Here is a 177,356-nt window from a genome sequence, read left to right on the forward strand (position 1 = left end):
CGGGCGGGGCCGGGAGGGGTCGGGCCGGGCGGGGACATCTCGAACGGATACCCGGAGGGCGGGGGCGGTTACCCGCGCGTCGGGTGGCGCGTTGGCCCGGTATGACCACGCTCGAAACCCCTGGGACAAGAACCGGACGGCGGCGGCGCCCGGCGCAGTCCGGCTACGAAGAATCGGTTCCGCGCCGTGAAGAATCGGTTCAGCAGCGGCAGTCGGACCCGCCGATCTACCATGCGCTGCTGGCCCGCTGGGCCGCCGACGGGCGCACCCTGCCGGGCCGCCGCGATCCGGAGTGGTCCCGGGTCGCCACCTCCCCGATCTGGCCGACCGGCCCGCTCTACGACGGCGGCCAGTAGGGAGCGGCCGGGGGTGAATCGGCGCACTCCCTGTGCGCTCCCCGTGCTGCCTCGCCGGGGCGGGGGCCGGGCTGCACCCTGGGCCCATGACCGACCCGAATCGGCTCTTGGCCGAATACCGGCGCGACGGCTTTGTCGTCGTACCCCCGATGACCCCGCCCGGGATATGGGGTCCCCTGACCGAGGAACTGCCCGCCGTGCTCGCCGAGGAGGGACCGCAGCGGTTCTTCGAGGAGGACGGCACGACCGTGCGCGCCGTCTACGGACTCCACCGCAGGGGCGGTCCCTGGCAGGCGCTGGCCGAGGCGTCGCCGCTGACCGCACTGGCCCGGCTGCTCCTCGGCGAGGACATGTACGTGTACCAGTGGAAGGTCAATCCGAAGGCGGCCCGCCGCGGCGACCGCTGGCAGTGGCACCGGGACTTCGACTTCTGGCGGGCCGCCGACGGGATGCGGCGCCCGGCGGCGCTCACCGCCGCCGTGTTCCTCGACGAGGTCACCGAGGAGAACGGGCCGCTGCGCCTGATCCCGGGCACGCACACCGACCGGCCGGCGGCGCCCGCGCCCGCCGGGGACACCGGGGACACCGGGCCCGCGGAAGGCGGGGAGGGCGACTGGGCCTGGATCACGTCGAGCCGGAACGCCTACGCGCTCCCGGCCCCCTCGACCGAGGAGCTCGCCCGCACCCGGGGCGTGCACGAGGCCACCGGCCCGGCCGGCACGGCGGTCTTCTTCCACGGCAACCTGGTGCACAGCTCGGGCCCGAACCGCTCCACGCGCGCCCGTACCCTCGCCCTGATCAGCTACAACGCGGTGTCCAACGCCCCGCCGGCCGATCACCCCGCCGCGCGCCAGGACCTCTTCGTCAACCACGACGCGAAGCCCCTGCCCGTCGGGGACGACCGGGACTAGGCCGTGTCCCTCGGATCAGGCCTGGCCGCGCCGAACGGTTCGTTCGGTTCGGCGCCGGCCGGGCGTACCTCCCGGACCGGCCCGGGAATCAGCGGGACTCGGGGCCGGCCAGGTGGCGGGCGATGACCATGCGCTGGATCTGGTTGGTGCCCTCGACGATCTGGAGGACCTTCGCCTCGCGCATCAGGCGCTCCACCGGGAAGTCCGCGGTGTAGCCGTAGCCGCCGAGGACCTGGACCGCGTCCGTGGTGACGGCCATGGCGGCGTCCGTGCAGAACAGCTTGGCCATCGCCGCCTGGCGGGAGAACGGCTTGCCGGCGTCGCGCAGCCGCGCCGCCGCCAGGTACAGCGCCCGGCCGGCCTCGATCTTGGTCGCCATGTCGGCGAGCATGAAGCGCAGGCCCTGGAAGTCCGCGATGGGGTGCCCGAACTGCTTGCGGTCCAGGGCGTACGCGAGGGCCTCGTCCAGGGCGGCCTGCGCGACGCCGATGGCGCAGGCGGCGATGCCCAGGCGGCCCGCGTCCAGGGCGGCCAGCGCGATGGTGAAGCCCTGGCCCTCCTCGCCGATGCGGCGGGTGTCCGGGACGCGGACCCCGTCGAAGTGCAGCTGGGCCGTGGGCGAGCCCTTCATGCCCATCTTCTTCTCGGGGACGGCGGCCGTCAGGCCCTCCGCGTCACCGGGCACCAGGAAGGCGGTGATGCCCTTGGGGCCCTCGCCACCGGTGCGCGCGAGGACGGTGTAGAAGTCGGCGACCCCGCCGTGGGTGATCCAGGCCTTGGTGCCGGTGATGATCCAGTCGTCGCCGTCCCGTACGGCCTTCGTGGTCAGCGAGGCGGCGTCGGAGCCGGAGGCGGGCTCGGAGAGGCAGTACGCGCCGAGCAGGCCGCCGCCGAGCATGGCGGGCAGGTGGGCCTTCTGCTGCTCCTCGGTGCCGTATCCGGCCAGGCCGTGGCAGGACAGGGAGTGCACGCTGACGCCGAGCCCGACCGTCAGGCGGGCCGCGGCGAGCTCCTCCAGGACCTGGAGGTAGACCTCGTACGGCTGCTCGCCGCCGCCGTACTCACCGGCGTACGGGAGACCGAGCAGGCCGGCCTCGGACAAGAGGGTGAAGATCGCGCGCGGGAACTTGCCGGCGTCCTCCTCGTCGGCGGCCACGGGGCGGATCTCCCGCTGGGCGATCTCTCGCACGAGCGCGAGAAGATCCCGGGACTCCTCGGTGGGCAGCTGACGGTCCACCGGCTGCGGGGCGCGGTCTGTCATGGCGGCGCTCTCCTCCCTCGTCGGGCACGGCGGCGGCACGTGAGGTGTGGGACGGGCCGCCGGGTCTCGGTGCTTCTCACAGCCGATACTGCCCTCCCGGATCACGGAAGCGGCAGATCAGTGGCTGCGGGCGGCTTGAGTATGCCCGATCAGGGACCTCCCGTCACTGGGGCAAGATCACCGGCCGACTCGAACGCGTCTTCGGGCAGGGGCGGCGGCGGACACTCCGGGACGAACTCCCCGATCACCGTCAGCGTCGCCCGCAGCTGGCGGACGAGGAGGGCCCCGAGCCGGTCCCGGTCGGGCTGCCGCGAGGCGGATTCCGGATGGCCGTCCACCGCGGCGGCCGCCTCAACATCGGCATCCGCGTCGGCATCGGCAGCCAGGGCGCCGATCCACTCCAGCGTGGTTCCCTCGACCCCGGACAGCCAGCCCACGAGCGCGAGCCGGGCGAGCGGCGGGACGGCACGGTGCCCGTACGCGCCTTCGGCGATGGTGGCCACCAGCTCCTCCCGCACCGCGTCGCGGATCGCGAGCACCTCGGCGTCGGAGCCCACTCCCCCGGTGACGATCGTGCGGTAGGCGGCCTGGTGGTGCTCGGCGTAGTGGAGGTAGCCGTCGATGGTGCGGCGCACCCGCTCGGCCTTGGGCAGGTCCGGCTCCCCGGCGGCGCGGGCGACGAGCTCGGCCACCGAGTCCTCGACGATGGCGAGGTAGTAGCCGCGCTTGCTCTTGAAGTAGTAGTAGATCAGCCCCTTGGCGACGCCCGCCTGTTTGGCGATGTCGTCCATGGAGAGCGCGTCGTACGAGGTGTCGGCGAACAACTTGCGCCCGGTCGCTATGAGTTCGGCCCTGCGGACCTGCGAACGCTCGCTCGCACCCCGCTGTTGACTATTATTCAAATTCGGCCCTAGCCTCGAACTGCCACAGGATGCCCGCAGTATGGCAGACCTGCCTCATGCACTTCCCCTGCGCACCGGACGACGTACGGGAGGCACTTCCATGAGTACGAACAGAGCCCTGAACAGCGGCGCGGACCGCGACCCGGACGGCCACGCGGACACTCCCCGCGGGCGCGAAGGCCGGGTCCACTGGCGGAAGTCGGCCGCGGTCGCGGTGCCCGCGGTCCTCGCGGTCGGGGCGATGGCGGTGGTCATGGCGCAGGGCGCGCTCGCCGCGTCGTTCGCCGTCTCGGGGACCGCCTTCCAGGTCTCTTCCTCGAAGCTGAGCAGCAAGGGCCTGGCCTCGTACGTGCAGACGGACCGATCCGTCGACGGCAAGGGGCATCCGGTCGCGCTGCTCGGCATCGGCGAGGCCACGCTCGCCGACATCTGCCAGGCCGCCGAGGTGGACACCCCGCTGGGCAAGGTGGTCTTCAAGCTGACCGCGGGCGGTCCGGCCGGGGAGGTCACCGCGAGCGACCTCGTCATCGACGGCGAGGACCTCGACGGCGACGCTACGTTCGGCACGGCGCAGATCGGCCGCGACGCCTCGACCCTCGACCAGGTGGAGGGGGTCAAGGGGGAGCCGGGGAAGTTCGGCCTCCAGGCCGGGAACATCGAGGTCATCGGGGTGAAATCGCACGCCTGGTCCGCGACCGGCGGGAACTTCCGCCTCAAGGGCATGCGGGTGAGCGTCGGCCTGGACGGCGCGAAGTGCTTCTGAGCCGCCTCCGGCTCCCGTCCCCGCTCCCACTCCGGATCCGGCTCCCACTCCGGCTCCGACTCCCGCTGCCACGGCAGCGGAAGCGGCTGCGCGCCTGGCGCCGGACCCGGCCGTTCTGGGGCGGGCTGCTGGTCGTCCTGGGCGGGGCCGAGCTGCTGCTGGTCCCGCTCTCCCCGCTGACCGTGCTGGTGAGTCTCGGCCTCGGCGGGATCGCGGCGATCGGGATCGGCGCCGCACTCGTGGTGGCGGGCCTGTTCCTGTGGTTCCTGCCGCAGACCCGGGCGTACGTCTCCGTCCACGCCCTGCTGCTGTCGGTGCTGTCGTTCCTGGCGACCAACCTGGGCGGCTTCCTGATCGGCATGCTGCTCGGGATCGCCGGGAGCGCGCTGGCCTTCGGGTGGACGCCGCTCGCGGACGAAGCCGCGGAGCAAGCCTCGGACGAAGCGCCGTCGTACGCGCACCGGCCGGGCGGCAGCGGTCCGCGGGCGCTCGCCGCTCTGCTGCCGGTGCTGCTGGCGGCCGCGCTGGCTGTGGGAGCCCCGCCGGCCAGGGCGGCGGCGCCGTCCCACGGGCCGCCGACGGCCCCCCGGACTCCCCCGACGGTCACCACGTCGCTCTTCGCCCCGCAGGGCTTCGCCTTCGCGGGCGTCACCGAGATCGCGACGGCCGACGGGCCGCTGAGGGTGCTGGTGCTGAAGATGGGTGCGGCCTCACTCGCCGACTACCGGCTGCGCACCCGCGACGGCCGCGAGGAGTACGGGCTCGCCGCCGCGTCCCTTGAGCTGCGGGGGAATGTGACCTTGTACCTGACGAAGTTCAGCGGCTGCATCGAAGGGCTGCTGTGCGTCACGTTCAGCCCGGACGGACTCCCCGCTCCCCCGGTGATCCCGCCGTTCGTCTTCATGACCCGGGTCAGCGCGGAACAGGCGCTGGTCACCTCGGACCTGATCGTCACGGACGGCCTGCGGCTGGAGGCCTCGTAAGCGTGGCCCCGAGGGTCAGAGCCAGCCGACCTGCGTGACGAACATGGCGACGACGACCACCAGCGTCCAGCCGAGCACGTGCTCCAGCCACTTGGAGTGGTCCTTGGGGCCGCCGGTCCGGACGAGGTTGCGGGCGCGGGCGGTGAGGGAGGCGCTGTATGCGGTCATACCGTCCAATGTGACAGCGTTCGCGGCTTTCGCGGTAGAGACGAGCGTCACGCGTGGCACACCTCACGCCCGCCCCGGCACGCCACCGGGCCCCGGCCGGCTCGCGGTCGGGGCCCGGTGCGTACGCGGGTCAGGTCGCGCGGTTGCGGCCCGCCATGCCCGCCATGGCGAGGGCGAGCAGCAGCGCGACGGCGCCGGCGATGACGTTGCTGAGCACGCTGCGGGTCGTGCTGACGTCACCGGCGATGACCCAGGGAGCCACGATCGTCCAGGCTCCGATGGCGACCGCCGTCCAGGCCATCGCGTGGGTGCGCTCGTAAGCGGAGCCGAGTCCGCCCATGCACAGGCAGTACGCCACGCCGGCGATCAGGTTGTTGATCGCCAGCGAGCTGAGTCCGCTGAACCCGGCGATCCAGGGCGAGGCCGCCAGGTACAGGCCCGTGATGAGAGCCAGTGCCTCCACGGCCTGCGCGGCGGGGGTGCTGGTGACCCGCTCGAACCGGGAGCGCATCTCGGCGAGGTCGGGGTGGTGTTCGATGCTGTGGGTGGTCATGGCGGGCCGCCTCCTGTAGAAGCCTTTATGTGCCCTTTACGACCTTATGTTCCGCTTATCTACGCTCGCGGTCAACGGGCACTTACGGCACTCCGATCACAGCACCCCCACCGTCCGCAGGGCCGCGATCTGGGCGGGACTCGGGCGGGCCGGGGCGTACAGGTAGCAGACGCCACCGGAGCCGGACGCCACCTTTCCGGCGGAATTGGTGCGCTTCGTCCGCAACCAGACGTTCTCCCATTCCCGGCGCCCGTACACCCGGCGGACGGCCGTGTTGTCGGGCGAGTTCGGGTCGTTGGCCACCACGTCCCCGCCGGCGGTGAAGCCGACGACGGTCATCAGGTGGCCCGCGGTGCCGTAGCCCGCTCCGGTGAGCTCCTCCGCGCGGAAGGACTGCGAGGTGATCACCGGGATGCCGGACCGGACCAGGACCTCCAGGTCGGCGAGGGAGCGGAGCCGGGTGACGACCCCGGCGAGATCGGTGTAGGTGGCGGCGTACGCGGCGTTGAAGGGCCAGTTGCCGCACCCCTTGTACGCGTTGTCGTACGTGGACCGGGCCGCGTGGCAGACCTGCGGGTCGGGGTAGCGGGAATCGACCCAGGCCAGGTCCCCGGCGACGGGCTTGCGGCCCCAGTACTCGATGATCATCTGGGAGGAGGTGGGGCTGCACCAGGCCTCGCCGCCGTTGTCGTACTGGGGGTAGTGGCCCTTGTGGACCTCCTGCGAGTAGCGGGGGACCTTCAGCTCGTGGGCCCGGCCCGAGGGGGCGGAGGCGGGGACGGTGAACCGGTCCGGGACGTCGGAGACCATGGCTCCGGCCAGCCACACCGTCGGGCCCTGGGCGGCGCCGGGCTTGCGGTGGAGGGTCAGGCGCAGCTGCCAGTCCGCGATCCGTACGCCGTTCGCCCGCGCGGGGGCGTCGACGGCCAGGGTGTCGGTCCACACGGTGGTGCTGCCGTCGGTCTGGCCGTCCACGGAGGTGCGGCGGATGTCGCCGTCGCCGGAGGCCCAGCGGCCCATCACGTACCAGGGGGTGGCCGTGCCGCTGCCGTACGTGGCGCGCAGTTCGATCTGGATCCAGGTGCCCGCCGGGGTGTGGGCGTTCCAGGAGACGATCGCCTCGGTGCCGGGCACGCCGGAGCGGTGCACCGGGGAGGTCCAGACCGCGTACTCCCAGGTGGCCTTCTTCGCGGTGTGCGGGTCGCTGTACTCGGTGCGGCCTGCCGGGGTGTCGATCACCAGGCCGGGGCGGGCGCCGGCGAGGGCGGCGGTGCCCTGGTGGGTGCCGGCCCGCCAGTGCGCGTACGCGTACCAGAACCGGTTGTCCACGGTCTTGGCGGCGGCCGCGGCCGCGACTGCGGCTGCGGCCGCCGCCTCTGCTTCCGCTTCCGCCTCGGCGGGACCGGTGTCGCCACCGGCACCGGCCGGGGGCGTCGGGCCGGCGGCCGAGGCCCGGCCGCCCGGGACGGTGGCCGCCGCGGCCGCGGCGAGCGCGACGGCCAGCAGGGCACGGCGTGGTGTGGGTGCGGTCATCGGCGTGGCCCCCAAGGGTCGGTGCGGTTGGGTCGGCTCCCCCACCCTTCCAGTTCCCGCCCGCCGGGCGGCGAAGCCAGGGCCCCGTGTCGGGGTGACGCGGGACCGGGGCGGGCGGGGGTCCTACTCTGGCCGGGTGGAGCCTCAGCAGTCACTTCAGTCACTTGCGCGCGAACTCGTCGCACTGCCCCCGTCGCTGGGCCCGGTCCGGCTGATCGCCGTCGACGGGCACGCCGGATCCGGGAAGAGCACCTTCGCCGGGCGGCTCGCCGAGGCGCTGGGCGGGGCGCCCGTGCTGCACCTGGACGACGTGGCCACCCACGAGGAGCTCTTCGAGTGGCCGGAGCGGCTGCGCGCGCAGGTGCTGGAGCCGCTCGCCGCCGGCCGGCCGGCCCACTGGGCCCCGTACGACTGGGTGGAGCGCCGGTTCGGCCCCGAGCGGGTGCTGGAGCCGGTTCCGGTTCTGCTGATCGAGGGGGTCGGGGCCGGACGGCGGGCGCTGCGCCCGTATCTGGCGCGGCTGCTGTGGATGGAGACCCCGCGCGCGCAGTCCTGGGGGCGCGGGCGAAATCGGGACGGGCGTGAACTTTCCGACTTCTGGGACGGATGGGAGCGCGCGGAGCTCGCGCACTTCGCGGATGATCCTTCGCGCCCCTTCGCGGACACTTTGGTACGCCAGAGCGGTACGGGGTACGAGTGGACTTCCGGGGCGGATGCGACCGCCGGAAGGGCCTCTTCCGTTACGGAAGGTGACGAATTCCCCCGGGCCTGAGCGGCTCCGGAAGGCCGCCCGCGCGGGCCCGCACCGACGTGCTTGACCTGGGCCCCGCACCGGCCTTACGTTCTGAATGCGCGGTCTTTCCAGGCCGCAGCGGACGCGAAGCCCCCGATTGTTCCCCCGTGATCGGGGGCTTCGTTCTGCCCCGGGCCGGGTTCCCACCGGCTCCGCGCGGGCCCGGCCTCCCCGAAATCTTCACCCTGAGTCACCTCGTGCGCCTCTGGTGCGCCTCCGACCGGTGCTCGCCGCACCCTACGTATGGTGCTTGGCCGCAGGTACGATGCATCCCTGATTTCATCGGCGCAGTGGACAACTCGCGGGCGCGACGCGGGGGTTGCTGTGCACCACGGGGGCAGGCTTGTGGGGGATGTGATGGATTTCGGCACGCCGGGCACGCACGCCCCGGCCGAACTCGCCTGGCTGCGCGGGGTGGACGCCTGCACCATGGGCGCCTATCCGCAGGCCGAGGAGGAGTTCCGGGCGGCCGTACGACTGGATCCCTCGATGGCCGACGCATGGCTGGGCCTGCACGCGCTCCGGGTGGACACCACGAACGCCTTATTGCGCATGTACGCCCACCGCGACCGCTTCGGCGAGCAGCGGGCCCGCCACCGGCGGACCCTGAACTCCTGGTACTGGCTGGGCTGGTGGGTACAGCCGGTGCTGGAGAGCCGGCGGGACCTCCTGCTGGCCCACGCCTCGCACTGGCTGGACGGCCGGCACGTCCCCGAGCTGGACCAGGCGCTGGCCGCGCTGCCGCCGGTGGACGCCGATGTGCAGGTTCGGTTCCTGCACGCCTGCCGGGCCTACCTGGTCAAGGACTGGGAGCAGCTGGTGCGGCACACCGAGCCGCTGGTGGACGATCCGCTGCTGGGGATCGAGGCGGGCCTGTTCGGCGGGATGGCCCGGGTCCGTCTGGAGATGTACGGGCAGGCCGAGCCGATGCTGTCGGCGGCGCTGATGCGCTGCCGCAGCGAGCAGCCGCAGCGCAAGGAGCTGCGGTACTGGCTGGCGCGGGCGCACGAGGGGACCGGGCGCAGCGCGGCGGCGCTGCCGCTGTACCGGGCGGTGCACCGGGTGGACCCGGCGTTCATGGACACGGCCGCCCGGCTGACGGCGATCGAGGACAGCGACTACGTCGACGGGGCCGACGGATACGCCGGATACGCCGCGTCCGGCTACGAGGGGTACGCGGGCCACGATCTCTCGCCGGTCGGCGGGGACTTCGCGGCCGTGGCCCTCGGCGGCGGCCCCGTCCAGGACATCGCGGCGGACGGACAGGCGGAGCCGGACCCACTGGTCTCGCCGGATCCGGATCCGCGGTTCGGGGCTCCGGGGGGCACGGGCACGGGCCGGGTGGAGGGCGTGCGCCGCAAGGTGGCGGTCCCGCCGCAGACCGCGCCCGGGGGGCTGCCGGCCGGGCCGGCCGATCCGGCGCTGCTCGCCGAGGCGCTGGCGGAGCTGGAGCGGATGGTGGGCCTGGAGCCGGTGAAGCGGCAGGTGAAGGCCCTCTCGGCGCAGCTGCACATGGCCCGGCTGCGCGCCGGGCAGGGGCTGCCGGTACAGCCGCCGAAGCGGCATTTCGTCTTCTCCGGGCCGTCGGGCACGGGCAAGACGACGGTGGCGCGGATCCTGGGCCGGGTGTTCTACGCGCTCGGGCTGCTGGGCGGGGACCATCTGGTGGAGGCCCAGCGAGCGGACCTGGTCGGCGAGTTCCTCGGGCAGACCGCCGTGAAGGCGAACGAGCTGATCGACTCCGCGATCGGCGGGGTGCTGTTCGTGGACGAGGCGTACAGCCTCTCCAACACCGGCTACAGCAAGGGCGACGCGTACGGGGACGAGGCGCTCCAGGTGCTGCTGAAGCGGGCGGAGGACAACCGGGACCACCTGGTGGTGATCCTGGCCGGCTATCCGGCCGGGATGGACCGGCTGCTGGCCGCCAATCCGGGGCTGTCCTCGCGGTTCACGACCCGGGTGGACTTCCCCAGCTACCGGCCGCTGGAACTGACCGCGATCGGCGGGGTGCTGGCGGACGCGAACGGGGACTGCTGGGACGCGGAGGCCCTGGAGGAGCTGCGCAGCATCAGCGGGCACGTGGTGGAGCAGGGCTGGATCGACGAGCTGGGCAACGGCCGCTTCCTGCGCACCCTGTACGAGAAGAGCTGCGCGTACCGGGATCTGCGGCTGGCGGGCTTCCCGGGCGAGCCCTCCCGGGAGGACCTGGCGACGCTGCGGCTGCCGGACCTGATGCAGGCGTACGGGGAGGTCCTGTCGGGCCGCGGCCCGCAGGACCGCGACCGGCCGGAGCCGCCGCCGCTGTAGCGGGGGCGGCTCCGGCCCCCGCCACGGCGGCGCCTCACACTCCGGCGGTGCTGGCCTGCCGGGGGCCCGGGCGGCGGGCCGGGACGCGGTGCGCGGGGTCGCGCACCTCGCCGACCAGCATCTCCAGGACGTCCTCCAGGGCGACCAGCCCCAGCACCCGGCCGGCCGGGTCGGCGACCTGGGCCAGATGGGTGGCGTCCCGGCGCATGACGCTGAGCGCGTCGTCCAGCGGGAGGGTGGCGGACAGGGTGGTCATCCGCCGCCAGACCCGCTGGGGCACGGCGCGCTCCCGTTCCTCCAGGTCCAGTACGTCCTTGACGTGGACGTAGCCCATGAAGGCGCCGTTCTCGGAGCGGACCGGGAACCGGGAGTAGCCGGTGCGGACGGTCAGCTGCTCGATCTGGCGCGGGGTCGCCGAGGGGCCGACCGTGACGAGCCGTTCCCGCGGGAGCAGGACGTCGGTGACCGGGCGGCTGCCCAGTTCCAGGGCGTCCTCCAGGCGCTCCTGCTCGCCCGGCTCCAGGAGCCCGGCCTGCCGGGAGTCCTCGACGAGCCGGCCGAGCTGGGCGCTGGTGTAGACGGCTTCGACCTCGTCCTTGGGCTCCACCTTGAACAGGCGCAGGACCAGGTGCGCGCAGGAGCCGAGCGCGCTGGTGACGGGTCCGCACAGCCGGGCGAAGGCCACCAGGCCCGGGCTGAACCAGAGGGCGGTCTTCTCCGGCGCGGCCATGGCGAGGTTCTTGGGCACCATCTCGCCGATGACCAGGTGCAGGAAGACGACGGCGGCGAGCGCCACCGCGTAGCCCAGCGGGTGGATCATGCCCTGCGGGACGTGCGCCGCGTGGAAGAGCGGCTCCAGCAGGCGGGCCACCGTCGGCTCGGCGACCGCGCCGAGGGTCAGGGAGCAGACGGTGATGCCGAACTGGGCCGCCGCCATCATCCGCGGCAGGTTCTCCAGTCCGTACAGCACCTGGCGGGCCCGCTTGGACTCCTTGGCCAGCGGCTCGATCTGGCTGCGCCGTACGGAGACGAGCGCGAACTCGGCGCCGACGAAGAAACCATTGGCCAGGACCAGGAGCAGGGCGAAGAGCAGTTGGAGGGCGTTCATCGGCCGGCGCCTTCCAGCTGGGCCGACTGGGCCGGCTGCGGCGAGCGGGCGTCCGGGGAGGCCTGCCGGCCGGGTCCGGTGCGTACGGAGCCGGTGTCGATCAGGACGGTGGCGCGGGCGGCCTCGGGGCCGGTCCCGTGCCCGGCGGCGGGGACGCTGCCCAGCCTGACCAGCCTGACGCGTTCGGCGCGGTTGCGGCCGACCTGGCGGACGGACAGCTTCCAGCCGGGCAGTTCGGCACGGTCCCCGGGGGCGGGGATCCGGCCCAGCAGGTCCGCGACGAGGCCGGCGACGGTCTCGTACGGGCCTTCGGGCACCTCCAGGCCTATCCGGCGCAGGGTCTGCACCCGGCAGCTGCCGTCGGCCTCCCAGGAGGGACGGCCGTCCTCGGCGGGCACGGCGGCCAGTTCCGGGCTCTCGTCCTCGGCGAGGTCGTGCTCGTCGCGGACCTCGCCGACGAGCTCCTCCACGATGTCCTCCAGGGTGACCACCCCGGCGGTGCCGCCGTACTCGTCGACGACGACGGCCATGGGCTGCTCGCTGCGCAGCCGCTCCAGCAGCGGCTGCACCGGCAGGGAGCCGGGCACCAGCAGCGGGGCGACGCAGATGCGGCTCACGGTGGTGCGGGCGCGCTCGGACTCGGGCACGGCGAGGGCGTCCTTGAGGTGGACGACCCCGGTGACCTCGTCGATGCGCTCCCGGTAGACCGGGAACCGGGACAGCCCGGTGGCGCGGGTCAGGTTCAGCACGTCGGCCGCGGTGGCCGTGTGCTGGAGGGCGCTGACCTTCACCCGGGGGGTCATGACGTGCTGGGCCGTGAGCTCGCCCAGCGAGAGGGTCCGTACGAAGAGGTCGGCGGTGTCCTGTTCGAGGGCACCGGCCTGGGCCGAATGGCGGACCAGGGAGACCAGTTCACCGGGGGTGCGGGCGGAGGCCATCTCCTCGGCCGGCTCCACGCCGAGCGCCCGTACGAGACGGTTGGCGACGGCGTTGAGGCCGGCGATGACCGGCCGGAAGGCACGGGAGAAGACCTGCTGCGGGCCGGCCACGAAACGGGCCACCTGCAGCGGCCGGGAGACGGCCCAGTTCTTCGGGACGAGCTCGCCGACGACCATCTGGACGGCGGAGGCGAGCAGCATGCCGATGAAGACGGCGACGCCGGAGACGGCTCCCGCGGGCAGGCCGGTGGCCGCGAGCGGCCCGGCCAGCAGTCCGGCGAGGGCCGGTTCGGCGAGCATGCCGACCACGAGGGAGGTGATGGTGATGCCGAGCTGGGTGCCGGAGAGCTGGAAGGACAGCTCCCGCAGGGCTTCGACCACCGTGCGGGCACGGCGGTCGCCGTCGGCTGCGGCGCGTTCGGCCTCGGGACGTTCCACGGTGACGAGGCCGAACTCGGCCGCCACGAAGAAGCCGTTGGCGAGGATCAGGGCGAATGCCGCCACGAGCAGGAGTAGCGGGATGGTCATGCCGCCGCCTCCGTGGGGAGGGCGGCGCGGGTACTACCGGACGATCCGTCCATTGCTGGAGGGAGTCACTCCTCAAGTCGCAGGTGCCCGCGGGCCTCGGGGTCCCGGGGCCGGTGGGAGGGCGTAGGGGTGCGCCCCGCCACCAGGGTAGTCACTGAGATCGCCGCCGCAATGGGACGCAGCCGTCGGCTGTGGCTCCGGTGCTTCGTCCGAGAGCCGCTCAAGGCCCGTTCGAGGCGCGTTCGAGGCCCGTTCCACGGCTGTTCGCCGCTTGTTCGGGCTCCGCTGTCCGGGGTGCGCCGTTCGGACGCACGTGCGGCGGGCGGGGTCAGTGGTGGTGCGGCCCGGTTCCCCGGGCCTCGGCGAGCGCGCGCAGCGCGCGGGCGTCGCCGATGGCCTGCTGCTTGGCCACGCCGGGCTGGATGCCGAGCGCGGGCAGGCTCGTACCGTCGCTGAGGTCCAGGAACACCCACGGGTCGCCCGGGCGGAGGTTGACGCGCAGGATCTGCGCCCACTCCAGGCGGCGGGTGTTGGTCAGGTTCACGACGGTGACGCCCGCCTCGTCCGCGACCACCTTGGGGCGGCTGAGCAGGACGAGGACGGACGACAGCAGGACGGCGGTGAAGATGAAGCTGATCCGCTCCCCCGGGCCGAGGTTCTCCAGCAGGAGGGCGATCGCCGTGATGGTGGCGAACATGGCGAGCCCGACGCCCAGCAGGACGGCCCTGGTACGGGTCGGCCGGAAGGTGACCGGCAGGGCGGGCAGTGCGGGCTGGGCGGCGGACTCGGCCATGATGCGGGAGATGCCTTCGGGAGGGGGCGTACGGATCGTGGGGGCGTACGGGTCAGAGACGGCAGGCGTGGATCGAGGTGGTGAGGATCGCGCGCGCGCCGAGCTCGTACAGGTCGTCCATGATCCGCTGCGCCTCCTTGGCCGGGACCATCGCGCGGACGGCGACCCAGCCCTCGTTGTGCAGCGGGGAGATGGTCGGCGACTCCAGGCCCGGGGTGAGGGCGACGGCCCGCTCCAGGTGCTCGGCGCGGCAGTCGTAGTCCATCATCACGTAGCTGCGGGCCACGAGGACGCCCTGGAGGCGCCGCAGGAACTGCTGGGCCTGCGGGTTCTCGGCGTCGGCGCCGTTGCGGCGGATGACCACGGCCTCGGAGGTGAGGATCGGCTCGCCGATGACCTCCAGGCCGGCGTTGCGCAGGCTGGTGCCGGTCTCGACGACGTCCGCGATGACCTGGGCGACGCCGAGCTGGATGGCGGTCTCGACCGCGCCGTCCAGGTGCACGACGGAGGCGTCGATGCCCTGCTCGGCGAGGTGCTTGGCGACGATTCCCTCGTACGAGGTCGCGATCGTCATCCCCGTGAAGTCCTCGGGGCCCTTCGCGGTGCCGGGCTTGGTGGCGTAGCGGAAGGTGGAGCGGCCGAAGTTCAGCGGGAGGATCTCCTCCGCGCTGGCACCGGAGTCGAGCAGCAGGTCACGGCCGGTGATGCCGATGTCGAGCTTGCCCGAGGCGACGTAGATCGCGATGTCCTTCGGACGGAGGTAGAAGAACTCCACGCCGTTCTCGGGGTCGAGGACGACGAGCTCCTTGGACTCCTTGCGCTGGCGGTAGCCGGCCTCATGGAGCATCGCCGACGCCGCTCCGGAGAGTGAACCCTTGTTGGGGACGGCGATGCGCAGCATGGGGCTTCCTTCAGTGCGTGATTGCGAAACGTGTGGATGAGCGGCGGGCGGGGGACCCGCGGGACGGGCTGCGGCCTAGAGGTGCGCGTAGACGTCGTCGAGGGAGATCCCGCGCGCGACCATCATCACCTGGACGTGGTACAGCAGCTGGGAGATCTCCTCGGCGGCGGCTTCCTTGCCCTCGTACTCGGCGGCCATCCAGACCTCGGCGGCCTCCTCGACGATCTTCTTGCCGATCGCATGGACGCCCTTGCCGACGAGCTCGGCGGTGCGGGAGGAGCCGGGGTCGCCGGTGGCGGCCTTGAGCTGAAGCTCGCTGAAGAGCTCTTCGAAACTCTTGGAGGGTGTGTTCGCCATGATGGTCCTCAGAATACGGGGTCCCCCGCCACCACTCAGTGCCAGGGTTCGCTGACGGACCGCAGGGTCACAGCGGTCGAGACGGCGGCGATGACCGCTTCGTGTCCCTTGTCCTCGTTCGACCCCTCGAGCCCGGCGCGGTCCAGCGCCTGCTCGTCGTTGTCGCAGGTCAGTACGCCGAAGCCGACGGGGACTCCGGTGTCGATCGACACCTGCACCAGGCCTTGGGTGACGCCCTGGCAGACGTATTCGAAGTGCGGGGTGCCGCCGCGGATGACGACTCCGAGGGCGACGATGGCATTGTAGCCGCGGCCGGCCAGCACCTTCGCCGCGACCGGGAGCTCGAAGCTGCCCGGGACGCGGAGCAGGGTGGGCTCGTCGATGCCCAGTTCGTGCAGGGCGCGCAGGGCGCCGTCGACGAGGCCGTCCATGACCTTCTCGTGCCACTGGGCCGCGATGACGGCGACCCGGAGGTCTCCGCAGTTCCTGACACTCAGTTCGGGTGCGCCCTTGCCGCTCACAGCTGTGCTCCTCGGTTCTTCGTGGTTCGTCGTGGTTCGTGGTGGTTCGTGGTGTGTGGTGCGTGCTGCTGGTGCTGCGTACGTGCTTACTGGTTGCCGCAGGCGGACGTGGTCACGCCCTGGTCCAGCCAGGGCAGGTCGTGGCCCATCCGGTCCCGCTTCGTGCGCAGGTACCGCAGATTGTGCTCGCCCGCCTCCGTGGGCATGGCCACCCGGTCGTTGACCGCGATGCCGTGCCGTACGAGGGCCGCGGACTTGTCGGGGTTGTTGGTCAGCAGCCGGACGCTCTTGACGCCGAGGTCGGCGAGGATCTGCGCGCCGGCGCCGTAGTCGCGGGCGTCGGCCGGCAGGCCGAGTTCCAGGTTGGCGTCCAGGGTGTCGCGGCCGCGCTCCTGGAGCTCGTACGCGCGCAGCTTGGACACCAGTCCGATGCCGCGGCCCTCGTGGCCGCGCAGGTAGACGACCACGCCGCGGCCCTCGTCCTTGATGCGGGCCATGGAGGCGTGCAGCTGGGGGCCGCAGTCGCAGCGCAGGGAGTGGAAGATGTCTCCGGTCAGGCACTCGGAGTGGACTCTGACCACGACGTCCTGGCCGTCGCCGATCTCGCCGTGGACGAGGGCCACGTGCTCGACGCCGTCGGCGGTGGAGCGGTAGCCGTACGCCGTGAAGTCGCCGTGGGCGGTCGGCAGGGCGACCGTCGCCTCGCGGCGCACGGTCGGCTCGGCGGAGCGGCGGTAGGCGATCAGGTCCTCGATGGAGATGATCGTCAGGCCGTGCTTGCGGGCGAACGGGATCAGCTCGGGCAGGCGCAGCATGACGCCGTCCTCGCCGGCGATCTCCACGATCGCGCCGACGGGGCGCAGGCCCGCGAGGCGGGCGAGGTCGACGGCGGCCTCGGTGTGGCCGTTGCGGACCAGGACGCCGCCGGGCTTGGCGCGCAGCGGGAAGACGTGGCCGGGGCGCACGAAGTCCGAGGGCTCGGAGACGCCGTCCGCGAGCATCCGCAGGGTGGTGGAGCGGTCCGCGGCCGAGATGCCGGTGGTGACGCCGTGGGCGGCACTGGCGTCGACGGAGACGGTGAAGGCGGTCTGCATCGACTCGGTGTTCTTCTGGACCATCTGGGGCAGCTCCAGCCGCTCCAGCTCGGGGCCCTCCATCGGGGCGCAGATCAGGCCCCGGCACTCGCTCATCATGAACGCGACGATCTCGGGGGTCGCCTTCTCGGCGGCGATGACGAGGTCGCCCTCGTTCTCGCGGTCCTCGTCGTCGACGACGACCACCGGCCGGCCGGCCGCGATGTCGCGGATGGCCTGCTCGACGGGGTCGAGCCGGAAGACGGCGTCGAGGACGGCGTCGATGTCGGGCACGGGCTTGAGGGTGGTCATGCCGTTGCTCCTTCCAGGGCCGGGGCGGGGGTGGTGCGCGAACGCTGGTACCAGTCGTGGGCGCCCCACAGGACGAGCGCGAAGTAGACGACGTAGACGAGGCCGGAGAAGGCCAGTCCGTTGGTGAAGGCGAGCGGGACGCCGACCAGGTCGACGAGGAGCCAGGCGAACCAGAACTCGACCAGGCCGCGGGCCTGGGCGACCATCGCGACGATCGTGCCGACGAAGATGTAGGCGTCGGCCCACGGGCTCCACGACAGGTTCGGGAAGAGCGTGAACAGGCCGCCGACGGCCAGGGTGCCGAGGGCCGCCCCGCCGAGGAGCAGTCCGCGCTCCGTCCAGGTGGCGGTGCGCACCGCGAGGGTGCCGTCCTGGGCCTTCTGGCGGCCGCGCTGCCAGGCGCGCCAGCCCCAGGCGGCCACGCCGATGACGAGGAGCTGCTTGCCGACGCCGCCGGCGAGGTGGGCGGAGGCGTAGGCGGCTATGAGGATCAGGCCGGACAGGAGCTGGGCGGGCCAGGTCCATATGGAGCGCCGCCAGCCGAGGGCGAGGGCGGCCAGGCCCATCAGGTTGCCGATCATGTCGGACCAGATGACCTTCTGGCCGAAGACCGCGAAGGCCTCCGCGTTGAGCCAGGTCAGGGCGGTCACTGCTGGTCCTCCTTGGCGGTCAGCGGGTCCACTCCGGCGGCGAGCAGGCGCTCGACGTACTTCGCGAGCACGTCGACCTCCAGGTTGACCGGGTCGCCGGCCTGCTTGAGGCCGAGGGTGGTCAGCGCGAGGGTGGTGGGGATGAGGCTGATGGTGAACCAGTCCGCGGCGGCCTCGACCACGGTGAGGCTGACGCCGTCCACCGTGATGGAGCCCTTCTCCACGACGTACCGGGACAGGTTCCGCGGGAGCGAGACCTTGACGATCTCCCAGTGTTCGGAGGGCGTCCTGGACAGGATCTCGCCGGTGCCGTCCACGTGCCCCTGGACCAGGTGTCCGCCGAGCCGTCCGCCCAGCGCCATCGGGCGCTCCAGGTTGACCCGGGAGCCCGCGCGGAGGGCGCCGAGGCTGGAGCGGTTCAGGGTCTCCTGCATGACGTCGGCGGTGAACTCGCCGTCGCCGGTCTCCACGACGGTCAGGCAGACGCCGTTGACGGCGATGGAGTCGCCGTGCTTGGCGCCGTCGGTGACGACGGGGCCGCGCAGGCGGAAGCGGGAGGCCTCCGAGAGCTGCTCGACGGCGGTGACCTCGCCCAGTTCTTCGACGATTCCGGTGAACACTCAGTGCTCCTTGGGGGCGGTGGGGGTGGGGACGGCTTCGGGTACGGGTACGGCGGTGATGCGCAGATCGGTGCCGACGCGGACGGCCTCGGTGATGTCGAGGCGCACCGCGCGGGAGATGTTGGTGATGCCGGCGTCGGCGAGGGCGGCGGGGCCGGAGCCGAGGAGGGCCGGGGCGAGGTAGCCGACGACGCGGTCGACGGCTCCGGCTTCGAGGAAGGCGCCCGCGAGCGTGGGGCCGCCTTCCAGGAAGACGGAGCGCACGCCGCGGGCGTACAGCCGGCCGAGCAGGTCGTGGACGGCGATGCGGCCGTCGTGCAGGGGGAGCCGGAGCAGGTCGACGCCCGGCAGGTGGCGGGTGTCGGCGTCCTCGCCGACGACGAGCAGCGTGGGTGCGGCGTCGTCGAGGATGCGGGCGGTCGCCGGCAGGCCGGCGCGGGTGTCGAGGGCGACGCGCAGGGGCTGGGTGGCCCCTTCGATGCCGCGTACGGCCAGGTGCGGGTCGTCGGTGCGCAGGGTGCCGCCGCCCACGAGGACGGCGTCGGCCTCGGCGCGCAGCCGGTGGACGTCGGCGCGGGACTCGGGGCCGGTGATCCAGCGGCTGGTGCCGTCCGCGGCGGCGCTGCGGCCGTCGAGGGTGGCGGCGTACTTCCAGGTCACGTGCGGGCGGCCCAGGCGTACGGAGGTGAGCCAGGCGGCGTTGCCGGCCGCTGCCTCGGCCTCCAGGTAACCGCCCTCGGCCTTGATCCCGGCGGCGCGCAGGGTGGCGGCGCCGCCGCTGGCCTGCGGGTTCGGGTCCGGGACGGCGTAGACCACGCGGGTGACGCCGGCCTCGACGAGCGCCTGGGCGCAGGGGCCCGTACGACCGGTGTGGTTGCAGGGTTCGAGGGTGACGTACGCGGTGCCGCCGCGGGCCGCTTCGCCCGCGGCGCGCAGGGCGTGGACCTCGGCGTGCGGGCCGCCGGCCCGCTCGTGCCAGCCTTCGCCGACGACGGTGCCCGCGGCGTCGGTGATGACGCAGCCGACGACCGGGTTGGGGCTGGTGGAGCCGAGGCCGCGGGCGGCGAGCTCGACGGCGCGGCGCATGGCCTGCGCGTCGGCGACGGCGTCGGCATCGGCCACGGGCGCGCCGAAGGCGTCGTGCGGTGCGTGCGCGGCGTGGTTCGCCACCGGGTCCTCCTGCCTCGTCGGGCACGGACTCCGGGGCCTGTCGGGATACGACAGATGAAGCGGTACAGCACACGCGGGGACGCCGAGGCCGAAAAAACGGTCCTCCCGGACGCATCCGCAGGGATACGCCGATGAACCGCCGACGGCGGCGTACCGGTGACTGGCCCGCCGCGCACTGCCTCCCATCCGGACTTTCACCGTCGGTCCAGGAATTTCACCTGGTCAACCGGCCGCTGGCTGCGGACGGGTCGCGGACTATACCGCCGGTTCGGAATTACACCGACCCCGGAGTGCGCTGCTTACTGGTACTGCTGCCAGTTTGCCACGGTCGATCGTCGGCCATGCGGGCGAGGTGCTGTGGCCTGGGTCACAAGGGGACCGTCACGCAGGAGTCCGTCAGGTGGGGCCGCTATTGGTCCAGACCTATTGACGGGTTGGTCTAGTCCTCTTAACGTTCCCTTCATCTTCCCCGGGAGACAGCCCGTCAGATGTGCGCACGTCACGGGCCAACACGCACCACTTCTCAGCCTGTTGTGTCCCATGTGTCTGCCATCCTCCCCTCCCCAGGAGGCACCATGCTGTCCCCCACACGTACGAGAGCGATGCTCCTGACATCCGGCGCCGCGATCGCCGGACTGCTGGTCGGCGGGCTCTCGGCGGGCGTTTCCCACGCGGCCGACAACGAGAGCTGTCGCCCGGACGGGCTGTACAAGACGGCCGGCGTCGACGTCCCGTACTGCTCCGTCTACGACTCCGAAGGCCGCGAGAAGATGGGCGCCGACCACCAGCGCCGCGTCATCGGATATTTCACCGGCTGGCGGACCGGCAAGGACGGCACCCCCGCCTACCTCGCCAACAACGTCCCGTGGTCCAAGGTCACCCACCTGAACTACGCCTTCGCCCACGTCGGCTCCGACAACAAGATCTCGGTCGGCGGCGACAGCGCGAACAACGCCGCCACCGGGATGACCTGGCCGGGCGTGGCGGGCGCCGAGATGGACCCGGCCCTCCCCTACAAGGGCCACTTCAACCTGCTGAACAAATTCAAGAAGCAGTACCCGAACGTCAAGACGCTGATCTCGGTCGGCGGCTGGGCCGAGACCGGCGGCTACTTCGGCGACGACGGCAGCCGGGTCGCCTCCGGCGGCTTCTACTCGATGGCCACCCATGCCGACGGTTCCGTCAACCAGGCCGGCATCGACACCTTCGCGGACTCCTCCGTCGAGTTCATCCGGAAGTACGGCTTCAACGGCGTCGACATCGACTACGAGTACCCGACGACCATGAAGGACGCGGGCAACCCGCTGGACTGGCAGCTCTCCAACGCCCGCCGGGCCGGCCTCGTCCAGGGCTACGCCGCCCTGATGAAGTCGCTGCGCGAGAAGCTCGACCGCGCCGGCGCCGCCGACGGCAAGCACTACCTGCTCTCCGTGGCCGCCCCCTCCTCCGGCTACCTGCTGCGGGGCATGGAGACGTTCCAGATGCAGAAGTACCTGGACTACGTCAACATCATGTCCTACGACCTGCACGGCGCCTGGAACGAGTACGTCGGCCCGAACGCCTCGCTCTTCGACGACGGCAAGGACGGCGAACTGGCCGCCGCCGGCGTCTACTCCACCTCCCAGTACGGCGGCATCGGCTACCTGAACTCCGACTGGGCCTACCACTACTTCCGCGGCTCCATGCCGGCCGGCCGCATCAACATGGGCCTGCCGTACTACACCCGCGGCTTCAAGAACGTGCAGGGCGGCACGGACGGCCTGTGGGGCAAGGCCCCGGCGACCACCTGCCCGGCCGGCGCGGGGCTGACCAAGTGCGGTGACGGCGCGGTCGGCATCGACAACCTGTGGCACGACCTGGACACCAACGGGGTCGAGTCCCCGGCGGGCTCCAACCCGATGTGGCACGCCAAGAATCTGGAGAAGGGCGTCGTCGGCGACTACGTCACGAAGTACGGCTTCCCGGCGAACACCACGCTGACCGGCACCTACGCCCGCAAGTACGACTCCACGCTGGTGGCGCCGTGGCTGTGGAACGCCCAGAAGAAGGTCTTCCTGTCGACGGAGGACGAGCAGTCCGTCGCCGCCAAGGCCGACTACGTGGTGAACAGGGGCATCGGCGGCACGATGGTCTGGGAGCTGGCGGGCGACTACGGGTACAACGCCGCCAAGGGCCAGTACGAGATGGGCGACACCCTCACCTCCCTGATGTACGAGAAGTTCAAGTCGGCCGCGCCGTACGGCGCGAAGAAGGCGGGCGCGACCGCCCTGCCGACCCAGGCCGTGGACATCAAGACGGAGTTCGGCGAGTTCAAGCTGGGCGACTCCAACTACCCGATCACCCCGAAGCTCAAGATCACCAACAACACGAAGACCACGCTGCCCGGCGGCACCGAGTTCCAGTTCGACTACGGGACCTCGGCCCCGGACAACGCCTCTGACCAGTCCGGTTTCGGCACGAAGGTGATCGGCAGCGGCCACACCGGCAGCAACGTCGGCGGTCTGAAGGGCGACTTCCAGCGGGTCTCGCTGAAGCTCCCGGCGTGGCAGACGCTGGCTCCCGGCGCCTCGGTGGACCTGGCGTTCAACTACTACCTGCCGGTCTCCACGCCCTCCAACTGGACGGTGAACATCTCCGGCACCACCTACGCCCTCGGCGGGGACCTGGCGCGCGGCACGACGGTGACGGAGCCGGGCACCACCCAGCCCCCGACCACCCCGCCCACGACGCCGCCGACCACTCCCCCGACGACGCCGCCGACGACTCCCCCCACGACGCCGCCGGGCGGGACCTGCACGAACCCGGCCTACGTCGCGGGCACGGTCTACAACAGCGGGAACCTCGTCTCGCACAAGGGCCACACCTGGAAGGCCCAGTGGTGGACGCAGAACGAGGAGCCCGGCACCACCGGCGAGTGGGGCGTCTGGAAGGACCAGGGCGCCTGCTGACACCGCGCGGGTGCCGCGGGGACCGCAGGCGCCGCGGGTGAAGAGACGTGAGGACCCGGTGGCCCGGCGGCCACCGGGTCCTCGCACGTCCGGCCGCGGGTGCCCTCGTAGGCTGCTGCGGTGATCACCCAGGACCCCGCGGCGCTCGCGGACTTCGAGGAGCACCGGCCCCGGATGTTCGGGATCGCCTACCGCATGCTCGGCTCCGCCGCGGAGGCGGAGGACATGGTCCAGGACGCCTGGCTGCGGTGGAGCTCCGCCGGGCGCCAGGACGTCGAGCACCCCGGGGCCTGGCTCGCCAAGGCCGTCACGCACCTGTGCCTGAACCGCCTCACCTCGGCGCGGGCCCGGCGCGAGGAGTACGCCGGCCCCTGGCTCCCGGAGCCGGTCCTCACCGGGGGCGGGGCGCTGGGGCCGCTGGAGTCGGCCGAGCAGCGGGACGGCGTCTCGATGGCGGTGCTGGTGCTGCTGGAGCGGCTGACGCCGGTGGAGCGGGCGGTGTACGTGCTGCGCGAGGCCTTCGCGTACGGACACCGGGAGATCGCCGCCCTGCTCGCCCTGACCGAGCCCAACTGCCGCCGGCTCTACCGGCGGGCCGCGGGCAAGGTCGAGGCGGGCCGGGCGGAGACGGGCGGGGCGGGCGCGCCGCGCCCTCGCTTCGCACCGGATCCGGCGCAGTGGCAGAGCCTGGTGGAGACCTTCCTGACGGCCGCGCGCGAGGGGGACCTGGCCCGGCTGGAATCCCTGCTGGCCGCCGACGTGCGGTACGTGGCGGACGGCGGCGGGAACGTGTCCGCGGCCCGGCGGCCGATCCTGGGCCGCGACAAGGTGGCGCGGTTCCTGGCGGGAGCGCTGCGCAAGTACGGGGCCGGTCTGCCGATCTCCCTCGCGGAGGTCAACGGCGAACCCGCGCTGCTCGTCGGCGGGGCGGCGGTGTTGCAGGTGGAGTTCGAGGACGGGCTGGTCCGCGGGGTGCGGAGCATGGCGAATCCGGAGAAGCTGGAATTCCTCCAGCGGCAGCTGTCACATTCCCGGGGGCTGTCCGGTCCCAGCTGGTGAACGGACCCCTTCAGGGAAGGAACGGACACCATGAGCACGATCCTCGTCACCGGAGGCACCGGAAACCTCGGCGGGCTGGTCGTCACCCGGCTGCGGGCGGCGGGCCACGACGTACGCGTCCTGAGCCGCCGCGCGAAGGACTACCCGGTGGATCTGCGGGACGGCAGCGGGCTGGACGCGGCGATGGCCGGCGCGGAGGTGGTCGTGCACTGCGCGAGCACCCCGCGCGGCGGCGACGACGTGGCCGCGGGGCACCTGATCGAGGCGGCCCGGCGGGCCGGGACGGTCACGAACATCGTCTACATCTCGATCGTCGGGGTGGACGTGGTCCCGTTCGGCTACTACACGGTGAAGCACGAGGTCGAGCGGATGCTGGAGGCGTCGGGGCTGGGCGTCACGATCCTGCGGACGACGCAGTTCCACGACCTGGTGGCGATGCTGGTGGACGCACTGGCGAAGGTACCGGTGGTGCCGGTGCCGCTGCCGAAGGGGGTGCGGGTGCAGCCGATCGCGGTCGAGGAGGTCGCGGACCGGTTGGCGGAACTGGCGGTTCCGGCCCCGGCGGGCCGGGTCACGGACATGGGCGGCCCGCAGATCCACACTCTGGTGGAGCTGGGCCGGGCGTACCTGGCGGCGACGGGGCGCAGGCGCAAGGTGTTCGCGCTGCCGCTGGCGGGCAAGGCGTACGCGGCCTTTCGCCGCGGCGGCAACCTGACCCCGTCGCACGCGGTCGGCACGATCACCTTCAGTGAGTTCCTGACGGCCCGGGCCGCGGAGGCCGCGGAGGCCAGGGGCTGAGGACAGCGCAGCGGGGCCGCGGGCGGTTGCCGCCACATGGAGTCCTCGGTGCGCCTGCCCCGCCCCACCAAGGGACGATGTGCGTGATGTCGGCACATACGTGACCCGCGGCATGATCCACGGTGAGGGGCGATGATCGTTTCGGTGGTGTCCATGCCGGAGGGCTTCGCGCGGCGCGCCCCGGTGTCGGAGGCCCGTGAGCGTCTCGCGGAATCCCGTTTCCTGTTCGTGGACGCGGAGCTGCCCGAGGAGGCCCCGCCCGGGGAACAGCCGGTGGCCCACCTGCTCGGCCTGGAGGCCGACGACCTGGCGTGGCTCGGCCGGGAGACGGAGTCCGCCCGCGCCGAGTTCCGCGGCGACAGCGCCGCGTTCGTCGTCCCCGCGATCGAGGCGGGCCAGGTCATCCACCTCCACGTCGTGGCCACCGAGCGGTACCTGGTCGCGGTGCACCGGGGACCGGCCGGGCTGGTGGAGAACCTCATCGCCCGCTTCCCGCACGAAAGGCCGCCCGACGCCGTGGCCACGCTGTTCCTGTTGCTCGGCGAGGCCGTGGAGACCTATCGGCGGTCCGCCGTCCAGGCCCTTCTGGAGGTGGAGGACCTGGAGGACGCGATGTTCCGGCGGCGGGAGCCGGAGCAGCTCTACCGCCTGGCGCGGCTGCGCCGGACCGCGGCGCTCCTGCACCACACGCTCCTCCCCTACCACCAGGCGGCGGAGGAGACCATCACGCGCCGGGTGCTGAACCGCAACTTCCCGGAGGAGCGCCACCGGCTCGCCCGCGAGTACCAGCGCGTGTCGAGGCAGGTGCTCACGGAGATCGAGGCGCTCCAGGAAGCCGCGCGGCGGGGTTTCAGCACCTACTCCTCCCTGGTGTCCGGCGAGCAGAACGGCGTGATCAACCGTCTGGCGATCGTGTCGACGATCTTCCTGCCACTGAGCTTCCTGACGGGGTTCTTCGGCATGAACTTCGCGTACCTGACGGACGAGCTGGAGAGCGGGGCCGTCTTCTGGCTGCTCGCCGTGGGCCTGCAAGTCGTCTTCCTGGTCATCGCGTTGTACGTACTGCACCGCACCCGCATCTGGCGGAGGCTGCACGACGACGAGGAATTCGACGACGACCGCTAGGCCGTGTCCTGGCCCACCGGGCTGGTCCGGTCACGGCACTGGGCCGTCTCTTCCGGATCTTGCCGGTCAAGCAAGATCCGGAAGAGACGGTCTAGGGGGCGAAGAGGTCCGCCTGGGCGGCTTCGCGGGCGGCCAGGCGGGCGCCCGTGAGGACCGCCGGGTCGCCGAGGGCGGTGGCGCGGACCTCCATCGGCACGGGGGTCAGCGCTGCCAGCCGGCGGGCGACCGCGGCCGCCAGGCCGGCGCCGCCCGCATGGCCGAGCCCGCCGGCCAGGACCAGGCATCCCGGGTCCAGGACGGCCGCGACGGCGGCCGCGCCCAGGGCGAGCCGCTGGGCCAGGGCCTCCAGGAAGGCTTCGCCCGCGGCGCCCGCCACCGCCTCCTCGACCGGCCCGGCGTAGCCGTGCTCCGCCGCGAGCGCGACCACGGCGTCCCGGCCGACCAGCGCGTGGAAGCCGCCGCCGCAGTCCGTGGCGGAGGGCAGCCGGCCGGTGCCCGGCACCGGGAGGAAGCCGATCTCGCCCGCGCCGCCGGAGGCTCCGCGGCGCAGGCGCCCGTCCAGCACGACCGCCGCGCCGACGCCCGCGCCGAGCCACAGCAGGACGAAGGAGTCCAGGTCCTGCGCCGCGCCGACGCGCTGTTCGGCGAGGGCCGCGAGGTTGGTCTCGTTCTCCACGGCCACCGCGGCCGGCAGCCGCCGCTGGAGGGCCGCCACCAGGTCCCGGTGCCAGGCGGGCAGTCCGACGGTGCTGCGCAGTTCGCCGGCCGCGGCCACCAGGCCCGGGGCGCCGACGACCACGGTGTGCAGCCGGTCCGCGCCGGCCTCCCGCGCGAGGTCCTCCAGCCGGGTCACGGCCTCGTCGACGGCGTCCACCGGGAGCGCGGCCCGGGCCAGTGGGCGGCCGAGCAGGTCCGCGACCACCGCCGTCGCGCTGTCCGTCCGTACGTCCAGGGCGGCCAGGTACGCGCGGCGGGCGACGATCCCGTACAGCCTGGCGTTGGGGCCGCGGCGCTGCTCGCCCGACTCCCCCACCACCTCGATCAGCCCGGCGTCGGTGAGCCGTTCGACGAGGTCGGCGACCGAGGGGCGGGACAGGCCGGTCATCGCCTTGAGCTGAGTGGCGGTCAGCGGCCCCTCTTCCTGAAGGAATCGCAGGGCCAGGCGGTCGTTGATGGCCCGGGCCGTGCTCGGCGACGCGGGCGACGGAGCGGCGGGGGTCAGGGCCTTGGCAGGAATCACGGCGCCCATCCTAGGTAGCTCCGGCACACTAACTATCAGGCAGGGTCCCTGATAGTTTAAATCCATGACAGGGGAAACAGACCTCAGCCCGGCGCGCCTGCGCCATGCCCGCTTCGCCATCGCCGCCGTCTTCTGCACCCACGGAGCCGTCACCGGCTCCTTCGCCACCCGCATCCCCTGGATCCAGGACCACGCCCAGCTCGGCGCGGGCACCCTGGGCCTCGCCCTCGCCTTCCCCGCCCTGGGCGCGGCGGTCGCGATGCCGCTGGCCGGCCGGATCAACCACCGCTTCGGGGCCCGCGCCGCGCTGCGCGGGCTGCTGGTGCTGTGGACCCTGTCCCTGATCCTGCCGAGCCTCGCCCCGAACCTGGCCACCCTGTGCCTCGCCCTGTTCGTCTACGGAGCGACCGCCGGGATGGCGGACGTGGCGATGAACGCGCTGGGCGTGGAGACCGAGAACCGGCTCGGCCGCTCGATCATGTCCTCGCTGCACGGCATGTGGAGCGTGGGCGCGCTGATCGGTTCGGCAGCCGGCACGGTCGCCGCCCACGCCGGGGCCGACGCCCGGCTGCACCACCTGGTCTCCTCGCTCGCCCTGACCGCGGCCGGGCTGATCGCCGTACGGGGGGTACTCGATCTGCGGAGCGCCGCCGGGGCGCAGGCCCCGCCGCACTTCGCGCTGCCCCCGAAGTCCGCGCTGCTGATCGGCGCGATCGGATTCTGCGCGGTCTTCGCGGAGGGCGCGAGCATGGACTGGTCCGCGGTCTACCTGCGGGACGTGCTCGACACGAACGCCGGTCTCGCGGCCGCCTGCACCACCGCGTTCGCGCTCACCATGGCGCTCGCCCGGCTCGTCGGGGACCGGGTGGTGGACCGGTTCGGGGCGGTGCGCACGGTCCGGGCGGGCGGGGTGCTGGCCACCGCGGGCGGGGTGCTCGTGGTGACGGCCGGGGATCCGGCCGTGGCGATCGCGGGCTTCGGGCTGATCGGGCTCGGCATCGCGGTCGTGGTCCCGCTGGCCTTCGCGGCCGCCGCGCGCAGCGGGCCGGCCCCGGCGCAGGCCATCGCGGGCGTCGCGACGATCACGTACACCTCGGGGCTGATCGCACCGTCGGCGATCGGCGCGGTGGCGGACGCGACCTCGCTCGTGGTCTCCTTCGGGCTGGTCACCCTGCTCGCGTTCGCGCTGGTCGCGGGGGCCGCCGTACTGAGGCAGAAGCCGGTGGCGGCCGGGCCCGCGCCCGTGGATCGGGACGTACCGGCAAGTATCCGACCGTAAAATGGCGCTGGCCGCCGGGGCATGCCCCGGCGGCCAGCATCTTGATCGATCGGTGTCGTTCTGTTCGACGGAAGTGGTGGAAACATGGGCCTCGGCGTGCGCTGGACCCTGCACGGAGACGGGCGGACCCCCGCCCCCGGAGCGGTGGTGCGGCCGGACGAGCGGCTGTCGTGGCCGCGGACCGCCGGGCTCGGTGCCCAGCACGTGGTGGCCATGTTCGGGGCGAGCTTCGTCGCGCCGGTCCTGATGGGCCTGGACCCGAACCTCGCGATCATGATGTCGGGTGTCGCGACGGCCATCTTCCTGCTGGCCACGCGCGGGCGGGTGCCCTCGTACCTGGGCTGCTCCCTCTCCTTCGTGGGCGTCGCGGCGGCGATCCGGGCGGGCGGCGGGGACAGCGCGGTCGTCACGGGCGCGGTGTTCGTGGTCGGCGTGGCGCTGTTCCTGGCCGGGCTCGCCGTGCAGCGCTTCGGCGCGCGGATCATCCACGCGGCGATGCCGCCGGTGGTGACGGGCGCGGTGGTGATGCTGATCGGCTTCAACCTGGCGCCGGTGACGGCCTCGACGTACTGGCCGCAGGACCAGTGGACGGCGCTGCTGACCATGCTGTTCACGGGGCTGGCCGTGGTCTGCCTGCGGGGTTTCTGGTCGCGGATCGCGATCTTCCTCGGGCTGATCTTCGGGTACGCCGTCTCCTGGGTCTTCGACCTGATCTTCGGCAAGATCCACTCGACGGTGGGCGGGACCGAGGCCGTCGACCACTGGCGGCTCGACCTCTCCGGGGTCGGGAGGGCGGACTGGATCGGGCTGCCGTCCTTCCACGCGCCGCAGTTCGAGTGGTCGGCGATCCTGATCGCGCTGCCCGTGGTGATCGCCCTGATCGCCGAGAACGCCGGGCACATCAAGGCCGTCGGCGAGATGACCGGCGACCCGCTCGACGACGAGCTCGGCACCGCGATCGCGGCCGACGGCGCCGCGTCGATGCTGTCCACGGCGGTGGGCGGCCCGCCGAACACCACGTACTCCGAGAACATCGGCGTGATGGCGGCCACCCGCGTCTACTCGACGGCGGCCTACTGGGCGGCGGCCGGCTTCGCGCTGCTCTTCGGCCTGTGCCCGAAGTTCGGCGCGGTCGTCGCCGCGATCCCCGGCGGGGTGCTCGGCGGGATCACCGTCATCCTGTACGGGATGATCGGCCTGCTCGGCGCGCAGATCTGGATCAACGGCGGGGTGGACCTGCGCAATCCGCTGAACCTGGTGCCGGCCGCGGCGGGCATCATCATCGGCATCGGCGGGGTGAAGCTGCAGTTCACGGACAGCTTCGAGCTGGGCGGTATCGCGCTCGGCACGATCGTGGTGATCACGGGCTACCACACGCTGCGGTATTTCGCGCCCGCGCACCTGAAGCAGCAGGAGCCGCTGCTCGACTCGGGCACGTCGGCGTACGACACCGGCGACGCGGACGAGGACTCGGGCGAGGACGGAGCCGCCCGGGACGCCCGCTCCTGAGCGGCCGGCGAGCGGTCGGGGTTCGCCCGAACCGGCGAAGCACACGGCCAAGTTCCCCGGATCCGCAGCGCCGGCTGCGACGCTGCCACCCATGGAAGCGGTACTCGCGCGGATGCGCGCCCTGGACGAGCGGCTCCCCGCGCAGGACGGTGTCGCCGTCTTCAACCGGGTGTACCTGACGGTGACGGAGACGCTGCACGCGCGCATCTCCCACGGGGAGTTCCCGGCGCCGCGGCGGGCGGAGGCGCTGAGCGTGCGCTTCGCGGAGCGGTACCTGACGGCGGTGGAGGCGGACCGGGCCCCGGCCTGCTGGCGCCCGCTCCTCCAGTACCGCCGCCACCCCGGGGTCCGTCCGCTGCAGCACGCGCTGGCCGGGATCAACGCGCACATCGGGCACGACCTGGCGCTGGCGGTGGTCGCCACCTGCCGGGCCCTGGACTGCGAACCCCGGGCCCTGGAAGCGGACTTCGACCGGGTCGGCGACACCCTGGTCTCCCTGGAGGAGCACATCCGGGAGGACCTGATGCCGGGTCCGGACCTGCTGGAGATCGCGGACCCGCTGACCCACCTGCTCGGCTCCTGGAGCCTGGACCGCGCCCGCGGCGCCGCCTGGTCGGCGGCCCGCCTGCTGTGGACCCTGCGCCGCTCCCCCGACCTGGCCGAGGAGTTCACGGACTCCCTGGACGCCGGCGTGGGCCTGGTGGGCCGCTGTCTCCTGACCCCGACCTCCTGAGCCCGGCCGCCTGAGCCCGGCCTCCTGACTCCGGCCTCCTGAGCGGGCACATGAAAACGGGCCGCCGCCGCGCTCGTGGCGCGGGGGCGGCCCGTGGTCATGGGGCCGGAGCGACCGGGTGGGTCAGTCCTCCGGGAGTTCGACCGGGGCTATCTCGTCGTAGAGGTCGCCCGGGCCGGGGTTGGTGGCGTCCGTGGAGCCGCCGAGGTGGTGCATGACGCCCCAGACCGCGTTCAGCGCCGTCTGGACCGCGCCCTCGGCCCAGCCCGCCGTCCAGGAGATGTCGTCGCCCGCGAGGAAGATGCCGCGCTTGTCCTCGGGGAGGCGGTCCTGCATGAAGTGGGTGAACAGGCGCCGCTGGTAGCGGTAGTGGCCCGGCAGGTTGGCCTTGAACGCGCCCATGAAGTAGGGCTCGTTCTCCCAGGACACGGTCACCGGGTTGCCGATGATGTGGCGGCGGATGTCGACCTTCGGGTAGATCTCGCCGAGGGACTTCAGCATGACCTCCATCCGCTCGTTCGCGGACAGCGGCAGCCACTTCAGGCTGTCGTCGCACCAGGTGTACGAGAGGCAGATGACGGCCGGCTGGTCCGGACCGTTGTCCAGCAGGTAGGTGCCGCGGGTCATGCGGTCCGTGAGGGTCATCGACATGACGTCGCGGCCGGTCTCCTCGTCCTTGTCCAGCCAGAACGGCCGGTCCACGGGGATGAAGAGCTTGCTGGACTCCATGTAGTGGGTGCGCTCGATCGCCGTCCAGTGGTCGATCGGGAAGAGCGTGTCGTCGCACTCGATCTTCGACAGGAGCATCCAGGACTGCGCCGTGAAGATCGCGGCACGGTACGTACGGATGTCGCCGGAGGCGTCGGTGACCGTGATGCGGTTGCCGGCCGTGCGGTGCAGGCGGGTCACCGCCGGGCGCGGGGCGCCCTCGTGCAGGGAGGACAGCGAGGTGCCCTGCGCCCAGTGGACGATCTTCTCGGGCTCGCGCTCCCACAGCCGCACCGGCAGCTGCTGCGAGCCGCCCACGATGCCGCGGTGGTGGTCGTCCGCCTCGGTGTAGACGACGCGCAGGATCTCCAGGATGGAGTTCGGGAAGTCGGTGTCCCAGCCGCCCGTGCCGAAGCCGACCTGGCCGAAGATCTCGCGCTTGCGGAAGGACTGGAAGGCCTCGGACTTGCAGAGGAAGCCGTAGAAGGTCTCGTCGTCGAGCTTCTCGACGAGCTTGGCCCAGATCTCGCGGATGCGCGGGACGTCCCGCTCGCGCATCGCCTGGTTCATGTCGGAGAAGTCGGCGCCCTCGTCGAGGCAGGCGTTCCAGGCGGCCGACACGTCGCGGTAGACCTGCGGGAGGTCGGCGATGGTCTCGGCGTAGTGGGTCTCGCCCTTGAGGTCCACGACCGTCGAGGGGGTGGACTCGGCGAGCGGGTTCGGGAAGGGCTCGGTGACCAGGCCGACGAGGTCGATGTAGTGCTGGAGCGCGGTGGAGGACGGCGGGAAGCGCATGGCGCCCATCTCCGCCGTCAGACCCTCGGTGCCGGCGCCCTCGAAGCCGACGGTGCGCAGCCGGCCGCCGATCTGGTCCGCCTCGTAGACGACGGGCTTGAGGCCCATCTTCATCAGCTCGTACGCGGAGATGATGCCGGACAGCCCGCCGCCGATGACGGCGACCTCGGTGCCGAACTCGGTCGCCGGGATCTGGCCCAGGCCCGCCGGGTGGGCGAGGAAGTCGTCGTACGCGTACGGGAAGTCCGGGCCGAACATGGTGATCGGCGGCTGTCCGTCGCTGTGCGGGACGGCGGTGGTGGGCACCGTGGACGTCATGGGGTACGGCTCCTTGCGGGGGTGGGGCTGGGGGGAGGGCGCTGGCGGGGCTCAGACGAGGGAGGCGTAGAGCCCGGGGCGGCGGTCGCGCAGGTACGGGTTGGTCTCGCGCGACGCGCGCAGCAGCTCGGGATCGGCCTCGCCGATCACCAGCTCCTCGCCGCGCCCGGCCCGGGTGCGGGTCGCCCCGTCGGGGCTCGCCAGGCAGCTGAGTCCGACGAACTCGAACTCGCCTTCCGGACCGGTGCGGTTGACGTACGCGATGTACATCTGGTTCTCGAAGGCCCGTACGGGGACGAGCTGTTCGGCGACGAACTGGAACGGGTGCATCTGCGCGGTCGGCACCAGGAGGAGGTCGGTGCCGGCCAGGGCGTGGGCCCGGACGTTCTCCGGGAACTCCACGTCGTAGCAGATCATGATGCCGATGCGGAGGCCGTTCAGCTCCGCCTGGACGACGGGGGTGTCGCCGGGGGTGAAGGCGTCCTGCTCGAAGCAGCCGAAGAGGTGGGTCTTGCGGTAGTTCGCGAGCCGGGTCCCGTCGGGGCCGATGAGCTGGGCCGCGTTGTACACGGTGTCCCCGTCGCGCTCCGGGTAGCCGTACAGGACGGCGACTCCGTGGCGGCGGGCGATCTCGCCGATGGCGCGGGCCGACATGCCGTCGGCGGCCTCGGCGAGGGCGGCGACGTCCTCGACCTCCAGCGCGTAGCCGGTGAGGAACATCTCCGACGTCACGAGGAGCCCGGCACCCGCCTGTGCGGCGCGCTGCGCGGCCCCGTCGAGCGCCTTCAGGTTCTCGGCGGTGTCGCCGAGCCGTCCGGAGCTCTGGAGGAGGGCGGTGCGCAGCGGGGGCATGGGCGTACCTCTGTGGCAGGAGGGGAGTGGGTCCTATTGAAGGTACGTTCACCCGTTCGACGCCGACAAGCCATGACCGTTGCGCTCCGCGCATCGATTCGTTGCGTGTTTCGCGGCCCGGACGGAGATTCGTTGCGCGGGACCGTTCGTCCCCGGTCGGCGGGCGCGTGGCGGCTGCCGGGGCGACCGGGGCATAAACCCGGCCGGGCCGGATGCTGACCTTCATGACCCGCAGACGCGCATGACCCGCGCGACCCGCACGACCGTCGTCACCGGCAGAAGGAGTCTCCCACCCCATGGCGTCCGACATCGACACGGCCACCCCGGTCCACGTTCTCGACAATCCGGTCTGGGCCGCCCTGAGCGGCCCGAGCAGCGCCTTCGCCGAGACCGGGCCCCGGGGTCTGGCGGCGCGCTACGTCGCCGACATCTCGCCGTTCGTGGCACTCGCGGACCCGGAGGACCCCGAGTCCTGGGCGGATCTCGCCGCGCTGGCCGGGCCCGGCCAGACGGTCTGGATCACCGGTCTGCCCACCCCTCCCCCGGGGTGGACGACGGAGAACTCGATACCGGGCGTGCAGCTGGACGGCGGGGCGGTACGGGCCGATGCCGCGCCCGAGGCGGTCCCGCTGGGGCCCGCCGACGTACCGGAGATGCTGGAGCTGGTCGAGCTCACGAAGCCGGGGCCGTTCGCGCGGCGCACCGTCGAGCTGGGCACGTACCTCGGGATCCGGCACGAAGGCCGGCTCGTCGCGATGGCGGGGGAACGGATGCGCCCGCAGGGCTGGTCGGAGATCAGCGCGGTGTGCACGCATCCGGACCACCGGGGCCGCGGCCTGGCCGGCCGCCTGATCCGTGCGGTGGCCGCGGAGATCGTGGAACGCGGCGACCGCCCGTTCCTGCACGCGGCGGCGGACAACACGGGAGCCATCGCCCTCTACGAGTCGATGGGCTTCACCCTCCGCCGCCGTCCGTACTTCATGGGCGTCCGTACCCCGGACGAGCAGGCCTGAGCGGGGCCCGGCCATCACGCGCCGCCGATGTGGGTGGGGTGTGCCACACGGAGAAACGGGCGTTGGACATCGCGTCGCGCCCGGCAGCCTGTGGCGGTTGACCATGACCGGAGACGGGCGTCGTACGTGGACACCCGCACGTCTCGGACACGGCAGTGGGTTTCGCGGGGCGCACAGCGGTCACACGCGTGGCAACCCACGGAAAGGAACTGCCATGACCGACGTCTCAAGGCTGCCCGGCACCGCCCAGCATCACTGGCAGTGGCAGCTGCGGGCCGCCTGCCGGAATCTGGGCCCCGGGCGCTTCTACCACCCGGCCGGCGAGCGGGGCGAGGAGCGGGAGGACCGCGACGAGGCCGCGAAGCGGGTCTGCGCGGTCTGCCCGGTGCGTTCCGCGTGCCTGGAGCACGCGCTGCGGACCCGCGAGCCCTTCGGGGTGTGGGGCGGGCTGACGGAGGAGGAACGCCGGCCCCTGATGGAGCCGGCCGGCCGCCGCACCGGCGCGGCCCCCGTGAGTGCCGGGCACCGCTGAACGCCGCCCGCGGGGCCCCGGACGCGACTGCGCCCCGGCATAGATGCCGGGGCGCAGTGGTGTGGTGTCCGGGGGCGTGTCAGGCCGGGGCGCCCGACGTGAAGCGGCGCAGCAGCGGGGACAGGACCAGCACCGACTTGGTGCGCTCCACGAACGGCTCGCCCGCGATGCGCTCCAGTACGCGCTCGAAGTGGCGCATGTCGGAGGCGAAGACCTGGACGAGGGCGTCCGCGTCGCCGGTGACGGTCGACGCGGACACCACCTCGGGGTACCGCTCCAGCCCTCGCCGGATGTCGTCCGGAGAGGTGTTGTGGCGGCAGTAGATCTCTATGAAGCCCTCGGTCTCCCAGCCCATGGCGGCCGGGTCGACGCGGACGGTGAAGCCCGTGATGGCCCCCTCGGCCCGCAGCCGGTCCACGCGACGCTTCACGGCCGGGGCCGAGAGTCCGACCTCGGAGCCGATGTCGGCGTAGGAGCGGCGGGCATCCTCGGCGAGGGCGTGCACGATGCGTTCGTCGAGATCGTTCAGTCGCACTGCGGGTGGATCACATTTCTGCTGTGGCCACTTCTGCCGTGGCCAGTCGGGAGCGGCGGATGCCGTACAGGAAGTACACCACGAGGCCGACGGCCATCCAGACACCGAAAGCGACCCACGTGGCGGTCGGCAGGCTGTACATCATGTAGCCGCAGGCGAGGAAGCCGAGGATCGGCGTGACCGGGAAGAGCGCCACCTTGAAGGTGCGCGGCATGTCCGGCTTGGTGCGGCGCAGGATCACGACGGCGACGTTGACGAGGGCGAAGGCGAAGAGGGTGCCGATGCTGGTCGCGTTGGCCAGCTCACCCAGGGGGACGAACGCCGCGAGCGCGCCGCAGAAGAGGGAGACGATCACCACGTTGGCGCGGGGGGCGCCGGTCTTCTCGTCGACCTTGGCGAAGACCTTGGGGACGAGGCCGTCGCGGGACATCGCGAAGAGGATGCGGGTCTGGCCGTAGAGGACGGCGAAGACGACGGAGGCGATGGCGACGACCGCGCCGGCGGCGAGGACGACGCCCCAGAAGGAGTCACCGGTGACGTTGGTCATGATCTGCGCCAGCGCGGCCTCGGTGCCCTCGAAGTCCTGCCACGGCATGGCGCCGACGGCGACGAAGGCGACGAGGCAGTACAGGACGGTGACGATGCCCAGCGAGAGCATGATCGCGCGGGGCAGGTCCTTCTTCGGGTTCTTGGCTTCCTCACCGGCGGTGGAGGCGGCGTCGAAACCGATGTACGAGAAGAAGAGCGTGGAGGCGGCGGCGCTGATGCCGGTGACGCCGAGCGGGGCCAGCGGGGCGTAGTTGCCGGACTTGATGCCCATGACGCCGATGCCGATGAAGAGCACCAGGGTGACGATCTTCACGACGACCATGATCGTGTTGATCCGGGCGCTCTCCTTGGCGCCGCGGAGCAGGAAGACCATGGCGAGCAGGACGACGACCAGGGACGGCAGGTTGATGAAGCCGCCGTCGCCCAGCGGGGCGGCGGAGAGCTTCTCGGGGAGCGTGACGCCTATGGTCCCGTCGAGGAGCTCGTTGAGGTACTGGCCCCAGCCGACGGCGACGGCCGAGACCGAGACGGCGTACTCCAGGACCAGGCACCAGCCGCAGACCCAGGCGATGAACTCGCCCATGGTGGCGTAGGAGTACGAGTACGAGGAGCCGGAGACCGGCACCGATCCGGCCAGCTCCGCGTAGGAGAGGGCCGAGAAGAGGGCGGTCAGGCCCGCGATGATGAAGGAGATCGTGACGGCCGGGCCGGCCTTGGGGGCCGCCTCGCCGAGGACGACGAAGATGCCGGTGCCCAGGGTGGCGCCGATGCTGATCATGGTCAGCTGCCACATGGTGAGCGAGCGGCGCAGGGTTCCGCCCTCGCCCTGGCCGCCCTCGGCGACCATCTGCTCGACCGGCTTGCGGCGCAGCAGAGGGTTCACAGGCTTGCGGGGCTCGGAGGTGAGCGGTGGCGCCTGGCCGGTTTCGAGCACGAGGGGACTCCTTTGACACTGCGGATGGGGACTGAGGCATCGACCGCAGCGGTCCGGGGCAGGACACAGACAAGGAGCCTGGGCATGGGGGACCGCCGAGCAGGCGGTCCGCGCCACTCCACGTACAGCGAGTGAGCCTACGAGCTGAGTGATACCGCCCGTAATGCACCATCCTTGCACATTGCCGCACGATCGTTGCGCGGATCTGTCCTGGATGGTCCTTTGTTGCGCACGGATGATCGATCAGTGCGTACGTCCCCTTTGTCTCCATCGTTGACACCTCGTCAGATCTCCCGGAGCATGCCGCCGGGACCCACGACCGGAGGCACGCCGTGAACACCGTGAACGCCGGGAACACCGCCACGCACTGGCTGGACCCGGGGCCCTTCCTGCGCGGGGTCGCCTGGCTGGACAAGGGGCGCCCGGTCCGGGCCGACCCGCAGGACGGCATGCGGCTGCCGTGGGACACCGGGGAGCGGGCCACCCTGCCGATAGGGGTGCGTCTGGAGTTCACGGCGCACGCGGCGCACGCCGTGGAGATCCGCTACCGGGCGACCGTGCCCGGCCCCACCGACGCGCTGCGCGACCTCGCGCACGGCTTCGCCCTGTGGGACCGGCACGGGGTGGTCCGGGAGGTCTGGACCGACCCGGCCGCGGAGGCCGTCGTACGGATCGAACTGCCCGGCGGGACCGGCCCGTTCACCCTCCACCCGCCGGAGGCGCAGTCCCCGCTGATCCTCGGCCTGCGCGGGATCGGCGGCGCCGTGGCCCCGGCCCCGGCCGGCCCGCGCTGGGTGGTGCACGGCGATTCGATCACCGAGGGCTGGTGGTCGACCCGGCCGGCCCACGGCTGGCCCGCGGTCGCCGGACGGGCGCTGGGCTGGGACACGGTCAACCTCGGGTACGCGGGCGCCGCCCGCGGGGAGCTCGCCACCGCGGAGCAGATCGCGGGGCTGCCCGCTGACGTCCTCACCCTCGCGTTCGGCACCAACTGCTGGTCCCGCGTGCCCTTTTCGGCGCCGCTGCTGTACGAGACCACCCGCGCGTTCCTCGACCTGGTCCGCCAGGGGCATCCGCGGACCCCGCTGCTGCTGGTCTCCCCCGTACTGCGGCCCGACGCCGAGCGCACCCCGAACCGGCTCGGCGCCACCCTGGGCGCCCTGCGCGACGCGATGGAACGGGCCGCCCGCGACCGGATCGCCGCCGGGGACGACCGCCTGGCCCTGCTGCCGGGCCGTGACCTGCTGGGTCCGGAGCACCTGGCGGACGGACTGCACCCCAACGACTCCGGACACCAGGTCCTCGGCCTCGCTGTGGTCACGGCTCTGCGGCGCTCCGGGTTCGGTTCCGGGTGAGTGAAACAGCCCACAGGAATCCGCTTGAACAGATCGACCCCGACAGGGCGTGTCCTGAGCACAGTTGCCGACGCACCGCGCAGACGGGCGGCGGACACGGAGACACCACACGTGGGAGAGATCAAGATGGGCATCAAGCGCGGAACCACCCTGGCCGCCGTCGCAGTCGTCGTCGCCCTGACGGCGACCGCCTGCGGAGGGGACGACACGGCGGGCGACGCGAAGCCGGCCGGGGCCGCGTCCCAGGCTCCCGCTTCCGGCGCCGGCGACTACGGCTCCTCCGACTACGGCGCGGGAACCGCCGCCGGTGCCGATGCCAAGGGCGCCGGGCAGCTGGCGGTCGCCCAGAACGAGCAGATCGGCTCCCTCCTCGCCGACAGCGCCGGCTTCACCCTCTACCGCTTCGACAAGGACACGGCCAAGCCGCCGAAGTCCAACTGCGACGGGGACTGCGCGAAGACCTGGCCCGCCGTCCCGGCCGGTGACGCCACCGCCGCCGCGGGCATGGACGCGGCGCTGCTGGGCGAGGTCGTGCGTACCGACGGCAGCAAGCAGCTGACGGTGGCCGGCTGGCCGGTGTACCGGTACAGCAAGGACACCAAGGCGGGCGAGACCAACGGGCAGGGTGTCGGCGGGACCTGGTTCGCCTTCGCCCCCGACGGCAAGAAGGCCTCGAAGGCGGCCGCCGGGGCCGCCGCGCCCGCAGCGCCCGCCGGTGCGGGCGAGGCCGCGGGCGCGCTGACCGTGGCCAAGGACCCCAAGCTGGGCGAGCACATCGTCGACGGCAACGGGATGACCGTCTACCGGTTCAAGAAGGACACCGCCTGGCCGATGGCCTCCAACTGCACCGGCGACTGCGTGGCCAAGTGGCCGGTGGTGCCCCCGGTGGACAAGGCCAACGCCAAGGGCATCGTGGAGAAGGGCTACTCGGTCCTGGACCGCCCCGACGGCAAGAAGCAGCAGGCCATCGACTGCTGGCCCGTCTACACCTTCTCGGGTGACAAGAAGGCCGGCGACATCAACGGCCAGGGCGTCGGCGGCACCTGGTACGCGGTCTCCCCCGACGGCAAGCTGATCACCACCTCCTGATCCACCGCCCCTCCCCCGCATCCCCCCACAGCCGGAACCGCGCGGCCCCCTGCCCCTCTCCCCCCGGGCGGGCGGGCCGCGCACCGTTCCGCCCTGGCGCGCTCCTCCCTACACTCCACCGCATGCTGCGCGTACTGGCCGTCGACGACGAGAAGCCGCTCCTCGAGGAGCTCCTCTACCTGCTGCGCTCCGACCCCCGGGTGCTGAGCGCCGAGGGCGCCTCGGACGCCACGGAGGCCTTGCGGCGGATCACCCGGGCCCTGGAGACCGGCCCCGAGGGGCCCGACGGCATCGACGTCGTCTTCCTCGACATCCACATGGCGGGGCTGACCGGCCTCGACATCGCCCGGCTGCTGGCCGGGTTCGCACGGCCGCCGCTGATCGTGTTCGTCACCGCCCACGAGGGGTTCGCCGTCCAGGCCTTCGACCTCAAGGCCGTGGACTACGTGCTCAAGCCCGTCCGCCCGGAGCGGCTGGGCGAGGCCGTCCGGCGGGCCTGCGTCCTGCTGGGCCGGAGCGCCGCGCAGCAGCCCGGGCCCGCGGAACCGGCCGGTCCGGCCGGCCGTACCGGTCTCCCCGGCCTCCCCGGCCCCTCCGTCCCGCCGCAGCGCCGCCCCGCCCCCGAGCTCACCGTCGCCGACCGCACCGCGGACCAGATCGCCGTCGAGCTGGGCGGCGTCACCCGGTTCGTGGCGATCGCCGACATCGCGTACGTCGAGGCCCAGGGCGACTACGCCCGGCTGCACACCGACGAGGGCAGCCACCTCGTCCGCATCCCCCTCTCCACGCTGGAGGAGCGCTGGGCGGCCCGCGGGTTCGTCCGCATCCACCGCCGCCACCTGGTGGCCCTCGGCCGGATCGACGAGCTCCGGATGGACGCCGGCACCACCAGCGTCCGGGTCGGATCCGCCGAGCTCCAGGTCAGCCGGCGCCACGCCCGCCAGCTGCGGGACCTGCTGATGCGCCAGGCGACCGGCTAGCTGTGTCGTCCCTTCGGGATCTTGCGGTGCCGGGCGGCGCGGGTCGGGCAGAATCCGGAAGGGACGGCCTGGGCGGCCACCGACCGTCCGGCGTGCCCGTGCGCCGTTCGTCGCACCGAACGGGACGTACGGCGCCCCGCGCCCGCCGCCGGTCGCAGGGCGGCCCCCGCCGCCCGCGGTGGACCGGCCCCGCACCTATGGTGGAGCCGCCGGGAACGAGCTGGGGGTGCGGATGGCCGAGATCCAGGCGCTGCTCGACGCGCTCGCCGCACTGCCCCGGACCCCGCCCGCCGGCCCCGCCGAGGCCGAGCTGCTGCTCGCCCGGCTGCGCAGCGCCGCCGCCCGCTGGGCCGACGTCCTGTACGAGGCCAACGAGGGCGTCCGCCGGCAGCTCCCGCCCCGCGCGGAGGCGGCGCTGACCCTGGCCTTCCGCCGCGCCGAAGACTCGTACGTGGAACTGGAGATCGCGCTGCGGGACTGCGCCGAGCACCGCGACCCCGCCGTCTGACACCCCTTTTCGGCCGGTGGGAGGGGGTGGGATCGGCCCGGTTCGCGTCTGTTGCCGGGTCCGGGGGCGTGCGTAGACTCCGGTACCCCCTCCCCCGGGCGATGAGGACCGAGCCTTGAACCAGGCGTACGCGCTGACCGCCGTCACCGTGGTCGTCCTGGTCACGGTGCTGGTCGGCGCGCTGGGGCTGCGGATATCGCGGACCACCTCCGACTTCTACGTCGCCTCGCGGACGGTGGGGCCCCGGCTCAACGCGGCGGCGATCAGCGGGGAGTACCTCTCCGCGGCCTCCTTCCTCGGAGTGGCCGGGCTGGTGCTGCTCCAGGGCCCCGAGATGCTCTGGTACCCGGTCGGCTACACCGCCGGATACCTGGTGCTGCTGGCGCTGGTGGCGGCTCCGCTGCGGCGCTCGGGGGCGTACACGCTGCCCGACTTCGCCGAGGCCCGCCTGGAGTCGCAGGCGGTGCGCCGGGTTGCGGTGCTGTTCGTGGTGGGGGTGGGCTGGCTGTACCTGCTGCCGCAGCTCCAGGGCGCCGGGCTGACCCTGGAGATCCTGACCGGGGCCCCGCACTGGGTGGGCGGGGTGGTCGTCGCGTTCGTGGTGACCGCGGCCGTCGCGGCCGGCGGGATGCGGAGCATCACCTTCGTCCAGGCCTTCCAGTACTGGCTCAAGCTCACCGCGCTGCTGGTGCCCGCCTTCTTCCTGCTCGCCGCCTGGGCCGGGGACGGGGCGCCGCGCGCCTCCTTCGACGCCCCGGCGGTCTTCCGCGAGCACACCGCCGTCACGCTCGCCGAGGACGTACGGCTGTCGCTGGACTCGCCGCTGGCGGTGAAGGTCACCGGTCAGGTCGACGGACGCGGCTACGCGGCGGCCCCGCTGACGCTGGAACCCGGGGAGCACTCCGTACGGGCCGGGGCGCGGCTGGAGTTCGCCCCGGACACCCGGGTTCCGCAGACCCGGGCGAAATCCGGGCGGGACGCCGCCCGCTGGTCCGAGCCGATGGACGGCGCCCGGCCGGCGCTCGGCCTGTACGCGACGTACGGGCTGGTGCTGGCCACCTTCCTCGGCACGATGGGCCTGCCCCACGTGGCGGTGCGCTTCTACACGAGCCCGAACGGCCGCGACGCGCGGCGCACCACGCTGGTGGTGCTCGGCCTGCTCGGCTTCTTCTACCTGCTGCCGCCGGTGTACGGGGTGCTCGGCCGGACGTACGCCCCCGAACTCGCCCTCACCGGGGACGCGGACGCGGCGGTGCTGGTGCTGCCGGACCGGATGGTGGGCGGGGTGCTCGGCGACCTGCTGGGGGCGCTGGTGGCGGGGGGCGCGTTCGCGGCGTTCCTGTCGACGGCTTCGGGGCTGACCATGGCGGTGGCCGGGGTGCTGCACCAGGACGTCCTGGCGAGGCGCGGGGTGCGGACGTTCCGGATCGCGGTGCTGGTGGCGATGCTGGTGCCGCTGGGCGGGAGCGTGCTGCTGACGGACGTGCCGGTGGCGGACGCGGTGGGGCTGGCCTTCGCGGTGTCGGCCTCGTCGTTCTGCCCGCTGTTGGTGCTGGGCATCTGGTGGCGCCGGCTGACCCCGCCGGGCGCCGTGGCCGGGCTGGTCATCGGGGGCGGGGCGGCGCTGGGCGCGGTGCTGGCGACCCGTGCGGGGCTGCCCCCGGCCGGGTGGGCGCACACCCTGATGGCGTGGCCGGCGGCGTGGTCGGTACCCCTGGGCTTCCTCACGATGGTGCTCGTATCGCTGGCCACCCGGTCGCGGATACCGGCGGGGACGGCGGCGACGCTGGCCCGGCTGCACCTGCCGGAGAGCGTGACCGGGGCCGGCGCGGGCGGTGCTCCATGACCGGAGCGGTGCTCGCGGCCCTCGCGGTGGCGGGCGCGGCCCTGCTGCTGGGTCTGGGCTGGGCCGGCGGCCGGTGGCACGCCCGGCGCGGCGAACGGGCGAGCGGCCTGGACCTCGGCACCCCCGTGGAGCGGGCCACCTTCCACACCCTGCACACCGCCTCGCTGGCCGCTCCCCCGCTGCGCGCCGGGCTCACCGAGGACGCCGCCCGCAAGGCCGCGAAGCGGCTGCGCTCGCTGCTGGGCACGGAGGCCCTGTGCCTCACCGACCGGCAGTCCGTGCTGGCCTGGGACGGGCCGGGCGCCGACCACCACGAGCGGCGGGCGATGGCCCGGGTCTCCGTCATGCTGGACTCCGGCCGCAGCATGAGCGTGCGGACGGAGTGCACCCGCCCCGACTGCCCGCTGAAGTGGGCGGTGTTCGCCCCGCTCACCGGCGAGGACGGGGTCCTCGGCGCCCTCGTGGCCTACGGTTCGCGGGAGTCGGCGGTACTGGTGCGGGCCGCGACGGAGGTGGCCCGCTGGGTCTCCGTGCAGCTGGAGCTCTCCGAGCTGGACCGCTCGCGCACCCGCCTGATGGAGGCGGAGATCAAGGCGCTGCGCGCGCAGATCTCCCCGCACTTCATCTTCAACTCCCTCGCCGCGATCGCCTCGTTCGTCCGCACCGACCCGGAGCGGGCCCGGGACCTGCTGCTGGAGTTCGCCGACTTCACCCGCTACTCCTTCCGGCGGCACGGCGAGTTCACCACGCTCGCCGAGGAGCTGCGCTCCATCGAGCAGTACCTGGCCCTGGCCGGAGCCCGGTTCGGGGACCGGCTGAAGGTGACCCTCCAGGTGGCGCCCGAGGTGCTGCCGGTGGCGCTGCCGTTCCTGTGCCTCCAGCCGCTGGTGGAGAACGCCGTCAAGCACGGGCTGGAGGACTCCACCGAGGAGTGCCTGATCACCATCGCCGCCCGGGACGCGGGCGCCGAGGCGGTGATCACCATCGAGGACAACGGGGTCGGCATGGATCCCGCCGTGCTGCGCCGGATCCTGGCCGGGGAGCGCAGCGGCTCCTCGTCGGGCATCGGGCTGACGAACGTGGACGAGCGGATCCGCCAGGTGTACGGGGACGCGTACGGCCCGGTGATCGAGACGGGCGTGGGCGCGGGCATGAAGATCTCCCTGAGGATTCCCAAGTACCGTGCGGGCGTGCACAGTTCGGGGCCGGGGCAGCAGCCGCGCCGGTCCTGACCGGGCCCCGGGCATGCCATCCTGGCCGAGGGGGTGTCCGGTGGATCAGTGCCGGACAAGGGCCGCGAGCCCGGCGTGATCCACAGGACACCCCCTGAGCGCGGACCGACTGCCAGGGCTCCCCTGGCGGCAGCCGGAGGACAGTCTGGGAGGTTCGCCGACGTGCTGGTCGGGCGGGAGCAGCAGCGCGAGGAGTTACGGGGCTGGGTGCGCGGCGGTGCGCGGGGGCTCGGCGGCCGCCTGGTCGTGGAGGGCGAGCCCGGAGCGGGCCGGACGGCGCACGTGTGCGAGGCGCTGACCGAGGCCGCCGCGCTGGGCTGCCGGGTGCGCTACGGGGCCGCCGACCCCTTCACGGCGGAGCTGCCGCTGCGGGCCGCACTGGACTGCCTGCACCCCGAGGGCGCCGACCGGGCGGCCGTGGTCGCCCTGCTCCGGGAGGCCCGGGAGGCGGAGCGGCCCGGCGGGGCGTGGCTCGCCGCCATGGACCTGCTGGTGTCCGGGGTCGAGGGGTGGTGTGCGCGGGGCCCGCTGCTGCTGGTCCTGGACGACCTGCACTGGGCGGACCCGGCGAGCCTGGCGCTGTGGCGGCGCCTGGGCCGGGCGGCGGAGCGGCTGCCGCTGCTGCTGGCGGCGACCCGAAGACCGCTGCCCCGGCGCCCCGAGGTGGAGCAGCTGTGCGCCGAGCTGGGCGCGGGCCCGGGCGGGCACAGCGTACGGCTGGAGCCGCTGACCGGGCCCGAGTCGGGCGAGCTCCTCCACGGGCGGCTGGGCGCACCCCCCGGCCCTCGCCTGCGCCGGGCCGCCGACCAGGCGGGCGGCAACCCCCGCCTCCTGCACGAGCTGGCCGCGCACTGGTCCCGGGCCATCGAGATCACCGCCGCCACCGCCGAACTGACCGTTGCGGAGGCGGAGTTGCCCGATCCTCCCGCATCCCTTCCCCGGGGCCTCGGCTACCTCTCCCGCGCCGCCTACACCACCCTGCGGCACGCCGCGCTGCTCGGGCCGGCCTTCACGCCGCGCGAGCTGGCCCTCGTACAGGCCCGGCCCGCCCGCGAGGTGCTGGCCGAGCTGGAGGAGCCGCTGCTCGCCGGGCTGTTGGAGGACGCCGGCGAGCAGCTGCGCTTCCGGCATCCCGCGCTGCGCCAGGCCCTGTACGCCGAACTGCCCCGGCCCGCCCGCTCCGCCCTCCACCAGGAGGCGGCCCTGGCCCTCGCCGAGGCCGGCCAGGATCCGGCCCGCACCGCCGAACAGCTGCTGGCCGGGGGCTCCTTGGACCGCTGGGCCGTGCGCTGGCTGGCGGACTCGGCGCAGGCCCTGATCGCGGCGGCGCCCGGCGCGGCCGCCGAACTGCTGGAGCGGGCCGTCGGCCAGGCCGACCGCGCGGACCGGGACGCCCTGGAGGGGAGCCTCGCGGACGCCGCCCTGATGCTGCGCCGCCCCGAGTCGGCGGAGCTGCTGACCACCCTCCACCGGCGGGCCGAGGATCCCGGGGCCCGGGCGGAGCTGGCCTTCAAGCTGGTGTCGGCGCTGATGATCGAGGGGGACATGGGCCGGGCGCTGGCCGTCACCGAGGACGCGCTGGCGGAACCGGTCCCCTCCCCCGCGCTCCGGCTGCGGCTGGAGGCCTGCCGGGTCCTGGCCCTGGCCGAACGGGGCTGCCCGGCGCAGGCCCACGTCCTGGCCGTTCCGGTGGTGGCGGAGGCGGCCCGGCTGGGCGATCCGCTGTGCGGGGCGGAGGCCCACCACGCGATGGCCTTCGCCCTGTTCCACCTGGGCCGCGGCCGGGAGTCACTGCGCCATGTCGCCGAGGGGATCGCCTGGGCCCGGCGCGCCCCCGAGGCCAACGACATGCGGTTGCTGCTCCTCGCCAACCAGGCCGAGGGGCATGAGCAGTTCGACGAGCCGGAGCCCGTCGCGGCGGCGCTGGGCGAGGCGCGGGAGCTGGCGCTCGCCACCCGCTCGACGGGACGGCTGGTGGTGACCGAGGCCCTGCTCGCCGAGTTCCGCTACCGGCTCGGCGACTGGGACGCCGCGCTCGCCGGGGTGGCCCGGGCGGACGGGCTGCCCGTCTCGGACGGCTGGCTTCCGGTGGTGGTGCACGGACTGCGGGCGCTCGTACGGGGCCACCGGGACGAGCGCGAGGCGGCGCAGGCCGAGCTCGCACTGCTCCCGCCGGCCGCGTTCGCGGCCCCGGCGGCCCGCCGCTACAGCGGGCACGTACGGCTGGCCCGGGCGCTGCTGGCGGAACGTGCGGGCCGGCCGGCCGACGCGGTGCGCGAGCTGCTGCCGGCGCTGGCGGACGGACCGGACGAGGCGAGGACGTACGAACGCCCCTGGATGCTCTCGGAGATCGTCCGGCTGTCCCTGGAGTGCGGGGACACGGCCACGGCCCGGGCGGCGGTGGCCGCCTGCGGGCGGACGGCGGCGGCGCTGGCCGAGTACCCGGGCCCGGCCCTGGCGCTGCTGCGCTGCGAGGGCCTGTTCGCGCAGGACCCGCAGCTGCTGGCGCGGGCGCTGGAGCGGGCGGAGCGCGCCGGCCGGCCGCTGGTGCTGGGCCACGCGTGGGAGGACCTGGCGGTGGCCCGGGCCTGGCACGGCGATCTGGCGGCGGCGCGGTCGGCGCTGTCGCGTGCGGTGGCCGCGTACGAGGAGCTGGGCGCGCGGTGGGACATCGCGCGGGCCGACGCCCGGCTGCGGAGCCTGGGGGTGCGGCGCGGCAGCCGTTCGGCGCGGCGGCGGGCGGCCAACGGGTGGGAGGCGCTGACCCCGGCGGAGCTGAAGGTGGCCCTGCTCGTCGCGCAGGGCCGCTCGAACCCGGAGATCGCGAGCGCCCTGTTCCTGTCCGCACGGACGGTCCAGACGCACGTCTCGCACATCCTGGCGAAGCTCCAGGTCCGTTCGCGGGCGGCGGTGGCCGCTCAGGCGGCGGCGCGGCGGTCGGGGCCGGAGCCGGCGCCGGGCCCGATGCCGGGGCCCGGGCCGTAACCGGGCATGGCGTCGCGCAGCACCCGCAGGGCGTAGTACGTACGGGACTTGACGGTCCCGGCGGGGACGCCGAGCGCCTCGGCCGCCTCGCAGACCGATGCCCCGCGGAAGTAGATCTGCACGAGCACCGCGCGGTGCTCCGGGCTGAGTGATCTCAGCGCGTCGCGGACGTCGAGGACGGTGACGGCCTGCTCGGTGCCGTCGTCGGCGACGGGCGCGTGGGTGTCGAGCGCGTCCGGCCCGACCTCGGCGGGCCGGACCTGGCGGGCCCGCCGGGCGTCGATGGCGAGGCGCCGGCCGACGGTGTAGAGCCAGGGCCGCATGGAGGCGTGGTCGCTCTCCAGCACCTCGGGGTGTTTCCAGGCGCGGAAGAGGGTCTCCTGGAGGAGGTCCTCGGCGCGGTGCCGGTCGCCGAAGGTGAGTCCGAGCAGGAATCCGTAGAGGGCTTTTCCGTGTTCGCTGTGCAGTCGCGCGAGGGCGTGGGCTTCGGTGCGGCGGCAGAGGGTCGTGGTCACGGGGTGCCCCTTCCAGGTCGGATGACCTGAGCGTGACGGACCCGGCGCCCGGAGTTATCCGCCGCATGGCGTATCCGCCCGCCACCTGCGCCGACCGGTCGAACGGCTCGCCGAACGGTCTCCCCGCCGAACGCCGGTGGCCCCGGGCCGCGTCCGCAGGGGACGGGCCCGGGGCCACCGGGAAAGCGGGAAAGCGGGAAAGCGGGAAAGCGGGAAAGCGGGAAAGCGGGAAACGAGGATGCGGGGACTAGCTCCAGCTGGCGTGCAGCGGCTTGCCCTCGGCGTAGCCCGCCGCCGACTGGACGCCGACCACGGCCTTCTCCTCGAACTCCGCGAGGGAGCCGGCGCCCGCGTACGTGCAGGACGAGCGGACACCCGCGATGATCGAGTCGATCAGGTCCTCGACGCCCGGGCGGGCCGGGTCCAGGAACATCCGCGAGGTCGAGATGCCCTCCTCGAACAGGCCCTTGCGGGCCCGGTCGTACGCGGACTCCTCGGAGGTGCGGTTCTGCACGGCGCGCGCCGAGGCCATGCCGAACGACTCCTTGTAGAAGCGCCCGTCGGCGGACTGCTGGAGGTCGCCCGGGGACTCGTACGTACCCGCGAACCAGGAGCCGATCATCACGTTCGAGGCACCGGCGGCCAGCGCCATCGCCACGTCGCGCGGGTGGCGGACGCCGCCGTCGGCCCACACGTGCTTGCCGTGCTTCTTCGCCTCCGCCGCGCACTCCAGCACCGCGGAGAACTGCGGGCGGCCCACGCCGGTCATCATGCGGGTGGTGCACATGGCGCCGGGGCCCACACCGACCTTGATGATGTCGGCGCCGGCCTCGATGAGGTCCTTGACGCCCTCGGCCGCCACGATGTTGCCCGCCACGATCGGGACCTGCGGGTCCAGCGCGCGCACGGCCTTGATCGCGTTGATCATCGACTCCTGGTGGCCGTGGGCCGTGTCGATGACGAGCGTGTCCACGCCCGCGTCGAGCAGCTGCTTGGCCTTCTGCACGAAGTCGCCGTTGATGCCGACGGCCGCCGCGATGCGCAGCTTGCCGTTCGCGTCGGTGGCCGGGGTGTACAGGGTCGCGCGCAGCGCGCCCTTGCGGGTGAGGAGGCCGACGAGCTTGCCGTCCTTGTCGACGGCCGGGGCCAGCTTGCGGTGGCCGGCGTCGAGCTTGTTGAAGGCCTCGCGGGGGTCGATGTCGGCGTCGATGAGCAGGAGCTCCTTCGACATGACCTCGGAGAGCTGGGTGAAGCGGTCCACGCCGGTCAGGTCGTGGTCGGTGACCACGCCGACCGGGCGGCCGTCGGCGTCGACGACGACACCGGCCCCGTGCGCCCGCTTGGGCAGCAGGGACAGCGCGTCGGCGACGGTCTGGGTGGGCGCCAGCGTGATCGGGGTGTCGAGCACGTGGTGGCGGGTCTTCACCCAGGAGATGACGTCGGTGACGACCTCGATCGGGATGTCCTGCGGGATGACCACGATGCCGCCGCGGCGGGCGACCGTCTCGGCCATGCGGCGGCCCGCGATGGCGGTCATGTTCGCCACGACGAGCGGAATGGTGGTGCCGGTGCCGTCGGGCGAGGAGAGGTCCACGCCCTGGCGGGAACCGACCGCGGAGCGGCTCGGCACCATGAACACATCGTCGTACGTCAGGTCGTACGGCGGCTTCTGGTCATTGAGGAAACGCACGTGCTGAACATCCCAGTCGATCGAAGGATCCGGCTGCGGCCCCGGCGGGCGGCCGGGGAAACGCACGTACTTCATTCTCCCATGGCCCGCGCTTCATGCCGCCCGGGCTGATCGTCCAGGACATACCGGGCCGTGTGGTCTTTTCCTACGGGACGGTCGGCCGTCCCTACGGGACTTTGGTCCTCTGCCGGTGGACCGGACCGGGCCGGTGGGCCAGGGGGAGGATCGATCCTCCGTACCGGGCCGCCGTGAACTCGGCGGCGATCGACAGGGCCGTCTCCTCGGGCGTGGCGCCGCCGAGGTCCAGTCCGATGGGCGAGCGCAAGCGGGCGAGCGCGGCCCGCGGCACCCCCTCCTCGCGCAGCCGCTGCTCGCGTGCGGCGTGGGTGCGCCGCGATCCCATGGCTCCGACGTAGCCGAGCGGCAGCCGCAGGGCGAGGGCCAGCAGGGGTACGTCGAATTTGGCGTCGTGGGTGAGGACGCAGACCGCCGTACGGGAGTCCACCCGGCCCGCCTCCCATTCCGCGGCCAGGTGCCGGTGCGGCCAGTCCACGACCACCTCGTCGGCGTCGGGGAAGCGGGCCGGCGTCGCGAAGACGGGCCGGGCGTCGCAGACGGTGACCCGGTGGCCCAGGAAGGCCCCGATCCGGGCGAGGGCGGCGGCGAAGTCGATCGCGCCGTAGACGATCAGCCGGGGCGGCTCGGCGGCCGATTCGACCAGCAGCGTCAGCGGCTGCCCGCACAGCCCGCCGGCGGTGCCGAGCTCGGCCGTCCCGGTGCGCCCGGCCAGCAGCAGGTCCCGTACGTGCACGGCGGCGGCCCGGTCCAGGGCCGCGCCCCCGCCCAGGCAGCCCTCGTACGATCCGTCGGGGTGGACGGCGAGCGCCCGGCCGAGCTGCGGCGGCGGGCCGGAGACCACCCGGGCCAGCGCGGCCCGGGCCCCGCCGGCGGCGGCTTCCAGCACGGAGCCGAGGACGGGCCGCACCGGATCGTGCCCGCGCACCGGGGTGACGAGCACGTCCAGGACTCCGCCGCAGGTCAGGCCGACGGCGAAGGCGTCGTCGTCGCTGTATCCGAAGCGGTGCACGCCGCCTTCGCCGGAGGCGATGGCGTCGAGGCACAGCTCGTGCACGGCGGACTCCACGCAGCCGCCCGAGAGGGAGCCGAGGGCGGTGCCGCCGGCGTCGACGGCGAGCGAGGCGCCCGGGCCGCGCGGCGCGCTCCCGGTGACGGCGACCACGGTGGCCAGGGCGAACTCCCGGTGCGCGGCGCACCACGCGCGTAGCTCCTCGGCGATGTCGAGCATCAGCGGATGTACTCGCGTCTCGCGCTCTGGCCGGGGATCAGCGGCCGCGGCGGCAGCACCGGCGGCCCGGTCCGCGGCACGGGACCGGGCGCTCCGGTGCGCGGCCTGGGGGCCGGCGCCCCGCCGATCGCGGGCCGGCCGGGCGGGGGGAATCCGTCCGGGATCCGGCCGCGGGCGCTGAGCAGCTTCGACGCGTGGGCGACGCTCGCGAGCGTGGCGTGGTGGTGCCAGCCACGGAAGGAGCGGCCCTCGAAATCACGGATGCCTACGGGTTCGCAGGTCTCGGTGAAATCGACGGATACCCGGTCGGTGAGTTTGGCGAGCAGGAAGAGCTGGGCCAGCGGCCGGTCCCCGATGTTGGTGATCCAGAACTCGGAGGGCAGCAGGGCGGCTTCGGTCCAGGCGCCGACGAGCAGCAGCGGGGTGGGCGGCATCGGTACGGGGCGGTCCTCGCCGGGGGTCGCGAGGATGGCGGCCGAGGTCAGCAGGGTCACCGCTCCTTCGGCGCGGCCGTGCCGGGTCCATTCGACGACGCGCCGCTGGGAGCGCAGGGAGTCGATGAGTTCGCGGGCGGGGGCGGTGTGCGGTCCGGGCTTGTGCCGGCCGGCGCCGCCGAAGGAGACGGGCAGCGAGCCGTCGACCTTGAAGACGAAGGGGATGTCCTGTAGCGCGAAGGACTCGATGCTCTGCGGTATGTCGGTGTTGGCGACCTCCATCACCACGGGCCGGCGCTGGAGTTGCCAGGTGGCGGCCATCCGCTGGACGGCGTGTACGGCGTCCTGGGCGGGGGTGAGCGAGCGGGCGGTGTCGGGGATGCCGGCCCGCCGGCGGCGCATCAGCTCGTTCGTCCAGGGCCCCGGGAGGGTGAGGGTCCATTCGACGGGGAAGCTGGCCTCGCTGGAGGCGAGCCAGATGCCGCTGGCCTGCTGGCAGTTGGCGGTGCGGCCGAGCTGGGGGACGAACTGCCGGCCGACCCCGACGGAGCGGTCGCCGGCCTTCTCGATGACCATGGGCTGGACCACCCAGGCCAGCGGGCGCTGGGCGGTGCGTTCGAGGTACTGGGCGAGGGAGCGGCGCACCGGTGTCCAGTCCCACGGGGACTTGCTGATGAACTGCTGGAGGCTCTGCTCGACGGAACTCGCCCCTGTTCCGGCGATGTTACGGATTGTTTTCTTCCCGCTGGTCCGCACGAGGCCGTTGAGATAAACGCGGGCCCAGTTTCGCTGGTCCCGCCGGGGTAAGGATTCGAAGAAAAGAGAGATCAGGACGTCGATCAATTCGGAGATTTCCTTGGTGGATTCCTCCGGCAGGACTGCGCGAGCCATCTGGGCCTCCCCCGCGACCACTAGATCCAATACCCTACTTGACCGTACTGAGCGGCCGTAGGCCCCGGCGGCTACTTCCTGAGGTCGCTCGCAGATTCGAGCCGCTCTTCCTCTACCACGAGGGGGATGGGGATCTGGTTCGCCGCATAGTAGAGCGCGATCAGGAAGTGTGTGGCGAGAGTGAGGGGAGCGGAGAAGAAGGACAGGAGAACGGTCAAGGGGTAGGCCACGGCGCCGAGGCCGAAGCGCACGCGGGTGGCCCGGGCGCCGTCCTTGTCGACCCGCTCGTGGAACAGGTGGCCGACCCGCGTGACATACCACCAGAAGGCCAGGAACGCCAGCGCGTAGGCGACGGTGACCGAACTGTAGAGGACCGCGGCGGCGTTGGCGGAGCCGCCCTCCTCGACGAGGTGCTCGGCGAGAACGGTGGTGGTGTAGGGAATCACCGATACCACCATCAGCACCAGGAGATTCAGGAACAACAGCGGCCGGTCCACCCGCTTCAGGTGACTGAAGATGGTGTGGTGATTCACCCACATCACGCCGATGATGAGGAAACTCACCACGTATGCGGCATAGTGCGGCCACTGTTCCGACACGCCGTGCCAGAAGTCCGATCCCTTTTCCTCCGGAACCTTTAGTTCCAGGACCAGAATCGTGATGACGATGGCGAATACACCGTCACTGAATGCCTCGACACGTCCGGTTTCGCGTTCCATGACCTCCCCTTTGCCATTTCACGGGCCGAGCCAATCCGGGCCGGCCCGAGCCCTGATCCCGGTCGCCCGGAAGGGCTTGCACGTGCGGGGAGGGCGCTGCCTCCGCCCTCCCCGCACACGCTACCCAGATATCGTTGATCAGCCGCCGAAACCGGCGGTCTGGCGCCAGATCCGGCCATCGCGGACCACGAGTGTCCCGAACGCGTGCTCCGGTTCTCCGTTCAGGTTCATGATCGCGCGGTAGAAGATCGTGTCCTCGGTCTCGATGTACTCCTGGAGCTCCACCAGGGTCGGCTTCACCGTCAGGTACCCGGTGAACGTCTCGCGCACGGCGTCGATGCCGACGGAGACCCCCTCGAAGCGCAGCAGCACCGCGTCGTCGGTGTAGTTCTTCATGACCGCCTCGATGTCCAGGGCGGCCAGCGCCTCCATCTGGCGGACGAACACCGGGTGGAGCTTGGAGATGTCGTACTGGGCCATGTCGACTCCCTGTCCTTCAACTGGTGGTGGAGTGGCTGGAGATGGGTTCATCAGGTGTTTCGGCGCAGGCGGCGGCCGCGGTGAGCGGCAGCCGGACCACCATCCGGGTCTCGCCGGGACGCGAGCGGGCGGTGATCGAGCCGTGGTGGCGCTGGGTCACGATGCGGTAGCTGAGGTGCAGTCCGAGGCCCGTTCCCTTCCCCACGTCCTTGGTCGTGTAGAAGGGTTCGAAGATCCGCGGCAGGGAGTCCTCGGGGATGCCCCGCCCGGTGTCGGCGATCTCCACGACCAGGCAGACGCCTTCGGCGCGCACCCGCAGGGTGAGGGTGCCGGCGCCCTCCATGGCCTCGGCGGAGTTGTCCACCAGGTTGGTCCACACCTGGTTCAACTCACTGGGATAGCCCGCCAGTTCGGGCACGTCCGGTTCGTACTCGCGCACGATGGTGATCCCGGCGAGCTTCGCACGCAGGACGACCAGCGTGTTCTCGATCCCGTCGGCCACCGCGAAGCGCTGTTCGGGTGCCCGGTCGAGATTGGCGTAATCCCGGGTGGCGGCGACGAGTTGGGAGATCCTGGGGCCGGCCGCGCGCAGTTCCGCGGCGAGCGAGCGGATCTCCAGCAGGGCCGCCAGGTGGTCGAGGGCGGCGGGCAGGGCCGGCTCCCCGACCCCTTCCAGCCGCTCCAGCAGCCAGCCCAGCTCCAGCCCGAGGTCCGAGATCCCCGATCCGAGCAGCCCGGGCCGCTCGGTGCCCGCCTCCTCGGCCCAGTCGGCGATCTCCTCCTCGGCGTCGGCCTGGGCGAACGGATCGGTGGTGACCGGCGGCGGCAGCTTGTCGAGCTCCTCGGCCAGCCGGTCGAACACGGAGCGCTCCGCGCCCGTCGCCGCGGCGCCCCAGGCCTGCGCGGTCCGCGTGAGGCCCTCCAGGGCCGGTGCCAGCTCCTGCGCGGCCCGGGCCACGGCCGCGGCCGGGTTGTTCAGCTCGTGCGCGAGGCCGGCGGCCAGGGTGCCGAGCGCCTCGACGGTGGCCCGCTTGCGGGCCTGCACCTCCGAGGACTTGATCCGCCAGGCCAGCACCGGGATCAGCACGGCCGCCACCCCGTGGCAGCGGGTCAGCATCTCGAAGAACACCGGCTTCGGATACGCGACGACGGTGGTCGCCGGGCCGCTCGCGGCCGCGGTGGCCACGTACGCCCCGTCCGTCAGCAGCGGCAGCTCCCCGGTGAAGCGGTGCGCGGCGGAGGGCTTTCCGTCGTGCTCCTCGGCGGCGGCGCTCTCCTCCTCGGTGGAGTGCCGGGTCAGCACCTCCTCCCGGCCGTCCACGACCTTGGTGACCACGAGCCCGCCCGCGAGCAGGACGTGGAAGCCGGTGGCCTCCTCGCCGTCCCGGAACAGGACCTCCCCGTCGCCGAGGACCCGCGGCTCGGAGACGGAGACCAGCCAGTCCAGCTGGTCCTCGGTGAGTCCGGCGAAGATCTCCAGCCCGAGCAGGGCCGACCGCAGCTCCGCGGCGCTCATGTCGGCAGCCTTCATGGCGTGCTCCCTTCGGCCCGGGTGCGGGCGGCCAGCCGCAGTGTGACGAACAGGGCCAGCGCGCACACCCCGGCGACGGCGGCCATGAAGCCGACCGAGGTGCGGTGCAGGCCGTGGATGTTGGTGAGCATTCCGGCGAGCACCGCCGGCACGCTCATCGCGAGGTACGCGAAGACGTAGACGGCCGCGGTCAGTTCACCGCGGTGCGCCGGGTCCGCGAGCCCGCTCAGCGCCCGGAAGGAGCCGAGGAACGCCGCGCCCCAGCCGCCCCCGAGGACGGCGGTGCCCACGAGGAACACGGGGGCCGAGCGCAGGCCCAGCGCGAGCAGGACCAGGCCCAGCCCGGCCAGCAGCCCGCACAGGCCCAGGACGGCGGTGCGCAGGGCCTCGACGCGGCCCAGCAGCAGCTGGGCCGCGGTGGCGGCGCCCGCGAGCAGGGCCACGGTGGCCCCGCCGACCAGGTAGTTGGAGCTGCCGAGCAGCGAGAGGGCCAGGTGCGGCCCGAGCGAGAGGTAGAAGCCGCCGACGGACCAGACGGCGACGATGGTCAGGACGAGGACCGCGAACCGGCCCCGCACGGCGGCCGGGACGTGGATCCGGCGCGCGCTGATCCGCATCCGGCCGCCGGAACGGGCCTCGGGAGCGCTCTCACGCATCCTGAACACCCCCACCAGCGTGACCGCGAAGGCGGCGACCAGCAGCAGGTAGCTGAGCACGGTCGGGGCGGGCGCGTACTGGACGAGCAGCCCGGCCCCGATCCCGCCGAGCCCGATCCCCACCGTCGGCCCCGCGCTGTTGACCTGGGCGCCGAGCGCCGGCCGTGAGCGCGGGGCGAGTTCGAGCAGGGCGGCGCCCATCGCCCCGGTGGCCAGGCCCACCGCGAGGCCCTGCACCGCACGGGCGGCGAGCAGCAGTCCGAGCCCCTGCGCCCCGGCGAACAGCCCCATGGAGACGATCGCCAGGACCAGGCCGACGCCGAGCACGGGGCGGCGGCCCAGGGTGTCCGAGAGGGAGCCGAACAGCAGGAGCCCGATCAGCACGGTGACGGCGTACAGGGCGAAGACCACCGTGATCATGCCGGAGGACAGGCCCCATCTCTGCTGGTAGAGCACGTAGAGGGCGGAGGGTACGGACGAGGAGAGCATCAGCAGGACGAGCACCGCCCCGACCACCCAGAAGCCGGAGCCTCTGGGGGCCGCGGCCGCCTGGGCGGCCGGACCGGCCGGAACCCCCGTGGTCGTCCTGGACAATTCGGCCACTGCGTCAACTCCCCGTGGTGGGCGGTCAGGCGAGGGCCTGGTCTGCCCTCTGCAGCGCGCGGGCGGCGAGCACCCCCGCGAGGTGGCCGAGGTACTCGGCCGAGGTGCCGCGCCCGGGGACGAACAGCTCCCTGGGCTCGGCGCGGAAGGCCGCGAGCACGGCCTCCGTCGTGTACGGGCCCCCGCGCAGCCGGTCTTCGACCCCGCGCAGCCGCAGCGGGCGGGCGGTGGCCCCGGCGACCGCGATGCGCGGCCCGTCGGGGGTGATCCGTACGGCGGTGGCGCAGACCGGGTAGCGGGTGGCCCGGTCGGCGGTCTTCTCGAAGGCGGCGGCCCGCCCGGCGGCGGGCACCAGCAGTGCGGTGACCACGGCCCCGGCCGGCGCCCCGGAGACGGCGAACTCCTCGGCGGGCACGGTCCACCGGCCGCCGGGTCCCGCCAGTTCGACCGCGGCGTCCGCGGCGATGGCCGCGACCGGCAGGTCGGTGGCGCGTCCCGCGGCGGCGAGGTTCCCGCCGGCCGTGCCGAGGTTGCGGACCTGGGGGTCCCCGTTGGCCCGGGCGGCGGCCGCCAGTTCCGGGGCCTCGGCCAGGACGGCCGCGTGGCCCGCGAGTTCGGCGAGGGTGGTCAGCGCGCCGATCCGGATCACGCCGGCGCTCCGCTCGACGCCGCGGAGCTCTTCGAGGTGGCGCACGTCGACGAGCAGCCGGGCGGTGTCCTCCCCGGTGCGCAGCCCGGGCAGCAGGCTCTGGCCGCCGGCCAGCACCCGGGCGCCCCGGGTGCCGGAGAGGAGGGCCAGGGCCTCTTCGAGGCCGACGGGCCGGACGTAGTCGAACTCGGTGAGGATCACTGGGCTTCCCCTCTCAGGCGGCGCCAGACCTTCTCGGGGGTGAGCGGCATGTCGATGTGCTGTACACCCAGGTCGGACAGGGCGTCGACGACCGCGTTGACGACGGCCGCGGCGGGCGGCACGGTGGCGATCTCGCCGGCGCCCTTGGCGCCCAGCGGGTTGTGCGGGCTGGGCGTGGTGGTCTTGCCGAGCGTGAAGAACGGTACGTCCGCGGCGCGCGGCAGGGCGTACTTGGTCAGGTCCGAGCTGAGCAGCAGGCCCTGTTCGTCGTATACGGCGGCCTCCATCAGCGCCTGCCCCAGGCCGTGCGTGATGCTGCCCTCGATCTGCCCGAGGACGATCTTCGGGTTGCCGATGTTCCCGGCGTCGTCGACGGCGGTGTACGCCACCACCTCGGTCTCGCCGGTGAGTTCGTCGACCTCGACGACCGCCACGTGCGTGCCGAAGGGGTAGTTGAAGTCGGGCGGGTCGAAGTGGGTGGTCTCGTCGAGGGCCGGCTCGATCTCGTGGGGCAGTCCCCAGCCGTACCACATGGCCATCGCCAGCTCGGCGAAGGTCTTGGTGTTCTCCTCGTTGCCGTCCTCGTGGACCTTGCCGCCCGCGTAGACGACCTTGTCCTCGGGGACGCCGAGGAAGACGGCCCCGGCCTTGACCAGCTTCGCCTTGATCTTCCGGGCGGTGAGGGCGACGGCGGGCGCGGCCATGCTGTAGGAGCGCGAGCCGTACGTGCCCTGCCCGTACGGGGCCTTGAGGGTATCCCCCTCGTACACCTGGACCAGGGCCGGGTCGATGCCGAGCTCGTCGGCGGCGACCTGCGCGAAGACCGTGTGGTGGCTCTGGCCGGTGGAGGCGGAGCCGACGGTGACGGTGACCTCGCCGGTCGGGTGGACGCGGATGTTCGCGCTCTCCCAGGTGCCGCCGAGCATGCCCTCCTTGGACATCCGGGTGGAGGGGCCGACCCCGCAGATGGCCACGTAGGTGGCGATGCCCACGCCGAGCCGCTTGCCGCGGGTGCGGGCCTCGGCCTTGCGGGCGGGCATGTCGGCGTAGCCCGACAGCTCCATCGCCTGGTCGAAGTTCACCTGGTAGTCCCCGGAGTCGTACGTCCAGCCGAGGCCGTTGTCGTACGGGAACTTCTCGTTCGGCACCAGGTTCTTGCGCCGGACGGCGGCCGGGTCCATGCCGATCTCGGAGGCGAACCGGTCGACGAGCCGCTCCATCAGGAAGGCCGCCTCGGCGCGCCCGCTGCCGCGCTGGGCGCCGAGCGAGACGGTGTTGGTGAACGCGGCGTACACCTCGCAGAAGGCGGCCGGGATGTCGTACATGCCGCTGATGGAGCGGCCCATCAGGGCGGTGGCGACACCGGGGCCGATGGTGGAGGGGTACGCGCCGAGGTTGGCGTAGCTGGTGGCCCACAGGCCGGTCATCCGGCCGTCGCGGGTGCCGGCGAGCACCACGTGCTGGCGGTGGTCGCGGCCCTGGACGGTGGAGTTCATCAGCCCGGTGCGGGTGTCCACCCATTTCACGGGCCGGCCCAGCGCCTTGGAGAGCAGCAGGACGAGCGCCATGTCGGGGTACAGGTACCCCTTGGTGCCGAAGCTGCCGCCGACGGTCGGGGCGATCACCCGGAGCTTGTTGAAGGGGATGCCGAGGACCAGTGCGGCGAGCAGGAAGCGGTGGTTGTGCGGGCCCTGGGTGGAGGCGTACAGCGTGTACTCGTCGGTGGCGGCGTTGTAGTCGCCGACCGCGCCGCGCGGCTCGATGGGGCTGTTGATGGTGCGCTGGTTGACCAGGTCCAGCTCGACCTTGACCTCGGCCTCGGCGAGGGCCGCTTCGGTGCGGTCCTTGTCGCCGCAGGTCCAGTACGCGTTCAGGTTGCCCGGTACGGCCTCGTGCAGCTGGGGCGCGCCCTCGGCGAGTGCCGCGTCGGCCCGGGTGACCACGGGCAGCGGTTCGTACTCGACGGCGATGGCGGCCAGCGCGGCGGTGGCCTGGCGCGGGGTCTCGGCGACGACCACGGCGATCGGGTCGCCGACGTGCCGGACGGTGTCGCCGGTCAGGACCGGGCGGGCGCCGGGAAGCCCGTAGGGGTGGGGCGGGAAGTGGCTCTCGACCCCGCCGGGGATCCAGATGCAGGGCAGCGGCATCACGTCGGTGAAGTCGGCCGCGGTGGCCACCTTCAGCACGCCGGGCATGTGCTCCGCGGCCTTGGTCTCGATGGAGCTGATCTTCGCGTGGGCCACCGGGCTGCCGAGGATCGCCATGTGGGCGGTGCCGGGCAGGTCGATGTCGGCCACGTACTTCGCCTCGCCGCGCAGCAGCTGCGGATCCTCGCGGCTGTCCAGCGGCTGGCCGAGCAGGCCCGATCCCTGGAGGGGGGCCTCCCCCGTCACTGCGGTCATCTCCCTCACACCTCCTCGGCGGACGCGGAGGCGGACACGGACGCCGGCTGGGGCTCGGGCCCGGCGGGCGCGGAGACGGCGGCGCCCCCGCTGATCTCCTCGGGTATCTCGGTCCGGGCGGCGGAGCAGGCGCGCTGCACGCCCCGTACGACGCTGTGGTAGCCGGTGCAGCGGCACAGGTTGCCGGTGAGCCACTCGCGGATCTCGGGCTCGGTGGGCGCCTCGCGGTCCGCGGTGTTCTCGACGAGCTCGCCGAGGGCCATCACCATGCCGGGGGTGCAGAACCCGCACTGGGTCCCGTGCTCCTGGCGCAGGGCCTCCTGGAGGCCGTTGAGTTCGCCGCCGCGCGTGGTGACCCCCTCGATGGTGGTCACCCGGGAGCCGGCGGCGGACGCGGTGAGGATCAGGCAGCTCTTGACCGAGCGTCCGTCGAGCTGGACGACGCAGGTGCCGCACTGGCCGGTGTCGCAGCCGACCTTGGTTCCGGTCAGCCCGAGGCCGTCGCGGATCCGTTCCACGAGCAGTTCGTTCGGCTCGGCCGCGAACTGCTCGGGTCTTCCGTTCACGTTCAGTGAGAGATCCATGCCAGCGCCTGCGCTTCCGTGAGCGGCCGGTTGAAAAGGGGCCCGCCGGGCTGCTGGAGAATTCCTCCGGAGTGCAGCGAGCCGGTGTCGACGGGCGCGAATCCCACATCCGCGATGATTCCCGCGACGATTTCCTTCGCCTTCTCGTCGTCGCCCGCCGTGAAATGGGCCAGGCGTTCGCCCCCCGCTCCGCCGGCGACGGCGAGAGTCTCGAAATGCATGGTGTTCAGGGATTTCACGACCCGGGCGCCGGGATACCACTCGGCGACCAGTTCGCTGGAGGCGCGCCCGCCCAGGTCGGCGGGCTTGCCGCCGCCGCTGAACGCGTTCGTGGCGTCCACCAGCACCTTGTCCTGGACGGCCGCGGACGGGAGGAGCCCTTGGACGCTCGCGTACGGCACCATCAGCACCAGCAGTTCGGCCTGGTCGGCGACCTCGGCGGGGTGCGCCGCCGAGGCCGCCGGGCCCAGTTCGGCCAGTAAGGCGCCGATGGACTCGGGGCCGCGGGCGTTGGCCAGTAAGACCTCGTGGCCGGCCGCCACCAGGATCCGCGCGAGGGTCGAACCGATCCGCCCGGTGCCGATGATGCCTGTGCGCATTGCCGCTCCTACTCCGTCGGTTCGCTCGGTCGGTCAGCCGGTCGGGAACTCAGTCCATGCCGATCCAGACCGACTTGGTCTGCGTGTAGCTCTCCAGGGATTCCGGCCCGCACTCGCGCCCGTATCCGGAGGCCTTGTAGCCGCCGTAGGGCACGGAGGGGTCGTACTGGTTGTAGCAATTCACCCAGACCGTGCCGGCCTTGATCTGGGAGGCCACCCGGTGGGCGCGCCGGAGGTCCTTGGTGTGGACGCCCGCGGCGAGCCCGTACGCGCTGTCGTTGGCGATCCGGATCGCGTCTTCCTCGGTGTCGAAGGGGATGATCGACAGCACCGGGCCGAAGATCTCCTCCTGCGCGATCCGCATGCCGTTGTCGACGCCGGTGAAGATCGTCGGCAGGAAGTACAGGCCCTGGCTGGAAGCCCCCTCCGGGGTCCAGCCGGTGCCGCCGGTCCGCAGGACCGCGCCTTCCTTCTCGCCGATCTCGATGTACGAGCTGACCTTCTCGAACTGGCCGCGGTGGGCCAGCGGTCCGAACAGGGTCTCCGGGTCGCGCGGGTCGCCGGGCTTGAGGGCGGCGGCCCGGCTCACCAGGCGTTCGACCAGTTCGTCGTGGAGGGGGCGCTGGAGCAGCAGGCGCGAGCCGGCGGTGCAGATCTCGCCCTTGTTGTAGTAGATGCCGAAGAAGGCGAGCTCCTCGGCGGCGTCCAGGTCAGCGTCGGCGAAGACGATGTTGGCGGACTTGCCGCCGAGCTCCATCGTCACCTTCTTCAGGGTGCCGGCCGACTTGCGGATGATCGTCTGGCCGACCGCGGTGGAGCCGGTGAAGGCGATCTTGTCGATGTCGGGGTGGCCGGTGAGGGTCTCACCGAGCTCCACGCCCGGACCGGTGATCACGTTCAGCACGCCGTCCGGGATCTCCGCCTCCTGGAAGAGCTCGGCGATCTTCAGCGCGGTGAGCGGGGTGGCCGGGGAGGGCTTGTGGACGACCGTGTTGCCCGCTGCCAGCGCCGGTGCGATCTTCGTCATCGACAGCAGCAGCGGGAAGTTGAACGGGGTGATGGCGCAGACCACGCCCAGCGGTTCGCGCAGGGTGTACGCGAGCTGCCCGCCGGCCGGGGCCCGCGAGGAGCCGTCGACCCGGGTCACGGCGCCGGCGTAGTAGTGCATGAGCTGGGCGGCCATGGGGGCGTCGACCGTGCTGGAGAAGGCGAACGGCTTGCCCATGTCCACCGTCTCCAGCAGGGCGATTTCCTCCAGATCGCGCTCGATGAGCTCGCCGACCCGGTTCAGCCGCAGCGCGCGTTCCTGGGCGGACAGTCTGCTCCAGGGACCTTCCTCGTACGCCTGGCGGGCGGCGGCCACGGCCGCGTCCGCGTCCGCGGCGGCGGCCTGGGCCACCGGTACGATCTCCTGTCCGTCCACGGGGCTGATGTCCGGCTCGGTACGGCCGTCCTGGGCCGAGACCCATGTGCCGCCGATGAACAGCTTCCCGGGGTTGGCCAAGGGCTGGTCGCTGAGCGCGCGCTTGGTCATGGCTGCCTTCCGGTGTCGGATGCGGGGGCTTTCTATCCCTTGGCGAGCTGCTGTAGGAACGTCTCGGCAAGGGCCTTGGAGGAGTACGGGTTCTGGCCGGTGGTGAGCTTGCGGTCCACGACCACGTGCGAGTCCCAGATCTTTTCGGCCTTCTCGTAGCGCGCGCCGAGCCGGGTGAGCTCGGCTTCGAGGATCAGCGGGAGGCGGCCGGCCATGTTGGTGACCATCTCCTCGCTGTGCGAGAAGGCCGTCATCCGGTAGCCCTCGAACGGCCAGCGGCCTTCGCCGTCGCGCAGCGCGAGCAGCGAGGTGTGGCCGTGGCAGACGGTGGCGAGCGGCTTGTCCTGGGCGAGGGCCCAGCGCAGGATCTGGGCGAGCTCGTCGGAGTGGGGCAGGTCTCCGATCGCGCCGTGGCCGCCGCTGACGTAGATCCCGTCGTACTCGGCTATGTCCTTCTCTCCGAGGGACTCCAGGGCGAGGGGGCTTTTGAGCTGGGGGGTGCTCTCGACGACTCTCACGTACTCGGCGGCGTTGGCCGCGTCCTCGTTCGGCGAGCCCTCGGGGCGGACCCACTGGAGGAACTGCGGGTCGATGCTGGTCTGGTCGACCGTGGGGGCCTGGCCCCCGATCGTCGCCACGTCCACGGTGTGGCCTGCGGCCTTGAAGAGGGTAAAAGGAACGACGAATTCCTCGGCCCAGAAACCCGAGGGGTGTTGTTCCCCGTCCAACAGGTGGAGCGTTGCCTTGGCCGTCATGACGACGAGAATCTTCATGACTGTTCTCCTTGTTCTGGAATCGCTGCCGATTCAACACGCCCCCCGCAGGGGGCGTAAGGGGGGAGCGTCAGGCGCGCGATACTTCGTGAGGTGCGTCCAACGCGGAGATGATGGTGCGGAATTCACCGACCAGGGGGTGGTCGGGATGGGCTTCGGCGAATATGCGTTCGCCGTACAGGGCGGCCATTTCCGGCACATAGGGAAGGATTCCGGCCAGGGGGGCGCCGTACACCTCCTCGGCACGCCGGCGGATCCGCTCCCCGTCGATGCCCTCGGGGGCCATGCTCATGACCAGAGCCCGCCGGCAGGCCAGCCGCCCGGCGAGGGCGATGGTCTCCTCGACCCCGGAGAGGTCGATCCGGTCGGCCCGGGCCATGATCATGAGTACGTCGGCGCTCGCCATGGCGGTCACCGACTCGTTGTTCAGTCCGGCGTGGGTGTCGAGCAGCAGCACGTCGAGCGCGTAGCACTCGACCAGCCGGTCGAAGCCCTCCGGCAGCAGCCCCACGTCGTATCCGCTGGTCATGAGCTCGCGCAGGGCCGCCGTCCCGGTCCGCGCCGGTACGACGTACAGCCCGGGCACGCCGACCTGCTGGGCCGTGGACTCGATCTCGCAGCGCCCGAGCAGGTAGTCGGCCAGGGAGGGACCCGGGCCGAGCCGGAAGAGCAGGTCCAGGGTGGGCGACTGGATGTCCGTGTCGACCACCCCCACCCGGCGCCCCTCGCCCGCGATGAGCAGGGCGAGGTTCGCCAGTACCGAGGACTTTCCGGTGCCCCCGCGGTGCGAGTGCACCACGATGGTCCGGGCCATCAGGCCACCGCCGCACGGCCCGCGGCCGTGGTCCGGTCCCCGTGCGGCCCCCGCGCCGCACGTGGCCGGTGCAGGGCCAGCATGGTGACGTCGTCGTGCTGTTCGGCCGTTCCGGTGTGCTCCCGTACCGCGGTGTCCATGAGGTCGACCACCTCCCTGCCGCTCACCGGGGGGCCGGCGAGCAGCTCCAGCATCCGCTCGTCACCGAGGAAACTGCCGTTGGGGCAGCGGGCCTCCGGCACTCCGTCGGTGAACACGAACAGGGTGTCGCCCGGGTTCAGCTGGGCGTAGCCGAGCGTGTACACGCAGTCCGGCAGTACCCCGACGGCGGGTCCGGTCACCTCCAGGGCGAGCGGCTCGCCACCGTCGGCGCGCAGCAGCAGCGGCGCGTTGTGGCCCCCGTTGATGTACACGAGGCTGCCGGTCGCGGGATCGAGCACCCCGAAGAACAGGGTGGCGAAGTAGCCCTGTCGGAGGTGGTTGCGGGTCAGGTAGCCGTTGGTGGCGGTGACCGCGTTGAGCAGCGGTGTCGCGCCGACCACCGGGATCCGCCGGCTGCCGCCCGCACGCCCGGCGGCCACCAGGTGCTGGAGTCCGCTGTTCTCCGCGGTGTGCCGCAGCAGCGAGCGGATGAGCGCCATGAACAGCGCGGCGCCGACCCCCTTGTCGCAGACGTCGGCGACGACGAAGGCGAGGCGGCGGCCGCGGGAGATCTCGAAGACGTCGTAGAAGTCCCCGGCGACCTGCCGGGCGGGCCGGAAGCGGACGTCGATCTCCCAGCCATCGGGGACCGGCAGCGATTCGGGCAGGAAGCCGGCCTGGATCTCCCGACCGATCTCCAACTCCTTCTCGTACCCCATGAGTTCGGCGCGGGCATCGGCTTCGCGCAGGGTGCGGCCGAGTCCGGCCCGCTCCGAGCAGCTGTGCAGCCGGGCCCCGACGAGGGCGGGCAGGAAGGGCGGTACGAGGTAGTCGTGGCCGAGCCGGACGTGCTCCTCCAGGGCGGCGAACTCCGTCACCGTCCAGACGACCACGATGGGGGCCCCGGCCCAGCGGCGCAGCCGCCGTACCGCGAGGCGCACCGACTCGCCGTCGGCCTCGGCCGGGGCGAGCAGGACGTCGGCCACGGGCAGCTCGTCGAGCGGGCCGCCCCGCAGCTCGGCCAGCGTGCGGGCGACGAGCTCCGCGTCCATCGAGCGCAGCGCGTCGAGCAGTTCGAGCGGAGGCGGCGGGTACTCGTCGAGGATGATCACGGTCGTGGAGGGCATGGGTCCGTCCCCTCAGCGTTCACAGTCAGCGTGCTGATGTTGCGGCCGTCCCTGCGTACGTAGCTGAATTCGTCCACGCTGGTCAGCGCCAGGTGGATGCCGAGTCCGCCGATCCTGCGCCGCTCGGGGGGAACCCCGGGAGCCGGGGGCAGACAGCCCTCGACGGGGTCGAACGCCGGAGCGGAGTCCGCTATGGAGATCTGCACCCGGCCGGGACCGGAGCGGCCGCGGACGGTGATCCGCCCGTCGCCGCCCCGGTACCCGTGCATCACGATGTTCGTGGCCAGCTCGTCCACGGCCAGCCGGATCCGGTACGCGGGCCCCTTGCCCAGGCCCGCCCGGCCGGCCAGCCGCAGGACGAACGAGGCGATGTCGCCCAGTGCCCCCAGCGTGGCGGGCACCTCCAGTTCGGCGGGCGTCCTCGCCAGTTCGACCATGTCACTCATGCGCTTCACTCATCGGAGAGCACGATGCTGCGGTCCAGCCCGGCCGTCCGGATGGTCCGGGACACGGGCTCGATCGCGCCGACCACCTTGATGGTCACGTGGTTGGCGACCTTCTGCTGGGCGAAGACCAGGGACCGCAGTCCGGCGCTGGCCATGTAGCCGACGCCGGCCATCCTGATCTCGACCGTGCCGGTGCCGTGCCCGGCGGCCTTCTCGATGGTCTGGTGGAAGTCCGGCGCGGTCTTGGCGTCCAGCTCGCCCGCCAGTTCGATCACGGTGGTGTCGCCCTCGATGCTCAGGGACACGGAAAGCGGCATGTCAGGTCTCCTTCGGCGCTGCGGTTGGAGCGTTCGGTGGGATCGGTGAGCGGCGCGGCTAGAGCTCGGGATCGGGCGTCCGGCCGACCAGGATCACGACCGAGCGCGGACCGATCAGGTACTTCCCGGCGTTCTCCAGCTCGGGCTCGCCGCCCGGGGTGCGGATGTCGTGCGGGGCCTCGGCCCCGGTGTCCGCGAACAGGTGCCAGCTGCGCCCGTGCGGCAGCGCGGGCAGCTCCAGGTCGTGCGCCTCCCAGTGCGAGTTCATGGCCACGTACACCACGTCGTCGTCCCCGGTGCCGCAACGGGCCACCGCCAGCAGCCGGCTCTCCGCCGACCAGTCCGGCTGCCAGGCCCGCTCGCCGTGCCAGCTGATGTCCGGCAGTCCGAGGCTCTCGCGGACCTGGCCGGTGGGGTGGGAGGTGGAGCGCAGTTCGCGGTGGCGCCCGCGGAAGGCGATCATCTCCCGGGTGAACCGGAGCAGTTCGGCGTTCTCGTCGACCTGGTCCCAGTCGAACCAGGACAGCTCGTTGTCCTGGCAGTACGTGTTGTTGTTGCCCTGCTGGGTGCGGGCGACCTCGTCGCCCGACAGCAGCATCGGAATGCCCTGGCTGGTCATGAGGATGGCCAGGGCGTTCTTCATCTGGCGCGTGCGCAGCCGGTTGATCTCGGGGTCGTCGGTCGGCCCCTCGGCCCCGCAGTTCCAGCTGGCGTTGTCGTTGCCGCCGTCGTTGTTGCCCTCGCCGTTCGCCTCGTTGTGCTTGTCGTTGTACGAGACGAGGTCGGCCAGGGTGAAACCGTCGTGGGCGGTGAGGAAGTTCACCGAGGCGGAGGTGCCCCGGGTGGAGTACAGGTCGGGCGAGCCGGCGATCCGGGTGGCCAGCTCCCCGGTCACCCCGGGATCGCCCTTGAGGAAGCTGCGCACGGTGTCGCGGTACTTCCCGTTCCACTCGGCCCAGCGCCCGTACGCCGGGAAGTTGCCGACCTCGTAGAGGCCGCCCGCGTCCCAGGCCTCGGCGATGAGCTTGGTGTGCCGCAGGACGGGGTCGTAGGCGAGCAGCTCCAGCAGCGGCGGGTTGGGCAGCGGGGTGCCGTCCAGGGCCCGGCCGAGGATGGCCGCGAGGTCGAAGCGGAAGCCGTCGATGTGGTAATCGGCGACCCAGTGGCGCAGGCAGTCGAGCACGAAGTTGCGCACGACGGGGTGGTTGCAGTTGACCGTGTTGCCCGTGCCGCTGAAGTTGAAGTAGTACCCCTCCGGCGTGAGCATGTAGTACGTGGCGTTGTCGAGCCCCTTGAAGGAGATCGTCGGGCCCTGCTCGTTGCCCTCGGCGGTGTGGTTGAAGACGACGTCGAGGATGACCTCGATGCCGGCCGCGTGCAGGTCCTTGATCAGGGTGCGGAACTCGTCGCCCTGCATCCCGTAGCGTCCGGTGGCCGCGTAGCCGGCCTTCGGCGCGAAGAACGAGACGGTGTTGTAGCCCCAGTAGTCGAAGAGGTGCTCGCCCGTCTCCGGGTTGGAGCGCATGTTGTCGCTCTCGTCGAACTCGAACACCGGGAGCAGCTCGATGCAGTTGACCCCGAGCTCCTTGAGGTACGGGATCTTCTCGCGCAGCCCCGCGAACGTGCCGGGGGCGGTGACCTGCGAGGAGGGGTGCCGGGTGAAGCCGCGCACGTGGGTCTCGTACACGACGAGGTCCTCGGCGGGGAGGCGCAGCGGCGTGTCGTCGCCCCAGTCGAAGTCCTGGAGGCAGACCCGCGAGCGGTACTGGTAGCCGCGGCTGCGGTCCGGCTCCACGCCCCACACGTCCCGGCCGGAGATCAGCCGGGCGTAGGGGTCGGAGAGGACCTGGCGGGCGTCGAAGCGGTGCCCGGAGACCGGGTCGTAGGGGCCGTCGGCCCGGTACCCGTACTCGATGTTCTCGTGGTCGAGGCCGAAGACCGTCATGGCGAAGACGCTGCCGGTGCGGAACTCCTCGGGGAATTCCAGCTCGGCCATCGGCTCGGGCTCTCCGCGCTTGAAGATGACCAGGGTCATGGAGGTCGCCTGGTCGGAGAAGACGGAGAAACTGACCCCGCCGGGGACCACGTTGGCCCCGAAGGGGAACGGTTTGCCGGCGCGGACGCGGTACCCGCCCACTTCGTGGGTCGGGTACGCGTCGACGCGCAGCACCTGCTCGGACTGGGCCTCGGTCATCGCGCGGCCTTGGCCTTGGCGCTCGCCGCGACGGCCTCGCCGGTCTCGAAGAAGTCGAGGAAGCCGGTGGCCGACATGACGAACCGGACTTCCTCGCTCACCCCGTACAGGGTGACGGCGACACCGGCGTGCTGGGCCTCGCGGTAGACGACGAGCAGGGTGCGCAGGCCCGCGCTGGACACGTACGTGACGGCCGTGAGGTCGATCCGCAGCGGCCGGCCCTCGCGGACCAGCGGCAGCAGGGCCTGCAGCAGCTGTCCGGAGGTCTCACTGTTGATCTCGCCGGTGGCGACGAGGACGGTACCGCCCTTGTTGCGGCGTTCCTTGACGTTCAGAGACATTGCTTTCCCCTCTAGTCGGGGCGCCCCCCGTTGAGCGCTATGAAGTCACCGGGCGCAGCCGGACCTTGACCTTGACCCGTCCCTGGACGTCCGGCAGCTTGACGGTCAGACCGTCGGCGTCGAAGTCCCGGTACGGCTTCTCGTCGATCTCGACGGACGCGATCTGCACGGAGCCGGCGGGGAGCAGGTCGGGAGAGACCCGCAGCACGCGGTCGGGCAGGTTGGTCGGGTCGGGCTTGAAGTGGAAGTCCATTTCCCGCTTGTTGATCAGCAGGTTGTTGTAGACGGCGGACAGGTAGCAGAGCTCCGCCGAGTGGTACATGGACATCGAGTGGCTGCCCTTGAGCCGCTCCGTGCCGAGCAGGTACGGCGTACCGCTGGCGAGCACGTTGAAGTAGACGGCTCCCTCGTCGTGGTCGAGGAAGAACGTGTTGTAGAAGGCCTCCGCCTGCCGGGCCTCGCGCAGGAAGGCGTCGCCGCCGACCGTGCCGTTCAGGATGAGGTAGGCGAGGATCGCCTGCTCCTGCTGCCACCAGGCCTTGCGGTCGTGCCAGGCGAAACGATACGTCTCCTGGTTCCCGTCCTTCACGCGCTCCACCACGTCGTACCAGCCGCCGCGCTGGACGTCGCTGCCGACCGCCGGCATGATCTCGCCGATCTTCTTGGCGAGCTCCTCGTACGCCGGCTTGGCCTTCAGCGAGTTCATCCGCATCAGGTTCCAGGCGATCTTGAGGTTGTGCCCGACGACCGCGCGGTTCTGCTGCCAGCTGTGCGCGGTGTCGTGCGACCAGTCGCGGAAGAAGCGCTCCTGGACGAACGGGCTGTTCTTGTAGTCCGGGAACTTGTCCGCGATGGTGTCGAAGGTGTACTCCAGGAAGTCGGCGTAGCTCTGCTCGCCGGTCGCCAGGTACAGGTTGATCAGGTACGCGGGCGCGTGGTCGCCGACCGAGTTCCAGTTCTTGCGCTCGGCGTTCTCGCCGAGGGACTCGTGGTCCGCGCTGAACAGGATCGGGTCGATGTGCGAGTAGTAGCCGCCCTGCTCCGGGTCCTTGAAGAACTTGTCGAACAGCCGGATGGTGGCGTCCGCGTCGTTCTTGATCCGGATGTCTCCGGTGACCCGGTAGGTCTGGATCGGGCCGGCCAGCGCGTAGATCTGCTCGTACATCGGGATCGCGTCGTAGTCGTCGGAGAACTCCGAGGTGAACAGCTTGCGCTCGCTGTCCCCGTCGACGCTGATGCCGTGGTACCAGAAGACCACGTCCTCCTCGCTGTCCACGACCCGCATGTGCTTGCGCAGGTACTCGGTGCCGCGCTCGGCGACCTCCAGGTACTCGTCCTTGCCGGTCAGCAGGTAGGCCGAGGCCATGCCGTAGACCAGGCGGGAGATCGTGTCGGTCTCCTGGACGTGGCTGGCGGTCTTGTCACCGCCGAGCCGGATCTCGGTGCGGTACTCGGTGAAGTCCACCGGGCCCTCGCCGAACTGCGCCCGCTTGTAGAAGTCGGCCAGCGACTCGATCTGCTTGACCCACCAGCTGGGCTCCTCGAAGCGGTAGTCCTCTGCGCCGCGGCCCAGGAACACCAGGCGCTTGGCGTCGAAGCGCCCGCCGTGCTCCGGGTAGTGGACGCCGTAGACGAAGAGGAACCGGCCCGGGGAGAGCATCTCGTCGATGTGCCCGGAGGCGTCGATGTACGGCTCGTCCAGGTTGCGGACCAGCTCGGCGCTCGGGTCCCCGGCCAGGGAGACGTCGAACTCGCGCCCGTCCGAGGTCTTCAGCCGCAGCAGGCGGGACTCGGAGTCGAAGCGGCCGACGTAGCCCGCGATGGTGTCGGAGAAGGAGAAGCTCACGGCGTCCGCCATGTCATGCACCGTCCTTGTCGTGTGAGCGGTCGTCCTCGAATCCCTGGCTGACCTCGACGATCACCCCGTCGGGATCGCGGACCCACACGGTCCGCCAGCCGCAGATGAAGTCGTCGAAGTCCAGCGGCCCCAGGGTCACTTCGGCCGCGTCGCCCAGCTCGGCCAGGAACGCGTCCACGCTGTCGGTCTGGAAGGCCAGGTGGCGCATCCGGCCCGGGGCCTGCGGACCGTCGTCCTGCGCCGGCCGGGCCGCGGGGGTGCCGGCCGCGAAGAGTTCCAGGTACGCGTCCCCCTTGCGCAGGAACACGATCTGCGCCTCCCCGAGGTCGACCACCCGGGCCCGGACGAAGCCGAAGTACCGGGTGTAGAAGTCCTCGGTCGTCTTCTGGTCCGTGCAGTTCAGGCCCACGTGCGACCAGACCATCGCGCGGTCCCCGGCGCCGGGCATCAGGCGTTCCCCCGGCCCCGCCCCGCCGCGATCAGCTCGATGATCCGGCGGGCGAAGAGGTGGTGGTGGGCGCCGGTGCGGCCGGTGACCAGGTCACCGTCGACCACCACGTCCTCGTTGACGTACTCGGCGCCCATGTTGCGGACGTCGCCGATGAGGTTGTTGTGGCAGACCACCTTGCGGCCCCGGATCTTGTCCGGGATCGAGGCGGCCAGCCACATGCCGTGGCAGATGATCCCCTTGAGGACCGTCGGCTCCTCGAAGGCCCGGCGCAGCAGCTCCGTGGCCGGCGCGAGGACGTCCACGTCCTCGGTGTAGCGCAGCCGGTCGGCCACCATGCCCGAGGGCACGATGATCGCCGCGTACCGGCGCAGCTCCTCGTCGCCCAGCCCCTCCAGGGACTTGTCGGCGGTGAACGGCGCCCGGTACTCGTGCCCGGAGAAGGTGATGGAGTCGTTGCCCCACAGCCGGGTCAGGAAGTCGACCTCGGCGCCCTCCTCGGCGAACCGGCGGCTGTAGTAGAAGATCTCCGGCTCGTAGAAGTCGCTCTCGACCAGGACCGCGATCCGGGTCCCGCTCAGCGCACCCTCGCGCAGTACGGCGTCAGGCACGGGAGGTCCCCCTCAGGAAGTCCGCCGCGCGCTCGGCGATCATCGCGATGGCGGTGTGGCAGTTGCCCGACGGGACGGCGGGCATCACGCTGGCGTCGACGACGCGCAGGTTGCGTACGCCGTGCACCCGCAGCTCGGGGTCGACGACGGAGAGGTCGTCGATGCCCATGCGGCAGGAGCCGGCCTGGTGGTGGTAGCTCTCCGACTTCTGCTTCGCGAAGGTCCGCAGGTCCTCGTCGGAGACGAAGCCGGGACCGGGCTGGAGCTCCTGCTTGTACCAGGGCGAGAAGGCCGAGGTCGCGAAGATCTCCCGGGCCAGCTTGATGCCCTGCACCATCCGCTCCAGGTCCCACCGGTCGCCCAGGTAGTTCGGGTTGATCAGCGGGTGCGCCAGCGGATCGGCGCTCGCGAGCCGGATCCAGCCGCGCGAGACGGGGCGTACGACACCGGGAAGGATGCTCACCGTGTTCGGGTGGTCCTTGCCGACGATCACGTCGAACGGCACGTGGACGAAGGCGATCTGCAGGTCGGGCGCGGGAAGACCGGGCCGTGACGAGAGGAACAGAGCGCTCTCCGACAGATTCTGCGCCGGGGGCGGGAGTTCCTGGGTGACCTCGGCCATCAGCCCGGTCAGGACGTGGTTGTGGAAGTTCTCGCCGACCCCGGGCAGCACCGCGACCGTCTCGATGCCGTGCTCGCGCAGCTGCTCGGGGCTGCCGATGCCGGAGAGCAGCAGCAGCTTCGGGGACTCGATCGCCCCGGCGGCCACGATCACCTCGCGGCGGGCCCGTACGGAGTGGAGCCCGGGTTCGGCGGCGGCGCCGTGGGCGTCGCGCACGGTCCGGCCGGGGAACTCGGCGGCCGGTGCGAGCTGCGTGTACTCGACGCCCGTGCACGTGTCGCCGTCGAAGAGCAGCCGGGTGCTCTGGGCGCTGCTGCGCAGCGTCAGGTTGGAGCGGTCCAGGGCCGGCTCCAGGTAGGCGGCGAGGGTGCCCTGGCGGCGGCCATCGGCCACGTCGATGTGGTGCCAGCCGGTGCCGAAGAGGCCGCGCCGGGGCCCGTCGGTGTTGAAGTCGGCGATCTCCTGGTGGCCGAGCTCGACGGCCGCGTCGATGAAGGCGCGGGAGACCGGGTTGGGGCCGTGCTGCCCGGCGTTGGTGATGCGCTGCGGGCCGCGGGTGCCGGTGGTGGGCGCGGTGGCATCCTCCTGGCCCTCCAGGAGGGCGAAGTACGGCAGGACGTCCTCGTACCCCCAGCCGGCGGCGCCCTGGTAGGCCCAGTTGTCGAAGTCCGAGGCGTGGCCCCGGATGTGCATCATGATGTACAGGTTGCTGCTGCCGCCGGGGGCCTTGCCGCGCGGTTCGTACGTACGGCGGCCGTCGAGCCCGGGCTGCGGGACGCTGGTGTAGCCCCAGTCGACGGGCCCTCCGAGCAGCTTGTACCAGGAGGACGGGTCGTCCACCTCGGGCGGGATCCGGTTGCCGCCCGCTTCCAGGACCAGGACGGAGACGTCAGGGTCCTCGGAGAGCCGGTTCGCGAGGACGCTGCCCGCGGTGCCGGATCCCACGATGACGTAGTCGTACTCTTCTCTCTCGGCGATCGCCACGAGTCGGCCTCCCTCAGCCCTGGCTCAGCACCTGGAAGGGGACGGTGTCGTGGTAGTTCGCCATGTAGGCGATCTTTCCGTCCACGATCCGGAAGAAGTTCATGACCTCGGCCTCGATCGCCTCGCCGGAGGCGCTGACGGCGCTGAGGTGGGAGACGGCCGCGGCCTTCTCCCCGTCGACGAGGAAGTGCACGGGCTCGTTCCGGAAGACGCGGTACATCGTCCCCATGCCCTTCATCATCGAGCGCAGGAGCTCCAGGCCCTCGATGTGTCCGGCGAGCTGCTCGTCCATGACCTGGTCGTCGGCGAACAGGTCGCACCAGCGGTCCCAGTCCCCCGCGTTGGCGTACTCGTAGTACTTCTCAAGGATCTGTCGTGCGTCCACAGCGCTCATCGCGCTCCTCCCCCTATCGGTCCCGACGGGTTCCGTCGGGCGCGAACGGCGCCCAGAACTGGCTGAACGCGGTCGCCGAGTCCCCGAAGAGCCCGTCGCGGCCCTCGATGATCCGGCCGTCCCGCCACCGCATGAAGTGGAAGACGGGGTAGTCCATCCGCTCGTACGGGGACTGGCTGTCCCGGTCCGCGCCGTCGCGCACGGCGACGTTGCGGCAGACGTCGGCGCTGCAGTCCTCCCCGACGAGGACCGCCTCGATGTCCATCCGGAAGGTGCCGCCGGTGAGCTTGTGGGTCTGCCCCATCAGCTCCAGGAAGGCGTCCAGGCTCTCGTACCAGCCGGCCAGCGGGTGACTGCCCGGCACCAGCCAGCGCAGGTCCTCGGAGTAGTACTCCAGGATGCGGGCCCGGTCGCCGGAGCCGAGGGCGGCGTACGCCGCCTCGACCCGCTCCCGTGTCACTTCGGTCATCGTCGCTTCTCCTTCGCCTGAGCCTGCGCCCGCGCCCGCGCTCAGAGCGAGCCGGAACCGGGCATCGGGGCCAGGTCGTTGACGGTGTACTGCTTGATCAGCGGTCCGTCGGGACCGGCCACGACCGTCCAGGTCTGGTCGGCGTCGAAGCCGAGCCACTCGCTGCGGGCGGCCGGCGGGTCCCAGATCTTGGCCTGCCAGTTGACCAGGACCCGGACGATGGCCCGGTCGCCCTCGATGACGGGCTCCACCTTCGTGACGGTGTGGACCTCGTCGAAGAAGCGGTTCGTGACGGCCCCGTACCAGCGGCCGAAGCCCTGGTGTCCGAGGAAGGTGTCCTCGGGGACCTTGAACTCCAGGTCCTCCGTGATGAGGGGGAGCACCCGGTCCAGCGGAAGGTGCTGGTCCAGGGCCACGTACCAGTTCTCCGCGAAGGTGCGGATCGCTTCCTCGGTCAGCCGCTCGGCGGGCATGCGGTCTCCTCCTGTCCGTGGTGGTGTGCGGTGCGGTGGGTCGCCGCGGTGCGGTGCGGCGGTGCGGCGGTGTGTCGCGGGCCCGCGTCAGATCTGTACGTCGACGAGGAACGGTCCGGGGTGGTCGAGCATCCGGGCCACGGCGGCGACCGCCTCGTCCGGCTTCTCCACCCGCATCCCCTCGGCGCCGAGCGCCCGCGCCAGGCCGGCGAAGTCGATCTCGGGGTGGGAGAGGTCGAAGGAGCCCGGGAACCCGTGCTCCGGGATGTCCCGCTCCCGCCAGTACTGGGCGATGTTGTCGTCCAGCAGCCGGTACTTGCGGTTGTTGCAGACCACGAACTTGGCGTCGATGCCGTGCCGGACCGCGGTCCACAGCGCCTGGTACGTGTACATCGAGCCGCCGTCGCCCGCGAAGCCGACGACCAGCCGGTCCGGACGGGCCAGCTTGGCGCCGACCGCCCCCGGGAAGCCCACCCCGAGCGAACCGCCCCGGGTGAGGTGGTAGTCGCCGGGGCGCTCCGGCGGCAGGTACCGGGTGACCAGCGGCGAGGTGGTCAGCGCCTCGTCGAAGACGATCAGGTCCCCGCCGGTGCGCTCGGCCAGGGTCCGCAGGAAGACGGCCATCGGCGTGCCGTCCTGCTCGGTGTCCCCGCCCCTGGCGGACAGCGCCCGCTCCCGGGTGCGGGCGTCGAGCCGGGCGGCCGCGGCCGCCCGCCGCTGCGGGCTCAGCCGGCGCTCCAGTACGCCGGCCAGCGCGCGCAGGGCCTGTTTCGGGTCGGCCGCCAGGCCCAGGTCCACCGGGTGGTTCTTGGCGATCTCGTACGCGTTCAGGTCGATGTGGACGACCTTGGCGCCGGCCCGGAAGGGGTTCTCCAGCTCGGGGAACACCTCCGGGAAGACGTAGGTGCCGACGATCAGCACCCCGTCCGCGCCGGCCACGAGCTCCTTGCTGTGCGGGCCGAACATGTGGCCGCTCTGGCCGCGGCGCAGCGGGTGCGAGGCCGCGATGTTCACCTCGGAGGAGTCGACCTCGTACACGTCGGCGCCCAGCAGTTCGGCTACGGCGGCGAGTTCGCGCTGGGCCCCGGAGAGGGAGACCCCGTCCCCGACGAGGATCACGGGCCGCTCCGCGGAGGCGAGCAGCTCGGCCGCCCGCCCCACCGAGGCCGGTGAGGGCGCCACGTCCGTGAGCGGCACCGCGGCGGGCAGGACGGGCTCGGAGTTCAGCTCGTCCAGCACGTCCATCGGCAGCGCCACGAAGACCGGGCCGCGCGGCGGGGTCAGGGCTATCTTGACCGCCCGCCGGATGGTGCGCAGTACGGAGTGCCGGTCGGTGACCCGGGTCGCGTACTTCGTCACCGGCTTCGCCATCGCCACCAGGTCGGACGCCATCTGGGCGTCCATGGCGTCGTAGCGGACCCCGGCGTCGCCGGCGACCACGACGAGCGGCGTGTGGCCGCGCAGCGACTGGTAGAGCATCCCGATGCCGTTGCCCAGCCCCACCCCGGAGTGCAGCTGGAGCAGGGCCGCGCCGCCGGTGGCCCGGGCGTAGCCGTCGGCGATGCCGGCGGCCACGGTCTCCTGGAGGGCGAGGACGTAGTGGAAGTCCTCCGCCGCGTCCACCGCGTCGAGGAATCCCTGTTCCACCGTCCCCGGATTTCCGAACATCACCTTCAGGCCGTCGGCCTTGAACTGCTCGATCAGCCTTTCCCGTCCGGGAGTGGCTTCCATGATTCCCCCTACCACCCGTAACGGGTGAGACCGTCCTCCAGGACTTCCACGATCTTCTGCCCCGTCAGATATGAATCAGGGGTGGAACGGCCGGTCACGAACGGGTAGTCGACGATCACCGAAAGCGGGTGGCCGAAATTCCCGTGATACGCGCCGCGCGGCCCGGTGGCATCGCGCAGGATGTACTCCAGCGGGTACGGGGGCGGACCCATGTTGAAGTCGGTACCGAGGAATCCGGTGCCGTCCTTGTAGTCGTACTCCTTGCAGTGGCCGGTCACGTGCTTGCCCCAGATGATGCTCTTGCGGTCGCCCCAGTCGCGGGCGAAGGCCAGGCAGGCCACGCCGTAGCACTCGGCGGCCACGACCTTGCCGGCGTTCTTGAAGGCCAGGATCAGCGCGTGGACGCGCTCGTTGTTGGCGAGGTCGACGATGGGGCCGCTGCCGCCGACGATGAGGAGCGCGTCGTAGCCGGCGATGTCGGCCTCCAGCTTCTCCAGATCGCGGTGGTACTGCTCCAGCTTGCGCAGGTAGCCCTCGTCGCTCGTGTACGGGCGCTCGGGCGCCCACGCCTCGATGTCGAGCGGCGTGTCCAGCCGGCTCGACTGCTCGAACTCCCGCCCCAGCCGGGCGTTCTCCTCGGTGGTGACCGAGCGTCCCAGTGGAGGGTCGATGAAGTTCGCGTCGAGGCTCGGCGGAAGAGCGTGCGGACGCTTTCCGGTCGGCGTGGCGAATACGACTTCGTAGCCCCGCTCGTCGAACTTCGAAACGGGGCCTATCAGTTCTTCGGCCCAGTAACCGTGTTCGGAGACAATGACCAGAATCTTTCTGCTCACGGATTCCTCCAGGCGCCGCCTGTTGTCGTTGGCCTGACCCACACTGCTTGTGCCCGAGGGCTGCGTCAAAGCGCCCGTATGCGACTTCATGAGGTGGGAGGGCAGGTCGCGGGGGCACCTCAGGTAGTCGCTTCCGGAGGTCATGAAGTAGCCGCGAGACTTCATGACATCGGCCGAATCACTGAACCATTACGGGGGCACCGCCCTATGGTCTGGACGCGCCGTGAATCACGGGTGCGCGAAGGATCGAGGAGAGGGACGGGGACGATGACGACGGACCTGTTGTGCACACACATCGATCAGATACGTCCGGTGAAACCAGGCACCGAGGGCTGCGAGGAGTGCCTCGCCCTGGGCGACAGCTGGGTGCACCTGAGGATGTGCCTCAGCTGCGGGCACGTCGGATGCTGCGACTCCTCCAAGAACCGCCACGCCACCAAGCACTACCGCACCACCGAGCACCCCATCGCCGCCTCGCACGAGCCCGGCGAGGCGTGGGCCTGGTGCTACGCCGACAAGCTGATGCTGGACGCGGCGTGAGTGCGGCCCCGGAGAGCGCCACCGCCCCCGCCACGGCGGCCGCGGCCGAGCGCGCCGAGAGCAGGAAGCCCGTCATCCTGGCCGTGGACGACGATCCGCAGGTGCTGCGGGCCGTCCGCCGCGACCTGCGCAGCGCGTACGGCGACCGCTACCGGGTCCTCGGCGCCTCCTCCGCCGCCGACGCCCTCAAGATCCTGGACTCCCTCGACGAGCGCGGCCACGACCCGGCGCTGTTCCTCGTGGACCAGCGGATGCCCGACGTGACCGGCGTCGAGTTCCTCCTGGAGGCCGTCAGCCGCTTCCCGGACGCCCGCCGCGTGCTGCTCACGGCGTACGCGGAGACGGACGCGGCGATCACCGCCATCAACCGGGTCCGGCTCGACTACTACCTGCTCAAGCCGTGGGACCCGCCGCACGAGCGGCTCTTCCCGGTCCTGGACGACCTGCTCTCCGACTGGCTGGCCACCTACCGCCCCGCCTACGACGGCATCATCGTCGCCGGGCACCTCGTCGCCCCCGGCACGCACGCCGTCCGGGACTTCTTCACCCGCAACGGCCAGCCGTTCCGCTTCCTGAACGTGGAGCGCGACCCCGAGGCGCTGACCCTGATCGCCGCCCAGCCCGACGCGGTGCTGCCCCTCGTCCGCTTCCCGGACGGGGCGGTGCTCTCCGCGCCGTCCGACACCGAGCTCGCCCAGCGCCTCGGCCTGGCCACCACCGCCTCGCGCCCGCACTACGAGTGCGTCATCGTCGGCGCGGGCCCCGCGGGTCTGGCGGCCGGGGTCTACGCGGCCTCGGAGGGCCTCTCGACGCTGATGCTGGACTCCCGCGCCCCGGGCGGCCAGGCGGGCACCTCCAGCCTGATCGAGAACTACCTGGGTTTCCCCTCGGGCCTCTCCGGCGGCGACCTGACCCGCCGGGCCACCATCCAGGCCTCCCGCTTCGGCGCCGAGATCCTGCACCCGGTGGAGGTGGTCTCGCTGACCCGGGACGACCCGGCGAAGATCCTGACCCTGGCCGACGGCACGGAGATCAGCGCCGAGACGGTGCTGCTGGCCACCGGGGTCTCGTACAACCGTCTGGAGGCGCCCGGCGCCGACCGCTTCGAGGGCGCGGGGCTCTACTACGGCGCGGCGACGACGGAGAGCTCGGCGTGCATCTCCCAGCACGTGTTCATCGTGGGCGGTGCGAACTCGGCCGGCCAGGCGGCGGTGCACTTCGCCAAGTACGCGGCCAGGGTGACCATCCTGGTCCGCGCCGAGTCCCTGGACGCGAGCATGTCCCGCTACCTGATCGACGAGATCGACCGCACCCCGAACATCGAGGTCAAGGTCCGTACGACGGTGGTCCGGCTGGACGGCAACGAGCACCTGGAGCGGCTGACCCTGCACGACGCGACGACGGGCGAGGACACCGAGGTCCCGGCCCGGTTCATGTTCACCTTCATCGGCGCCCGCCCGTACACGGACTGGCTGTCGGGCGTGGTCGAGCGCGACGAGTACGGCTTCGTGCTCACCGGGTCCGACCTGATCGCGAACGGCGGGGAGCTCCCGGAGGAGTGGAGCCTGGAGCGCGCCCCGTACCCGCTGGAGACGAGCGTCCCCGGCGTCTTCGCGGCCGGCGACGTACGGGCCCACTCGGTCAAGCGCGTGGCCTCGGGCGTGGGCGAGGGGGCGATGGCGGTCTCGCTGATCCACCGGTACCGCTCGATGGGCTGAGAGCGAACACGAATCGCTTGCGATCAAGCGCGCGTCGGATGCAACGTTGATTACATGATTACAGCCGAGCAGAGCGAGCAGCTTCGCACGTGGTTCGCGGACCGCCTTCCGGTGGACGTGTACGAGTCCCTGGTCGACGTGTCGGTCGACCGCGAGGAGATCACGGTCGTCGGCACCATCCCGGCGACCGAGTCCGTCAAGGAGTTCCGCGAGCGGACCCGTGAACAGCGCATCGAGGTCGCGCGGGAGGCGGAGGAGCTCTACCGCCGCAAGGTCGCCTGGGCCGTCCAGTCCGGCGACGACCGCGTCCTGTTCACGCACCTGGCGGTCCCGGTGATGACGCGCCTGCGCCAGCCGGAGCGCAAGGTCCTCGACACCCTGGTGGCGGGCGGCGTCGCCCGCAGCCGGGCCGACGCCCTCGCCTGGTGCGTCCGCCTCGTCGGCCGCAACACGGACGAGTGGCTGACCGAGCTCCGCGACTCGCTGGCCAAGGTCCAGCAGGTCCGCGCGGCCGGCCCCGACGTCGCGGAGGCCTCCGAGACGGCGGACTCCAAGAAGTCTGAGTCGGAATGACGAAAGTCCTCCCCACCGGGGCATGATCACGCAAGTCTGACAGCGAGCCGACCGGCACCCGATCACAGGGAGAGGCACGCCCCATGACCACCACCGTCGAATACATCCGCTACCGGATCGCATTGGACGACCAGCAGGCCTTCGAGGACTCCTACCGGCAGGCCGCGGAGGCCCTGGCCGCGTCACCCGAGTGCATCGACTACGAGCTGGCCCGCTGCGAGGAGGAGAACGACCGGGAGCGCTACATCCTCCGCATCCGCTGGACGTCGGTCGACGCCCACCTCAACGGATTCCGCAAGGGCGAGCACTTCCCGGCGTTCTTCAGCGCGATCCGCCCGTACGTGAAGGCCATCGAGGAGATGCAGCACTACCGCGTCACCGACGTGGCCGGCCCCGGAAAGGCCGCGCCCCAGTCATGAGCACCACACCCGGCACCACTCCCACCATCTACGAGTGGATGGGCGGGGCGGAGGCGATGAACCGCCTCACCGACGCCTTCTACGCGCACGCCCTGGAGGACGAGATCCTGGCCCCGGTCTTCGCGGGTATGGACTCGGAGCACCCCCAGCACGTCGCCGTCTGGCTGTCGGAGGTCTTCGGCGGCCCGGCGCAGTACACGGCCCACCACGGCGGCCACCAGCACATGGCCACCAAGCACCTGGGCCGCGGCATCACCGAGAAGCAGCGCCGCCGCTGGGTGGACCTGCTGATGGACACGGCGGACGAGGTCGGCCTTCCGGCGGACCCCGAATTCCGTGCGGTGTTCGCGTACTACATCGAGTGGGGCACCCGCATGGCCCTGATCTACTCGGGCCCCAATCCCCCACCGGTGGACGCGGCCAAGATCCCGGTCTGGTCCTGGGGCCAAACGCCCCCGTGGATCCCGAAGGGCTAGTGCCCCGAGCAAGGGCTGGTTCCCTGTGTGTGCGTGGGGGGGTGGGGCGAAGCCCCGCCCCCCACCGTCACGTCCGGTCCACCCGAGGCGCCCCGGGGCCGCGCCGCCGCGGTTCAGCGACCGGACGGCTCGCCCGGGGCGCCCTCGGAGGACCCGCCCGGCTCCTCGGCGAGCAGCACGGTCACGTCCCCCTCGGCGCGCTCGCGCCAGAACGCGACGGCCTGCTCCAGGATCTCCTGTAAGGTCTCCCAGTCCCCCGGCCGCGCCCGCGCGTACGAGCTCCAGGACGTCACCGCCACCAACCGCCCCGGCGCCTGCGGCAGCCACGACAGGTCGATCAGCGCATCGGCCAACGCGTCCCAGTTCCCGCCGAACCAGGACGGCACCCGCAGCGCCGCCCCCCAGCGCCGCATCAGCTCGGCCTTGCTGTGCACACCGGCCAGGTCCACCCGGAGCATCGTCCAGCCCGCTTCCTCGGCGGCGGCCAGCGCCGGCCCGAGCGGCCGCGGATCCAGGGTCATCGCAGGACCGCCTTGAAGGTGTCGTAGTGGTCGTCCGTGTAGTAGAACTCCCCACCCTCACCGGTCACGATCCGCCGCGCCCCGCGGTCCCGCTCACCCGGCGTCTTCACCGTGAACTCGTGGTAGTACCCGCGCTTCTGCTTCGGGAGGACCTTCTCGAAGTTCCCGAACACGGTCCCGTCCTGCCGGTACGGATACGGCCCGCCCTTGTCGATGAGCACGAGCGCGTCCCGCGCCTGCGCCGGCAGCGCGTCCGCCCGTACGGTCGCCATCCCCCTGGCCCAGACGGGCGGCGCGGAAACGGCGGCGGAACCCGGTACGGAAGCCGGCGCCGAGGCGGCGGCGGACGGCGCGGCCTTCTCCCCACCACACCCCGCCACGCCGGCCAGCGCAGCGCACAGGAACACCGCCCCCACGACCAGACGCAGCAACGACCGGGGCACGTCCCTGAAGATCATGCACCGATCGTGCCAAATATCCGATTCGCCCGCACATCGCGCCGCACATCGCGCGGTGACGGTAACCGCGGCGGCGACAGCCTCAGAGCGCGGACATCTTGGTGTACGGACTCAGGATTCTCTTCTGGACCGACCCGAAGTCGACCAGGACAGCGATCCCCTCCTCGATACCGACGACACGGCCGAGGCCGTGCTCATCGTGAGAGACCCGGTCGCCGACGCTGAACTGCCGGAGCGGCGGTTCCACGGGGGCCTTGAACGGGCTGGACGGCAAATGGCGGCGAGGTACTGCTGACTTTGTCATTGAGACCAGTATGCGCCCCGCAGGCCCCCGCACGGGCCGCCGTTCGGATCTCAATTGCGGCACCATCCGCCCCGCGGCCGGGCAGGGCCCGCGCCGGAGCCGGGCACGGCGGCGGCGCGGCGGCAGCGCACACGCTCCGCGAAAGAATCCGGAGGGACTCAGTCGTCCGGGTCGGCCCGCTCCAGTGCCGGCCGCAGTCCCGGCTCCGACTCGGTGAGCAGGTAGTCCGCGACCGCGGTGTCGGTGACCAGGCTGGTCACCAGCCCGGACCGGAGCACCGCCCCGATCGCGGACGCCTTGCGCAGCCCGCCCGCGATGGCCACGACCTCCGGGATCCGCCGCAGCCGGTCCGCCTCGACGGTGATGCAGCGCTCGCCGAGGTCCCGCCCGACGCGCCGCCCCTCGGCGTCGAACAGGTGGGCGGACATCTCGGCCGCGACGCCGAGCGAGGCGTAGTGCGCCCGCTCCTCGTCGGTGAGCATGTCGTGGACGGTCGAGATGCCCGGCTCCCACGACCCGATCGAGACCGCGGCGACGGTCACCTTGTCGAAGTACTCGAAGGCCCGGGCGATCCCCGTCTGGCTCCGCAGCGCGGCCGCGGTCGCCGGATCGGGGAGCAGCATCGGCGCGTAGATCGGGTGCGCGTCGCCGCCCGAGACCTGGGCGGCCCGCCGTACGGCCTCCACGGACCCGCGTTCGGCCGTACCGGCGTCGTACACGCCCGTCAGCTGCACCACGGTGCACTGCGGCAGCCGGTGCAGGGAGGCGGCCATGTGGATGGTCGACCGCCCCCAGGCCAGGCCCAGTACGTCGCCCTCGTTGACGAGCTCGCCGAGCAGGTCGGCGGCGACCGCGCCCAGGTTCTCCGGATCCGGCGCGTCCTCGGTCGCGTCGGCCGGGGACTCGACCACCACCGCGTGCCGGAGCCCGTACCGGGCCCGCAGCGCGTCGGACCGCTCCGCGTCGAGCTCGGCCGGCACCCGGATCTCGATCCGTACGAGGTCGCGCTCGAGGGCGGTCTCCAGGACCCGGGCCACCTTGAAGCGGCTCACGCCGAACTCCTCGGCGATCTGGATCTTGGACTTGCCCTCCAGGTAGAAGCGGCGCGCCATGGCCGCCGCCTGCACCAGCTCCGCGGGTCCCATCCGCAGGGCTGACCGTCCCGCCGACATTGCAGACACCGCGTTCTCCTCACTGCTGTTCACACTCTCGACTCGCCGTTCATCCTGTCAGATCCGGCGGCCGTTGATCAGCCTGGACAGCTCCCGTTCACCGAGCTGTTCACCAACTCTCGTTTCAGTGGTCGCAAGCCCAGGGCGCCGCGGCGATCGCGACGTCCGCCTGCTCCCGCAGGGTACGTACGGCCGCGGCCGGGTCGACCGCCCCGTAGACCGCGCTTCCCGCGACGAACACGTCGGCGCCGGCCTCCGCGCACCGCTCGATCGTCGTGGCCGAGACCCCGCCGTCGACCTGGAGCCACAGCTCCAGGCCGTGCTTGGCGATGAGCTCCCGGGTACGGCGGATCTTGGGGAGCATGATGTCGAGAAAGGGCTGGCCGCCGAAGCCGGGCTCGACCGTCATGATCAGCAGCATGTCGAGCTCGGGGAGGATGTCCTCGTACTGCTCGATCGGGGTGGCGGGCTTGAGCGCCATGGACGCCCGCGCCCCCTTGGCCCGGATCTCCCGCGCGAGCCGCACGGGCGCGGCGGCGGCCTCGGCGTGGAAGGTGACCGATCCGGCGCCGGCCTCGACGTACTGCGGGGCCCAGCGGTCCGGGTTCTCGATCATGAGGTGGAGGTCCAGCGGGATGTCCGTGGCGCGGCTCAGGGATTCCACGATGGGCATGCCGAGGGTGAGGTTCGGGACGAAATGGTTGTCCATGACATCGACATGCAGCCAGTCGGCCCCCTCGACGGCCTTCGCCTCCTCGGCGAGTCGGGCGAAGTCGGCGGACAGGATGCTGGGATAAATCTGAGCGGCCATGCCCCAAGCCTGCCATGCCGTGGCGCAGTTCCGGCCACGACCCCGGAACTGAGGACAGACGTAGCAACCCTTAACCAACACCGGAGAACAATCAACACATTCTTATGGATCGCCACCGGCGTGATCCGCGGCGGTGTGTTCGAGGATCGCGGGGACGATCATCGCCCAGTCGGCCCGCTCGACCCCGTGTCCGGCGTCCTCCAGGACCAGGAGCCTCCCTGCGGGGATCCGCTCCGCGAGCGCCTCGCCGTGCGGCAGCGGGAACATCGGATCGGCGCTCCCGTGGATCACGAGCGTGGGCACGGCGATCGAGGACAGGGGCGCGGACGGGAGCTCGCCGTCCGGGAGCGCGTCGTGGTTGCGGACCGCGGCGTAATCGTGCGCGCGCTCGACGTCGCGCCGGACGAGGGCGCGGGCGGCGGCCTCGTCGAACGGGCGCCGGCCGCCCGCGAGCACGCGCGCGTAGGCGACCTGGTACTCGACCACCGATCCGGCGTCCGCCCAGTCGACGTGCGCGGCGGAGACGAACCGCACGAACTCCGCGGTGGGCGGCGCCGGCGCGCGGTCACCGCCGGGGACGGCCGAGGACGTGCTGATCAGGACGAGGGACAGGACGCGGTCGCCGTGGCCGAGCGCGAGCAGCTGCGCGAGCGCCCCTCCGGCGGAGACGCCCACGACGTGCGCGGCCGCGATGCCGTACGCGTCGAGCACCCGGGCGGCGTCGCCGACCAGGTCCGCGCCGGTGTACCCGGGACGGCCCGGCTCGTAGGTGACGGACCGGCCGGTGTCGCGGTGGTCGTACCGGATCACGAAGCGCCCGCCCGCGGCGAGCATCCGGCAGAACTCCTCGTCCCACCAGAGCATCGAAGCCCCCGTCCCCATGACGAGCAGGACGGGCGGACGGGCCGGATCCCCGAAGGACTCCGTGCACAGCCGGACGCCATCGGCCTCGACCACGCGCTCGGCCATGGTCGCCGCTCCGCTACCCCGTGCGGCGGATCAGTGCCAGGTACATCGCGTCCGTCCCGTGCAGGTGCGGCCACAGCTGTACGTCCGGGCCGTCGCCCAGGGCCGGAACGCCCGCCATGTACGGCCTGGCGTCGATCAGTTCGGCGTCCACCGGCGAGGCGCCCGCGCCGCGGCCGCGCAGGACGTCGTCCACGACGACCCGGGTCTCGGCCAGGTGCGGCGAGCACGTCGCGTAGCCCACGACCCCGCCCACCCGGACCGCCGACAGCGCCTCGCGCAGCAGCGCGCGCTGGAGCGGGGCGAAGCCCTCCAGGTCCTCCGGGCGCCGCCGCCACCGGGCCTCCGGGCGGCGGCGCAGCGCGCCCAGCCCGGAGCAGGGGACGTCCATCAGGACCCGGTCGAAGGAGCCCGGGCGCCACGGCGGCCGGGTGCCGTCCGCCGCGATGACCTGGTACGGGCCGGGGTTGCCGGCCAGGGCGCGCTCCACGAGCCGTGCCCGGTGCGGCTGCTTCTCGGAGGCCAGCAGGAACGCCCCGCGCTGCGCCGCCAGGGCGCCCAGCAGGGCCGCCTTGCCGCCGGGCCCCGCGCACCCGTCCAGCCAGCGCTCGTCGCGCCCCTCGACCGGCGCGGCCGCGAGGGCCATCGCCACCAGCTGGCTGCCCTCGTCCTGGACGCCCGCGCGCCCCTCGCGGACCGCCTCCAGCGCGCCCGGTTCGCCGCCCTCGGCCATGCGCACGGCATACGGCGACCAGCGCCCCGGCAGCGCCGAGTCCTCGCCGACCGCCGTCAGCAGCTCCTCGGTCGTGGACCGCCCGGGCCGCGCCACCAGGGTGACCTCGGGCCGCTCGTTGTCGGCTTCGAGGAGGTCCTCGATACCGGCCCGGCCGCCGCCGAGGGCGTCCCACAGGGCGCTGACGACCCACCTCGGGTGCGAGTGGTACACCGCGAGGTGCTCCTCGGCGTCCTCCTCGTACGGCGGGGCCACCAGCTCCAGCCAGCCGTCCAGGTCGTGCGCGGCGATCTTGCGCAGGACGGCGTTCACGAACTTGGCGCGCCCGTCCCCGAGCACCACCCGGGCCAGCTCCACGCTGGCCGACACCGCCGCGTGCGTCGGGATCCGGGTCCCCAGCAGCTGGTGGGCGCCGAGCGAGAGCACGTCCAGCACCGGCGGGTCCACCTCCCGCAGCGGCCGGTCGATGCAGGCCTTGATGACCGCGTCGTACGTGCCCTGACGGCGCAGCGTCCCGTAGACGAGCTCGGTGGCCAGCGCCGCGTCCCGCGCCTCGAAGCCCTCGTTCTGGCGGGCCTTGCGCAGCAGCGGGGGCAGGACGAGGTTCGCGTACGCGTCGCGCTCGTCCACCGCCCGCAGGGCCTCGAAGGCCAGGAGGCGGACGGGGTCCTTCTTGGGGCGGCGGTACGGCTTGGCCTGCCGCTGGCCTGCGGCGCTGCGCGGGGGACGGGACTGATCGCTCACGTGAAAGGTGCTCCGGGTTTACGGGGTCTGCGAGGTGGTGCCGACGTACGGGGTGCCGCCGGCGGCGGGCCGGTGCCCGGCGGGGACACCGGTACGCCGGTACGGATCAGCCTACGTCCGCGGCGCCGAGGCGCTCGCCGGGAGCGATCCGCACCCCGCGGGCCCAGTCGGCGCCGCGCATCGGCTTCTTGCCCTGGGGCTGCACCCAGAGCAGCTCCACGGCGTGCGAGCCGGTGCCGACGTACACGTTGTTCTTGCCCGGGGCGAGCTCGCCGGGCGCCAGGTCCGTGCGGTCGGTGACCAGCCCGACGGAGATCAGCTTGAGCCGCTCCCCGCGGAAGACGGTCCACGCGCCGGGCGCGGGCGTGCAGCCGCGCACCACGCGGTCGGCGCGCATCGCCGGGGCCTTCCAGTCGACGCGGGCGTCCTCGACGGTGATCTTGGGGGCGAGCGAGATGCCGTCGGCGGGCTGCTCGACGGCGCGCAGGGTGCCGTCCTCGATGCCGTCCATGGTGGCGGCCAGCAGGCCGGAGCCGGCGAAGGCGAGCCGGGTCAGCAGGTCGCCGCTGGTGTCGGTGGGGCGGATCTCCTCGGTCAGGTGCCCGTAGACGGGTCCGGTGTCCAGGCCCTCCTCGATGAGGAAGGTGGACGCGCCGGTGACCTGGTCGCCCCCCATGATCGAGTGCTGGACGGGGGCGGCCCCGCGCCACGCGGGCAGCAGCGAGAAGTGCAGGTTGACCCAGCCGTGCCGGGGGATCTCCAGGGCGCTCTTGGGAATCAGCGCGCCGTACGCGACGACCGGGCAGCAGTCCGGGCCGATCTCGCGCAGCCGGGCCTGGAACTCCGGGTCGCGCGGCCGTACGGGCTTGAGGATCTCGATGCCGGCCTCTTCGGCGCGCTCGGCGACCGGGCTGGCGACGAGCCGGCGGCCGCGGCCGGCCGGTGCGTCGGGCCGGGTGATCACGGCGGCGACCTCGTGCCGCCCGGAGGCGATGAGGGCGTCCAGGGCGGGCACGGCGACCTCGGGGGTGCCTGCGAAGACGAGCTTCACTGGGGTCCTACCTCGCTATCTCGGCTGTCAGCAGCGCACCAGTCTATGGTCCCGGCGCCGCCCGGGCCGCCCGGCCCGATGGGCGGGCACCTCGGGGCCTGTCCGGGGCCGCCGAGGGGTACCGGACGGCCCGTCAGGGGGCGTACGCACACACGCGCGCCTCTCGCATATGCCGACACGCCCCCGGTGCGTGACTTCAGTGCCGTTTGGCGCGTTGGTCAAGAGAGATTGACCGAAACCGGGCCGCGCGATGAGATCGGTGTCTGCGGCCCGATCCGCTCTTCAGCACCGGTTCGAGAGGCTTCTTCATGGCCGACCACGCCACCCACGACGCCCAAGCACGGGCCAGCCTGCACCTCTTGGTGCGGGACATCGAGCGGGTTCGCCGGCAGGTGGATGCTCTGCGTACGCTCACCGCCCAGCTCGGCAATGTGTACCGCCCGCGCCGCTCCGGTCCCTCCACGGGCTTCGTCGTCTATGGCCGGGCGCCCGCGCCCACCGTCCGCCTCGCGCAGGAGCTGCGGGACAGCGTCGAGACGCTGGTGACCGCAGCGGTGGACTTCGACCGCTCGCTCGGCTTCTCGTGGGACGCGGTGGGTTCCGCGCTCGGGGTCACCAAGCAGGCCGTGCACCGGCGGTACGGGGCCCGGCGGGCCCAGGCCGCCGAGTCCGCGGAGCCGCTGGCCGAGGGCGCGACGACGCGGCCCCTCGGGCCGCTGCCCACGGTCCCGGCGGCCCGCTCGGTGCCGCCGCAGCCGCTGCGCGAGGAGCCCCAGGCCGCGGCCTCGTCCCGCTCCGCGACCGCCTTCCCGGGCCCCCGCAACGCCGACCCGTCCCGGGTGATCCACAACGGCTGATCAGTCGCCGGCCGCCGGGACGCCGACCCTCCGACGGCCGGCCTGACGCCGTACCCCACCCCGCCCCCGGCGGAACGACCCCCGCGGCCGTCCCGCCGGGGGCGTTCGGCTGCCCGCCCGCCGCGGACTCCCCGGGGTGTCCGCTAGCCGATGTCCGGCGGGTCGATCCGGACGCGGACCGCCTCCGCCGCCGGGACCCCGCGGGCCAGCCGGGCCGCCTGGGCCGACTTCAGGGCGGCCGCCAGCGCGGCCCCGCTGCCGGGCGGGACGCGGACCAGGGCCCGCTCCCCCGGTGAGGGCTCCCCGCGCCGCCCCGGCACCGGGACCGGGCCCAGTACCTCCGCGTCCGGCGGCAGCCCGGCTCCGGCCAGGAAGGCCTCCACCGCCTCGCCCCGGCCGGCCACCGCCGCCATCCGCGAGACCGGCGGGAACCCGAGCTGGGCCCGCTCCGCGAGCTCCCGTACGGCGTGGCCCACCGGGTCCCACCGCACGAGGGCCTGGACAGGCCGCAGCGTCGGCTCCGCGACCACGACGACCTGCCCCTCCCCCCGGACCAGCGAGGCGGCCGCGATCCACCGGCGCAGCGCGTCCTCCCCGGCCCGCAGGTCGGGCCGGGTCAGCATCGCCCAGCCGTCCAGCAGCAGCGCCGCCGCGTACCCGGCGCCGGCCGCGACCGGCTCGGCTCCCGGGGTGCACACCACCAGCGCGGGCCGGTCCGGCACCTCGTCCAGGATGTGGTCGCGCCCCGAAGTCCGTACGGGCACGGCCGGGAAGGCCCGCCCGAGCTCCTCGGCCGTCCGCCGGGCGCCCACCACCTGGGCGCGCAGCCGGAACGACCCGCACTCCTCGCAGTGCCAGGCGCTCTCCTGCCGCCCGCACCAGCCGCAGTGCAGTTCCCGCGCGTCGGGGGCCTCCAGCGGCCCCGCGCAGACCGTGCAGCGGGCAGGAGCGCGGCACCGCTCGCACGCCAAGCGCGGCGCATAGCCGCGCCGGGGTACCTGGACGAGCACGGGCCCGGACTTCAGCCCCTCCCGTACGGTCTCCCAGGCCAGGCTCGGCAGCCGGGCGGCGCGGGCCGCCTCGTCCCGGGCCAGGAGTTCGTCGCCCACGGTCCGGATCCGGGGCGCGCAGGCCCGTACCGTCTCGCGGTCGGCGACGAGCGGCCGCGCCCAGCCCGTCTCGACCAGCTGGGCGGCCTCCACGGTGCAACTGGTGCTGCCGGCCAGGAATCCGCAGCCGTCGCCGACGGCGCGCAGCTCCAGCACCTCCCGTACGTGCGGGAAGGGCGCGTGGTCGTCGGAGTGGCTGGAGTCGCCGTCGTCCCAGATGGCGACCAGCCCGAGGTCCCGTACGGGCGCGAACATCGCGGCCCGGGTGCCGATGACGGCCCGCACCGAGCCCCGGTGCACGGCGAGCCACTGGCGGTAGCGCTTCTCGGGGCCGGACTCGGCGGTCAGCAGCGCGTGCCGCCCCTCGCCGAGCAGGGCGGTCAGCGCCGCGTCGACCCGGGCCGCGGTGCGTCCGTCGGGCAGGACGGCGAGGGCACCGCGGCCGGAGGCGAGGGTGGCGGCCATGGCCCGGGCCAGCTCGTCGGCCCAGCCGGGGCCAGGCAGGGCGGTCCACACGGCGCGGGGCGCGCCGCCCGTGGCCAGTGCCCGCAGGAAGGCGGGGCCGGAGCCGTACCGCGCCCAGCCGCCCGGTTCGGGCGCGGCGGGCGGGGGCAGCGGCTCGGGCGAGGGCTTGGCCTCGGCGCGGGCGCTGCGTGCGGGCAGGGCGAGCTGGAGCACGTCGGCCAGGCTGCCGGCGTACCGGTCGGCGACGGCCCGGGCCAGGGCCAGCATGCCGGGGGTGAGCACGACCTCGCGCGAGACGACGTGGGCGAGGGCGGCCAGGGCTCCGTTGTAGTCGGATTCGGCGCGGCGCTCGACGATGAACCCGTCGATGAGGCCGCCGCCCTCGCGGCGGCCGCCGTGCACCTGGTGGGAGCCGGCGCCGAAGCGGACCCGGACGCGGACGCCGGGCTGGGCGGCCTCGGAGAGCTCCTCGGGAACGGCGTAGTCCCAGAGCTGGTCGAGGTGGAGCACGCCCTTGTTGACGAGGATCCGGGCGACCGGCAGCTCTTCGGCGAGCGCGGCGCCGCGCCAGGTGCGCGGTTTGGCCTTGGGCGCCTTGGCCTTCGCCTCGGCGACCATCTCCCGCATCAGCGCGAGCTGCTCCGGCGGGGCGCCGGCGGCGCCCGTCGGCTCGGATTCGTTCTCGCTGCTCACAGCTGCATTCTTACCAAACGGCACCGACAGCGGGAGCCGCTGCGCGGGCCGGGGGGCTCCCCTGGGCGGCGGCGGGCGTTGCCGTCCTTCAACAGCCGGGCCCGAGCCCGGCTCCGGAGGAAGCCGTCGCCCCGCGCACCGGGAGGGCGTCGCCACGCTGGCGGGCGGGCGCCTGGGGCGCCGACGCATGACGGCCCCGGACCGCGAGGTCCGGGGCCGTACGGCTGCGTACGCGCGGTACGCGGGGGTCCTACAGGCCGGCGGCCGTGCGCAGCGCGTCCACGCGGTCGGTGCGCTCCCAGGTGAAGTCCGGCAGCTCGCGGCCGAAGTGGCCGTACGCGGCGGTCTGGGCGTAGATCGGGCGCAGCAGGTCGAGGTCGCGGATGATCGCGGCCGGGCGGAGGTCGAAGACCTGGCCGATCGCGTCCTCGATCTTCTGGACCTCCACCTTGGCGGTGCCGAAGGTCTCGACGAAGAGACCGACGGGCTCGGCCTTGCCGATGGCGTACGCGACCTGGACCTCGCAGCGCGAGGCGAGACCGGCGGCGACCACGTTCTTGGCGACCCAGCGCATGGCGTACGCGGCGGAGCGGTCGACCTTGGACGGGTCCTTGCCCGAGAAGGCGCCGCCGCCGTGGCGGGCCATGCCGCCGTACGTGTCGATGATGATCTTGCGGCCGGTGAGGCCGGCGTCGCCCATCGGGCCGCCGATCTCGAAGCGGCCGGTCGGGTTGACCAGCAGGCGGTAGCCCTCGGTGTCGAGCTTGATGCCGTCCTCGACGAGCTGGGCGAGCACGTGCTCGACGACGAACTCGCGGATGTCCGGGGCGAGCAGCGAGTCCAGGTCGATGTCCGAGGCGTGCTGCGAGGACACGACGACGGTGTCGAGGCGGACGGCCTTGTCCCCGTCGTACTCGATGGTGACCTGGGTCTTGCCGTCGGGACGCAGGTACGGGATGGTCCCGTTCTTGCGGACCTCGGACAGGCGGCGCGAGAGCCGGTGCGCGATGTGGATCGGGAGCGGCATGAGCTCGGGGGTCTCGTCGCACGCGTAGCCGAACATCAGGCCCTGGTCGCCGGCACCCTGCTTGTCGAGCTCGTCCTCGTCGCCCTCGACCCGCTTCTCGTACGCGGTGTCGACGCCCTGCGCGATGTCCGGGGACTGCGCGCCGATGGACACCGACACGCCACAGGAGGCGCCGTCGAAGCCCTTCTTCGAGGAGTCGTAGCCGATCTCGAGGATCTTGTCGCGGACGAGCTGCGCGATCGGCGCGTACGCCTTCGTCGTCACCTCACCGGCGATGTGGACGAGACCGGTGGTGATGAGGGTCTCCACGGCCACACGCGAGGTCGGGTCCTCGGTGAGAAGTGCGTCGAGGATCGTGTCGCTGATCTGGTCAGCGATCTTGTCGGGGTGACCCTCGGTGACGGACTCCGAGGTGAACAGGCGACGGGACACAACGCTCCCTGGGGTTGCAGCGGCTGCTGGCTGATCATTTGGCGGAACCACACCGGGAGCTGCGCCCGATCACGTTCCGAATGCAGTTTATCGGTCGCCACCGTTTGCCGGACCACCTGTCTCGCCCAATGGGAGCCATGTGACCTGCGGCACTCCATTCTGGCTCATGGAATCCGCTACGAGAAGAGCCGTCGCTCAGGCGCGTCGGGTGGCGAGTCGCGGGGAGATCCGGTCCCAAATCGCCTCGGCCAGAGCTTCCTTCGGACCGTAGGGAACCGGGGTCTCCGTCCCATCGGAGGAGAGGATGACCGCTTCGTTCTCCTCCGAACCGAAGGTCTTGGCTTCGCCGACCTCGTTCACGACGAGAAGATCACACCCCTTGCGGAGCAGTTTGGCCCGGCCGTTCGCGAGCACGTCGTCCGTTTCGGCGGCGAAACCGACCACGACCTGGCCTTCCCGGGCCCGGTCGGCCGAGATCTCCGCGAGGACGTCGGGGTTGCGCACCAACGCCACCGGGGCCGGATCCTGCCCGTCCTTTTTCTTGATCTTGCCGCTCGCGTACTCGGCCGGCCGGAAGTCGGCCACGGCCGCGGCCATCACCACCGCGTCGGCGTCGGCCGCCGCCTTGAGCACGGCCTCGCGCAGCTGCACGGCCGTCCCGACCCGTACGACGTCCACCCCGGCCGGGTCGGCCAGGGCGGTGTTGGCCGCGACGAGGGTGACCCGGGCACCGCGGGCGACGGCGGTGCGGGCCAGTGCGTAGCCCTGCTTGCCGGAGGAGCGGTTGCCGAGGAAGCGGACCGGGTCGAGCGGCTCCCGCGTACCGCCCGCGCTGATCACCACGTGCCGGCCGGCCAGATCGGGCTCGGCCGTCCCGTCCGCGAGTGCGCGCCGCAGGACGCTGCGGCACACCTCGAAGATCTCCTCAGGGTCGGGCAGCCGTCCCTTGCCGGTGTCCTTGCCGGTGAGCCGGCCGACGGCGGGCTCGATGACGACCGCGCCGCGGCGGCGCAGCGTGGCCACGTTCTCCTGGGTGGCGGGGTGCTCCCACATCTCGGTGTGCATGGCGGGGGCGAACACCACCGGGCAGCGCGCGGTGAGCAGCGTATTGGTGAGCAGGTCGTCGGCGAGGCCGTGGGCGGCCTTGGCCAGCATGTCGGCGGTGGCGGGGGCGACGACGACGAGGTCGGCGCCCTGCCCGATGCGGACGTGCGGGACCTCGTGGACGGTCTCCCAGACCTCGGTGCCCGCCGGGTTCCCGGAGAGTGCGGCCCAGGTGGCCTCGCCCACGAAGTTCAGGGACGCCGCCGTGGGGACGACCCGTACCTCGTGCCCGGACTCGGTGAGCCGGCGCAGCAGCTCGCACGCCTTGTACGCGGCGATCCCGCCGCTGACTCCGAGCACGACCTTCGGCTTACCCACCACACACGCCCCTTCGCTGATCGTCGTACGTGTCTATGACACACCACAGGCCCGGCAGATGTTCTGCCGGGCCTGTGGTGAAAGGAATTCTCGGTGCCTTACTGGGCCGGGGCCTCGATGGCCTCGGAGGTCAGCAGACCCGCGTTGATCTCGCGCAGCGCGATCGAAAGCGGCTTCTCGTGGACGTGGGTGTCCACCAGCGGGCCGACGTACTCGAGCAGGCCCTCACCGAGCTGCGAGTAGTACGCGTTGATCTGACGCGCGCGCTTGGCCGCGTAGATCACGAGGCTGTACTTCGAGTCCGTGGCCTCGAGCAGCTCGTCGATCGGCGGGTTGATGATGCCCTCGGGCGCAGTGATGGAAGAGGACACGCTCTACCTTCCGAAGAATGGGTGAATGATCAAGCATTGATCGAAATGAACATCGATCAACGATCAGACAACTTCCATCAAGGCTAGCAGCTCGCGCGCCACGTCCTCGACGGAGGTGTTGACCAGGGTGGTGTCGAACTCGGACTCGGCAGCGAGCTCGACCTTGGCGGTCTCCAGCCTGCGCTGGATGACCTCGGGCGATTCGGTGCCGCGGCCGGTGAGCCGGCGCACCAGCTCGTCCCAGCTCGGCGGGGCGAGGAAGACGAGCTGCGCCTCGGGCATGGACTCGCGGACGAGTCGCGCGCCCTGGAGGTCGATCTCCAGGAGAACGGGCTCGCCGTTCTCCAGTCGCTCCACCACCGCGCCGCGCGGTGTGCCGTAGCGGTTGCCCGCGAATTCGGCCCACTCCAGCAGCTCGCCGTTGGCGATCAGCTTGTCGAACTCGTCGTCGTTGACGAAGAAGTAGTGGATTCCGTGTCGCTCACCGGGCCGCGGCTTGCGGGTGGTGGCCGACACCGAGAGCCATACCTCGGGGTGGACCTTGCGCATATGCGCGACGACCGTGCTCTTGCCGACCCCCGAGGGGCCGGAGAGCACGGTCAGCCGCGGACGAACCTCTGCTGCCATAGAGCGATTATCCAGGTTCTCGGGACTGCCTGAGAACGCCGGGAGAACTTCAGGCAACGCGTCAGCCGGCAGGAGTGCCGAACTCACGCTCCAGAGACGCGATCTGGTTGGAACCGAGACCTCGGACACGCCGGGACTCGGAGATGCCGAGGCGCTCCATGATCTGCTTGGCGCGGACCTTGCCCACGCCAGGCAGGGACTCCAGCAGGGCGGAGACCTTCATCTTGCCGATGACGTCGTTCTCCTGGCCCGTCTTGATGACCTCTTGGAGCGAGGCGCCGGAGTGCTTGAGTCGATTCTTCACCTCGGCCCGCTCCCGGCGAGCCGCGGCGGCCTTTTCGAGCGCGGCTGCGCGCTGTTCAGGGGTAAGGGGCGGAAGAGCCACGCCTACGTCACCTCGGATGTCGAACTGTCGGATACGGACCGGTGGGGAACCCTAGGGCGCCACACCAGGCGAATGCCCGAACAGCGGTGGAACTCGTTCGCTGCTCGTCACTCTGATCGGAGACTAGCGGCCAACACCGCTCCAGTCAGCGAGAACGGACGAAAAGTCCTGGTCAGCCTCCACTGAACCGTACATCACGGACAAATCACCCCGGTTTTGTCCGGGGAAAGACGTTCGATTTTCGTCAGACCGTACGACGTGCGGTGCGGCCGGACCTCCCGGCCGCACTCCCGAACCGGCTCAGGCGGAGACCGCCGCGCGGATTTCGTCCGCGAACCGGGTGGCCGAGGCGCGCAGGGCGGCGGCGTCCGGACCGTGCTTCAGGACGCCCCGCGAGACGTTCGGGACCACATTGCGGACGGCCGCGCCGAAGACCGCCGGGAGGTCGGCCGCCGTCGCGCCCTGCGCACCGATGCCGGGGGCCAGCAGCGGACCGTTGATGTCCAGGTCGAAGGAGGACAGGTCGCCGAGCGTGGCGCCGACCACCGCTCCGAAGGAGCCCATCGGCTCGGCGCCCGCGTTCTCCGCGGCGAGGTGCGCGAGCATCGTCGCGCCGATCGTGCGGCCGTCCTCGCGCACCGCGCGCTGGACCTCCGCGCCCTCCGGGTTCGAGGTGAGGGCGAGGACGAAGAGTCCGGCGCCCGAGCGGCGGGCCAGCTCCACCGCCGGCTCCAGCGAGCCGTAGCCCAGGTACGGGGAGACCGTCAGGGCGTCGGAGAACAGCGGGGAGGAGGGCTCCAGGAAGGTCTGGGCGTACGCGGCCATGGTCGAGCCGATGTCCCCGCGCTTGGCGTCCATCACGACCAGCGTGCCGGCGGCGCGCGCGTCGGCCACGGTCCGCTCCAGCACCGCGATGCCCTTCGAGCCGAAGCGCTCGAAGAAGGCCGCCTGCGGCTTGAAGACGGCCACCGAGTCGGCCAGCGCCTCGACGACCGTGCGGGAGAACTTCTCCAGGCCCGCGATGTCGTCGTTCAGGCCCCAGGACGAGAGGAGGGCCGCGTGCGGGTCGATGCCCACGCACAGCGGGCCGCGCGCGTCCATCGCCGCGCGCAGGCGGGTGCCGAAGGGGGTCACGGGGGTCTCGGTCACTGCATGGCCTTCCGGGTTTCGGCGCCGACGGCCTCGGCGAGGGTCGCGTACGGGCTGACGGCCAGGCGCGCGGCCAGGCCCTTGTGGATCGCGCGGGCGTAGAACGGTCCCTCGTAGATGAACGCGCTGTACCCCTGGATCAGGGTGGCGCCGGCCAGGATCCGCTGCCAGGCGTCCTCGGCGTTCTCGATGCCCCCGACGCCCACCAGCACCAGGCGGTCGCCCACCCGGGCGTACAGGCGGCGCAGGACCTCCAGGGAGCGCTCCTTGACCGGGGCGCCGGACAGGCCGCCGGTCTCCTTCACGAGGTCCGGGGCGGACTTCAGGCCCAGCCCCTCGCGCGCGATGGTGGTGTTGGTCGCGATGATGCCGTCCAGGCCGAGCTCCAGCGCGAGGTCGGCGACCGCGTCGACGTCCTCGTCCGCGAGGTCCGGGGCGATCTTGACGAGCAGCGGGACCCGGCGGTCGGTCACCGTGCGGTCCGCGGCCTCCCGTACGGCCGTCAGGAGCGGGCGCAGGGACTCGGTGGCCTGGAGGTTGCGCAGGCCCGGCGTGTTCGGCGAGGAGACGTTCACGACCAGGTAGTCCGCGTGGCGGGCCAGGCGCTCGGTGGAGGCGACGTAGTCCGCCACCGCCTCCTCCTCCGGCACGACCTTGGTCTTGCCGATGTTGACGCCCACGACCGTGTTGAAGACCGGCACGCGGGCCGCCAGGCGGGCCGCCACGGCCGCCGAGCCCTCGTTGTTGAATCCCATGCGGTTGATCAGCGCGCGGTCCGGCACGAGCCGGAACAGCCGCTTCTTGGGGTTGCCCGGCTGCGCCTGCGCCGTGACCGTGCCGATCTCGATGTGGTCGAAGCCGAGCATCGACATGCCGTCGATGGCGACGGCGTTCTTGTCGAAGCCCGCCGCGAGGCCGAAGGGGCCGTGCATGCGCAGCCCGAGCGCCTCGGTGCGCAGCTCCTTGTGGCGGGGAGCGAGGGCCGCGGCGGCGAAGGTGCGCAGCACGGGGGTGCGGGCCGCGAGCCGGATCCAGCGGAAGGCCAGGTAGTGGGCCTGCTCCGGGTCCATCCGCTTGAAGACCAGGTCGAAGAAGAGTTTGTACATGTCGAGAAGATCCCTTGTGCGCTCATGACGAGGGGGACACCGATGCGCGTCGCGCATCCGTGTCCCCCTCCTCGTACGGGCTGCTAGTCGCGGGCCGCGGTCAGGTGCTCCGCGTGCTCCTGGAGCGAGCGCACGCCCACGTCGCCGTGGTTGAGCGCGTCGATGCCCTGGACGGCCGCGGCGAGCGCCTGGACCGTGGTCAGGCACGGGACCCCGCGCGCCACGGCCGCCGTGCGGATCTCGTAGCCGTCGAGGCGGCCGCCGGTGCCGTACGGGGTGTTGACGATCAGGTCGACCTGGCCGTCGTGGATGAGCTGGACGATGGTCTTCTCGCCGGCCGGGCCCTCGCCCTCGCTGAGCTTGCGCACGATGGTGGCGTTGATGCCGTTGCGGCGCAGTACCTCGGCGGTGCCGGAGGTGGCCATCAGCTCGAAGCCGTGGGCGACGAGCTCGCGGGCCGGGAAGATCATCGAGCGCTTGTCGCGGTTGGCGACGGAGATGAACGCGCGGCCCTTGGTGGGCAGCGGGCCGTAGGCGCCGGCCTGCGACTTGGCGTACGCCGTGCCGAAGACGGAGTCGATGCCCATGACCTCGCCGGTGGAGCGCATCTCCGGACCGAGGACGGTGTCGACGCCGCGGCCGTGGATGTCGCGGAAGCGCGACCACGGCATGACGGCCTCCTTGACGGAGATCGGCGCGTCGAGCGGCAGGGTGCCGCCGTCGCCGGTCTTCGGGAGCATGCCCTCTTCGCGCAGTTCGGCGATGGTGGCGCCGAGCGAGATGCGCGCGGCGGCCTTGGCGAGCGGGACCGCGGTCGCCTTCGAGGTGAAGGGGACGGTGCGGGAGGCGCGCGGGTTGGCCTCCAGGACGTAGAGGATGTCACCCGCCATCGCGAACTGGATGTTGATCAGGCCGCGTACGCCGACGCCCTTGGCGATGGCCTCGGTGGAGGCGCGCAGGCGCTTGATGTCGAAGCCGCCGAGGGTGATCGGGGGCAGGGCGCAGGCCGAGTCGCCGGAGTGGATGCCGGCTTCCTCGATGTGCTCCATGACGCCGCCGAGGTAGAGCTCGGTGCCGTCGTAGAGGGCGTCGACGTCGATCTCGATGGCGTCGTCGAGGAAGCGGTCGACGAGGACGGGGCGGGTCGGCGAGATCTCGGTGGATTCCGCGATGTACGAGGACAGCCGGTCCTCGTCGTAGACGATCTCCATGCCGCGGCCGCCGAGCACGTACGAGGGGCGTACGAGGACCGGGTAGCCGATCTCGTCGGCGATGGCCTTCGCGCCCGCGAACGTGGTGGCGGTGCCGTGCTTGGGGGCCGGCAGGCCGGCGTCGGCGAGCACCTGGCCGAACGCGCCGCGGTCCTCGGCGGCGTGGATGGCCTCCGGCGGGGTGCCGACGACCGGGACGCCGTTGTCCTTGAGGGCCTGGGCCAGGCCCAGGGGGGTCTGGCCGCCGAGCTGGACGACGACGCCGGCGATGGGGCCGGCCAGCGACTCGGCGTGGACGATCTCCAGCACGTCTTCGAGCGTCAGCGGCTCGAAGTACAGGCGGTCGGAGGTGTCGTAGTCGGTGGAGACGGTCTCCGGGTTGCAGTTGACCATCACGGTCTCGTAGCCGGCGTCACTGAGGGCGAAGGAGGCGTGGACGCAGGAGTAGTCGAACTCGATGCCCTGGCCGATGCGGTTCGGGCCGGAGCCCAGGATGATCACGGCGGGCTTCTCGCGGGGCGCGACCTCGCTCTCCTCGTCGTACGAGGAGTAGAAGTACGGGGTCTTCGCGGCGAACTCGGCGGCGCAGGTGTCGACCGTCTTGTAGACCGGGCGGACGCCCAGCGCGTGGCGGACCTCGCGGACGACGTCCTCGCGCAGGCCGCGGATCTCGGCGATCTGGGCGTCGGAGAAGCCGTGCCGCTTGGCCTCGGCGAGCAGCTCGGGGTGGAGCTTCTCGGCGGCGGCCAGCTCGTCGGCGATCTCCTTGATCAGGAAGAGCTGGTCGACGAACCAGGGGTCGATCTTCGTGGACTCGAAGACCTCTTCCTGGGTGGCGCCGGCGCGGATGGCCTGCATGACGGTGTTGATGCGGCCGTCGGTGGGGCGGACGGCGGTGGCGAGGAGCTCTTCCTTGTCGCCGACGGGGCCGACGAAGGTGAACTGCGAGCCCTTCTTCTCCAGGGAGCGCAGGGCCTTCTGGAGGGCCTCGGTGAAGTTGCGGCCGATGGCCATGGCCTCGCCCACCGACTTCATGGTGGTGGTGAGGGTGGCGTCGGCGAGCGGGAACTTCTCGAAGGCGAAGCGCGGGGCCTTGACGACGACGTAGTCGAGGGTCGGCTCGAAGGAGGCCGGCGTCTTCTCGGTGATGTCGTTGGGGACCTCGTCGAGGGTGTAGCCGATGGCCAGCTTGGCGGCGATCTTGGCGATCGGGAAGCCGGTGGCCTTCGACGCGAGCGCCGAGGAGCGCGAGACGCGCGGGTTCATCTCGATGACGATGACGCGGCCGTCGACCGGGTCGATCGCGAACTGGATGTTGCAGCCGCCGGTGTCGACGCCGACCTCGCGGATGATCGCGATGCCAATGTCGCGCAGCCGCTGGTACTCGCGGTCGGTCAGGGTCATGGCCGGGGCGACGGTGATGGAGTCGCCGGTGTGGACGCCCATCGGGTCGAAGTTCTCGATGGAGCAGACGACGACCACGTTGTCCTTGGTGTCGCGCATCAGCTCCAGCTCGTACTCCTTCCAGCCGAGGATGGACTCCTCCAGGAGCACCTCGGTGGTCGGGGAGAGCGTCAGGCCCTGGCCGGCGATGCGGCGCAGCTCCTCCTCGTCGTGGGCGAAGCCGGAGCCGGCGCCGCCCATGGTGAAGGAGGGGCGGACGACGACGGGGTAGCCGCCGAGCGTCTCGACGCCCGCCAGGACGTCGTCCATGGAGTGGCAGATGACCGAGCGGGCGGACTCGCCGTAGCCGATCTTGGCCTTGACGGCCTCGACGACGCCCTTGAAGAGGTCGCGGTCCTCGCCCTTGTTGATGGCCTCGACGTTGGCGCCGATGAGCTCGACGCCGTACTTCTCCAGCACACCCTGCTCGTGCATGGAGATGGCGGTGTTGAGCGCGGTCTGGCCGCCGAGGGTCGGGAGCAGCGCGTCGGGGCGCTCCTTCGCGATGATCTTCTCGACGAACTCGGGGGTGATCGGCTCGACGTACGTGGCGTCGGCGATCTCCGGGTCGGTCATGATCGTCGCGGGGTTGGAGTTCACCAGGATGACCCGCAGGCCCTCGGCCTTGAGGATGCGGCAGGCCTGGGTGCCTGAGTAGTCGAACTCGGCGGCCTGTCCGATGACGATCGGGCCGGAGCCGATGACCAGGACGGACTGGATATCGGTGCGCTTAGGCACGCTCGGCCTCCATCAGGGCGGTTTCCATCAAAGACGTGAAGCGGTCGAAGAGGTACGCGGCGTCGTGCGGGCCGGCGGCAGCTTCGGGGTGGTACTGGACGGAGAAGGCCGGCTGGTCGAGCAGCTGGAGGCCTTCCACGACGTTGTCGTTCAGGCAGACGTGGGAGACCTCGGCGCGCCCGTAGGCGGTGTCCGAGACCTTGTCGAGGGGCGCGTCGACGGCGAAGCCGTGGTTGTGCGCGGTGATCTCGACCTTGCCGGTGGTGCGGTCCTGCACCGGCTGGTTGATGCCGCGGTGGCCGTACTTCAGCTTGTACGTGCCGAAGCCGAGGGCGCGGCCCAGGATCTGGTTGCCGAAGCAGATGCCGAAGAGCGGGGTCTTGCGGGCGAGGACGCCCTGCATGACGGAGACCGCGTGATCGGCGGTGGCCGGGTCGCCGGGGCCGTTGGAGAAGAACACGCCGTCCGGGGAGACGGCGTAGATGTCCTCGACGGTGGCGGTGGCGGGCAGCACGTGCACCTCGATGCCGCGCTCGGCCATCCGGTGCGGGGTCATGCCCTTGATGCCAAGGTCCACGGCGGCGACCGTGAACTTCTTCTCGCCGATGGCGGGGACGACGTACGTCTCCTTGGTGGCGACCTCGGCGGAGAGGTTCGCGCCCTTCATCTGGGGCTGCTCCTGGACCTTGGCCAGCAGCGCCGCGTCGGCGGCGATCGCCTCGCCGGAGAAGATGCCGACGCGCATGGCGCCGCGCTCGCGCAGGTGGCGGGTCAGGGCGCGGGTGTCGATGCCGGAGATCCCGACGACGCCCTGCTTGACCAGCTCCTCGTCCAGCGAGCGCTGCGAGCGCCAGTTGGACGGGACGCGGGCGGGGTCGCGCACGACGTACCCGGCGACCCAGATGCGGGAGGACTCGGGGTCCTCGTCGTTGACGCCGGTGTTGCCCACGTGCGGGGCGGTCATCACGACGACCTGCCGGTGGTACGACGGGTCGGTGAGGGTCTCCTGGTAGCCGGTCATGCCGGTGGAGAACACGGCCTCGCCGAAGGTCTCCCCCACAGCGCCGTAGGCGCGGCCGCGGAAGATCCGACCGTCCTCCAGGACGAGTACGGCGGGAGCTTTGGCTGCTCCCCTGGTGGAGGTCGTCATCGTTCGGCGCCTTCCGTCGTGATGGATTGGTTCATGAGATTGACGGCTTCGACCCAGGCGGCGTGTTCGGCCGCGCGGTCGGAGCGGAATCCGGAGTCGATCAGCTTGTCGCCGTGCGCCCACGTGACGACGAGGAGACCGCCCTCGGTGAGTACCTTGCCCGCGATTCCCTTGTCGAGGCGGGCGCCGCGCAGCTGCGCGGCCGGTACGAAGAAGTCGGTGGCACCCGGACGGACCACGTCGAGGCCCGCGTCGGTGAGCGTGAGCTCGACCCGGCTGCGCACCCCCAGGCCGTGGGCGACGATCCGGTCGAGCCACTGCCCGGCGGTGGTGGACCCGTGGTACCGGCCGGTCAGGGCCAGCCGGTGCTCGGGGAGGCCGCCGGGGGCGGCGGGCAGCTCCGGCAGATCGCTCTGCAGGGCGCCGCGCCATTTCCAGCCCTGCCGCATCAGCCAGTACACGAACGCGATGAAGACGAGCAGACCGATCACCCACGCGATGCGTGCGCCCCAGTCCGTCACCTCCGCCGACCGTCGTTCGGCGGCCTCGGCGGCCAGTTGGATTACTGCAGGTGTCACGCCAGTTTCCCGTCCACGACCGTTGCCCGGCCCCGCAGGAAGGTGTGAGTGACGCGTCCCGGCAGCTCACGGCCCTCGTAAGGCGTGTTGCGGCTGCGGGAAGCGAAGTGTGCGGGGTCCACGACACCACGGTACGAGGTATCGACCAAGGTCAGGTTCGCGGGTTCACCTGCCGAGACGGGGCGGCCGTGGTGGTCCAGGCCGCCGATCCGCGCCGGGGCGAAGGACATGCGCTCGGCGACGCCCGCCCAGTCGAGCAGTCCGGTCTCCACCATCGTCTGCTGGACGACGGAGAGCGCGGTCTCCAGGCCGACCATGCCCATGGCGGCGGCGGCCCACTCGCAGTCCTTGTCCTCGTGCGGGTGCGGGGCGTGGTCGGTGGCGACGATGTCGATCGTGCCGTCGGCCAGCGCCTCGCGCAGGGCCATGACGTCGCGCTCGGTGCGCAGCGGCGGGTTGACCTTGTAGACCGCGTTGTACGAGCGGACCAGCTCGTCGGTGAGGAGCAGGTGGTGCGGGGTGACCTCGGCGGTGACGTCGATGCCGCGGGACTTGGCCCAGCGGACGATCTCGACGGAGCCGGCCGTGGAGAGGTGGCAGATGTGCACGCGGGAGCCGACGTGCTCGGCGAGGAGGACGTCGCGGGCGATGATCGACTCCTCGGCGACGGCCGGCCAGCCGCCGAGGCCCAGCTCGGCGGAGACGACGCCCTCGTTCATCTGGGCGCCCTCGGTCAGCCGGGGCTCCTGGGCGTGCTGGGCGACGACGCCGCCGAAGGCCTTCACGTACTCCAGGGCGCGGCGCATGATCACGGCGTCGTCGACGCACTTGCCGTCGTCGGAGAAGACGGTGACGCGGGCGGCGGAGTCGTGCATGGCGCCCAGCTCGGAGAGCTGCTTGCCCTCCAGGCCGACGGTGACGGCGCCGATGGGCTGCACGTCGCAGTAGCCGGACTCCTTGCCCAGGCGCCAGACCTGCTCGACGACGCCGGCGGTGTCGGCGACGGGGAAGGTGTTCGCCATGGCGAAGACGGCGGTGTAGCCGCCGGAGGCGGCGGCGCGGGTGCCGGTCAGGACGGTCTCGGAGTCCTCGCGGCCGGGCTCGCGCAGGTGGGTGTGCAGGTCGACGAGGCCGGGGAGGAGGACCTGCCCCTCGGCCTCGATGACGGTCGCGCCCTCGGCGGACAGGCCCGTACCGACCTCGGCGATGGTCTCGCCGTCGATCAGGACGTCCTGCGCCTCGCCACCGAGTACCTTCGCCCCGCGGATCAGGATCTTGCTCATGATTACTTGCTCTCCTCGATACGGGGCGTGCTGGTGGTGGTGACGGCCGGCTCGGAGCCGCCGAGCAGCAGGTACAGGACGGCCATCCGGGTGGAGACGCCGTTGGCGACCTGCTCGACGGCGGTGCAGCGGTCGGAGTCGGCGACCTCGGCGGTGATCTCCATGCCGCGGTTCATCGGGCCGGGGTGCATGACGATGGCGTGCTCGGGCATCTTGGCCATGCGGTCGCCGTCGAGCCCGTACCGGCGGGAGTACTCGCGCTCGGTCGGGAAGAAGGCGGCGTTCATGCGTTCGCGCTGCACACGCAGCATCATGACCGCGTCGGACTTCGGCAGCACGTCGTCGAGGCTGTACGAGACCTCGCAGGGCCAGCTCTCGACGCCGATCGGGACCAGGGTGGGCGGGGCCACCACGGTGACCTCGGCGCCGAGCGTGTGGAGCAGCTGCACGTTGGAGCGGGCGACGCGGCTGTGCAGGACGTCGCCGACGATCGTGATGCGGCGGCCGTTCAGGTCCTTGCCGAGGCCGGCGTCGCGGCCGACCAGGCGGCGGCGCATGGTGAAGGCGTCCAGCAGGGCCTGGGTGGGGTGCTCGTGGGTGCCGTCGCCGGCGTTGACGACGGCGGAGTCGATCCAGCCGGAGGTCGCGAGCCGGTAGGGGGCGCCGGAGGCGTGGTGGCGGATGACGACGGCGTCGGCGCCCATGGCCTCCAGGGTCAGCGCGGTGTCCTTGAGGGATTCGCCCTTGGAGACCGAGGAGCCCTTGGCGGAGAAGTTGATGACGTCGGCGGACAGGCGCTTGGCGGCCGCTTCGAAGGAGATCCGGGTGCGGGTCGAGTCCTCGAAGAACAGGTTGACGACGGTGAGGCCGCGCAGGGTGGGCAGCTTCTTGATCGGCCGGTCCGCGACGCGTGCCATCTCCTCGGCGGTGTCGAGGATGAGGACGGCGTCGTCGCGCGTGAGATCGGCGGCCGAGATGAGGTGGCGCTTCATCAGGGTGCTCCGTTTGTCGATGAGGTCAGAGCGGCGGGGAGGGAGGGCGGCGGGGAGGCCCGGGCCGCGGACGGGGTGGAGTGCGGCCCGGCGGGCAGGCTCGCGCGCGGGCCCCCGCGTTCGGGGCCCCTCACTCGTACGGGCTACTGCCCGGCGGTCGTGTCGGTCCGCTGGCCGAGCAGCACGGCGTCTCGGCCGTCCTCCTCCTGGAGCTGGACCTTGACGGTCTCCCGCAGCGACGTGGGGAGGTTCTTGCCGACGTAGTCGGCGCGGATCGGCAGCTCGCGGTGGCCACGGTCGACGAGGACCGCGAGCTGCACGGCGCGGGGGCGGCCGAGGTCGCCCAGCGCGTCGAGGGCGGCCCTGATGGTGCGGCCGGAGAAGAGCACGTCGTCGACGAGGACGACCAGGCGTCCGTCGATGTCGTCGCCGGGGATCTCGGTGCGGCCGATCGCACGGGCGGGCTTCAGCCGCAGATCGTCGCGGTACATGGTGATGTCGAGGGATCCGACCGGGATCTTCGTGCCGGTGATCTCTTCGAGCTTGGCGGCCAGCCGGCGGGCGAGGTACACACCGCGGGTGGGAATGCCGAGGAGCACCACGTCGTCGGCGCCCTTGGCGCGTTCGACGATCTCGTGGGCGATGCGGGTCAGCACCCGCGCGATGTCCTGCGCCTCGAGAACGGGGCGCGCATCGCTCTGCTGAGCGTCCATGAAAGGACCTCCTTCTCCGCCTCACGGGACGGTTCTTAAAGGACGTCTGGCTGTACGGCCTCCACGGTACCAGGGGCCCGGCCCCGCACCGGCACCGGGCCCGGTGGGGGCCGCTCGAAGGGGGGCGGCCAAGACCATTCGGCTTGACGCATCCAAGTAACGCTGCGTAACCTCACAGTGAGTTACCAGCCGCGCGGCGGTGCCGCACGTGGTCATGTCGTCACAGCGTCCGGGAGCGTTATGTCCAGCGAATACGCCAAACAGCTCGGGGCCAAGCTCCGCGCCATCCGCACCCAGCAGGGCCTCTCCCTCCATGGTGTCGAGGAGAAGTCCCAGGGCCGGTGGAAGGCCGTGGTGGTCGGGTCGTACGAGCGCGGGGACCGCGCCGTGACCGTCCAGCGCCTCGCCGAGCTGGCGGACTTCTACGGGGTTCCGGTGCAGGAGCTGCTGCCGGGCACGACTCCGGGCGGGGCCGCCGAGCCGCCGCCGAAGCTGCGCCTCGACCTGGAGCGCCTCGCCGGCGTTCCCGCCGAGAAGGCCGGCCCGCTGCAGCGGTACGCCGCCACCATCCAGAGCCAGCGCGGGGACTACAACGGCAAGGTGCTGTCGATCCGCCAGGACGACCTGCGCACCCTGGCCGTCATCTACGACCAGTCCCCCTCGGTCCTGACCGAGCAGCTGATCAGCTGGGGCGTGCTCGACGCGGATGCGCGTCGCGCCGTGGCGCACGAGGACATCTAGTCCCCGTACCCAGGACCAGCAGAAACGTTACCGGCGTGGGCCGGGAGCCAGGAGTGGCTCCCGGCCCACGCCGGTTTTCGCGTACCGGCCCATTTCGCCCACCGGTCTCTTTTCGCGTGCCGGTCTCCTGTCGCCCACCGGTCTCTTTTCGCGTACCGGTCCGCGGGTGGCTGCCCGGAACGGACGGAGGGCCCGCAGCGCGCGTGCGCTGCGGGCCCTGCCGTTCTCGCCGACCGCGTGGGCTATTCGCCCCGGCGCAGACTCGGCTTCAGGTCCTTGAAGCGGGCCAGCAGCCCGTTCACGAACGAGGGGGACTCGTCGGTGGAGAACTCCTTGGCCAGCTGGACGGCCTCGTCGATGGCCACGGCGTCCGGGGTGTCGTCCACCCAGATCAGCTCGTAGGCACCGAGCCGCAGGATGTTCCGGTCCGCGACCGGCATGCGGTCGAGCTCCCAGTCCACGGCGTAGGTGACGATCAGGTCGTCGATGCGGTTCACCTTGTCGGCGTACCCCTCGACGAGATCCATCGTGAAGGCGCTGACGGGCGGCTGCCGGTCGTCCGACCGCGCGTGGCGGATCCAGTCCGCGAGGACCTCGCGCACGGGCACCCCGCGCTGGTCGGCCTCGAACAGGATCTGGAAGGCGCGCTTGCGCGCGTTGCTGCGGGCAGCCACGGTTAGCTGTTCACCCGGCCGAGGTAGTCGGAGGTGCGGGTGTCGACCTTGACCTTCTCGCCGGTGGTGACGAAGAGCGGGACCTGGATCTCGTAACCGGTCTCCAGCTTGGCGGGCTTGGTGCCACCGGTGGAGCGGTCGCCCTGGACGCCCGGGTCGGTGTGCTCGATGACCAGCTCGACGGCGGCCGGGAGCTCGACGTAGAGCACCTCGCCCTCGTGCTGGGCGACCGAGGCGGTGAAGCCCTCGATGAGGAAGTTGGCGGCGTCGCCGACGGCCTTGCGGTCGACCATCAGCTGGTCGTACGTCTGCATGTCCATGAAGACGAAGTACTCGCCGTCCATGTACGAGAACTGCATGTCGCGGCGGTCGATGGTGGCCGTCTCGACCTTCGTGCCGGCGTTGAACGTCTTGTCGACGACCTTGCCGGAGAGCACGTGCTTGAGCTTGGTGCGCACGAAGGCCGGGCCCTTGCCGGGCTTGACGTGCTGGAACTCGACGACGGACCAGAGCTGGCCGCCGTCGAGCTTGAGCACCATGCCGTTCTTGAGGTCGTTCGTGGAAGCCACGGTTGCGGAATCTCCTGCACTGGAAGACCACGGGTGCGCGCACAGTCCGCCGCGGCGGGCTAGAGCGCGAGCAGCTCCTTGGTCGTAATGGTGAGTAGCTCGGGACCGCCGTCCGCCTCGGGGCGCACGACGAGCGTGTCATCGATCCGGACACCTCCCCGGCCCGGGAGGTGAACCCCCGGTTCGACGGTGACCGGCACGCAAGCGTCCAGTTTACCCATTGCCGTAGGTGCAAGCTGCGGGTCCTCGTCGATTTCGAGGCCGACGCCGTGTCCGGTCGACGGAGCGATGGCTTCACCGTGGCCCGCGGAGTCCAGTACGGAGCGCGCCGCGCGGTCGACTTCGCGGTACGCGGCGCCGGGCAGGAGCGCCTCCCGGCCGGCCCGCTGGGCCGTGAAAACAAGATCGTAGAGCTCGATCTGCCAGTCGGCCGGGCTGGTGCCGATCACGAAGGTCCGGCCGATCTCGCAGCGGTAGCCGCGGTAGTTGGCGCCGAGGCAGACGGAGAGGAAGTCGCCCTCCTCGACCCGGCGGTCGGAGGGCCGGTGCCGGGAGCGGCCGGAGTTCGGCCCGGCGCCGACGGAGGTCGGGAAGGCGGGCCCGTCAGCGCCGTGGTCGACGAGACGGCGCTCCAGCTCCAGCGCGAGGTGGCGCTCGGTCCGGCCCACCAGGATCGACTCCAGCAGCTCGCCGAGGGCCTGGTCGGCGATCTCCGCGGCGATCCGCAGGCAGGCGATCTCCTCCTCGTCCTTGACGAGGCGCTGCTGCTCCACGGCGCTGCCGAGGTCCACGAGCCGCGTCTTGGGCGCGACCGAGCGCAGGGCGCGGTGGCGGGCGACGGTGAGGTGGTGCTCCTCGACGGCCAGCGACTCGACGCGCAGCGATCCGGCCGTGTCCCCGGCCGCGACGGCGGCGTCGCTGCCGGGGCCCGCCAGTACGGAGAGCCTGAGCCGCTCGTCGAGGCGCCCCTCGTCGGCTTCGCCGGTGGGCGGGCCGACGGTGAACAGCATGTCCTCGCCGTCCGGCCCGACGAGCAGGACGGCGGACGGCGGGGACGCCCCGGTGAGGTAGCGGACGTTCGCCGGACGCGTGATCAGTGCGGCGGCGTTCCCCGCTGCGGCGCAGCGGTCGCGAAGCAGGCCCCGGCGGGTCGCGTACACGTCTGACATGTCTTCGAGCGTACGAGCGCCGCGCGCATCCGGCCTGGTGAGCACACCCGTACGGGGCCCGGGCCCGGCGGCGGCCCGGGCCGCCGGGCCCGGGCCCGCACCCGCTCCGGGCCGCTCCCCCGTCAGCCGCCCACGTACGCCGCGAGGTGCTCGCCGGTGAGGGTGGCCCGTTCGGCCACGAGCGCGGCGGGGGTGCCCTCGAAGACGATCCGGCCGCCGTCGTGGCCCGCGCCGGGCCCGAGGTCGATGATCCAGTCGGCGTGCGCCATGACCGCCTGGTGGTGCTCGACGACGATGACCGACTTGCCGGAGTCGACGAGCCGGTCGAGCAGGCCCAGCAGGTGCTCGACGTCGGCGAGGTGCAGGCCGGCCGTGGGCTCGTCGAGGACGTAGACCCCGCCCTTGTCGGCCATGTGGGTCGCCAGCTTGAGCCGCTGGCGCTCGCCGCCGGAGAGGGTCGTGAGCGGCTGGCCGATGGTGAGGTAGCCGAGGCCGACGTCGGCGAGGCGCGCGACGATGCGGTGCGCGGCGGGGAGGTGCCCGGCCCCCGACCCGAAGAACGCCTCGGCCTCGGTCACCGACATCGCGAGCACCTCGCTGATGTCACGGCCGCCGAAGTGGTAGTCGAGGACCGAGGAGTCGAACCGCCTTCCCTCGCACTCCTCGCAGGTGGTGGCGACGCCGGCCATCATCGCCAGGTCGGTGTAGACGACCCCGGCGCCGTTGCAGGTCGGGCAGGCGCCCTCGGAGTTGGCGCTGAACAGCGCCGGCTTCACGTCGTTGGCCTTGGCGAACGCCTTGCGGATCGGGTCGAGCAGTCCGGTGTACGTCGCCGGGTTGCTGCGCCGGGACCCCTTGATGGCGCCCTGGTCGACCGAGACCACGCCCTCGCCGGGCGGGATCGATCCGTGCACGAGCGAGCTCTTGCCCGAGCCCGCGACACCCGTGACGACGGTGAGCACCCCCAGCGGGATGTCCACGTCGACGTCGCGGAGGTTGTGGGCACTGGCCCCGCGGATCTCCAGCGTGCCGGTGGGCTTGCGCACGCCGTCCTTGACGGCGGCCCGGTCGTCGAAGTGCCGGCCGGTGATGGTGCCGCCGGTCCGCAGCCCCTCGACGGTGCCCTCGAAGCAGACGGTGCCGCCGCCCGAACCGGCGCCGGGGCCGAGGTCGACGACGTGGTCGGCGATCGCGATCGTCTCCGGCTTGTGCTCCACGACGAGCACGGTGTTGCCCTTGTCCCGCAGCCGCAGCAGGAGGTTGTTCATGCGCTGGATGTCGTGCGGGTGCAGGCCGGTGGTGGGCTCGTCGAAGACGTACGTGACGTCGGTGAGCGAGGAGCCGAGGTGGCGGATCATCTTGACGCGCTGCGCCTCACCGCCCGAGAGCGTGCCCGACGCGCGGTCGAGCGAGAGGTAGCCGAGACCGATCTCGACGAACGAGTCGAGGGTCCCCAGCAGCGTCGCGAGCAGCGGCGCCACCGAGGGCTCGTCGAGTGCGCGGACCCATTCGGCCAGGTCCCGGATCTCCATCGCGCACAGGTCGGCGATGTTCTTCCGCTTGATCTTCGAGGAGCGCGCGCCCTCGTTCAGCCGCGTGCCCGCGCAGTCGGGGCAGGTGGTGAAGGTGACCGCCCGCTCCACGAAGGCCCGGATGTGCGGCTGCATGGACTCGGTGTCCTTGGACAGCATCGACTTCTGGACGCGCGGGATCAGGCCCTCGTAGGTCATGTTGATGCCCGCGATCTTCATGCGGGTCGGCTCGCGGTGCAGGAGGTCCTGGAGCTCCTTCTTCGTGTACGTGGCGATCGGCTTGTCCGGGTCGAAGAAACCGGACTCGATGTAGAGGCGCGAGTTCCAGCCGCCCCCGGTGTACCCGGGGATCGTGAACGCGCCCTCGTTCAGCGACTTGGTGTCGTCGTAGAGCTGCGTGAGGTCGATGTCGGTGACCGCGCCGCGGCCCTCGCAGCGCGGGCACATGCCGCCGGTGACGCTGAAGCTGCGCTTCTCCTTGACCTCCTGCCCGCCGCGCCGGACGGTGACCGCGCCGGCCCCGCTGATCGAGGCGACGTTGAAGGAGAACGCCTTGGCGGAGCCGATGTGCGGCTTGCCGAGTCGGCTGAAGAGGATGCGCAGCATGGCGTTGACGTCGGTGGCGGTGCCCACCGTGGAGCGCGGGTCACCACCCATCCGCTGCTGGTCGACGGTGATCGCGGTGGTCAGACCGTCGAGCACGTCGACCTCGGGCCGGGCCAGCGTCGGCATGAACCCCTGGACGAAGGCGCTGTAGGTCTCGTTGATCAGCCGCTGCGATTCGGCGGCGATCGTGTCGAACACCAATGAGCTCTTGCCCGATCCGGAGACACCGGTGAACACCGTCAGGCGGCGCTTCGGGATCTCGATGCTGACGTCCTTGAGGTTGTTCACCCGCGCGCCGTGCACGCGGATCAGGTCGTGGCTGTCGGCATCGTGCGGCGCGGGCCTGTCCCTGTCCTTGCTCATCGTGTCTCCGTCTGTCGGGTCGGGCAGCCTGGCTCGATCTCACCAGCTGTGCGGGGCGCGCTCACTGGTCCTGGATCAGCCCGAGGACGTTGCCGTCGGGGTCGGTGAAGGTGGCCACGAGGCGGCCGCCGCCGACGTCGCGCACGGGGTCCTTGAGCTTGCCGCCGGCCGCGGTCACCTCGGCGAGCTTGGCCTCGATGTCCGGCACGTGCCAGTGGACCACGGGGCCGGTCATGCCCTGCGCGGCGCCGCCGGGCACGAGCCCGATCTGCTGGCCGGCGGCCTCGTAGCCGACGTAGTACGGCTCGTCGCTCGTCGGCGCGACGCCGAGCAGCGCGGTGTACACGTCCTTGGCGGCGGCCAGGTCGGAGACGGGGTGCAGGACGGTCTTGATTCCCTGGGTGGGAGAGCTGGTCATGATCACTCCTGGAGTGGTGGGGTTCGGCGTGGAATTCACGCTAACCGCGGCACGCGGGCCCACGCTTCTCCAAAGCTGACCGCTTAGAAACCAGGGGTGGCCAGGGCCCGGGCCAGTGCCTCGTCAAGGGCCCGCGAGGTGGCCTCCACGTCCAGGTCCGAGTTGTCGATGATCGGCAGCCCGGAGCCGTACCAGCCCGCCATGCGGCCGTGGATGCGGGCGACCTCCTCGTCCGAGAGGCGCCGGTTGCCCGAGCGGGCGGCATTGCGCTCCAGGACGATCTCCAGGCCGGGCAGGAGGACGACGGGCAGCAGGGCGGGTCCCACGTGGCGCTTCCAGCCGCCCAGGCCCACCACCGGCCGGTCCGGGAACACGGCGTCATCGAGGATGCAGGAGATCCCGTTGGCCAGGAAGTTGCGGGCGGCGAAGCCGCAGGTGCGGCGGGCCAGCCGGTACTGGGCCTCGGAGTGGTCGTTCCAGCCCGCCTGCGGGTCAGCGAAGCCCGAGCACACCCACTCCCGGACGTCGTCCAGGCTCACGTGGGCGGTCGGCACCGGCCGGGTGCTCGCCCAGTGCCGGGCCACGGTGGTCTTGCCCGCGCCCGCCGGGCCGATCAGCAGCACGGCCAGCGTGGCCCCGCCGGTCCCGGCCACCGCGGGAGGGAGCGGAATGTGCCCCGTGGCCTCGGTGCCGGGCGGCGGCGAGTACGGCGGCGCGTGCGGGGCCGGCGTGTGCGGGGCAGGCGCCTGCGGGGGCGCGGCGGGCGGCACCGGCACCGGCCACCCCTGCGCGGGGGGTATCGGCGGCTGTGGGGGCACGGCCGCATGATGTCCCGGCTGCCCCCAGCCCGCGCCGCCGCCCCCCACTCCTTGCTGCATCCGCTGCCACTCCGTCTCGTTCCACCGACTGATGCGAGAACGTTATATGACCACGGGGGCGGAGCCGCCCACCAGCACCGTCAGAGTGCGACTTCGTCCGCCAGCGCGCGCAGCGCCAGCCGGTACGAGCCGATCCCGAAGCCCGCCACCGTCCCGGTCGCCACCGAGGCGATGACCGACGTGTGCCGGAACTCCTCGCGGGCGTACGGGTTCGAGATGTGCACCTCGATCAGCGGAGCGGTGCGCTGCGCCGCCGCGTCCCGCATGGCGTACGAATAGTGCGTGAAGGCACCCGGGTTGATCACGACCGGGATCTTGCCGTCCGCCGCCTCGTGCAGCCAGCGCACTATGGCGCCCTCGTCGTTGGTCTCGCGGACCTCGACGTCGAAGCCGAGCTCCTCGCCCAGCGCGCGGCAGCTCTCGACGAGCCCGGCGTACGAGGTGGCCCCGTACACGTCGGGCTCGCGCGACCCGAGCCGGCCCAGGTTCGGCCCGTTCAGCACGAGCACCTTGCGGCTCACGCCGACACCTCGCCGTACGCCGCGATCAGGTGCGCCGGGTCGGGGCCCTCCAGGACGGTGGGCTTGGCCAGGCCGTCGAGGACGATGAAGCGCAGCAGGTTGCCGCGGGACTTCTTGTCAACCTGCATGGTCTGGAGCAGCTTGGGCCACTGGTCGCCGCGGTAGGTCAGCGGCAGCCCGACCGCGGCCAGGATCTCCCGGTGGCGGTCGGCCGTCGCGTCGTCGAGCCGGCCCGCGAGCCGGCCGAGCTCGGCCGCGAAGACCATGCCGACCGACACGGCCGCGCCGTGGCGCCACTTGTAGCGCTCGTTCTTCTCGATGGCGTGCGCGAGGGTGTGCCCGTAGTTGAGGATCTCCCGCAGCCCCGATTCCTTCAGGTCGCTGGAGACGACGTCCGCCTTGACCTGGATCGAGCGCACGATGAGCTCCGCGGTGTGCGGGCCGTCGGGCGTGCGGGCCGCGGCCGGATCCGCCTCGATCAGGTCGAGGATCACCGGGTCGGAGATGAATCCGGCCTTGATGACCTCGGCGAGGCCGCTGACGTAGTCGTGGACCGGCAGCGAGTCCAGCGCCGCCAGGTCGCACAGCACGCCGGCGGGCGGGTGGAAGGCTCCCACCAGGTTCTTGCCCTCGGCGGTGTTGATGCCGGTCTTGCCGCCGACGGCCGCGTCCACCATCGCGAGGACGGTGGTCGGTACGGCGATCCAGCGCACTCCGCGCAGCCAGGAGGCCGCGACGAAGCCCGCGAGGTCCGTGGTGGCCCCGCCGCCGACGCCGACGATCACGTCGGTGCGGGTGAAACCGGACTGGCCGAGCGCCTTCCAGCAGTACGCCGCGACCTCGATGGTCTTGGCCTCCTCGGCGTTCGGCACCTGGATGGCGACCGCCTCGTAGCCCTGCTCGGCCAGGTCGTCGCGCAGCGCCTCACCGGTCGAGGCCAGCGCCTCGGGGTGGATCACTGCGACCCGCTGGGCCTTCGTACCGATCAGGCCGCCCAGCTCGCCGAGCAGTTGCCGGCCCACCAGCACGTCGTACGCGTCGTGTCCGGCGCTGGCGCCGACCTGGATGCGCGTCACCTGGTCTGTCATACGTCCTTCAACTCCAGAGCGTCGAGGACCGCCTGGGCGACCTCTTCGGGGGTGCGGTCGTCGGTGGCCACCACGACGCGCGCGACTTCGGTGTACAGGGGGCGGCGGGCCTCCATCAGCTCGCGCCACTGGCGGCGCGGGTTGACGGCGAGCAGCGGGCGCGCCGCGCCCAGCCCGACCCGCCGGACGGCTTCCTCGACGTCCATCGACAGATAGGCGACGGGCAGCCCGGCCAGCAGCTCCCGGGTGCCCGCGTCGAGGACGGCGCCGCCGCCGAGGGCGAGGACTCCGGTGTGCTCGGCGACCGCGGCGGCGACCGCCCGGCGCTCCAGCTCGCGGAAGTACGGCTCGCCCTCGTCGACGAAGAGGTCCGAGATCTCGCGGCCCTGGGCCGCGACGATGTCGGCGTCGGTGTCCCGGTAGGGGACGCCGAGCCGCTCGGCGAGCAGCGCCCCCACCGTGGACTTGCCGGACCCCATGGGCCCGACGAGGACGACCAGTGGTCCGCCCGTCACCGGATCTGCAGGTTGTCGAGGTACGACCGGACGTTGCGCCGGGTCTCGGGGACCGAGTCCCCGCCGAACTTCTCCACGACCGCGTCCGCGAGGACGAGGGCGACCATCGCCTCGGCGACGATGCCGGCCGCGGGGACGGCGCAGACGTCGGAGCGCTGGTGGTGGGCGGCGGCGGCCTCGCCGGTGGCCACGTCGATCGTGGCGAGCGCCTTCGGGACGGTCGCGATCGGCTTCATGGCCGCGCGGACGCGCAGCAGCTCACCGGTGGTCAGACCGCCCTCGGTGCCGCCGGAGCGGCCGGAGGTGCGCTTGATGCCCTCGGGGGTGGCCACGATCTCGTCGTGCGCCTGCGAGCCGGGTACGCGGGCCAGGTCGAAGCCGTCGCCGACCTCGACGCCCTTGATCGCCTGGATGCCCATCAGCGCGGCCGCGAGGCGCGCGTCCAGGCGGCGGTCCCAGTGCACGTGCGAGCCGAGGCCGACCGGGACCCCGTAGGCGAGGACCTCGACGACGCCGCCGAGGGTGTCGCCGTCCTTGTGGGCCTGGTCGATCTCCGCGACCATCGCCTTCGACGCGTCCGCGTCCAGGCAGCGCACCGGGTCCGCGTCCAGCTTCTCGACGTCGGCCGGGGTCGGGTACACGCCGTACGGGGCCTTGGCCGTGGCCAGCTCCACCACGTGCGAGACGATCTCGATGCCCGCGACCTCCTTGATGAAGGAGCGGGCGACGGCGCCGAGGGCGACGCGGGCGGCGGTCTCACGGGCGCTGGCGCGCTCCAGGATCGGCCGGGCCTCGTCGAAGCCGTACTTCTGCATGCCCGCGAGGTCGGCGTGGCCCGGGCGCGGCCGGGTCAGCGGCGCGTTGCGGCCGGTGTCCTTGAGCAGCGACGGGTCGACCGGGTCGGCCGACATGACGGTCTCCCACTTGGGCCACTCGGTGTTGCCGATCATGACGGCGATCGGGGAGCCCTGGGACAGGCCGTGGCGGACGCCGCCGAGGAAGGTGATCTCGTCCTGCTCGAACTTCATCCGGGCACCGCGGCCATAGCCGAGCCGGCGCCGGGCCAGGTGGTCGGCCACCAGCTCGGTGGTGACCGGAACGCCGGCGGGAAGGCCCTCCAGCGTCGCGACCAGTGCCGGTCCGTGCGACTCTCCTGCGGTCAGCCAACGCAACCTGCTCAACGATGCTCCTCATGCTCGCGCCTGGGTACTGCGGCGGCGCGGCCGGGTGCTCGGCCCGGACCCGCCACACCCGATCCTCCCACGTCCGGGCCGGTGCGCCGCCCTCCGGTCCAGCTGGCGGACGGCGGTGCACCCGGGCTCACCCTGGCGAGTGCGGCCGTCGCGGGCAAGATCGGCCCGCGCAGTGCATCAGGTGCCGCGGCAGTGGGTGCGGAGGCGGCGGGTCGGGCGGCGGGTGGGGAGACGGCCGATCAGTGGCGGGCCCGCAGCGCTGCCTCGCCCGCGGCCCGCATGGCGGCCAGCGGCGCGGTGTGCCGGCCGGTCATCTGCTCGACCTGGAGCACCGCCTGGTGGACGAGGAGGTCCAGGCCGCCGAGGAGCCGGCCGCCGCGCTCCGACCAGGCCGCCGCGAGCGCGGTCGGCCAGGGGTCGTACAGGACGTCGAAGAGGGTCCCCGCACCGGCCGGTACGCGGTCGGCCAGCCAGTCCGTGGCGCGTGCCGGGGTCGTCGCGATGACCAGCGGCGCGCCCAGCCCCTCGGCGGCGTCCGCCCAGTCGGCCGTACGGACGGCCACGTCGAGGCGCTCGCCCCACTCCTGCATCTCGTCGGCGCGGGCCCGGGAGCGCACGTACACCGTGACCTCGCCGGAGCAGACCCTGGCGAGCGCCGCCAGGGCGGAGGAGGCGGTGGCCCCGGCGCCCAGGATCGTGGCGCGCCCGACCGTGTCGACGCCGCGCTCGTGGAGCGCGGAGACGATCCCGGGGATGTCGGTGTTGTCGCCGAGACGCCGGCCGTCCTCGGTCAGGACGACCGTGTTGACCGCCTCGACCGAGGCGGCGGTGTCGCTGATGCCGTCGAGCAGCGGGATGACCGCGCGCTTGAGCGGCATCGTCAGGGACAGCCCGGCCCACTCGGGGCCGAGGCCGGCGACGAACTGCGGGAGCGCGTCCTCGTCTATCTCGAAGCGGTCGTACGACCAGTCGTCGAGGCCGAGCTCCTGGTACGCGGCGCGGTGGAGCACCGGTGAAAGGGAGTGCTCGATCGGTGAACCGAGCACGGCTGCGCGTATCACTGCCCTTCCTTCTTCCTCTCCTCTTCGTACTTCTGGCGGTTCCTGTTGTGCTCTTCGTTGGTCACGGCGAACAGGGTCTCGTTCTCGTTCACCGACACGAAGTAGTACCAGGGACCGGTGGCCGGGTTGATCGCCGACTTGAGGGCGTCGGGGCCCGGGCTGCCGATCGGTCCGGGCGGCAGGCCCTTGATCTTGTAGGTGTTGTACGGGTCGTCGAGCTTGCGGAGGTCGTTGACGGAACCCACGTCCAGGGTGCTCTGACCCCTCATGTAGTTGACCGTGGAGTCGAAGTCGAGCAGACCGTAGGTCTCCGTGTTGCCGGGCTTGAGCCGGTTGTAGACGACCCTGGAGATCTTGTCGAAGTCGTGCTGGTACTTGCCCTCGGCCTGGACGAGGCTCGCGACGGTGATGAGCTGCAGCGGGCTGGAGAGGCCCAGCTTGGAGGCCTGGCCCTTGACGTCCGCGCTCTCGTAGGCCTCGTTGGACTTGGTGACCATCTGCTTGAGCATCGACTGCGGGGTCGCGTCCTTGCTCAGGTCGTAGCGGGCCGGGTAGAGGAAGCCCTCCAGTGGGTCCTTGAGGTCCTTGTTGTTGGCCCAGTCGGGCAGACCGAGGTTCTTCGCCTCCTTGGTGGCGACGTCCTTGGTCGTGCCCTCCTTGAGCTTGAGCCGCTCGTCGATGGCCTTGTAGACCTGGCTGGTCTTCCAGCCGGGGATGACGTCCAGCGCGTTGACGCCGGCGCCGCCCACCATCAGGTCGACGGCCGCCTTGCCCGACATGTGCTCCTTCATCGTGTAGGAGCCCGCCTGGATGGCCCCGCCCTTGGGGTTGGCCTTGGCGGCGGCGACGAACGCGTCGGCGCTCTTGACGACGCCGTGCGCCTTGAGGATGCGGCCCATCTCCCCCATGCCGGTGCCCTTGGGGATGTCGATGGTGACGGTGCCCTCGCCCTCGCCGGCGTAGTCCTCGCCGGTGCTGAACTTGGACTTGAGGTAGTCCAGGCCGTAGTAGCCGCCACCGCCGAGGACGCCGATGATCACGACGGCGGCGATCAGGCACGCCGCGCCGTTGCGGCCCTTCGGCTTCTTGTCCTTCGAGCGGCCGCGGCGTCCGCCGCCGCCCGGGGTGTCGGAGTCGCCGTCCTCGCCGGGCGCCGCCGTGGAGGCCTCGTCGGCCGTCTCGTCGGCGTACTCGGATTCCGGCTCCTGGTCCTGCTCCGGCTCCGTGACCAGGTGGCGCCGGCCCGGGGGCTGCGGCGGCGGGTAGGCCTCGGGCGTGCCGTAGAGGTCGGGGGCCTCGCCCGGGTAGCCGCCGACGGGCTGCTGGGCGTACGGTTCCGCGCCGACGTACGGGTCGGCCTGCGGGACGGCGGCGTACTGGACCTGGCTCTGGGCCTGGACCTGACCGGTGTCCCAGCCCTGGCCCTGGCCGTCGTACATCGGCTGCGGCGGCTGCTGCGGGTAGAGCTGCTGGTGGGCCTGGTGGGGCTGCTGCGGGGCATAGCCCTGCTGCTGGTCCGGGTACTGGCCCTGCTGCACGTACTGCTGCTGGTACTGCGGATCCTGCTGGTACTGCGGGTACTGGGGATCCTGCTGGTACTGCGGCTCCTGCGGGTACTGCTGCTGGGGGCCACCGGCGTAGGGCATCTGAGCCTGCTGGGCCTCGTGCCCGGTCCACCCGTGGTCCCCGTACAAGGGGTCCTCCGGGTGCCACGGTTCGGGGTCGCGGCCCCGGCCATACTCAGTCATCGGTCCCCTAGAGCCGCGAGACGGAGGCAACGGCCCTGTCCGCCGCGGCACCCGGTTCCGCCTCTGAAGTGGTGGGCGACGACTTGTTCGAATGCCGCCGCATCGCGCGGAACGTTACCGTATCGCGATCAGACAACCACTTCGACGCACTCACCGGGCGGATTACCTGATACCCGTTCGGTCTCAAGAGCGTTCTGAAGGATCACCACTGCGGCCGCCTGGTCGATCACCGAGCGGCCCTTCTTGGCGTTCCGTCCCGAGGCCCGCAGCCCCTGGGCGGCGGTGACGGTGGTCATCCGCTCGTCGACCAGACGGACCGTCACCGGCTTGATGCCCTTGGCGAGTTCCATGGCGAAGGCGCGCACCTTGGCCGCGGCCGGCCCCTCCCGCCCGCTGAGCGAGCGGGGCAGGCCGACCACGACTTCGAGGGGCTCGTACTCCTCGACGAGCTGCCGCAGCCGCCGGTGGGCGAAGGGGATGTCCCGGCCCGGAACGGTTTCCACCGGTGTGGCGAGCACCCCGTCGGGGTCGCACGAGGCGACCCCGATCCGGGCGTCCCCGACGTCGATGGCGAGACGGCGGCCACGGCGCAGCGTCATGGTCAGACCGTCTCGACGACGAGGCGCTCGACCGCGGCGATGGCCTCGGGGATGGCGGCCGGGTTCTGGCCGCCGCCCTGGGCCACGTCCGGCTTGCCGCCACCGCCGCCGCCGAGGGTCTTGGCGGCGGTGCGGACCAGGTCGCCGGCCTTGAGACCGCGCTCGCGGGCGGCCTCGTTGGTGGCGATGACGGTCAGCGGGCGGTCGTTCGCCGTGGTGAACAGGGCGACGACGGCCGGGCGGTCGCCCTGGATGCGCCCGCGGACGTCGAGGACCAGCTTGCGCAGGTCGTCGGCGCCCGTGCCGTCCGGCACCTGGCCGACGACGAGGGCGACGCCGTGGATGTCCTGGGCGTTCTGGGCGAGACCGGCGGCGGCCTGGAGGACCTTCTCCGCGCGGAACTTCTCGATCTCCTTCTCGGCGTCCTTCAGCTTGCCGAGCATGGAGGCGATCTTCTCCGGCAGCTCCTCGGGACGGCCCTTGACCAGCTCCTGGAGCTGGGCGACGACCGTGTGCTCCTTGGCGAGGAAGTTGTACGCGTCCACGCCGACGAGGGCCTCGACGCGGCGCACGCCGGAGCCGATGGAGGACTCGCCGAGCAGCTTCACCAGACCCAGCTGGGCGGTGTTGCCGACGTGCGTACCGCCGCACAGCTCCTTGGAGAAGTCCCCGATGGTCACGACGCGCACGCGCTCGCCGTACTTCTCGCCGAACTCGGCGATGGCGCCCTGCTTCTTCGCCTCGTCGATGCTCATGATCTCGGCGGTGACGTCGAGCTCGCGGGAGAGCACGTCGTTGATCTTCTGCTCGACGTCGGTGAGGACCGTGCCGGGGACGGCGTTCGGCGAGCCGAAGTCGAAGCGGAAGCGGCCGGGCGAGTTCTCGGAACCGGCCTGGGCAGCCGTCGGGCCCAGCGCGTCGCGCAGCGCCTGGTGGGTCAGGTGCGTGGCCGAGTGGGCGCGGGCGATGGCCCGGCGGCGGTTCACGTCGATGGCGGCGTAGGCGGAGGCGCCCACCGTCACCTCGCCGACCTGGACGGAGCCCTTGTGCACGGAGACGCCCGGGACCGGCTGCTGCACGTCGCGGACGACGATGACGGCGCCGGAGTCGAGCTTGATCCGGCCCTGGTCGGCGAGCTGGCCGCCGCCCTCGGCGTAGAAGGGGGTGCGGTCGAGGACGACCTCGACGTCGTCGCCCTCGGAGGCGGCGGGCGCGGAGACGCCGTTGACCAGGAGGCCGACGATGGTGGACTCGCCCTGGGTGGTGGCGTAGCCGGTGAACTCGGTGGCGCCGGAGCCGTCGGCGATCTCCCGGTAGGCGGACATGTCCGCGTGGCCGGTCTTCTTGGCCTTGGCGTCGGCCTTGGCGCGGTCGCGCTGCTCCTGCATGAGGCGGCGGAAACCGGGCTCGTCCACGGAGAGGCCCTGCTCGGCGGCCATCTCCAGGGTGAGGTCGATCGGGAAGCCCCAGGTGTCGTGGAGCAGGAACGCCTTGTCGCCGGAGAGGACCGTGCCGCCGGCGGCCTTGGTCTCGGTCACGGCGGTGTCGAGGATGTTGGTGCCGCCCTTGACGGCCTTGAGGAAGGCGGCCTCTTCGGCGAGCGCGACGGTCTCGATGCGCTTGCGGTCGGTGACGAGCTCCGGGTACTGCTGCCCCATCGTGTTGATCACGACGTCGACGAGGTCCTGGACGACCGGACCGGTGGCGCCCATGAGGCGCATGTTGCGGATGGCGCGGCGCATGATGCGGCGCAGCACGTAGCCGCGGCCCTCGTTGCCGGGGGTGACGCCGTCGCCGATGAGCATGACGGAGGTGCGGATGTGGTCGGCGACCACGCGCATCGAGACGTCGGTGCCCTGGGCGGCGCCGTACTGCACGCCGGTCAGCTCGGTGGCCTTGTCCATGACCACGCGCAGGGTGTCGGTCTCGTACATGTTCTGTACGCCCTGCAGGATCATCGCGAGGCGTTCGAGGCCGAGACCGGTGTCGATGTTCTTCGACGGCAGGTCGCCGAGGATCGGGAAGTCTTCCTTCCCGTCGCCGGCGCCGCGCTCGTACTGCATGAAGACCAGGTTCCAGATCTCCACGTAGCGCTCGTCGTTGACGGCCGGGCCGCCCTCGACGCCGAACTCGGGGCCGCGGTCGTAGTTGATCTCCGAGCACGGGCCGCAGGGGCCCGGGACGCCCATGGACCAGAAGTTGTCCTTCTTGCCCAGGCGCTGGATGCGCTCGGCGGGGACGCCGATCTTCTCGCGCCAGATCGTCTCGGCCTCGTCGTCGTCGAGGTAGACGGTGATCCAGAGCTTCTCCGGCTCCAGGCCGTAGCCGCCGTCCGCCACGGAGCTGGTGAGCAGCTCCCAGGCGTACGTGATGGCGCCTTCCTTGAAGTAGTCGCCGAAGGAGAAGTTGCCGCACATCTGGAAGAACGTGCCGTGGCGGGTGGTCTTGCCGACCTCTTCGATGTCCGGCGTACGGACGCACTTCTGCACGCTGGTGGCGCGGGGGGCCGGCGGCTTGGTCTCACCGAGGAAGTACGGCTTGAACGGGACCATGCCCGCGTTGACCAGCAGCAGAGTCGGGTCGTCCGCGATGAGCGACGCCGAAGGGACAACGGCATGACCGCGCTCCTCGAAGAAGCTCAGCCAGCGGCGGCGGATTTCAGCCGACTCCATCAGTGGTCCTCATTCCGGTTGTACGAGATTTTCGATTGGGTGGTCTTGTCGTTCTGGATGGCCCGCAGTCGCCGCGGCCCGGGGAGGGCGGTGACGTTGTCCGGCCGGTCGGGATCCTGGTGCAATCCCAGTGCGTCGTTCAGCTCGTCCTCGCGCTGCGTCATTCCCGCCTTGACGTCGAGGGCGAAGTCCTTGAGGCGGTGGCCCGCCTCCACGGCCTTGTCGGCGGCCTGGGCGGCGAGGCTCTCCGGTGTCAGCTTCTTGAGCTGGCGGTTGACCTTGGTGGTGGCCCACACGCCGGCGGCTGCGCCGGCGGTGAACCAGAAGGCTCGGCGGAACATCGGAGGTTTCAGCCCTTCTGCTTCCGGCGCCGTGCCGCCGGCACCGTACGGCCAACGATGACAGTACGTCGGGACGCCCGCTGCGGCGCGGCTTCCGTGGATTTGCCCAGTGCCTTGCGGACGCCGTAGCCGAAGGCCGCGACCTTGACCAGCGGCCCGCCGAAGGTGGAGGCCACGGTGGAGGACAGCGCGGAGGCGTTCGAGGTGACTTCCTGGACGTCGCTCGCGATCGCGTCGACCCGGTCGAGCTGGGTGCGTGCGGAGCGGACGGTGGTGGAGGCGTCCGCGAGCAGCGGGACGGCCTGCTCGGTCACGTCGGCCACCAGCTTGGTGGTCGCCTTGAGCACCTGGGCCAGCCTCACCAGTACCACGGCGAGGAAGGAGACCAGAATGGCCCAGAAGACGGCCACGAGGATCCCGGCCACCTCTCCACCGGACACGTTGCACCGCTCTCTGCTGTCTCTGCATGTGATCACTGGACAAGTCTTTCTCCGACCTTATCGCGCCGGAGATCCACCGCCGTACCGGAATTCGGGGTCCGCCGAAAACAGGAAGCCCGCCGGCTCCCCCAGAGGGGAACCGGCGGGCTGACCAGCCTGTGAGGCTACGGCCGCTGGATCAGCGGGCGTAGTACTCGACGACGAGCTGCTCGTCGCAGATGACCGGGATTTCCTTGCGGTTCGGGTCGCGGTCCAGGCGGAAGGCCAGGGCCTTCAGGTTGACCTGCAGGTAGCGCGGGGTCTCGCCCTCGCCTGCGTAGCCACCCTCACGGGCAACCTGGAACGGAACCTTCTCGCGGCTGCGCTCGCGCACGGTGATGACGTCGTCCGGGCGGACACGGAACGACGGCTTGTCGACCTTGGCACCGTTGACCTCGATGTGGCCGTGAACGACCATCTGGCGGGCCTGGTAGATGGTGCGGGCGATGCCCGAACGCAGGACCAGGGCGTCGAGGCGACGCTCGAGCTCGACGACCAGCGCCTCGCCCGTCTTGCCTTCGGCCTTCTTGGCGCGGTCGTACGCGCGGGCCATCTGACGCTCAGAGATGTCGTACTGAGCGCGCAGACGCTGCTTCTCCAGCAGACGGACCTTGTAGTCCGAGTTCTGCTTGCGGCCACGGCCGTGCTCGCCCGGCGGGTAGGGGCGGGCCTCAAAGTACTTGACGGCCTTCGGGGTCAGCGCAATGCCGAGGGCACGCGACTTCTTGACCTTGGGTCGCTTCTGGTTCACGGGGAACCTACCTCCATGTAAGTTAGGTGAGGCTTACCTTATCGAGGAGGACGTAATGTCTCGACCACATGGGATCCCCCTGCCCAGTGCGCAACGCAGTTCGGATTCAGACGAAACAGAATCCGCTTGCGCCGACGATAAGCAAGGTCAGCCGCGTCCCAGGGAAGGCGTTCGGCAGCTCACCGGAGCCGAACGCGTACGAACCCTCGTAGAGTCCAACGCCTCAGTATCCCTCATGCTGCCGGGTGCTTTCGACCAGGTGCGGTCGCTTGACCAGGCAGACTTCGGGGCAGGGATGCCGGCCGCGCGGACCGTCACCCCGGACGGGGACGTGATTCTCCTGGTGTCAGGGGAATCCGCGGCTGCCAGGGCAGCCGCTCACGCCCAGGACGACGACCTCACCGCCGTGATCGAGATCACGGATGTGGCGCCGGTGTCCGTGCCCCATCGTATCCGAGGCCGCGCGTGGCTCGCCGGGTGGCTGACCCAGGTGCGCGGAGAGGACCGCGCGGCTTGCGCCGCGCTGCTGGCGGAGCGCCGGCCGGTGGGCGAGCTGCTCGGGCTGCACGGCCGGCCGTCCTTCGTGATGCTGCGCCTGGAGGTCGGCGAGATCTCGGTGGACGACCTGTGGGGCGCCGAGCACGTGGACCCCGAGGAACTGGCCGCGGCGGAGCCGGACCCGATGGTGGACCACGAGACGGAGCTCCTCCAGCACCTGGCCGCCGCGCACCGCGACCGGATCGCGGACCTGTGCGCGCTGCTGGGCCCGCGGGAGAGCGCCGCCGCGTCCGCGGTCCCGCTGGCCCTGGACCGGCTGGGCCTGCGGGTCCGCTTCACGGGCGACGGCTCCTCCTTCGACGCCCGCTTCGACTTCCCGGCGCCGGTCCGCGACGTCTGCGAGCTGCGCCGGGCGATGCACACCCTGTTCGCGGCGGCGGGCACCCCCTAAGGCCGGTTCCGGCCGGCGGCGGCGGCCGGGCAGGTCCCGAGCATGTCCTGGAGGGCGGTCTTCTCCGGCGGGGTCACCGACAGCCCGTACTTGGCCTTGATCCCGACATAGCGGCGGGCGTATTCGCAGCGGTACGCCGCGCGGGGCGGCTGCCACTTGTCGGCGGTCCTGCTGCCCTTGTCCTGGTTGGTCTGCTTGTCCACCGCGAGCAGGACGTCCAGGTCGTTCGCGTACGCGAGCCTGCGCTGCGGCGTCCAGGCGTACGCACCGCCCCGCCAGGCGGCGGCGAGCGCGACGACGTGGTCGGTCTGGATCTGCGAGGCCCTGCGGTAGGAGTACGGGAGGGTCTTGCCGGTGTACGGGTCGTGCAGCACTCCGGAGACCACGACGCAGGGGTTGCGGTCGCCCTCGCGCAGCTCGCTGAGGTCGCGGCGCAGGACGTCGTCCCGGGTGTCGCAGCCGTTGCGGCCGCCGACGGCGTCGGTGTCGTCGGACCAGTACCTGCCGAAGTTCTCCCTCTTGTACGTCTCCCCGTTCTTGCCCCGCTCCACGGTGAGCCCGGCCAGCCGCTCCCTGGCGGTGGCCGCGTCCGGGGGGAATCCGGGGCCGGCGAGCGGCGCCCGCGCCACGAGCCGGGCGGCGCTGGGCGAAGCCGCCTCAACACCGCCGTGGTGGCACCCGCTGAGCAGCAGCGCCGCCGCGACGGCCGGCAACGAAGCCCTGACTCGCATGTGCGGAGCCTAAGGTCGCGGCGGATCCCCCGCACGCCGTGACCGCTGGGCGGAACCTTCCCCCCGCCCCTCTCCTCCCCGGGACCCGGGCCCCGCCCCGGACCCCGGTCCTCACGCTCCGGACGGGCCGGAATTCCCGCCGCGCAGCCGCTCGCGGACCTTTTCGACCACGTCCGCGTAGCGGGCCTCGGCGCCGTAGCGGGTCGGTTCGTAGTACCGCTTCCCGTGCACCGCGTCGGGGGCGTACTGCTGCGCCGCGATCGCGCCCGGGACGTCGTGCGGGTACACGTACCCCACCGCGTGGCCCAGCTTGGCCGCGCCCTTGTAGTGGCCGTCCCGCAGGTGCGTCGGCACCGGGCCCGCCAGGCCCGCCCGGACGTCCGCCAGGGCCGCGCCGATCGCGGTCGTCGCGGTGTTCGACTTCGGGGCCAGGGCCAGGGCGATCGTCGCGTGCGAGAGGGTCAGCGCCGCTTCCGGGAAGCCGATCATCGCCACCGCCTGCGCCGCCGCCACCGCGAGGGGCAGTGCCGTCGGGTCCGCCAGCCCGATGTCCTCGCTCGCCGAGATCATCAGGCGGCGCGCGATGAACCGCGGGTCCTCCCCGGCCTCGATCATCCGCGCCAGGTAGTGCAGCGCGGCGTCCACGTCCGAACCGCGGATCGACTTGATCAGCGCGCTCGCCACGTCGTAGTGCTGGTCGCCGTCCCGGTCGTACTTCACCGCGGCCCGGTCGACCGCCTCCTCCACCGTCCGGAGGCTGATCTCGGACTCCCCCTTGGCGATCGCCGACCCGGCGCCCGCTTCCAGCGCCGTCAGCGCCCGGCGGGCGTCGCCGCCCGCGATCCGCAGCAGGTGCGCCTCCGCGTCCGCGGGCAGGGTCACCGCCCCGCCCAGCCCCCGCTCCTCCGTCAGCGCGCGCCGCATCAGCGCGCTGAGGTCCTCGTCCGTGAGCGGCTCCAGCGTGAGCAGCAGCGATCGCGACAGCAGCGGGGAGATGATCGAGAAGTACGGGTTCTCCGTGGTCGCGGCGATCAGCGTCACCCAGCGGTTCTCCACGGCCGGGAGCAGCGAGTCCTGCTGGGCCTTGCTGAAACGGTGGATCTCGTCGAGGAAGAGGACCGTGTCCTTGCCGTACCCGCCGGCCGCGCGCTTGGCGCCCTCGATGACGGCGCGCACTTCCTTCACGCCCGCCGTGATCGCCGACAGCTCCACGAACCGCTTCTGCGTCGCCTGGCTCACCACGTAGGCGAGGGTGGTCTTGCCGATGCCCGGCGGGCCCCACAGGATCACCGACGAGGCTCCGGCCGGGCCGCCCGCCCCGTCCCCGACCAGGCGCCGCAGCGGTGATCCGGGCTTCAGCAGGTGCTGCTGGCCGACGACCTCGTCCAGGGTGCGCGGGCGCATCCGGACGGCGAGCGGGGAGCTCGCCGGGTCCTTCTCCCGGCGGTCTTCGGCAGCGGCGGTGAACAGGTCTGGTTCCACACAGGAAGCCTAAGCGAGCCCACTGACAGCCGGCCGACAGCCCACCGACGCCCGCCCGCAGCGGGCCCCGGGCCCGGCAGGCCTCAGGAGGTCCAGAAGTCCCACCAGCGCGTCAGGATCAGCATGCCGATGATCCCGACGTGCAGTACCGGCAGCACCCAGGTGAACTCGTCGAGGAAGGCCCGCAGCCAGCCCGGGGCGGGCAGCAGCCGCTCGCGCACGTTGAACGCGGTGACGTACCAGAACATGAAGATCGTGGCGACCCAGGCCAGGGAGCACCACAGGCACAGCGAGTTGATGTTGTACAGCGACTGGTACATCAGCCAGGTGCAGAACCCGACGCCGAACAGCATGCCCGCGTTGAGGGTCAGCCAGTACCAGGGCCGGAACCGGGCCCCGGCCAGCACGCTCATGCCGACGCAGACGACGATGCCGTAGGCGACCAGCCCCAGCATCGGGTTCGGGAAGCCGAAGGCGGACGCCTGCTCGCTCTTCATGATGTTGCCGCAGGAGACGATCGGGTTGAGGCTGCAGCCCGGCGTGAAGTTCGGGTCTTCGAGCAGCTTGAACTTGTCGATCGTGATCACCCAGGCGGCGAGCAGCCCCAAGGCGCCGGTGATCACCAGCAGCAGGGCCAGGGCCCTGCTCGCGCCGACCGTCCGGGGGGCGGTGTCCGCGTCCGTGCCTCGTATCGTCATACCGCCCGCTCCACATCTGCAAGGTCAACAAGCACCGGCCATTGTGCCGTACGGAGCTGTGTGTCCACCGTTCGATGGACATAAGGACGTACGCACGGGGGGACCGGTGGAGCGCATTCCGCCCCACCATTCGAGACATGACACGAAACGCGGTGGAAGTACGGGGGCTTCGCAAGCAGTACGGCGAGGTCACCGCGGTGGACGGACTCGATCTGACGATCCGGCAGGGCGAGGTCTTCGGCCTCCTCGGGCCCAACGGCGCCGGCAAGAGCACGACGGTGGAGATCCTTCAGGGCCACCGGGAACGGGACGGGGGCGAGGTCAGCGTGCTGGGCGCGGACCCGGCCACCGGCGGGCGGGCCTGGCGCTCGCGCGTCGGGATCGTCTGGCAGGACGAGTCGGCGCCCGCCGAACTGACGGTGCGGGAGACGGTCGAGCACTTCGCCCGCTATTACCCGGCCCCGCGCGACCCGGCCGAGGTCATCGCCCTGGTCGGCCTGGAGCAGAAGCGCGACCAGCGCTTGAAGGGCCTCTCGGGCGGCCAGCGGCGCCGTCTCGACGTGGCGCTCGGCGTGATCGGGGATCCCGAGCTGCTGCTCCTCGACGAGCCGACGACCGGCTTCGACCCGGCGGCCCGGCGTCAGTTCTGGGACCTGATCCGGCTGCTCGCCGGCGAGGGCACCACCATCGTCCTCACCACGCACTACCTGGAGGAGGCCGAGGCCCTCGCCGACCGGCTCGCGGTCATCGCGAGCGGCAGGGTCGTCGCCGAGGGCGAACCGGCCGAGCTGCGCTCGCGCTTCGGCACCGGCGCCACCGTCGAGTGGACCGGGGCCGACGGCACCGCGCAGAGCGTCGCCACCGAGACCCCCACCCGTACGGTCGCCGAGCTCATGGCCCGCTTCGAGGGCGAGATCCCGGGACTGAAGATCGGCCGGCCCACCCTGGAGGACGTGTACCTGCGCCTCACCGGCCAGCTCGTACCCATGACCGCGCAGCAGCCGGAGGACGCACGATGACCACCACCGCCACCACCTCGACGACCGGCGGCCGGGCCGCCGCGGCCGCGAGGGCCCTGCCCGGCGCCTGGACCCTGGGGCTGAGCCGCGGGGCGCTGGAGATCAAGCAGTTCGTCCGCCAGCGCGACGCGATGATCTTCACCTTCGCCTTCCCCATCGTCTTCCTCGCCCTCTTCGCCTCGATCTTCCACGACAGCGTCGAGAACACCGGCGTCACCGCCTCCCAGCTGTACGCGGCCGGCATGGTCGCCGCGGGCATCATGTCCACCAGCTTCCAGTCGCTCGGCATCTCGATCGCCGTCGAACGGGACGAGAAGGTGCTGCGCCGGCTGCGCGGGACCCCGATGCCCCCGGCCGCGTACTTCCTCGGCAAGGTCTGGATGGTGCTCGCCACCGGACTCGCCGAGACCGCGATCCTGCTGCTCGTCGGCTCCACCCTGTTCGACCTCGACCTGCCGGCCTCGGCCGCCAAGTGGCTCACCTTCGGCTGGATCTTCGCCCTCGGCCTCACCGGCTGCGCCCTTCTCGGCATCGCCATCAGCAGCCTGCCCAAGTCCGGCAAGAGCGCGAGCTCGGTGGTCGTCCTGCCGTTCCTGATCCTCCAGTTCATCTCCGGCGTCTTCATCCCGGTCAACACGATCCCGGACTGGCTGCTGAACATCGGCGCGCTGTTCCCGCTCAAGTGGATGTGCCAGGGTCTGCGCGGGGTGTTCCTGCCGGAGTCAGCGGCCATCCTGGAGCAGGCGGGCAGCTGGGAGTACGGGAAGGTCGCCCTGGTCCTGGGGGCCTGGGTCGTCGGAGGATTGGTCCTGTGCCTGCTGACCTTCACGTGGAAGAACCGCCGCGACGGCTGAACGGCTTCACCGGGGCGGCGGGGGCGCGGAATCCCGCGTCCGGGACCGCGCGTTCGGGCCGCGGGACCTCTGCTTCGGCTTCGTGTGGGCCGCGACCGTGGCCTTCGTCCTGGGCGCGGACTTCCCCGAGCTGTCGTACCGGGTCCCCGCCGCCGCCTGTTCGTCGCGGAATCCACCGTCAACACGCACCTGCTGCGCATCTTCGGCACGCTGGAGGTCGCGGACCGCACGGCCGCGGTGACCACGGCCATGCGCCACGACCTCCTCTGACGGACCCGCCCCGGGGAACGGCTTCCGGCAGGACGGCTCGGCTGCGTCAGGCCAGCTTGATGCGGAGGAGGGCCACCACGTCGGTCACGGCGACCGGGGACTGCTCCCCGGACTCCATGTCCTTCAGCTGGACGACGCCCTCGGCGAGGTCGCGGTCGCCCGCGACGATCGCGAAGCGCGCGCCCGACCGGTTGGCGTCCTTCATCGCACCCTTGAGGCCCTTGCCCCCGTACGAGATGTCCGCCGCGACACCCGCCCGCCTCAGCTCGGTCACCAGACCGAACAGCACCGGCTTCGCCTCGCCGAGCGCCACCGCGAACACCGACGTCGCCGACGGGATGTCCAGCTCGACGCCCTCCGCTTCGAGCGCCAGCACCGTACGGTCCACGCCCAGCGCCCAGCCCACCGAGGGCAGCGCGGGGCCGCCGATCATCTCGGACAGGCCGTCGTAGCGGCCGCCGCCGCCCACCGCGGACTGGGAGCCGAGACCGTCGTGCACGAACTCGAACGTGGTCCGCGTGTAGTAGTCCAGCCCGCGCACCAGCTTCTCGTCGTCCTCGAAGGCGACCCCGGCGGCCGTGACCAGCGCCCGGACCTCCTCGTGGTACGCCTTGCACGCGTCGCACAGGTAGTCCCGCAGCATCGGCGCGCCGACCAGCTGCTTCTGTACGTCGGCCCGCTTGTCGTCGAGGACGCGCAGCGGGTTGATCTCGGCCCGGCGGACGGTCTCGGCGTCCAGGTCCAGCCCGCCCAGGAACGCCTGGAGCGCCTCCCGGTACACCGGGCGGCACTCCTTGTCGCCCAGCGAGTTCAGCAGGATCCGGAAGTTGCGCAGGCCCAGCGTGCGGTACGCCTGGTCGGCCAGGATGATCAGCTCGGCGTCCAGCGCCGGGTCCTCGGCGCCGATCGCCTCGGCGCCGACCTGCGAGAAGTGGCGGTAGCGGCCCGCCTGCGCCCGCTCGTAGCGGTAGTACGAACCGGAGTACCAGAGCTTGACGGGCAGGCCGCCGAGCTTGTGCAGGTTGCCCTGGAGCGCCGCGCGCAGCACGGACGCGGTGCCCTCGGGACGCAGGGCGAGCTGGTCGCCGCCCTTCGTCGTGAGGGTGTACATCTCCTTGCTGACGATGTCGGTGGACTCGCCGACACCGCGGGAGAAGAGCTCGACGTTCTCGAAGCCGGGCGTCTCGACGTACCCGTAGCCCGAGTTCTTCAGGGGCGCCGAGATCGCCTCGCGCACCGCGAGGAAGGCCGCCGAGCGGGGCGGCAGCAGGTCGTAGGTGCCCTTGGGGGCCTGGAAAGTACTCACGAAACTCTCGTCACATTCCTCGTCGTGGAGACGTGAATCCGTCTCCCAGGCCGGCGGCCACCTGCCGCAGGTACGGGTTGGTGGCGCGCTCACGGCCAATGGTCGTGTGCTCGTTGTGACCGGGCAGCACCACGGTCGAGTCGTCGAGCGGCAGGCACACGCGGGCCAGCGACTCGAGCATGTCGGCGTGGCTGCCGCCGGGGAAGTCGGTACGTCCGATGGAGCCGGCGAAGAGCAGGTCGCCCGAGAACAGCAGCGGTGGGACGTCCCCCGCCTCGGGCATCCCGAAGGTCACCGACCCCCTGGTATGCCCGGGCGCGTGCGACACGGTGAGCTCCATGCCCGCCAGTGCCAGCTTCGCGCCGTCGTCGAGCTCCTTCACGTCGGAGGGCTCCCCCACCGTGAGCTCGCCCATCAGCTGCGCTCCCAGGGAGCGGCCCAGCGCCTTCTCCGGGTCGCTCATCATGAAGCGGTCCTCGGGGTGGATCCAGGCCGGCACGTCGTGCGCTCCGCACACCGGAATCACCGAGGCCACGTGGTCGATGTGGCCGTGGGTGAGGACGACCGCGACGGGCTTGAGCCGATGCTTCTTCAGCGTCTCCTCGACACCCTGGGTGGCCTGGTGGCCCGGGTCGATGATCACGCACTCCTCACCGGCGGCGGGGGCGACCACGTAACAGTTGGTCCCCCAGGCCCCGGCGGGGAACCCGGCAATCAGCACGTTCGTCCTCAATCGTCGTCCGGCGGGAGCGTCAGCGGCGGCCGAGATCGGAATGCCGCTGCTCAGAGCCTACCGGCGCCGCTCGTTCCACAGCGAACCCATATACGGTACGGCCTAACCGAGCCCGGACAGCGGTGCCACACACGCACAAGGAGACGACCCGGTGGTCACGAGCGATCAGCGGCGGCGACAGCTCGCCAGGGAGAAGTACGAGCGCCAGCAGAAGCGCCGGGCCGAGGCCCGGCGCAAGGGGCGGCAGCGGGCGGCGGTGATCGGCGCGGCGGTGGCCGTGGTGGTCGCGACGCTGGTGGGCCTCGTCGTGGGCGGCGTCTTCGACAAGGACAAGAAGGACAGCGCGGCGGACCCGGCGGCGAACCCGTCGGCCTCGCCCTCGGCGAAGCAGTCGCCCGCGCCGGCGATGGCGATCGACAAGAACGCGAAGTACACGTTCGACCTGAAGACCACCGCGGGTGAGATCAAGTTCGAGATGGACGCGGCGAAGACGCCGGAGACCGTCAACTCGTTCAAGGCGCTCGCGGACAAGGGCTTCTTCGACAACACCAAGTGCCACCGGCTGACCACCTCCGGGATCTTCGTGCTCCAGTGCGGCGACCCGGAGGGCACCGGCATGGGCGGCCCCGGCTACACGATCGCGGACGAGAACCTCGACTCGCTGGGCAAGCCGAACGAGCAGGGCCAGGTGGTCTACCCGGCGGGCACGGTGGCGATGGCCAACACCGGCCAGCCGCACAGCGGCGGCAGCCAGTTCTTCCTGGTCTACAAGGACAGCCCGCTGGCTCCGTCGTACACGCCGTTCGGCAAGATCGACGCGGCGGGTCTGAAGGCGCTGGAGGAGGTGGCCAAGGCCGGTACGGCCGACGGCGGCCAGGACGGGGCACCGAAGACGCCGGTGACCGTCCAGAAGGGCGCCGTCACCCGGAACTGACGGGTTCCGGCGGCCTCGGGCCCGGCCGGCGTCCGGCCCGTACGGCGATATTCCGTCGTGCGGGATGCGGACAGCCGGCCCGGCGGTCGCCTATGTTGGCGTTGTGCAGGGCGGGCGCTGCCCGCCCCAGGAAACTGTGGACGATGCCCAGGGGGTGAACCCCTCGCAGGCATCAGGTGGAGGAGGCGCTGTGAGCAGCGACCCGTGGGGCCGCGTCGACGAGACGGGCACCGTGTACGTGCGTACTGCCGAGGGCGAGAAGGTCGTCGGCTCTTGGCAGGCGGGCACCCCTGAGGAGGCCCTGGCCTACTTCGAGCGCAAGTACGAGGGCCTGGTGGTCGAGATCGGCCTCCTCGAACGGCGGGTGCGGACCACCGATCTGTCCGCCAAGGACGCGCAGACGGCCATCGACCACCTGCGCACGCAGGTGGAGGAGCACCACGCCGTGGGCGACCTCGACGCCCTGCGCGTCCGGCTGGACAAGCTGGTCGCGACCGTGGACTCGCGGCGCGAGGAGCGCAAGGTCCAGAAGGCCAAGCAGACGGACGAGGCCCGTGCGGCCAAGGACGCGCTGGTGGCCGAGGCCGAGCAGCTGGCGCAGAGCGACCAGTGGCGCAGTGCGGGCGAGCGGCTGCGGGCCCTGGTGGACACCTGGAAGGGTCTGCCGCGCCTGGACCGCAAGTCGGACGACGAGCTGTGGCACCGCTTCTCGCACGCCCGTTCCGCCTTCTCCAAGCGCCGCAAGGCGCACTTCGCCTCGCTCGACGCGCAGCGCGAGGACGCCCGCAAGGTCAAGGAGAAGCTGGTCGCGGAGGCCGAGTCGCTGTCGAAGTCGACCGACTGGGGTCCGACGGCCGCCCGCTACCGCGAGCTGATGGCGGACTGGAAGGCGGCGGGCCGGGCGCAGCGCGAGTCCGAGGACGATCTGTGGAACCGTTTCCGCGGTGCGCAGGACGTGTTCTTCGCGGCGCGCGGCGAGGTGTTCGCGGAGCGTGACGCCGAGCAGGTGGAGAACCTGAAGCTGAAGGAGGAGCTGGCCGAGGAAGCCGAGAAGCTCGTCCCGATCACGGACCTGAAGGCGGCCCGGGCCGCGTTCCGCTCCCTCAACGAGCGCTGGGAGGGCATCGGCCACGTGCCGCGCGACGCCCGGCCCAAGGTCGAGGGCCGGATGCACGCGGTGGAGCGGGCCATCCAGGAGGCCGAGGAGGGCGAGTGGCGTCGTACCAACCCGGAGGCGCGGGCCCGTGCGGCCGGTCTGACGGGTCAGCTCCAGGCCGCGGTCGACAAGCTGCGTGAGCAGATCGACGCGGCCCGTGCCGCGGGCAACAACGCGAAGGCCGACAAGCTGGCCCGCGAGCTGGAGGGCCGCCAGGCCCTCCTCGACCAGGCCCTGAAGGGCCTGGAGGAGTTCGGCGGCTGACGCCCCCTGGATCACGGAGCGGCCCCGGTACGGATCCTCGTACCGGGGCCCTTCCGTGTTCCGGTGGTCACGGGAGGGCTCGGCTGCCGTCCTGGAGCAGGTCCAGGGCGTGTTCGAGCACCTCGCAGGCCTGGATGTGGTTGCCGGACTCCTGGAGCAGCGAGGCCAGGCGGCGGCACACCTGCACGGCTTCGGGCCCGTAGAACCGGTGGACCTGCTGGAAGGCCTGCTCCAGCACTTCCATGGCCTCGCGGGTCTGTCCGGTTTCCTCCAGCATGTCGGAGAGTTCGAGCTGTACGGCGAGCGGGTCCCCCTCGCCGTCCGGCGCCCGTTCCTGGAGGGCGAGGCGCAGTACGGGCAGGGCGTCGCGGGTGCGGCCCGCGGAGCGGAGCGTGCGGGCGAGCCCGAGCCCGGCGACGACCATGGCGGAACGGATGTCCGCGGCCAGGACGGGTCCGGCCGGGGTGCCCCGTACGGCGCGCGCCCGGTTGCGTACCAGCCTGAGGCGGCCCATGCGCATTTCCTGTGCGTGCTGCGGGAGCGGACGGTTCTTGCCGCGCAGCCGGGCCTCCATGGTGCGGCACAGGGTGTCCAGGTCGATCAGTTCGGGTCCGTCGTGGATCCCGTGGCGCAGGATGGTCAGCAGTTCGCCGGTGAAGGCGGTGTGCCGCTCGCCGTAGGGGGACAGGGCCACGGCGTCGCGGGCGGACGCGGTGAGCACGTACGCGCCCTCGATCGCGGCCTGGGCGGCCAGCGCGTCCTCCTCACCGGCGAGGGTGCTGGCGGCCCGGCCGCTGAAGCAGCAGTCGAGCAGCACCACTTTGCGCCGGGCCGACGAGTCGCGCAGGGCTGCCCGCAGGTGCTGGTAGGCGACGGCGGTGTAGCCGACGTGCTCGCGGGAGCCCTGGAGGGCCAGGTAGAGGTCGGCCGTCGCCGCGTCCCGCATGCCGTGCCCGGCGAAGTAGACCAGCAGCGTGTCGGTGGCCTCCTCCCCCGCCCGGTTGACCGGGTCGAGCACCTCGGCGGGGTGCTGGGGGTCGAGTACTTGCGTGCAGTGCTGCTCGGGCAGTCCCCAGATCGTCGCGTCGCACAGCTCGGCGGCCAGGTCCTTGACGTTGCACTCGACGGACGGGAGCGCGGCCAGGTGCCGGTAGCCGGAGCTGCCGATGAGGACCGCCCGCGAGGCCGCCGGGTCAGGCAGTCCCGTCATCGGCCCGGCCCTCGTCCCCGCCCTCGTCCCCGCTTCCGTGCTCCAGCGCCGCGACGATGCGGCGCAGGCCCTCGGGGTCGGCGGCTTCGTCCCCGGTGAGCGTGATCTCGTACGGGCCGCGGCGCACGGTGAGCGCCGGAGGCCGGCGGCGGGACGCCTGCCACTGGAGCACGGCGAACAGCAGCGATCCGGCGGACAGGCCGCTGCCGACGGTCAGTTGCAGCAGGTCGAAGCCGGGCGAACCCATCGGCGTGCCACCCGCTGCCGGTGTCGGTGTCGGTGCGCCGCTGCGGATCCGTCCCCGTACGTCGCGGCGGAGCGACTCGTCCTCCTTCAACCAGAGCAGCAGGGACCGCAGTTCTGTCTCCGGGCCCTGCCCCGCGCTGTGCGGGTCCACCTGTAACGCGTACTCATGCATCCTCCGCGCCCCTCCCCTGTCCGTGATAGGCGCTGACCTGGGCGAACAGCTCCAGCGCCTGTGGTGCCCTGCCCAGCCGGGCCAGGCACACAGCCTGCCAGTACCGGCAGGCGAGCGTGGTCGGATGGGCCGGGCCCAGCGTCTCCGCGCAGAACGGTCCGAGTCCGCCGAGCAGGTCCAGGGCCTCCCGCAGGTTCCCGCGCTGGATCAGGCCGACCGCCTCGCGCTGTCGTGACAGCGCGGTCTGCTCGGTCATCCGGCTGCGCACCAGGCGGCGGGTGCTCTGGCTGAGGGTGACGTGGCCGGTCCGGAGCGAGTGGTTCTGAGCGGGCAGGACGTCGACCTGGCCCCAGTCGTACTCGGGCACGTCCGCGGACTCATCGGCGTCGGGCCACGGTGTGGACGCCGGCGTGGGCAGGGGCGCCGGCGTGGGCAGGGGCAGCTGCGGCGACACGGGAGGTCGCGGCGGAGCGGGCAGCCCGGAGGCGTGGTCGTCGAGGGCGAAGTCCTCTCCCCCGGAAGCGTGGTTGTCCAGGGGACGGACTTCCGGCCCGGAAGCGTGGTTGTCCAGGGCGCGGACTTCCTGCCCGGAAGCGTGGTTGTCCAGGGCGCGGACTTCCTGCCGGGTGTGGTCCAGCGTGGTGTCCCCTGCGTCCGCCCAGGGCCGGATCAGGGCCTCCGCGGCGGCGGCGCTGGGGGTGCGCGCGAGCGGGTCCCGCGCGCTGAGGGCGTCCACCGCGTCCGCGAGCCCGGTGGGGATCCCCACCGGGCTGTCGTGCAGCGAGGGCAGTCCTTCGCGGACGACCCGGTCGAGCAGCACGTCCACGCGGTGTGCCTCACCGAACGGAGAGGCACCGGTCAGCATGAAGTGCAGGCAGGCGCCGACCCCGTACACGTCGGAAGCGGCCTGGGGCAGCTCGCCCCGGATGCGTTCCGGGGCCATGTACTGAGGGGTTCCGAGCAGGTCGCTGTCCCTGGTGAGGGCGACCTCGCCGGTCAGCCGGGCCAGCCCGAAGTCGTAGAGGACCACCCGGCCGCTCGCGGTGACCCGGATGTTGGCGGGCTTCACGTCGCGGTGGAGCACGCCGCTGTAGTGGGCGGCGCCGAGGCCGGCCAGGGTGTCGGCGGCGATCCGGCAGGCCTCGCCCACGGGCAGCGCACCGCCCGCGCGGACCAGCCCGGAGATGTCCGATCCGTCGAGGAACTCCATCACGAGGTAGGGCGTGCCCTCGTCCACCCCCGCGTCGTGCACGACCACCACGTTGGGGTGGCTGATCCGGGCGAGGGCGCGCGCCTCGCCCTCGAAGCGCCCGGCCGCCGCCTCGCTCACCGACCCGTAGGCCGTCAGGACCTTGACCGCGACACGCCGCCGCAGCAGCGTGTCCTCGGCCTCGAAGACGGTACCCATGCCACCCCGGCCGACCAGCCGTACGGGTTCGAAGCGCTGGGCGAGCCCGCGCGGAAAGACATCGGCCACGTGATCCCCCCGAGGTGGCGTCAGAGAGCGGCGGTCAGGCCTTGGTCACGGCCTCCTTGCAGATGTCACACGGTAGACGTCGTAGACGCCCTCCACACCCCGTACCGCCTTCAGGACGTGCCCCAGGTGCTTGGGGTCGCCCATCTCGAAGGTGAAGCGGGAGGTGGCCACGCGGTCGCGGGAGGTCTGGACGGCCGCGGAGAGGATGTTCACGTGCTGGTCCGACAGGACCCGCGTGACGTCCGACAGCAGCCGGGACCGGTCCAGCGCCTCGACCTGGATGGCGACCAGGAAGACCGAGGACTGGGTAGGCGCCCATTCCACTTCCAGCATCCGCTCGGGCTGCTGGGAGAGGGAGTCCACGTTGACGCAGTCCGCGCGGTGAACCGATACGCCACTGCCGCGGGTGACGAAGCCGATGATCGGGTCCCCCGGAACCGGGGTGCAGCAACGGGCCAGCTTGACCCACACGTCGTCGACGCCCTTGACGACCACGCCCGGGTCGGCGTTCTTGCGGCGCGTGCCCCGGGTACGGGAGGGCGGGACGCTTTCCTCGATGTCCTCGTTGGCCGCTTCCTCGCCGCCGAGGGCCTGCACCAGCTTCTGTACGACGCCCTGCGCGGCCACGTGGCCCTCGCCGATCGCCGCGTACAGGGAGGAGATGTCGGGGTAGCGCATCTCGTGCGCGAGGGTGACGAGCGAGTCGCCGGTGAGGATGCGCTGGATCGGCAGGTTCTGCTTGCGCATGGCCCGCGCGATGGCGTCCTTGCCGTGCTCGATGGCCTCCTCGCGGCGCTCCTTGGAGAACCAGGCGCGGATCTTGTTGCGGGCCCGCGGGGACTTGACGAAGCCCAGCCAGTCGCGGGATGGGCCCGCGCCCTCGGCCTTGGAGGTGAAGACCTCGACGAGGTCGCCGTTGTCGAGGGTGGATTCGAGCGGGACGAGGCGGCCGTTGACGCGGGCGCCTATCGTCCGGTGTCCGACCTCGGTGTGGACGGCGTACGCGAAGTCGACCGGGGTGGCTCCGGCGGGCAGCGCGATGACGTCGCCCTTGGGCGTGAAGACGAAGACCTCGTTGCGGGAGAGGTCGAAGCGCAGCGAGTCGAGGAATTCGCCCGGGTCCTCGGTCTCCTTCTGCCAGTCCAGCAGCTGGCGCAGCCAGGCCATGTCGTTGACCGTGTCCTGGCCGGCGCTGCCCTTGGCGGCCTGCGGGACGTCGGTGCGGACCTTGGAGGTGCCGGCGACGGTCTGCTGCTTGTACTTCCAGTGCGCGGCGATGCCGTACTCGGCGCGGCGGTGCATGTCGAAGGTGCGGATCTGGAGTTCGACCGGCTTGCCGCTGGGTCCGATGACCGTCGTGTGGAGCGACTGGTACATGTTGAACTTGGGCATCGCGATGTAGTCCTTGAACCGGCCGGGGACCGGGTTCCAGCGCGCGTGCACCGTGCCGAGGGCCGCGTAGCAGTCCCGGACGGTGTCGACGAGGACGCGGATGCCCACCAGGTCGTAGATCTCGGCGAAGTCGCGGCCGCGGACGATCATCTTCTGGTAGACGCTGTAGTAGTGCTTGGGGCGGCCGGTGACGGTGGCCTTGATGCGGGCGGCGCGCAGGTCCGTCTGGACCTCGTCGGTGACGACGGTGAGGTACTCGTCGCGCTTGGGCGCGCGCTCGGCGACGAGGCGGACGATCTCGTCGTACATCTTGGGGTAGAGGATCGCGAAGGCAAGGTCCTCCAGCTCCCACTTGATCGTGTTCATGCCCAGCCGGTGCGCCAGCGGGGCGTAGATCTCGAGGGTCTCGCGGGCCTTCTTCTCCTGCTTCTCCCGCTTGAGGTAGCGCATGGTGCGCATGTTGTGCAGGCGGTCGGCGAGCTTGATGACCAGGACGCGCGGGTCCTTGGCCATGGCGACGACCATCTTGCGCACGGTCTCGGCCTGCGCGGCCTCGCCGAACTTGACCCGGTCGAGCTTGGTCACGCCGTCGACGAGCAGGGCCACGGCGTCGCCGAAGTCGCGGCGCAGGTCCTCCAGCCCGTACTCGGTGTCCTCGACGGTGTCGTGCAGCAGGCCGGCCATCAGGGTGGCCGGGTCCATGCCGAGCTCGGCGAGGATGGTGGTCACCGCGAGCGGGTGGGTGATGTACGGGTCGCCGCTCTTGCGCTTCTGACCGCGGTGCCAGCGCTCGGCGACCTGGTACGCCTGCTCGATCTGGCGCAGCGTGGCCGTCTCGATCTTCGGGTCGTTGCTGCGGACTATGCGGAGCAGGGGTTCCAGTACCGGGTTGTACGGGTTGGAACGCTGGACGCCGAGGCGGGCGAGCCGGGCGCGCACGCGGTTGGAGGACCCGGCCGACTTCGCGGCCGCCGGCTTCGCGGGCGCGGGCTTCACGGGCGCGGGCTTCACGGGCGGGGCCGGCGGGGGCGTGGCGGGGGGCGTCGCGGCCCGCTCGGCCTGCGGGTCGGGCTGCGCGGCGGAGAGTGGCTGGACCTCGTCTGGCAAGAGCGCTCCTCTGGGGGTCCCCCTGGACGGAGTCCGGGGGAGGATCCGGTGCCCCGGTCAGGTCCGGACAACCCATGGTAGCGAGGGTTGACCCACCCCGTTCCCCGAGCCCCGCCTCCTTCGGCCCGGCCGGCCCGGCGCAGGCCCGCGCGGCGGCCGCATACGCCGGAGCGGGCGGGCGCCGGGGTGTCCCGGTGCCCGCCCGCTTCGCGGTCGGCTGCGTCAGACGACGATCAGGGCGTCCAGCGGGGCGTCCGCAAGGGCGCCGGCCAGCCGCTCGCGGCCCGGCAGGAACGACAGCTCCATCAGGACCGCCACCCCGGCGACCTCCGCGCCGGCCCGCCGGATCAGCGAGAGCGAGGCTTCGGCGGTGCCGCCCGTGGCCAGGACGTCGTCGATGACCATGACCCGGTCACCGGCCGACAGGTCCTCGGCGTGGACCTCGATCTCCGCCGTCCCGTACTCCAGCTCGTACGACTGCGCGAGCGTCGCACCCGGCAGCTTCCCGGCCTTGCGCACCGGCACGAAGCCGATGCCCGCCTGGACCGCCACCGGCGCCGCGAGGATGAACCCGCGCGCCTCCAGCCCGACGATCTTCGTCGCGCCGTACTGCCCGGCCAGCTCCACCAGCGCGTCCGTCAGGGCCGCGAAGGCCTTCGGGTCGGCCAGCAGCGGGGTGATGTCCTTGAACATCACCCCCGGCTTCGGGTAGTCCGCCACGTCCTTGATCCGGCTGAGCAGCAGCTCGAGCGCCGCGGGGGAGAGGGTGCTCACCGGCGCCGCCCGGCGCGGCCCTGGGCCACGACCTGCGGGGTGTCGGTGGCCTCGTAGCCCTCGTCCTCCGGGGACTCGCCCTTGGCCGCCGCGGCCGCCCGCTTCGCGAGCACCCGCTTCTTCAGCGCCTTCATCGCCGGCTCGCGCTCCTTGAGGTCCACGACCAGCGGGGTCGCGATGAAGATCGAGGAGTACGCACCGGCCGCGAGGCCGACGAACAGCGACAGCGAGATGTCGTTCAGCATGCCGGCGCCCAGGAAACCGCCGCCGATGAAGAGCAGCGCCCCGACCGGGAGCAGCGCCACGACGGTGGTGTTGATCGAGCGGACCAGGGTGCCGTTGATGCTGCGGTTGGCGATCTCGCTGAACGTGTAGCGGGTCTGCTTGGTGATGTCCTTCGAGCCCTCCTTGAGACCGTCGAAGACGACGACGGTGTCGTAGAGGGAGTAACCGAGGATCGTCAGCAGACCGATCACGGTGCCCGGCGTGACCTCGAACCCGACCAGCGCGTACACGCCGACGGTGATGGTGAGGTCGTGGATCAGGGCGATCAGCGCGGCGACCGCCATCCGCCACTCGAAGGCGATGGCGAGGTAGATCACCACGAGGACCATGAAGATGCCGAGGCCGGTCCAGGCCTTGTTCGCGATCTGGTCGCCCCAGCTGGGGCCGACCAGGTCCGCGTTGATGTCGGCCTCGGAGACCTTGAGGTCGGTGGCGAGCTGCTTCTTGACGCCCGCCGCGTCGTTCGTGTCCAGACCCGAGATCTGGATGCGCAGGCCGCCGGTGCCGAGCTCCTGGACGATCGCGTCGTGGCCCGAGGCCTTCTCCGACACCTCGGTCGCCTTGGCGACCGAGACGGCCGTCTTCGGGGTGGTGAAGACGGCACCGCCCTTGAACTCGATGCCCATGTTGAGGCCCTGAACGGCCAGGGCCACGATCGCCGTGATGGTGATCAGGATGGAAACGCCGTACCAGATGAAGCGCTTGCCGACGAAGTCGTAGCCGACCTCACCGCGGTACAGCTTGGCGCCGAGATCTCCCAGCTTCGACATCTCTCACGCCTCCTTTACGTCGACGGGAGCGGTGACGGAACCGGAGCCGGTGCGGCGGGACCGGCGCAGCGGCGGCTTGGCGCCGAGCCGCTTCGGGTCCAGTCCGGACCAGGGGTGGCCGCTGGAGAAGAACTTCGTGCGGGCCATCAGCGTCATGATCGGCTTGGTGAAGAGGAACACCACGACCACGTCGAGCACGGTCGTCAGACCCAGGGTGAAGGCGAAGCCCTGCACCTTGCCGACGGTGACGATGAACAGCACCGCGGCGGCCAGGAACGACACGAAGTCGGAGACCAGGATCGTGCGCCGGGCGCGCGGCCAGGCCCGCTCCACGGCGGGACGCAGGGTGCGGCCCTCGCGGATCTCGTCGCGGATGCGCTCGAAGTACACGATGAACGAGTCCGCCGTGATGCCGATCGCGACGATCGCACCGCAGACGGCGGGCAGGTTCAGCGCGAAGCCGATGCCCTTTCCGAGCAGCGCCATGATCGTGTAGGTGAGGATCGCGGACACCAGGAGGCTGACGATGGCGATGAAGGCCAGTCCCCGGTAGTACACGAGCAGGTAGATCACGACGAGGATGAGGCCGATGGCGCCGGCGATGAGGCCGGCCTTCAGCTGCTCGCCGCCGAGCGCGGCGGTGACGGTGGTGACGCTGTCCTCGCTGAAGGAGAGCGGCAGGGCGCCGTACGAGAGCATGTTGCCCAGGTCCTGCGCGGTCTGCTGGGTGAAGCCACCGGAGATCTCGGCGTTGCCGCCGGTCAGCGCCTGGCTGACGGACGGGTCGGAGACGACCTCGCCGTCGAGCACGATCGCGAACTGGTTCTGCGGCATCTGCTTGGTGGCGAGCTCACCGGTGATCTTGGCGAACTTGTCGGCGCCCTTGTCGGTGAACTGCATGGTGACGATCCACTGGCCGCGCTGCGGGTCGATGACACCCTTGGCGTCCTTGACGTCCGTACCGGCCACACCGGCCGGGCCCAGGATCCACTTGCCCCAGGTGTCACCGCGCTTGCCGCAGGCGAGCGTCGCGTCCTCGGGCTTGGCGCCCTTGCCGGCCGCGGCGCGCTGCGCCTCGTTGGTGCAGTCCAGCGCCGCGAACTTCGCCTGGAGGTCGGCGGCGGCCGCCTCGACGCCCGACGGGGCCGGGGTGGGGGCCGGAGCCTTGTCGTCTGCCTTCTTCGACTCGCTCGCCGAGGGCGAGGGAGAGGCGGTGGCGGCCGGGGCCTTGAGGGCCTCGCTGAGCACACGGCCCTGGGAAGTGGCGCTGGACGACGGGGTGGCCGGGGTGCTGGGCTTGCCGCTGCCCTCGGCCTTCGGGGCACCGGAGCTGCTCGCGGACGGGCTCGGCGTGGCCTCGGGGGCCGCCGGGGCGCCGTCGGCGAAGGCCAGGACCGGGCGGAAGTACAGCTGGGCGGTGGTACCGACCTGCTCGCGGGCCTGCTTCTCGTTCGTCCCCTTGGGGATGTTCACGATGATGTGGTCGCGGCCCTGCGTCTGGACCTCGGCCTCCGACACGCCGAGACCGTTGACGCGGCGCTCGATGATGCCGACCGCCGTGTTCATGTTGGTCTCGTTGATCGCGTCCGGCTTGCCGGGCTCGCTCTTGGCCTTGAGCGTGATGCTCGTACCGCCCGCGAGGTCGATGCCGAGGCGGGGAGTCGTCTGCTTCGTGAGGAACATCCCCGCGGTGAGCGCCACCATCGCGATCAGGATGATCGCCAGGGCACGCCCCGGCCTCCCCTGAGCCCCCGTGGGCCGCCGGCCCTTCTTCGGTGCTGCCACCTTGTCGTATCTCCCTGTCCAACCGCCCCGCGCCGGGTCAGCGCGCGGACGGCCACGAAATGTGTGGTGGGGACCCCTGCCCCCCGCAGAAGTGTCACTGACGGGGACCGCGGCGGCCGCCGGTCAGGCGCCTGCACGGTCCCCGGCCGCGCGCTACTTCGCGCCGGCCTCGCCGTCCTCGGGCTTGTCGCCCTTGGGCTCCTCGTTCTTGGCCTGGCCGTCCTTCGGCTCGTCCGCCTTGGGCTCGTCCTTCTTGCCCAGGTCGAGCTTCGGGGCGTCGGTCCCGGCCTCGTCCGCGCTCTTGTCCGCGTCCTTGTCCAGGGTCAGCGAGGAGGCGTCGTCCGGGACGGCCGGCGTGTCGATCGTCAGATCATCACTGATGCCGTGGACGATGCGGTTGTACTCCGCGTCGTCGAGGACGGCGCCGATGGCGTTCTTCGCGTAGACCGCGTGGACACCGGGGGCCACCTCGAGGGTGACGGTGTCCTCGCCGATCTCCTTCACCGTGGCGTACATGCCGCCGATGGTGCGGACGCCGGTGCCGGGCGACATGTGGTCGCGCATCTGCGCGGCCGCCTGCTGCTTCTTCTTCGCGGAGCGGGTCATCAGGAACATCGCCCCGATGAGCACGATGAACGGGAGGAGTGTCACGAGATTCACGGGACGGAGATCCTTCGCACGACCGCACGGGAGACGGTCAATTTCTACGGGGGTGGGCATGCCGGCCTGAAGGGTCGGCATCGGCGGAGTCTAGGCGAGTCCGCACCGATGGAACAACGCCCAGCATGGCACCGCAGTTCCTGACCGGGCGAACCTCCGCGCCGTCAGGCCCCGAACAAGCCCTGTTGTCCGCTTGATCCACTCCCCTGCTGCGGAGGCGGGACAAGCCCCAGGTGAGCCCATGCGGCGGGGGTCGCGACCCGGCCGCGCGGGGTACGGGCCAGCAGGCCTTCCCGTACGAGGAACGGCTCGGCGACCTCCTCGACGGTCTCCCGCTCCTCGCCGACGGCGACGGCGAGCGTGGACAGGCCCACGGGGCCGCCGCCGAAGAGCTTGAGCAGGGCTTCGAGCACGGCGCGGTCGAGGCGGTCGAGGCCGCGCGCGTCGACCTCGTACACCTGGAGGGCGGTGCCGGCCACCTCGCGGTTGATCACCCCGTCGGCCCTGACCTGCGCGTAGTCGCGGACGCGGCGCAGCAGGCGGTTGGCGATGCGCGGGGTGCCGCGGGAGCGCCCGGCGATCTCGGCGGCGCCGGCCGTGTCGATCTCCACGTCGAGGAGGCGGGCGGAGCGGTGGATGACGCGTTCCAGCTCCTCGGGGGCGTAGAACTCCATGTGCCCGGTGAAGCCGAAGCGGTCGCGCAGCGGGGGCGGGAGCAGGCCGGCCCGGGTCGTGGCCCCGACCAGGGTGAAGGGCGGCAGCTCCAGCGGGATGGCGGTGGCCCCGGGTCCCTTGCCGACGATCACGTCGACGCGGAAGTCCTCCATGGCCATGTAGAGCATCTCCTCGGCGGGCCGGGACATGCGGTGGATCTCGTCGAGGAAGAGGACCTCGCCCTCCTGGAGGGAGGAGAGGATGGCGGCGAGGTCGCCCGCGTGCTGGATGGCGGGGCCGGAGGTGATCCGGATGGGCGCGCCCATCTCGGCGGCGATGATCATGGAGAGGGTGGTCTTGCCGAGCCCGGGCGCACCGGAGAGCAGCACGTGATCGGCGGTGGCGCCGCGCTGGCGGGCCGCCTTCAGCACCAGGTCGAGCTGCTGGCGGACCTTCTCCTGGCCGACGAACTCGCCGAGGTCCTTGGGCCGCAGGGCCGCCTCGACGGCGGTGTCCTCGCCGTCCGCCGCAGCCGCCACGATCCGGTCGTCGCTCTCGTCATCCCAGTTCACGCTGTCAGTCTGCCTTGTCGTTCGTACGGTGGTTTCCGGAGCGGGCCCGCGCGGCGCCGCGCCCGGTCAGCGGGCCCGGTTCAGGGTTTGGAGGGCCGCGCGCAGGAGCTGGGGGACGGGGGCGGAGCCGCCGGCGGCGATGGCCGCCTCCGCCTGCGGGGTGACCGCCGAGACGGCCTCCTCCGCCTCGCGGGAGGCGTAGCCGAGGCCGATCAGGGCCGCCGCCAGCTGCTCCGTCCACGGCGCCGGGCCCGCCGCCACGGGGGCGCGCTGAGCGCCGACCAGCGGTGCGCCCAGCTTGTCCTTCAGCTCCAGCAGCAGCTTCTGGGCCCCCTTCTTGCCGATGCCCGGCACCGCCGTCAGGGCCTTCTCGTCACCCGTGGAGACGGCCAGTCGCAGCGCGTCCGGGCTGTGCACCCCGAGCATCGCCTGCGCCAGGCGCGGCCCGACCCCGCTCGCCGTCTGCAGCAGTTCGAAGACCTGCCGCTCGTCGTCGTCCGCGAAGCCGTACAGCGTCAGCGAGTCCTCCCGTACGACCAGGGAGGTGGCCAGCCGCGCCGTCTCCCCCATCCGCAGGCCGGCGATGGTGTTCGGCGTGCACTGCACGGCCATGCCCACTCCCCCGACCTCGATCACGGCCAGGGTGGGGGCGAGCGCGGCGACCGGGCCGCTGACGAAGGCGATCATGAGGGGCGGCCTTTCGAGGCGTGCAGGGCGTGCTGGGCGACCGCCTGCTGGAGGCGGTTCTGGGCGGGGGCCCGCCAGATGTGGCAGATGGCAAGGGCGAGGGCGTCCGCGGCGTCGGCGGGCTTCGGTGGGGCGGACAGCCGCAGCAGCCGGGTCACCATGGCTCCGACCTGCGCCTTGTCGGCCCGGCCGGAGCCGGTGACGGCGGCCTTGACCTCACTGGGGGTGTGCAGGGCGACCGGTATCCCGCGGCGCGCGGCGCACAGCATGGCCACGGCGCTGGCCTGGGCGGTGCCCATCACCGTGCTGACGTTGTGCTGGCTGAACACCCGCTCCACGGCGACGACTTCGGGCGTGTGACGGTCCAGCCACTCCTCGATGCCCTGCTCGATGGCGACGAGCCGGTGGCCCAACTCCGCGTCCGCGGGCGTCCGTACGACCCCCACGGCGAGCATCGTCAGCGGGCGGCCGGCGACACCCTCGACCACGCCGACACCGCACCGGGTCAGCCCCGGGTCCACGCCGAGTACGCGCACTCCGCCCCCGCCCTCGTTCGATTGCCAGTGCGTGCAGGCTAACCGGTGGCACTGACAAAGCGGCGGGGCGGGGGGGGGGGGGGCCCCCCGCCCCCCCCCCGCGGGGGGTGAGGGGGCGGGCCTCTCCCTTTCCTCCCCCCGGGGGGGGGGGATGGGGGGGAAGGTTGGCGAAGACGTTCTGCACGTCGTCGCTGTCCTCCAGCGCGTCGATCAGCTTGAAGATCTTGCGCGCGCCCTCTTCGTCCAGCTCGACCTGCATGGTCGGGACGAAGCTGGAGTCGGCCGAGTCGTAGTCGATGCCCGCCTCCTGGAGCGCGGTGCGGACCGCGACCATGTCGGTGGGCTCGCTGATGATCTCGAAGGTGTCGCCGTTGTCGTTGACCTCTTCGGCACCGGCCTCGAGCACCGTCTCCAGGACGTCGTCCTCGGAGAGCTCGCCCTTGGGCAGCAGGACGACGCCCTTGCGGTTGAACAGGTACGAGACCGAGCCCGGGTCGGCCATCGAGCCGCCGTTGCGGGTCATGGCGACGCGGACGTCGGACGCGGCACGGTTGCGGTTGTCCGTGAGGCACTCGATGAGCACCGCGACACCGTTCGGGCCGTAGCCTTCGTACATGATCGTCTCGTAGTCGGCGCCGCCGGCCTCGAGGCCGCCGCCGCGCTTGACCGCGGAGTCGATGTTCTTGTTCGGGACCGAGCTCTTCTTGGCCTTCTGGATGGCGTCGAAAAGGGTCGGGTTGCCGTCGATGTCGGCACCGCCCATACGGGCCGCGACCTCGATGTTCTTGATCAGCTTCGCGAAGAGCTTGCCGCGCTTGGCATCGATCACGGCCTTCTTGTGCTTCGTCGTAGCCCATTTAGAGTGGCCGGACATCCGCCTGTCTCCTTCGCGTCACCAACAGTGTTCACCTCAGATCCTACCGGGACCTGTTTACAGCCCCGCGCGCACCATGTCGACGAAGTACGCGTGGACCCGGTCGTCACCGGTCAGCTCGGGGTGGAACGAGGTGGCGAGGACGTTGCCCTGGCGCACGGCGACCGTGTGGCCGTCGTACGTGGCGAGTACCTCGGCCTGCGCGCCGACCGACTCGACCCAGGGGGCGCGGATGAAGACGCCCTCGACGGGGCCGCCCCCTATGCCCGCGAAATCGATCTTCGCTTCGAAGGATTCGTTCTGACGGCCGAAGGCGTTGCGGCGCACGATCATGTCGATGCCGCCCAGGGTCTCCTGGTCGTCACGGCCGTCGAGCAGCTTGTCGGCGAGCATGATCATGCCGGCGCAGGTGCCGTAGACCGGCATGCCGGCCCGCACGCGCTCGCGCAGCGGCTCCAGCATGCCGAACAGGACGGCGAGCTTCGACATCGTCGTGGACTCGCCGCCGGGGATCACCAGGGCGTCGACCTCGGCGAGCTCCTCGGGACGCCGGACCGGCCTGGCCACGGCGTCCGCCGCGGCCAGGGCGATCAGGTGCTCCCGTACGTCGCCCTGGAGGGCCAGGACACCAATCACGGGGTTGGTCATGACAGTGACTACCAGCCGCGGTTGGCGTAGCGCTCGGCCTCGGGGAGGGTGTCGCAGTTGATGCCGACCATGGCCTCGCCCAGGTTGCGGGAGGCGTCCGCGATGATCTTCGGGTCGTCGTAGAAGGTGGTGGCCTTCACGATGGCGGCGGCGCGCTTGGCCGGGTCGCCCGACTTGAAGATGCCGGAGCCGACGAAGACGCCCTCGGCGCCGAGCTGGCGCATGAGCGCGGCGTCGGCCGGGGTGGCGACGCCACCGGCGGAGAACAGCACGACCGGGAGCTTGCCGAGCTCGGCGACCTCCTTGACCAGCTCGTACGGGGCGCGCAGCTCCTTGGCGGCGGCGAACAGCTCGTTGTTGTCGTAGCCGCGCAGGCGGGCGATCTCGTTCTTGATCTGGCGCAGGTGGCGGACGGCCTCGACGACGTTGCCCGTGCCGGCCTCGCCCTTCGAGCGGATCATGGCCGCGCCCTCGGCGATGCGGCGCAGGGCCTCGCCGAGGTTGGTGGCACCGCAGACGAAGGGGGTGGTGAACGCCCACTTGTCGGAGTGGTTGACCTCGTCGGCCGGGGTCAGGACCTCGGACTCGTCGATGTAGTCGACGCCGAGGGACTGCAGGACCTGGGCCTCGACGAAGTGGCCGATGCGGGACTTGGCCATGACCGGGATGGAGACGGCCTCGATGATCTCTTCGATCATGTTCGGGTCCGACATGCGCGCGACGCCGCCGTCCTTGCGGATGTCGGCGGGGACCCGCTCCAGGGCCATGACGGCCACGGCGCCGGCGTCCTCGGCGATCTTCGCCTGCTCGGCGTTGACCACGTCCATGATCACGCCGCCCTTGAGCTGCTCGGCCATGCCGCGCTTGACGCGGGAGGTGCCGATGGCGGACTCAGCGGACTGCGGGGTGGAGGGAAGCGTGCTCACGGATTGACCTCACTCGAAGGGAAGACGGGTGCTGCGGTGGTGACGGGTGCTGCCGGTGGCAGCGCGCCCAGGGGTGACCCACGGGCCGCGGTGCTACTGCGCCGAGCAAACCGCCCCCGACCAGTCCACCGCAAGGGCCAATGAGGAGCCGGTGGCCCCTTTCAACTTGGCCTTTGGGTACAACTGGGGCCGCCGGGCCAGGCTACGGGCGGTCGGCAAGATCCACCGGAGGCTCGTCGTCCATTTCGAAGGCGAGCGGGAACGGGGCGTGGCCGGCCAGCCGGAACCAGCGCACCTTGCGGTGCCGGCGCAGCGCGCGGGCGGCCCGTACGGCGTCGTTGTGGAAGCGCCGTGCCATGGGCACCCGGCGGACCGCCGCGGCCAGCTCCTCGGCGGCCGCCTCGCCACCGGGGGCCGCCTTGAGCAGATCCACCTGGGCGGCGTCGGCGAACACCGCGCGCAGCGCCTGGCTGAGCTCGCTCTCGGCGACCTCGCGCTGCTCCTCCTCGGCCTGGCGGGCGCCGTGGGCGGCCTCGTACAGGACGATCGAGGAGGCGGGGTCGAGCACTCCGGAGGTGGCCACTTCGAGCACCACCGAGGCGCGCCGTACGAGCTGCGCGTCGAGGGCGGCGCGGGCGGCGTCCATCCGCGAGTGCAGCCGGTCCAGCCTTCCGGCGGTCCAGCTGAGGTAGACCCCGATGACACCGAGCGCCAGGGCGGTCCAGACAAGGGTTTCGATCACGCCGCGCGACAATACCCTCCTTCCGGAGGGACCCCCTACGCGTCCCGGGTCAGGCCCAGGCGGGTGCGCAGGCGGACGCGCTCGTCCGTGGCCACCGCCGCCGCGCCGTCCGTCACCGTCTCGTAGACCGCCAGGATGTCCGCGCCGACCGTCGACCAGTCGAAGCGGCGCACGTGCGCGGAGCCGTGGGCGCTCAGCTCCGCGCGCCGCTCCGGGTCGCGCAGCAGGGCCACCGCGCCGGCGGCCAGCGCGTCCGCGTCCTCGTTGGCGAAGAGCTCCCCCGCCGCGCCCTGGTCCAGGACCTGCGCGAACGCGTCGAGGTCGGAGGCGAGCACCGCGGCCCCCGCCGACAGGGCCTCGACCAGGATGATGCCGAAGCTCTCGCCGCCGGTGTTCGGGGCCACGTACACGTCGACGCTGCGCAGCAGCCGCGCCTTGTCCTCGTCCGAGACCATGCCGAGGAACTCCACCCGTGCGCGCAGCTCGGCGGGCAGGGAGGCCACGGCCTCCTCCTCGTCGCCGCGGCCCGCCACGAGGAGCCGTACGTCCGGGCAGGCCTCCACGATCTTGGGGAAGGCCGCCATCAGGACGGGCAGGCCCTTGCGGGGCTCGTCGATCCGGCCGATGAAGCCGAGGGTCTGCCCGCCCCACTCCGGCTTCGGCTCGGCCGAGGCGAAGAAGTCCACGTCGACCCCGTTGGGGATCACGACCGCGTCCCCGCCCAGGTGCTCCACGAGCGTGCGGCGCGCGTACTCGCTCACCGCGATCCGGGCGCTGATCTTCTCCAGCGCCGGCTGGAGGATCGGGTACGCGGCGATCATGGCCCGCGAGCGCGGGTTCGAGGTGTGGAAGGTGGCCACGATCGGCCCCTGCGCCGCCCAGCAGGACAGCAGTCCCAGCGAGGGCGAGGCCGGCTCGTGGATGTGGATCACGTCGAAGACGCCGTCGTGCAGCCAGCGCCGCACCCGCGCCGCCGACAGGAAGCCGAAGTTCAGCCGGGCCACCGACCCGTTGTACGGCACCGGCACCGCCCGCCCCGCCGAGACCACGTACGGCGGCAGCGGCGTCTCGTCGTCCGCCGGGGCCAGCACCGACACCTCGTGGCCGAGGCGGATCAGGTGCTCGGCGAGGTCGCGGATGTGGAACTGGACGCCGCCCGGCACGTCCCACGAGTACGGGCACACGATGCCGATCTTCACTGCGCGCGCTCCTCCAGGTCGTCCAGCCACAGCCGCTGCAGCATGTGCCAGTCCTCCGGGTGCTCGGCGATCCCCTGCGCGAAGGCGTCGGCCACCGCCTGGGTCATGACGGCCGTCTTGCCGGCCCGGTCCCCGGTCTTCGGCACCGCCACCTCCGGGTGGATCCGGCCGTACATCTTCGGCGAGTCCCCGTAGTGCAGGGTCGCCGGGAGCAGTACCGCCCCCGTCTGCTGCGCCAGCAGCGCCGGCCCGGCCGGCATGCGCGCCGCCGAACCGAAGAAGTCCACCTCGACGCCGGTGGCCGACAGGTCGCGGTCCGCGACCAGGCAGACGAGGCCGCCGGAGCGCAGCCTGCGGGCCAGGGTGCCGAAGGCGGCGCCGCCGCTGTGCGGCAGGACCTCCATGCCCAGGCTCTCGCGGTAGGCGACGAACCGGTCGTAGAGGGTCTCGGGCTTCAGCCGCTCGGCGACCGTGGTGAACGGCGCCTTCATGTGGCCGATGGCCCAGGCCCCGGCGAGGTCCCAGTTGGCGAGGTGCGGCAGCGCCACGACGACCCCGCGCCCGGAGTCGAGGGCCTCGCGCAGCAGGTGCTCGTCCTTGAACTCGACATCGGTGCCGAAGCGCTCCGGGTCCATGGTGGGCAGCCGGAAGGACTCCATCCAGTAGCGCATGTACGAGCGCATGCCGGCCTTCGAGAGCTCGCGCAGCCGCTCCGGCCCGGCGTCCGGTACGACGCGGGCCAGGTTCGATTCCAGCCGCAGCACGCTCTTGCCGCGCCTCTTCCACGCGTAGTCCGCGATCCGGCGCCCCAGGGCCACCGCGGCCGGCTCCGGGAGCTTCTTCACCCCGGCCCAGCCGAGCCCGTACAGCCCGTCGACCAGCTTGTCCTGCACCCGGCCGGCCATCAGGCGGCGCCGCCTTCGGCCACGGCGGCCGCGGCGTCGGCCTCGGCCGCCTCACGGCGTACGGTGACCACCCGCTGGATCAGCGTGACCAGCGAGCCCACCGCGACGATCCACAGCGCGATCGGCAGCAGCACCCCGATCCAGGAGGGGACGCCGAAGGTCTGGAGCCCGGACAGACCGGCCGCGACCAGCGAGATCACCAGCCGCTCGGCGCGCTCGATGAGCCCGTTGACGGCCACCGGCAGGCCGATCGACTCGCCGCGGGCCTTCGTGTACGAGACGACCTGGCCGCTGGCCAGGCAGAAGATCGCCACCGCGCACAGCACGTTGTCGTTCCCGTTGCCTGCGTACCAGAGCGCGAGGCCGCCGAAGATCGCCGCGTCGGCCACCCGGTCGAGCGTGGAGTCGAGGAAGGCGCCCCAGCGGCTGGAGACGCCCGCCTGGCGGGCCATGTTCCCGTCCACCAGGTCGGAGAAAACGAACAGGGTGATGGTGATGGTGCCCCAGAAGAACTCCCCCCGGGGGAAGAAGACCAGCGCTCCCGCCACCACTCCGGCCGTGCCGATCAGGGTGACCGCGTCCGGGCTCACCCCCCGCCGGAGGAGGAATGCGGCGAATGGCGTGAGAACACGCGTGAAGAAAGCACGCGCGTACTTGTTCAGCATGGCCTTCCCGGAGGGTCGCTGGGCCGCACGGCCACATCGGCCACCGGCTGGCCCATCGTAGCCAGCGCCCCGGGGCCCCGGCGCCGCGCACCCACCGGTTCGGGCCGGGCAATCGCCGGTCCACGCCCGCGTCACGCTCCGGACAGCGCCGGGTACTACGTATGGACGCAGTGTGACGCCGGTGCAAAGCTCGAAGGACCCCGATTCAACCTCCTCACCGTCACACCGGGAGGCACGAGCATCATGGGAGCCACATCACACCAAGCCGGAGCCGCCGGCAGGGCACCGACGGCCGACCGCCCGTCGTCGCTGCGGAACGTCGTGCTGGTCGGCCACAGCGGAGCCGGCAAGACCACGCTGGTCGAGGCCCTCGCCCTGACGGCGGGCGCCGTCAACCGGGCCGGCCGGGTCGAGGACGGCACCGCCGTCTCCGACTACGACGAGATCGAACACCGGCAGCAGCGGTCCGTACAGCTGTCCCTCGTCCCGGTCGAATGGGCCGGCATCAAGATCAACATCTTGGACACCCCCGGATACGCCGATTTCGTCGGCGAGCTCAGGGCCGGTCTGCGCGCCGCGGACGCGGCCCTTTTCGTCGTCTCCTCCTCGGACGGGATCGACGGCGCCACCCGCATGGTCTGGGACGAGTGCGCGGCCGTCGGCATGCCCCGCGCCATCGTCGTCACCCATCTGGAGGCAGCCCGCGCCGATTACGCACAGATGACCACCGTCTGCGGGGAGATCTTCGGGGCCGAGGACCCCGACGCCGTCATCCCGCTCTACCTGCCGCTGTACGGGCCTCCCGGCCCCGACGGGCACACCCCGGTCGCCGGCCTCCTCGGCCTGCTCTCCCGGCGCGTGTACGACTACACCTCCGGGGAGCGCGTGGAGCGCGACCCCGAGCCCGCCGAGCTCGACCTCATCTCCGGCGCCCGCTCCCGCCTCATCGAGGGGATCATCGCCGAGAGCGAGGACGAGAGCCTCATGGACCGCTACCTCGGCGGTGAGGACATCGACTTCAAGACCCTCGTCGACGACCTGGAGCGCGCCGTCGCCCGCGGCACCTTCCACCCCGTCCTGATGGCCGCCCCCGCCGCCGACGGCGCCCGCCAGGGACTGGGCACCGTCGAACTCCTGGAACTGATCACCGGCGGCTTCCCCACCCCGCTGGAGCGCGCCGCCGTCGCCGTCACCGCCCCGGACGGCGCCGAGCGCCCGGCCGTCACCTGCGATCCCGACGGGCCGCTGGTCGCCGAGGTCGTCAAGACCTCCTCCGACCCCTACGTCGGGCGCGTCTCCCTCGTCCGCGTCTTCTCCGGCACCCTGCGCCCCGAGGAGACCGTGCACGTCAGCGGCCACGGCCTGGCCGACCGCGGGCACGAGGACCACGATGTCGACGAGCGGATCGGCACCCTCACCTCACCCTTCGGCAAACAGCAGCGCACCCTCACCCAGGTCATCGCCGGGGACCTCGCCTGCGTGGCCAAACTCACCCGCGCCGAGACCGGCGACACCCTCTCGGCCAAGGACCGGCCCCTGCTCATGGAGCCCTGGCCGATGCCCGACCCGCTGCTCCCCCTCGCCATCGCGGCCCACAGCAAGGCCGACGAGGACAAGCTCTCCCAGGGCCTGGCCCGGCTCGTCGCCGAGGACCCCACGATGCGGCTGGAGCAGAACCCGGACACCCACCAGGTCGTCCTGTGGTGCCTCGGCGAGGCCCACCAGGACGTGGCCCTCGAACGGCTGCGCGCCCGCTACGGGGTCCAGGTCGACCCCGTCCCGCACAAGGTGAGCCTGCGCGAGACCTTCGGCGCCAAGGCCTCGGGCCGCGGCCGCCACGTCAAACAGTCCGGCGGGCACGGCCAGTTCGCCATCTGCGAGATCGAGGTGGAACCGCTCCCGCCGGGCAGCGGCATCGAGTTCGTCGACAAGGTCGTCGGCGGCGCCGTGCCCCGCCAGTTCATCCCGTCCGTCGAGAAGGGCGTCCGCACCCAGGCCGCCCGCGGGCTCGCCGCCGGCTATCCGCTGGTCGACGTACGCATCACCCTGCTCGACGGCAAGGCGCACTCGGTGGACTCCTCCGACGCCGCCTTCCAGACCGCCGGCGCGCTCGCCCTGCGCGAGGCCGCCGCCGAGGCCCGCATCCACCTCCTCGAACCGGTCGCCGAGCTCGCGGTCCTCGTCCCCGACGAGTACGTGGGTCCCGTCATGAGCGACCTCGCCGGGCGGCGCGGCCGCGTGGTCGGCACCGAACAGGCCGGCGCCGGCCGCACGCAGGTCCGCGCCGAGATCCCGGAGATCGAGATCGGCCGGTACGCCGTCGAACTGCGCTCGGTGTCGCACGGCACGGGCCGGTTCACCCGCGCCTACGCCCGCCACGAGCCCATGCCTCCCCAGATCGCCGACAAGGTGCGCGAACAGGCCGAGAAGGGAACCTGACTGACACGGCGCCAGGAGCCGCCCACCCAAGCCGCTTGCGGTGGGCGGCATTTCCCTGTCCCATGACCATGGGAAGAGATACGCCGATAGGCTCATCTGCGCGGCAAAAGAGCACAACGCACAGCGATGGGGGCAACGGTGGCGGACGACGGATTCGACTTCAGGCCCGGGGCGCAGGTACCCCTCCAGGGGGGCGGCGGCCAGACCGCGGCGACCAACGCCCTCGCGTCGGCCGCGTACCGGGACGGCGGCACGGACAGCAAGCTGTCCGACATCGCCAAGGCCGACAACGAGTACCACAAGTCCACGATCAAACCACCGAAGATCTCGCTCTTCGAGCCCAGCCTGGGCGAGGCCTTCTGCCGCGCCGTCGAGGCCCGCACCCTGGCGGCCGGCCGCAAACCGCTCATCCAGTCCTTCGGCCTCGACCCGCAGACCGTCGTCGAGCACTGCCTGGCCGCCTCCCGCATCCGCAAGGAGCGCGACCGCAAGCTGCGCCTGATCATGCTCGTCGCCGGCGTCGTCTTCCTGCCCGGCCTCCTGCTGTGGCTGGGCCTGTTCCAGCTCCGCAAGACGCTGTCCAAGGGCGAGGGCAAACGCTCCTGGCTGGGCACCCTGCTGCTCGTGGGCGTCGCCGTCGTGGCGGCCGTGCTCATGTTCCGGCTGCCGTTCACCGGCTTCCTCGGCCTCTACCTGCGCGGCATGATCATCGCCCCCGCCGTGGGCTGGCTCCTCGCCCGCCGGATCTGCGAGGCCACCGCCGCCGACCTGCGCTCGCGCTGGGACGGGCTGCTGGCCGGCAGCGGCATCGGCGCCAAGATCCCGGAGGCCGTACCCGGCAACCCCGACGAGAAGGCCCGGGAAGACCTGCGGCACTCGCTGGCCAAGCTCACGGCCGAGGACCGCAGCAACTCCGTCTTCTACGCCGGCCCCAAGGGCATCCTCGGCATGGGCACCCGCTGGGGCAGCTGGCAGATGGCCGAGGAGCTCGCGCCCAAGACCGAGGGCATGGAGATCCACCCGTTCCGCAGCTGGGACGTCATACGGGCGATCGACACCGAGCTGCGCAAGCTGGAGCGCGGCCCGCTGCACACCGGCGGCCTGCCGCCCGCCTCGATCCAGCACTGGATCGTCACCCCGGTCGGCGAAGCCGCCGGGGAAGTGGCCCGCCCCACCGGTGCGGACGTGGACACCTTCCTCGTCAAGCCGCACGAGATCACCCGGATCTGCAACGAGCAGCAGTTCAGCGGCGGCAACCGGCACTACCTCGGCATCCAGTACCCGCTCTGGGACGGCCAGTTGGTGATCACGATGCTGGTGACGGTCACCGTGCTGTACAAGACCCTGCGCGTCGAGGTGACCGGCCACGCGCTCGGACCGGTGCACGGCCTGTTCACGAGCAAGTCGGCGGCCCCGAAGGTCGAGGTGCCGAAGTCCATCCGGTTCTGGGAGACCGTCGAGCGGCCCCTGCCGCTGGTCGACGCCCAGGAGGTGGTCCGCCTCGCCGTCCGCGCCCCGCTGACCTGGTTCCCGCCGATCCTCGAATTCTTCGGCGGCAAGCTGGTCCTGCCCGAACCCTTCGGCCTGCGCCACGTCTGGGCGGGCCAGCCCTGGCGCCACCGCTTCATGGCCGACGACGCCCTGCGCGCCGCCACTCCGGTCCTGCGGGCGGTGCACGCGGCGGCGCTGCGGGTGCTGGAGGAGAACGGCGCCGACATCGACCGCTTCAGCAACCGCTCGATGATCGTCAGCGGTCTCGTCCAGGACGCCGCCCCGCGCAAGGCGGACGCCTACGACGCCTAGACAGGAGGTCCCGGGGCCGATCCGCGGCCCCGGGACCTCCTGGTCGTCGTCCTGGTCGTCGTCCTGATCCGCGTCCTAGCCGACGGGCCAGGCGTCGGCGAGCATCTGGCGGGTGTCCGCGAGGAGTTGGGGCAGCACCTTGGTGTGGCCGACGACCGGCATGAAGTTCGTGTCCCCGCCCCAGCGGGGCACGATGTGCTGGTGCAGGTGCGCGGCGATGCCGGCTCCCGCGACCGCGCCCTGGTTCATGCCGATGTTGAAGCCGTGCGCCCCGGACGCCTTCCGCAGCGCGACCATGGCCCGCTTCGTGAGATCGGCCAGCTCGACCGTCTCGGCAGCGTCGAGCTCCGTGTAGTCGGCGACGTGCCGGTACGGAACCACCATCAGGTGACCGCCGTTGTACGGGTACAGGTTCAGCACGGCGTAGACGTGCTTGCCCCGGGCCACGACCAGGCCGTCCTGGTCGGACATCTCCGGAATCCCGCAGAAGGGACAGCCGTCCCCGGCCTCCGGACCGGTCGGCTTGTTCTCCCCCTGGATGTACGCCATCCGGTGGGGCGTCCACAGACGCTGGAACGCGTCCTGCGTGCCCACACCGATCTGCTGCTCCGGCTCAGTCGTCATGGGATGCAGCATATGACCTTGCCCCGGCAGGGCGTGTCGCCGGGGGGAAGACGGCCACCGGCACCGCGATGCTGGGCCCATGCGTGCCGAAGAAGAGCCCCGTGATCGAGTCTGGGAGCGGCGTACCGAGCTGCCGCTCTTCTACGCTTCCCTGGTCTTCATGGCCGGGTACGCCGTCCGCGTCCTGGCCACCGACACCGAGCACATCTGGCAGGACGTCGCGGCCGTGGCGATCCTGGTGACCTGGGGCTGCTTCCTCGCGGACTTCCTGATCCGGCTGGTCCTGAGCGGCGAGAAACCGCGGCGCTTCGTCCGCCGGCACTGGCTGGACGCCGTGGTGGTCCTCCTGCCCACGCTCCGGCCGCTGCGCCTGGTCAAGGTCCACGACGCGATCCGCGCCAAGGGGCGCCGCCCGCGCCGCAGCCTGTACCCGCGCGTGATCACGTACGCCGGGCTCACCTCGGTGCTGCTGGGCTTCTCCGGCTCGCTCGGCATCTACCACAGCGAGCGGACGGACCCGGCCTCCCCCATCCAGACCTTCGGGGACTCGGCGTGGTGCGTGGTGCAGACCCTGACGACCGTCGGCTACGGGGACGTGGCCCCCGTGACCCCGACCGGACGGGTCATCGCGGTCGGCCTGATGGTCTGCGGCCTGGCCCTGCTCGGGGCGGTGACGGGTGCGTTCTCGTCCTGGCTGATCCAGGTCTTCCGCGAGGAGGACGAGGAAGGCGGCGAGGGGACCCCGGGAAACGGACGTTTCCCGGGGTCCCCTCGATAGACCCCCGCGGGGGCCGCCTTGCCGGTCAGACCTGGACGCGGTCCTCGACGACCTTGGCCAGCTTGGCCAGCGCCTCGTCCTTGGCGATGCCGTTCTCCTGCGAACCGTCGCGGTAGCGGAAGGAGACGGTGCCGGCGGCCATGTCCTCGTCACCGACGATGATCATGAACGGGACCTTGAGCTTCTGGTGGTTGCGGATCTTCTTCTGCATCCGGTCGGAAGAGGCGTCCACCTCGACCCGCAGGCCCTTCTTCTTCGCCGCGGCGGCGAATTCCTGAAGGTACTCGACGTGCCCGTCACCGATCGGGATGCCGACCGCCTGGACCGGGGCCAGCCACGGCGGCATGGCGCCCGCGTAGTGCTCCAGCAGTACGGCGAAGAACCGCTCGATGGAGCCGAACAGCGCGCGGTGGATCATGACCGGGCGCTGGCGGGAGCCGTCGGGCGCGGTGTACTCCAGGTTGAACCGCTCCGGCAGGTTGAAGTCCAGCTGGACGGTCGACATCTGCCAGGTACGGCCGATGGCGTCGCGCGCCTGCACGGAGATCTTCGGGCCGTAGAAGGCCGCGCCGCCCGGGTCGGGGGTCAGCGGGAGGCCCTGCTTCTCGGCGACCTGCTGGAGGACGGCGGTGGCCTCTTCCCAGACCTCGTCCGAGCCGACGAACTTCTCCGGGTCCTTGGTCGACAGCTCCAGGTAGAAGTCGGTCAGACCGTAGTCGCGGAGCAGGTTCAGCACGAAGGTGAGGGTGCGGTCGAGTTCCTCGGCCATCTGCTCACGGGTGCAGTAGATGTGCGCGTCGTCCTGGGTGAAGCCGCGGGCGCGGGTCAGGCCGTGCACGACGCCCGACTTCTCGTACCGGTACACGGTGCCGAACTCGAACAGGCGCAGCGGGAGCTCACGGTAGGAGCGGCCGCGCGCGTCGAAGATCAGGTTGTGCATCGGGCAGTTCATGGGCTTGAGGTAGTAGTCGGTACCACCGTCGAGCTGCATGGGGGGGTACATGCCCTCCGCGTACCAGTCCAGGTGCCCGCTCTTCTCGAAGAGCGCGCCCTTGGTGGCGTGCGGGGAGTAGACGAACTCGTAGCCCTCTTCCTCGTGCCGGCGGCGCGAGTAGTCCTCCATGGTCCGGCGGATGATGCCGCCGCGCGGGTGGAAGACGGCCAGGCCGGAGCCGATCTCGTCCGGGATGGAGAAGAGGTCCAGCTCGTTGCCGAGCTTGCGGTGGTCGCGCTTCTCGGCCTCGGCGAGGAAGTCGAGGTGGGCCTTCAGCTCTTCCTTCGACGGCCAGGCGGTGCCGTAGATGCGCTGGAGCATCGGGTTCTTCTCGCTGCCGCGCCAGTAGGCGGCCGCGTTGCGCATCAGCTTGAACGCCGGGATGTTGCGGGTGGTGGGCAGGTGGGGACCGCGGCAGAGGTCCTTCCAGCACAGCTCGCCGTTCTTGGCGTCGAGGTTGTCGTAGATGGTCAGCTCGCCGCCGCCCACCTCGACGTTCGCGCCGTCGTCGGTCGAGGCGGAGCCCTTGATGCCGATGAGCTCCAGCTTGTACGGCTCGTCGGCGAGCTCCTCGCGGGCCGCCTCGTCGGTGACGACGCGGCGGGAGAAGCGCTGGCCGCGCTTCTGGATCTCCTGCATCTTCTTCTCGACGGCCTTCAGGTCCTCCGGGGTGAAGGGCCGGGCCACGTCGAAGTCGTAGTAGAAGCCGTCCCGGACCGGCGGGCCGATGCCCAGCTTGGCCTCGGGGAAGAGCTCCTGCACGGCCTGGGCCATGACGTGCGCGGTGGAGTGGCGCAGGATGTTGAGACCGTCCTCGGAGGAGATCTCCACCGGCTCGACGGTCTCGCCGTCCTTCACCTCGTACGAGAGGTCCTTCAGCTCACCCGCGATGCGCGCGGCGACGATGGTGCGCTCGCCGGCGAAGAGCTCGGCCGCCGTAGTGCCCGTGGCCACCACGCGCTCGTCCCGCTCGGAATCGCGTTGGATGATCACACGGACGTCTGACACCGGTCTCTCCTGACTCAGGGGATGCGCGGGCGAACGCCGCGCGCCTGAATCGTACCGAGCCGAGCGGCTCCGCCGCGAAACGGTTACGGCTCCGCCACCCCGCCGGGGGCGTCCGGGCCGCGGTCGCGGAGCGGGGCCCGGTGACTCTCCTCGGTTTCGCCGTCGGCGGCCGCCTCCCGTGACTAGCATGTGCGCCCTGCGAGTTGCGATTCCACGGGGGTGCTCCATGATCGTGCGGGTGGGCCTGATCGGCGACGAGGCGGGCGACGAGGTGCGCCGGCTGGAACAGTGGCTGCGGCAGGACCAGGACCTCGGGCAGGTCACCATCACCGCCCTGGCCGCTCCGGCCGGTGAGGGTGACATGGGTCCGGTCACCGAGGCCCTCCAGCTGCTGCTCGAACCGCGGGGCGTGCTCACCGCCGTGGCCGCCTCCCTCGGCACCTGGGCCGGAGTCCGGCGCCGGCAGGTGCACATCCGCGTGCGCAGCGGGGAGAAGGAAGTGGAGATCGACGCCTCCCGGCTCCAGGACCCGGACGAGGTGGCCGTACGGATCCTGCGCGAGCTGGACGGTCGGTGAGCGGGCCCTCCTCGCCGTCGTACGCCTCCGCACGCGCCGTACTGATCGGCTCCGCCACCTACCACTCGCAGGACCTCGAGGCGATCCCCCACTCCGCGCGGAACATCCGCGGACTCAGGGAGGTCATCACGGACCGGACGCTGGGCGGCTTCGCGCCGGGGGACGTGCGGCTCGTGGACGATCCCGGCAAGGCCCAGGACGTCATGGACCCGGTGACGGAGGCCGCCGCGCAGGCGCGGGGCGTCCTGCTGGTCTACTACAGCGGCCACGGACTGCTGACCACCGCCGGTGATCTCCACCTCGGCCTCACGGAGAGCGAGCCCGGTCAGGACTGGACCAGCCTGGCGTTCTCCTACCTGGCGGGCGTCGTCAAGCAGTCCCGCGCGAACGTCAAGATCGTGATCCTGGACGCCTGCTACAGCGGCCGGGCGCACTCCGACCTCATGGGCGCCGAGTCCCGGCTGGTGACGGAGCAGCTGGCCGCCTACCACGGCGTGTACTCCCTGACCTCGGCTCCGGGGAACCGGACGTCCACCGCTCCCAAGGGGGCCGTCCACAGCGCGTTCACCGGCTTCCTGCTGGAGGCCGCGCGCGAGGGCGTCCCGGGCGACGGGCCGGTGCTGTGCCTGAGCGACCTCTACGCGGAGGTCCGCCGGCGGATGCGGTCCACACGCTTCGCCCTGCCGGAGGAGTGCGGCAAGACGGGCGCGGGAGCCCTCCCCTTCGTACGCAACCGGGCGTTCACGCCTCCGGCCGCCAGGCCGCCCGGACCGGCGCAGGAGGACCGTCCGGTCCCGGAACCGGGCCCGGGCCGGCTGCCGTCCCCCGGGCCCGCCCAGGTGCCGCGGGCCGCCGTCCGGCCCGACGGGCCCACCTTCACCACCGTCCTGGCCGGCGGCTACCGCATGGGGGAGGTCAACGCCCGTCTGGCGGAGGTCGTGGCCTCGGTGGCCGACCCCGGTCGCTGGCTGAACCAGGGCCCGCCGTACTTCCGGAGCGAGTCGGGCCGCAAGTCCCACGGGTACGACGTCGCGGAGGTGGACGCCCACATCGAGCGCCACCGCCGCCGGCCCGCGACGTTCATGGACGCCCTGCGCCTGGTGCTGCTGCTCCAGCGCTTCACGCCCGCGGGGGACACGTGGCGACCGGACTGGTGGACCTCCGCACAGAGGAAGCGGTACGGCATGGCCGACGGGGAGCGGCTGGTCGGCCGGGCCCCGGAGGGCGCGGGCCGCGCCGTCGTGTTCACCGACACCCATCTGTGCGTCGTGCAGACCCCGGAGCTGCTGAGGGTCCCGTACTCCCGGCTCGCGGCCCTGTCGCTGTCCGTATCGCGCCACGAGGAGAACGTGGTGACCGTCACCGATCAGGCGGCGATCTGCGAGGCGGTGGTCATCTTCGTCACGACCCTCTGGTTCGGATCCGAGCGGATGACGGTCAGAGAGGGCTCGAACCACCCGGTCCTGTCGGCCCTGCGCCGCTTCCTCCCCGCGATGGCGGACCTGCGCGCCCGCCACCCCGAATGCTTCGACGGGCTCCCCTAATCGTCGCTCGGGAGGACGTCCGCGGGGTCCAGGGACTCGTCCAGGGACTTCATCAGGCGGTCGCGCTCGACCTCGTCCAGCGGGACCGGGCTCACGTCGGTGGCGTCCGTCAGCCGCCGGAAACCGCCCCGGCGCTGGAGCCGTCCGCTCACCCGGATCGGCACGCCGACCAGGTGCGCGTGCCCCGCCACCCGGTACGCCTCCTCGTCCAGCACCGCCCGTACGTACGGCACCTCGGCCCCCGCCAGGACGCGCAGCCGGATCGTGCCCCCGCCGCCCGGCGCCGAGCGCCGCATCCGGACCACCGCGCCGGCCACCCGTACGGCCACCGCCGGTTCGTCCCGGGTGTAGCGCGCGGCCGCGTCCCGGAGCACCGGCAGGTCCCCGGGCGAGAACTCCACCGGCTCGGGACGTGCCGCGCAGCCCGCCGGGACCCCCGCCGCCGGCGCCCAGGCCAGCGCGATCCGGGCCCCTTCCGAGCCGCGCACCAGCGCGATCAGCGCATCGGCCAGCTCCCTGCTGACCCCGGCCTCGACCGCCGCGTCGAAGGCCTCCATGCCGCCGGTGGCCCGCTGGTAGTCCACCGCCTCCCGGGCCGCGTGCAGCGCGTGGTGCAGCCGGGTCACGGTGCCCCGCCCGCCGTCCACCGGGACGTACGCGGTCAGCCGGCGCCCGCCGGGGGCCGGCCCCACCAGGACCCCGTCCAGGGCGCGTTCGGCCTGGCCGCGGTGGCGGGCCCCGTAGTACCCGGCCCTGGCCCGGTCCGCGAGGGCCCCGGCCAGCAGCAGCTGCCGGGCGGCGGAGCGGAGCTGTTCCTGCACGGTCCAGGCCGCCGCGCCCTGGGGCCCGTACGGCCCCTCGGGGCCCTCCGGGATCCGCCGCTCCCAGCGGATCTCGTCGCTGGGCACGCTCAGTCCGTACAGCACCTCCCGCGCGGACGGCAGCGCGCTGCGCGAGAGGGCGGTCAGCGCCTCCTCCAGCAGGTCGGAGCAGTCGGGGAAGGCCCGGCTCTCGGGGACGAGGAGGCTGCTCCCCGCGCCGGCCGTCGCGTACGGGGCCGGCGGCGTCCAGCGTCCGTACCGCCCCGCGGCCCCGCCCCGGCGCTGCCAGCCGTGCCGGTGCAGCAGGGCCCCGAGCACGGCCGGGTCGACGTGCGCGGGATCGGGCGTCCCGGAGTCCGAGAAGTCCCCGTACTCCGACGGGGACGTCAGCGGTTCCAGGTTCGGTGAGTGCCAGTGCATCAAGGTGTCCCTCCCGACCCGACCCGGGTCATGATCTCGCACAGCGCCCGGTCGTCGAAGATCCGCGTGGTCGGGATCCGTACGGTGGTCCGGCGCCGGCCGGTCACGGGGTGCCCGGCGAGGTTGGTCCAGTAGCAGCAGTGCCGCAGGTCGAGCCGGTCGTGGCCGGCGGCGAGCCACTGGTCGCGCTCTCGCGGGACGAGCATCACGACGAGGATCTTGTGGACGGCGACCGGCGTGCGGGCCAGCTTCACCAGGTGCTCGTTGTCGAGCGTGAAGGCGAACGTGGGCCCCGCCGGTCTGGGCGGTACCTGGTAGGTCGCCTTCAGCTGCACCTTGATGGTGACCTCGTCGTCCACGACGTGCTCGGGCGCGCCGTGGTTGACCTGCCAGTCGATGCCGTTGTCCGGAAAGGGCTGGGAGAGCGAGCAGCCGGCCGCGGCCGCGACGGCGTGCAGGTATCCCACCTGGAGGGTCTCCATGCAGGCGGTGGTGGCGAGCGTGCCGCGCAGCGGTCCGGTCCGTTCCTCGTTCCGCGGATCGGTCCGCCCCTGCAGCATCCCGCCCGGTTCGGGCTGCGCGAGCGCCATGGCCGGCTCCCCATGCCTTCCGGGCTCTGCCGAATGAGGGTGGTGTGGTGGGTGGGGTGACGACCGGTCATGTGTGCGGTCCCCCAGGAAAGTTGTCTCCGTAGCGGAGGGCCCGCAAACGGCGTACGGCGCAAACAGGCCGGGTATCACCGATGCGGGCGGGGGTGGCACGTTCCGAGGCGGCGGCGCCCGGGTGCGCCCCGACTGCCGATCGGGAACGAGGAGTTCGCCATGACGCGCTGGTATGAGGGGCCGCTGGCCGCATTCGACACGGAGACGACCGGGGTGGACGTGGAGCAGGACCGGATCGTGTCCGCCGCTCTCATCGTGCAGGAGTGTGCGGGCGGCCGGGTCCGCTCCACCCGCTGGCTGGTCAACCCCGGCATTCCGGTGCCCCCGGGGGCCACGGAAGTGCACGGTCTGACCGATGATCACCTCCAGCGCAACGGGCGCTGGCCGGCGCCGGTCGTGGAGGAGATAGCCCGTGCGCTCGGGGAGCAGCTGGTGGCGGGCCGGCCGGTGGTGGTGATGAACGCGCCGTTCGATCTGACGCTGCTGGACCGGGAGTTGCGCCGGCACCGGGCGTCGACGCTGGCGCGGTATCTGGACAACCGGCCGCTGACGGTGCTGGATCCGCGGGTGCTGGACAAGCACCTGGACCGGTACCGCAAGGGCCGCCGGACGCTGACGGACCTGTGCGCGCACTACGGGATAGAGCTGGAGGGCGCGCATGACGCGGCGGCGGACGCGCTGGCCTCGCTGGAGGTCGTACGGGCGGTGGGGCGCCGGTTCGCCGCCCGGCTGGAGCGGCTGACCCCGGCGGAGCTGCACACGCTCCAGGCGGTGTGGCACGCGGCGCAGGCGCGCGGGCTGCAGGCGTGGTTCGCCCGGCAGGGGACGCCGGAGTCCGTGGATCCGCACTGGCCGCTGCGGCCGGAGCTGCCGGCGGCGGCGTAGGCGGACCGGGCGGCAACGGGCCCCGGACATGCGGAAGGCCGGTCCGTCGTGAGACGGACCGGCCTGACCCGGTGGGCGATACTGGGATCGAACCAGTGACCCCTTCGGTGTGAACGAAGTGCTCTCCCGCTGAGCTAATCGCCCGGGAACGGGTTGAACAATACAAGAGGCACGGGGTCTGGTTCAAACCGCTTCCGGCGAGGTGGCCAGCCGGGCCTCGAGAGCGTGCCGCCCGGCCCGCATCATCAGGGCGTGGTTGAGGCGGAACGCGGGCCGCACGGGCACCGCGAGACGCCTCAGCAGGGGGCTGCGCACCTCGACCTCCTGCTCGTACAGGGCCCGTGTCCCGCGCCCGCCCGCTCCCCGGCGGGCCCGCACGGTCCACCGCGCCCAGCCCTCGATGTCCCCGTGCAGGGCCGCCTCCAGGAGGCCGCGCCCGGGATCGCGGAGCAGTTCGGTGGCGGTCATGCGGATCTCGTAGGGGAGGACGGAGCGGATGTGCAGGACTCCGCTGTACCCGCCGTCCCCGCCGATCTGCTCGACCGCGCGGACCTGGGGCCACCAGCGCGGGTAGTCGCCGGCCCGCTCCAGTACGGAGTAGACCCGCGCGGGCGGGGCGTCGAGGTCCCACACGCTGCGGAAGCGGTAGCGGTTCCAGCGGTCCAGGCTGCTGCGGTCCATGGCCCCAGTCTGGACCGGCGGGGCCGCGCGCGGGGCCCGCTCCGCAGCATCCACCCTTCCGTGGCCGGGGGCGCGTACTCCCGTGTACTCAGCGCGGATCTGAGTACGCACACCCATGTCCTGACGGCGTGACGGGCGCCACACTCCGGAGCATGGCGACTCCACCACCACCGGGCATACCGCTGCCACCCGACCGCGAGCTGGCGCTCATCGACCGGGAGCTGGCTCAACTCGACGCCCGGCGCTCGTACTTGCTGGCCCGCCGGGACTGGCTGCTGCGGCTGCCGGCTCCGCACGGCTGGGCGCCGGCCGCTGCCGGCTCCCCCGTCCGCCCGCAGGAGGCCTCGGGCCCCGGTGCGCAGAACGTGCTGCTGACGCTGGGCGCGGTGCTGCTCGCGGTGGCAGCGCTGGCGTTCACGCTGGTCAGCTGGGGGTCCCTGGGGATCGCCGGGCGCAGCGCGGTACTGGCCGTGGTGACGGCGGCGGCGCTGGGCGCGCCCGCGCTGCTGCTGCGCCGCGGGCTGCGGTCGACGGCCGAGTCGGTGGCTTCGGTGGGACTGCTGCTGACGGTGCTGGACGCGTACGCGGTGTTCGCGGTCGCCGCCCCGCAGAGCGACGGCACGGCGTACGCGGCGGGGGCCGCGGCCGTACTGGCGGCGCTGTGGGCGGGGTACGCCCGGGTGCTGCCGGCGCTGGTGGTCCCGCTGCCGGCGGCGGTGCTGACGGCGCAGCTCCCGCTGCCGCTGGCGGCGCTGGCCGCGGCGGCGGGGCCGGTGGGGACCGGCTGGGCGCTGCTGGCCACGGCGGCGCTGGACGCGGGGCTCGTCCTGCTGGTGCCCGGGGTCAGGGCGCGGGCGGCGGTGTCCGGCCCGGCGGCGGTGAGCGCGGCCGTCCTGGGGGCGGGGGCCCTGCTGAGCGGGCTGTCGGAGATGGCTGGGGCCGGTTCGGCGGGGGCGGCGGCCGGTCCGGCGCTGCTGCTGGCGGCCTGCGCGGCGCTGGGCGTCTCAGTGGCCTGGCGGGAGCCCTCGGCCATGGCGGCCTCGGTCGTCGGCGCCGTCGCGGGGGTGGCGGCGCTCGGTGGCCCGGTCCGGCCGCTGCTGGCGCGGGACTGGACCGTGGTGGTGTTCCTGCTGATCGCCCTGGCGCCGCTGGCGGCGGTACGGGCGAGCGCGCTCCCGGCGGCGGTCCGGCGCGGCCTGGCCCGGGCCGGGGCGGGGGTGGCCGCCCTGGCGGCGCTGTCGGCGCTGGTGGCGGCGGTGGGTTCGCTGGGGTCCCGGGTCGTGGTGCTGGGCGAGGTGTGGGCGGCGACGACCCCCTCCCGGGAGGCGTACGGGCCGGGTCCGGCGGCCGCGGTGACCCTGCTGCTGGCGGCGGGGGCGGCCGGATGGCTGGCGCGGGTGCTGCCGCGCCCGGAGCCGGGCGTGATCGCGGTGGTGCTCGGCTGGGCGGGGCTGTTCACGGCGCCGCTGCTGTCGGGGCTGCCGGTGGCGGCGGTGCTCGCGGCCCAGCTGGCGGTGGTGGCCGCGGCCGGGGTGGGCGCGCTGCGGCTCGGGCGCGGTCCGGGGTACACGGCCGCGGTGTGCGCGGCGGTGGGGGCGCTGAACCTGTCGGTGGCCGCGCTGGACGGCCGTACGGCCACCTTCGTGGTGTTCGGGCTGCTGGGGGCGGGCTGCGCGTTGGGGGCGGCACGACGGCCCGCTCCGCTGCCCGTGCGGGCCGGGGCGGCGGTGCTGGCCGTCGGGTACGCGGCGGCCGTGGTGGCGGCGCTGGGGGCCCTGTGGGGGCTCGCGGTGTCCTGGTGGGCGCTGCCGCTGCTGGCGGTCCCGGCGGCGGTGGCCGCGGCCGGCCCGCGGCTGGGGCGGGTGCGGCTCCCGGCTGAGGCCGCGGCGGGCGCGGTCGGGGCGGTGGCGCTGCTCCTCGCGAGCTGGCCCTGGGAGCCGGCGCGGGCGGCGCTGGTGTGCGCGCTGGCCGGGGTGGTCTGCGCGGGGGCGGCGGTACGGGCGGAGCGGCGCGGGCTCGGCTGGGCGGCCGGGGCCCTGTTCGTGGCGGCGACGTGGATCCGCCTCTCGGCGTCCGGGGTGCAGGTGCCGGAGGCGTACGCGCTGCCGGTGACGGTGCCCGCGCTGGCGGTGGGCCTCGTACGCCGCCGCCGGGACGCGCAGGCCTCGTCGTGGACGGCGTACGGGCCGGGGCTGGGCGCGACGCTGCTGCCGAGCCTGCTCGCCGCCTGGGGCGATCCGCACTGGCTGCGGCCGCTGCTGCTGGGTCTGGCGGCGCTGGCGGTGACCCTGCTCGGCGCGCACCGGCGGCTCCAGGCGCCGCTGCTGCTCGGCGGCGCCACCCTCGCGGCGGTGGCCCTGCACGAGCTGGCCCCGTACGTGGTCCAGGTCGTCGACGCGCTGCCGCGCTGGCTGCCGCCGGCGCTGGCGGGGCTGCTGCTCCTGGTGGTGGGGGCGACGTACGAGAAGAGGCTGCGGGACGCGCGCCGGCTGCGGGCGGCGCTCGGCCGCCTGCGGTAGCGGCGGGAACGGGAAAACGCCAAGGGCCCGGAGACGGTGAAAGTCTCCGGGCCCTTGGTCCGGGTGGGCGATACTGGGTTCGAACCAGTGACCCCTTCGGTGTGAACGAAGTGCTCTCCCACTGAGCTAATCGCCCGGACGCACCGCAAACATTACCCCATGTCAGCGGTGGTTCCCGACCATCCCCGGTCCGTCACTGGTCCCTGAGGTTCCAGGGCGGCGTGAGCCCGTACTTCCAGAGGTAGAAGCCGATCAGCGCGCCCGCGATCACGAGCCCGGCGCTGGTCAGGATGATGTTGCGGCGGCGGACCCTGGGGTCGAGCGCCTTCTGCGCGGCCTCGGTCACCTTGCGCTTGGTCCAGCGGAGCACCAGGTGGGCCCAGGCGAACTCGGTGGCCCAGATCGCCAGGCCCGCGAAGATCGCGACCCAGCCGGGGCCGGGCAGGACGAGCATGGCGACGCCCGCGCCGATGACGGCGAGCCCGACGACGAAGACACCGACCTGCCAGCTGAGGTGCAGGGTGCGGCGCGACTTGATGAAGGCGGGAGCCTTCGATACGTGCGGCGCTTCTTCCGTGGTCTGCTCAGTGGCGTCGGTTACGGACTCGCTTGCGGACTCGGCTGCGGACTCGGCTGCGGACCCTTGGGCCCCGCGGTCACTCCCCGTATTCATGGGCCCGAATCTACCGGAGCCGGAAGCACACGTGAATGGTGGTTTGGATCCGCCGTCCGAGGGACCCAGAGGTCCGCAAAACGGTCAGAGGGGTTTACAACGGCACCGTAGGTGGCATGTCGATTTCGCCGACGTGCGAATCCCCGAGCGCACACTGAGCGAAAGGCCCTGGCGCTTATGAACACCACGGTCAGCTGCGAGCTGCACCTGCGCCTCGTTGTGTCGAGCGAGTCCTCACTGCCTGTCCCGGCGGGCCTGCGGTATGACACGGCCGATCCCTACGCCGTGCACGCCACCTTCCACACCGGCGCCGAGGAGACGGTCGAGTGGGTTTTCGCCCGAGACCTCCTCGCTGAGGGCCTCCACCGGCCCACCGGAACCGGAGACGTCCGCGTCTGGCCGTCCCGCAGCCACGGTCAGGGCGTCGTCTGCATCGCCCTGAGCTCACCGGAGGGAGAAGCACTGCTCGAAGCACCCGCCCGCGCACTCGAATCGTTCCTCAAGCGGACGGACGCCGCGGTTCCACCCGGGACCGAACACCGGCACTTCGACCTCGACAAGGAGCTCTCCCACATCCTGGCCGAAAGCTGAGCCAGGCCCCCAGGGAGCATCTCCCGGCACGCGCCGGGGGCCACTCCGCACCGTCCGACTCGGGGCGACGGTGCGGGCTGGACGAAAACCTCATACGGCAGTGCCGGCGCTGGTCTCGCGGAAGCCGTCCGCGAGGGCGGCGCCGGTGTGCGTGGTACGGCCCGTCCCGCCGCCGGTGACGCGTCCGCCACGGGGGTCCCTCCCGGTTCCGCCCGGTCACGGCTAGAGTCGGCCCCCAGCGGCGGCACTGGTCCGTCGCCGCAGGCCCGGCCCTCAGGGAGCGACCCCGTGCAGATTCCCCACGACACCCGTCGCGCGCTCGACGTCGTCGTCGCGCTGGTGAACACCGCGGCCGAGGCCGACCACCCCGACGGACTGGCGGACGTCGGCTCACTGCGCGAATTCGTACGCGAGTACAAGATCAGCGACATCGGCGAGCTCGGCGCCCGCGACCTCTCCGGCGTACGGACGGTCCGCGGCAAGTTCGCCCAGGTCTTCGGGGCGCCCAACCCGCGGATCGCGGCCGGGCTCATCAACGAGCTGGTGGCGACCGCCGGCACCACCCCGCAGCTGACCGACCACGACGGCTACGACTGGCACGTCCACTACTTCGCGCCCGGCGCCTCGCTGGGCGACCACCTCGCGGCCGACGGCGGCATGGCGCTTGCCTTCATCGTGGTCTCCGGCGAGCAGGAGCGGCTGCGCCGCTGCGAGGCCCCCGACTGCCGGCGGGCCTTCGTGGACCTGTCCCGGAACCGCTCGCGGCGCTACTGCGACAGCCGGACCTGCGGGAACCGGCTGCACGTGGCGGCGTACCGGGCCCGGCGCAAGGAGGCCGACGCGGGCCCTGCGGAGCCGGAGGCCCCGCAGGACGCGCACCAGGGTGGCGCGCAGCCGGGCTCACAGGAGGAACAGGTCGTGCACGGCGGCCAGCAGCAACAGGGTGCCGATCACCCCTAGGAAGATCATCAAGGGCGGCTGGGAGAGCGCGAAGAGGCAGCCTCGCGGCTCGTGGGCGACGGGGGCGGGGACCGGGGCCGGTGCGGGAACCGGCGGGTCGCCCTGCGATGTGTCGAGCATGTCGGGGCGATGATCGCGCAGGGCGCGCGGGATCAGCCCCCAACACGCCAGCCTTCACGCGGGAGTTCACCCCTTCTTGTCAGGCCCGCGGCGATACCGTGCGCGGCCTCAGATTCCGTGCTTCTTCAGAATCGCTTCGATGTCGGAGAAGTCGTCCGCGGGAGTGGCGGGGGTCTGGCGCGACACCGGCTGCGGACGGGCGCCCTGCCCCAGCGAGGGGGCGGACGCGGCCGGGGCCACGGCCCCCTGCCCGGCACTCCCCTTCGCCGCCTTCGGCGGCTTGACCGCCTTGGCGGGCTTCTCCGCCGCGCCGAGCCCGCGCCGCTCGATGGCGCGGGTGGTCATGAACAGCACCCAGGAGAGCCCGAGCAGCGCGAAGCCCGCCCAGACGGACGGCTTGAAGACCATCCCGGACACCCACTCCACGACGCCCGTCAGCACCAGGGCGACCGGTATCAGCGCGTACGCCGCGATCCGCGCGGCGGCGAGGAAGCGCTTGCGATACGCGGTCACCGCGGCGATGCCCAGGCCCGCCGCGGACACCGCGGAACATATGGTCTCGGCCAGCATGCGGTCCTCCAGGAGTGGGCGATCTGTCCCTTCCATCCTGCACCGGGCACCGCCGCAGCGGCCATGGCCCGAGCGGATCCGGCGCCGATCTCCGGGAGATCTCGGGGTCGGGCCTCCTCCTCAGGGCCTGCGCCAGGGGGCGTGTCAGGGAGTGTCAGGGGCAAGCCAGGGGCACGGCAGGGGTGCGTTTCGTCGAGCGCGCCCGGCGGCTGGGACACTGGGCCCATGACCGATTCCGTGATCCTCGACGTCTGGTGCGAACTCCAGTGCCCGGACTGCCACCACGCCCTGGACGACGTACGCGCCCTGCGGGCCCGCTACGGCGACCGGCTGGACATCCGGCTGCGCCACTTCCCGCTGGAGAAGCACAAGCACGCCTTCGCCGCGGCGCAGGCCGCCGAGGAGGCCGCGGAGCAGGGCCGGGCGTGGCCGTACGTGGAGGCCGTGCTGGCCCGCACCGCGGAGCTCGGCGAGCGCGGCGAGGCCGTACTGCTGGACGTGGCGCGTGAGCTCGGCCTCGACGCCGAGGAGTTCGACACCGCGCTGATCGACGGCCGGCACATCCTGATCGTCGACGCCGACCAGGCCGAGGGCAAGGCCATCGGCGTGACCGGCACCCCGACGTACGTCATCGACGGCGAGCGCCTCGACGGCGGCAAGAGCCAGGAGGGCCTGCGCGCCCGCATCGAGGAGATCGCGGACCGCCTGCTGGCCGACAACGCCTGACCAAACACGCCTAGAGCAGGTCCTTGGCGTAGTTGACGTCCGTCGTCCGGTAGCCGAGGGACTCGTACAGCCGCAGGGCCGGGGTGTTGCCCGCGAAGACCTGGAGCCCGAGGACGCGGTGGCCCCCGGCGAGGGCCACGCGTTCGGCCAGGAGCATCAGGTCGCGGCCGTGGCCCCGGCCCCGGTGCTCCTCGGCGACGGCCACGTCGAAGACGTACGCGCCCTCCCCGTTCGGCGCCGTCCACACGTGGCCGACGGGGGCGCCGTCCGCCTCCAGGACGGACAGGGTGGCGCCCTCGGTGGCCAGTCCGCGGGGCAGCGCGCTTTCGTGGTCGGCCACCGCCTTCGCCCGCGCGGCCTCCTCCGGCATGCCGCGGGTGGTCCAGTCGGCGGCGTAGCCCTCGACCGCCCGGACGATCCAGAGCTCGTACTCGGCCTGCGTCATGGGCCGGCCGACGATCCCTGCGCGGAGCTCTGGCGGCTCGGCCGGGAGGTCCTTGGCCATCCTGCGGCTGTACTCGGCGTACCCGAGCGCCTGCGCCATCCGCAGGCCGCCCGCCGACCGCGCGGGCACGCAGACCCGCACGCGGCGGCAGCCCCAGCCGCGCAGCACCTCCTCGGCGGCCAGCGCCCCGACCGTGGCGCGGCCGCGCCGCCGGTCGGGCTCGTCGACGGCGAGGTCCCGGATCTCGCCGACGGTCGGCCCGAAGGGCGTGTCGCAGGCGAGCAGCAGCGCGCCGACGCGCCTGCTGTTGACCCGGATCTCGTACGGGCGCGACCGCGCGCCCCCGCTGCTCTGCTGAAGCGGCCCGCTCGGCCGCAGGGTGGTGGTCATCACTCGTGTTCTACCCGCCCTGCGGCCCCCTGCGACAGCCATTAAACGGGCGGTTCGGGCGCCACCCCTTCCCCGGTCCCGTCCGTCCCGCCCACCTCGCCCCTCACACCGGTCACCCGTCTCAGGGGTCCTGGTCCGCGCCGGCGTGCGCGTCGAAGATCCGCATCGCCTCGGCCGTGACCGGCCCCGGCACGGCCGCGGCCACGGCCCGCCCGTCGATCCGGTGGACGGCCTGCACGTCGCGCAGGGTGGAGGTCAGGAAGACCTCCTCGGCCTGCTCCAGCGCCTCGAAGGGCAGGTCGGCCTCCTTGGCCCCGGCCCAGTCCACGACGAGGGCCCGGGTGATGCCGGCGAGGCAGCCGGAGGCGAGGGGCGGGGTGTACAGCACTCCGTCGAGGACGACGAACACGTTGGAGCCGGTGCCCTCGCAGAGCCGTCCGACCGTGTTGGCGAACAGGGCCTCGGAGGCTCCGGCCCGGTGGGCGGCGGCCAGCGCGACGACGTTCTCGGCGTACGAGGTGGTCTTCAGCCCGGCCACGGCGGAGCGCTCGTTGCGCACCCAGGGCACGGTGATCACGGCGGTGGTGTCCGCCCGGCGGGTCTCCTCGGCCACGGCGACGACGAGGGTGGGGCCGCAGTCGCCGCGGTCGGAGCCGAGCGGGGACACTCCCCCGGTGTACGTGATGCGCATGCGGGCGAGCGGCAGCGGATTGGCCTCCAGGACGGCCGCGCAGGCCCGGCGCACCTCGTCCGGGTCGGGGTCCGGCAGTCCGAGGCCGCGGGCCGAGCGGGTCAGCCGGTCCACGTGGCGGGTGAGGGCGAAGGCCGTGCCGCGCTCCGCCTTCACCGTCTCGAACACGCCGTCGCCCACGGTCAGCCCGTGGTCGAAGACGGACACCTGTGCGCTGTCGGCGTCCCGCAGCGCGCCGTCGAGCCAGATCCTCACCGTACGATCCCTCCGCTCACCCAGGGGTGCCGGTCACCTCATGGGTTCCCGACGCTACCCTGAGCAACCGGGCGGCCTTCAGCTCCGTCTCGGCCCATTCGCGGTCGGGGTCCGAGCCCCAGGTGATGCCGGCGCCGGTGCCGAAGAGCAGGCTCGGGCCGCCCGGACGGCGGCGGTCGATCCAGAACGTACGGATGCTGACGGCGAGCTCGGCGGTGCCCCGGTCGGCGTCGACCCAGCCGATGCCCCCGCAGTAGGGGCCGCGGGGGGCGGTCTCCAGGGCCTCGATGATCCGCAGCGCGGAGGACTTGGGGGCGCCGGTGACGGAACCGGGCGGGAAAGTGGCGGCGAGCAGCTCGGGCCAGCCCGCGCCCTCGGCGAGCTCGCCGCTGACGGTGGAGACGAGGTGGACCAGGCCCGGGTGCTCCTCGACGGCGCACAGCTCGGGGACGGTGACGGAGCCGGTGGCGCAGACCCGGCCGAGGTCGTTGCGTACGAGGTCCACGATCATGACGTTCTCGGCGTGGTCCTTGGGCAGGAGGTCGGCGGCGGTGCGGCCGGTGCCCTTGATGGGGCCGGACTCCACGTGGCGGCCGACCCTGCGCAGGTACAGCTCGGGGGACGCGGTGGCGATCTCGACGCCGTGGGCCGGGAGCCGAATCGTTCCTGCGTACGGGGCCGGGTTGCCGCGGGCGAGCAGGGCCGTGAGGGCGTCGACGTCGGCGCGGTCCGGGTCGGGCAGCGGCGCGGACATCACGCGGCAGAGGTTGGCCTGGTAGACCTCGCCGGCGGCGATGTGTTCGCGGATGCGGCGTACGCCGGCCGTGTAGGCCGCGCGGTCGAGGGAGGAGGACCACTGGTCGGCGGCGGGGCCGCGCCAGGCCCCCGGGACGGGCGGCGGGACGGGGTCGGGGCGTATGTCGCCGAAGCGGGCGCAGACCAGGCGTCCCTCGAAGTCGGCGGCGACCGCCCAGAAGCCCGTCGAGTCGAGGGCGGAGGGGTCGCTGGTGACGTCTCGGAGGTCGGTCGCGAGGAGGCCGCCGAAGCGGGCCAGGGGAAGCAGGTCGTGCACGGCTGCGAGTCTATGACCGGTGACGCCGCGGCGCCGGTGAGGTGACCGCCGGGTGACCGGTGGTGATCGAGCGGCAGCACGCTGCGGAAACGCGTTTTTGAGCTGGCCCGGGAATCCGCTAGAGTTCAACACGTCGCCAGGGAGCGAAGGGGGAAAACCCCGGAGCGAACACGGTGACCTGCGGACGTAGCTCAGTTGGTAGAGCACCACCTTGCCAAGGTGGATGTCGCGAGTTCGAGTCTCGTCGTCCGCTCGAAGTGGGGGATCTTCCCGAGAACCCCTGCAGCTCCGGGTGGAGTGGCCGAGAGGCGAGGCAACGGCCTGCAAAGCCGTCTACACGGGTTCAAATCCCGTCTCCACCTCCAAGGACGATTAGCTCAGCGGGAGAGCGCTTCCCTGACACGGAAGAGGTCACTGGTTCAATCCCAGTATCGTCCACTGGTCCGCAAGGACCTGGTCCGCAAGGATCCCCGCGCGATTAGCTCAGCGGGAGAGCGCTTCCCTGACACGGAAGAGGTCACTGGTTCAATCCCAGTATCGCGCACGCAGTACCTGCACCACCTTGCTCCACCTGCGGTTTCGCACCGTAGCCCGCGCGATTAGCTCAGCGGGAGAGCGCTTCCCTGACACGGAAGAGGTCACTGGTTCAATCCCAGTATCGCGCACCACCTCCGGAAGCCCCGGCCGTTCCCACGGCCGGGGCTTCCGCGTTGCCGGGGCGGCCGGGGCCGCACCGGCCGCGGCTCAGGAGGAGAAGAGCATCCGGCCGAAGCCGCCCTTGTGGTGGCCGTGGTGACCGTGGCCGTGGCCGCCGTGGTGCGGGGCGCCCCAGGCCGGTGCGGGGGCGTGCGCGGCCGGGTAGGGGGCCGGGGGCGCGGCCGGCGGCGGGACCTGGCCGTACTGGCCGCCGGTGTACTGGGACTCCAGACGGGTCAGCGCCTCCAGCTCGCCGTAGTCGAGGAAGATGCCGCGGCAGTTGCTGCACTGCTCGATCTGGACACCGTTGCGGTTGTAGGTGTGCATCATCGCGTGACACTTCGGACACTGCATGACCGGATCAACTCCTCGCCGTCTGCTTCACCACCGGATGCATGCCCGGTGGCGTGAAGCTCACCCTACGACGGAGCCCGCGCCTCCAAGTCGGGCGGGAGGGAGGCAATTCGGGCACAGGACTCCACCATCAGCCGCTCCACGTCATCGAGTCGGCGTCGGCTTTCCGCCGATTTGGCCAGGGCGAGGGCGGCGGTCTGCACGGTCAGGGCCCGGGCTGCGAGGTCCAGTTCCGGCCAGGGGTCGGAGCCGGGAGGCCCGGCCGCGGGGCCGCCGGCGGCGCGGTAGGAGTCGAGGAAACGGGCCCAGGTGCCGGTGTCGAGCAGCCCGGCGGCGTACCAGGCGGCGGGCCGCGCCAGATCCCAGGCGGGGGTCCCGATGCCGAGGTCGTCCACGTCGATGAGCCGCCAGCCCCCGTCGGGGCCGGGCCCCCGCACCAACTGCCCGAGGTGCAGGTCCCCGTGGCACAGGGCCCCGCCGCGGGGCGCCGGTGCCTCCCCGCGCACCCAGGCCGGCAGGGTCTGCGCGGCGGCCCGTACGAGGTCACCGGCGGGCCGGCCCTCGGCGGGGCCGGGCACGAGCGCGGCCCCGGACCGCGCGCCGGCGGGACTCCGGGCGCCCTCAGGGCCCCGGACCCCATCAGGGCTCCGCACCCCATCAGGACTCCGGGCCCCGTCGAGGATCCGGACCCCGCCGGGACTCCGCACCCCGTCGGAAGCCGTGGCCCGGGACAGGCGGCGCAGGGCGCGGGCGAGTTTGGCCGGACCGCGCATCGGGGGGACCGGGCCGGGCAGCCGGTGCACGGGCACCTGGTGCAGGGCCGCCAGCAGCCGTCCGGCCGCCTCCCAGGGGGCGTCCTCCGGACGCTCCGGGTCGACCGGAGCCCCGTACGGCCACAGGGACACCGGCCGGCCGGCGAGGTAGCCGACCTCGGCGCGCAGCGGGGCCAGCAGCACCCCGGCCAGCGCCTCGTCCGCGGCGATCCGCATCCGTACGGCGAGGCCCGCGCGGTCACTGTCCCCGGCGTGCGCCTTGGCGACGATCTCGCCGCAGCGCACGACCGTGCCGTCCTCGCGCTCGGCGAGCAGCTCGTACGGGGCGCCCCGCTCCCCCGCGCCGGCGTACGCCGCGAGGGCGGCGGGCAGTGGCTCCTGGTTCATCGCGGCTCCACGGCTCCCGTCGCTGGCGTCTCGGAAGCAGATTACGGAACCGCGGGGCCGCGTGAAGCGGCGGACAGTGGTGGGGGCGGCATGAAAAAGGGTGCTGCCCGTCCGACTCCCCAGTCGTACGGGCAGCACCCTTCACCTGCCGTCCGTCGCGCCCCCGTCCCCACGGGGTTCGACAGGCCGATGTCCCGGTCCGGGCCGCTCTCCCGGACCCGGGGCGCCGCTCAGCGCCCCAGCATCACGCCCACGGACGACGCCTGTGCCGCCACCTGGTCGAATCCTCCGAAGAGGAAGAGCAGGAGGGCGGCCAGGGGGAGCACCATGGCCGCGGCCACCAGTGGGTGGCGCGTGCCGGACTCATGGCCGTTGAACGCGAATGCCTTGCGTCCGTGCCGCGTGATGTCCGCCATGGTCCTCTCCCTGTCGGTTGGCAGCGGCGGGCTTGTGACCTCGGGGGACGAGTGCGCCACCCGCCGCTTGTCTTCAACACTAGGCGCGGCGAAGTCCCGTGGCGTCCTGCCCTCGTACCCCTTGGCAGGCCTCCAAGAGGATGACGGGGCACCCCGCGTGTACTCCCCTGGGTGGAGACCGGTCCCCCGTTCTGAGGGTCATCCCGGAGGGGATGACCGGAGGGTAGTGAGTTCGCTCACTTCCGTCACTCCCCGCGCATGCGTGTCCGCCGACGGGGTACCGGCAAGATCACCCCGCGCTCCTGCCCGGCGCACGCGCTCCCGCCCTCCGCGCGCCCCGCGCACCACCCCGGCCGGATGCCCAATCCCCTTGGCCCGAGGGCCGTTTGACCGTACGGGCAAGTGCCGTACGGGCAGGGGTCCGTGCGGGTGAGGAACCCTCAAGTGGGTTGCCCCGCACTGACGATCGAATCCTCCGGCGAGGGCGCGGCCTCTGAGCGCTCGTGGCGGATGGTCCGTAAGCTGTGGCACGTCAACAGGACGACCGGTCAGCGGGGTGGACATGGCGATGATGCGGCTCCGGCGCGAGGACCCGCGTGTCGTCGGCTCATTCAGGCTGCACCGACGGCTCGGTGCCGGCGGCATGGGCGTGGTCTACCTGGGATCGGACCGGCGCGGCCAGCGGGTCGCGCTGAAGGTGATCCGGCCCGACCTGGCCGAGGACCAGGAGTTCCGCTCGCGCTTCGCGCGCGAGGTGTCCGCCGCCCGCCGGATCCGCGGCGGGTGCACGGCGCGCCTGGTGGCGGCCGACCTGGACGCGGAGCGCCCGTGGTTCGCCACGCAGTACGTGCCCGGCCCTTCCCTGCACGACAAGGTGGCCGAGGAAGGCCCCCTCACGGCCGCGCAGATCGCCGCGATCGGGGCCGCGCTCTCCGAGGGACTGGTCGCCGTGCACGAGGCGGGGGTCGTCCACCGCGATCTCAAGCCCTCGAACATTCTTCTGTCCCCCAAGGGCCCCCGGATCATCGACTTCGGGATCGCCTGGGCCACCGGCGCGAGCACCCTCACCCATGTGGGTACGGCCGTCGGCTCCCCCGGCTTCCTCGCGCCCGAACAGGTGCGCGGGGCCGCCGTCACCCCGGCGACCGACGTGTTCGCGCTGGGCGCCACCCTCGCCTACGCGGCGACCGCCGACTCGCCCTTCGGGCACGGCAGTTCCGAGGTCATGCTGTACCGGGTGGTGCACGAGGAGCCGCATCTGGTGGGGGTTCCGGACGCGCTGGCGCCCCTGGTACAGGCCTGCCTGGCCAAGGATCCCGAGGAGCGGCCCAGCACGCTCCAGCTGTCGATGCGGCTGAAGGAGATCGCGGCCCGCGAGGCGCAGGGGCTGTCCGACGGGCGGCCTCCGGCGCAGCGCGTGCGGGCCGAGCGGCCGACCGGGCGGCTGCCGGAGCGGGCAGACGCGTACGCGGACCAGCACACGGAGCGCCGTACGGGCGGCACGCCCGCGCCCCAGGGGCCGGACCAGGGCCACGGGCAGGGTCAGGGGCACGGCCCGAACAGCGGGGGGCACGCGCGGCCCTCGGCCTCCCGGCCCTCGTCCCCGCGCCCTTCGTCCTCGCGGAACCCGGGCGGTCCTTCGTCCCGGCCGACGGCGGGGCGTACGGGAGGCCGCCAGGCGCCCCGCACGACGGGTGCCGGACGGCGCCCCTCGCGGCCCGACCCGCGGCTGATGCGCCAGCGGCTGATCGTGTTCGTCGTGGTCACGCTGATCGTCGCGCTGGGGATCGCCGCCGCCCAGAAGTTCTAGCCGCGGCTAGAGCTCCGGGGAGGCGGCGGCGGGGGCCTGGGG

At 72.1% G+C, this 177,356-nt stretch carries 169 protein-coding genes, 7 tRNA genes, 2 pseudogenes and 1 riboswitch; of the genes and pseudogenes, 51 read left to right on the forward strand and 127 right to left on the reverse strand.

Translation table 11 applies throughout. The features are described 5' to 3' along the window. Window positions 1-101 precede the first annotated feature (101 nt). Both ADK52_RS35290 and ADK52_RS35295 read left to right on the forward strand, forming a co-directional pair. Window positions 102-356: a hypothetical protein gene (locus ADK52_RS35290; protein ID WP_053693942.1), complete on the forward strand. Its 255-nt coding sequence runs from the start codon at window positions 102-104 to the stop codon at window positions 354-356. Between the two features lie 86 nt (window positions 357-442). Further along, a complete protein-coding gene (locus ADK52_RS35295) occupies window positions 443-1,267 on the forward strand; it encodes a phytanoyl-CoA dioxygenase family protein (protein WP_078988845.1) in 825 nt (274 codons plus the stop codon). An 88-nt stretch (window positions 1,268-1,355) separates the two neighbouring features. Here ADK52_RS35295 and ADK52_RS35300 read toward each other — a convergent pair whose 3' ends face one another. Both ADK52_RS35300 and ADK52_RS35305 read right to left on the reverse strand, forming a co-directional pair. Beyond that, on the reverse strand, window positions 1,356-2,528 hold the full coding sequence (locus ADK52_RS35300; protein WP_053693944.1) for an acyl-CoA dehydrogenase family protein: 1,173 nt from the start codon (window positions 2,526-2,528) through the stop codon (window positions 1,356-1,358). Between the two features lie 149 nt (window positions 2,529-2,677). Next, entirely contained in the window at window positions 2,678-3,430 is a 753-nt protein-coding gene (locus tag ADK52_RS35305) for a TetR/AcrR family transcriptional regulator (RefSeq protein ID WP_053693945.1), read from the reverse strand. 100 nt (window positions 3,431-3,530) lie between these two features. On the opposite strand from ADK52_RS35305, the gene ADK52_RS35310 reads away from it, so the two are divergent. Both ADK52_RS35310 and ADK52_RS35315 read left to right on the forward strand, forming a co-directional pair. After that, a complete protein-coding gene (locus ADK52_RS35310; protein ID WP_420714997.1) occupies window positions 3,531-4,193 on the forward strand; it encodes a DUF6230 family protein in 663 nt (220 codons plus the stop codon). Then, complete coding sequence (locus ADK52_RS35315) at window positions 4,184-5,176, forward strand: DUF6114 domain-containing protein (RefSeq protein ID WP_324615954.1); 993 nt, start codon at window positions 4,184-4,186, stop codon at window positions 5,174-5,176. The genes ADK52_RS35310 and ADK52_RS35315 overlap by 10 nt, the downstream gene beginning before the upstream one ends. A 15-nt stretch (window positions 5,177-5,191) precedes the next feature. Here the strand turns inward: ADK52_RS35315 and ADK52_RS41965 are convergent, their stop codons facing one another. The 3 genes from ADK52_RS41965 to ADK52_RS35325 all read right to left on the reverse strand — a co-directional run bounded on the left by ADK52_RS41965 (window position 5,192) and on the right by ADK52_RS35325 (window position 7,430). Beyond that, on the reverse strand, window positions 5,192-5,344 hold the full coding sequence (locus tag ADK52_RS41965; RefSeq protein WP_106977289.1) for an SCO1431 family membrane protein: 153 nt from the start codon (window positions 5,342-5,344) through the stop codon (window positions 5,192-5,194). Window positions 5,345-5,474: 130 nt separating this feature from the next. Next, window positions 5,475-5,897, reverse strand: coding sequence for an SPW repeat protein (locus ADK52_RS35320; protein WP_053693946.1), 423 nt, complete (start codon window positions 5,895-5,897; stop codon window positions 5,475-5,477). A 96-nt stretch (window positions 5,898-5,993) separates the two neighbouring features. Then, a complete protein-coding gene (locus ADK52_RS35325; RefSeq protein WP_053693947.1) occupies window positions 5,994-7,430 on the reverse strand; it encodes a C39 family peptidase in 1,437 nt (478 codons plus the stop codon). Window positions 7,431-7,566: 136 nt separating this feature from the next. Between ADK52_RS35325 and ADK52_RS35330 the strand changes: the two genes are divergently transcribed. Together ADK52_RS35330 and ADK52_RS35335 are read left to right on the forward strand one after the other, a co-directional pair. Continuing rightward, complete coding sequence (locus ADK52_RS35330) at window positions 7,567-8,202, forward strand: uridine kinase family protein (RefSeq protein WP_053693948.1); 636 nt, start codon at window positions 7,567-7,569, stop codon at window positions 8,200-8,202. A gap of 378 nt (window positions 8,203-8,580) precedes the next feature. Next, window positions 8,581-10,530 carry an AAA family ATPase gene (locus ADK52_RS35335; RefSeq protein WP_053693949.1) on the forward strand — a complete coding sequence of 650 codons (1,950 nt, stop codon included), beginning with the start codon at window positions 8,581-8,583 and terminating at the stop codon, window positions 10,528-10,530. Between the two features lie 34 nt (window positions 10,531-10,564). Here the strand turns inward: ADK52_RS35335 and ADK52_RS35340 are convergent, their stop codons facing one another. The 10 genes from ADK52_RS35340 to ribD all read right to left on the reverse strand — a co-directional run bounded on the left by ADK52_RS35340 (window position 10,565) and on the right by ribD (window position 19,417). Continuing rightward, complete coding sequence (locus ADK52_RS35340) at window positions 10,565-11,638, reverse strand: hemolysin family protein (protein WP_053693950.1); 1,074 nt, start codon at window positions 11,636-11,638, stop codon at window positions 10,565-10,567. Then, complete coding sequence (locus ADK52_RS35345; protein ID WP_234344389.1) at window positions 11,635-13,104, reverse strand: hemolysin family protein; 1,470 nt, start codon at window positions 13,102-13,104, stop codon at window positions 11,635-11,637. Before ADK52_RS35345 ends, ADK52_RS35340 begins: the two co-directional genes overlap by 4 nt. A gap of 328 nt (window positions 13,105-13,432) precedes the next feature. Next, window positions 13,433-13,897, reverse strand: coding sequence for a PH domain-containing protein (locus ADK52_RS35350; protein ID WP_030157594.1), 465 nt, complete (start codon window positions 13,895-13,897; stop codon window positions 13,433-13,435). A 52-nt stretch (window positions 13,898-13,949) separates the two neighbouring features. Beyond that, window positions 13,950-14,798: an ATP phosphoribosyltransferase gene (hisG, locus tag ADK52_RS35355; protein ID WP_053693951.1), complete on the reverse strand. Its 849-nt coding sequence runs from the start codon at window positions 14,796-14,798 to the stop codon at window positions 13,950-13,952. A 75-nt stretch (window positions 14,799-14,873) separates the two neighbouring features. Continuing rightward, a complete protein-coding gene (locus ADK52_RS35360; RefSeq protein WP_030871828.1) occupies window positions 14,874-15,155 on the reverse strand; it encodes a phosphoribosyl-ATP diphosphatase in 282 nt (93 codons plus the stop codon). 35 nt (window positions 15,156-15,190) lie between these two features. Then, complete coding sequence (gene ribH, locus ADK52_RS35365) at window positions 15,191-15,676, reverse strand: 6,7-dimethyl-8-ribityllumazine synthase (protein ID WP_030871826.1); 486 nt, start codon at window positions 15,674-15,676, stop codon at window positions 15,191-15,193. 86 nt (window positions 15,677-15,762) lie between these two features. Then, entirely contained in the window at window positions 15,763-17,061 is a 1,299-nt protein-coding gene (locus ADK52_RS35370) for a bifunctional 3,4-dihydroxy-2-butanone-4-phosphate synthase/GTP cyclohydrolase II (protein WP_053693952.1), read from the reverse strand. Further along, complete coding sequence (locus ADK52_RS35375) at window positions 17,058-17,711, reverse strand: nicotinamide mononucleotide transporter family protein (protein WP_053693953.1); 654 nt, start codon at window positions 17,709-17,711, stop codon at window positions 17,058-17,060. The genes ADK52_RS35370 and ADK52_RS35375 overlap by 4 nt, the downstream gene beginning before the upstream one ends. Further along, entirely contained in the window at window positions 17,708-18,331 is a 624-nt protein-coding gene (locus ADK52_RS35380; protein WP_053693954.1) for a riboflavin synthase, read from the reverse strand. Before ADK52_RS35380 ends, ADK52_RS35375 begins: the two co-directional genes overlap by 4 nt. After that, window positions 18,332-19,417, reverse strand: a complete 1,086-nt coding sequence (ribD, locus tag ADK52_RS35385; protein WP_053694062.1) for a bifunctional diaminohydroxyphosphoribosylaminopyrimidine deaminase/5-amino-6-(5-phosphoribosylamino)uracil reductase RibD — start codon at window positions 19,415-19,417, stop codon at window positions 18,332-18,334. A 252-nt stretch (window positions 19,418-19,669) separates the two neighbouring features. Continuing rightward, window positions 19,670-19,799, reverse strand: a riboswitch (FMN riboswitch). A 277-nt stretch (window positions 19,800-20,076) separates the two neighbouring features. Between ribD and ADK52_RS35390 the strand changes: the two genes are divergently transcribed. From ADK52_RS35390 to ADK52_RS35405, 4 genes are all read left to right on the forward strand, one after another. Then, window positions 20,077-22,449 carry a chitinase C-terminal domain-containing protein gene (locus ADK52_RS35390; protein WP_053693955.1) on the forward strand — a complete coding sequence of 791 codons (2,373 nt, stop codon included), beginning with the start codon at window positions 20,077-20,079 and terminating at the stop codon, window positions 22,447-22,449. Between the two features lie 120 nt (window positions 22,450-22,569). Further along, on the forward strand, window positions 22,570-23,508 hold the full coding sequence (gene sigJ / locus ADK52_RS35395; protein WP_267887316.1) for an RNA polymerase sigma factor SigJ: 939 nt from the start codon (window positions 22,570-22,572) through the stop codon (window positions 23,506-23,508). Window positions 23,509-23,538: 30 nt separating this feature from the next. Next, window positions 23,539-24,306, forward strand: a complete 768-nt coding sequence (locus ADK52_RS35400; protein WP_053693956.1) for an SDR family oxidoreductase — start codon at window positions 23,539-23,541, stop codon at window positions 24,304-24,306. A gap of 132 nt (window positions 24,307-24,438) precedes the next feature. Next, entirely contained in the window at window positions 24,439-25,431 is a 993-nt protein-coding gene (locus tag ADK52_RS35405; protein ID WP_234344390.1) for a CorA family divalent cation transporter, read from the forward strand. A 91-nt stretch (window positions 25,432-25,522) separates the two neighbouring features. On the opposite strand, the gene ADK52_RS35410 is transcribed toward ADK52_RS35405, so the two are convergent. Continuing rightward, window positions 25,523-26,680 carry an ROK family transcriptional regulator gene (locus tag ADK52_RS35410; protein WP_053693957.1) on the reverse strand — a complete coding sequence of 386 codons (1,158 nt, stop codon included), beginning with the start codon at window positions 26,678-26,680 and terminating at the stop codon, window positions 25,523-25,525. 55 nt (window positions 26,681-26,735) lie between these two features. On the opposite strand from ADK52_RS35410, the gene ADK52_RS35415 reads away from it, so the two are divergent. The 3 genes from ADK52_RS35415 (at window position 26,736) to ADK52_RS35425 (ending at window position 30,192) form a co-directional block, all read left to right on the forward strand. After that, window positions 26,736-27,950 carry an MFS transporter gene (locus ADK52_RS35415; RefSeq protein WP_053693958.1) on the forward strand — a complete coding sequence of 405 codons (1,215 nt, stop codon included), beginning with the start codon at window positions 26,736-26,738 and terminating at the stop codon, window positions 27,948-27,950. Window positions 27,951-28,034: 84 nt separating this feature from the next. Beyond that, a complete protein-coding gene (locus ADK52_RS35420; RefSeq protein ID WP_053693959.1) occupies window positions 28,035-29,459 on the forward strand; it encodes a uracil-xanthine permease family protein in 1,425 nt (474 codons plus the stop codon). A 91-nt stretch (window positions 29,460-29,550) separates the two neighbouring features. After that, window positions 29,551-30,192, forward strand: coding sequence for a DUF5995 family protein (locus tag ADK52_RS35425; protein ID WP_053693960.1), 642 nt, complete (start codon window positions 29,551-29,553; stop codon window positions 30,190-30,192). A gap of 123 nt (window positions 30,193-30,315) precedes the next feature. Here the strand turns inward: ADK52_RS35425 and ADK52_RS35430 are convergent, their stop codons facing one another. Both ADK52_RS35430 and ADK52_RS35435 read right to left on the reverse strand, forming a co-directional pair. Next, window positions 30,316-32,013, reverse strand: coding sequence for a flavin monoamine oxidase family protein (locus ADK52_RS35430; protein WP_053693961.1), 1,698 nt, complete (start codon window positions 32,011-32,013; stop codon window positions 30,316-30,318). A 51-nt stretch (window positions 32,014-32,064) separates the two neighbouring features. Beyond that, complete coding sequence (locus ADK52_RS35435) at window positions 32,065-32,865, reverse strand: carbon-nitrogen hydrolase family protein (protein WP_053693962.1); 801 nt, start codon at window positions 32,863-32,865, stop codon at window positions 32,065-32,067. A 296-nt stretch (window positions 32,866-33,161) separates the two neighbouring features. On the opposite strand from ADK52_RS35435, the gene ADK52_RS35440 reads away from it, so the two are divergent. Together ADK52_RS35440 and ADK52_RS35445 are read left to right on the forward strand one after the other, a co-directional pair. Next, complete coding sequence (locus ADK52_RS35440; protein ID WP_053693963.1) at window positions 33,162-33,878, forward strand: GNAT family N-acetyltransferase; 717 nt, start codon at window positions 33,162-33,164, stop codon at window positions 33,876-33,878. A gap of 214 nt (window positions 33,879-34,092) precedes the next feature. Next, window positions 34,093-34,410, forward strand: coding sequence for a WhiB family transcriptional regulator (locus ADK52_RS35445; protein ID WP_053693964.1), 318 nt, complete (start codon window positions 34,093-34,095; stop codon window positions 34,408-34,410). A 79-nt stretch (window positions 34,411-34,489) separates the two neighbouring features. Here the strand turns inward: ADK52_RS35445 and ADK52_RS35450 are convergent, their stop codons facing one another. Both ADK52_RS35450 and ADK52_RS35455 read right to left on the reverse strand, forming a co-directional pair. Continuing rightward, the gene (locus ADK52_RS35450) at window positions 34,490-34,945 is read right to left on the reverse strand and encodes an Lrp/AsnC family transcriptional regulator (protein ID WP_007262967.1); all 456 of its coding nucleotides are present in this window, start codon (window positions 34,943-34,945) and stop codon (window positions 34,490-34,492) included. A gap of 10 nt (window positions 34,946-34,955) precedes the next feature. After that, window positions 34,956-36,428 carry an amino acid transporter gene (locus ADK52_RS35455; RefSeq protein ID WP_053693965.1) on the reverse strand — a complete coding sequence of 491 codons (1,473 nt, stop codon included), beginning with the start codon at window positions 36,426-36,428 and terminating at the stop codon, window positions 34,956-34,958. A 332-nt stretch (window positions 36,429-36,760) separates the two neighbouring features. Between ADK52_RS35455 and ADK52_RS35460 the strand changes: the two genes are divergently transcribed. From ADK52_RS35460 to ADK52_RS44865, 7 genes are all read left to right on the forward strand, one after another. Beyond that, window positions 36,761-37,783 carry a GDSL-type esterase/lipase family protein gene (locus tag ADK52_RS35460; RefSeq protein ID WP_234344391.1) on the forward strand — a complete coding sequence of 341 codons (1,023 nt, stop codon included), beginning with the start codon at window positions 36,761-36,763 and terminating at the stop codon, window positions 37,781-37,783. 126 nt (window positions 37,784-37,909) lie between these two features. Then, window positions 37,910-38,872: an SCO0930 family lipoprotein gene (locus ADK52_RS35465; RefSeq protein ID WP_053694066.1), complete on the forward strand. Its 963-nt coding sequence runs from the start codon at window positions 37,910-37,912 to the stop codon at window positions 38,870-38,872. A gap of 122 nt (window positions 38,873-38,994) precedes the next feature. Further along, entirely contained in the window at window positions 38,995-39,852 is an 858-nt protein-coding gene (locus ADK52_RS35470; protein ID WP_053693966.1) for a LytR/AlgR family response regulator transcription factor, read from the forward strand. Window positions 39,853-40,084: 232 nt separating this feature from the next. After that, window positions 40,085-40,360 carry a hypothetical protein gene (locus ADK52_RS35475; RefSeq protein ID WP_053693967.1) on the forward strand — a complete coding sequence of 92 codons (276 nt, stop codon included), beginning with the start codon at window positions 40,085-40,087 and terminating at the stop codon, window positions 40,358-40,360. 115 nt (window positions 40,361-40,475) lie between these two features. After that, entirely contained in the window at window positions 40,476-42,206 is a 1,731-nt protein-coding gene (locus tag ADK52_RS35480) for a cation acetate symporter (protein WP_053693968.1), read from the forward strand. Next, entirely contained in the window at window positions 42,203-43,438 is a 1,236-nt protein-coding gene (locus ADK52_RS35485; RefSeq protein WP_053693969.1) for a histidine kinase, read from the forward strand. The genes ADK52_RS35480 and ADK52_RS35485 overlap by 4 nt, the downstream gene beginning before the upstream one ends. 162 nt (window positions 43,439-43,600) lie before the next feature. Beyond that, on the forward strand, window positions 43,601-46,423 hold the full coding sequence (locus ADK52_RS44865) for an ATP-binding protein (RefSeq protein WP_053693970.1): 2,823 nt from the start codon (window positions 43,601-43,603) through the stop codon (window positions 46,421-46,423). On the opposite strand, the gene ADK52_RS35495 is transcribed toward ADK52_RS44865, so the two are convergent. The 29 genes from ADK52_RS35495 to ADK52_RS35635 form a co-directional block, all read right to left on the reverse strand. Beyond that, window positions 46,357-46,938: a sigma-70 family RNA polymerase sigma factor gene (locus tag ADK52_RS35495; protein WP_053693971.1), complete on the reverse strand. Its 582-nt coding sequence runs from the start codon at window positions 46,936-46,938 to the stop codon at window positions 46,357-46,359. The two genes, ADK52_RS44865 and ADK52_RS35495, sit on opposite strands and share 67 nt — an antisense overlap. Window positions 46,939-47,185: 247 nt before the next feature. Further along, window positions 47,186-48,628, reverse strand: a complete 1,443-nt coding sequence (locus tag ADK52_RS35500) for a GuaB1 family IMP dehydrogenase-related protein (protein ID WP_182508701.1) — start codon at window positions 48,626-48,628, stop codon at window positions 47,186-47,188. A 166-nt stretch (window positions 48,629-48,794) separates the two neighbouring features. Continuing rightward, window positions 48,795-49,934 (reverse strand): XdhC family protein, encoded by a 1,140-nt coding sequence (locus tag ADK52_RS35505; protein ID WP_053693972.1) that lies wholly within the window; start codon window positions 49,932-49,934, stop codon window positions 48,795-48,797. Continuing rightward, window positions 49,934-51,259 (reverse strand): transposase, encoded by a 1,326-nt coding sequence (locus ADK52_RS35510; RefSeq protein ID WP_147420064.1) that lies wholly within the window; start codon window positions 51,257-51,259, stop codon window positions 49,934-49,936. The genes ADK52_RS35505 and ADK52_RS35510 overlap by 1 nt, the downstream gene beginning before the upstream one ends. Before the next feature lie 71 nt (window positions 51,260-51,330). Continuing rightward, entirely contained in the window at window positions 51,331-51,978 is a 648-nt protein-coding gene (locus ADK52_RS35515) for a TMEM175 family protein (RefSeq protein ID WP_037836388.1), read from the reverse strand. A 138-nt stretch (window positions 51,979-52,116) separates the two neighbouring features. Next, entirely contained in the window at window positions 52,117-52,458 is a 342-nt protein-coding gene (locus ADK52_RS35520; protein WP_053693974.1) for a nuclear transport factor 2 family protein, read from the reverse strand. A gap of 16 nt (window positions 52,459-52,474) precedes the next feature. Next, window positions 52,475-53,989 carry an ATP-binding protein gene (locus ADK52_RS35525; protein WP_053693975.1) on the reverse strand — a complete coding sequence of 505 codons (1,515 nt, stop codon included), beginning with the start codon at window positions 53,987-53,989 and terminating at the stop codon, window positions 52,475-52,477. After that, window positions 53,986-55,248 (reverse strand): MFS transporter, encoded by a 1,263-nt coding sequence (locus ADK52_RS35530; RefSeq protein ID WP_053693976.1) that lies wholly within the window; start codon window positions 55,246-55,248, stop codon window positions 53,986-53,988. The genes ADK52_RS35525 and ADK52_RS35530 overlap by 4 nt, the downstream gene beginning before the upstream one ends. 25 nt (window positions 55,249-55,273) lie before the next feature. Next, entirely contained in the window at window positions 55,274-56,098 is an 825-nt protein-coding gene (locus ADK52_RS42740; protein WP_053693977.1) for an FAD binding domain-containing protein, read from the reverse strand. Continuing rightward, window positions 56,095-58,500: a xanthine dehydrogenase family protein molybdopterin-binding subunit gene (locus ADK52_RS35540; RefSeq protein WP_053693978.1), complete on the reverse strand. Its 2,406-nt coding sequence runs from the start codon at window positions 58,498-58,500 to the stop codon at window positions 56,095-56,097. Before ADK52_RS35540 ends, ADK52_RS42740 begins: the two co-directional genes overlap by 4 nt. Window positions 58,501-58,505: 5 nt before the next feature. Continuing rightward, the gene (locus ADK52_RS35545) at window positions 58,506-59,084 is read right to left on the reverse strand and encodes a (2Fe-2S)-binding protein (protein WP_078988849.1); all 579 of its coding nucleotides are present in this window, start codon (window positions 59,082-59,084) and stop codon (window positions 58,506-58,508) included. Then, complete coding sequence (locus ADK52_RS35550; protein WP_053693979.1) at window positions 59,069-59,683, reverse strand: NADPH-dependent F420 reductase; 615 nt, start codon at window positions 59,681-59,683, stop codon at window positions 59,069-59,071. The genes ADK52_RS35545 and ADK52_RS35550 overlap by 16 nt, the downstream gene beginning before the upstream one ends. A gap of 49 nt (window positions 59,684-59,732) precedes the next feature. Then, window positions 59,733-61,217, reverse strand: coding sequence for an aldehyde dehydrogenase family protein (locus tag ADK52_RS35555; RefSeq protein WP_053693980.1), 1,485 nt, complete (start codon window positions 61,215-61,217; stop codon window positions 59,733-59,735). A gap of 32 nt (window positions 61,218-61,249) precedes the next feature. Then, the gene (locus ADK52_RS35560; protein ID WP_053693981.1) at window positions 61,250-61,990 is read right to left on the reverse strand and encodes a type 1 glutamine amidotransferase domain-containing protein; all 741 of its coding nucleotides are present in this window, start codon (window positions 61,988-61,990) and stop codon (window positions 61,250-61,252) included. A 70-nt stretch (window positions 61,991-62,060) separates the two neighbouring features. Then, the gene (locus tag ADK52_RS35565; protein WP_030157526.1) at window positions 62,061-62,804 is read right to left on the reverse strand and encodes a MinD/ParA family ATP-binding protein; all 744 of its coding nucleotides are present in this window, start codon (window positions 62,802-62,804) and stop codon (window positions 62,061-62,063) included. Then, window positions 62,804-64,072, reverse strand: coding sequence for a PP2C family protein-serine/threonine phosphatase (locus ADK52_RS35570; RefSeq protein WP_053693982.1), 1,269 nt, complete (start codon window positions 64,070-64,072; stop codon window positions 62,804-62,806). The genes ADK52_RS35565 and ADK52_RS35570 overlap by 1 nt, the downstream gene beginning before the upstream one ends. Continuing rightward, a complete protein-coding gene (locus ADK52_RS35575; protein ID WP_234318218.1) occupies window positions 64,054-64,518 on the reverse strand; it encodes an ATP-binding protein in 465 nt (154 codons plus the stop codon). Before ADK52_RS35575 ends, ADK52_RS35570 begins: the two co-directional genes overlap by 19 nt. A gap of 5 nt (window positions 64,519-64,523) precedes the next feature. Continuing rightward, the gene (locus ADK52_RS35580) at window positions 64,524-64,835 is read right to left on the reverse strand and encodes an STAS domain-containing protein (RefSeq protein WP_030157520.1); all 312 of its coding nucleotides are present in this window, start codon (window positions 64,833-64,835) and stop codon (window positions 64,524-64,526) included. A 58-nt stretch (window positions 64,836-64,893) separates the two neighbouring features. Beyond that, window positions 64,894-67,029 carry a glycogen debranching protein GlgX gene (gene glgX / locus ADK52_RS35585; protein WP_234344392.1) on the reverse strand — a complete coding sequence of 712 codons (2,136 nt, stop codon included), beginning with the start codon at window positions 67,027-67,029 and terminating at the stop codon, window positions 64,894-64,896. Then, window positions 67,026-67,370 (reverse strand): STAS domain-containing protein, encoded by a 345-nt coding sequence (locus tag ADK52_RS35590; protein WP_030157517.1) that lies wholly within the window; start codon window positions 67,368-67,370, stop codon window positions 67,026-67,028. Before ADK52_RS35590 ends, glgX begins: the two co-directional genes overlap by 4 nt. A gap of 37 nt (window positions 67,371-67,407) precedes the next feature. Beyond that, window positions 67,408-69,228, reverse strand: coding sequence for an AGE family epimerase/isomerase (locus ADK52_RS35595; RefSeq protein WP_053693983.1), 1,821 nt, complete (start codon window positions 69,226-69,228; stop codon window positions 67,408-67,410). A 1-nt stretch (window position 69,229) separates the two neighbouring features. Next, on the reverse strand, window positions 69,230-69,676 hold the full coding sequence (locus tag ADK52_RS35600) for a VOC family protein (protein WP_078988850.1): 447 nt from the start codon (window positions 69,674-69,676) through the stop codon (window positions 69,230-69,232). Then, the gene (locus ADK52_RS35605; protein WP_078988851.1) at window positions 69,676-70,287 is read right to left on the reverse strand and encodes a DJ-1/PfpI family protein; all 612 of its coding nucleotides are present in this window, start codon (window positions 70,285-70,287) and stop codon (window positions 69,676-69,678) included. Before ADK52_RS35605 ends, ADK52_RS35600 begins: the two co-directional genes overlap by 1 nt. Then, the gene (locus ADK52_RS35610; RefSeq protein ID WP_053693984.1) at window positions 70,280-71,893 is read right to left on the reverse strand and encodes a GMC family oxidoreductase; all 1,614 of its coding nucleotides are present in this window, start codon (window positions 71,891-71,893) and stop codon (window positions 70,280-70,282) included. The genes ADK52_RS35605 and ADK52_RS35610 overlap by 8 nt, the downstream gene beginning before the upstream one ends. A gap of 13 nt (window positions 71,894-71,906) precedes the next feature. Beyond that, complete coding sequence (locus ADK52_RS35615; protein ID WP_078988852.1) at window positions 71,907-72,287, reverse strand: nuclear transport factor 2 family protein; 381 nt, start codon at window positions 72,285-72,287, stop codon at window positions 71,907-71,909. Between the two features lie 13 nt (window positions 72,288-72,300). Beyond that, entirely contained in the window at window positions 72,301-72,756 is a 456-nt protein-coding gene (locus ADK52_RS35620; protein WP_053693986.1) for a nuclear transport factor 2 family protein, read from the reverse strand. Window positions 72,757-72,797: 41 nt separating this feature from the next. Further along, window positions 72,798-73,229, reverse strand: a complete 432-nt coding sequence (locus ADK52_RS35625) for a nuclear transport factor 2 family protein (protein ID WP_053693987.1) — start codon at window positions 73,227-73,229, stop codon at window positions 72,798-72,800. Window positions 73,230-73,316: 87 nt separating this feature from the next. Beyond that, on the reverse strand, window positions 73,317-74,960 hold the full coding sequence (locus ADK52_RS35630) for a thiamine pyrophosphate-binding protein (protein ID WP_053693988.1): 1,644 nt from the start codon (window positions 74,958-74,960) through the stop codon (window positions 73,317-73,319). 8 nt (window positions 74,961-74,968) lie between these two features. Further along, the gene (locus ADK52_RS35635) at window positions 74,969-75,793 is read right to left on the reverse strand and encodes a type 1 glutamine amidotransferase domain-containing protein (RefSeq protein ID WP_053693989.1); all 825 of its coding nucleotides are present in this window, start codon (window positions 75,791-75,793) and stop codon (window positions 74,969-74,971) included. A gap of 267 nt (window positions 75,794-76,060) precedes the next feature. On the opposite strand from ADK52_RS35635, the gene ADK52_RS35640 reads away from it, so the two are divergent. The 5 genes from ADK52_RS35640 (at window position 76,061) to ADK52_RS44875 (ending at window position 79,519) form a co-directional block, all read left to right on the forward strand. After that, window positions 76,061-76,333: a UBP-type zinc finger domain-containing protein gene (locus ADK52_RS35640; protein ID WP_053693990.1), complete on the forward strand. Its 273-nt coding sequence runs from the start codon at window positions 76,061-76,063 to the stop codon at window positions 76,331-76,333. Continuing rightward, window positions 76,330-78,051 carry an FAD-dependent oxidoreductase gene (locus tag ADK52_RS35645; protein ID WP_078988854.1) on the forward strand — a complete coding sequence of 574 codons (1,722 nt, stop codon included), beginning with the start codon at window positions 76,330-76,332 and terminating at the stop codon, window positions 78,049-78,051. The genes ADK52_RS35640 and ADK52_RS35645 overlap by 4 nt, the downstream gene beginning before the upstream one ends. 54 nt (window positions 78,052-78,105) lie before the next feature. Beyond that, window positions 78,106-78,624, forward strand: coding sequence for a hypothetical protein (locus tag ADK52_RS35650; protein WP_053693991.1), 519 nt, complete (start codon window positions 78,106-78,108; stop codon window positions 78,622-78,624). Window positions 78,625-78,707: 83 nt separating this feature from the next. Further along, the gene (locus ADK52_RS44870; protein ID WP_030157498.1) at window positions 78,708-79,043 is read left to right on the forward strand and encodes a putative quinol monooxygenase; all 336 of its coding nucleotides are present in this window, start codon (window positions 78,708-78,710) and stop codon (window positions 79,041-79,043) included. Next, window positions 79,040-79,519 (forward strand): group II truncated hemoglobin, encoded by a 480-nt coding sequence (locus ADK52_RS44875; RefSeq protein WP_324615955.1) that lies wholly within the window; start codon window positions 79,040-79,042, stop codon window positions 79,517-79,519. Before ADK52_RS44870 ends, ADK52_RS44875 begins: the two co-directional genes overlap by 4 nt. A 113-nt stretch (window positions 79,520-79,632) precedes the next feature. On the opposite strand, the gene ADK52_RS35660 is transcribed toward ADK52_RS44875, so the two are convergent. The 8 genes from ADK52_RS35660 to fmt all read right to left on the reverse strand — a co-directional run bounded on the left by ADK52_RS35660 (window position 79,633) and on the right by fmt (window position 86,279). Continuing rightward, window positions 79,633-80,040: a barstar family protein gene (locus ADK52_RS35660; protein ID WP_053693992.1), complete on the reverse strand. Its 408-nt coding sequence runs from the start codon at window positions 80,038-80,040 to the stop codon at window positions 79,633-79,635. Further along, window positions 80,037-80,498 (reverse strand): ribonuclease domain-containing protein, encoded by a 462-nt coding sequence (locus tag ADK52_RS35665; protein ID WP_053693993.1) that lies wholly within the window; start codon window positions 80,496-80,498, stop codon window positions 80,037-80,039. The genes ADK52_RS35660 and ADK52_RS35665 overlap by 4 nt, the downstream gene beginning before the upstream one ends. Before the next feature lie 82 nt (window positions 80,499-80,580). Next, the gene (locus tag ADK52_RS35670) at window positions 80,581-80,802 is read right to left on the reverse strand and encodes a CarD family transcriptional regulator (protein ID WP_030157491.1); all 222 of its coding nucleotides are present in this window, start codon (window positions 80,800-80,802) and stop codon (window positions 80,581-80,583) included. A gap of 158 nt (window positions 80,803-80,960) precedes the next feature. Further along, a complete protein-coding gene (locus ADK52_RS35675) occupies window positions 80,961-81,974 on the reverse strand; it encodes a sugar-binding transcriptional regulator (RefSeq protein WP_053693994.1) in 1,014 nt (337 codons plus the stop codon). 124 nt (window positions 81,975-82,098) lie between these two features. Continuing rightward, the gene (gene rpe / locus ADK52_RS35680) at window positions 82,099-82,785 is read right to left on the reverse strand and encodes a ribulose-phosphate 3-epimerase (protein ID WP_053693995.1); all 687 of its coding nucleotides are present in this window, start codon (window positions 82,783-82,785) and stop codon (window positions 82,099-82,101) included. Window positions 82,786-82,887: 102 nt separating this feature from the next. Next, the gene (locus tag ADK52_RS35685; protein WP_053693996.1) at window positions 82,888-83,754 is read right to left on the reverse strand and encodes an alpha/beta fold hydrolase; all 867 of its coding nucleotides are present in this window, start codon (window positions 83,752-83,754) and stop codon (window positions 82,888-82,890) included. A gap of 13 nt (window positions 83,755-83,767) precedes the next feature. Further along, the gene (locus tag ADK52_RS35690; RefSeq protein WP_053693997.1) at window positions 83,768-85,228 is read right to left on the reverse strand and encodes an RsmB/NOP family class I SAM-dependent RNA methyltransferase; all 1,461 of its coding nucleotides are present in this window, start codon (window positions 85,226-85,228) and stop codon (window positions 83,768-83,770) included. Window positions 85,229-85,334: 106 nt separating this feature from the next. Beyond that, a complete protein-coding gene (gene fmt, locus ADK52_RS35695) occupies window positions 85,335-86,279 on the reverse strand; it encodes a methionyl-tRNA formyltransferase (RefSeq protein WP_053693998.1) in 945 nt (314 codons plus the stop codon). Between the two features lie 308 nt (window positions 86,280-86,587). Here fmt and ADK52_RS35700 point away from each other — a divergent pair, with 308 nt between their 5' ends. Further along, entirely contained in the window at window positions 86,588-87,136 is a 549-nt protein-coding gene (locus ADK52_RS35700; RefSeq protein WP_053693999.1) for a hypothetical protein, read from the forward strand. 143 nt (window positions 87,137-87,279) lie between these two features. On the opposite strand, the gene ADK52_RS35705 is transcribed toward ADK52_RS35700, so the two are convergent. The 14 genes from ADK52_RS35705 to pyrR form a co-directional block, all read right to left on the reverse strand. Next, complete coding sequence (locus ADK52_RS35705; RefSeq protein WP_053694000.1) at window positions 87,280-89,403, reverse strand: primosomal protein N'; 2,124 nt, start codon at window positions 89,401-89,403, stop codon at window positions 87,280-87,282. 250 nt (window positions 89,404-89,653) lie between these two features. Next, window positions 89,654-90,862: a methionine adenosyltransferase gene (metK, locus tag ADK52_RS35710; RefSeq protein WP_030157476.1), complete on the reverse strand. Its 1,209-nt coding sequence runs from the start codon at window positions 90,860-90,862 to the stop codon at window positions 89,654-89,656. A 195-nt stretch (window positions 90,863-91,057) separates the two neighbouring features. Further along, a complete protein-coding gene (coaBC, locus tag ADK52_RS35715) occupies window positions 91,058-92,284 on the reverse strand; it encodes a bifunctional phosphopantothenoylcysteine decarboxylase/phosphopantothenate--cysteine ligase CoaBC (protein WP_053694072.1) in 1,227 nt (408 codons plus the stop codon). A gap of 98 nt (window positions 92,285-92,382) precedes the next feature. Further along, window positions 92,383-92,655 carry a DNA-directed RNA polymerase subunit omega gene (rpoZ, locus tag ADK52_RS35720; RefSeq protein WP_004948662.1) on the reverse strand — a complete coding sequence of 91 codons (273 nt, stop codon included), beginning with the start codon at window positions 92,653-92,655 and terminating at the stop codon, window positions 92,383-92,385. A 63-nt stretch (window positions 92,656-92,718) separates the two neighbouring features. Beyond that, a complete protein-coding gene (gene gmk / locus ADK52_RS35725) occupies window positions 92,719-93,282 on the reverse strand; it encodes a guanylate kinase (RefSeq protein ID WP_053694001.1) in 564 nt (187 codons plus the stop codon). A 61-nt stretch (window positions 93,283-93,343) separates the two neighbouring features. Beyond that, window positions 93,344-93,667 (reverse strand): integration host factor, encoded by a 324-nt coding sequence (locus tag ADK52_RS35730; RefSeq protein ID WP_008740406.1) that lies wholly within the window; start codon window positions 93,665-93,667, stop codon window positions 93,344-93,346. 300 nt (window positions 93,668-93,967) lie between these two features. Then, complete coding sequence (gene pyrF, locus ADK52_RS35735; RefSeq protein ID WP_267887317.1) at window positions 93,968-94,816, reverse strand: orotidine-5'-phosphate decarboxylase; 849 nt, start codon at window positions 94,814-94,816, stop codon at window positions 93,968-93,970. Next, window positions 94,813-95,922, reverse strand: coding sequence for a quinone-dependent dihydroorotate dehydrogenase (locus ADK52_RS35740; protein ID WP_053694002.1), 1,110 nt, complete (start codon window positions 95,920-95,922; stop codon window positions 94,813-94,815). Before ADK52_RS35740 ends, pyrF begins: the two co-directional genes overlap by 4 nt. Window positions 95,923-96,005: 83 nt before the next feature. After that, window positions 96,006-99,314, reverse strand: a complete 3,309-nt coding sequence (carB, locus tag ADK52_RS35745; RefSeq protein WP_053694003.1) for a carbamoyl-phosphate synthase large subunit — start codon at window positions 99,312-99,314, stop codon at window positions 96,006-96,008. Next, window positions 99,307-100,464: a glutamine-hydrolyzing carbamoyl-phosphate synthase small subunit gene (carA, locus tag ADK52_RS35750; RefSeq protein WP_053694004.1), complete on the reverse strand. Its 1,158-nt coding sequence runs from the start codon at window positions 100,462-100,464 to the stop codon at window positions 99,307-99,309. Before carA ends, carB begins: the two co-directional genes overlap by 8 nt. Continuing rightward, the gene (locus tag ADK52_RS35755) at window positions 100,461-101,042 is read right to left on the reverse strand and encodes a hypothetical protein (RefSeq protein ID WP_053694005.1); all 582 of its coding nucleotides are present in this window, start codon (window positions 101,040-101,042) and stop codon (window positions 100,461-100,463) included. The genes carA and ADK52_RS35755 overlap by 4 nt, the downstream gene beginning before the upstream one ends. Next, entirely contained in the window at window positions 101,039-102,325 is a 1,287-nt protein-coding gene (locus ADK52_RS35760) for a dihydroorotase (protein WP_053694006.1), read from the reverse strand. Before ADK52_RS35760 ends, ADK52_RS35755 begins: the two co-directional genes overlap by 4 nt. A 2-nt stretch (window positions 102,326-102,327) precedes the next feature. Then, window positions 102,328-103,317, reverse strand: coding sequence for an aspartate carbamoyltransferase catalytic subunit (locus ADK52_RS35765; protein WP_030157459.1), 990 nt, complete (start codon window positions 103,315-103,317; stop codon window positions 102,328-102,330). A 143-nt stretch (window positions 103,318-103,460) separates the two neighbouring features. Continuing rightward, on the reverse strand, window positions 103,461-104,030 hold the full coding sequence (gene pyrR, locus ADK52_RS35770; protein WP_053694007.1) for a bifunctional pyr operon transcriptional regulator/uracil phosphoribosyltransferase PyrR: 570 nt from the start codon (window positions 104,028-104,030) through the stop codon (window positions 103,461-103,463). A gap of 240 nt (window positions 104,031-104,270) precedes the next feature. Here pyrR and bldD point away from each other — a divergent pair, with 240 nt between their 5' ends. Beyond that, on the forward strand, window positions 104,271-104,771 hold the full coding sequence (gene bldD / locus ADK52_RS35775) for a transcriptional regulator BldD (RefSeq protein ID WP_007263032.1): 501 nt from the start codon (window positions 104,271-104,273) through the stop codon (window positions 104,769-104,771). 242 nt (window positions 104,772-105,013) lie between these two features. Here bldD and nusB read toward each other — a convergent pair whose 3' ends face one another. The 17 genes from nusB to rpsD all read right to left on the reverse strand — a co-directional run bounded on the left by nusB (window position 105,014) and on the right by rpsD (window position 121,948). Further along, the gene (nusB, locus tag ADK52_RS35780) at window positions 105,014-105,445 is read right to left on the reverse strand and encodes a transcription antitermination factor NusB (protein ID WP_030157452.1); all 432 of its coding nucleotides are present in this window, start codon (window positions 105,443-105,445) and stop codon (window positions 105,014-105,016) included. 2 nt (window positions 105,446-105,447) lie between these two features. Further along, entirely contained in the window at window positions 105,448-106,014 is a 567-nt protein-coding gene (efp, locus tag ADK52_RS35785) for an elongation factor P (RefSeq protein WP_053694008.1), read from the reverse strand. Between the two features lie 59 nt (window positions 106,015-106,073). Continuing rightward, entirely contained in the window at window positions 106,074-107,183 is a 1,110-nt protein-coding gene (locus ADK52_RS35790; protein ID WP_053694009.1) for an aminopeptidase P family protein, read from the reverse strand. Between the two features lie 122 nt (window positions 107,184-107,305). Next, a complete protein-coding gene (locus ADK52_RS35795) occupies window positions 107,306-109,684 on the reverse strand; it encodes an ATP-binding cassette domain-containing protein (RefSeq protein WP_053694010.1) in 2,379 nt (792 codons plus the stop codon). Window positions 109,685-109,745: 61 nt separating this feature from the next. After that, window positions 109,746-110,102, reverse strand: a complete 357-nt coding sequence (locus ADK52_RS35800) for a VOC family protein (RefSeq protein WP_053694011.1) — start codon at window positions 110,100-110,102, stop codon at window positions 109,746-109,748. Between the two features lie 83 nt (window positions 110,103-110,185). After that, on the reverse strand, window positions 110,186-110,980 hold the full coding sequence (locus ADK52_RS35805) for an AAA family ATPase (protein WP_063784018.1): 795 nt from the start codon (window positions 110,978-110,980) through the stop codon (window positions 110,186-110,188). A gap of 80 nt (window positions 110,981-111,060) precedes the next feature. Next, window positions 111,061-111,501 carry a type II 3-dehydroquinate dehydratase gene (gene aroQ / locus ADK52_RS35810; protein WP_053694012.1) on the reverse strand — a complete coding sequence of 147 codons (441 nt, stop codon included), beginning with the start codon at window positions 111,499-111,501 and terminating at the stop codon, window positions 111,061-111,063. Further along, on the reverse strand, window positions 111,498-112,589 hold the full coding sequence (aroB, locus tag ADK52_RS35815) for a 3-dehydroquinate synthase (protein WP_053694013.1): 1,092 nt from the start codon (window positions 112,587-112,589) through the stop codon (window positions 111,498-111,500). The genes aroQ and aroB overlap by 4 nt, the downstream gene beginning before the upstream one ends. Next, a complete protein-coding gene (locus tag ADK52_RS35820; RefSeq protein ID WP_030157436.1) occupies window positions 112,586-113,104 on the reverse strand; it encodes a shikimate kinase in 519 nt (172 codons plus the stop codon). Before ADK52_RS35820 ends, aroB begins: the two co-directional genes overlap by 4 nt. Beyond that, window positions 113,101-114,285 (reverse strand): chorismate synthase, encoded by a 1,185-nt coding sequence (gene aroC, locus ADK52_RS35825; RefSeq protein ID WP_053694014.1) that lies wholly within the window; start codon window positions 114,283-114,285, stop codon window positions 113,101-113,103. The genes ADK52_RS35820 and aroC overlap by 4 nt, the downstream gene beginning before the upstream one ends. Before the next feature lie 251 nt (window positions 114,286-114,536). After that, a complete protein-coding gene (locus ADK52_RS35830; RefSeq protein WP_053694015.1) occupies window positions 114,537-115,358 on the reverse strand; it encodes a shikimate dehydrogenase in 822 nt (273 codons plus the stop codon). Next, a complete protein-coding gene (gene mltG, locus ADK52_RS35835) occupies window positions 115,355-117,106 on the reverse strand; it encodes an endolytic transglycosylase MltG (protein ID WP_053694016.1) in 1,752 nt (583 codons plus the stop codon). Before mltG ends, ADK52_RS35830 begins: the two co-directional genes overlap by 4 nt. 128 nt (window positions 117,107-117,234) lie before the next feature. Next, window positions 117,235-117,705 (reverse strand): Holliday junction resolvase RuvX, encoded by a 471-nt coding sequence (gene ruvX, locus ADK52_RS35840; RefSeq protein ID WP_030157428.1) that lies wholly within the window; start codon window positions 117,703-117,705, stop codon window positions 117,235-117,237. A 2-nt stretch (window positions 117,706-117,707) separates the two neighbouring features. Further along, the gene (gene alaS / locus ADK52_RS35845) at window positions 117,708-120,377 is read right to left on the reverse strand and encodes an alanine--tRNA ligase (protein ID WP_053694017.1); all 2,670 of its coding nucleotides are present in this window, start codon (window positions 120,375-120,377) and stop codon (window positions 117,708-117,710) included. Next, the gene (locus tag ADK52_RS35850; RefSeq protein ID WP_053694018.1) at window positions 120,377-120,718 is read right to left on the reverse strand and encodes a DUF6167 family protein; all 342 of its coding nucleotides are present in this window, start codon (window positions 120,716-120,718) and stop codon (window positions 120,377-120,379) included. Before ADK52_RS35850 ends, alaS begins: the two co-directional genes overlap by 1 nt. A gap of 8 nt (window positions 120,719-120,726) precedes the next feature. Beyond that, window positions 120,727-121,158, reverse strand: a complete 432-nt coding sequence (locus ADK52_RS35855) for a DUF948 domain-containing protein (protein WP_078622116.1) — start codon at window positions 121,156-121,158, stop codon at window positions 120,727-120,729. 178 nt (window positions 121,159-121,336) lie between these two features. Beyond that, a complete protein-coding gene (gene rpsD / locus ADK52_RS35860) occupies window positions 121,337-121,948 on the reverse strand; it encodes a 30S ribosomal protein S4 (protein WP_030026606.1) in 612 nt (203 codons plus the stop codon). A 235-nt stretch (window positions 121,949-122,183) separates the two neighbouring features. Here rpsD and ADK52_RS35865 point away from each other — a divergent pair, with 235 nt between their 5' ends. Then, the gene (locus ADK52_RS35865) at window positions 122,184-122,897 is read left to right on the forward strand and encodes a DUF2470 domain-containing protein (protein WP_078988857.1); all 714 of its coding nucleotides are present in this window, start codon (window positions 122,184-122,186) and stop codon (window positions 122,895-122,897) included. Here ADK52_RS35865 and ADK52_RS35870 read toward each other — a convergent pair. The 3 genes from ADK52_RS35870 to ADK52_RS35880 all read right to left on the reverse strand — a co-directional run bounded on the left by ADK52_RS35870 (window position 122,894) and on the right by ADK52_RS35880 (window position 125,808). Next, window positions 122,894-123,628 (reverse strand): HNH endonuclease family protein, encoded by a 735-nt coding sequence (locus ADK52_RS35870; RefSeq protein WP_053694020.1) that lies wholly within the window; start codon window positions 123,626-123,628, stop codon window positions 122,894-122,896. The genes ADK52_RS35865 and ADK52_RS35870 overlap by 4 nt on opposite strands. A 111-nt stretch (window positions 123,629-123,739) precedes the next feature. Next, entirely contained in the window at window positions 123,740-125,110 is a 1,371-nt protein-coding gene (locus ADK52_RS35875) for a replication-associated recombination protein A (protein ID WP_053694021.1), read from the reverse strand. 83 nt (window positions 125,111-125,193) lie between these two features. Further along, window positions 125,194-125,808 carry a vitamin K epoxide reductase family protein gene (locus tag ADK52_RS35880; RefSeq protein WP_053694022.1) on the reverse strand — a complete coding sequence of 205 codons (615 nt, stop codon included), beginning with the start codon at window positions 125,806-125,808 and terminating at the stop codon, window positions 125,194-125,196. 137 nt (window positions 125,809-125,945) lie between these two features. On the opposite strand from ADK52_RS35880, the gene ADK52_RS35885 reads away from it, so the two are divergent. The 3 genes from ADK52_RS35885 to ADK52_RS45170 all read left to right on the forward strand — a co-directional run bounded on the left by ADK52_RS35885 (window position 125,946) and on the right by ADK52_RS45170 (window position 127,951). Continuing rightward, window positions 125,946-126,827: an ABC transporter ATP-binding protein gene (locus ADK52_RS35885; protein ID WP_053694023.1), complete on the forward strand. Its 882-nt coding sequence runs from the start codon at window positions 125,946-125,948 to the stop codon at window positions 126,825-126,827. Beyond that, on the forward strand, window positions 126,824-127,681 hold the full coding sequence (locus ADK52_RS35890; RefSeq protein ID WP_053694024.1) for an ABC transporter permease: 858 nt from the start codon (window positions 126,824-126,826) through the stop codon (window positions 127,679-127,681). The genes ADK52_RS35885 and ADK52_RS35890 overlap by 4 nt, the downstream gene beginning before the upstream one ends. A gap of 84 nt (window positions 127,682-127,765) precedes the next feature. Next, a complete protein-coding gene (locus ADK52_RS45170) occupies window positions 127,766-127,951 on the forward strand; it encodes a response regulator transcription factor (RefSeq protein ID WP_053694025.1) in 186 nt (61 codons plus the stop codon). 46 nt (window positions 127,952-127,997) lie between these two features. On the opposite strand, the gene hisS is transcribed toward ADK52_RS45170, so the two are convergent. Continuing rightward, window positions 127,998-129,257: a histidine--tRNA ligase gene (hisS, locus tag ADK52_RS35900; protein WP_053694026.1), complete on the reverse strand. Its 1,260-nt coding sequence runs from the start codon at window positions 129,255-129,257 to the stop codon at window positions 127,998-128,000. A gap of 10 nt (window positions 129,258-129,267) precedes the next feature. After that, a complete protein-coding gene (locus tag ADK52_RS35905) occupies window positions 129,268-129,978 on the reverse strand; it encodes an MBL fold metallo-hydrolase (protein ID WP_053694027.1) in 711 nt (236 codons plus the stop codon). Window positions 129,979-130,141: 163 nt separating this feature from the next. On the opposite strand from ADK52_RS35905, the gene ADK52_RS35910 reads away from it, so the two are divergent. Both ADK52_RS35910 and ADK52_RS35915 read left to right on the forward strand, forming a co-directional pair. Beyond that, the gene (locus ADK52_RS35910; RefSeq protein WP_053694028.1) at window positions 130,142-130,924 is read left to right on the forward strand and encodes a peptidylprolyl isomerase; all 783 of its coding nucleotides are present in this window, start codon (window positions 130,142-130,144) and stop codon (window positions 130,922-130,924) included. A 190-nt stretch (window positions 130,925-131,114) separates the two neighbouring features. Beyond that, entirely contained in the window at window positions 131,115-132,344 is a 1,230-nt protein-coding gene (locus ADK52_RS35915; protein ID WP_030157398.1) for a DUF349 domain-containing protein, read from the forward strand. A gap of 67 nt (window positions 132,345-132,411) precedes the next feature. On the opposite strand, the gene ADK52_RS35920 is transcribed toward ADK52_RS35915, so the two are convergent. The 18 genes and pseudogenes from ADK52_RS35920 to pgsA all read right to left on the reverse strand — a co-directional run bounded on the left by ADK52_RS35920 (window position 132,412) and on the right by pgsA (window position 150,630). After that, a complete protein-coding gene (locus ADK52_RS35920) occupies window positions 132,412-133,554 on the reverse strand; it encodes a caspase, EACC1-associated type (RefSeq protein WP_053694029.1) in 1,143 nt (380 codons plus the stop codon). Continuing rightward, window positions 133,538-133,972, reverse strand: coding sequence for an effector-associated constant component EACC1 (locus ADK52_RS35925; RefSeq protein ID WP_159046108.1), 435 nt, complete (start codon window positions 133,970-133,972; stop codon window positions 133,538-133,540). Before ADK52_RS35925 ends, ADK52_RS35920 begins: the two co-directional genes overlap by 17 nt. Further along, window positions 133,965-135,449, reverse strand: coding sequence for a serine/threonine-protein kinase (locus tag ADK52_RS35930; RefSeq protein WP_053694031.1), 1,485 nt, complete (start codon window positions 135,447-135,449; stop codon window positions 133,965-133,967). Before ADK52_RS35930 ends, ADK52_RS35925 begins: the two co-directional genes overlap by 8 nt. Before the next feature lie 45 nt (window positions 135,450-135,494). Continuing rightward, window positions 135,495-137,948: a RelA/SpoT family protein gene (locus ADK52_RS35935; protein ID WP_053694032.1), complete on the reverse strand. Its 2,454-nt coding sequence runs from the start codon at window positions 137,946-137,948 to the stop codon at window positions 135,495-135,497. A gap of 222 nt (window positions 137,949-138,170) precedes the next feature. After that, entirely contained in the window at window positions 138,171-138,722 is a 552-nt protein-coding gene (locus ADK52_RS35940; protein WP_053694033.1) for an adenine phosphoribosyltransferase, read from the reverse strand. After that, on the reverse strand, window positions 138,719-139,777 hold the full coding sequence (gene secF, locus ADK52_RS35945) for a protein translocase subunit SecF (protein WP_030157392.1): 1,059 nt from the start codon (window positions 139,775-139,777) through the stop codon (window positions 138,719-138,721). The genes ADK52_RS35940 and secF overlap by 4 nt, the downstream gene beginning before the upstream one ends. A gap of 3 nt (window positions 139,778-139,780) precedes the next feature. Then, on the reverse strand, window positions 139,781-141,562 hold the full coding sequence (gene secD, locus ADK52_RS35950; protein ID WP_078988858.1) for a protein translocase subunit SecD: 1,782 nt from the start codon (window positions 141,560-141,562) through the stop codon (window positions 139,781-139,783). Between the two features lie 153 nt (window positions 141,563-141,715). Further along, a complete protein-coding gene (gene yajC, locus ADK52_RS35955) occupies window positions 141,716-142,222 on the reverse strand; it encodes a preprotein translocase subunit YajC (RefSeq protein ID WP_053694034.1) in 507 nt (168 codons plus the stop codon). Between the two features lie 164 nt (window positions 142,223-142,386). Then, window positions 142,387-143,448 (reverse strand): Holliday junction branch migration DNA helicase RuvB, encoded by a 1,062-nt coding sequence (gene ruvB / locus ADK52_RS35960; RefSeq protein ID WP_053694035.1) that lies wholly within the window; start codon window positions 143,446-143,448, stop codon window positions 142,387-142,389. A gap of 66 nt (window positions 143,449-143,514) precedes the next feature. Continuing rightward, window positions 143,515-144,135: a Holliday junction branch migration protein RuvA gene (gene ruvA / locus ADK52_RS35965; protein WP_053694036.1), complete on the reverse strand. Its 621-nt coding sequence runs from the start codon at window positions 144,133-144,135 to the stop codon at window positions 143,515-143,517. Next, entirely contained in the window at window positions 144,132-144,671 is a 540-nt protein-coding gene (ruvC, locus tag ADK52_RS35970; protein WP_053694037.1) for a crossover junction endodeoxyribonuclease RuvC, read from the reverse strand. Before ruvC ends, ruvA begins: the two co-directional genes overlap by 4 nt. A 163-nt stretch (window positions 144,672-144,834) precedes the next feature. After that, window positions 144,835-145,545 (reverse strand): annotated as a pseudogene (locus tag ADK52_RS40895) (YebC/PmpR family DNA-binding transcriptional regulator); the annotation flags it as partial. A 57-nt stretch (window positions 145,546-145,602) separates the two neighbouring features. After that, entirely contained in the window at window positions 145,603-146,193 is a 591-nt protein-coding gene (gene pdxT / locus ADK52_RS35980) for a pyridoxal 5'-phosphate synthase glutaminase subunit PdxT (RefSeq protein WP_053694039.1), read from the reverse strand. 8 nt (window positions 146,194-146,201) lie between these two features. After that, entirely contained in the window at window positions 146,202-147,119 is a 918-nt protein-coding gene (gene pdxS, locus ADK52_RS35985) for a pyridoxal 5'-phosphate synthase lyase subunit PdxS (RefSeq protein WP_008740483.1), read from the reverse strand. A 202-nt stretch (window positions 147,120-147,321) separates the two neighbouring features. Continuing rightward, on the reverse strand, window positions 147,322-147,861 hold the full coding sequence (locus tag ADK52_RS35990) for a hypothetical protein (RefSeq protein WP_053694040.1): 540 nt from the start codon (window positions 147,859-147,861) through the stop codon (window positions 147,322-147,324). 35 nt (window positions 147,862-147,896) lie between these two features. Beyond that, a complete protein-coding gene (locus ADK52_RS35995) occupies window positions 147,897-149,060 on the reverse strand; it encodes a glycosyltransferase family 4 protein (RefSeq protein ID WP_053694041.1) in 1,164 nt (387 codons plus the stop codon). Continuing rightward, complete coding sequence (locus tag ADK52_RS36000; RefSeq protein ID WP_053694042.1) at window positions 149,057-149,965, reverse strand: phosphatidylinositol mannoside acyltransferase; 909 nt, start codon at window positions 149,963-149,965, stop codon at window positions 149,057-149,059. The genes ADK52_RS35995 and ADK52_RS36000 overlap by 4 nt, the downstream gene beginning before the upstream one ends. Next, window positions 149,965-150,630, reverse strand: coding sequence for a phosphatidylinositol phosphate synthase (gene pgsA, locus ADK52_RS36005; protein ID WP_008740487.1), 666 nt, complete (start codon window positions 150,628-150,630; stop codon window positions 149,965-149,967). Before pgsA ends, ADK52_RS36000 begins: the two co-directional genes overlap by 1 nt. 243 nt (window positions 150,631-150,873) lie before the next feature. On the opposite strand from pgsA, the gene ADK52_RS36010 reads away from it, so the two are divergent. Beyond that, window positions 150,874-153,069: an elongation factor G-like protein EF-G2 gene (locus ADK52_RS36010; protein WP_053694043.1), complete on the forward strand. Its 2,196-nt coding sequence runs from the start codon at window positions 150,874-150,876 to the stop codon at window positions 153,067-153,069. A 138-nt stretch (window positions 153,070-153,207) separates the two neighbouring features. Next, window positions 153,208-154,872, forward strand: a complete 1,665-nt coding sequence (locus tag ADK52_RS36015) for a hypothetical protein (protein ID WP_107090254.1) — start codon at window positions 153,208-153,210, stop codon at window positions 154,870-154,872. A 75-nt stretch (window positions 154,873-154,947) separates the two neighbouring features. Here ADK52_RS36015 and ADK52_RS36020 read toward each other — a convergent pair whose 3' ends face one another. Beyond that, window positions 154,948-155,508: an HIT family protein gene (locus ADK52_RS36020; protein WP_053694045.1), complete on the reverse strand. Its 561-nt coding sequence runs from the start codon at window positions 155,506-155,508 to the stop codon at window positions 154,948-154,950. A 67-nt stretch (window positions 155,509-155,575) separates the two neighbouring features. Between ADK52_RS36020 and ADK52_RS36025 the strand changes: the two genes are divergently transcribed. Then, the gene (locus ADK52_RS36025) at window positions 155,576-156,274 is read left to right on the forward strand and encodes a potassium channel family protein (protein WP_053694046.1); all 699 of its coding nucleotides are present in this window, start codon (window positions 155,576-155,578) and stop codon (window positions 156,272-156,274) included. Between the two features lie 25 nt (window positions 156,275-156,299). On the opposite strand, the gene thrS is transcribed toward ADK52_RS36025, so the two are convergent. Further along, window positions 156,300-158,276, reverse strand: a complete 1,977-nt coding sequence (thrS, locus tag ADK52_RS36030) for a threonine--tRNA ligase (protein ID WP_053694047.1) — start codon at window positions 158,274-158,276, stop codon at window positions 156,300-156,302. Between the two features lie 226 nt (window positions 158,277-158,502). Between thrS and ADK52_RS36035 the strand changes: the two genes are divergently transcribed. Both ADK52_RS36035 and ADK52_RS36040 read left to right on the forward strand, forming a co-directional pair. Then, window positions 158,503-158,853: an effector-associated constant component EACC1 gene (locus ADK52_RS36035; RefSeq protein WP_053694048.1), complete on the forward strand. Its 351-nt coding sequence runs from the start codon at window positions 158,503-158,505 to the stop codon at window positions 158,851-158,853. Next, on the forward strand, window positions 158,850-160,397 hold the full coding sequence (locus ADK52_RS36040) for a caspase family protein (protein WP_053694049.1): 1,548 nt from the start codon (window positions 158,850-158,852) through the stop codon (window positions 160,395-160,397). Before ADK52_RS36035 ends, ADK52_RS36040 begins: the two co-directional genes overlap by 4 nt. Here the strand turns inward: ADK52_RS36040 and ADK52_RS36045 are convergent. After that, window positions 160,394-161,638 carry a hypothetical protein gene (locus ADK52_RS36045; RefSeq protein ID WP_234344394.1) on the reverse strand — a complete coding sequence of 415 codons (1,245 nt, stop codon included), beginning with the start codon at window positions 161,636-161,638 and terminating at the stop codon, window positions 160,394-160,396. The two genes, ADK52_RS36040 and ADK52_RS36045, sit on opposite strands and share 4 nt — an antisense overlap. Beyond that, on the reverse strand, window positions 161,638-162,228 hold the full coding sequence (locus ADK52_RS36050) for a DUF4365 domain-containing protein (protein ID WP_053694050.1): 591 nt from the start codon (window positions 162,226-162,228) through the stop codon (window positions 161,638-161,640). Before ADK52_RS36050 ends, ADK52_RS36045 begins: the two co-directional genes overlap by 1 nt. Before the next feature lie 231 nt (window positions 162,229-162,459). Here ADK52_RS36050 and ADK52_RS36055 point away from each other — a divergent pair, with 231 nt between their 5' ends. Continuing rightward, window positions 162,460-163,185 carry a 3'-5' exonuclease gene (locus tag ADK52_RS36055; protein WP_053694051.1) on the forward strand — a complete coding sequence of 242 codons (726 nt, stop codon included), beginning with the start codon at window positions 162,460-162,462 and terminating at the stop codon, window positions 163,183-163,185. 72 nt (window positions 163,186-163,257) lie between these two features. On the opposite strand, the gene ADK52_RS36060 is transcribed toward ADK52_RS36055, so the two are convergent. Then, window positions 163,258-163,329 (reverse strand) — tRNA-Val (locus ADK52_RS36060). A gap of 39 nt (window positions 163,330-163,368) precedes the next feature. Next, the gene (locus tag ADK52_RS36065) at window positions 163,369-163,866 is read right to left on the reverse strand and encodes an SRPBCC family protein (RefSeq protein WP_053694052.1); all 498 of its coding nucleotides are present in this window, start codon (window positions 163,864-163,866) and stop codon (window positions 163,369-163,371) included. Between the two features lie 152 nt (window positions 163,867-164,018). On the opposite strand from ADK52_RS36065, the gene ADK52_RS36070 reads away from it, so the two are divergent. Then, the gene (locus ADK52_RS36070) at window positions 164,019-166,385 is read left to right on the forward strand and encodes an SCO7613 C-terminal domain-containing membrane protein (protein WP_053694053.1); all 2,367 of its coding nucleotides are present in this window, start codon (window positions 164,019-164,021) and stop codon (window positions 166,383-166,385) included. A 64-nt stretch (window positions 166,386-166,449) separates the two neighbouring features. Here the strand turns inward: ADK52_RS36070 and ADK52_RS36075 are convergent. Together ADK52_RS36075 and ADK52_RS36080 are read right to left on the reverse strand one after the other, a co-directional pair. Next, window positions 166,450-166,521: transfer RNA gene (locus ADK52_RS36075), tRNA-Val, on the reverse strand. Window positions 166,522-166,578: 57 nt separating this feature from the next. Continuing rightward, window positions 166,579-167,058 carry a TIGR02611 family protein gene (locus tag ADK52_RS36080; RefSeq protein ID WP_053694054.1) on the reverse strand — a complete coding sequence of 160 codons (480 nt, stop codon included), beginning with the start codon at window positions 167,056-167,058 and terminating at the stop codon, window positions 166,579-166,581. A gap of 177 nt (window positions 167,059-167,235) precedes the next feature. On the opposite strand from ADK52_RS36080, the gene ADK52_RS36085 reads away from it, so the two are divergent. Both ADK52_RS36085 and ADK52_RS36090 read left to right on the forward strand, forming a co-directional pair. Continuing rightward, on the forward strand, window positions 167,236-167,649 hold the full coding sequence (locus ADK52_RS36085) for an SsgA family sporulation/cell division regulator (RefSeq protein ID WP_030011909.1): 414 nt from the start codon (window positions 167,236-167,238) through the stop codon (window positions 167,647-167,649). Window positions 167,650-167,937: 288 nt separating this feature from the next. Then, window positions 167,938-168,492 (forward strand): annotated as a pseudogene (locus tag ADK52_RS36090) (CGNR zinc finger domain-containing protein); the annotation flags it as partial. 57 nt (window positions 168,493-168,549) lie between these two features. On the opposite strand, the gene ADK52_RS40900 reads toward ADK52_RS36090, so the two are convergent. Continuing rightward, complete coding sequence (locus ADK52_RS40900; RefSeq protein ID WP_078988860.1) at window positions 168,550-168,729, reverse strand: hypothetical protein; 180 nt, start codon at window positions 168,727-168,729, stop codon at window positions 168,550-168,552. A gap of 108 nt (window positions 168,730-168,837) precedes the next feature. Further along, window positions 168,838-169,299 (reverse strand): hypothetical protein, encoded by a 462-nt coding sequence (locus ADK52_RS36095; protein WP_053694055.1) that lies wholly within the window; start codon window positions 169,297-169,299, stop codon window positions 168,838-168,840. A gap of 225 nt (window positions 169,300-169,524) precedes the next feature. Between ADK52_RS36095 and ADK52_RS36100 the strand changes: the two genes are divergently transcribed. Next, the gene (locus tag ADK52_RS36100) at window positions 169,525-170,025 is read left to right on the forward strand and encodes a DsbA family protein (RefSeq protein WP_053694056.1); all 501 of its coding nucleotides are present in this window, start codon (window positions 169,525-169,527) and stop codon (window positions 170,023-170,025) included. Window positions 170,026-170,035: 10 nt separating this feature from the next. On the opposite strand, the gene ADK52_RS36105 is transcribed toward ADK52_RS36100, so the two are convergent. The 3 genes from ADK52_RS36105 to ADK52_RS36115 all read right to left on the reverse strand — a co-directional run bounded on the left by ADK52_RS36105 (window position 170,036) and on the right by ADK52_RS36115 (window position 172,878). Then, on the reverse strand, window positions 170,036-170,860 hold the full coding sequence (locus ADK52_RS36105; protein WP_053694057.1) for a GNAT family N-acetyltransferase: 825 nt from the start codon (window positions 170,858-170,860) through the stop codon (window positions 170,036-170,038). 121 nt (window positions 170,861-170,981) lie between these two features. After that, window positions 170,982-171,806 carry an aminotransferase class IV gene (locus ADK52_RS36110; protein WP_053694058.1) on the reverse strand — a complete coding sequence of 275 codons (825 nt, stop codon included), beginning with the start codon at window positions 171,804-171,806 and terminating at the stop codon, window positions 170,982-170,984. A 16-nt stretch (window positions 171,807-171,822) separates the two neighbouring features. Further along, window positions 171,823-172,878, reverse strand: coding sequence for a chorismate-binding protein (locus tag ADK52_RS36115; RefSeq protein WP_053694059.1), 1,056 nt, complete (start codon window positions 172,876-172,878; stop codon window positions 171,823-171,825). Between the two features lie 180 nt (window positions 172,879-173,058). Here ADK52_RS36115 and ADK52_RS36120 point away from each other — a divergent pair. The 5 genes from ADK52_RS36120 (at window position 173,059) to ADK52_RS36140 (ending at window position 173,546) form a co-directional block, all read left to right on the forward strand. After that, a tRNA-Gly gene (locus ADK52_RS36120) sits at window positions 173,059-173,131 on the forward strand. A gap of 38 nt (window positions 173,132-173,169) precedes the next feature. Then, a tRNA-Cys gene (locus tag ADK52_RS36125) sits at window positions 173,170-173,243 on the forward strand. A 1-nt stretch (window position 173,244) separates the two neighbouring features. Then, window positions 173,245-173,316, forward strand: a tRNA-Val gene (locus tag ADK52_RS36130). Window positions 173,317-173,350: 34 nt separating this feature from the next. Next, window positions 173,351-173,422 (forward strand) — tRNA-Val (locus tag ADK52_RS36135). A gap of 49 nt (window positions 173,423-173,471) precedes the next feature. Beyond that, window positions 173,472-173,546: transfer RNA gene (locus ADK52_RS36140), tRNA-Val, on the forward strand. A 76-nt stretch (window positions 173,547-173,622) separates the two neighbouring features. Here ADK52_RS36140 and ADK52_RS36145 read toward each other — a convergent pair. The 3 genes from ADK52_RS36145 to ADK52_RS36155 form a co-directional block, all read right to left on the reverse strand. Further along, window positions 173,623-173,928: a zf-TFIIB domain-containing protein gene (locus ADK52_RS36145; RefSeq protein WP_030157333.1), complete on the reverse strand. Its 306-nt coding sequence runs from the start codon at window positions 173,926-173,928 to the stop codon at window positions 173,623-173,625. Between the two features lie 65 nt (window positions 173,929-173,993). After that, complete coding sequence (locus tag ADK52_RS36150; RefSeq protein ID WP_078988864.1) at window positions 173,994-175,088, reverse strand: phosphotransferase; 1,095 nt, start codon at window positions 175,086-175,088, stop codon at window positions 173,994-173,996. 230 nt (window positions 175,089-175,318) lie between these two features. Further along, window positions 175,319-175,504 carry a hypothetical protein gene (locus tag ADK52_RS36155; protein WP_030157329.1) on the reverse strand — a complete coding sequence of 62 codons (186 nt, stop codon included), beginning with the start codon at window positions 175,502-175,504 and terminating at the stop codon, window positions 175,319-175,321. Between the two features lie 562 nt (window positions 175,505-176,066). Between ADK52_RS36155 and ADK52_RS36160 the strand changes: the two genes are divergently transcribed. Next, a complete protein-coding gene (locus ADK52_RS36160) occupies window positions 176,067-177,314 on the forward strand; it encodes a serine/threonine-protein kinase (RefSeq protein ID WP_078988868.1) in 1,248 nt (415 codons plus the stop codon). Window positions 177,315-177,356 lie beyond the last annotated feature (42 nt).

Source organism: Streptomyces sp. WM6372 (genome assembly GCF_001279655.1).
Taxonomy (GTDB): Bacteria; Actinomycetota; Actinomycetes; order Streptomycetales; family Streptomycetaceae; genus Streptomyces.

Excerpts from the sequence above, each read along its gene's own strand:
- ADK52_RS35290 (WP_053693942.1), top strand. The coding sequence starts at position 102 with ATGACCACGCTCGAAACCCCTGGGACAAGAACCGGACGGCGGCGGCGC.
- ADK52_RS35295 (WP_078988845.1), top strand. The coding sequence starts at position 443 with ATGACCGACCCGAATCGGCTCTTGGCCGAATACCGGCGCGACGGCTTT.
- ADK52_RS35300 (WP_053693944.1), bottom strand. The coding sequence starts at position 2,528 with ATGACAGACCGCGCCCCGCAGCCGGTGGACCGTCAGCTGCCCACCGAG.
- ADK52_RS35310 (WP_420714997.1), top strand. The coding sequence starts at position 3,531 with ATGAGTACGAACAGAGCCCTGAACAGCGGCGCGGACCGCGACCCGGAC.
- ADK52_RS41965 (WP_106977289.1), bottom strand. The coding sequence starts at position 5,344 with ATGACCGCATACAGCGCCTCCCTCACCGCCCGCGCCCGCAACCTCGTC.
- ADK52_RS35320 (WP_053693946.1), bottom strand. The coding sequence starts at position 5,897 with ATGACCACCCACAGCATCGAACACCACCCCGACCTCGCCGAGATGCGC.
- ADK52_RS35325 (WP_053693947.1), bottom strand. The coding sequence starts at position 7,430 with ATGACCGCACCCACACCACGCCGTGCCCTGCTGGCCGTCGCGCTCGCC.
- ADK52_RS35335 (WP_053693949.1), top strand. The coding sequence starts at position 8,581 with ATGGATTTCGGCACGCCGGGCACGCACGCCCCGGCCGAACTCGCCTGG.
- ADK52_RS35340 (WP_053693950.1), bottom strand. The coding sequence starts at position 11,638 with ATGAACGCCCTCCAACTGCTCTTCGCCCTGCTCCTGGTCCTGGCCAAT.
- ADK52_RS35345 (WP_234344389.1), bottom strand. The coding sequence starts at position 13,104 with ATGACCATCCCGCTACTCCTGCTCGTGGCGGCATTCGCCCTGATCCTC.
- ADK52_RS35350 (WP_030157594.1), bottom strand. The coding sequence starts at position 13,897 with ATGGCCGAGTCCGCCGCCCAGCCCGCACTGCCCGCCCTGCCGGTCACC.
- hisG (WP_053693951.1), bottom strand. The coding sequence starts at position 14,798 with ATGCTGCGCATCGCCGTCCCCAACAAGGGTTCACTCTCCGGAGCGGCG.
- ADK52_RS35360 (WP_030871828.1), bottom strand. The coding sequence starts at position 15,155 with ATGGCGAACACACCCTCCAAGAGTTTCGAAGAGCTCTTCAGCGAGCTT.
- ADK52_RS35370 (WP_053693952.1), bottom strand. The coding sequence starts at position 17,061 with ATGACCACCCTCAAGCCCGTGCCCGACATCGACGCCGTCCTCGACGCC.
- ribD (WP_053694062.1), bottom strand. The coding sequence starts at position 19,417 with ATGCGCCGCGCCGTCGAGCTCGCCGCCCGCGGCCTCGGCTCCACCAGC.
- ADK52_RS35390 (WP_053693955.1), top strand. The coding sequence starts at position 20,077 with ATGCTGTCCCCCACACGTACGAGAGCGATGCTCCTGACATCCGGCGCC.
- ADK52_RS35400 (WP_053693956.1), top strand. The coding sequence starts at position 23,539 with ATGAGCACGATCCTCGTCACCGGAGGCACCGGAAACCTCGGCGGGCTG.
- ADK52_RS35405 (WP_234344390.1), top strand. The coding sequence starts at position 24,439 with ATGATCGTTTCGGTGGTGTCCATGCCGGAGGGCTTCGCGCGGCGCGCC.
- ADK52_RS35410 (WP_053693957.1), bottom strand. The coding sequence starts at position 26,680 with ATGGGCGCCGTGATTCCTGCCAAGGCCCTGACCCCCGCCGCTCCGTCG.
- ADK52_RS35415 (WP_053693958.1), top strand. The coding sequence starts at position 26,736 with ATGACAGGGGAAACAGACCTCAGCCCGGCGCGCCTGCGCCATGCCCGC.
- ADK52_RS35420 (WP_053693959.1), top strand. The coding sequence starts at position 28,035 with ATGGGCCTCGGCGTGCGCTGGACCCTGCACGGAGACGGGCGGACCCCC.
- ADK52_RS35425 (WP_053693960.1), top strand. The coding sequence starts at position 29,551 with ATGGAAGCGGTACTCGCGCGGATGCGCGCCCTGGACGAGCGGCTCCCC.
- ADK52_RS35430 (WP_053693961.1), bottom strand. The coding sequence starts at position 32,013 with ATGACGTCCACGGTGCCCACCACCGCCGTCCCGCACAGCGACGGACAG.
- ADK52_RS35435 (WP_053693962.1), bottom strand. The coding sequence starts at position 32,865 with ATGCCCCCGCTGCGCACCGCCCTCCTCCAGAGCTCCGGACGGCTCGGC.
- ADK52_RS35440 (WP_053693963.1), top strand. The coding sequence starts at position 33,162 with ATGGCGTCCGACATCGACACGGCCACCCCGGTCCACGTTCTCGACAAT.
- ADK52_RS35445 (WP_053693964.1), top strand. The coding sequence starts at position 34,093 with ATGACCGACGTCTCAAGGCTGCCCGGCACCGCCCAGCATCACTGGCAG.
- ADK52_RS35465 (WP_053694066.1), top strand. The coding sequence starts at position 37,910 with ATGGGCATCAAGCGCGGAACCACCCTGGCCGCCGTCGCAGTCGTCGTC.
- ADK52_RS35470 (WP_053693966.1), top strand. The coding sequence starts at position 38,995 with ATGCTGCGCGTACTGGCCGTCGACGACGAGAAGCCGCTCCTCGAGGAG.
- ADK52_RS35475 (WP_053693967.1), top strand. The coding sequence starts at position 40,085 with ATGGCCGAGATCCAGGCGCTGCTCGACGCGCTCGCCGCACTGCCCCGG.
- ADK52_RS35485 (WP_053693969.1), top strand. The coding sequence starts at position 42,203 with ATGACCGGAGCGGTGCTCGCGGCCCTCGCGGTGGCGGGCGCGGCCCTG.
- ADK52_RS35505 (WP_053693972.1), bottom strand. The coding sequence starts at position 49,934 with ATGCTCGACATCGCCGAGGAGCTACGCGCGTGGTGCGCCGCGCACCGG.
- ADK52_RS35510 (WP_147420064.1), bottom strand. The coding sequence starts at position 51,259 with ATGGCTCGCGCAGTCCTGCCGGAGGAATCCACCAAGGAAATCTCCGAA.
- ADK52_RS35515 (WP_037836388.1), bottom strand. The coding sequence starts at position 51,978 with ATGGAACGCGAAACCGGACGTGTCGAGGCATTCAGTGACGGTGTATTC.
- ADK52_RS35520 (WP_053693974.1), bottom strand. The coding sequence starts at position 52,458 with ATGGCCCAGTACGACATCTCCAAGCTCCACCCGGTGTTCGTCCGCCAG.
- ADK52_RS35525 (WP_053693975.1), bottom strand. The coding sequence starts at position 53,989 with ATGAAGGCTGCCGACATGAGCGCCGCGGAGCTGCGGTCGGCCCTGCTC.
- ADK52_RS35540 (WP_053693978.1), bottom strand. The coding sequence starts at position 58,500 with ATGACCGCAGTGACGGGGGAGGCCCCCCTCCAGGGATCGGGCCTGCTC.
- ADK52_RS35545 (WP_078988849.1), bottom strand. The coding sequence starts at position 59,084 with ATGGATCTCTCACTGAACGTGAACGGAAGACCCGAGCAGTTCGCGGCC.
- ADK52_RS35550 (WP_053693979.1), bottom strand. The coding sequence starts at position 59,683 with ATGCGCACAGGCATCATCGGCACCGGGCGGATCGGTTCGACCCTCGCG.
- ADK52_RS35555 (WP_053693980.1), bottom strand. The coding sequence starts at position 61,217 with ATGACCAAGCGCGCGCTCAGCGACCAGCCCTTGGCCAACCCCGGGAAG.
- ADK52_RS35560 (WP_053693981.1), bottom strand. The coding sequence starts at position 61,990 with ATGAAGATTCTCGTCGTCATGACGGCCAAGGCAACGCTCCACCTGTTG.
- ADK52_RS35565 (WP_030157526.1), bottom strand. The coding sequence starts at position 62,804 with ATGGCCCGGACCATCGTGGTGCACTCGCACCGCGGGGGCACCGGAAAG.
- ADK52_RS35570 (WP_053693982.1), bottom strand. The coding sequence starts at position 64,072 with ATGCCCTCCACGACCGTGATCATCCTCGACGAGTACCCGCCGCCTCCG.
- ADK52_RS35575 (WP_234318218.1), bottom strand. The coding sequence starts at position 64,518 with ATGAGTGACATGGTCGAACTGGCGAGGACGCCCGCCGAACTGGAGGTG.
- ADK52_RS35580 (WP_030157520.1), bottom strand. The coding sequence starts at position 64,835 with ATGCCGCTTTCCGTGTCCCTGAGCATCGAGGGCGACACCACCGTGATC.
- glgX (WP_234344392.1), bottom strand. The coding sequence starts at position 67,029 with ATGACCGAGGCCCAGTCCGAGCAGGTGCTGCGCGTCGACGCGTACCCG.
- ADK52_RS35590 (WP_030157517.1), bottom strand. The coding sequence starts at position 67,370 with ATGTCTCTGAACGTCAAGGAACGCCGCAACAAGGGCGGTACCGTCCTC.
- ADK52_RS35595 (WP_053693983.1), bottom strand. The coding sequence starts at position 69,228 with ATGGCGGACGCCGTGAGCTTCTCCTTCTCCGACACCATCGCGGGCTAC.
- ADK52_RS35600 (WP_078988850.1), bottom strand. The coding sequence starts at position 69,676 with ATGCCCGGCGCCGGGGACCGCGCGATGGTCTGGTCGCACGTGGGCCTG.
- ADK52_RS35615 (WP_078988852.1), bottom strand. The coding sequence starts at position 72,287 with ATGAGCGCTGTGGACGCACGACAGATCCTTGAGAAGTACTACGAGTAC.
- ADK52_RS35620 (WP_053693986.1), bottom strand. The coding sequence starts at position 72,756 with ATGACCGAAGTGACACGGGAGCGGGTCGAGGCGGCGTACGCCGCCCTC.
- ADK52_RS35625 (WP_053693987.1), bottom strand. The coding sequence starts at position 73,229 with ATGCCCGCCGAGCGGCTGACCGAGGAAGCGATCCGCACCTTCGCGGAG.
- ADK52_RS35630 (WP_053693988.1), bottom strand. The coding sequence starts at position 74,960 with ATGGAAGCCACTCCCGGACGGGAAAGGCTGATCGAGCAGTTCAAGGCC.
- ADK52_RS35640 (WP_053693990.1), top strand. The coding sequence starts at position 76,061 with ATGACGACGGACCTGTTGTGCACACACATCGATCAGATACGTCCGGTG.
- ADK52_RS35650 (WP_053693991.1), top strand. The coding sequence starts at position 78,106 with ATGATTACAGCCGAGCAGAGCGAGCAGCTTCGCACGTGGTTCGCGGAC.
- ADK52_RS44870 (WP_030157498.1), top strand. The coding sequence starts at position 78,708 with ATGACCACCACCGTCGAATACATCCGCTACCGGATCGCATTGGACGAC.
- ADK52_RS44875 (WP_324615955.1), top strand. The coding sequence starts at position 79,040 with ATGAGCACCACACCCGGCACCACTCCCACCATCTACGAGTGGATGGGC.
- ADK52_RS35660 (WP_053693992.1), bottom strand. The coding sequence starts at position 80,040 with ATGACCCTGGATCCGCGGCCGCTCGGGCCGGCGCTGGCCGCCGCCGAG.
- ADK52_RS35665 (WP_053693993.1), bottom strand. The coding sequence starts at position 80,498 with ATGATCTTCAGGGACGTGCCCCGGTCGTTGCTGCGTCTGGTCGTGGGG.
- ADK52_RS35670 (WP_030157491.1), bottom strand. The coding sequence starts at position 80,802 with ATGACAAAGTCAGCAGTACCTCGCCGCCATTTGCCGTCCAGCCCGTTC.
- ADK52_RS35675 (WP_053693994.1), bottom strand. The coding sequence starts at position 81,974 with ATGTCGGCGGGACGGTCAGCCCTGCGGATGGGACCCGCGGAGCTGGTG.
- rpe (WP_053693995.1), bottom strand. The coding sequence starts at position 82,785 with ATGGCCGCTCAGATTTATCCCAGCATCCTGTCCGCCGACTTCGCCCGA.
- ADK52_RS35685 (WP_053693996.1), bottom strand. The coding sequence starts at position 83,754 with ATGGCCGAGCGCGTGGTCGAGGCCGATGGCGTCCGGCTGTGCACGGAG.
- ADK52_RS35700 (WP_053693999.1), top strand. The coding sequence starts at position 86,588 with ATGGCCGACCACGCCACCCACGACGCCCAAGCACGGGCCAGCCTGCAC.
- gmk (WP_053694001.1), bottom strand. The coding sequence starts at position 93,282 with ATGGCAGCAGAGGTTCGTCCGCGGCTGACCGTGCTCTCCGGCCCCTCG.
- ADK52_RS35740 (WP_053694002.1), bottom strand. The coding sequence starts at position 95,922 with ATGTACAAACTCTTCTTCGACCTGGTCTTCAAGCGGATGGACCCGGAG.
- carA (WP_053694004.1), bottom strand. The coding sequence starts at position 100,464 with ATGACGACCTCCACCAGGGGAGCAGCCAAAGCTCCCGCCGTACTCGTC.
- ADK52_RS35760 (WP_053694006.1), bottom strand. The coding sequence starts at position 102,325 with ATGAGCAAGATCCTGATCCGCGGGGCGAAGGTACTCGGTGGCGAGGCG.
- ADK52_RS35765 (WP_030157459.1), bottom strand. The coding sequence starts at position 103,317 with ATGAAGCGCCACCTCATCTCGGCCGCCGATCTCACGCGCGACGACGCC.
- pyrR (WP_053694007.1), bottom strand. The coding sequence starts at position 104,030 with ATGGACGCTCAGCAGAGCGATGCGCGCCCCGTTCTCGAGGCGCAGGAC.
- bldD (WP_007263032.1), top strand. The coding sequence starts at position 104,271 with ATGTCCAGCGAATACGCCAAACAGCTCGGGGCCAAGCTCCGCGCCATC.
- ADK52_RS35790 (WP_053694009.1), bottom strand. The coding sequence starts at position 107,183 with ATGTCAGACGTGTACGCGACCCGCCGGGGCCTGCTTCGCGACCGCTGC.
- ADK52_RS35795 (WP_053694010.1), bottom strand. The coding sequence starts at position 109,684 with ATGAGCAAGGACAGGGACAGGCCCGCGCCGCACGATGCCGACAGCCAC.
- ADK52_RS35800 (WP_053694011.1), bottom strand. The coding sequence starts at position 110,102 with ATGACCAGCTCTCCCACCCAGGGAATCAAGACCGTCCTGCACCCCGTC.
- ADK52_RS35805 (WP_063784018.1), bottom strand. The coding sequence starts at position 110,980 with ATGCAGCAAGGAGTGGGGGGCGGCGGCGCGGGCTGGGGGCAGCCGGGA.
- aroB (WP_053694013.1), bottom strand. The coding sequence starts at position 112,589 with ATGACAGACCAGGTGACGCGCATCCAGGTCGGCGCCAGCGCCGGACAC.
- mltG (WP_053694016.1), bottom strand. The coding sequence starts at position 117,106 with ATGACTGAGTATGGCCGGGGCCGCGACCCCGAACCGTGGCACCCGGAG.
- ruvX (WP_030157428.1), bottom strand. The coding sequence starts at position 117,705 with ATGACGCTGCGCCGTGGCCGCCGTCTCGCCATCGACGTCGGGGACGCC.
- alaS (WP_053694017.1), bottom strand. The coding sequence starts at position 120,377 with ATGGAGTCGGCTGAAATCCGCCGCCGCTGGCTGAGCTTCTTCGAGGAG.
- ADK52_RS35850 (WP_053694018.1), bottom strand. The coding sequence starts at position 120,718 with ATGTTCCGCCGAGCCTTCTGGTTCACCGCCGGCGCAGCCGCCGGCGTG.
- ADK52_RS35865 (WP_078988857.1), top strand. The coding sequence starts at position 122,184 with ATGCTGCCGGGTGCTTTCGACCAGGTGCGGTCGCTTGACCAGGCAGAC.
- ADK52_RS35870 (WP_053694020.1), bottom strand. The coding sequence starts at position 123,628 with ATGCGAGTCAGGGCTTCGTTGCCGGCCGTCGCGGCGGCGCTGCTGCTC.
- ADK52_RS35880 (WP_053694022.1), bottom strand. The coding sequence starts at position 125,808 with ATGACGATACGAGGCACGGACGCGGACACCGCCCCCCGGACGGTCGGC.
- ADK52_RS35885 (WP_053694023.1), top strand. The coding sequence starts at position 125,946 with ATGACACGAAACGCGGTGGAAGTACGGGGGCTTCGCAAGCAGTACGGC.
- ADK52_RS35890 (WP_053694024.1), top strand. The coding sequence starts at position 126,824 with ATGACCACCACCGCCACCACCTCGACGACCGGCGGCCGGGCCGCCGCG.
- ADK52_RS35920 (WP_053694029.1), bottom strand. The coding sequence starts at position 133,554 with ATGACGGGACTGCCTGACCCGGCGGCCTCGCGGGCGGTCCTCATCGGC.
- ADK52_RS35925 (WP_159046108.1), bottom strand. The coding sequence starts at position 133,972 with ATGCATGAGTACGCGTTACAGGTGGACCCGCACAGCGCGGGGCAGGGC.
- secF (WP_030157392.1), bottom strand. The coding sequence starts at position 139,777 with ATGTCGAAGCTGGGAGATCTCGGCGCCAAGCTGTACCGCGGTGAGGTC.
- ruvA (WP_053694036.1), bottom strand. The coding sequence starts at position 144,135 with ATGATCGCCTTCGTCAGCGGCCCGGTCGCCGCGCTCGCCCCCACCCTG.
- pdxT (WP_053694039.1), bottom strand. The coding sequence starts at position 146,193 with ATGACCAACCCCGTGATTGGTGTCCTGGCCCTCCAGGGCGACGTACGG.
- ADK52_RS36000 (WP_053694042.1), bottom strand. The coding sequence starts at position 149,965 with ATGGCCGGCCGGGTGCAGGACAAGCTGGTCGACGGGCTGTACGGGCTC.
- pgsA (WP_008740487.1), bottom strand. The coding sequence starts at position 150,630 with ATGCTGAACAAGTACGCGCGTGCTTTCTTCACGCGTGTTCTCACGCCA.
- ADK52_RS36010 (WP_053694043.1), top strand. The coding sequence starts at position 150,874 with ATGGGAGCCACATCACACCAAGCCGGAGCCGCCGGCAGGGCACCGACG.
- ADK52_RS36020 (WP_053694045.1), bottom strand. The coding sequence starts at position 155,508 with ATGCTGCATCCCATGACGACTGAGCCGGAGCAGCAGATCGGTGTGGGC.
- ADK52_RS36025 (WP_053694046.1), top strand. The coding sequence starts at position 155,576 with ATGCGTGCCGAAGAAGAGCCCCGTGATCGAGTCTGGGAGCGGCGTACC.
- ADK52_RS36035 (WP_053694048.1), top strand. The coding sequence starts at position 158,503 with ATGATCGTGCGGGTGGGCCTGATCGGCGACGAGGCGGGCGACGAGGTG.
- ADK52_RS36045 (WP_234344394.1), bottom strand. The coding sequence starts at position 161,638 with ATGCACTGGCACTCACCGAACCTGGAACCGCTGACGTCCCCGTCGGAG.
- ADK52_RS36050 (WP_053694050.1), bottom strand. The coding sequence starts at position 162,228 with ATGGCGCTCGCGCAGCCCGAACCGGGCGGGATGCTGCAGGGGCGGACC.
- ADK52_RS36055 (WP_053694051.1), top strand. The coding sequence starts at position 162,460 with ATGACGCGCTGGTATGAGGGGCCGCTGGCCGCATTCGACACGGAGACG.
- ADK52_RS36065 (WP_053694052.1), bottom strand. The coding sequence starts at position 163,866 with ATGGACCGCAGCAGCCTGGACCGCTGGAACCGCTACCGCTTCCGCAGC.
- ADK52_RS36070 (WP_053694053.1), top strand. The coding sequence starts at position 164,019 with ATGGCGACTCCACCACCACCGGGCATACCGCTGCCACCCGACCGCGAG.
- ADK52_RS36080 (WP_053694054.1), bottom strand. The coding sequence starts at position 167,058 with ATGAATACGGGGAGTGACCGCGGGGCCCAAGGGTCCGCAGCCGAGTCC.
- ADK52_RS36085 (WP_030011909.1), top strand. The coding sequence starts at position 167,236 with ATGAACACCACGGTCAGCTGCGAGCTGCACCTGCGCCTCGTTGTGTCG.
- ADK52_RS40900 (WP_078988860.1), bottom strand. The coding sequence starts at position 168,729 with ATGCTCGACACATCGCAGGGCGACCCGCCGGTTCCCGCACCGGCCCCG.
- ADK52_RS36095 (WP_053694055.1), bottom strand. The coding sequence starts at position 169,299 with ATGCTGGCCGAGACCATATGTTCCGCGGTGTCCGCGGCGGGCCTGGGC.
- ADK52_RS36100 (WP_053694056.1), top strand. The coding sequence starts at position 169,525 with ATGACCGATTCCGTGATCCTCGACGTCTGGTGCGAACTCCAGTGCCCG.
- ADK52_RS36105 (WP_053694057.1), bottom strand. The coding sequence starts at position 170,860 with ATGACCACCACCCTGCGGCCGAGCGGGCCGCTTCAGCAGAGCAGCGGG.
- ADK52_RS36145 (WP_030157333.1), bottom strand. The coding sequence starts at position 173,928 with ATGCAGTGTCCGAAGTGTCACGCGATGATGCACACCTACAACCGCAAC.
- ADK52_RS36150 (WP_078988864.1), bottom strand. The coding sequence starts at position 175,088 with ATGAACCAGGAGCCACTGCCCGCCGCCCTCGCGGCGTACGCCGGCGCG.
- ADK52_RS36155 (WP_030157329.1), bottom strand. The coding sequence starts at position 175,504 with ATGGCGGACATCACGCGGCACGGACGCAAGGCATTCGCGTTCAACGGC.
- ADK52_RS36160 (WP_078988868.1), top strand. The coding sequence starts at position 176,067 with ATGGCGATGATGCGGCTCCGGCGCGAGGACCCGCGTGTCGTCGGCTCA.